Genomic DNA, 227,480 nt, shown 5'->3' with positions numbered 1-227,480 from the left:
CACGGCCGGGTGGTCGACACCAGCCGGCTGGAGCAGGAGTACGGCTTCACACCCCGGTCGACAGCCGCCGCCTTCGAGGACTTCATCCGCGCCCATCACGGCGGGGTGGTGGTCACCCGGGATCAGCTGGCCGCCGCCGAGAAACTCGTCCTGGACGGCATCCGGCAGGTCCGATCAGCCATGCGGGAGCGGTCATCGTGAGCGCGAGGAGTGAGCCGGGTTTGCGAGCCCCGCAGTCGCGAACAGAGGTGGCGCTGTGAGTGCACCGGAGGAGGGGCGCGACCCGCAGTCGGTCGGGCGTTTCGACGTACCCCAGCAGGTGCCCGGGCCGGATGCGGAGCCGGCGCGGCGCAACGGACACCGGCCGGCCGCGCAGGCCGCGCCGACCCCGGCAGCGCCCCCGACTCCGGCCGACCGGGTCGACGCCGGGCCGCCCGCGGCCACCGGGCCGGCGGTGGCGGACCGGCCGGGGGACCACTGGGACCGCAAGGTCGCGAACGGGTTGGCGTTTCTGCGCCGGCGGCTCGCCGGTGACTACGAGGTCGACGAGTTCGGGTTCGACTCGGAGTTGACCGACGCGGTCTTCCACCCGTTGCTGCGGGTGCTCTACCGGGACTGGTTCCGCACCGAGGTCAGCGGGGTGGAGCATGTGCCAGTGGACGGGCCCGCCCTGGTGGTCGGCAACCATTCCGGGACGGTGGCGCTGGACGCCCTGATTCTCTCCGCAGCGCTGCACGACAAGCATCCCGCCCACCGTTACCTGCGGTTGCTTGGCGCCGACCTGGTCTTCCGGATGCCTGTCGTCTCCGAGTTGGCCCGCAAGACCGGCGGCACGGTGGCCTGCAACCCGGATGCGGAGCGGCTGCTCGGCGGCGGCGATCTGGTCGGGGTGTTCCCGGAGGGTTTCAAGGGCATCGGGAAGCTCTACGCCGACCGGTACAAGCTGCAACGCTTCGGGCGGGGCGGGTTCGTCTCGGCGGCGCTGCGCACCGGCACCCCGATCGTGCCCGTCGCCATCGTCGGCGGCGAGGAGATCTACCCGATGCTCGCCGACATCAAGCCGCTGGCGCGGCTGCTCAAGCTGCCGTACTTCCCGGTCACGCCGACGTTCCCGTTGCTCGGCCCGCTGGGCATGGTGCCGCTGCCCAGCAAGTGGCTGATCGAGTTCTGCCCGCCGATCCCCACCGCCCACCTGACCGACTCGGCGGATGACCCGCTGGTGGTCTTCAACCTCGCCGACCAGGTGCGGGAGACCATCCAGCAGACCCTGCACACGTTGCTGGAGCGACGGCCCGACCCGTTCGGCCCGTAGCCGGCGGTCCTCAGCCGGCGCGCCGGCGGCGCTGGAGGGCCAGGCCGGCGGTGACCGCGCCGGCGACCAGCCCGGCCGCGGCAGTCGACGGTACGGCGATCTTGACCGCTCGCCGGCCGGTGCGGAAGTCCCGTACCTCCCAGCCGTGCTGGCGGGCCTGCCGCAGCAGAACGCCGTCCGGGTTGACGGCGACCGCCCGCCCCACCACGGAGAGCAGCGGCAGGTCGTTCGCCGAGTCGCTGTAGGCCGCGCAGCGGGTCAGGTCGAGCCCTTCCACAGCAGCGAGCTGGGTGACCGCCTCGGCCTTGGCCGGTCCGTGCATCAGGTCACCCACCAACCGCCCGGTGTACGCCCCGTCCACCACCTCGGCCACCGTGCCGATGGCACCGGTCAGGCCGAGTCGGGCGGCGATCACCCGGCCGATCTCGACGGGGGCGGCGCTGACCAGCCAGACCCGCTGACCGGCGTCCAGGTGACGCTGCGCGAGCTGGTGTGTGCCGGCCCAGATCCGGGGGGCCATCAGCTCGTCGAAGATCTCCTCGGCGAGGTGTTCGACCTCGTTGACCCGCCAGCCTTCGACGAAGGCCAGCGCCGCCTCCTTGGCCAGTGACATGTCACCGGCGTGTTCCCGGGCGAGCAGCCGAAAACGGAGCTGCTGCCAGGCGAACCGGGCCAGGTCGGCGGTGGTCACGTAGTTCCGGGAGGCGAGCCCACGGGCGAACCAGTAGATCGAGGCGCCCTGCATCATCGTGTTGTCCACGTCGAAGAACGCCGCGCCGGTCGGGTCTGGTGCGCTGACCGCGGCCAGGTCGGTGTCCGCCCAGCCGGCGGTGTGCCCCTCGGCGTCGGTGCTGACCGTCACCTTACGGCTGCGCGCCACGCGATTCCCTTCCTTCCCGGTGCGACTGATGCTCCCTGGCGAGGGTATCCGCCGCAGACGGTCGACCGGCCGGGCACACAGCGAACTGTGGCGCGGCCGGTCGGACGTGCGGTATAGGGGCGCGGGTCAGCGATCGCCGGGGCAGGCGCTCGGGGCCGGGCCGAGGGCGTCGCTGGCGGCCGGTGCCGGCAGGCCGCAGGCGATTGCCGCGCGCAGGTCGTCCGAGCGTTCCCGGATGCTGTCCAGCAGCAGCAGTGACCGGTGGGTCCGGTCCCGGTCGACGCGGGTGCTCCCGTCGAGCAGGCCGCGTACCGCCCGGCGCTGGCTCGACACGAAGGTGTTGAGGGTGTCCAGGCTGCCGGGCTCGGCTCGTTGCACAGCGGCCGAGGTCAGCAGGCGAACGCCCTGCCGGGTGTCGGCGTCCATGTCGTCGAGGACCGCGCTGTAGCCGATCCGGTCGCCGCGCAGCTTGGCGGCTTCGCCGAGTCTGGTCCGGGCGAAGTCCAGGAAGAGTTGCCCTCGGCTGATGTCCGAGCTGGCCAGGGCGAGCTGTGCCCGTTCGGTGGAGCGCTTCATGCCGTACAGCGCGTCACCGGGCACCGCGTTCTCGCTGGCGGCGGAGATCCCGGAGACGGCGATCGCCCCGGCGGCGATGCCGACCAGGATCGCGCCCCGGGCTCGGGCCCGCCGGGCGGTGACCGCCGGCAGCAGCCGTCCTCGGGTGGTGGCGAGCCGCCCCCGGGTGGTCGTGGCTGCCGGTTCGCCGGCCGTCGCCGGTGTGCTGCCCAGCCCTTCCCGCTCGGCCGTCGCGAGCAGCATCGCCCGCAGGCCGGTGCGGAAGTCCTGGTCCACCTCGACAGCCGGGGGGTCGACGCTGAGCCGCTGACCCACTGCGACGAGCGGCGCGAGGTGGCCGTCCACCCGGGATCGCACGTGGTGTCGCCGAGCGCCGTTGGCCTCGTCGAGAAGCTGCGCGAAGCGCTCCGCGCGCCGGCGGGAGAAGAGGGTGTTGTCCACCGCAGGCACCTCCTCTCGCTGGTCACGGCCGGTCGGCCGCCGTCGTTGCCAGCGACCGGGCGGCAGTGTGACACCACGGAGGTGAGGTGCCGCCGGCATGCCGGTCGGACCTCGGTGACCCGGACCTGCCGGGACATCCACCGGTCGCACCCGGAGAAACGCGGCGGGCCGGGCACGGGTTACGGGCCTGGCGGAGCGGAAATTACAGAAAGTGATGGTCATCACCAGGCGGGACCGACCCTGAGCTGCGCGGACGTTGATCGACGCCCGTCGGCCCCGCCGTAACAACCTACGGCTGGAAGCCGTCGGGCAGCAGTCGGGCCAGGGCGCGGACGGCGCGGTACTGGAGGGCCTTGATGGCTCCCTCGTTCTTGCCCATCGCGCGGGCCGTCTCGGCGACCGAGAAGCCCTGGAGGAAGCGGAGCACGATGCACTCCTGCTGCTCCGGGTTGAGCTGCTTGACGGCGGTGAGCAGCGCGACGTTGGTGATGTGCTCCACCACCGCCGCCTCCGGGCTGCCCTCCGGGCCCCGGTCCTCCCGGTCGGCGTCGAGCACGTCGCCGGTGGTGACCTCCAGTCGGTACCGGCCCGACTTGAAGTGGTCAGCGACCAGGTTGCGGGCGATCGTCACCAGCCAGGCGCCGAGGTCGCGGCCCTGCCAGGTGAAGCTGCCGATCCGCTTGAGCGCGCGCAGGAAGGTGTCCGAGGTGAGGTCCTCGGCGAGTTGCCGGTTGCCGACCCGGAAGTAGACGAACCGGAAGACGGTGTCCACGTACCGGTCGTAGATCAGACCGAACGCCTCGGACTCGCCGGCCTGGGCCCGCTCGATCAGCGTCCACACCTCGGTGGCCGGGTCGGACGGGTCCGGTCGGCTCGGGAAACCGGTCGGGGTGGTGGCGGTGGTGGCCGGCACCGCCGGGATCACCGCTGTCTCACCCGCCGCCGGGTCGGTGGTGACCGCCGGTGTGTCGCTTACCCGACGACCCTGCACGGGCATGGCGGGCCGGGACGGTACGGCCACCCGGCCACCGGCCGGCTTCGCGTTCCCGCCGGGCACCGCGGGTCGCGGTGGTGGCTCGTTGTGATGTGGCCGGCTGCGGATCCGATGCGCCGTGCCGTCACCCCGCAGGCCGCCGCCGGGCTGCTCGTCCAGTGGGGCGCGGGCTGCTGGGCGCTCGTTGACGTGGGAGCGGGCCGGCTGACCGGTCAGGCCGACCGGGCGTTCCGCGTAACCGAAGGTGGTCACCGTGTTGCCCCCGTCCCGTCGGTTGCCGGCCGGGCCGGTCTGGGTCTCGTCGGGACGGACCGACCGGGTGACCGGTCGGGCAGGACGGTCGCGGGAACTGCCGACGGGCGGCAGTTCCGCTGGAGGTGCTGGTCCAATGCGCTCACAGGCACGGGGGCCTCCTCGGGCTGAGGGGTGTCGACTCACGGCAAATGGGGTGACCCGACCCGAGTGATGATAGGGCCAACGTCACCCGCGCGTGGCAAGTCCGTTACACAAGGCGGAAGTATTTCCCGCTCCGTCGCACCGATGGCGGACCGGTTGTCCGTCGTGTGCGATTGACTTTCCGTCGGCACGGTGTTCCAGGGTGGATGCCCAGGTGGGAGGCGTCCGCCCGTTCGGTTGGCCCGACACGCCGGCCGGTCGGGTGGGGGCGACCGAACTGCCTCTGATCGGCATCGCACGTCCCATCGACAGGACCTGATCGGACCGCCGATGGCACACCGGACAGTCCCGTGCATGGGACTGTCGCGGTGCCGCCCCCGCGGGTCCGCCCCGACCGCCGGGCGTGGCCCGTCGCCGTGCGCTGTGCCAGACTCGACCACCGTGCCGGACCTCTCGGAAAGCCCCGCGCCGAACCTCGCCGACCGGGTCCGCCGGGCGGCCCTCGACCGGGCCGACCGGTCCGCGCTGCACTGGCACGAGCACACAGTGAGCTGGTCCGAACTGGACGCCGCTGTGGACGCCGCAGCCCGCGGCCTGTCCGCCGCCGCACCGCCCACCGACCCCGGCGCCACCCCGCCACGCGTCGCCATCGCACTGCCCAACACGCCGGACTTCGTGATCGCCTGGCTGGGCGCCCTGCGGGCCGGGCTGGTGACAGTGCCGGTCAACCCCGGCCTCACCGCCCCGGAACTCCGACACGTGCTGGCCGACTCCGGCGCGTCGGTGCTCGTCGCCACCGACCACGTACGAGGTCTGGTCGCCGACATCGCCGCCGAACTGCCCGCGCTCACCTCCGTGCACGGCACGCCACCGACCGTCGACGCACCCGGGCCGGCACCCCGCCCTCGACGAGGGGGCGCGGACCTGGCGGTACTGCTCTACACCTCCGGCACCGAGGGGCGACCCAAGGGAGCGATGCTGTCGCACCAGGCGCTGCTCGCCAACCACGAACAGGTCGCGCAGATCGAACCGCCGGTGGTCGGGCCGACGGACACCGTTCTCCTCGCGTTGCCGCTGTTTCACGCGTACGGGCTCAACTCGGGGCTCGGTGCTGTCGTGCACCACGGCGCCACCGGCGTGCTGCTCGACGAGCCGGGGCCGACGGCGGGGCTGGACGAGATCGCGCGGCACCGGGTCAGCGTGCTGGTCGGCGTACCGTCGATGTTCCTGACCTGGGCCGGCATGGCCGCGGCCCGGGCGGCGACCGCGTCGGTGCGGGTGGCGGTCTGTGGCGCGGCACCGCTCGAACCCGCTGTCGCGGCGCGCTTCTCCGCTGTCACCGGGCATCAGGTGCACATCGGGTACGGCCTCACCGAGACCGCGCCGGTGCTCACCTCCACCCTGGTCGGCGGCGTGGCCAAGCCCGGTTCGATCGGCCGCCCGCTGCCCGGTGTGCGGCTCCGCCTGGTCGACGCCGACGGGGTGGAGCTGTGGCGCGACGGGCTGGCAGTCCCCGACGACGACCCGGATGAGCTGGACCTCTCCGACGTCGCGCCGGGCACCGACCCGGGGCAGATCGTGGTGTCCGGCCCCAACCTCTTCACCGGGTACTGGCCCGATGGTCGGGGCGGCCCGGCCGCCGACGGGTGGTGGGGCACCGGTGACATCGCGTACGCCGACGAGGACGGAGACCTCTTTCTGGTCGACCGGCTCGGCGACCTGATCCTCGTCAACGGGTTCAACGTCTATCCGCACGAGGTCGAGCTGGTGCTCGCCGGGCATCCCGGGGTGGCCGAGTCGGCGGTACTGGGTGTGCCGCACCCGCGAACCGGCGAGACTGTCCGGGCGTACGTGGTGCCGGCGCAGGGACGACCGGTGACCAGCGAGGAGTTGCTCGCCCACTGCGCGCGGAACCTGGCCCGGTTCAAGTGCCCGACCGCCGTCGAGTTCGTCGACGCCCTGCCACACTCGGCGATCGGCAAGGTACGCAAGACCCAGCTCCGGTCGGCGACGCCGACCGACCGCACGGAGGTAACCGATGGCAACTGACGCCCGACTCGCGCTGATCACCCGACCCGGCTGCCACCTGTGCGACGACGCCAAGGCGGCGCTCGACCGGGTCGTGGCGGTCACCGGCGACAAGTGGGTCGAGTGGGACGTCACCGGCGACGAGGGGCTGGAACGGGAGTACGGGGACCGGCTGCCGGTGGTGATGCTCGACGGCAAGGAGCACGGCTACTGGCGGGTCGAGGAGGACCGGCTGCTGCGGGACCTGACCACGCCGCAGCTCTGAGGGGTGCCTATGGTGCTCTGATGACCCCTGCGCCCCCGCACCTCGTCTGGGACTGGAACGGCACCCTGCTCAACGACCTGAGTCTGGTGGTGTCCGCCACCAACGTCGTGTTCACGAGCCTGGGCGGGCCGACGGTCACCCCGGACGAGCACCGGGTGCGGTTCCGCAGGCCGATCGCCGAGTACTACGCCGAGGTGCTCGGGCAGGCCGTTGACGACGACGAGTTCGGCCGCCTCGACAAGATCTTCCACGAGGCGTACCGCACCGGGCTGACCACCTGTGAGCTGGCCGCCGACGCGCGTGCCGCGATGGCCGCGTGGCCGGGCAGCCAGAGTCTGCTGTCCATGTGGTTCCACGAGGAGCTGGTCCCGACCGTGCACACGTACGGGTTGACCGGCCACTTCACCCGCGTCGACGGGCTGCGGGCCACGGTCGGCGGTGGCAGCAAGACCGAACCGCTCCAGCGGCACCTGGCCGAGCTGGGCGTGGACGGCGCCTCGGTGGTGCTGATCGGCGACTCCATCGACGACGCGGACGCCGCGGTGGCGGTCGGCGGCCGGGCCGTGCTCTACACCGGCGGGTTCACCGACCCGGCCCGGCTGCGCGCCTCCGGCCACCCGGTGGCCGACACCCTCACCGACGCTGTCGCCCTGGCCCGGGAGGTCAGTTCCGCAGGTAGGTGAGGACGGCCAGCACCCGCCGGTGCTGTTCGGTGTCCGGCGGCAGGGTCAGCTTGGTGAAGATGTTGCGCACGTGCTTCTCCACCGCGCCGTCGCTGACCACGAGGGCACGCGCGATGGCGGTGTTCGAGCGCCCCTCGGCCATCAGGGCGAGCACCTCGCGCTCACGGGGGGTCAACTCGCGCAGCGGGTCGTCGCGGCGACGCCGGGCGAAGAGCTGACCGACCACCTCCGGGTCGAGCACCGTGCCGCCGCCCGCCACCCGGCGCAGCGCGTCCAGGAACTCGTCGATCGCCGCCACCCGGTCCTTGAGCAGGTAGCCGATCCCGCCGCCGGCGCCGCCGGTGGTGGCGAGCAGATCATCGGCGTACGAGACCTCGACGTACTGGGACAGCACCAGGATCGGGGTACGCGGCACCAGCCGGCGCGCCTCCACCGCGGCCCGCAGCCCCTCGTCGGTGTGCGACGGCGGCATCCGGACGTCGACGATCGACACGTCGGGCCGGTGCTCGACCACCGCCTCGACCAGGGCGTCACCGTCCCCGACGGCGGCCACCACCTGGTGCCCGCTCTCGGTCAGCAGCCGGACCAGCCCCTCCCGGAGCAGGACGGCGTCGTCGGCGATCACGATGCGCATGGCTGTGTTGTCTACCACGTCCGGCCCGTCGGGGCGGCTCGGCGCGGTGCCCCGGGCGCTCACAGGGGAAGCTCGGCGCGGATCTCGGTGGGGCCGCCGGTCGGGCTGACCACCACCAGTTCGCCACCGGCGGCCCGGACCCGGTCGGCGATGCCGGCCAGCCCGTGGCCCTTCGCCAGGTGCGCCCCGCCCTGCCCGTCGTCGCCCACCCGTACCTGCAGGTGGGTGCCCTGCCGGACCACCGCCACCGTGGCCTCGGTGGCCCGGCTGTGCTTGGCGACGTTGGTGAGCGCCTCGGACACCACGAAGTACGCGGTGTTCTCCACCGCCGGGTCGAGCCGCCCGGCGGGGGTGCCGAGCTGCGGGTCCACCTGGAGCTCGATCGGGATCAGCCCGCGCCCGGCGAGCGCCGCCAAGGCGCTGGGCAGACCCCGGTCGACCAGGATCGGCGGCGCGATGCCCCGGGACAGCGCCCGCAGCTCGGCCAGCGTGTCCCGGGTCTGGGTGACCGCCTCGTCGATGGTGCGCCCGGCCGCCTCCGGATCCGAGGCGAGCTGCATCCGGGCTCGGCTGAGGTCCATCGCCAGCCGGACCAGGCGCTGCTGGGGGCCGTCGTGGATGTCCCGTTCCAGCCGGCGTAGCGCGGAGGCCTCGGCGGACACCGCGGCTCGCTTCTGCTCCTCCAGCACGGTGATCCGGTCGCGCATCTCGGCCACCCCGGTCAGCATGGCCTTGGCGAAGCTGGCCTGCAGCAGCGCGCAGCCCCGCACCACGATCGGCAGGGTGATCAGGAAGAACACCCCGAGCGCGGTGTACAGGCCGATCCGGGCGGTGGTCGAGTCGCCCAGGCCGAGCAACTGCGCCAGGTCCTGGTCACCCTCGCCGTCGGCCCGGGGCAGCGCCCAGTCGTACGCCCAGTAGAGCGAGCCGGTGATGGCCGCGGCCCACCAGGACACCGTCACCACGAAGGTGCCCACCGCCGCGATCAGCCGCAGGATGCCGTGTGCCAGGTCGAGCCAGGACTGGGCGTCCCGCATCGGCACGAAGATCCGCCGCCAGGCGTTCGCGCCGGCCTCGGGCAGCCGGTAGTGCGGCCGGATCCGGGGTTGGTGGAGCACCGCGGGCAGCCGCAGCCGCTCGACGTCGGCCAGCCCACGGGCGGCGTACAGGGTGCCGCTGAGGATCGGTAGGCCGATCACCGTGACCACCAGGCCGATGCCGACCGCGAGGCCGACGACGAGGAGGACGAAGCTGGCCACCGCCAGGGGCAGGCCCAGCACCACGTACCCGGAGTCGACGAAGAGTTGGCGGGGGATGCTCGGTGCCAGCGTCGGTCGGTCGCTGGTGGCGGCAACGGCGGTCATGCCCAAAGGCTAGGCAGCCGGGCGCGGTGTCCCCATCCCGAAACCCCGCCTCTCCTCCGTAGTGCTGCCCCTACCAGCCCCTACCACCGCCGGGACGACCCGGGACAGGGGCCGGCGCGGGATTGGTCAGAGAAGTCGGGATTGAGCAATAATCGCCCGGGCGGTGAGCGGACCAGGCCGTTCAATCGATCTTGTGGGATGGAGGTGCTGGTGCTGTCGCGCCACGCAGCGGCAAGATCGCGATTTGTGCACGTCTTCACAAGCGCCTACGCTGTGACTCCGACGCGCCCTGCTAGCACAGCCGGCAATCTCGGTCGCCAGCGGGAGTCCACAAACGGCCGACCAGCGGAGTTGGCCGAGGATCGCACCGCACGGAGTCTCATGAGTCAGCACCGTCACCCAGGCGCGCCCGGCCGCGCCGGTGCCGTACCGGCGCTCCCGGACCTGCCCGAGGCGACCGTCGCTCGGCTCCCGGAGTACCTGCGCGCGCTGCACAACCTGGCCGACACCGGGCACGAGACGGTCTCCAGCGAAGGCCTCTCCGCCGCCGCCGGGGTCAACTCCGCCAAGCTCCGCAAGGACCTCTCGCACCTCGGCTCGTACGGCACCCGGGGCGTCGGCTACGACGTCGCGCTGCTGATCGAGCAGATCGAGTATGTGCTCGGGCTCACCCAACGCCGGGCTGTCGCCCTGGTCGGCGTGGGTAATCTCGGTCACGCTCTGGCCGGCTACGACGGCTTCGCCAGCCGGGGCTTCCGGATCGCCGCACTGCTCGACGCCGATCCCTCCCGGGTCGGTGAGGAGATCAACGGCCTGGTGGTCCGGCATGTCGACGACCTGCCGACGGTCGCCGCCGAGGAATCCCTGGCGATCGGCGTGATCGCCACCCCGGCAGCCGCCGCCCAGCAGGTCGCCGACCAACTGGTCGCCGTCGGCGTGACGAGCATCCTCAACTTCGCGCCGTGCGTACTCTCGGTTCCGGAGGGGGTCGACGTGCGCAAGGTCGACCTCGCCATCGAGCTGCAGATTCTGTCCTTCCACGAGCACCGCAAGGCGTCGCTGACCGCGCTGCCCGCCACCGGCGGGTCCGCTCTCACCGCTCTGCCCGGCGGGTTCGCGGCCACCGACACCCAGGAGGCGATCGGCACGTGAAACTGCTTGTCGTCGGCGCGTCCTACCGGACCGCCCCGGTCGCCACGCTGGAGCAGCTGGCCGTGCCCCCCGCCGACCTCACCCGCACCCTGGACCGCCTGGTCGCCCAGCCGTACGTGGCCGAGGCGGTGATCGTCTCCACCTGCAACCGGGTGGAGGTGTACGCCGCCGTGTCCGGTTTCCACGGCGGGCTCGGCGACATCTGCGCCGTGCTGGCCGAGCAGGCCGGCAGCTCGCCGACGGCGCTGGCCAGCCACCTGTACGTGCACTACGACACCGCTGCCGTGGACCACGTCTTCCGGGTCGCCACCGGTCTGGACTCGATGGTGGTGGGCGAGGCGCAGATCCTCGGCCAGCTGCGTGACGCGTACCACTGGGCCACCGGCGCCGACTCGGCCGGCCGGCTGCTGCACGAGCTCATGCAGCAGGCGCTGCGGGTCGGCAAGCGGGCGCACGCCGAGACCGGCATCGACCGGGCCGGCCAGAGCGTCGTCACCGCCGCCCTGGAGCTGGCCGCCGGGCACTTCGACGGTGACCTCGTCGGCCGTCCGGCCCTGGTGGTGGGCGCTGGCGCGATGGGTTCGCTCGGGGTGGCCACGCTGTCCCGGCTGGGCGCCGGGCCGCTCATCGTCAGCAACCGGGGTGCCGACCGGGCCGTCCGCCTCGCCGAGTCGTACGGGGCGAGCGCCGCGCCGATGACCGAACTGGCCGACACTCTCTCCACAGTGGACATCGTAGTGGCCGCCACCGCGTCCACTGAACCGGTCCTCACCCGGGCGGTGGTCACCACGGCGCTGGCCGAACGCGACCCGGCCCGGGGCCCGCTGGTCCTGCTCGACCTGGCCGTCCCGCGCGACGTCGAGGAGGGCGTCGCCGAGCTGCCCGGCGTCGAAGTGATCGACATCGACCGGATGGCGGGGCTGCTCGCCGACGGTCCGGCGGCCGCCGACGCCGCAGCCGTCGAACGCATCGTGCTCGGCGAGGTGGAGGGCTTCCTCACCTGGTTGCGCGGCGCCGACGTGGCGCCCACCGTGGCCGCGCTGCGGGGCCGGGCCGACGACGTGGTCAGCGCCGAGCTGCGCCGGCTGGCGCAGCGCCGCCCCGACCTCGGCGACGACCTGCGGGCCGAGGTGGCCCGCACCGTGCACCGGGTCGTGCAACGGCTGCTGCACCAGCCCACCGTCAAGGTCCGCCAGCTGGCCGCGGAGCCCGGCGGCGACCAGTACGCCGCACTGCTGCGCGAGCTGTTCGACCTCGAGGTGCCGCAGACCTCACCGGTCGACACCGTCCCCGACGTGCTGACCCCCGACCTCGGCCTGGCGCTCCCCGGCACCGGCCCGGTGTCCGCTGCCGACACCGCCGAACCGACCCCACCAACCGGAGGTGCGCGATGACCGCCCCCCTGCGCCTCGGCACCCGGGGCAGCACCCTGGCGATGGCCCAGTCCGGCCAGGTCGCCGAGGCGGTGACCGCCGCCACCGGCCGCCCGGTCGAGCTGGTCGAGGTGGTCACCGCGGGCGACCGCTCCACGGCGCCGGTGCACCGGCTGGGCGTCGGGGTGTTCGTCTCCGCCCTGCGCGACGCGCTCACCGCCGGGACGATCGACTTCGCGGTGCACTCGTACAAGGACCTGCCCACGGCCGGCGCCGGCGGGCTGCACATCGCTGCGGTGCCGGCCCGGCAGGACCCGCGCGACGCGTTGGTGGCCCGCGACGGCCGCACCCTCGCCGAGTTGCCGCCCGGTGCCACGGTGGGCACCGGCGCGCTGCGCCGGATCGCCCAGTTGCACGCCCTCGGCCTGCAACTGGAGGTCACCCCGATCCGCGGCAACATCGACACCCGCCTGGGGCGGGTGCTCGGTCCGGACGCCGACCTCGACGCGATCGTCCTGGCCCGGGCCGGTCTGGCCCGCATCGGCCGGACCGACGTGATCACCGAGACGTTGGACCCGATGCTGATGCTGCCCGCCCCCGCTCAGGGTGCGCTGGCCGTGGAGTGCCGGGTCGACGACCAGGACCTGGTCGGGCTGCTCGCGCTGCTCGACCACGCACCGTCGCGTGCCGCGGTCACCGCGGAACGCGCGTTTCTGGCAACCCTGGAGGCCGGGTGCAGCGCACCCGTCGCCGCCTATGCCGAACTCGCCGAAGGCGAGACCGGCGATGAGATCTACCTGCGCGGGGCGGTGATCAGCCCGGACGGCACTCGTGACCTCCGGCTGTCCCGCACCGGAACGCCCGCCGACGCGGCGGAGATCGGTAAGGCACTCGCCGCCGAACTCCTCGACCTCGGCGCCGACTCGATCCTCGGCCACGAAGGACACACCGGCCCGGGGACCCAGCAATTTGGGAGCACAGAATGACCCGCACCCGTAAGCCCGTCGGCCGTATCGCGTTCGTCGGGGCTGGCCCCGGTGACCCGGGCCTGCTGACCCGTCGGGCCCACGACGCCCTGGTCGACGCCGACCAGGTGATCTACGACCGGGGAGTCCCCGAGTCGTTGCTCGCCGTCGTGCGTGCCGAGGCCTCCGACGATGCCGAGTTCACCCCGGCCGAGGGCGCGCCGGGGGATGTGGCGAAGGTGCTGATCTCCGCGGCCCGCTCCGGGCTGAACGCGGTGCACCTGGTCGCCGGCGACCCGTTCGGGCACGACTCGGTGGTCAAGGAGGTGCAGGCGGTGGCCCGCACCGCCGCCCACTTCGAGGTGGTGCCCGGCGTCGGCCAGGCCGAGGGTGTGGCCACCTACGCCGGGGTCCCGCTGCCGGGTGTGCGTACCGCCGCCGACGTCGAGGACGTCAGCGCGCTGGACTTCGAGGCGCTGGCCACGGCGGTCGGTCGGGGCTCGCTCGCGCTCGCCGTGGACGCCGGTGACCTCGCCGCCGTCCGGGACGGGCTGCTCGCCGCCGGGGTCGACGGCACCACCGGTGTCGGGGTGACCGGCGACGGCACCGGCGAGACCCAGTACACGACCACGTCGACGGTGGACAGCTTCGTGGCCGCCGCGCTCGGCTTCACCGGCCGGGTGGTGCTCACCGTCGGTGTCGGGGTGGGGCAGCGCGACAAGCTGAGCTGGTGGGAGAACCGCCCGCTGTACGGCTGGAAGGTGCTCGTACCCCGCACCAAGGAGCAGGCCGGCGCGATGAGCGCCCGGCTGCGCGCGTACGGGGCGATCCCGTGCGAGGTGCCGACCATCGCGGTCGAGCCCCCGCGTACCCCGGCCCAGATGGAGCGGGCGGTCAAGGGCCTGGTCGACGGCCGGTACGCCTGGGTGATCTTCACGTCGGTGAACGCGGTCCGCGCGGTCTGGGAGAAGTTCGCCGAGCACGGCCTCGACGCCCGGCACTTCGGCGGCGTCAAGATCGCCTGCATCGGTGAGGCAACGGCGGACGCGGTCCGCGCGTTCGGCATCCAGCCGGAGCTGATCCCCGCCGGCGAGCAGTCCTCCGAGGGTCTGCTGGCCGAGTTCTCGCCGCACGACGAGATCCTCGACCCGGTGGGCCGGGTGCTGTTGCCGCGCGCCGACATCGCCACCGAGACGCTCGCCGCCGGGCTCACCGAGCGCGGCTGGGAGGTCGACGACGTGACCGCGTACCGGACGGTGCGGGCCGCGCCGCCGCCCGCCGAGATCCGCGACGCGATCAAGTCGGGTGGCTTCGACGCGGTGCTCTTCACCTCGTCCTCCACCGTGCGCAACCTGGTCGGTATCGCCGGGAAGCCGCACGCGCGGACCGTTGTTGCCGTCATTGGGCCCAAGACGGCGGAGACCGCGACGGAGTTCGGCCTGCGGGTCGACGTCCAACCGCCGCACGCCTCGGTGCCCGACCTGGTGGAGGCGCTCGCCGCCTACGCCGTCGAGCTGCGCGAGAAGCTGGCCGCCATGCCGGCCAAGCAGCGCCGTGGCTCGAAGGTTCAGGGCCCGACCGCCCTGCGCTTCCGGTAGTCGTTCGAGGAGGCCCTTCCATGTCGTACCCCGAGATCCGGCCCCGCCGGCTGCGCCGCACCCCGGCGGTCCGCCGCCTGGTGTCCGAGACCCGGGTCGACCCGGCCGAGCTGGTCGTGCCGATGTTCGTCAAGGAAGGGCTCACCGAGCCCCGGGCCATCTCGTCGCTGCCGGGGGTGCTCCAGCACTCCCGGGACTCGCTGCGCAAGGCGGCGGTCGAGGCCGTCCAGGCCGGTGTCGGCGGGATCATGCTCTTCGGCGTACCGGAACAGCGGGACCCGACCGGCTCCGGCGGCATCGACCCGGACGGCATCCTCAACGTGGCCATCCGGGACGTGGTGGCCGAGGTGGGTGACGCCACCGTCGTGATGAGCGACCTGTGCCTCGACGAGTTCACCTCGCACGGGCACTGCGGGCTGCTCACCCCCGACGGCGCTGTCGACAACGACTCCACCCTGGCCGCGTACGCCGAGATGGCGGTGGCCCAGGCCGCCGCGGGGGTCGGCATGGTCGGGCCGTCCGGGATGATGGACGGTCAGGTCGGCGTGGTACGCCGGGCCCTCGACGCCGCCGGGTACCAGGACGTTTCCGTGCTGGCGTACGCCGTGAAGTACGCCTCCGCCTTCTACGGCCCGTTCCGTGAGGCGGTGGAGTCGGCGCTGGAGGGCGACCGGCGCACCTACCAGCAGGACCCGGCCAACCTGCGGGAGTCGCTGCGCGAGGTCGCGCTCGACGTCGCCGAGGGCGCCGACCTGGTGATGGTCAAGCCGGCGCTGCCCTACCTCGACGTGGTGTCGGCGGTGCGGGCCGCAGTGGACGTCCCGGTCGCCGCCTACCAGGTCTCCGGCGAGTACGCGATGGTGGAGGCGGCCGCCGCCAACGGCTGGATCGACCGGGAGCGGGTGATGCTGGAGACGCTCACCTCGATCAAGCGGGCCGGCGCGCAGGTCATCCTCACTTACTGGGCGGTCGAGGCCGCCCAGCTTCTGCGCGAGCGTTACTGACGCTCGTCCTGCCCCTGACTGACTCTGCCCCTGGCCTGGCCACGCGGCCTCCTCGGGCGCGCCGGGCCGTAAGGGCTCGCCCAGCCGGCCGCGCGGAGTCCCGGGCCTCTCGGCCATGACGGCCAGGCTTCTTCGGCCCTCGTACGCGTTGGCCATTCGTCGCGTCGACCTACTCAGCGTGACCAGCCCAGCCGACCCGCCTTCCCTCTATTCCCCCTTTGCTCTGCACCCATGACGGCGACACCCACGGTCCGTTAGCGGTGCATATCGAACTGCAGAGCAAAGGACACGGTCTGCGGTTGGGGGTCTGGTGGCCAGGGTTGAGTTTTGCCTGGTCTGGCCGGTTTCGGTCGCTGCCTGCCGGGTCGACTGGACCAGGCGGCGCGAAATCCATGACACAAAGTAATGATGGCGCTGCCAGAGGTCGCCAACACGGACAGTGGTCGGCGGTACAAGGTGTTATCCACAGGCCGGCTCGTTGTCCACAGGCGCGGCCGGCGGGATTGCGGCAGGCTCCGCCAGGCGGGACGGTGACGGCATGAGCGATTCGTCAGCCGCAGCCGAGCCGGTCCTCCTCAGCGAGCCTTCCGACGTGCCCTGGCCGGCCGGCGGTATCGTCCGCGCGGTCCGCCGTCGCGCTGACCTCAGCCAGCGTGAGCTGGCCCGCTGGGCGGGCGTGCACCACGCCACCATCGGCCGGATCGAGGCCGGCCGGATGGTGCCGAGCATCGTCCTGCTCCGGCGCATCATCGCGGTGGTGGGCTGCCGGTTGGCAGTGGTGGACGAGTTCGGCCGGGTGCTGAAACCGATGCGCGACTGGCAGGACACCCGCAACGGCGCGGAGCGCCGCTACCCATCGCACCTGGACACCATCCTCGACCCCGAGTTGGGGGAGTGGTGGGCGGACATCTACGGGCTGGCCCGCCCGCCGGAGACGTTCTACCGCAATCGGGAGGTCCGGGACGCGATGCGTCGGCGCAGCCAGTGGGAGGTGCGGGTGGCCCAGAACCGGCACCTGTCCCCGCCGCCCTGGCCGCCGCGCGGAGTGCTCTGACCTCGGCACGAGAGAGGCCCGCCGACCCGGTACGGGTCGACGGGCCTCGCCGGAACGCGCGACGTCAGTCGTCGTTGATGATCGTGCCGACCGCGAGCGGATCAGCCAGCCGGAGACCGGGTACGCCGGCAACCAGCAACGTCACCTTCTCGTCCGACTCCCGTTTGCGGTCACCGCGCACTGTCACCGGGAAGGTGACCGACGTCTGCCCGGCGGCGAGCGCCTTGCAGCCCGCGTACGGGTCGAAGTCCGAGCCGGCCTGCGCGGTGACGCCGACGGTCGCGGCACAGAGCAGCACCGGCTGCGACAACGGTCGCGACACGGTGGCGGTGAAGGTGAGCTGCCTCGTGCCCTGGTCGCCCTCGGCCACCGTCGCGTCGGCCACCGTCAACGACGCACGGGACCGGAACCGGGCCACCTGCGGGTCGTGGTCACTGGAACCCCGTGACCCGTCGCCGGTGAACTCCGCCGGCCAGTCGGCGTTGATGTGCGCCGCCCGCACCTGCACCAGGTCGCCGTAGAACGCGTCGTTCACGAACAGGTGATCCAGCGTCTGCGCCTGTCCCTCGAAACTGTACGAGTAGGCGGACGACGGCACCTCGGCGACGAGGTTGTCCCACAGGTTGTGCAGACCCGCCTCGTACAGCGGGGCGAGCTGGTCCGACGGCGTGGGCTGGTCACCCGTCGCGATCGGATCGTCCGGGCGGGGGAAGACGTTCAGGTCCCCGCCGTAGACCACCCGGGCGGACCCGTCGGCCGCCTCGATCGCGGTGACGATCGCCGCACCGTAGCGCGCCTGCTCCCGCCGCTGCCCGACCCGGCTGTCCGGCCCGGACGAGTAGTGGTTGCTGAGCGCGTACAGGGTGAACCGCTCGGCGGAACCCGGCGCGGCGGCAACGCTGAACTTGCCCAACTGCGGGGCACGGGTGAAGACGTTGGTCCCGTCCCGGCCGGTCGAGGTGTCCACATCCGACGGCAGCACCGCGTTGAGGGCCTTCGGGTTCTGCACGTCGGCGTTGGCCGGCAGGCCCGGAGCCCGGTACTGAACGGTCGGTGCCGAGCCCAGCAGCGGGTCGTTCGCCGTCGCGGCGGCCAACGACAGCCGGTCCGTGCGGTACAGGAACGCGGCGGTGATACCCCGGGCGTCCGCGCCGGTGCGGTCATAGGCGGCGGCGTACGCGGGCCCACCGGCCGCCGCCACCGTGAGCGCCAACTCCTGGATGCTGTCCGGAGCGCCGTCGGCGTTGTTGGTGTCGCCGCAGCTCAACGCGGCCCCGGAGACCGTGCAGATGTCCTGGTCCTCGGCCTCCTGCACCAGGATCAGGTCCGGCGCGTGCAGATCCTTGACGATCTGGTCGGCGAGCGCCGCCAACTGCTCGCGGTACTCCGCCTCGCTGCCCGGGACGTAGTCGAACGGCGGGGTGACACCCGGACAGCCGGCGTTACCGGTGAAGTCGCAGCCGTCGAACGGGTCGTCCCGGTAGTCGTACAGGTTCTCCACGTTGTAGGTGGCCACTGCCACCTCCTGGGACCGGTCGGCCGGCTTGGGCGGGTTGTTCTTCGACGGGTCGGCCCCGGCGGCGAACTCCGCCCGCTCGACCTGGACGCCGTACTTCTCGAACGAGTAGTAGACCCCGCCCACCGCGTCCGCCCGCAGCGTGTCGAAGGTGTGCGCCGGCGGGAGCAGCGCGGCGCTGTCCCCGGCGGTGGCCTTCACACCCATGCTGCCGAGCAGCGTCCGCTGGCCGTTACCGTCGTCGAAGCGGCGGGCCGGGTCGTTGTCCAGCGGGTGCGAGTCGCGGAAGACCCGCCGGGAGTACGGGTCGGCGCGGTCCAACAGCGGGTCGTCACGGTCGACCACCCACAGCTCCGCGTCGGCGGTGGAGGAGAAGACGTCCCGGCCGCTCACCGCGCCGCTGCCCGCGCGGATCCGCATCCGGGAGCCCTCGTGCCGCTCCCAGAAGCGCTGCGCGTCGGTCAGCACGGCCGGCGGGACCGCGTCGGTCACCGCGACAGCGGTGTCCACGGCCAGGCCACCGCCGATCCGGCGGACCAGCGACGCACCGGAGAGCTGGGTGAAGTTGTAGTACTCCGACACCCGGGCCCGCAGCACGACCTCGTCGCCGACCGTCGGCACGTAACCGCCGATCAGCGAGGTGAACGCGCCCATGAACACGAAGATCCCGTCGGAACTGGTCGGGTCGCCGTCGGTGTCACCAATGCGGCTCTGCAGGAAGAACCCGTGCTGATCCGCCCCGGCCGAGGTGCGGGCCACTGTCAACTGGGTGATCACGCCGCGGACGTCGTACATCGTGCTGCTCGTGCCGTTGCCGCTCGCCGGCGCGAGCGGTGACCGGTCGGCGGGCCCGGACTCGGCGTCGGTGGTCGGACCCTGCACCTCGCCCACGGTCAGCTCCCGGGTCACCTGCACGGCCAGCGCGCAGCTGGCGGTGCCACCGCCCGCGTCGGTCGCGGTGAGGGTGACGGTGTACGCCCCGGCGGCGAGATCGGCGCTCACCCCGACAGTGGCGCGGGCGGTGCCGCCCACCCCGTCGGCCGGGGTGAACGCGGTACGGGTGATCGAACCGGCGGTCGGCGTCGGGCTGACCGCCGTCACCGCCAGGTCGACGATCGTGTCGTCCGGGTCGGTGCCGGTCACCTCCCGGCTCGCCGCCGTGCCGGCGGCGGTGACAAGGGCGCCGCCGCAGGTCAGCGTGGCCGGTACGTCGACCGGGCCGCCGCCGTCCACGGTGTGCGCGCCCAGCCCGTCGAACGTGTCGACGGGGAAGCCGGCCCACTGGGTAGCAGGGTCGAACGCGTCCGACGGGTCGGTGTCACCGACGGTCACGTTCGGCATCCGGCGCAGGGTGTTGTCAGCGGTGCTGGTGACGCCGGCACCCCACTCGGTGCCCGGGTCGACGCCGACCTGCCCGATCGAGTCGAGCACCGTGCTGCCCCGGCGCAGCACGATCGCGTCGTCGCCGTTGAAGAGGCTCGCCCCGGTGGTCTGATCGGCCTGGGCGAGGATGGCGGCCCCGGCCGAGGCGCTGGCGAACACGAACGCGTCGCCGGCCGCCACGCTGCCGGTCAGGGCGATGGTGGTCGCCGTGGTGGAGCCGTTGAAGTAGAGCTGCAACTGGTAGCCGCCGGCGGTCAGGTCGATGGCGGAACCGGTGCCGTTGAACAGCTCGATCGCCTTGTTGTTCGACGAACCCTCGACGTACTCCGAGATGAACAGGTCGGTGGGCGCGGCGCTGGCCGCGGTGGGTGCGACGCCGAGCGCCGTGACAGTCACGGCGACGGTGGCGGTCGCGAGCGCGGCGATTGAGCGGCGCGGGCGCATAGGGCCTCCACGATGGGTGGACGGGGTCAACGCACGTTAAGGTGCGCGACTGTCCACCGTCCATCCCCTAATGGACAGTTTCGTGAATTCCTCACCGTGGCGGATCGAGGCGGTGCACCAGCTCAGCGACGTCGACGCTGTATTCGCACCAGTCCCGGTCCGGCCGGTAGCCCAGCTCCGCGTTGACCTTGAGCATCGCCTCGTTGGCCTGGGCGTTCCAGGTCTGCACCTCGATCAGCTCCGGCTCGGCGGAACGCAGCTCCAACAGCATCCTGGCCTTGATCGCCCGATCGATGCCGTAGCCCCGGTGATCCTGCGCGACGATCGTGTCGTACTGGTCGGCGCGGGTCGGGTGCTGCGCCGGCACCACCACCTCGGTCAGGCCGGCCACCTCGCCGCTCTGCTCGTGCCGTGCGAGCACGATGTACGGCTTCATGCCCCGTCGGTGCAGCGTGTCGAGGCTGTCGCGCAGCCGCTCCGGGTCGTACGAGCTGGGGCGCAACTCGCCGTCGTCGACGTCGCGCACCTCGGCCTTGGCCCGCGCGTACGCCTCGAGCAGGTCGTCCGGCGGCCCGCCCGGGAAGAACTCCACCTGGTAGCCCGCGCTGATGCCGGTGGCCATCTCGGCCAGCTCGGCCCAGTCCACCGCGGTCAGGTCGAGCACGCTGCGGGTCTCCACGTACTCCCGGGTGAAGCCGAGCGACTCGTAGAACCCGACGGCTGGCGTGTCGCCGACCACCTCGACCCCGATCGACTGGAAGCCCTCCTGGTAGACCCGGCGGGCGGCACGCAACACCAGGTCACGGCCGAGGCCGGTGCGCCGCACGGACGGGTGCACCAGCACCTCGAGAACACCGATGTCACCCAGAAGGAGGACGTGCACCTGGCCGAGCACCTCGCCCGTGTCGCCCGCAGCGGTCGGCTCGGCCTGGGCGATCCAGGAGATCCGCCGCTCGCCGGGCATCACCTCGGCGAGGTATTCCCGCAGCGAAGTCTCCCGCCAGGGCGGGTCCTGCGGCAGATCGGCCGCCAGGACCGCGTTCAGCGTGGCCAACAGCGACGCGATCTCGGCGGACGACGCGGTCCTGGGGTCCCACTCGCGCACCATCACCCGTCTAGCTTGCCGCTAACAGAGGCCTGGGGGAAGTGTCCAGTTCTCCAACGTATCGAGACGATCACTTCATGACCGACTGGCCCGTCCGTACCGGTTCGCGGTGTCGTAGACGTCCTGGGCGTAGCGCCGTACATCGTTGTAGGAGAGGATCGCGTTCCACCAGTCGCCCGGGATGCTGAGGTTCCGGCCGCCCTTGCAGAGGTAATTTCCCGCTGCCAGGGCGGCGTCGTCCAGATCGTGCGGATCCTTGCGGCCGTCGTTGTCGGCGTCCGCGCCGATCTCCTGCCAGGTGGTCGGGATGAACTGCATCGGCCCGATGGCGCGGTCGAGGGTGGTGTCCCCGTCGAGGGCCCCACGGTCGGTGTCGATGATCCGCATCCGACCCTCCTTCCCGTCCAGCGGCAGCCCGATGATGTTGGGCAGCGCCTTGCCGTCCTGCCCCAACCGCGCGCCGTTGGCCGAGCCGTGCCCCGATTCGACCTGACCGATCGCGGCCAGCGTGGTCCAGCTCAGCGCACAACTGCGGTTGGTCTGGGCGAGGACCAGTTCGGCGTAGCCGTACGCCTGCATGGCGACCGGGGGGACGCCGACCTTGGCGCCGACCTGCTGCGCCCAGCCGGCCAGGGCGTCCGACGGGCGGCCGCCGGTCACCGTGCCGGGCGGCAGCCCGGTGCCGGGCAACCCGCCGCTGGGCAGTGGGATGGTGGGCAACGGGCCGGTGGGCAGTGGCCCGGTGGGCAACGGGCCGGTGGGCTGGCCGGACGGTGCCGCCGTGGGTGCGACAGCGCCCGGCGCGGCCGAGGCGTCCACAGCCACCGGACGCGGTGCGCGGATCGTGGCCGGTACGAGCAGCGCTCCCGCCGCGGCGGTCGCCGCCACCAGCGCCAGCAGGAAGACGCCGGGCAGGGTCAGCCGACCACTGGGCCGGCCGGCCCAGGCCCGGGTAGCCCGCGCGGCGGCTGCTGCCGCCTGGCGCGGCGGCACACGTACCGCGTGCGCGAACTGCACCCGTCGCCGACGGGCCGGGCCGGACGCCGGCACCGCCGGCAGCTCATCCACAGTGGTCTTCGCCAGATCCATCGCACCGGCGGTGGCTCCGGTCTTCGCGTCGTCGGCCTTGGGCGTCTCGGCCTTCGCGGTCTCGATCTTCGCGTCGTCCGGCTTGACCGTCTCGGTCTTCGCGTTGTCGGCCTTGGGCGTCTCGGCCTTCGCGGCCTCGGCCTTTGCTTCCTCGGCCTTTGCTTCCTCGGCCTTGACCGTTTCGATCTTTGCGTCGTCTGCCTTGACTGTCCCGGTCTTTGCGCCAGCAGGTTGGGGCGTCGCCGCCTTGGCCGCCTCGGTCCTGGGGGCCTCGGTGTTGGCCTCGGGCGCCGTCGGCGAGGCGGGCACAGTGGCCGGTGGCGTGGCCGCCGCGCCCTTCGAACGTCCGCTCAGCCAGGGACGGCGCGGGCGGGGCACCGCGCGCACCGGATCGGGCGCGGCCCCCGAACCTTCGAGTGGCCCCTCCAGCGGCGCGGCCGGTCGTAACGGTTGCACACGCGTGTCGTCCTCGCCGTCCACCACCTGTTGAGTATCACCCATACTCCGCCAACCGCCAGATCCACGTACGCTGGGTGGCATGCCCCGGTACGAGTTCCGCTGCCGCGCCTGCGGCGACACCTTCGAGGTCAACCGTCCGATGGTGGCTGCCGGTGAGCCGGCCAACTGCCCACAGGGACACGCCGACACGGTCAAGCTTCTTTCCGCGGTCGCGGTCACCGGCCGGGGCGGTGCCGCCGGTGGTGCCCAGACCCCCGCCGCCGGTGGCTGCTGCGGCGGTGCCTGCGGCTGCTGATCGGGCCAATTCGCCGCCGCCTGATGGTCCGGCCTTGCCGGGATCGGGTCCGAGTGGCACGTTGAGGCGGCATCTGCCCGGCCGTTCTCACGATGCGTGATCGCTCGAACTCAGGCAGCATGAACCCGACGTCACGGGCGGAGGTTCCTCGCATGTCGCCACGGATCCAGCTCCCGAGCGGTTGGGTGACCTTCGTGTTCACCGATATCGAGGGCTCGACCCGGCTGGCCCAGCTGCTGGGTCCGGACTATCGCCCGGTGCTCGCCGCGCATCGACGGTTGCTGCGCCGCACGCTGGCCAGCACTGGTGGCGCGGAGCTGCTGACCGAGGGCGACTCGTTCTTCCTGGCCTTCGAGGACGCCACCGCGGCGATGACCGCGTGCCTGACCGCCCAGCGCGCGCTGGCCAGCCACGACTGGCCCACCGCCGAAGCCGCGCCGCGGGTGCGGATGGGCCTGCACACCGGCTACGCCGAGCCGCGCGACGGCGAGTACGCCAGCCCCGAGGTGCACCGGGCCGCCCGGGTGGCCGCCGCCGCGCACGGCGGACAGGTGCTCTGCACGGCGTCCACCGCACGTCGGGCCGAGCCGATGCCGCCGGGTGCGACACTGCTCGACCTCGGTCTGCACCGGCTACGCGGCTTCGACGACCGGGAACGACTGTTCCAACTGGTGGCCCCGGGCCTGGAGCGGCAGTTCCCCCGGCCCCGCACCGCCGACGCGGTGGCGCACAACCTGCCCACCCAGGTGACGTCGTTCGTCGGCCGGCAGGCCGAACGCATCGAGCTGGGCCTGCTGGTGCGGCAGCACCGCCTGGTCACCGTGCTGGGCGCGGGTGGCGCGGGCAAGACCCGACTCGCGGTGGAGCTGGCCAGCGGAGTTGTCGAGGCGTACCCGGACGGGGTCTGGTTCGTCGACATCGCCTCGGTGACCGACCCGGGGCTGGTGGCGTTCGCCATCGCCGCGGTGCTGGGCCTGCGTCCCGAGCCCGGCCGGCCGATGCTGGACACCCTCGTCGAGTACGCGGCCAACCGCCGGATGCTTGTCGTACTGGACACCTGCGACACCCAACCGGCCGCCTGCGCGGAGGTGATCGCGCGGTTGCTGTCCGGCGGGAGCGGGGTGCGGGTGCTGGCGACGAGTCGCGAGTCGTTCAGCCTGCCCGGCGAGGTGGTGTGGCGCATTCCGCCGCTCTCGGTCGACCCGCGCGCCGACGGTGCGGAGAGCGACGCGGTGGCGCTGCTGCTGGACCGCACGGCGGCGGCGCGTGGCGGTCGGCAGCCGGACCCGGCCGAGTCCGCCGACCTGCGTCGGGTCGTGCAGCGGCTGGACGGGCTGCCGCTCGCCATCGAGTTGGCCGCCGCCCGGCTGCGGGTGCTCTCCGTCGGCCAGCTCGCCGAGCGGCTGGACGATGTCCTCGGCACCCTGGACGCCGGCCGGGTGGACCCGGACCCGCCGCCGGTGGAGCGGGGCTGGTCCGGCAACCAGCAGGACACCGTGGACCTGGTCGCGGCGGCGGCCGGTGCGTCACCGCCGAGCCCGGCGAGCCGGGCGGTGCAGCGTTCGGCCACCGAACGGCATCTGACCATGCAGGCCACCGTCACCTGGTCGTACCGGACGCTGGGGCCCCGGGCCGCCCGCCTGCTGCGGTGGCTGGCGGTCTTCGCCGGCCCGGTGGATCTGGAGACGGTGGAATGGCTGCTGGGTGACGACCCGCTGGACCCGCTCTCGGTGCTGGTGGACAAGTCGATGGTGTTGGCCGAGCCGCGGGCTGCCGGCAGCACCTACCGGATGCTCGACCCCATCCGGGCGTACGCGGCACGTCGGCTGGTCGAGGCGGGCGAGGAACAGGCCGCCCGGGACCGGCACGTGGCCTGGTCGGCCCACGCGTTGGACCGGGCCCACCTGGGTCAGGACGGCCGGCCGGTGACGCTGTCGTTGTATTCCCTCGACCCGCTGGCGGGGGAGCTGCGCGCCGCGCTGCGCTGGTGCGCCACCGGCGGCAGCGCCCGCGCCGGTCTCGGTCTGGCGGGCGGGCTGGACCAGTGGTGGCTGGAGCGGGGCCTGGCCCGGGAGGGGCGGCTGTGGCTGTTCCGGCTGTACGGGCGGATCGCGGAGACGGGAGAGCGGATCCCGGAGGCGGAGCTGGCGGCGGCGTACCACATGCATTCGTTGCACGCGAGCGCCGATGGCGAGTTCGCCGAGGAGCTGCGCTACTCCCAGCGGGCGGAGGCGGCGGCCCGGCAGGCCGGTGACGCCGGTCTGCTGGCCCGGGTGCTCGCCGGCCGGGCCGCGCCGCTGGTGGACATGGGGCAGTTCGTCGAGGCCGAGCGGGTGTGCCGGGAGGTCATCGACTGGGCGCACGGGCAGGACGTGGTCGGCGAGGCGCTGTTCGCGGTGTTCAGCCTGGCTGAGCTGCTCTGGCGGCGGGGTGCCCTGGAGGAGGCGGCGGAGCTGTTGGGCGCGGTGCGTCCGGTGGAGGCGGCCCGCCCCGTGGAGCGCGGCCGGCGTTCGGTGGACATGCTGCTCGGGATGGTCGCGTTGGCCCGTGGCGATGTGATCGCCGCCCACGAGCACCTGCTGGTGGCGTTGCGTTCGCGGATGGGCCACGGCTACCACGGCCGGGCGTGTGACACCTTGAACGCGGTCGCGGTGCGGTGTGCGATCGGCGGGGAGCGGTTGACCGCCGCCCGACTGTTCGGTGCCGCGCAGGCGACCCGGGCGAGCATGCGGGCCACCCCGGGGATCTTCGGCGGTTACTGGGCGCAACAGCAGGGGGAGTTGCGCGCGGTGCTGGGCGACGCGGCCTTCGACGACGCGTACGGCGAGGGTGCCGAACTGGGGTTGGACGAGGCCGCCGCGCTCGCACTGGACGTGGAACACCCGGACCTCGCGGCGGATTCGACCCGCTTCAGTACGGGCCTGTCCCAGCCGACCCCACGCCGTCCCGCCGACCCCGACCGCCACCCGGCCACCCGCACCGAAGGCGCCTAACCCCCACCCTGGCCCACCCCCTGTCCGTGTTGATCAAGAGGTTTGCGTCAGAAAACGCGCCTCCGGTGACCGAAACCTCTTGATCAACACAGTTCAGGGGGTGGGGTTCAGCGGTTACTGGCGGGCTTTGGCTTCGGCGTCGGCCTTCATTCGGGCGGCGCGGTCGATGTCGGCCTGCTGGACGGCTGCCACCGAACCGAAGATGCTGACCGCCTGGTAGTAGGTCCAGGCCAGGCTGTAGCAGGCCGGCCGGACGACCGAGTTGTACGTGGCGCAGACCCGCTTCAGGTCCTCGTAGAAGGCGCTGTCGAGGCGGGACTTGTTGGCGGGGAACTGGCCGACCGCCTTGTAGTTGCGGTAGCCGAAGTCGTGCCGGTAGCAGCCCAGGTTGAAGGTGAACCCGAGCGGGTTGTCGGGGCTGGACGAGCAGTAGTCGGTGGACCAGTTGAAGTTGTACTCGGCCCAGGGGGCCCGGTTGACCCGGGCGCTGTTCCACGAGTTGTAGCTGGACGCGCTGGTCTGGGTCCAGCTCGACAGCACGGAGAGCTTCTGGGCGGGGGTGACGGCGGCGGCGGGGGAGGCGATGGTGAGGGTGGCGAGCAGCGCTAACGCGCCCGAGGCGAGCAGGGTGGCGAGACGTCGGGGCACGGGTTACCTCCGCGGGGGGTGAGCGGTGGGACCGAAGTTACCGGCGGGTTACCGGATGTCGATGAGTGTCGATCAGCTGATCAACTATGCGGTATGTGCCTCGCCAACTATTGGTGACATGCGTTGAAACAGACGAATGCCCCGGACGCGCGTGGCGTCCGGGGCATTCAGGAACTGAGTCAGCGCAGCACGAAGGCCGGCGGGCTCGCGGGGCTCTCGTTGGCGGACCGGTCCAGGGCGGTCAGCTGGTAGGTGTAGCGCCGGCCGGGCTCGGCCGAGGTGTCCACCCAGGACTGGCTGGCACCGGCCGTGGCGCGGACGGTGCCGACCAGGTTCGCCGCGTCGGCAGTGGCGCACCGGACGGGCAGCGTGGTGCCGTCGAACCGGTAGATCGCGTACGAGGTGGCGGTGCCGAGCGGGCCGACGCCGTCGGCGGGCTGCCGCCAGGTGAGCCGGACCCCGTCGGCCTGCCGGGTCGTCTTGGTGACCACCGGGAAGAGCAGCGGGCGGGCCGGCAGGTGGGGCATGGCCGGCACCAGCGCCGGGCGGGAGTAGTGCTCAGCCGCGTAGATGTCGGTGGCGCCGAGCCGGTTGGCCCGTACCTGCACGGCGGAGAAGTGCACGTTGCCCTGCACCTCCGGGTACGACCGGTTGAGCGTCAGGTGGTCGGACAGTTCGCGTGGGTTCTGCCAGAACGACCCGTACGCCGGGTCGCCGCTCTTGTAGTCGGCCTGGCCGATGTAGAGCTGCACCCGGGTGCCACGCACCGTCTCGGCCCACCACGGCACCAGGCGCGCGTAGTCCGCCGCCGGGTACTGGCCGATGTACCAGTAGAGCTGCGGCACCACGTAGTCGATCCACTCCTGCTTGATCCACTTACGGGTGTCGGCGGAGATGATGTCGTACGACTGGCTGCCGGTGGTGTCCGAGCCGAGCGGGTCGGCGGTCTTGTTGCGCCAGATGCCGAACGGGCTGACCCCGAACTTCACCCACGGCTTCGCCGCCTTGATCTTGCCGTTCATCTCCTGGATCAACAGGTTGATGTTGTCCCGCCGCCAGTCGGCCCGGTCGGTGAAGCCCCGGTTGTGGGCCGCGAAGGTCGCGTCGTCCGGCACCTGGTAGGTGCCGCTCGGGTAGGGGTAGAAGTAGTCGTCGAAGTGGACGCCGTCGATGTCGTACCGCTTGACCGCGTCCATCATGGCGGTCTGGACGAACTCGCGGACCTCGGGGATTCCCGGGTTGTAGTAGAGCCGGCTGCCGGCCACTCCGGCCGGTGGGTAGGCGAACGTCCACTCGGGGTGCTGCTGGGCCGGGTGGCCGGGGGCGAGTTGGGCCAGGTCGGCGCCGGCGCCGCCGGGGGCCGGCATGGAGACGCGGTACGGGTTGAACCAGGCGTGGAACTCCAGGTTCCGTTTGTGCGACTCGTCGACCAGGAAGGCCAGCGGGTCCCAGCCGGGGTCCTGGCCGCGTACCCCGGTCAGGTATTCCGACCACGGCTCGTACGGCGAGGGCCAGAGCGCGTCGGCGGTGGGCCGGACCTGCACCACGACGGCGTTGTGGTTCAGGCGCCCGGCCAGGTCGAGCAGTTCGCGGTACTCGGCCTGCTGGGCGGCGATCCGGTCCGGCGCGGTCTGGGACGCCTTGCTGGGCCAGTCGATGTTGACCACCGACGAGATCCACATGGCCCGGAACTGTCGCTTGGGGGTGGCCGGGTCGGTGGCGCAGGCAGCGGTGGTGGTGGTGTCGGCCGCGCTGGGCGCGGCGCTCGCGGGGGTGACGCTGACAAATGTGCCGAGCAGGGCTGCGACCAGCCCGGCGGCTCCGAGTTGGGTGGCTTTCATGCGGTGTGTCCCTTCGGTGGGGCTCCCGGATGTTTCGCGCGGCGCGCGGCAACATTCGCCGTCGGTGTCCGCGTTCCTGGTAGGAAATTTTCACAGTCTGGCCATCGCCGCAAGAGTTCGGGGTTGACCAATCGCGCCGCTGGGTAGCAACGGCGGTCACCGGCCGCCACGGAGGTGGTCGCACGGTGGGAGGGGTGACCGGGTGTCCGTGCTGCGCACAAAACCAATCAAGGACGTGATAGCCCAGGGTGAGGCGGACGGCAGCGACGGCCAACTGGGGCTGAAGCGGCGCCTCGGCGCGATCGACCTCACCGGCTTCGGCATCGGCATCGTGATCGGCACCGGCATCTTCACGCTCACCGGGATCGAAGCCCGGGACAGCGCCGGGCCGGGCGTGGTGATCTCCTTCGCCATCGCCGGCGTGGTGGCCCTGCTCGCCGCCCTCTGCTACGCCGAACTGGCCTCCAGCGTGCCGACCGCCGGCAGCGCCTACACCTACGCGTACGCCACGATGGGCGAGATCGTCGCCTGGATCATCGGCTGGGACCTGCTGCTGGAGTTCGCGCTCGGCGCCGCGGTGGTGGCCCGGGGCTGGTCCGGCTACCTCGCCGAACTGCTCGACCTGCCGACCCGGTGGTTCGGCGAGGAGGGCAGCACCGTCAACGTTGGCGCCATCGCCATCGTGCTGATCCTCGGCATCGTGGCGATCGTCGGCATCCGCGAATCCGCCCGGATCACCAACCTGCTGGTGCTGGTCAAGGTGGCCATCTGTGTCTTCGTGGTGGTCGCCGGGCTGTTCTTCGTCAAGGCCGCCAACCTCACCCCGTTCATCCCGTCGGCCGAGCCCGCCGGAAGCGGCGACGACGGCATCAAGCAACCGGTCACCCAGGCGCTGTTCGGGCTGGAGCCGTCGGTCTTTGGTTTCGTCGGGGTGCTCAGCGCCGCCGCCGTGGTCTTCTTCGCGTACACCGGGTTCGAGGCCGTGGCCAACCTCGGCGAGGAGACGCGCAAGCCCAAGCGGGATCTCACCCTGGGCCTGCTCGGCACGCTGCTGATCTCCACGGTGCTCTACGTCGGCGTGTCGCTCGTGGTGGTCGGGATGGTGCCGTACACCGAGATCGACAGGGGCGCCCCGATCGCGTCCGCCTTCGAGTCGGTCGGCGCGGGCTGGGCGGCAGTACTGGTCTCCATCGCCGCCGTCGCGGGCCTGACCAGCGTCATCCTGGTCGACCTGGTAGCCATGGGCCGGATCGGCTTCGCCATCGCCCGGGACGGGCTGATCCCACCCTCGATCGCGAAGGTGCACCCGCGTTGGGGCACCCCGTACCGGATCTCGGCGATCATGACGGTGGCGGTCGCGCTGCTGGCCGGCTTCCTGCCGCTGTCCGCGCTGGCCGACCTGGTCAGCATCGGCGCGCTCTGCGCCTTCGTGCTGGTGTCGGTGGCGGTGCCGATCCTGCGCCGCAGGCGGCCGGACCTGGAGCGGCCGTTCCGGGTGCCGTTCTCGCCGGTACTGCCGATCGTCTCGGCGCTGGCCTGCTTCTACCTGATGCTCAACCTGTCGGTGGAGACCTGGCTGCGGTTCCTGGCCTGGATGCTGCTCGGCGCGTTGATCTACTTCGGTTACGGCTACCGCCGCAACCGGTTGGCCCGACACGAGCCCGCAGTCGCCCCGGGTCCCCGTGAGCCGACCGCCGACAGCTGATCCGACGGAACGAGGAAGGGTCCCTTGCCGCTGCGAGGGGCCCTTTCCCTGTCGCTGGTACCCCTGGCGGCGGTGGCGCTGACGGTATGGTGCGCCCGTCACCTCGGGGAGGTTGCGGCGTGCGACACAGACTCAAGGACGTGGCCGAGCGAGCCGGCGTCTCCGTGAAGACCGTCTCCAACGTGGTGAACGGCCACGTCCATGTCCGACCGGACACCCGGGCACGGGTCGAGGAGGCGATCAGCGAACTCAACTACCGGCCCAACCTCTCCGCCCGGCACCTCCGCAAGGGGCGTACCGGCGTGATCGCGCTGGCCGTTCCGGAGCTGGACATCCCGTACTTCGCCGAGCTGGCCCGCTACGTGGTCACCGCCGCCGCCGAGCACGGCTGGACGGTGCTGATCGACCAGACCGGCGGTCGGCGGGAGCAGGAACGGGTGCTCGCCTCAGGCATCACCGGCCACCTGATCGACGGGCTCATCATCAGCCCGCTGGGGCTCACCGCGGCGGACCTGGCCGGCCTGGACGGCACCCCGATGGTGCTGCTCGGCGAGCGGATCGCAGACGGCCCGGCGGATCGTGTGGTGATCGACAACGTGGCGGCAGCCCGGGAGGTCACCGACCACCTGATCCGGTTGGGGCGTCGCCGGATCGCCGCCGTCGGCGCGCAGCGCACCGACGAGGGCGCCAGCGCCCGGCTGCGCCTGGCCGGTTACCGGGACGCGCTGCGCGCCGCCGGGCTCGACGACGACCAGGCCCTGGTGGCGTCCGCGCCGGCCTGGCACCGCGCGGACGGCGCGGCCGCGATGCGCGGCCTGCTCACCTCCGGAGTACGCCCCGACGCCGTCTTCTGTTTCAACGACACGCTGGCCCTCGGTGTCCTGCGCGCGCTGCACGAGGCCGGCCTGCGGGTGCCCGAGGACGTGGCGGTGGCCGGCTTCGACGACATCGAGGACGGCAGGTTCGCCATCCCGGCCCTGAGCACCGTCGCCCCGGACAAGGAGCAGATCGCCCGCCTGGCCGTCCAACTCCTCGCCGACCGCCTGACCGGCAACCCCACCCTCCCCACCCGGCAACTAACCGCCCCGTACCGCCTCCACCTCCGCGAATCCACCCGGACCGGGTCAGTCGAAGAAGCGGGCTAGGTGGGATTGGGGTGCCGGGTCGGCGTCCGGGGGGAGGGGGGTCAGGTCGGCGAAGATCGAGGCGCCGTCGCAGCCGGCGTGCAGCGGGTACCAGCGCGGGGTGCCCGGGGGCCGGAGCTGACAGATCCCCTTGAACGTCTGCACGTCCATCAGCCGCACGTGGGTCGGGTCGGCCACCGCGTTCACATGCCCCCACCAGGGGCTCATCACGTGCAGCACGCCGCCGGGGCGGAGCACCCGGTGACACTCGTCGACCAGCGGCAGGAAGTCGATCAGGTGCTCCAGGATGTGCACAGCGAAGAGGACGTCCACCGAGTTGTCGGCGAGCGGTAGTGAGCCGGACAGGTCCGCGACGGCGTCCACGCCGGGCGCCGGGTAGATGTCCAGCCCCAGGTTGCTCGACCACTGCTTGGTCGGCCCGCAACCGAGGTCCACGACCACCGGCGCCCGCCCGCCGATGCCGACCCGGCACCAGACGCCGTAGACCCCGGCGAGCCGCCCCACCAGGTCGCGCACCAGCCGCAGTTGGGCGGGCTCGGCCACCTCGCCGCTCAGATGGGCCACCCCCCGGTCGAAGCGCACCTCGACCGTCAGGTCCCGCAACCGCTCATCATGGCGGACCTGGTCCGCCCATGCCTGGGCGAGGAATTCGTCGATCGCCCGCAGCCGGTCGGCCGAGGGTGGAGTCTGCGCCAAAGCGACCATTCGGGTCACCTCCCGCCGCGCGATACCCGCAATCGCGCCCGTTATGCCCCGCTCGTCCACATCGCTGCTCGCTCGGGCGAGGCCACTCACGCGCGTGTCGCGGGATGCGGGCCGGGGCCGCATCACCTCGCCGCTCACTGGGCGAGGCTGCCCACACGCGTGTCGCGAGATGCGAGCCGGGGCCGCAATCATCGTGATGCCACACCGGCATCACGATGTCTCCTTGGCATCATGCTCAACGCCGGCATCGGCTTCGCGCCGGCATCGGCTTCGCGCCGGCATCGGCTTCGCGCCGGCATCGGCTTCGCGCCGGCATCGGCTTCGCGCCGGCATCGGGCTTCGCGCCGGCATCGGGCTTCGCGCCGGCATCGGGCTTCGCGCCGGCACGGGCCGGGCCGCGTGTCAGCCGGAGATGGTGCGGCGTCCGCCGCGCATCCGCTGGCGAGGTGGCGGGTCGGCGGGCTTTGGCCGCTTGAGGTGATAGCGGTGCAGTTCGTGGTTGCCGGGCAGGGACGGGTCCTCGCTCATCGCGACCAACTCCCAGCCCTGGTCGCCGGCCCGGTTCAGGTGGGCCAGCGAGGTGTCGCCGTAGGGCGTCACGTCGACCATCGAGCCGTCCGGGCCGTACCAGACGAAGACGACCTCCCAGCCGAGTTCGTTGGTCGCGGCCTGGCGGCGGCGGACCAGCAGGGCGTACTCCCACTTGAGCATGGCGTCATTCTCGCCCCGCGCCGGCCCGCCGGCACGGATCAATCCTCGGCGATCCGCCCGCCGTCGACCCGCAGTCGCCGGTTGGTCTCGATGGCGGCCAGCATCCGCCGGTCGTGGGTGACCAGCAGCAGCGTTCCGGGATAGCTGGCCAGCGCCGATTCGAGCTGCTCGATGGCGGGCAGGTCCAGGTGGTTGGTGGGCTCGTCCAGCACCAGCAGGTTGACCCCACGGCCCTGCAGCAGGGCCAGCGCCGCCCGGGTCCGCTCACCGGGCGAGAGGGTAGCCGCGGGTCGGGGCACGTGCGCCGCGCGCAGCCCGAACTTCGCCAGCAGGGTCCGCGCGTCGGCCGGCGACAGATGGGGTACGGCCGCGTGGAACGCGTCGATCAGTGGCGCGTCGCCGAGGAACAACCCACGGGCCTGGTCCACCTCGCCCACCACCACGCCGGGCCCGAGCGAGGCGGTGCCCTCGTCCAGTGGCAGCCGTCCGAGCAGCGCGGCCAGCAGGGTAGACTTGCCCGAGCCGTTGGCCCCGGTCACCGCGACCCGGTCCGCCCAGTCGATCTGGAGGTCCACCGGGCCGAGGGTGAAGCCACCCCGGCGTACCACCGCTGCGCGCAGCGTGGCCACGACGGCGCCGGCGCGGGGCGCGGCGGCGATCTCCATCCGCAGCTCCCACTCCTTGCGGGGCTCCTCGACCACGTCGAGCCGTTCGATCAGCCGTTCGGTCTGCTTGGCCTTGGCGGCCTGCTTCTCGCTCGACTCGCTGCGGAACTTACGGCCGATCTTGTCGTTGTCGGTGGCCTTGCGGCGGGCGTTCTTCACGCCCTTCTCCATCCAGCCACGCTGGGTGCGGGCCCGAGCCTCCAGGCCGGCCTTCGTGTCGGCGTACTCCTCGAAGTCCGCGCGGGCGTGCCGACGGGCCACCTCGCGCTCCTCCAGGTAGGCCGCGTAACCACCGCCGTAGTGATTGACCTGCTGCTGCGGCAGGTCCAGCTCCAGTACCCGGGTCACCGTGCGGGTGAGGAACTCCCGGTCGTGGCTGACCAGCACCGTGCCGGCCCGCAGCCCGGTGACGAACTCCTCCAGCCGTTCCAACCCGGCCAGGTCCAGGTCGTTCGTCGGCTCGTCGAGCAGGAACACGTCGTACCGGCTGAGCAGTAGCGACGCCAGCCCGGCGCGAGCCGCCTGGCCGCCGGAGAGCCCGGTCATCGGGTGGTCCAGGTCGACGGCGAGCCCCAGGTCGGCGCTCACCTGCTCGGCGCGTTCGTCCAGGTCCGCGCCGCCCAGGGCGAGCCAGCGCTCCAACGCGTCGCCGTACGCGTCGTCCGCGCCCGCCGCCCCGGCGGTCAGCGCCTCGGTCGCCGCGTCCAGTGCCGCCTGCGCGCCGGTCACCCCGGTCCGGCGGGCCAGGAAGTCGCGGACCGTCTCGCCCGGCCGCCGCTCCGGCTCCTGTGGCAGGTGTCCGACGCTCGCGGTGGGTGGGCTGAGCCGCACGCTGCCGGCCTCGACCGGCAACAACCCGGCGAGGGTACGCAGCAGCGTCGACTTGCCGGCCCCGTTCGGCCCGACCAGCCCCACCACGTCGCCGGGGGCGACCACCAGGTCCAATCCGGCGAAGAGTTGGCGGTCGCCGTGCCCGGCGGCCAGGTCCTTGACGATCATCGTGGCGCTCATCAGGACGGCAGCCTATCCGGCCGCCCGCATGCCAACCGCCGGCAGCGGGCAGACTCAACGACGTGGTGACCACACTGGCGATCGACTGCGGCGGCGGGGGCATCAAGGCGTCCGTGCTCGACGAGGCGGGAACGATGCGGGCCCGGCCGTTGCGGGTGCCCACCCCGTACCCTCTGCCGCCCGCGTTGTTTGTCCGGACCCTGCTGGATCTGGGCGGGCGCCTGCCGACGGCGGACCGGCTCACGGTCGGCGTACCCGGGATGATCCGGCACGGCGTGGTGGTGAGCACCCCGCACTACGTCACCCGCAACGGCCCCCGCACCCGGATCGACCCGGACCTGCTCGCCGAGTGGTCCGGCTGGGACGCGCGGGGGGCGCTTGCCGACGCGTTCGGGGTGCCGGCGCTGGTGCTCAACGACGCCGAGGTGCACGGCGCCGGGGTGGTCGCCGGCACCGGTTGCGAGCTGGTGCTGACCCTGGGAACGGGGCTGGGCAGCGCGCTCTTCGACGGTGGGGTGCTCGCACCGCACCTGGAGCTGTCGCACGCGCCGGTGCGCTGGGGCACCACCTACGACACGTACGTCGGCGAGCCGGAACGTCGACGGCTCGGCGACGCCTTCTGGTCCCGGCGGATCCGGCAGGTGGTGGACGGGCTCCGCCCGGTGTTCCGCTGGGACCGGCTCTACCTGGGCGGGGGCAACTCCCGACTGATCCGGCCCGAGCAGCTGGCCCGGATGGGCGACGACGTGGTGGTGGTGCCGAACACCGCCGGGATCGTCGGCGGCGTCCGCGCCTGGGAGCTCTCCGCCGGACGCCGGGACGCCCGCACCTGACCCTTCGGCGGCACTGGGCGGCCGGAACTGGCCCGATCTCGACCCCGGGAACAGTCGCCAAACTTCCAGTGTTGTGCCAGCGTCGGAACAGGTGACGGTGCGACCCGAGGAGGTGGCAGATGGATCTTCTGGCGGACTACCGGCGGGCGACCATGTTCTTCGAAACCGGTGACCCCAGCGGGGCAGCCCGACTGCTGGAGCCGATCATCGACGCCGAACCCGGCAACGCGGCGGTTCGGCAGTTGCTGGCCCGGGCGTACTTCCAGTCGGCCCAGCTCACTCGGGCCGAGGAGCACCTGCGCGAGCTGATCGAGCGGGACCCCAGCGACCACTACGCACACCACGTGCTCGGTCGGACGCTGGAACGGCTCAACCGGCACAACGACGCGCTGCGGCACCTGCGCATCGCCGCCGCGATGTACGCGGCCAACGACGACTACCGGACCGCGCTGGAGCGGGTGGAGACCCGCCTGGGCGGCAGGCGCTGAGCCTGACCCGGTGACGAGTGCGGGGGCGGTCCCACGGGGCCGCCCCTTCGTCGTCGGACGACCCGGCGGACGTGCCTAGGATGGCGGACATGGGACCTGACCGGCCGGGGGCTGCGGCATGAAGCTCAAGCTGGACCTGCACGAGATCTTCAACAAGGGCCACGACATCGACCGCGCCCTGCGCGGGATCATGGACGAGGCGGTGGCGAAGAAGGCCACCCTCGTCGAGATCATCCCGGGTAAGGGGTCCGGCCAGCTCAAGAAGCGGGTGCTGCGGTTCCTCGACCAGAAGGACGTCAAGCAGCTCTACCACCGGGTGGAGAAGGACTCGAAGAACTTCGGCCGCCTCTTCGTCCACTTCCGCTGGAAGTAAGACCACGGCCAACGGAAGCACTGCGGACAGGCTGCCCAGCCCGGCCGACGAGCTGGCACTACACACGTCAGGCCCCGACCTCAGCGACCATCGTGTCCGCGTCCTCGAACGACTCGACCGTGCGGAATCCTTCAGCGGCGGTCAGGTATCGGAACCAGGCTGCGCCGACTGACCGCTCAGCTTGGCCGACCGCAACCAGGCCAAAGTCGGTTGGCCGCATCCACCCGATCAGCCGAGGTTGCTGCGCGGACGCCGAGGTCAGTCACCGCCGAAGCCTCGCACACGACTCGGACCAGGTCAGCCCTGTGGGCGCTGCGCCCAGAAGAGGCTGTGCCCGCTGCTGCCCTCCGGGACGAAATCCTCGGCGCTGATCGTCAGCCCCGCCTGCTGCAGCCAGGCGCGGTAACTGGAGGCGTCGGCGTGGCTCCACCACATGGTGGCGGGGCCATCGAGCCAGTTGTCCTCGGTGCCTGTCCAGGCGGTGTTGCCGACGGTGGTGAGCAGCCAGCCGCCGGGGCGTAACCAGGTGGCGATGCTCTTGATGAGCTGCGGCTGGTCGGCCAGGGGCATATGGATGAGGGCGTAGAGGCAAACCACGGCATCGAAGGAGGCCGGCGGCAGGTCGAGCCGGGTGGCGTCCGAGTGGAGAAAGGTGCCGTTTGGCACCAGGCGGCGTGCCCGCTCGATCTGCACGTCGCTGACGTCAACGCCGGTCACGCGGTGTCCCGCGTTGGCGAGGAAGCGGGCGACCGGCACCCCGCAGCCGCACCCGAGGTCGAGGACCCCTGCTGAGGCAGGTAGGCGCTGGTGTAAGTCGGCCAGCCAGGGACCGTACTGGCCGTCGTCGGCGTCGTCCGATCGATAGTGGTAGGAGAGCGTGTCGTACCCCCGTCGTACCAATTCACGCTCGTCGTTCCTGCTCATTCCGGGAACCCTACGAGGCTCGGTGTCGCCTGCCAGCGGTAGAGGTCGCACAGCAGGCAAATCTCGGCGCAGTGGTGGATCAGTTCCCTGCTGAGGTAGGTAGACTGTCTCGAAGTAAGATTGAATCTAGCTTCGGGAGGGTCGATGTTCATCGGCCGCCGGACGGAACTCGACCTGCTCGGCAAGCAGCTTGATCATGTGAAGCGCACCGGTCAGGGCCGTTCCGTCGCCATCCGTGGTCGCCGCCAGGTGGGCAAGTCGCGGCTGGTGCAGGAGTTGTGCGACAGGGTCGACCTGCCGTACTGCTTCTACACTGCGGTCAAGGGCGCATCGAGCATCGAAGCGGTCGGCTACTTTCTCGGTGCCCTGCGCGACTCGTCGCTGCTCACCTCCAGCGGTCGTGACCTGCTGCCGTCCCAGCCACCGGCCGGTGGCTGGGGAGACATGCTGCGGGTCCTGGCGGGCGTCCTGCCCGATACGCCGAGTGTGGTCGTCCTGGACGAACTGCCCTGGATCTCCGAGCAGGACACGACGTTCGACGGGCACCTTCAGGTCGCCTGGGACCGGCTCATCTCCGGCAAGCCGGTGCTACTGCTGCTGCTCGGCAGTGATCTGCACATGATGCAGCGGTTCACCGAGTACGACCGCCCGTTCTACGGCAGGGCCACGAACATGGTCCTCGGCCCGTTCAATCCCGCCGAAACCGCCGCGGTGACCGGGTTGAGCGGCGCGGACGCGATCGATGCGCACCTGATCACCGGCGGGTTGCCCGGTGTGGCTCTGGAGTGGTCCCCGGGTACGCCCCCCGCCGATTTCCTGGGTCAGGAGATCTCCAACAAGACGTCGGCGTTGTTCACCGTCCCCGAGCAGTCTCTGGCGTCGGAGTTTCCCGCCCCGGACACTGCCCGACGCATCCTGGAAGCGGTCGGTGGGGCAGGTAGCCGTACGTTCAGCAACATCGCCGCTGCCGCCGGGGACCGCGGCGGCCCGGTCAGCTCCGGCACCCTGTCCCCGCTGCTGCACCGGCTCGTCGAGGAGAAACAGGTCCTCGCCGTCGACAAGCCGCTGTCCACCAAGCCCAGCAAGCTGGCCCAGTACCGGATCGCCGACAGCAATCTGCGCCTGTATCTCGCCATTCTTCGGGATGTGCACCAACTGGTGCTGCGCGACCGGTCAGCGGCCGCCCGCGCCATCCTCGACAGTCGGTGGTCATCCTGGCGGGGCAACGCCGTCGAGCCGCTCATCCGCGATGCGCTCGCCATCAGCGCCGGGGCCGGCGGTTTGCCCTGGACCGACACCTGGGAAGTCGGCGGCTGGTGGAATCGGCAGTCCAACCCGGAAATCGATCTTGTCGGCGCGGACCGCGCCCCGATCGCCTCCCGCATCGCGTTCGCCGGCTCGATCAAGTGGCAGGACGGCCCCTTCGACCGACGTCATCTCGACGAACTGCGCCGCGATGCCCCGCTGATCCCGGGTTTTCAGCCCGGGGTCAGCGGCCTGGTCGTCGTCAGCCGCTCCGGAGTCGACCTCCCGGCCGAGGCCGTGCACCTGGTGTGGGGGCCGAACGACGTCCTCCAGGCGTGGTCGGCCTGACGCTGTCCAACGGTGGATCGGCACAGGCGGCCGGGGAACGGGCAGGCTGCACCTCGTCTGACCCCGGCACTACAGCAACGGGGGTCAGAGGCTGGCGGTGAGGAGTGCGCAGGCGAGCAGCGGCAGCGCGGAGAGGGTGCCCACCAGGGCTGACGAGCGGATCCGGGCACGGGAGAGGAGCACCGCGAGCGTCGCCAGGCTGACCAACAGCGCGAGGAACGCCGCCGGCAGGGCCACGTAGAGCCCGAAGAGCAGCGCCCTCGACCGTTCGGAGTCGCACGCCTCGCCGCAGTTCGCCGGGACCGAACCGGAGAGCGTGCTGAGGAACAGACCGAACGACACGACGGCGGCCACGTACCAGCCGGCCAGCACCAGGAACGAGGAGCGCGCGTCGGCGAGGTCGGTGCGGGGCGGAGCCAGCGTCATGAGCGAAGTATCCGCTGTTGTGTGAGCGGGCGAGCAGCCTGGGCCAGGCGCGCCGCACCGTCCAGCCGCGCCGTCCAGCCGCACTGCCTCGTTGCTGCGGCCGCTATTCCCTTTTGCCCGATGGGCCCTTCGTCGCGGGACGGCCGTTCAATTCAGGCTGCGTTATGCTCCGGCGGTCCAAAAACGAGGATCCACGGGGGTCTGGTTTGTTCAGGTGGAATACGGTTGCCCGGCGAATAGCTGCGGCCACTTTTGTCTGTTTTGTTGGTTCTATCGTTCCTGTCGCGACGGTGCCCGCGCAGGCGTCAGCCGCGGCGCTGCCGCAGTTGAAGGCGGCGATCCCGGCCCAAAGTCTCATCCGGGCAGGCCTGTCATCCACGCTGTACCACCTCGACATTCAGCTTGGGCTGGACAAGCGCCAGGCTACGGAGGTGACGACCAGGTCGGACATCAGCGAAATCAAAGACAAGATGATGTTTTCGTTCGACGACGAGGGTTGCGAACGCGTCGGCGATGTCGTTACGTGCCGGGAGTACGCACGGTTCGGGTTGGGTGCCAGCCAGACGGCGAGCGCATTCGGGTACGCCTCACCGCAAGGCTCGACTCTGCCCAGCGGCGTTGTCGGCACCGTCCGGACGACCGTCGAGGTCAAGGGTTACGCGCCGGCGAATGTGCAGACCGAGATCATCGCGGTTGACCAGTTGACGGTAGGGCGCGTTGTCATGCCGACCCTGACCGCTGCGCCGGGTGACACGGTTACCGCCCGCTTCGGGTTCAAGGTTTCCGGCACGGTGCCGGCGCGCGGCGTGGTCCTCGACTTCAGGGGCGGCGGTCCGCCACGTGGTGTGCAGGACCTGAGCTCAGGCCTGTGGCCGGCTGAGGCGGTGGACCGGTTCTCCAACTGCTCCTACAACGGCGTCGAGTTGCTCTGGTGCCGTTTCGACCAGGAATTTGCGCCGGGTCGGACGTTCGTGGTCCCCGTTCGGGTGAAGGTCAGGGCGGATTCCGGTAAGAAGGTGAGCCTGCTCGCGGGCATCCAGCCGTCGTCGGTCCGCCTGCCGAAGATCGAGGCGGTTCGTGCCGTGGCGCCAACGGAGCTGGGCGTGCCGGGCGGTGGCCCCAAGCTCGTTGTTGATAACGCGCCCGCTGTCACCGAGGCCGCTCCCCACTTGTTCGAGGCATCGGCTGAGCAGACCATCCAGACCGACAGCAAGCTCGCCTCCGACTACGAGAAGGTGAAGCTGTTCGCCAGTACGGTCTATTACCAGAAGACGGGCGACGTGGCGCCGCTGGAAGTGGGATTCGACAACGGTGGCGAAGCGCTCAGCCGTGACCCGTTGCTGCTTGTCCAAATCCCCTTCCGCACCAAGGCGGTAGCGGTTCCGGACTCGTGCTTTGACATAATTCCGCATATGGACTATGTCGAGCCCGCGCTGACAAATCCGGCACCGCTGGGCCGCGAACAGTATCTGTGCGGCTGGCGTGGGGTCGTCGGCAATGGTCAGCGGCTGAGCCTGAAGTTCTCCCTGCGCGTGGAGGAGGACAATGCGTACGGGGGCGAAGTGCGGCGCTATCCGTTCGACTTTTCGGAAAAGTCGAACGTGACGATCAACGTTGTCAAGGGGACGCCGCCCACCCCGTCGCCCTCGGCGTCTGCCACGCCCAGCCCAGGGCCGAGCGGATCGCCACCGGCCACCGCCACTCCGACCCCGAGCGGGTCGGCGTCGGTCCCGGGGGCGGCATCGCCGTCATCGCCCGCGTCGGGTGGCGGTGGCGGCCTGCCCCTGACCGGTCTGCCCCTGGTCACGTTCGGTGCCGTCGGCGTGGGGATGCTGGTGGTCGGGTTCCTCCTGCTGCACTACGGCCGGCGTAAGCGGCTGACCATCCGCAGCGAGTAGGGGCGGACGCGCCAGGAGTCAGGTTCGACCAGCTCTGCTGAGTGACACGGCGGGGGACCGGAGACGGTCCCCCGCCGTCGTCGTTCTAGAACTGGTAGGTGCGGGCGACCGCCAGCATTTCCGAGCTGTGCGACCCGACGACGCCGACGGCCGGCGGCCGGGGGCGGAAGCCGGGCAGCGCGTCCAAGCCGTCACTGGCGTCCATCGCCCGCAGCGTCACCTGCCCGGCGATCGTCCGCACCGCCAGCGTGACCTCGATGCCCTCGGCGGGCGGGGCGTGGAACACCAGCCCGAAGCCCCACTTGCCGTCCCGGGGTTCCACCGGCACCGACCGCCCCGCCACCTCGGCGCGCAGCACCGCGGCGGTCGACGTGTCGACGTGCAGTGTGGCGATCCGGGCGGCCCGCTGCGGGGTGAGCCGCAGCCGCAGGGTGCGGTCGCTACCGCCGGCGGCGTCGGTCAGCACCAACTCCAGCTTCGGCGCCGGCAGGTTCGCCGCCTGCGCCGGCCCGGCCCGCAGCTCAGCGTCGCCGAGCCCGGGGAAGTCGTCGCCGATGTCGGTCACTTTGTCCACGTAACCGTCGGTCCACGGCTGCGGGTCGCTCTCGCGGCTGAGCCAACGGGCCTGACCGGTGCCGGCGTCCATGGCGTACATCAGGTGGGTCGGCACCGGGTGGGTGGCGTCGAACCGGTCCACGGCCAGGCCGACCCCGGCGAGCACCACCGTCGCGACGGCGGCCGCACCGGTCGGCAGCACAGCGAGCCGCCGGGCCCGCAGCGCCAGCATCCCGCGCTGGCCGCCGGCCTGCGGGTGCAGCAGGTCGATCACCGGCAGGGCGGCCAGGCCGAGCAGCACCGCCACCAGCGCGGCCACCCCGCCCATCGCCATCCCCAGCGCGGGGAAGAGCAGCACCACTGTGGGCAGCAGGATGACCACACCGACGGCCGCGGCGGCCGTCACCGCCACCACCGGCCACGGTCCGGTCTGCCGGGTACGCAGCGCGACCAGCCCGCCGACGGCGCCGGCCAGCGCCGGCAGTGTGGTGAGGTACGCCCCGCCCGGCACCGCCACGGCGAGCAGCACCCCGAGCACTGCCAGCCAGGCCAGCCCGCCGACGGCGAGGGCGGCCGGGCCGATCCGGCGGCGGGTCAGCGCGTACCAGGCGAACAGGATGGCGGCGGCGAGCGCCACAACGGACAGCCGGTACCAGATCGGCCGGTACGGGTCGAGCAGCTCCGCGTACCCCGGTCGGATCGTGGTGATCGCCAGCCAGAGCAGTTGGGCGGCGACCGGCGCGGCGATGATCGGCACCAGGGCCAGCGCGAAGCCGGCGGCCAGCCGGCCGGTGCTGGCCCGGCCGCTGCGGCGGGTCAGCCAGGCCAGTGCGGCCACCGCGGCCACCGCGAGCAGTGCCAACGGCAGGGTCAGGGTGCCCGGGTAGCGGACCAGCCCGCCGGGGACGGGGAAGTAGGTGGCGTCGTGCCCGGAGCGCAGGTCGGTCAGGTCGACGCCGCCGAACTCCCGGGCCAGGCCCAACGCGTTGTCCCCGTGCTGCTGGAGGCTGCCCCGGTCCAGGGCGGCCGGAGTGTCCAACGGCGTGTGGTAGATCGCCCCGCCGTCGATGTACGCCGAGTTCAGCCCGACGAACTTCTGATCGAGGAAGGCGGTGAAGTCGGTGTCGTTGGGCAGCGCGCGGTAGATCTCCACAGCGAACGAGGTGCCGACCGGGTGGGGTGCGGCCCGGCCGAAGATGTCCACCAGCTTCGCGTTGTTCCGGGACGTCTCGAACATGATCACCGGCCCGGTGGAGCCCCGCGCCTCCAGGTTGAGCACCACCCCACCGTCGGCGGCGAGCGGATGACTGGCGGCGAACGCGGCGGCCCCGCAGAGGCACGCCTCCTCGGCGTCGGTCAGCACGAAGACGATGTCGTTGCGGGGCCGGGGGCCGGTGGTCAGCGCGCGGGCCACCTCCAGGATGGCCGACGTGCCGGCCGCGTCGTCGTTGCCACCCGGCCCGGTCTGCACCGAGTCGTAGTGGGCGACCAGGAAGACCCGACCGGTCGAGTCGGTGCCGGGCAGCCGGGCCACCACGTTGCGGACCCGGGCGACCGTCGCGCCGCCCGCCGCGCCGCTGAGCTGACCGGCCTCCGGCGCCACCGTGTCCTGTACCTCGGTCTCCAGGCCCAGCCCGCGCAGCTGCTGCTCAAGGTGCGCCCGGACCTGCTCGTTGGCGGAGCTGCCGGCGACGTGGGACCGGGCGGCGATCACCTGGACGTCCTCGTACGCCCGGTCGGCGCTGAACGCGTCGGCCGGTGCGTCGGTCGGCCGGGGGGTCGGGGTGCGCAGGTCGAGCAGACTGCCGGCGCCGAGCGCGGTCAGCGCGACGAGCGCCGCCGCGGCGGCCACGAGCCGCCGGCGTGGCCGGGTCAGCGCGCGGTCGGCAGGGGGTACGCCCGGAATGGGACGGGGCCGCGTGCCCGTCTCGGCCGGCGTGGTGGATGCGCCCACGGGGACTCCTCGGGGATGGTGGGGCCTGGGGTGGGATCATCCTGCCCGTCGACGGCCGCGGATGGGACGGCCGGTCGCCCGACGTCCACCAACCGCCCGGTTTGTCACGGGGCGGGCAGTGATGCGGCCCATCCCTGCCCGCGCCGCAGGCGTCGTGTTGTGTGCGACCGTTGTCTAATACAGGATCAGCAGGGCACTCGGAAGGAGCCCGACATCACCAGCGAACTCCCGCGTCTCGCGGCGGTGACCCGGCCGCACCGGGGGGCCGGCTTGGCCGGTTCCCCAGTTGTGCCGTACCCGCACGGTGGCCTGGCGCGGCACGCCAACCTGCCGCCGGGTGAGCGGTTGCGGGTGCTGCTGGTGGAGGACGACGAAGGCGACGCCTTCCTGGTCGGTGAGCTGCTCGCCGAGACGAACTCGATGATCGACCTGCTGGTCGCCACCAGCCTCCGGGAGGCCCGGCAGCGGATCGGCGACGTCGACTGCGTCCTGCTCGACCTGGGCCTGCCGGACGCACAGGGCCTGGACGGGTTGCGCCAGCTGCTGGAGATGTCCAGTGGCGCCGCTGTCTGCGTGCTGACCGGCCGCACCGACGAGCACCTGGGCGTGGTGGCGGTCGCCGAGGGCGCACAGGACTACCTGGTCAAGGGCCAGGTCGACGGGGTGCTGCTGACCCGGGCGCTGCGCTACGCCGTGGAGCGTAAGCGCGCCGACGAGAACGCCCGCCGCCTGCGCGAGGTCGAGCTGCGCCAGGCCGAGTCGGCCCGCCTCGAACGTGGCCTGCTGCCCCAGCCGCTGATGACCACCGACCAGGTGGCGGTGCACACCTTCTACCGGCCAGGTCGGCACGCCGCGTTGATCGGCGGGGACTTCTTCGACGTGGTGCAGACGCACCCGGACCGCCTCGACCTGATCGTCGGCGACGTCTGCGGGCACGGGGTGGACGAGGCCGCGCTCGGGGTCGAGCTGCGGGTGGCCTGGCGGGCCCTGGTGCTCGCCCGGGTGCCGGACGACGAGGTGCTGCCCGCCCTGGAGCAGGTGCTGATGAGTGAGCGCCGCCTCCAGGAGATCTTCGCGACGGTGGCCACCGTCAGACTGGATCTGGACGCCAACCGGGCTACCGTCCGACTGGCCGGGCACCCGCCACCGCTGCTGCTCTCCGGCGGTCGGGTCGCCCCGGTGCCCGCCCCCGGCGGCCGGCTGCTGGGCGTACGACCCCGCCGGCCGACCGCCTACGACCTGGAGTTCGACACCGATGACTGGTCTCTGCTGATGTACACCGACGGCCTGATCGAGGGGCGGGTGGATGCCGGCGACGAACGGCTCGACGTGCCCGGCCTCAGCGGGTTGCTGGGCGAGCCAGCCAGCCGCTCGGTGTCGCTGCCCGAGTTGCCGGCCTGGCTGGTCGGCCGGGCCGAGCAGCTCAACGGTGGCCCGCTCGCCGACGACGTGGCCATGCTGCTGGTCAGCCGGGGTGGTGGCCGGTGAAGCCGGTTGTCGGCGGCTGGAGTCTGCGCCGCCGGGTGATCACCCTGCTCACCGTGGTGGGCCTGTTGCTGATCGGCCTGGCCGGCGCGGAGGCGGCGGTGGCCGCCCGCAACCGCACCCAGATCGACGCCGTGCTGAACCAGACCGGTCCGTTGCGGGTGCAGTCGCAGGAGCTGCTCAACGCGCTCCTCGACCAGGAGACGGCGATCCGGGGGTACGCGGTCAGCGGCGACCCGGCCGACCTGACCCCCTACGAGGAAGGGCTGGATCAGGAGAAGAGCGTGGTCGCCTCGATGCGGACGCTGCTCGACGACTATCCACAGATCGGCCACGAGCTGCGGATGGTCGAGGAGCAGACGGCGCAGTGGCGGCAGTCGGTGGCGGAGCCGGTGATCACCACCACCGAGCAGAGCGGCACCCGCGCCGGCCAGGCGTTGGTCACCGAACAGGCCCGGCAGCAGTTCGACCAGGTGCGGTCGGCGGTGAACGACCTCCAGGAGGAGATCCTGACCGCCCGCGAGCAGGCCGCCGTCAACGTGCGCACCAGCAGCAACGTGCTGGTCGTTCTCCTGATCGTGGCCGCGCTGGTGGTGGTCGTGGCCGGGGCGCTGCTGGTGCTCTCCCTGGACCGCATGGTCATCCGGCCCCTGATCGGGCTGGCCGACCAGGTCCGCGAGGTCGCCGAGGGTGACTACCAGCACGGCATCGCCACCACCGGCCCGCCGGAGTTCGTCCGGCTCGGCGAGGACGTCGACGCGATGCGGCAGAAGATCGCCGCCGACCTGGCCGAGGTCCGGGCCGCCCGCGAGCGCATCGAGTGGGTCAACAGCCAGCTCCAGAAGCAGGCCGAGGAGCTGACCCGGTCCAACCGTGACCTGGAGCAGTTCGCGTACGTGGCGTCCCATGATCTGCAGGAGCCGTTGCGCAAGGTCGCCAGCTTCTGCCAGCTGCTCCAGCGCCGGTACGCCGGGCAGCTCGACGAGCGGGCCGACCAGTACATCGCCTTCGCGGTGGACGGCGCGCAGCGGATGCAGCGCCTGATCAACGACCTGCTCGCGTTCTCCCGGATCGGGCGACTCACCACCGGCTTCGTCGAGGTCGACCTCAACAAGGTGATGGGCGACGTGGCCGGTCAGACCGAGGCCGCCCGGCAGTACGCCGACGCCGAGCTGACCTGGTCCGAGCTGCCGGTGATCTCGGGTGAGGAACCGCTGCTCACCAACCTGCTGGCCAACCTGGTCAGCAACTCGATCAAGTTCCGCCGTCCGGACGTGCCGTCGAAGGTGCACATCTCGGCCCGGTTGGTGGGAGCCGAGTGGGAGATCACCTGTCAGGACAACGGCATCGGGATCGAGCCGGAGTTCGCCGACAAGATCTTCGTGATCTTCCAGCGGCTGCACTCGAAGGACGCGTACCCGGGCACCGGCATCGGGTTGGCGATCGTCAAGAAGATCGTCGAGTACCACGGCGGTCGGGTCTGGGTGGACACCGACGTGCCGGAGGGCACCGCGATCCGGTTCACCCTGCCGGCACTCCCCGAGGACGTCGAGGCGGCCGCCGCAGCCGATGCCGCGGCGCAGCCGAACGCCCTGACCGTGGGCGACTCGACGGCCTCGACCGAGGCTCCGGCAGCGCCGACGGAGCAGGCGGGCGAGGCGGACCAGCCGGACCGGGCCGACGAGGCGACGGAAAGCGGTAGAACGGGTGACATGAGGGAGACGGTGGGATGACCGCGCCGGCGGATGGCAAGAGCCCGATCGAGGTCCTGCTCGTGGAGGACGACCCGGGTGACGTGCTGATGACCCAGGAGGCGTTCGAGGAACACAAGCTGCGCAACCGGCTGACCGTCGTCTCCGACGGGGCCGAGGCGCTCGCCTACCTGCGGCAGGAAGGCCAGTACGCCGACGCGGTGGCGCCCGACCTGATCCTGCTCGACCTCAACCTGCCCCGGCGCGACGGCCGGGAGGTGCTGGAGGAGATCAAGAAGGACGAGACCCTGCGGCGGATCCCGGTGGTGGTGCTCACCACCTCACAGGCCGACGAGGACATCCTGCGCAGCTACCAGCTGCACGCCAACGCCTACGTGACCAAGCCGGTGGACTTCGAGCGCTTCATCTCGGTGGTCCGTCAGATCGACGAGTTCTTCGTCAGCGTGGTCAAGCTGCCGCCGCGTGGCTGACACCCTGCTGGACGACGTCGGCGACCTGCTCTGGGAGGCCGCCGACCAGGTCGTGCTGCCCCTGTTCCGCAAGCTCGACGACGACGACGTGTCGGAGAAGGCGCCCGGCGAGGTGGTCACCGTCGCCGACCGCCGGGCCGAGGAGCTGCTCTCGGCGGGGTTGCGGCGACTGCGGCCGGGCTCGATGGTGGTCGGAGAGGAGGGCGTCGCCGACGACCCGGGGTTGCTGCGGCACCTGCGCGACGGCGGGGACGTCTGGCTGGTCGACCCGGTCGACGGTACTGCCAACTTCGCCGCCGGTCGCCGCCCGTTCGCCCTGATGGTGTCGTTACTGAGCGACGGTCGGCCGACCGCCGGTTGGATCCTCGACCCGCTCGCCGACACGCTCGCCGCAGGGTGGGCGGACGAGGGCACCCTGCTCAACGGTCGGCCCGTCGACAGCACGGTGCCGCCGCTCGGCGAGCTGCGCGGGGCGGCGATGACCAAATTCCTGCCGCCGGAGACCCGCGACCGGGTCCGCGCGGGCGGTCAGCGGCTCGGTGAGCTGCTGCCCGGCCTGCACTGCGCCGGTCGGGAGTACCTGGACATCCTCACCGGCGAGCAGCAGTTCGTCCTCTTCTGGCGCACCCTGCCCTGGGATCACGCCCCGGGCACCCTGCTGGTCCGGGCCGCCGGGGGTGTCGCCCGCCGGTTCGACGGCGTCGACTACCACCCCGCCGACGACGGCCGCGGTCTGCTGGTGGCGGCCAACGAGCAGGTCTGGGCCGAGGTGCACGACGCGCTGCTCACCACCTGATCGGCGCGCTGCGCGACCGCGTTGGGACGCTGCGTCGACATCGGGACAGCCCGAGGGTCAGGGGGCTGGTCACCGGCCCGCAGTCCGGTATCGTGACCGGCGGTCTCCGCCAGCAGGCCGCCGACCGGCGTCGCCGTGCAGTGTCAATCGGGGGCCGGCGGTCTACGGAAGGACGCTTTCGTGCCCAGGACCAGGCTCAGCCCGCGGCTCGGTCGCCGCGCTCTGTTCGCCCTGCTCGCCGCCGTCGCGCTGGTGCTCGGCGGTGCCGTTGCGCCCGCGTACGCGGAGCCGGGTGAGGGTGGCAGCAAGAAGCTGCAGGACGCGCTGGAGCTGACCGCCCGGGGGCACATCGAGGCGAAGGCCAAACTGGACAATTCCAAGCGTCGCCAGACGGCGCTGAACGGCGAGCTGACGACGCTGGAGGGTCGGCTGGTCGGGCTCAGCGCGCAGGTGGGTGAGGTGGCCGCCCAGTCGTACCGGGTGGGTCGGCTGAGCGCGGTCTCGATGCTGCTCAACACCGCCACGCCGGAGGCGTTCCTGCAACGCGCCGGTGACCTCGACCTGATGGCCCAGCGGGACAGCAAGCGGCTGCGTGACCTCACCGAGGCCCGGCAGCAGGCGCAGCAGGCCAAGGTCGCCATCGACGCCGAGGTCCGCGAGCAGCAGAAGCAGCTCGCGGTGATGGCGAAGAAGAAGAAGGAAGCCGAGGAGGCGCTGGCCGAGGTCAGCTCCGGCGGCAGCAACGGTTTCAGCGGTGGCAGCTCCGCCTCGGCGAAGCCCGCGCCGCGCAACTCCGACGGGTCCTGGCCGTCGGAGTCCTGCTCGGTGAAGGACCCGACCACCTCCGGGTGCATCACTCCGCGCACCCTCAACGCGCTCAAGCAGACCCAGGCGGCCGGCTACAAGCGGCACGTCTCCTGCAAGCGCAGCGGCGGCAGCGGCGAGCACCCGAAGGGCAGGGCCTGCGACTTCTCGGCCGCCACGAACGGCTTCGAGGACAAGAACGCGACCGGCGGCGACAAGGCGTACGGGGACAGCCTGGCCGCCTGGCACGTGCGCAACGCCGACCGGCTGGGCGTGCTCTACGTGATCTGGTATCGGCAGATCTGGCATCCCGGCACCGGGTGGCGCTCGTACAGTGGTAGCGGCTCACCGGCGGCGTCCCACACGAACCATGTTCATCTCTCGATGTACTGACCCGAAGCACCAGCTTCGCTGCGTACCATCGCGACGATGAGCTCCCCACCGTCCGACGTAGCGGCCCTGCCAGCGCACCCGGCCCCGCCCGTGCCGACAACCGGCCGGGCGCTGCCCAACGGCCTGGCCGCCTTCCTGGTGTTCTTCTCCAGCGGTGCCGTGCTGGTGCTGGAGACCGTCGCGCTGCGCCTGGTCGGCCCGTACGTCGGGGTGACCCTTCAGGTGACCAGCTCGGTGATCGGCATCGCGTTGGCAGCGATCGCGTACGGGGCGTGGTCCGGCGGTTGGCTCGCCGACCGGCGCAACCCACGAGGTCTGCTGGCGCCGGCGTTGGTGCTGGCCGGCATCGCCACAGCTGTCACCCTGCCCGTCGTCCGGTACGCGGGTGAGGTGCTGCGCGGTGGTGCGGCCAGCGGCATCCTGTTGCTCGTCGCGCTGGCGGTGTTCGTGCCGGCCGCGTTGCTGGCGGCGGTCACCCCGTTGGTGGTGAAACTCCAGCTCGCCGACCTGCGCCGCACCGGCCAGGTGGTCGGTCGGCTCTCCGGGATCGGCACCCTGGGCGGCATCACCGCAACCCTGCTCACCGGGTTCGTGCTGGTCGCCGCCCTGCCCAGCACCGTCATCCTGCTGGCCCTGGCGCTCGCGCTCGGGCTGGTCGGCATCGGCCTCGGCTGGTACCTGCGCCGGCAGGAGCCCACCGAGCTGCCCGGTCCGGCCCGGGCCCGGGCCGCGCTGGCCGTGCTCGGCCTGGTCGGGGCGGGGCTGAGCACCGTGGCGCCCAACCCGTGCGACATCGAGACGGCGTACCACTGCGCCCGGGTCACAGCGGACCCGGCCCGGCCCAGCGGGCGGACGTTGCTGCTCAACTCCGCCCAGCACTCGTACGTGGACCTCGCCGACCCGAAGCACCTGGAGTACGCGTACACGAAGTGGATCGGCGCGGTCGCCGACGTCGCCACGCCGGCCGGTCAGCGCCTGGACGCGCTGCACCTGGGCGGCGGTGGCTTCACGGTGCCGCGCTACCTGACCGCCACCCGACCGGGCACCGACAACCTGGTGTTCGAGATCGACGGTGGGCTGGTCGAGCTGAGTGAGCAGGAGCTTGGCGTACGGCCGGGGCCGCAGCTGCGGGCGGTGGTGGGCGACGCCCGGATGCTGGTCGCCGGCGAGCCGACCGACAGTCGTGACCTGGTGGTCGGTGACGCCTTCGGGCACCTGGTGGTGCCCTGGCACCTGGCCACCCGGGAGATGGCCGCCGACGTCCGCCGAGTGACCCGCCCCGGCGGCGTGTACGTGCAGAACGTCATCGACTACCCGCCGCTGCGGTTCATCCGCGCCGAGCTGGCCACGGTGGCCGCCGAGTTCAGGCACGTCGCGTTGATCGCGCCGCCGGAGGCGCTCGCCGAGGAGCAGGGCGCGAACTTCCTCATCGTCGGCTCCGACGCGCCGCTGCCACTGGAGGCCGTCCGGGCCCGGTTGGACGAGGTGGACCCGAAGGTCAGCCTGCTCAGCGGCGCGGCGTTGACGGACTTCGTCGGTACGGCGATGGTGTTGACCGACGACTACGCCCCGGTGGACCAACTGCTGGCCACCGCCTGAACGGGTGACATCCTGACCGATTCCGATCGTCCAGGTGTAGGTGGGGCGTTCCTGGGCAACAACGCTCACCATGGGTGGTGGGGACCGGAACGGCGCGCAGCTGCTCGATGAGCGGTACCGGCTGATCGAGCAGCTCGGCGCGGGCGGGATGTCGGTGGTCTGGCGTGGCTACGACGAGGTGCTCGGCCGCCAGGTCGCGGTGAAGGTGCTGGCCTCCCGGCTGGCCAGCGACCGGGCGTTCCGCCACCGCATCCGGATCGAGGCGCAGGCCGCCGCGCGGCTCTGTCACCCCAACATCACGAACGTGTACGACTACGGCGAGTCCCAGCAGGTCGGGCTGACCGTGCCGTACGTCGTGATGGAGCTGGTCGACGGCGGTTCGCTGGCCACCCGGTTGGGCCGGGAGAGCCGGCTGTCGTGGCGGGAGGCGGTGACCATCGGCGCCGAGGTCAGCTCGGCGCTGGCCACCGCGCACGCCCGCGGTGTGGTGCACCGCGACGTGACCCCGGGCAACGTCATGCTCACCTCGACCGGGGTGAAGGTGGTCGACTTCGGCATCTCCGCGCTCGTCGGGGAGAGCGAGAAGGGCCCGGACGGCGCGCTGTTGGGCACTCCCGCGTACCTCGCCCCGGAACGGCTGGACAACGGCCAGGTCTCCCCGGCCACCGACGTGTACGCCGTGGGGCTGCTGCTCTACCGGATGCTCACCGGCCGGCTGCCGTGGCAGGCCAGCACCACCACCCAGATGCTGCGCGCCCACATGTACAACGACCCGGACCCGATGCCCCCGGTGCCGGGCCTGCCGGACGAGGTGACCGACCTGGTCCGGCGGTGCCTGGCCAAGCAGCCCGGTGACCGCCCGCCGACCGCCGAGCTGGCCCGGACCCTCGCCGAGTCGGCCGGGATGCTCGCGGCGGTGCCGGTCTCGCCGGCCGCCGGAACGGTGGACCCGGAGACGCTGGCCAGTGCGGGCACCACGATCCTGCCCTGGTCCGCGGCGACCGACGCGTTGCCGTTGTCGCGGACCCGCAACCGGGCCCGGCGGGGGCACCGGCGTCGTCGGCGGGTGGAGGCCGGGGTGGCCGCCGTCGGGCTGATCGCGGTCACCGGGGCGATGTGGGGGTTCACCTCGCGCAGCCCGGCCAGTGGTGGGGACCGGCCGACCACCGAGGCGCGGATGGGTCTGCCGACGACGGTGCCCTGCGAGGTGGCGTACGCGCTGCGCAGCGACTCCGGCAAGGACTTCGCCGCCGAGCTGACCCTGACCAACAGTGGCAAGCAGGAGCTGCGGGACTGGACGATGAGCTTCACGTTCCCCGGCCAGCAGACGGTGACGAAGGCGGATCCGACGCCGGTGCAGCAGCAGGGGAGGACCGTGCTGATCCGACCGGCGGCGCAGCGCACCACGCTGGCGCCCGGCGCCGCCGAGAAGCTCACCCTCACCGGGAAGTACAGCGGCGCGAATCCGCTGCCTGTCGAGTTCCGGCTCGGTGACACGACCTGTGGGGTGCGTGTCTCCGGGGTGGCCGGCAGCATGCCCGTCACCGTCGCGCCGACCAAGGCGGCCACCACGGCGAAGGCCCCGCCGAAGAAGACGACGGTACGCAGCGGTGGCGGTTCGGGCGGCGGCGCGACGAAGGCGAAGCCGCCGAAGGCTCCCGCGAAGCCGGGCAAGGGGAAGGGCGGGGGTGGTCCGGGAAAAGGCTGAAGGACCCCGGTGGCCACCCGGTGAAGGTCACCAAGGGCCACGGCCGCGACACCTGACCGGTCAGCGCAGCCCCGCGAACCGCTGCACCTGGTCGATTCCGCCCTCGACGATGAGCACCCCGCCCTGCGGAAGCGTGGTGTCGTCGGAGGTGTACCGGAAGCGTTCGCCCGGCAGCTTGGCGCCGACCACGCGTATCCCGTAGCGCTCCTCCGGTCTCAGGTCGATCAGGGTGCGCCCGACCAGGGATTCGGGCACCCGGACGGTGGCGATCGCGAAGTCGTCGTCGAACTCGATGAAGTCGAGCAACCGGCTCACGATCAGGTGGGCGACCCGGTCCCCGGTCTCGGCCTCCGGGAAGATCACGTGGTGCGCGCCCACCGACGCCAGGATCTTGGCGTGCTTCTGCGAGGTGGCTCGGGCCCAGATCTGCGGCACACCCAGCTCGACCAGTGCCAACACGGTGAGCACGCTCGCCTCCACCGAGGCCCCGATGGCCACCACGGCCCGTCCGAACCCGGTGATGCCCAGTTGCCGCAGCGCACCGTCCTCGGTCGAGTCGGCCTGAACCACCCGATCGAGCTGCGCCGACCAGCGCTGCACCTTCTCCGGGCTGCGGTCGATGGCCAACACCTCACGGTTCATCCGGCTCAGCGACCCGGCCAGGTGGCAACCGAACCGACCCAGCCCGATCACCACGATGCCGCCGTTGTCCGCCTGTCTAGCCGACACCTCGGACCTCCCGCCTGCTAGCCGACAATTGGTTGCTCCTGTGGATAGCGGTAGAGCCGGCGTCGGGTGTTCAGGGCGATCGCCGACCCCAGGGTGAGCGTCCCGACCCGGCCGATGAACATCAGCACTGTCAGCACCAGTTGGCCACCGGCCGGCAGGTCGGCCGCCAGGCCGGTGGTCAGGCCGGTGGTGCTGAACGCGCTGGTGACCTCGAACAGGGCCGAGACGAAGCGGACGCCCTCGGTGAGCAGCAGCAACAGCATGGTTCCGGCCGTCACCAACGCGACACTGAGCAGCGCCACCGTGACCGCCTGCCGTTGGCTCGCGGTGGCCACCCGCCGGTGCCCGATCGTCACGTCGGGCTCCCCCCGCAGTTCCGCCCAGATGGTGAACGCCAGCAGGAAGAACGTGGAGACCTTGATGCCTCCGGCCGTGCTGGCGCTGCCGCCGCCGATGAACATCAACACGATCAGCAGCGGATAGCTCTCCTCCTGGAGGGCGGCGATGTCCAGGACGCTGAAGCCGCCGGTGCGGCTCAGCGCGATCTGGGTGAACGACGCCAGGACCTTGCCGGCCGCGTCGTACTGGCCGATCGTGTCCGTGTTGGTCCACTCGGCGGCGAGCAGGCCCGCGAAGCCGACCAGCAGCAGCACCACGCTGCCCCAGATGGTCAACTTCGTCGCCACCGCCCAGCGCGTCGGCTGCCGCCACTCGCGGACCGCCTCGAACAGCGCGGGAAACCCGAGACCGCCGATGATCGCGCCGAGCGCCAGGGGTAGCGACACCCATGGGTCACGGCTGAAGGCCAGCAGGCCGTCGGTGTAGAGCGCGAAGCCACCGTTGTTGAACGCCTGCACGGAGTGGAAGACACCCGACCAGAGGGCCTGCCCGAACGAGTAGTCGTAGGCCAGCCAGAGCCGACCGGTGACCAGCACTGTCATCACCGCCTCGCAGGCGAAGACGGTCAGCGCGATCCGGCGGAGCAACCGGCCCACCTCGGCGATGCCGAACTCCGCCGTCTCGGCCTGCACCAGCAACCGGTTGCGCAGCCCGAGTTGACGGGAGACCACCAGGATGACCAGCGCCGCGACGGTGAGGATGCCGAGGCCGCCGAGCTGGGTGAGCAGGGTGATCACCACCAGTCCCCAGCCGGACCAGTAGTTCGGCGTATCGGTGATTGCCATGCCGGTGACCGACACGGCCGAGGTGGCGGTGAAGAGCGCGGTGACCACTGGCGCGTGCTGGTGCTCGACTGTTGCCCAGCGGGCCATGAGCAACCCGGTCCCGAACAGGATCGGCACCAGGAACGCGAACGGCACCAGCCGCACGGGATTGCGGAGAAACCGGCGCACCAGACAATCTTCCTGTCCGCCCACGTCTCTGGAGCGGGAACGGGCATTCCGGAGATTCACCTGCCCCCGCCGACGCCGCCCGCCCGGCACGAACCACGACGGGCCCGGCGGCGGCCGAATGGGGCGAATGGCGCGGGGCGACACACGGTTCGGGTGGTCCGTGGAGGTTCGGGCCATCGAGGACGTGGGCTCCCGGCTGGTAGTGCGGGCCGTTGTAACCCTTGGCCACCTCATTCCTGTTACTTGTGTGTTTCCGCCACATAGCTCGTGGGTGACGTCACTTCTAGCGTGGGCCGTCACAAAGAAGTTCTCTCCCTCCGAGTCCTCATGTGGAGTCGCAATGACGGTCCGGACGACGCGGCGGGTGTTCCTCTCCGCCGCCACGATGATGGCCGCGGCGTTGGCCGCCACGGCCTGTGGCAGCCCGCAGGACACCGCCACCGGCGGCGGCGACAGTGCCGCGCCGGTCAAGGTCGGCCTGGTGTACTCCCAGTCGGGAGCCCTGGCCAGCTACGGAAAGCAGTACATCGAGGGGTTCAAGGCGGGGCTGGACTTCGCCACCGAGGGCACCGGCAAGGTCGGTGACCGGAAGATCGAGGTGACCGAGGTCGACGACGCGGGAGACCCCGCCAAGGCGGTCTCCGCGGCAAAGGACCTGATCGGCAAGGGCACGAAGATCATCGCCGGTTCCACCGCCTCCGGCGTGGCGCTCCAGGTCGCGCCGATCGCGGCGCAGAACAAGGTTCTGTTCATCTCCGGCCCGGCCGCCACCGACGCGGTGACCGGTGCGAACAAGTACACGTTCCGCTCCGGCCGGCAGTCCTACCAGGACGTGGTGACCGCCAAGTCGTTCATCGGCGACCCGACCGGCAAGAAGGTGGTGGTCTTCGCCCAGGACGGCGCGTTCGGCGACGCCAACGAGGCGGCCGTCAAGGCCGTCATCGGTAGCGCCGGTGCCACAGTGAGCAGCGTCCGGGCCCCGGCCAGCGCCACCGAGTTCACCCCGTTCGCCAGCCAGATCAAGGCGGCCAAGCCTGACCTGCTCTTCGTCGCCTGGGCCGGCACCACCGCCCCGGCCATGTGGCAGACCCTCGACCAGCAGGGCGTGCTCTCGTCCACCACTGTCGTCACCGGCCTGGACATCCGCGCCTCGTGGCCGACCTTCGGCGCCGCCGGCGCGAAGATCTCCTTCCTGTCGCACTACTTCGACGGCGCCAGCGACACCGAGGCCAGCAAGGCGCTCAAGGCCAAGGTGAACACCATCGACCTGTTCCACCCGGACGGTTTCGCCGCCGCCCAGATGGTGGTCCGCGCGGCGCAGGAGGGCGGGGACGACGTCGACAAGATGGTCACCGCGCTGGAGGGCTGGAGCTTCGACGGGGTCAAGGGCAAGATGACCATCCGCGCCGCCGACCACGCTCTGCTCCAGCCGATGTTCCAGGCCAAGCTCACCGGCAGCGGCACCGACTTCACGGCGACCGCGCAGAAGAGCCTCACCGGTGACGAGTCGGCGCCGCCGGCCGTGGCGATGAAGGGCTGACCCATGCTCGCCACCCGTGGTCTGACCTGGCGGATCGGTGAGGTCGCCATCGTCGACAGCGTCTACCTCGACCTCGCGCCCGGGGAGTTCCTGGGCGTGATCGGGCCGAACGGCGCCGGCAAAACCTCACTGTTCAACCTGATCACCGGCCTGCGTCGGGCCACGGAGGGCCGGGTCACCCTGGACGGGCAGGACATCGGCGCGCTCGCGCCGCACCGGCGGGCCCGCCTCGGCCTGGGTCGTACCTTCCAGGCGTCCTCGGTCTTCGGCTCGCTGAGCGTGCGGGAGAACGTCCGGCTCGCCGTGCAGGCGCACCGCGGGGGTTCGATGGCACTGTGGCGGCGGGCGGCGGCCGACCGGGAGGTCGCCGCCGCCGCCGACGCGGCGCTCGACCGGGTCGGCCTCGCCCACCGGGGTACGGCCCTCGCCGGCACCCTGGCCCATGGTGAGAAGCGCAAGTTGGAGATCGCCCTGCTGCTCGCCGGTGAACCCCGGGTGATGCTGCTGGACGAGCCGATGGCCGGGGTCAGCGCCGAGGACGTGCCCGAACTGGTCGCCGTCATCAAGTCGTTGACCGGCGACGGCGGCCGGGCGGTGCTGATGGTCGAGCACCACATGGACGTCATCCTGGAGTTGGCCGACCGCATCGCCGTCATGCACCACGGCGCGCTGCTGGCCTGCGACACCCCGGAGACGGTGATGGCCAACCCCACTGTGCAAGAGGCCTACCTGGGGGAGTCGCTGTGAGCGCGAGGAGTGAGCCGGGTTTGCGAGCCCCGCAGTCGCGAACGGAGGCAGCGCTGTGAGCGCGAGGAGTGAGCCGGGTTTGCGAGCCCCCGCAGTCGCGAACGGAGGCAGCGCTGTGAGCGCGAGGAGTGAGCCGGGTTTGCGAGCCCCGCAGTCGCGAACGGAGGCGGCTCAGCTGGAACCCGTTCTCAGTGTGGAGGACCTGTCGGTCCGAATCTCCGGGCTGCACATCCTCCAGGGGGTGTCCTTCACTGTCGCCCCGACCGGCGTGACCGTCCTGCTCGGCCGCAACGGCGTCGGCAAGACCACCACGCTGCGCGCGATCGTCGGCCTCACCCCACCCACCGGGGAGGTGCGCGGCACCATCCGGATGGGTGCGCAGAGCCTGCTGGCCCGGCCCACGCACCGGCTGGTCCGCGGTGGGCTCGGCTACGTGCCCGAGGACCGCTGCGTGTTCGCCGGCCTCACCGTCGCCGAGAACCTGCGGCTCGCCGAGCGGCGCGGCACCACCCCGGCGTACGACAAGGTTTTCGCGCTCTTCCCGGAGCTGGACCGGCGCGGACGGCAACGGGCCGGTTCGCTCTCCGGAGGGCAGCAGCAGATGCTCGCCATCGGCCGGGTGCTGCTCAACGACAACCGGCTGCTGCTCGTCGACGAGCCGACCAAGGGGTTGGCCCCGAAGGTGGTGACCGAGGTGGCCGAGGTGTTGGAACGGGTCGCTGGGTCGGTGCCGGTGCTGCTCGTCGAGCAGAACCTGGCAGTGGTCCGTCGACTGGCCCGCGACGCGGTGGTGTTGGCCGCCGGCAAGGTCGCCTGGACCGGCGACGCCCACGAGCTGCTGTTGGAGACCGCGTTGACGAAGTCGTTGCTCGGTGTCGGCTCGGCGGAGGTGTCCACGCCGAGCGCGAGGAGTGAGCTTGCGAGCCCCGCAGTCGCGAGGAAGGACCAGCTCTGATGGGGACCGTGATCCTGTTGACGTTGACCGGGCTGGGCCTGGCGGCGCTGTACTTCCTGGTCGCCTCCGGCCTGTCGCTGGTCTTCGGCCTGGCCGACGTGTTGAACTTCGCGCACGGGCTGTTCCTCGGTGTGGGCGCGTACGGCACCTGGTGGGCGGCGGGCAACCTGCCGGGCGCCGGCCCGGACGGGTTCGGCTTCGTGTTCGCTGTCGCCTTCGGGGTGGCCGCCGGCACGCTGGTGGCGATCCTGGTCGAGCTGGTGCTGATCCGCCCGTTGTACTCCCGCACCATCGAGCAGGTGCTGGTCACCGTCGGCCTGTCCCTGGCCGGGGTGGCGTTGTTGCAGGCCACCTGGGGTGCCGACGCCCGGCCGTTCCCACGTCCGGACTGGACCCGGCAGGTGACCGGGATCCTCGGCGCGCAGGTGCCCAACGGTGGCCTGCTGCTGATCATCGCGGCGGTGCTGGTGCTCGGTGCGATCCTGGCGTTCCTGCGCTGGACCCGGTACGGCCTGGTGATCAGGGCCGGGGTGGAGAACCGGGAGATGGTGACCGCGCTGGGCATCGACGTCCGCAAGGCGTTCACGCTGGTCTTCGCGATCGGTGGGGCGGCGGCGGCGCTCGCCGGCGCGCTCGGCGGGGTCTACTTCGGCACCGTGTCGCCCGGGCAGGGCGGCTCACTGCTGATCTTCGCGTTCATCGTGGTGGTGATCGGCGGGATGGGCTCGGTGGTCGGCTCCGCGTACGCGGCGGTCGTGGTCGGGCTGGTGCAGCAGTTCGTCAACTACTACGGCACGTCCGGGCTGGGCGACATCTGCGTGGTCGGGCTGCTGGCCGTCGTGCTGCTGCTCCGCCCACAGGGCATCGCCGGAAAGGTGGCAACGGCATGACGGTGATCGACGCGCCTCGGGCGCAGGTGCCCGACGAACTGAGTCCGCAGCGGGGGCGGTGGCACCGGGTCCGGCCGTTCCTGCCGCTGGTAGCGCTGGTGGTGCTGGCCATCCTGCCGTACTCGACGATCTCCCTGCCCGGGATCTTCGAGGGGCCGGTCAACTCGCCGGGCACCCTGCAACTGCTCGCCATCTGCCTGATCTTCGGCGGGTTGGCGGCCGGGTACGACCTGCTCTTCGGCCGCACCGGGATGCTCTCCTTCGGGCACGCGCTCTACTTCGCGGCCGGCGTCTACGGCACCGACATCCTGGTCACCCGGGCCGGTCTGCCGCTGTGGCAGGCGGCGTTGCTGACGATCACCGGCGGCACCATCCTCGCCGCGCTGCTCGGCGCGGTGGCGCTGCGGACCGTGGGCATCGCGTTCGCCATGGTCACCCTCGCGTTCGCCCAGGTCGGGGCCATCCTGGTGGCCCGCGACTTCGGTGGGCTGACCGGCGGCGAGGAGGGCCTGCCGCTGGACGTGTCCGGGTTGCCCGCCGGGCTGGTGGGGGTGACCAACACGGTCAATCTGTACTGGCTGGCACTGGCGTACCTGACGCTTGTGGTCTTCGTGGTGCACCGGGTGAGCGGGTCGCCGACCGGGCGGGTGCTCGCCGGGCTGCGCGACGACGAGCGGCGGATCGGTGTGCTCGGGCTGGACCCGTACCGCTACAAGCTGGTGGCGTTCACCCTGGCCGGCGGCTTGGCGTCGGCGGGCGGGGTGGTCTACGTCCTGATCGTCGGCGGCGCGTCGCCGCACATCACGTCGTCCGAGCTGACCCTGTCGCTGCTGGTGATGGTGGTGCTCGGCGGGCCGGGCACCCGGTGGGGGCCGGTGCTCGGCGGTGTCCTCTACATGTACCTGGACCACCGTCTCACCGCGTTCGGCACCAGCGACGCGGTGGACAACCTGCCGGCCGTTCTCAGCCGTCCGTTGAGTCAGCCGCTCTTCGTCCTGGGCACGGTCTTCATCCTGGCCGTCTACTTCTTCCCCGGCGGCATAACCAGCCTGGCCCCCCGCCTGTCCCACCTCACCCGCTCCCTCCGCCCCCGCTCCCCCCGCTAACCCCACCCCCTGCTCGTCGATCATGAAGTTGTGGCCATGACACGCCGTGGCGGATGGCGATAACTTCATGATCGACGAGGTGCTGCGGATGGGGAGGTAGGGGAGATGGACTCGCGGGTTGCGGTTGTCAGCGGGGGCGGGACCGGGATCGGGGCGGCGGTGGCGGGGGCACTCGCCCGGGATGGGTACGACGTGCTGATCGTCGGGCGGCGGGCCGACGTGTTGGCGGATGCCGCTGCGCGGATCGCCGCCGAATGCGGTCGGCCGGACGCCGTCACCGCCGTGACCGCGGACCTGACCGACCCGGAGCAGCTGGACCGGGTCCTGGCGGCGGTCGACGGTCGGCCGGTCGACGTGGTGGTCAACAACGCTGGCGGCTACCTGAGCGGGGACACCGACACGCTGGCCGGGACGGCCGCGTACTGGCGGGCCAACCTGGACGCCAACGTGCTCACCGCGGTGCTGCTGACCGAGGCGCTGCGCCCGGCTCTGCGTCGACCCGGCGGGCGGGTGATCCTCATCAGCTCGATCTCCGCGCAGCGGGGCGGCGGTGGGCCGTACTCGGCGGCGAAGGCGGCCCTGCACGGCTGGGCGTACGACCTGGCGGCGCAGCTCGGTCCGGAGCAGATCACCGTCAACGTGGTCAGCCCCGGCTACGTCGCCGAGACCGAGTTCTTCGGTGACCGGATGACCGCCGAGGGGCACGCGAAGCGGGTGGCGGCGACCCTGGTCGGGCGGGCCGGGCTGCCGGACGACATCGCCGAAGCGGTCCGCTATCTCGCCAGCCCGGCGGCCGGTTTCGTCACGGGTCAGGTCCTGGGCGTGAACGGCGGCTCGGTCCTCGGCCGCTGACCGGGCCCATCCCCTGTTGATCGAGAGAAATGGGTCAGGATCCAGCCCGGGAATGACGCAAACCTCTTGATCAACAGGGTGATGACGGACGGCGCTGGTAGAAATGCCGGGTGGAGACAGCAGAGCGGGCAGGCGTACGGGAGCGGGCCGAGGCGGTGCTGCGCCGGCTGGCCGGTGACCACGCCCGGCTGCGCGAGGATCAGTGGCGCGCCATCGAGGCACTGGTCGTCGACCGGCGACGGGTGCTGTGCGTCCAGCGGACCGGCTGGGGCAAGTCCGCTGTCTACTTCGTGGCCACCGCCCTGCTCCGGGACCACGAGCACGGCGACCAGGCCGGGCCGACAGTCATCGTCTCGCCGCTGCTGGCCCTGATGCGCAACCAGGTCGAGGCGGCCGCCCGGGCCGGCATCCGGGCCCGCACGATCAACTCGGCCAACCTCGACGAGTGGGACGAGATCACCGCCGAGATCCAGATTGGCTCGGTGGACGTGCTGCTGATCAGCCCGGAACGGCTCAACAACCCGGACTTCCGCGACGGCGTCCTGCCGAAGTTGGCCGCCACCACCGGCCTGCTGGTGGTCGACGAGGCACACTGCGTCTCCGACTGGGGGCACGACTTCCGGCCCGACTACCGGCGGCTGCGGACGTTCCTCGCCGAGCTGCCCGACCGCACCCCCGTGCTGGCGACCACCGCCACCGCCAACGCCCGGGTCACCCAGGACGTGGCCGAGCAGTTGGGTGACGCCCTCATCCTGCGCGGCACGCTCGACCGCGAGTCGCTGCGCCTCGGGGTGCTCGACCTGCCCAGCCCCGCACACCGGCTGGCCTGGCTCGCCGACCACCTGGACCAGCTCCCCGGCTCGGGCATCATCTACACGCTGACAGTGGCGGCAGCGGGGGAGACCGCCGAGTTCCTGCGCTCCCGGGGCTACCCGGTCGCCTCCTACAGCGGGCAGTCCGACGACGCCGACCGGCGGGCCGCCGAACAGGACCTGCTCGACAACAAGATCAAGGCGTTGGTGGCGACCAGCGCCCTCGGCATGGGCTTCGACAAGCCCGACCTGGGCTTCGTCGTCCACCTCGGCGCACCACCCTCGCCCATCGCGTACTACCAGCAGGTCGGCCGCGCCGGCCGCGCCGTCGAGCACGCCGAGGTGCTGCTGCTGCCCGGCGTCGAGGACGCCGCCATCTGGCGCTACTTCGCCTCGCTGGCGTTCCCACCTGAGCAGCAGGTCCGCGCCGTGCTGGCCGCCCTGCACACCGACCGTCCGCTCTCCACCCAGGCCCTCGAACCCCTCGTCGACCTGCGCCGGGCCCGGCTGGAGCTGATGCTCAAGGTGCTCGACGTGGACGGCGCGGTCCGCCGGGTGCGCGGTGGGTGGCTCGCCACCGGCGAGCCGTGGGTCTACGACGAGGCCCGGTTGCGCCGCGTCGCCGAGGCGCGCACCGTCGAGCAACAGGCCATGCGGGAGTACGCGACCACGTCCGACTGCCGGATGCGGTATCTACGGGAACGCCTGGACGACACCGGGGCGGCCGACTGCGGCCGGTGCGACAGGTGCGCCGACCCCCTCTTCACCGCCGACGTGTCGACGGCCGCGCTCGCCGCCGCGCAGACCTTCCTGGGCCGCCCCGGTGTGGAGATCGCCCCGAAGAAGCTCTGGCCGACCGGGCTCGACGCGGTCGGCGTACCCCTCAAGGGCCGGATCGCCCCCGCCGAGCAGGCGCTGCCAGGCCGGGCCGTCGGGCGCCTCTCCGACCTGGGCTGGGGTGGTCGGCTGCGTGACCTCGTCGGCCCGGACGCACCTGACACACCGGTGCCCGACGACGTCGCCGGTGCGGTGGTGGAGGTGCTGAAGGCGTGGGCGCACGGCGACGACCCGTGGCCCCGCCGGCCGGTGGCGGTGGTAGCCGTCGGTTCCCGACGGCGGCCCCGGCTGCTCGGCTCGCTCGCCGACCGGATCGCCACCGTGGGCCGGCTGCCGCTGCTCGGCGAGGTCACCACGGCCGGCCCCGGCGGCCCGGCCGGCCCGCGCGGCAACAGCGCCCAACGGGTACGCGCGCTGCACGACACCTTCACCGTGCCGACCGACCTGGCCGACGCGCTGGCCGGGCTGGACGGCCCGGTGCTGCTCGTCGACGACCTGATCGACTCGGGCTGGACGATGACGCTGGTGGCCCGCGCGCTGCGCCGGGCCGGCGCGACCGACGTGCTCCCGCTCGCCCTCGCCGTGGCCGGCTGACCCGCTGCCGCTGCCGCTGCCGCTGTTGCCGGCGCTGTCGTCGTCGTTGCTGTCGTCGTCGCCGGTGACGGTGACGATGACGGCAGGCGGTGCCGCGGCGTTGATGGCGCAGCTCCGCTCGGTCGGGCGGCGGAAAGTTCCCGGGCACCGGTGAATGCGACAGTCGCCACGCCGTCCGGGCGTCGGCCTGGCCCTGCCGCCGGCGGCGGTAACGTGGGCAGCATGACCGACCAGCAGCCCGTCACCCGCGGCGTCGACGCCGTCATTGACGTGACCGCCGGCCACCCGCTGGGCGCTGGCGGTGCCTGAGCAGCTCTCCGCGGTGCCGGTCCCGGACCAGGTGTCTGCGGCTCCGGTCATCGACGAGGTTCCCGCCGGGCCGGACCGGAGCACTCTCCGGCTGGCGCTGGTGGTTGGCGGGCTGGTGCTCGCGGTGCTGCTCGGCTTCGGCCTCGGCCGGCTCAACGCCACCGGCACCACCACCGGCAGCCCGTCGCTGGCGGCCGAGCACACCGATCCGCCGGGTGTCGCGCCGCACAACCACGGCTCCGCCACGGGCGCCGATCAGGGCGCGCCCACCGAGGCGGGCGGTCTGGCGGTCAGCTCGGCCGGGCTCACCCTGGCCCCTCTGGGCACCGAGTTCGCGCCGGGTCGCGCCGGTCAGTTGCGCTTCCAGGTGCGCGACGCGCAACGCCGGCCGGTCACCCGGTTCGCCATCGTGCACGACAAGCCGATGCACCTCATCGTCGTCCGGCGGGACCTGACCGGTTACCAGCACCTGCACCCGACAATGGCGGCGGACGGCACCTGGTCGGTTCCGTTGACCCTCCCGCAGCCCGGCGTCTGGCGGGCGTACGCCGACTTCACGGTGGTTGCCGACGACGGCGCCCAGACCGCTGTGACCCTCGGCACGGACCTGGTCGCGCCCGGCGACTACCGACCCCGTCCCGTGCCGGGGCCGGCCACCTCGACGACGGTGGACGGCTTCACCGTGAGCTTCCAGGGCACCCCGCAGGCCGGGACGACAGTGCCGCTGACCTTCCGGGTCGACGGTGCTGGTGGTGGTGCCGCCGCACTGCAGCGCTACCTCGGGGCGTACGGGCACCTGGTGGCGTTGCGCGAGGGCGATCTCGGCTACCTGCACGTGCACCCGGAGACCGAGTTGGTGGACGGTCAGATCAAGTTCTGGCTGACGATCCCCGGCCCGGGCCGCTACCGCCTCTACCTCGACTTCCAGGTGAACGACAAAGTTCAAACCGCCGAATTCACCCTCACCACCCCTTAATCCCACCCATCCCCGCCCCACCGCCCTCCGAAGGGGGAGGGGTGGGGTGGGGTTAGCCGGCTCGGCGGATGGGGCGGCGGGCCAGGTAGCGGAGCAGGTCGCGGATGTGGTGCTTCTCCTCGGCGGGGACCGTGGGGTCGGCCAGCCGGTCGAGGATGGCCCGGACGTCGGCCTCGACCGGGCCGTCGTCGTGGCGTCGGCGGGGTGCGGGGCCGGCGTCGGGCAGCCCGAGCGCGCGGAACGCGGCGGCGACCGGCAGATCCAGGGCGGCGCAGAAACCGCGCACCTTGGCCAACTCGGGATAGTCCTGCCAGTCACCGGCCAGCCAGCGGAACACTGTGGAGCGTCCCACGCCCGTGTGCGAGGCAAGATCAGTCACGGTCCAGCCACGTTCGTCACGAGCGTCATCGATGGCGCGCCGGACGAAGCGGGCGAAGGCCATCTGCGGTGATACCTCGGCTGATCCCATCCCTGTGTGTCTTCCCCTCCCGCCGGAGCACCGGGACGATGCGCCTTTCGAGGGTAGTACGCCCACAGCCGGAAACAATTGACTGACCGCACAAACTGTCCCGTGGATGAGACTTTTCTCTGCATGCGTGTGTGCAGAACGAAAATTGCATCCAGCGATCATCATCGTTCTCGTTTAGGCTCGGTCCCCGTCCCGACATGGGTCTTTGCCTGCCGCGTCCGACCGGACCACCGCCGAGGAGCACCATGGCCGAACCGAGTCGCCCCCAGCCGTACCAGCCTGGTGCGGTGAGCCTCTTCTTCGTCGCCAAGGCCGGCGTCTTCGCGGCCGCGTTCTGGATCTGGTTGCTGGTCCTGGTGCTCCGCACCGACTCCGCTACCGGACTGCAGGTGCTGGCCGCCACCGGCACCATCACCACCACGCTGGTCGCGGTAGTGCTCGGTGCCCGGATGGCGTTGCAACACAACGCCGCCGTCCGGCACGCCGAGGTGAAGAAGCTGCTGGTGGACATCTCCTGGAACGCCTTCGCGGCAGCCGGCAACGCCGAGGCCGGCGGGGGCAGGGTCGTACCATTCCCGATCGCGCCGGGCGACGGGGAGCGGAGCGCCCGTCGGCCCGGCGCCGACCGGGTGTCGGTCCACGACCGTGGTGCCGGCGAGCGTGACGGTGGCCGGGACCGTCGGCGTTAGCGAGCCGGGACGGCGTTAGGAGGCGGACGCCTCGTCGGCGGCCAGCAGGGTCTCCAGTCGCGGGGCGACCTGCCACTGGTCCACCAGCTCGCGGTACTCCGCGCGCTGCGCCCCGGTCGCCCCGGCACCGGTACGACGTGCGCGGATCAACAGGTTGCGGGGCGTGTGCTGCGAGTCCACGAACTCCACCACCTCGGTCCGGTACCCGTGCAGCCGCAGCAGCCCGGCGCGCAGGGCGTCGGTGAGCACGTCGGCGAACCGCTCGCGCAGGATGCCCTGCCGGGTCAGCAGCTCGTACGGGGCCGGGGCGGGGTGGGCGCGCAGCTGCTTCGCCAGATCGTGGTGGCAGCACGGCGCGGCCAGCACCCAACGGGCCTCCCAGCGCACCGCGCGGGCCAACGCCTCGTCGGTGGCGGTGTCACAGGCGTGCAGTGCGAGCACCAGGTCGGGGGCGGGGTCGACGACGGCGTCGGCGATCGTCCCGGCCACAAAGCTGACCTGGTCGGCCCAGCCGAGCCGCTGCGCCAACTCGGTGTTGCGCCGCCGCTGGTCCTCGCGGACGTCCACGCCGACCAGTTGGACGCCGAGCCCTCGACTCGTCAGGTAGCGGTACGCGGCGAACGTCAGGTAGGCGTTGCCGCAGCCCAGATCGACCACCCGTAGCGGGCCGGTCAGGTCGTCGGGCAGGGTCGCGGCCAGGGCCCGCAGGAACGCGTCCACCTGACGGCGCTTGGCCGCCGAGCCGCCGATCTCGGCGAAGATGGGGTCACCGGGGTCGAGCAGGTACTCCTTCGTCCGGTCGTTTCCGGTCGGCGTCGCCGCCGGGCGGGACGTCGCGGCCCGGTGCACCTGCGCCTCGCCGGACTTGGTCACCCGCAGCTGGAGCGTCGCGTCGGCCGTCTCGACGTGCCAGTTGCCGAACGGCTCGGCCAGCAGTTCGTCGACCGCCGCGGCCGCCTCCGGACCGGAGGCGATGTTGCGGGTGTACGGGCGAGCGCCGTCGGACGTGGTGATCTGGATCCGGGGCCCGGCCTTCAGCGTCACCGGCCGCAGTTCGGCCCGCTCGACGGTGGGGCGACGTCCGCGGCGGCGACCGGCGGCGACCGCCCGGGTCAGCGCGGGGTCGAGCAGCAGCGCCCGAACCTCGGTCAGGGCGGCGTCCAGTGGTTGCGGCATCGTTCCATCTTCAGCAGGCGGGGTGGGAGACGGGAACATCCCCCACGCCGCGCGAGGCGGTGCGGGGGATGTCAGGTGTGGCTGGTGGTCAGTCGGCGGTCGCCTCGGCCGGCGTACCCGCACCGGAACCGCCACCACGGCGGCGTCGGCGGCGGCGCGGCTTCGACGGTTCACCGTCGGACGCGGTGGTCGGCTCGGCGGGGCCGGAGTCGGCGGAGATCACCGCGGTGGTCTCGCCCGCGACCACCTCGCCGGCGCGGCGGCGACGCCGGCGGCGGGGGGTACGGGTGCCTTCCTCGGCGGCGTCGACAGCGGGTGCGTCGGCGGCGGCCGGCGTGCCGGCGTCGGGGCGGTCGCGGCGACCATCGCCCCGCCCGCGACGTTCGCCGCGACCCTCGCCACGGCTCTCACCGCGTCGGGAGCCTCGGCCGCCGCTGTCGCCCCGGCGGGAGCGGGTCGTCCCACCCAGGTCCTCTTCGATCTCGGCGGACAGCCCGGCCCGGGTGCGCTCGGCCGTGGGCAGCGTGCCGCTGACCTCGGTGGAGATGTGCAGGTCGGTGTAGAGGTGCGGCGACGTGTGGTACGTCTCCGGCGGCTCCGGCATCTCCAGACCGAGGGTCTTGTCGATGATCCGCCAGCGCGGCATGTCGTCCCAGTCGACGAAGGTCACCGCGACACCCGTCGCGCCGGCCCGGCCGGTACGACCGATCCGGTGGGTGTAGGTGTCCTGGTCTTCCGGGCAGTCGTAGTTGATGACGTGGGTGACGCCGGTGACGTCCAACCCGCGGGCCGCCACGTCGGTGGCGACCAGGATGTCGATCTTGCCGGCCCGGAAGGCCCGCAGGGCCCGCTCGCGGGCACCCTGGCCGAGATCACCGTGGACCGCGGCGACCGCGAACCCACGGAAGTCGAGGTCCTCGGCGACCCGGTCGGCGGCCCGCTTGGTACGCGTGAAGATCATGGTCAACCCACGCCCCTCCGCCTGGAGGATGCGCGCCACCACCTCGACCTTGTTCATCGAGTGGGTGCGGTAGACCAGCTGCTGGGTCTGCGGCGACGGGCCGGTCTCGGCGGTGTGCCCGGCGTGGATCGTCATCGGCTGGCGCAGGAAACGCCGCGACAGGGTGACGATCGGGTCCGGCATGGTGGCCGAGAAGAGCATCGTCTGCCGGTCTTCCGGAAGCATCGCCAGGATCTTCTCGACGTCGTCGAGGAAGCCCAGGTCGAGCATCCGGTCGGCCTCGTCGAGGACGAGCGCGCGCACCCGGTCGAGCCGCAGGTGCTTCTGCTTCTGCAGGTCCATCAGTCGCCCGGGGGTGCCGACCAGGATCTCGACACCCTTGCGCAGCGCGTCGATCTGCGGCTCGTACGCCACGCCGCCGTAGATCGGCAGCACCCGGACGCCGCGCGTCCGGCCAGCGGCGGCCAGGTCCTTGGCAACCTGGATGCCCAGCTCACGGGTGGGGACGACGACCAGCGCCTGCGGGACGCCGTCGCTGCCCTCGCTCGGGGCGAAGACCCGGTCGAGCAGCGGAACGCCGAAGCCGAGGGTCTTGCCGGTGCCGGTGGGTGCCTGCCCGATCAGGTCGACGCCGCGCAGCGCGATCGGGATCGCGTACTCCTGGATGGCGAAGGCGCGGGTGATGCCGGCCGAGGCCAGCGCCTCGACGGTCTCGGCGCGGGCGCCGAGTGCGGCGAACGTGGGGGCCTCCGGTCGGACCGGGGCGGTGGGGGCCAGTTCCTGGCCGTCCAGCAAATCTTGAGTCAGGTCGCTCATGTGGATGTGGGGGTGCCCTCTCGTGGGTGCGCCCGTCCTGTCCTCAGGGCGCGTTCGGTATGACGCGGGCCACACGGTCGGCGGCAGATTGCCGAGCTGGACCGGGCCGCACGCGCGCCGCAGGCTGAGCTTCGATCAGATCGGCGCCCACGGCAACTGCTCCATGTTACCTGAACAGGCATGCCTGCGTCCCGATTCCCGGGCGGCCATCCGCCACGCGGGGCAAGTAAATGTGACCTGCATCACGGCTTGACTGACCTGGTTCGCCCCGCCCCCGCAGAGTCGGGTGGGAGTCGTATCAGGTGCGAAGTTGGCGAAAACGGTTACGACGCGCACCGCGGCTTCATGATCGATCGGGCCGGCGCGGGCGCGCGCCCGGTAGCCTGCCGCTCGTGTCCGCCTTTGCCGTCGTCGATCTTCTGGGTCTCGTCGCCTTCGGCGAGCTGCTGGCCTTCGAGCGGATGGCCGGCGACGCCCGCCTCGCTCCCGACCTGCGCCGCCGGGCCGCGCTGAACGAGATGGCCGCGGCCGAGATCGCCAACTACCGACGCCTCGCCGACCGGCTCACCGAACTGGGCGTACCGCCGGAGGACGCGATGGCACCCTATGTCGAGCCGGTGCAGGCGTACCACGACTCGACCGAGCCGCGGGACTGGGCGGAAGTGGTCACCAAGGCGTACGTCGGTGATGCGATCACCGACGACTTCGTCCGCGAGATCGCCGACGCGCTGGCGGAACCGGAGCGGGCGTTGGTGCTGGACGTCCTGCACGACTTGCGGTACGCGGACTTCGCCGCGGCGGAGATCAGGTTGGCCGTCGCGGACGACCCCCGGGTGGCCGGTCGGCTCTCGATGTGGGCCCGACGGCTGGTCGGAGAGGCGTTGTCCCAGGCCGGCCGGGTCGCCGCCGAGCGGGCCACGCTCACCGCGCTGATCGCACGGGACGGCCGGGTCGACGTGCCGGGGCTGTTCGGCAGGCTCACCGCCGCGCACACCGCACGGATGACCGCCGCCGGGTTGAACAACTGAACGGTCGACCGCTCGGCGCACGCCTGAGCGTCGGCTGGTCGGGTCGGTGCCGGCCTGCGGCAGGTGGGCCGGACGCCGACCTGCCGCGATGGCCGGCCCGGTCAGCGGACGGTGAACCCGACCGCCCGGGGCGACGCCTCGGCGATCTCGACGTAGGCGACCTTCTCGACGGGAACGATGACCCGCCGGCCCTTCTCGTCGGTCAGGGAGAGCGTGCCGCCGTTGCCGGCGAAGGCGTCGGTCACGATCTGCTCGATCTCGGCCGGCGACTGCGCGCTGTCCAGAACCAGCTCGCGCGGCGCGTACTGCACGCCGATCTTGACCTCCACTGTGCCTCCTCAACTGGGGCGAAAGAACCGCCCTGCGAAGGCTATCCGATCACGGGGTCGACGGTCAGGCTGACTCACCTTGCAGCGGGAAGCTCGCGATGCCCCGCCACGACAGCGCGGCCACCAACGCCTCGGCCTCGGCCTTCGGCACCTGCCGCCCGCCGGCCAGCCAGAACTGCGCGGCCGTCTCCGCGGCCCCGACCAGCCCGGAGGCGAGCAACTCGGCGTGTGCCCGGCTCACCCCGGTGTCGGAGATGATCGTGTCGGTGATCGCCGCGATGCAGCCCTGCTCGACCCGCTCCACCCGCTGCCGCACCGCCGGGTCGTTACGCAGATCCGACTCGAAGACGAGCCGGAACGCCTCACTCTCGTGGTCGACGAAGTCGAAGTACGCCCGCACGGACGCGCTGACCCGCTCCTTGTTGTCGCTGGTGCCGCGCATCGCTTCCTGCACCTGAGCGACGATGGCGTCACAGTGCGTGTCGAGCAGCGCCAGGTAGAGATCCATCTTTCCGGGAAAGTGTTGGTAGAGCACCGGCTTCGAGACCCCGGCCCGCTCGGCGATGTCGTCCATCGCGGCGGCGTGGTAGCCCTGCGCGACGAACACCTCCTGCGCCGCAGCGAGAAGCTGCTTACGACGCGCGGAGCGGGGCAGGCGGGTGGGCCGGCCAGCGGTCTGTGCACCGTTCCCCGCAGCGGTCATGGGATCCTCCGAGTTCTCCGTACGAGCCGGCATTTTCCCCCCAGACCGGGCGAGGCCCGTGACCTCCGTTGTGGAAATGGCCCGCCGCTGTAACTTATCGCCACTCTCGGCACACGGTAGCCTCAGCGGGGGCGACCAAGGAGCGCGCGGTGAGTGAAACAGGGCAACCCGGAGCCGCCACCCCGGGAGAGCACGGTGACGGAGCGGGTCAGCACGACGACCCGAGCCGTTCCGTCAGCGGGTGGGCGCCACCGGCGGGAGGATGGCCCCGGGCCGCCGACCGCGAGGACGCCCGGGATGAGGCGCCGCGCTGGCAGCCCGACCCCGCGTCGGGCTGGCGGGCCGCCTCGGCACGACACGGTGATCTGCCATCGCCGCTGGTCGGACGCCCCGACGACCCGGAGCCGCCGGCCCGCGCCAACGGCCACCGCGTCAACGGCGTGCACCCCCCGGACGACGTCAACGGCGTCCACCTCCCCGGTCTCGAACCGCCAGCGGGACGCCCCACGCCGGTGAGCGCCCCGCCCGGGCTGCCCGCCGAGGGTCGCCCCGGGGCGGCCAGCGACCGGCTCGTGGTGCCCGCCCAGCGTCCCGCGCCGTCGGCGGAGCAGGGTGTCGCCGAGCCCGACACCGGTCCCGCCCCGCACCCCACCGTCGATCCGGCCGCCGCGCACCGGGCCCGTTGGGCCGAACCCGGCCTGCCCACCTCGGCCCCACCTGCCGTCCAGGTGCCTCCCGTCGGCACCGCGGCGTCGGGTTTCGAGGTGCCGCCCGGCTTCCACGCGCCGACCGTCGAGCGGCTGGCCGCCGACGACAGCCCGACCGCGCCACGCGACTGGCGGGACCCGGTCGCACCGGACCACGCGGCGAGTTCGGGACGCACCCCGGGCCCGGCCGGGCAGGCCGACGACGGCGAGCCCGGTCGCGCTGCCGAGGCTGCCCGGCCGGCCGACCCGCACCGTCCCGGGGACCCGCACCGTCCCGGGGACGCGCACCGGGCCGGGGAGTCGTCGGCCATCGAGCCCGACTGGTCGGGGCCGAGCTGGAACCGTCCGAGTTGGGGTGGGGGATGGGCCCCGCCCTGGTCCCGCCAGGACGACGAGTCCGTTGGCCCGGCAGCCCGGGACGAGTCGGCGCCGGGTTGGGTCGCCGAGCCCAACCAGCCGTACGAGCCGGTGCGCGCCGAGGTGCCCCGTCCGTACGAGCCGGTGCGCGCCGATCCAGGCCGTGGCTACGAACCCGGCCGGGGCGAGTCCGAGTCCGCGCCGGAGCCCCCCGCCGAACCGACGAACGCGCCACCCGCCGACCGGCCGTCCTGGGCTGGCGGCGGTGCGACGCCGACCAGCGGTCCGCCCGCCGACCGGCCGTCCTGGGCGGCGTCCGGGGCGACCGGCAGACCTCGGGCCGACCCTCCGTCCTGGGCGGGTGGGGGCGACCCCGACCCCACCAGCGCGCCGCCCGCACGGCCCTCCTGGGCCGGAGGTTCCGATCCGACGCCACCCGGTGCGCCGCCGGTGCGGCCGTCCTGGGCGGGCGGGTCCGAGGCGGCGACCAGCGTGCCTCCGGTACGACCGTCCTGGGCCGGCGGGTCCCCACCGCCCACGACCAGCGCGCCGTCGACGCGGCCGTCCTGGGCCGGCGGGTCCGATCCGGCACCGGCCAGCTCGCCGTCGACGCGGCCCTCCTGGGCCGCCAGCCCGTCACCGGCCGACCCGTCAGTCGACGCGCCGGCCGCTGCACCGGCCGGCCCGCCGCCGGCACCGGCCGGGCCACCTCCCACGCTGACCGACGCGCCACCGGCCCCGGCCGGCCCGTCGCTGGTGGCGGAGCGCCCGTCCTGGACCGGCGGTTCGCCCGCCGCGAGCAGCTCCCGAACCGAGCGGCCGGACTGGTCCGAGGGCCGGCTCCCCGCGACCCCTGTCGAACGCCCATCCTGGCCGGCCAGTCGAGCGGCCAGCACCGGTGCGGGCGACGGCGGTGAGCCGCCCGGTCGGTCCCGGCCCGAGACCCGGCCGACCGCCCCGTTCCGGCTCCGGCCGGCGACACCCGAGCCCGGTCCCTCGTCCGTCGAGTCGCCCCAGCCGGCCGCGCCCGCCAGCGACCTGCCCTCGAAAGACGTCACACCGCCCGCCGCCGAAAAGGGTTCCGGCCGCACCGGTCAGCCCGCACCGTCGTCCGTCTCTCCGTACGCGGCGCGACGATCCGCCCCGGACCCGACGTCGCCGGCCGACGACGGCCGGCAGTCGGCCCCGAGCGCGGTGGTGCTGCCGCAGCGCGTCCCCGCGGAACCGGACGTGCCCGTCGTGCCGGAGCCGCCAGCCGTGGAGCCCCCCGCCGAAACCCCGGAACTCGCCCGCATCGCCACCCACCTGCGTCGGGACGACGAGCCAGCCCCGTTGCGGGAGCGCCCCGAGGGGTTCGATGTCAACGCCATCCTGGACGCCGTCCGGGAGGTGGCAGGTGTCCGCGACGCGGCCCTGCGCCGTACCCCGGCCGGGGCGCACAGCCTGCGACTGGACCTGGCCGACGGCGCCGACCCGGCCGAGGTGAGCCGGCAGGTGGCCCGGCTTCTCCAGGAGCGGATGGGGTTGGCCGCGGCCCCGCAGAACGTGCCCGGCCTGCCCAGCACGCCGCCTCCGCCGGTGCGCCGCCGCGCTGCCGAACCCCGACCGGCTGAGCGGCGTACCCCGGAAACGCAGAACGCTGCCGCGCGTGATCCCGGCGAGGTTCGGGCGGCCACGTCGCCGACGGCCGCCCGCCCGACCGGCGGTCGGTCCGAGGCCGCGCCGGCTGGCCCTGAACAGCGGACCAGCACGGACCCGACGCGTCGGCGGCGGTCGAACGCTCCGCACCGGGGCCGGGCCACGGTGGAGGAACCCGGATCGGTCTCCGCCGCGCCGGCCGGCGCCGCGACCGGTAGCCCGGCGACGCTCGGCACGTCGTACTCCGGTGGTCAGGTGACCACGACGGAGTCCGCGCCGTCCCGGCCGCTGGAGACCGGCGGCGTCCCGGGGCCCCGGGTGGTGATCGACCACGTGCAGGTCAGCACCTTCGGCCTGGACGCGAACGTCGAGGTCCGGCTGCTGGCCGGGGCCGACAGCGCCTCCGGGTACGCCACCGGGCCGGCGGTGGACGGCTACGTGCTGCGGCTCTGCGCGGTGGCGGCGGCCGCCGCCGTGGACGAGTTGCTGCGCGGCGCGGACAACGCCGAGCGGGGGCGCTGCTTCGTCGAACACGCGGCGGTGGTGCCGTTCGGCAACTGCGAGGTGGCCACCGTGGTGGCGTTGCTGGTCTGTGAGGGCTGGGTCGAGCAGCTCGCCGGGTCGGCCCTGGTCGCCGGTGATCCCCGTCAGGCGGTGGTCCGGGCGACGTTGGCGGCGGTCAACCGTCGGCTGGAGGCGCTGCTGTCCTGAGTGGTCCGGGGCAGACTGGAGCAATGAGACGCGCCACCCTCTGGCCGGACCACCTGCTCCCCGACGACCGCGTCCCGCCGCCGTGGCCGGGCCGGGAAGTCCGACTCGACGGCCGGGTCACGTACGTGCGGGACACCCCGGCCACCGCCGCTGGCGCGCAGCCGGCGCTGTACGTGCACGGGCTGGGCGGGTCGTCGCAGAACTGGACGGACCTGGCCGGGCTGCTCGCCGACCGACTGGACGGTCAGGCCATCGACCTGCCCGGCTTCGGCCGGAGCGAGCCGGGCCCGCGGTACACGATTCCGGCCTTCGCCGATCTGGTGGTCCGCTGGATCGAGCACTCCGGTCGCGGTCCGGTGCACCTGTTCGGCAACTCGCTGGGCGGCGCGGTCGCGGTCCAGGTCGCCGGGCTCCGGCCGGACCTGGTCCGCACCCTCACATTGATCTCCCCGGCGCTGCCGTTCCTGGACTTCCGGCGCTCGTTGCAGGGGCGGATGCTGCCGGTGCTCGCCATTCCGCGTGGTGAACGGCTGGTCGCCCGGCACCTCACCCAGCTCGCGCCGGAGGTGATGGCCCAGCAGGTGCTGGAGGCGTGCGTCGCCGACCTCAGCCGGATCTGCGATCAGCGTCGGGCCGAGGCGCTGGAGGAGATCCGGGTGCGGTACGAGGCCGAGCACTACGCCGCCGCGTACGTCCGGACGTTCCGTGGGCTGGTCGCCAGCTTCCTGCGCGCGTACCTGCCGGGGCCGGGGTCGCTGTGGCGCCTCGCCGCGGCGGTACGCGCACCGACCCTGGTGGTGGGCGGCCGGCAGGACCGCCTTGTCGACGTGCGGGTGGCGCCGCAGACCGCCCGTGTCATTCCGGACAGCCGATTGATGATGCTCCACGGTGTCGGCCATGTGGCGCAGTTGGAGGTTCCCCGGCTGGTTGCCCGCGCGGTGGTCGGCCTGCTCGCCGAAACGGAGGACGCGGTGGGGCGCTCTGATCTGGCAGGCTGACCCGGATGCCCAGCTCAGCCCGCCACCCTGTGCGCCGTCGACGGCGTTTCGCGTTGCTCGCCCAACTGGTGGCGGTGGCGGTGGCCGTCGGTGCGGCGGTGACGGTGGTCGCCGAAGGGCGGGGCGGGCAACCCGGTGGTGAACGGCTGGCCGCGGAGGAGGTGGGTACGCCTGCCCCGCTGGTGGCCGGGCCGCTGCCGCCGTCGGCCGACCCGTCGCCCGTCGACGTGGTTTCGCCCAGTCCGTCGCCGGTGTTGCGGGTGCCCGGGCCGGTTCCGAGCGCCGGTACGGGCAGGTTCGGCTATGACGCGCGCTCCGGCCCGGTGCTGGGTCGGGCGGGTGAGGTGCGGCGGTACCGGGTCGCTGTGGAGTCGGGCAGCGCCGAGGACGCCGCCGAGTTCGCCGATGCGGTCCAGGTGGCACTGGCCGGGCCGGGCAGTTGGGTCGACAGCGGCAGGTTGCGGCTTCAGCAGGTGCCCGGGGCTGCGCCTCGTGACTTCACCGTCTACCTGGCGACCGCCCGGACCGCGGGGCGGATGTGCGCACAGGGTGGGGTGGACATCCGGATCAACGGCCGGCCGTACACGTCCTGTCGGGCACCGGGCAAGGTGATCATCAACCTGGATCGGTGGCGGTTGTCGGTGCCGCACTTCGTCTCGGCCGGTGTGCCGCTGGCGGTCTACCGCACGTACGTGGTCAACCACGAGGTGGGCCACCAGCTCGGGCATCGGCACGAGCGGTGCCCCGGTGCGGGTCGGGCGGCGCCGGTGATGATGCAGCAGACGCTCTTCCTCAACGGGTGCCGGGCCAACCCGTGGCCGTATCTCAACGGGCGTCGGCACGCCGGCCCGGCGCTCTGAGGCGATCGGTCCGACTCGCCAATATCAGTCTCGATCGGGCATCTTGCGGCAATAGCGATAAAAACGGTTAAACGCCCGAATAATCTGGCAGGCTCGACGGTATGACGCCGTCGTCCCCTTACGGCCCGGCCCGGCCGCCCGATCACCGGTCGGCGCGGCGGGATGCGCGTCCCACGTTCGTTCGGATGCGCCGACGGCGTCGCCGCAGCATGCTGCTCGGCCTGCTCGTGCTCGCCGCGGCCATCGGCGTGACGGTGAGCCGGGGCGGCGAGCCGGCAGTCGAGCCGCCGGCCGCCACCCAGGGCGGAATGGGTCACGGCGGTGGGGTGGCAGCGCACCCGGCGCCCACCAGCTACCCGTCGGTCGGAGCGGGACGCTTCACCGCCGCCGACGGCGAGACCCCCGTGCACGGCACTGACGGTCCGCTGCGCCGCTACCGGGTCGTCGTCGAACGCGACGCCGGCCAGGACCCCGACGTCTTCGCCGCAACTGTCGACGAGGTGCTGGCCGACCCGCGCAGTTGGATCGCCTCCGACGAGCTGCGGGTGCAACGGGTGGCCGACCCGGAGGACGCCGACTTCACCATCTACCTGGCCACCCCGGTCACCTCCGAGCGGATGTGCGCGGAGGGCGGGTTGACCACCGAGCGCTACACCTCCTGTCGCCTGCCCGGTCAGGTCATCATCAACCTGGCCCGTTGGATGGAGGCAGTCCCCGACTACGGCGCCTCCCTGGACACCTACCGGACCTACGTCATCAACCACGAGGTGGGTCACGAGTTCGGCGAGGACCACGAGGCGTGCCCCGGCCCGGGGGAGCCCGCTCCGGTGATGCAACAGCAGACGTACGGCCTGGAAGGCTGCGTCGCCAACGCCTGGCCCTACCTCGACGGCCGTCGCTACGCGGGGGACATCGTCCCCTGATCGACGGGCTCGTCGGTTATTCCCGCTCCCGCATAGCGGACCACGTGTCGTCAGTCATGGCCGAGCGGGGCTCCCGCGAGCAACAATGGCGCGGTTCACACCGCCGATCCCGGGGAGTCCACCGTGTCGTTGCCCCCGCTCGTCGAGCCCGCCGCCGAGCTGACCGTAGACGAGATCCGCCGCTACTCACGTCACTTGATCATCCCGGATGTCGGGGTGACCGGGCAGAAGCGGCTGAAGAACGCCAGGGTGCTCTGTGTCGGCGCCGGTGGCCTCGGGTCGCCCGCCCTGTTGTACCTCGCCGCGGCCGGGGTCGGCACGCTCGGGATCATCGACTTCGACACCGTCGACGAGTCGAACCTCCAGCGCCAGGTCATCCACGGGGTGTCCGACATCGGCCGGTCCAAGGCCGAGTCCGCCGCCGCGTCGATCCGCGAGATCAACCCCCTGGTCAACGTGGAGATCCACAACACCGCGCTGGACCGGGAGAACGTCCGCGAGATCTTCGCCCAGTACGACCTGATCGTGGACGGCACCGACAACTTCGCCACCCGCTACATGGTGAACGACGCGGCGGTGCTGCTCGGCAAGCCGTACGTCTGGGGCTCGATCTACCGCTTCGACGGCCAGGCGTCGGTGTTCTGGGCCGAGCACGGCCCCTGCTACCGCTGCCTCTACCCGGAGCCGCCGCCGCCCGGCATGGTCCCCTCCTGCGCCGAGGGCGGCGTGCTGGGGGTGCTCTGCGCGTCGATCGGCTCGATCCAGGTGAACGAGGCGATCAAGCTGCTCACCGGCATCGGTGAGCCGCTGGTCGGCCGCCTGATGGTCTACGACGCCCTGGAGATGGAATACCGCAAGATCAAGGTTCGTAAGGACCCGAACTGCGTGCTCTGCGGCGAGAACCCCACCGTCACCGACCTGCTGGAAGACTACGAGGACTTCTGCGGCGCGGTCTCCGAGGAGGCCCAGGAGGCGACGCTCGACGCGACCATCACCGCGCTGGAGCTCAAGGAGTGGCAGGACGCCGGCAAGGACATCTTCCTCGTCGACGTGCGTGAGCCGGCCGAGTACGAGATCGTCCGGATCCCCGGCGCCACCCTGATCCCCAAGGGCGAGATCCTCTCCGGTGAGGCCCTCGCGAAGCTGCCGCAGGACCGGCAGATCGTGCTGCACTGCAAGTCCGGCGTCCGCTCGGCGGAGGCACTCGCCGCGCTCAAGGCGGCCGGGTTCAAGGACGCCGTGCACGTGCAGGGTGGCGTGCTCTCCTGGATCAAGCAGATCGACCCGTCGCTGCCCGCGTACTGACGATCGGTCCGGGGCGGCCCGTCCGGCCGCCCCGGCAAATCGACGCAGATGACGCCGGGCGGCCGTCCGGCCGGAGCGACGCAGCCATCCCGGGCTGGCCGATTCCCTGAGGCGGCATCGCGTCTGCGCAGGTAGCGTCTCCGCCGTGGTCGACTTGGAAGCCGCGATCGGGTTCGTCGTGGCGCATGGGGATGCGGTGGAACGCGCCCGCCTCTCCTGGCTCCGCAACGGCACCCCCGTACCCGCCGAGTTGCTGGAGACCGCCGAGGTCGGCCAGTCACCGGACGGCGGTTGGCCGGCCACCTGGGGCGGCGGGACCGCCTCGATCGACGCCACCTGCTTCCGGCTCGCCGAGCTCGACGACCTGGGTGCCCTCGGTCGCCCTGCCGCTCGCCGGGCACTGGACTGGCTGGCGTCGCGACAGCAGGCCGACGGCAGTTGGGACGAGGACGCGTCGCTGGCCGACTCGGCCCCGGAGTGGGCCCGGCCCGGCGATCCGGAGGCCGGGTTCCTCCAGTCGGCCAACGCCGGTTTCTGGCTTACCGTCGCCGGCCTCGACGCGCGCGCGTCGGGCCCGCTCGACCACCGCGTCGGTGGGGCGTACGCCGGAGTGGTGCAGGCGGCGGCCCACTCGCTCGCCGCACGGCTGCGCCCGGACGGCAGCTGGCCGTCGTTCCTCGCCGCCGGCTGGCTGAGCGCGGCGGTGCTGCACCGGCAGGAGATGTTCCAGGAGTCGGCGCGGATCCAGGTGGTGCTCGCCGAGCGGATGCCGAAGATGTCCCCGGGGGAGGTGGCGTGGCTGGCGGCCACGCTGCGCCGCGCCGGCGTGGACCCACAGGACTGGACCATGGTGCGGGCGTTACGCCGGCTGACCGAGACCCAGCGCAGCGACGGTGGCTGGGAGAGCGACGACGGCCACCAGTTCGACGTGCACACCACGCTGGCCGCCATCCGGGCGGCCCGCCCCGCGCCGCCCGGCTAGCAGCGGCTGCCGTTAGCGCAGGTGCCCGTCGCCGGTGACGACGTACTTGGTGCTGGTCAGCTCGGGCAGGCCCATCGGGCCGCGCGCGTGCAGCTTCTGGGTGGAGATGCCGATCTCCGCGCCGAAGCCGAACTCGCCTCCGTCGGTGAACCGGGTCGACGCGTTCACCATCACCGCCGCCGCGTCCACCCGGGCGACGAAGCCGCGGGCCGCGCTCGCCGAGTCGGTGAGGATCGCCTCGGTGTGCCCGGTGCCGAAGCGGCGGATGTGCGCGACCGCCGCGTCCAGCGAGTCGACCACCGCCACGGAGATGTCGGCGGACAGGTACTCGGTGGCGAAGTCCTCGTCGGTCGCCGGGACCACGGCGGCGGAGTACGCGGCCACCTCGGGGGAGCCGTGCACTGTCACCCCCGCCTCGGCGAACGCGGCCAGCACCGGGGGCAGGAACGCGTCGGCGATGCCCGCGTGCACCAGCAGCGACTCGGCCGTGTTGCAGGTGGAGAGGCGCTGCGTCTTGGCGTTCAGCGTCACCGCGACGGCCTTCGCCACGTCGGCGGCGGCATCGACGTAGACGTGGCAGTTGCCCACCCCGGTCTCGATCACCGGCACCGTCGACTCCTCGACCACGGTGCGGATCAGCGACGCGCCACCGCGCGGAATGAGCACGTCGACGAGGCCCCGGGCGCGCATCAGCTCCTTTACCGAATCACGGGAGCTGGCGTCGAGCAGCTGCACCGCGTCGGCGGGCAGGCCGGCCCCGGCGACCGCGTCGCGCAGCACCGCGACCAGCGCGGCGTTCGAGTGTGCGGCGGACGACGACCCGCGCAGCAGCGCCGCGTTGCCGGACTTGAGGCAGATCCCGGCGGCGTCCACCGTCACGTTCGGTCGTGCCTCGTAGATGATGCCGACCACCCCGAAGGGCACCCGGATCTGGCGCAACTCCAGGCCGTTGGGCAGGGTGGACCCGCGGACCACCTCGCCCACCGGGTCGGGCAACGCGGCCATCTCGCGCAGCGCGTCGGCGATGCCGGCCACCCGACCCGCGTCGAGCGCGAGCCGGTCCAGCACGGCCGCGCTCAGCCCGGCCTCGCGGCCGGCAGCCAGGTCCGTCTCGTTCGCGGTCAGGATCTCCGGGGTACGCGCCACCAGCGCGTCGGCCATCGCCACCAGCGCGGCGTCCTTGACCGTACGCGTGGCCACGGCCAGCGTCTCCGCCGCCAACCGGGCCCGTCGCGCCTGCTCAACCACGCTCATGCCAGCACTCCTCGTGAAGGTGGGAAGGTCTGCTCACAGCAGCACCAGGTCGTCGCGGTGGACGACCTCTCGTTCGTACGCCGGGCCGAGCGCCGCGGCGAGTTCGGACGTGGAGCGGCCGAGCAGCCCGGGCAACTCCACAGCGTCGTAGTTGACCAGCCCGCGGGCGACCGACGCGCCGGCGGTGTCCACCAGGTCCACCGGGTCGCCGGCCGTGAACGTGCCGTCCACGGCGGTGATGCCGGCCGGCAGCAGCGACTTGCGCCGCCCGACGACGGCGGCGACAGCGCCGGGGTCGAGGTGCAGCCGCCCCCGGGGCGAGGTGGCGTGGGCCAGCCAGAACAGCCGGGCCGTCGGGCGCCGCTGCTGCGGGTGGAAGAGCGTGCCGACCGGTTCGCCGGCCAGCGCCGGTGCGGCCAGGTCGGCGGCGGTGAGCACCACCGGGATGCCGAAGCCCGTCGCGATCCGGGCCGCCTCGACCTTGGTCACCATGCCGCCGGTGCCGACGCCGGACCGGCCGGCCCCGCCGATGGTGATGCCGGCCAGGTCCGTGTCGTCGCGCACCTCGGCGATCCGGGTCGAGTCGGGTCTGGTGGGGTCGCCGGTCCAGAGCGCGTCCACGTCGGAGAGGAGCACCAGCAGGTCGGCGTGGACCAGCGCGGCCACCAGGGCGGCCAGCCGGTCGTTGTCGCCGAAGCGGATCTCCTGGGTGGCCACCGTGTCGTTCTCGTTGACGATCGGCACCGCCCGCAGGTCGAGCAGCTTGCGCAGCGTCCGGTACGCGTTGCGGTAGTGCGCTCGCCGGGTCACGTCGTCGACGGTGAGCAGCACCTGCCCGACGGTGCGGCCGTGCCGGGCGAAGCTGGCCGCGTACCGACCGATCAGCAACCCCTGCCCGACGCTGGCGGCGGCCTGCTGGGTGGCCAGGTCGCGCGGGCGTCGGGACAGCCCGAGCGGGGCGAGCCCGGCGGCGATGGCGCCGGAGGACACCAGCACCACCTCGCGCCCTTCGGCGGTGAGCCGACCGAGGGTGTCGACCAGCGTGTCGACGCGCTCGTCGGCCAACCCGCCGGTCGCGGTGGTCAACGAGGAGGATCCGATCTTGACAACGACCCGCCGGGCCGTCGTGACTGCGTCGCGCACCCGACCATTCTGCGTGGTCACGGACGCGCCGCCCGGCGGCGTTCCCATATGGTGGCGGATTGTGACTCCTGACGAGTACGTCGAGGCGGTGCTCGACCTGGTCGAGCGGATCCCGGAGGGCCGGGTCATGTCCTACGGCGGGGTGGCCGACGCGCTCTCCGAACGCTCGGGGCGTGCCTCCGCCCGGTTGGTCGGCAACATCATGGCCCGGCACGGCGGCTCGGTGCCCTGGCACCGGGTGGTGACAGCGAGTGGTCGACTGCCGCCGGGGCACGAGCGGGAGGCGCGGGCCCGACTGCGCGCGGAGGGGGTGCCGCTGCGGGGCGAGGGGGTGGACGTCGCGGCGGCGGCCTGGTCGCCGGAGGAGGAGTTGTGATCATCTGCGGGGGTGACCGGTGACGGCCGGGGCCTGCCACACCGACGGTGCCCCGCCCCGGGCGGGGACGGGGCACGGTGCTGGCGTTCAGAGTGGCAGTGGGGACCGCACCTCGTTGTCGTTGCGTTTCAGGTCGGGCCACTGGCGGTCCGCGGCGTCGCAGTGGACGACGAGGAACCTGCGGACGATCGCGTCGGGCGCCGGCTGGCCGGGCACCAGAAGCACGAACGTGTAGCGGCGCGATTCACCGGCCGGCACCCCGGGGAGCAGGCACGACGGTTGATCGGCCGACGGCTTGGGGTTCGGGTCGCAGCGGGACCAGTCCCCGCCGGCCCGTTCGCCGCCCTCAAGGGAGTGGAACGCGACCTGGGCCGCGTCGACCGGCCCGGCGTTGGTGACGGTGAAGACCAGGGTGAGTCGGCGTCGACTGTCCGCTCCCGCACCGTCTTCGAGCTGGTGGGTCATGGTCACCCGTAGATCGGTGAGCCGGGGGTCCCTGCCGAACGTCGTGGGGCCGTTCGTCTGGCTGAACCGCTGCCCGTTCCACCGGTACGTCCGTACCTGATCGCGCCGCAGGTACTCGGGGGTGCCGCAGCACGGCACGATGTCGGCCACCCGCACCTCGACCGACCCGGCCGGGGTGGTCTCCATGCCGAGAATGTCGTCGAACCCGTCACCGGTCCGGACCACCCGGCCCACCGTCACGATCCGACCCTCCCGGTCCCGGTCGAAGGCCACCACCTGCTTGGCCGACGCCTCGCCGTACCGGCAGGCGACGATGGCGACGGTTTCGTCCGCCCCGTCACCATCGAGGTCACCGTGCTCGAACGCGTCGTCGGTCAGCGTCGACACGTAGGTCTTCGTCGTGTCGGTCCGCAGCCGCACGTTCGAGGTGGCGCAGCCGCCCGCCGCGAGGTCCGACGGCCAGCTCGGCAGGTCGATCCGGGCCGCGAGCAGCTGGGCCCGGCTGATCCGCCCGTCCGGGCCGGCCGGGGCTTCGGCGCTCGGCGTCGCCGAGCCGGTCGGCGGTGGCGTCGGCGGTGCCGAGGTCGACGGGGTGGTGGTGGGTTGGACCGATTCCGCCGGCACCGGCGTGTTCTGGGCGTCGCGCAGTGCGGCGTTGGCGACGACGGGGGCCACCACCAGGACGACCGCCGCCGCGGCCACCGCCGCCGCCGTCATCCGTCGGCGTCGGCGCAGGACGTGCCGGGCCTGGTCGGGGCCGGGGCCGGTGACGTGGGTGACCACATCGTTGCGGTACGCGGTGAACCGCTCGCGCAGTCGCGGGTCGAGGTCAGACATCGCACACCCCCTCGGTGTTCTCGTCGAGCAGCCCGGCCAGGGCGGCCCGGCCACGGTGCAACCAGGACTTCACGGTGCCCTCGGCCACCCCTTCCTGGGCGGCGATCTGGCTGACCGGGAGGTCGGCCAGGTAGTGCAGGATGACCGCTCGGCGGTGGTTGGCGGGCAGCTGCGCCAGCGCCGTGTCGATCGCCACCCGGTCGGGGTTCGGGCCGGCCACCTCCGCCTCGGCGCGGCGCTGCCGCAGCAGGTGGTTGCGGGCGGTACGCAGGCGTCGCCATCGGCTGCGGGCCAGGTTCCAGGCGACCTGCCGGACCCAGGCCACCGGGTCGTCGTACCGGACCAGGCGGTCCCAGCGGGCCAGCGCTCGGCAGAACGCCTCCTGGGCCAGGTCCTGCGCGTGCCCCAGATCCCCGGTGTACGCACTGAGTTGCGCGGTCACGCTGCCGAAGTGTGCGTGGTAGAAGTCGTCGAAGGTGATCGTCGCCGCGACCGCCGCACCGGCTGTCCAGGCCGCCGGTGGCTCATTGGCCCGGGCTCCCATCGTTGCTGCCACTGTCCCTCCCCGTCACCGCCGGGCTGGTCCGCCCTGGGCACCGGTAACACTCCGAAACAGTGACGGCGGTTGCGGGCCCGTGCTGCCGCCAACCTGACTGTTCGGCTGTGCGCACCAGGGCCGGCAGGTTGGTCAGGCCTCGAAATAACGTGAGTAACATTCAGCCCCATGAAAACGCCGCCGGGCGCCGGCTCGTCAGCCACCGGCTCGCTGCCCCGCTCGGTGCACGCCGGCTACGCGCTCGGTTCACTGGCCACCGGCGCGTTCGGCACCGTGCCCGGTCTGTTGCTGCTGCCGTACCTGACCGACACCCTGGGCGTGGCCGCCGGGCTGGCCGCCCTGCTGGTGTTGCTGCCCAAGGCCTGGGACGTGCTGGTCAACCCGGTCGCCGGGCGGATCTCCGACCGCACCCGGTCGCGGTGGGGCGCCCGCCGCCCGTACCTGCTCGTCGCCGGCCTCGCGCTCGCCGTCCTGTTCGCGTCGATCTTCGCCGCGCCCTTCGGTAACGGCTCGGCCGCCGCGGCGTACGTGGCGTTCGCCTTCCTCGCCACCGCCACCGCGTTCGCCTTCTTCCAGGTGCCGTACGTGGCGATGCCGGCGGAGCTGACCGACGACTACGCCGAGCGCACCCGGTTGATGACCTGGCGGATCGCGGTGCTGGCACTGGCCATCCTGGTCTCCGGCGCGGTCGCGCCGCTGGTGGTGGGCGCCGGCGGCGACGGCGTCGCCGGGCACCGCTGGATGGGCCTGTTCGTGGCGGCGCTGATCGCCCTCGGCGCCCTCGGCGCGTTCCTGGGCACCCGGTCCGCACCCACCGGCACGGTGGGGGAGAGCGAGCCGACCCTGCGCGCCCAACTCGCCGTGGCTGGTGCCAACCGCCCGTTCCGGGCGCTGCTGATCTGCTTCGTGGTGCAGTCCGCCGGGGTGGCGACGATCCTGGCCGGGGTCAACTACTTCGCCGGGCAGATCCTGCGCGACGACAAGAGCGGGCCGACCCTGCTGTTCGTCTGTTTCGTCGGGCCGGCGCTGCTGGTGATGCCGATCTGGACCCGGGTCGGTGCCCGGCTGGGCAAACGGACCGCGCTGGTCGTCGCCTCGCTGATCCTCGCCGTCGGCGCGTTCACACTGGTCGCCGCGCCGGTGCTGCCGCCGGTCGCCGTCTATCTGGTGGTCGCGCTGATCGGCGTGGGGTACGCCGGCCAGCAGGTCTTCGCGCTGGCGATGTTGCCGGACTGCATCGCCCACGAGACGGCGCGCACCGGTCGACGACAGGCGGGCGTCTTCACCGGGCTGTGGACCGCCGGGGAGACCTTCGGCCTGGCGCTCGGCCCCGGCATCTACGGACTGGTGCTGCAACTGTCCGGCTACGTGTCCTCCGACACCGGCTCGGCGGCCGCCCAGTCCGACACGGCGAGGCTGGGCGTCCTGCTCGGCTTCACGCTGATCCCGGCCCTGCTGATCGCCCCGCCGGTCCTCCTGCTCCGCCAGTACACCCTCACCGCCCACAGCGACCTGGTCGGTCATGGAGTTGGGCTGGGCGACAAGGCCGTTGACCGTCACCAGAAGGGCACCATGACTCCATGATCGACGAGAACAGGGTTGAGGCCGGGGCGCTCTCCGCCACCGGGGTACCCGCCGAGGTCGCGCTCGCCGAGGTCCGGCAACTGCGCGGCGCCGACCGGCCCACCCACGGGGGACGGCTCTTCGCGTACGTCTACGACCCGGCGGTACCGGGGTTGGACGAACTGGCCGCCGCCGCCCACCGGGAGAGCGCCCACGTCAACGGGTTGGACCCGACCGCGTTCCCATCCCTGCTGGCGATGGAGAACGCGCTGGTCGCCGCCGCCGGCCGGGTGCTGGGCGCTGGCCCGGGCAGCACCGCCCCCGACGTCGTCGGCAGCGTCACCAGCGGCGGCACCGAGTCGCTGATCCTCGCCGTCAAGACCGCCCGCGACGCCCACCCGGAGATCGCCGAACCCCGGATCGTGGTGCCGTCGAGCGCACACGCGGCCTTCGCCAAGGCGGCGCACTACCTGCGGGTGGCGCTGGACGTCGTGCCGGTCTCCCCGCAGACGCTGCGTCCCGACCCGGCCGCGATGGCCGCCGCCATCCGCCCGGAGACGGTGCTGGTCGCCTGCTCCGCGCCGTCGTACGCGCACGGGGTGATCGACCCGGTCGCGCAGATCGCTGCCGCCGCCGCCGACGCCGGGGTGCGCTGCCACGTGGATGCCTGCTTCGGAGGTTGGACCCTGCCGTACCTGCGTCGCCTCGGGGAGCCGGTGCCGCCGTTCGACTTCGCGGTGCCCGGGGTCACCTCCATCTCGGTCGACCTGCACAAGTACGCGTACGCGCCGAAGGGGGTGTCGGTGCTGCTGCACCGGGACGCCACGCTGCGCGCCCCGCAGTACTTCGCGTACGCCGACTGGCCCGGCTACACGATGATCAACCCGGTGATCGCGTCCACCCGCTCGGGCGGCCCGATCGCCGCCGCGTACGCCACGGTGCGGCACCTCGGCGACGACGGCTACCTGCGGCTGGCCGGCGTCACCCGGGACGCGGTCGCCGGGCTGGCCGACGCGGTCCGCGCCGTCGACGGGTTGCGGCTGATGGCCGAACCGGAGTCGACAGTGGTCTGCTTCACCGCCACCGAAGACGGCCCCGACCTGTTCGTGCTGGTCGACGAGCTGACCGCGCGGGGCTGGCACACCCAACCCCAGCTGTCGTACGCCGGTCTGCCCGCCAGCGTGCACCTCACGGTGACCGCGGCGGTCGCGCCCCGGGTGGCCGAGTTCGGGCCGGACCTGGCCGAGGCGGTGGCCGCCGCCCAGGCGGCCGGCCCGGTCGCACTCCCGCCCGAACTGACGGCGCTGGCGACGTCGTTGACCCCGGACGCGCTCACCCCGGAGCTGGTCGCGGGTCTCGCCGCCGGGCTGGGCATGGGCGGCGAGACCGACGGTGCGCCGCTGCCCGAGCGGATGGCGGTGGTGAACACGCTGCTCGACGCCGCGCCCCCGGCGCTGCGCGAGCGGCTGTTGGTGGAGTTCGTCGGGCTGCTGCAACGCCCCACCTGGTGACCGGAGCGCCGGCCGCCACGTACGCCCCCGTGACGTACGTGGCGGCCGGCGACCGGAGCCTCCCGCTCGATGGAGACGGATCCGGTGGCGCGGGCGCTCAACTGGCGGGCAGCTGCAAGGTGGTAGCTGCGGTGTTGTCGCCGGGCGAACGGTCGGCCGGGAACTTTCCGCCCACGTTGGCCCGCACGGTAAGCGCGAAACCGGTGAGGGTCCGGGCCGGCCCGCCCGGGGCGATGTTCACCGTGACGGCGATCTGGTAGGAGCGGGTGCCGCCGAGGGGAATCGGCCCGTCGCCGGTACAGGTCATCGTCTTGAGGTCGTCGGTCTGGCCCTGGTGGAAGCAACCGCCGATGTTCGTGCCCTTCAGACTGATCGTCGCCTCGACGGGAAGCACCACGATCAGGTCCCCGGCGTCGTACGACCGGGTGGCGGCGTTGCCCATCGTGACGTCGAGCGTTCCGGTGTAGGCGGTGTCGGACGGCTCCAGAGTGAGGGAGCGCGGGGCGCTGATCAACAGGTCGACGTACCGGGTAGGGGTCGGCGTCGGCTTCGGCCTGGGCGTGGGGCGGGAACTGGTTGGCCGATCGGTCGGAGGGCTGGCGGAGGGCGTCGCGGTCGGCGTCGACGGACCGCTCGGCAGGGACGTGGGCGACTGGCTGGTGGGACCGGCTGCCAGACTCTCCATCTGGACCGAGGGAAAATCGGTGACCGGCGAGGGGGCGATGACATCGGTGGGCGGCGGAGCGGCCACGGGCCGAACCAGACTCACCCCGCCGACCGCGACGAGCACCGCCGCGGCGATCCCCGACGACACGAGCCGGTTGCGAAGCCGGCGGTACGCCCGCCGACGCGGCACGTCCGGATCAGGCTCGTCGACCTGCTGGAAGCCGGCGATGCTCAGCTCGTCGAAGGCAGCCGCCAGCCAATCAGCTCGCTCGTTGCGCTGCTCCATCTAGTCCGCCCTCCTTCCGGTCGGGCCGCCGTCGACGGTCGCGGGTTGTCGGCTCGAGAGTCCGGACTCCTGCTCGGCCAGACGATCGGCCAGCGTGGCCCGGGCCCGGTGCAGCCAGGACTTGACAGTGCCGGCCGCCACCCCGCAGTCCTCGGCGATCTCACTGACGGTCAGCTCGGCCAGGTAGTGCAGAACCACCGCGCGCCGTTGGTTCGCCGGCAGGGTCACCAGCGCGGCGGTGAGTGCCACCCGATCCGGACCGGGCCCGTTGACCACCTCCACCCGCTGACGGAGGCTGAACAGCCGGGCGGTGCGCAGGCGACGCCACCGGCTGACCGCGACGTTCCAGGCGACCCGACGGATCCAGGCCACCGGGTCGTCGTAGCGGGAGATTCGGTCCCAGCGGGGCCAGGCCCGGCTGAACGCCTCCTGCACCAGGTCCTGTGCCTCGTTCATGTCCCCGACGAACGCGTACAGCTGCACCACCAGTGGCTGGAAGTGACGCCGGTAGACCTCGTCGAAGCGGGGACCATCGTCGTGCGGGACCGCTCCGCTCACTTCGATGTGCAGAAGCGCGGGAGCCGTCACCGGATCGGGTGCGGCGGGGGTGCGCGGCCGCAGGAACCCCTGCGGCCGCGCCTCCATCGAGGACATTCGGTCAGCCGGCGGTGACGGCGAAGGTGGCGATGTTGTCGGCCGGGTCGACGTCGGGCAGCTGGCCGCTCCAACCAAAGTTGCCGTACAGCTGCACCGAACCGGTGCCGAGGTCACCGGGAGACACCTCGGCGGGTGCCCAGATCAGCAGGGCTATCGTTCGCTCCTCACCGGGCATGAATTTCCCGCCGGCCACCATGCAGTGCGCCGTGCAGACGTCCGCGGGTTCGGTGCCACCGATATCGACCCCACGTGGCAGAGTCGGAGCGAGCCAGTACGCGTCGTGTGCCGCGTCGCCCGCGACCCGGACGGTGATCGGCACCCGCCCGAACCAGCTGCCGTCCTCCTGCCGCGTCATGGTGGCGGAGCCGGCGCTCACGGCCGCGTCCGCGATGGTGTCCCGCACGTACGGGCGGGGGGCGCGCAGTGAGCCCGTCGTCGAGCGGAACAGCGCGGAGAAGGCTGCCGTGTCGTTCGCGGGGTTCCGGTCTCCGGTCTCGATGGCGACCTTTCCACCGGGGGTGACCATCGCGTACGGCCGGGTGGTGGTGAGCACCCGGAAGTCAACGGTGAACGTTCGCCGCTCACCCGGTTGCAACGCGCCGCCCGGCACGCCGCAGTAGATCGTCCGGGCCGGCTGTGGCACCCCGAAATTGCAGGGATCGGCGGGGTCGAGCCCGTCGAAGGCGCCAGGGACCGGTTCGGTGACCGCCAGATTGAGGTACGCCGCGTCGTGGCCGCGGTAGTTGACTGTCACCGGAAGGCTGCCCACGTACCCCCGGTCGGTCGGCTCGAGCACCAGCCGGCCGACCGAGACCGCCGTGTCGCCCGGGCCGGCGACCGCCGGCCCCGACAGACCGGTCAGCGCGACCCCCGCGCCCAGGACACCGGCCAGCAGCCGGCGGGTGATGGTTCTGGTCATTCGTGTCTCCCCGTTCCCCGTAGTACCGCCCCATGGCTCCGGTGGCGGTGATGCGAGCAAGACACCCGACGGGCCCCGCAACGGTTGCAGGCCTCGCGCCCGTCGGGTTGTCAGGTGCGTGACAGGCTGCGGGGCTGTGCGAACCAAGGGATCGTGACCGGCCCCAACGGGTACCCGCCGGAGCTGTGATTGACTGTTCGACGGGGGTAGGAGGGAGGCGGTCGTGCAGCTGCCGGCAGTGCTCGGTGAGCCGATCCGGTTCGTGCTGAACTGGGGGCGCCGCTACTCGCTCTGGGTGTTCAACTTCGGTCTGGCCTGCTGCGCGATCGAGTTCATCGCCACCAGCATGGGTCGGCACGACTTCATCCGGCTCGGCGTGATCCCGTTCGCCCACGGCCCCCGCCAAGCCGACCTGATGGTGGTCTCCGGCACGGTGACCGACAAGATGGCGCCGGCGATCAAGCGGCTCTACGACCAGATGCCCGAGCCGAAGTACGTCATCTCGTTCGGCGCCTGCTCCAACTGCGGCGGCCCCTACTGGGACTCGTACTCGGTGACCAAGGGTGTCGACCAGATCATCCCGGTCGACGTGTACGTGCCCGGCTGCCCGCCCCGGCCGGAGGCGCTCCTGCACGGCATCCTGCGCCTGCAGGAGAAGATCGCCGCCGAGCAGTCCGGCATCGGGGGTGTGCCGCAGCGGGACGTGCTGGCCGCGCCGCTGGACGCCCCGCCCCGCGAGGCCGCCGCACCGCGCTCGGTCGACTCGCTCACCGCCGCCCCGGTACGCCCACCCGCCGGGAGCTGACGGCGGTCAGCCACCACCCGGAACTGGTCCGGGCGGCGGCCGACCGTCGCACCGTCAGGTCAGCTGGCTGCCACGGCCAGGTTGAACGTGACGGTGTTGTCGCTCGGGTCGACGTCTGGCACCGTCTCGTTCCAGTAGTGGGTGGCCAGCGCCACGGTGATCGGGGTCGACTCGTCCGCCGGGTCGGTCGGTCGGCTGATGAACAGCGCCACGTCTCGCTCCTCACCCTGCATCAGCAGCCCGCCCGGCACGAAAGCCTGGGAGCCGTACACCGGGCCGTCGAAAGGTTCGGTGAAGAGGATCATCGACCCGGCGGGCAGCTGTGCGGCGGTGAGTGAGTTGCCGAGCTGGCGGGCGTCACCGGCGTACCGGACCCGGAGCGGCACCCGCCGGGTGTTCTCGGGGCCGTCGGTCACCGGCCCGATCACCTGGACGGACGCGTTCGCCTGGGTGTCCTGCACGTACGTCTGCGGGCGGGCGAGCTTGCCGTCGAGGGAGCGGAACTGCGCGCTGAACGGAACGGTGCCCAGCGATCCGGTTTCGTACGAGTAGGCGGTGACCAGGCCGCCCGCCGCGATCATCGGGTAGCTCCGGGGGGTGGTCAGCACCTGGAATTCGACAGTTGCCCGGCGGGACTCACCCGGGGCCAGGTCGTTGCCACGCGGCAGGGCGCAGGTGCGGACCAACAGCCCTTCCTCCACGCCGTCGGATTCGCAGCGTGACTCCGCACCCCCGGAGAATGAGCCCGCCACCGCCTCCCGGATCTGGAAGTAGAAGCCCTGGGTGCTGTCGCTGTTGTTGGTGATCGTCACCCGAAGGCTGCCCCGGTAGCCGCGTTCGGTCGGTTCGAGCACCAGCCGGCTCAGCGAGAAGGTGGGCGCATCCGCCGCGGCCGGTGCGGCCGTGGCCGGTACGGCCCAGCCGATCGTCGCGGTCAGGCCGAGCAGTGCGGCGGTGAGCAGGGTCCCCGTTTTTCGGTACATGTATCTGGTCCTCCAAGGTCGACGCCCGGCGAGGGGACCTGCCGCCGCCCGTGGCGACGACACGATCGACGGACGTAACCGTGGAATCCGGGCCCCCGCTCCGTGACCCAGACAGCATCATCGATGGCCGGGTCGTTCGCCACCCCGTTGTGGACCCGCCGCACTAGCCTGCGCAGTATGAGCAGCTCAGCTGACCAGCGCTCCGCCCACATCGTCGACGTGCTCACCGAGGAGTTCGGCGCGTCGATGGCGATCGACCCGGCCGCCTTCCGCCGCAAGTTCCGCAAGATGGCGGCTTCGCCGTTCGCGTTCTACCGGGGCAGCGCCGCGCTGTTCTACGCCGACCAGCTCGGCGACTTCGCCGATGACAGGTATCTCGACGAGCGGACCAGCCGGGTGTGGATCCACGGTGACCTGCACGCGGAGAACTTCGGCACCTACATGAACGCCTCCGGGCAGCTGGTGTTCAACGTCAACGACTTCGACGAGGCGTACGTCGGGCCGTTCACCTGGGACCTGCGCCGGCTGGCGGCCAGCGTGGCGCTGCTCGGCTACGGCAAGGCGCTCTCCGACACCGCGATCGGGGAGTTGGTGGCCGGCTTCGCCAGGTCGTACCTGACCGAACTGCGGGCCATCGCCGCCGGCGGTGACGACGCGATCGGTTCGATCACGCTGGACAACGCCGACGGGGTGCTGCGCCGGGTGCTGCAGCGGGCCCGGCTCAACACCCGCGTCGACCTGCTCGCCGCGCAGACCACCATCGACAACTACGAGCGACGCTTCTCCATCGGCGACGGGGTCTTCGAGATCGACGCCGCCACCCGGGACCTGGTCAGCGCCGCCTTCCACGACTATTTGGGCACCCTGCCGGCCGCCTCGACGCAGCTCCGCCCGGTGGCGGCCCGGATCAAGGACGTGGTGCTGCGCAAGGGGGTGGGCATCGGCTCGGCCGGGCTGCCGTCGTACAACCTGCTGCTGGAGGGGCACACCCAGGCGCTGGAGAACGACGTCGTCATCTACATGAAGCAGGCGCAGGTCCCGGCCGTGGCGCGGTACGTCACCGACGAGTCGGTCCGCGGCTACTTCCAGCACCAGGGGCACCGGACCGCCGAGTCGCAGCGGGCGTTGCAGGCGCACGCCGACCCGTGGTTGGGCTTCACCGAGCTGAACGGGGCCGGTCAGCTCGTCGCCGAGGTCTCCCCGTACGCCGCCGACCTGGACTGGTCGGACGTGAACGAGCCGGAGGAACTGACCGGGGTGCTCGTCGACCTGGGTCGGGCGGTGGCCCGGATGCACTCGGTGGCCGACGACGAGTCCAGCCACGACCTGGTGGACTACTCCACCGAGGAGGCCATCGTCGCGGCGGTGGACGCCGACGAGGCGGGCTTCGTCGACCACCTGGTGGACTTCGCGCACGCGTACGGGGTGCGTGCCCGCCAGGACCACCAGCTCTTCGTCGACCTGTTCCGCAACGGGCGCCTGCCGGGCATCTGATCGGGCGCGGCGTCGCTCAGGAGGCGAACTCCAGCACCACCTTGATGTCGTCCGGCCCGGGGGTGTACGCGTCGGCGTACCGGTTCACCGGCACCCGCCGGGTGATCAGTGACTCGAGCCAGACCTGGTCGGCGCGGGCGAGCGCCTGCGCGGCCATGTTCCAGTGCCGCCGGTTCGCGTTCACCGAGCCGAACACCACGTTGTTCTCCAGCACCAGGGACCGGTTGAGCGCCCCGGCGTCGAAGTCGATGATCCGACCACCGCTGGACACCCCGGCCAGGCAGACGATCCCGGTCGGGCCCGCCTTGCACATGACGTCGAGCACCACTGTGGGCGCGCCGGTGCACTCGATCACCACGTCCGGTTCGAAGGGCAGGTCGTTGACCGGCACCGCGTGGTAGGTGGCGCCGAGCCCGGCGACCAGCTCCGGCTTCGGCCCATCGGTGGCCCGGTCCAGCACGTGCACGGCGAGCCCACGTTGGGTGCCGAGCAACGCGGCCAGCAACCCGATCGGCCCGGCCCCGGTGACCAGGACGGTCTGCGGCTGCCACTCGGCCCGGTGCCCGATCCGCTCGATGTGGTCCCACGCCTTCGCCACCACACTTGTCGGCTCCAGCAGCACCCCGACCTGGGCCAGCGCCGGGTCGAGCTTGACCGCGAACTGGGGTTCGATCCGCCACCTGTCGCGGGCGAACCCGGGTAGCGCCTTGATGCCGTGCTCGGTGTACTGGCCGTTGCGACACATGTCCCACTCGCCGACCGCGCAGTTCGGGCAGGGCACCGGGTCGGGATGCCGGACGATCCCGGCCACCAGGTCGCCGGGTTGCACGGTTCCGCTCGGGTCCTCGATCACCCGTCCCAGTGACTCGTGCCCGATGATCAGGCGGTCCGCGCCCGGCGGCGCATCGCCGTACTCCCCGGCGATGATCTCGTGGTCGGTGCCGCAGATCCCCACCGCCAGCGCCTCCACGAGGACAGCGCCCTCCTCGGCAGGCGGTTCCGGCTGATCCTCGACGAGGCTCAGCGAGTTGGCGACCCCGGGTCTCACCGTCACAGCGCGCACGCCCTCATCTTTCCCCGCCGGGACGTGCACCGCGTCCAAAGCCGCGAGATCGGCTGGCGTCGGCGGCGGGCAGGTGCGGGCCCGGCCGGCACTAGGATCAGCGGCATGACTCCCGAAGAGGTCGGCGCTCGACTGGTCGCGCTGCTCGCGCCGGTCGCGGTGACCCCGTCGGTCTCCGGCGGGCAACGGTTCGCCCGGGCCACCGTCGACGTACCTCCGGCGAGCTGGCTGGCCGCGGTGTCCGCCGCCCGTGACGACACTGAGCTGGCCTGCGACTTCTTCGACTGGCTCTCCGCCGTCGACGAGTTGGCCGACGGCTTCGACGTGGTGGCGCACCTCTGGTCGAGCCGACTGCGCCACGGGGTGCTGCTGCGTACCCGGGTGCCGCGCGACGCACCCACCGTCGACTCGGTGGTCGACGTCTACCCCGGTGCCGCCTGGCACGAGCGGGAGACGCACGAGATGTTCGGCATCGACTTCGCGGGCCACGGGGAGTTGCTGCCGCTGCTGTTGCCCCCGGAGTTCGAGGGGCATCCGCTGCGTAAGGAGTTCGTGCTCGCTTCCCGGGTGGCGAAACCGTGGCCGGGTGCGAAGGAACCGGGCGAGTCCGAGGCCGGCGGAGGACGCCGACCGATCCGTCCGCCGGGCGTTCCCGCTCCGGGCGAGTGGGGGCCCACGCCCACCCCGGCTGGCGCCGGTGGTGTGGGGGAGGGCCCGCGTGGCGGCACCCCGGCCAGACCGGCCGGTGAGCGCCCGGCCCGGCCCGCCCCGGGGGCCCGTCCGGCGCGTACTCCCCGGCCTGCCGGCACCGCCGACGCCCCGGCTCCCGCCGACCGCAGCGACCACGACGGGGGTACGCCCTGATGCCGCTCTGGGTGGAGTTGGTGCTCCGGATCGGCGGCGTGGTGGTCGCGTTCCTCACCCTGCCGTTGCTCGTCGGCCAGGCCGAGCACAAGGTGATGGCGCACATGCAGGGCCGGCTCGGCCCGATGTACGCGGGCGGCTTCCACGGTTGGGCGCAGCTCGTGGCCGACGGGGTCAAGTTCGTGCAGAAGGAGGACATCACGCCGCGCGAGGCGGACCGGGCGGTGTTCCGGCTGGCGCCGGCGGTGGCCCTGGTGCCCTACCTGCTCGTGCTGCTGGTCATTCCGCTCGGCCCGGACGACCTGGTCGGGCAACCGTTGGACATCGGCCTCTTCTTCGTGCTGGCGGTGGTCGGCGTCGGTGTGGTGGCGGTGCTGATGTCGGCGTGGGCGTCGGCCAACAAGTACAGCCTGCTCGGCGGCCTGCGCGGGGCGGCCCAGTTGCTCGGTTACGAGCTGCCGCTGGTGCTGGCCGCCGCGTCGGTGGCGATGGCCGCCGGCACGCTCAGCCTGTCGGGAATCGTCGAGGCCTGGCAGCCGTGGTGGCTGCTCTGGCAGGCACCCGCGATGATCATTTTCTTCGTCGCCGGGCTGGCCGAGATCCGTCGGCCGCCGTTCGACATGCCGGTGGCCGACTCGGAGCTGGTCTTCGGCTACATGACCGAGTACACCGGTCTGCGGTTCGCGTTCTTCCTGCTCGCCGAGTACGTCGGCATCGTGGTGATCGCCGCGCTGACCACTGTGCTGTTCCTCGGCGGTTGGCAGGGCCCGTTCGCCGATGACCAGCTCGGCTGGCTGTGGACGCTACTCAAGATCTTCGCGGTCTCCTTCGTGATCATCTGGCTCCGGGTGTCCTACCCCCGGCTCCGCGAGGACCAGCTGCAACGCCTCTGCTGGCTGGTGCTGGTCCCCGCGTCCCTGGCTCAGCTGGTCCTCACCGCGGCCGTCCGCATCGCCCTCTGACCTAGCGCGGCAGTGCCTGGTCTCCGCGCGGCACTGCCCGGCCCTCGCGCGCCGGGTGATCGCGCTCGATCCTGGTTGCAGTGGTGTCGGTCGGCGCGGACAACCACTACATCAGTGATCGAGCGCGATCATCCTGCGCGAGTCGGGCCGGATCGCTCGACGCGGCGCTCTGAGGTGGTCCCGAGAGCCGCTTTCGAGCTGATGTCGTAGACGAATCGTTCGCTGCGGCTGCGGCTGCGGCTGCGGCGGCCGAGATACCGCCCGATGTCACAAACGATTCAGCTCGAAAGCGTCCTTAGCCCAATCCCCGCCCAGGCCCAAGACTGGCGAGCCCGGCCGCCCTCACGTCCCACGCCTGACGACCCCACGCCCCACGCCCGACCCCCGACCGCCGAAGATCCGCGCAACTTCCCCGATGTTGCTGCCTCCGGCAGGCGGGAGACACCAACATCCCTGATGTTGCGCGGATCTTGACGACGAGCCGGGGCGACGAGCGACGAGCCGGGCGGCGAGGTGGGCCGCTCAGCGCAGCGGGGTGTGCGCGGGGTCCACCGGCTCGGCCGGGGGTGGTGGCGGGGTGCCGTCGCCGAAGGGGCGGCCACCGAGCGTTTCCCGGCCGTGCGGGGTGAGCCAGTTGGACAGGTCGGGGCCGAGCGGAACGATGCCGGTCGGGTTGATGTCGCGGTGCACCTCGTAGTAGTGCCGCTTGATGTGGTCGAAGTCGATGGTGTCGCCGAACCCGGGGGTCTGGAACAGGTCCCGGGCGTACGCCCACAGCACCGGCATCTCACTCAGCTTCTGCCGGTTGCACTTGAAGTGGCCGTGGTAGACCGGGTCGAAGCGGACCAGCGTGGTGAACAGCCGCACGTCGGCTTCGGTGATGGTGTCGCCGACCAGGTAACGCTGGTCGGTCAACCGCTCGGTGAGCCAGTCCAGCCGGTCGAAGAGCTGGTGGTACGCCTTGTCGTACGCCTCCTGGCTGCCGGCGAACCCGCACCGGTAGACGCCGTTGTTGACGTCCCGGAACACCACGGCGTTGACCTCGTCGATCTGCTCCCGCAGGTGCTCGGGGTAGAGCTGCGGGGCACCCTCGCGGTGGTACGCCCCCCACTGCGTGGACAGGTCCAGGCTCATCTGCGCGTAGTCGTTGGTCACCACCTGCCCGGTCGGCACGTCCACGATCGCCGGCACGGTGATGCCGCGCTCGTAGCCGGGGAAGCGCTTGAAGTACGCCTCCTGGATGCGCTCGATGCCGAGCACCGGGTCCCGCCCGTCCGGGTCGAGGTCGAAGGTCCAGCTCCGGGCGTCGTGGGTCGGGCCGGCGACCGCCATCGAGATGGCGTCCTCCAGGCCGAGCAACCGCCGCACGATGATCAGCCGGTTGGCCCACGGGCAGGCCCGGCTGACCGCCAGCCGGTACCGGCCCGGCTCGACCGGGTATCCGTCGCGCCCGTCCTCGGTGATCCGGGTGGCGATGTACCGCTGGTCGCGGGTGAATTCGCCGCCCGGCTCGACGTACTTGCCGCCTTTTTCCTCGCCCACGTCAGCCTCCCGGTCGTGTTGCTGCCCTGCACCCCATCCTTACCGATCTCCGACCGATCGACGCGGTGAGCCCGGATACCCTCGCCGGCATGACGGATGTGGAGGCGGCGGCCCGGCGGTTCATCACCGATGTGTGGAACGCCCGCCGAGAGGAGTCGGCGTACGAGTTGGTGGCCGAGGAATGCCCGGGGCTGGGCGGCACCGGCCCGGAGGCGACGTTGGCCTGGCATCGCGAGCGCCGCGCGGCCTTCCCCGACCTGCGCTACAAGATCGTCGACGTGGTCGCGGCCGGTGAGCGGGTGGCCGTGCACTGGCGGGCCGCCGGCACCCACGTCGGGCAGTTCGGGCCGGTGCCGCCGACCGGGCAGGTGGTCAGCTACTCGGGGGCGACGTTCCTGCGCTTCGACCCGGCGGGCCGGATCGTCGAGGTGTGGAGCTGCAACGAGCTGTTCCAACTGCTGCAACAACTCGGTGTCGAGATGCTCCCACCGGCAGCCGTCGGCGGACCCGGGGCGTGATCCGGTTGATCCGCAGCTGACCGTGCTCCTCGGGTGAGCCCTCCGTTCGTGGACCTGTGGGTGGTGGTCGCGCGCGCCGGGGCCACAGGGCAGGATGGTCGACATGAGCGACCCCAGCGAGCGTGGTGACACCAGCGAACGCGGCCTTCCCGGCGCGGGCCTGGTGAAGGGGCTGGCGGTCACCCTCAAGACGATGACCAGCCGTTCGACCACCCAGCAGTACCCGGACACCGCTCCCGACCTGCCGCCGCGCTCGCGCGGTGTGATCGCGTTGTCCGAGGAGAACTGCACGGTCTGCATGCTCTGCGCCCGCGAGTGTCCGGACTGGTGCATCTACATCGACTCGCACAAGGAGGAGGTGGCGGTGCCCGGCGCCGCCCGCCCCCGCCAGCGCAACGTGCTCGACAAGTTCGACATCGACTTCTCGCTCTGCATGTACTGCGGCATCTGCATCGAGGTCTGCCCGTTCGACGCGCTCTACTGGTCGCCGGAGTTCGAGTACGCCGAGTACGACATCAAGGACCTGCTGCACGACAAGGACCACCTCGGTCAGTGGATGGCCACCGTTCCGCCGCCGCCCGCGCACGACCCGAACGGCGAGCCGGCCAAGGAGGAGACCTCCGCCGCGCGCAAGGCCGCCGCCGCACGTCCCGCTCCGCCAGCGGTACGCCCCGACGCCGACCAGGACCCGGCGTCGTGACCGCCCGAGCTGCAGGGGCGGCCCGGTGACCGGCGCGGATGTGCTGCTGCTCGCCCTCGGTGCGGTGGCGGTCGGCGCCGGCGTGCTGGTGGTGACCACGAAACACCTCGTCCGGGCCGGGCTCTACCTGGTGGTGTGCCTGGGCGCGTTGGCCGGTGACTTCCTGGTGCTCAGCGCCGAGTTGGTGGCCTGGGTGCAGGTGCTGATCTATGTGGGCGCGGTGGTGGTCCTGCTGCTGTTCGCGGTGATGCTGACCCGGGCTCCGATCGGCGCCTCCGACGACCTGGACCGGCCCGGCTGGCCGGCCGCGCTGATCGGTGGCGGCGCCGGGCTGGGGCTGACCGTCCTGCTGGTCGACGCGTACCGCTGGAGCACCGTCACGCTGCCGCCCGCCGGCACCGCCGAGCGGCTGGGTGAGCAGATCTTCCAGTCCTGGGTGTTGCCGTTCGAGGTGCTCTCGGTGCTGCTGCTCTCCGCCCTGGTGGGCGCGATCGTGCTGTCCCGGCCGGACATCGGCCGCGCCGGCCCGCCCGGCGACGGCCGGGCAGGCCGCGCCGGCCCGCCCGGCGACGGCCGGGCAGCCGACCTGGTCGACAGCGAGCCCGGGGGGCGCCGGTGAGGCCGGTCATCCCGTACGTCACCGCCGCGCTGCTGTTCGGCCTCGGCGTGTACGGCGTGCTGCGTCGCCGCAACGCGGTGCTGGTGCTGATGTCCGTCGAGTTGATGCTCAACGCGGTCAACCTGATCCTGGTCACCGCGGACACCACCGCCCGCGCCGTGCTCCCGCACTCGGGGCAGGTCTTCGCCCTGTTCGTCATCGTCCTCGCCGCCGCGGAGATCGGGGTGGGGCTGGCGATCGTCCTTCAGCTCTACCGGCTGCGCGCGACCGCCGCCGTGGATGACGTGCCGTTGACCGAGCCGTCGCCGCCGGTCGGTGGGTGCGAGCCGGCCGTCCTGGATTCGGAGGCGGGCCGGTGAGCGGGCTGCTCGGGGCGCTGCTGCCCGCCGTACCGCTGGTCGCCGGGCTGCTCGGCCTGTTGCTCCCCGCCGCCTCCCGGCGCGAGAACGCGACCGGCGGCGACCGGGCCCGGGCGGCGGCCGTGACGCTCGGCGTGACCGGTGCGGCCGGCGCGTTGGCGCTGGCCGTCGCGCTGCTGCTCACCGTCGACCGGCCGACGGAGACGTCGGCCACCTGGGTCGACTTCGGCGGGCTGGCGGTGACTCTCGGCGTACGGCTGGACGGCGCCGCCGCGCTGGTCGCGGTGGCGGTCACCGCTGTCGCCCTGGCCGTGCAGGTCTACTCGATCGGCTACCTGCGGCGCGGCCCGCACGACGATGTCGACGTCGATCACCGCTACCCGCCCTACGCCGCCCAGATCAGCCTCTTCACCGGTGCCATGTTGCTGGTGGTGGTCGCCGGCGACCTGATCATGTTGTTGGTCGGCTGGGAGGTGATGGGCCTCTGCTCGTACCTGCTCATCGCCCACGACCGCCGACTGGCCGGCGCGCCCGCCGCCGCCATGAAGGCGTTCCTGGTGACCCGGGTGGGTGACGTCGGGTTCCTGCTCGGCATCGCGCTGCTGGGTGTGTCGACGGGCAGCTTCCGGATCGCCGACGTGCTCGCCCACGACCACTCCGGCGCGACGTTGACCGCCGCAGGCCTGCTGCTGCTCGCCGGTGTGGCCGGCAAGAGCGCGCAGTTCCCGCTGCACACCTGGCTGCCGGACGCGATGGCCGGTCCGACCCCGATCTCCGCGCTGATCCACGCCGCGACGATGGTCGCCGCCGGGGTGTACGCGGTGGCCCGGCTCTACCCGCTGTTCACGGCTGCGCCGGTGACGCTGACAGTGCTGGGGGTGCTCGGCGCGATCACGCTGCTGCTCGGCGCGCTCGCCGCCACCGCCCAGGACGACATCAAACGCGTGCTGGCCTGGTCGACAGTGTCCCAGTTGGGCTACATGACCGGGGCGCTGGCGGTCGGCTCACCGTCGGCCGCGTTGTTCCATCTGCTCACCCATGCCGCCTTCAAGGCGCTGCTGTTCCTCGCCGCCGGCGTCGTGATCCACGCCGTCGGCACCACCCTGATGTCGGAGATGGGCGGGCTGCGGCGCAGCATGCCGGTGACGTTCTGGTGCACTGTGGTGGGCCTGGGTGCGCTGGCCGGAGTGCCGCCGTTGGCCGGTTTCTGGAGCAAGGACGGCGTACTGACGGTCGCCGAGTCGGCGGCGTTGGAGGGCACCGGCCCGGCGCCGTCCTGGGTGGGCTGGATCGTCTGGGTCGCCGGGCTGATCGGCGTTGCCGTCACCGCCTGGTACGCCGGCCGGCTGCTGCTGCGCGCCTTCTTCGGCGATGCGCGCCTGCCCCTGGTTCGGCCGCACGACCCGCCGGCGGTGCTGCGCTGGCCGGTGGTGCTGCTGGCCGTGCCGGCCGCGCTGCTCGGTCTGGCCGGGTTCGTCGGGGCGTTCGCCGACCGCCTGCGGTTCCCCACCGTCCCGGTGGCGGGTTCCGAGGACGGCCTGGTCCACCTGGGTTCGGGGGTGCTGCTGCCGCTCGCGTTCCTGCTGCTCGGCGCCGGGCTGGTGACGCTGGGCTGGCGTCGTGACCGGGCCGCCGACCCGGCCGCCGCGCTGGGTCCGCTGCGGCCGGTCTTCGCCAGCGCGTTCCGGCTCGACGACGTCCAGCACACCCTTGTCGTACGCCCCGTGCGCGCACTGGCCCGTGTCGTGCGCACCGGTGACGAGGTGCTGGTGGACGGTGCTGTCGAGGGCAGTGGCCGAGCCGCGTCGGGTCTGGGTGCGGGGCTGGCCGCGCTGCACCGCGCGGCGCTGCCCCGAGCCGCCGCCGGTGTGCTGGCCGGCGCGCTGCTCATCGGCCTGGCCGCTGCGGTCATTGGAGGAACCCGATGAGTGTCGGGCAGGGGTTGCTGGTCGCGGTGCTGGCGCTGCCGGCGCTGGGCGCGGTCGCGGTGGCGGCAACGCCCCGGGACCGGGCAGCCCGCCTGGTCGGCACGATCGCAGCGGCGTTGACCCTGCTGGCGGCGGTGCCGCTGGTGTTCGGCGGTCGAGGTTGGGTCGCCTGGTCGGCTGGCGCTCCGGCGGTGCGCCCGTGGCACCAACTGGATCTGCCGTGGGTGCCTGGCCTGGAGTTGCGCTTCCACCTCGGCGTCGACGGCATCTCCTGGCCGCTGGTGGTGTTGACGGCGCTACTCACGCTGCTCTGCTGCGCGTACACGATGTGGCGGGTGCCCGGCGGCGGCAGCGGCCGGGCGTTGGTCGCGCTGCTGCTGGTGGTCGAGGTGGGCATCCTGGGCACCTTCCTCGCCCTGGACCTGGTGCTGTTCTTCCTCTTCTTCGAGGTCGTCCTGCTGCCGATGTACGCGATCATCGCTGGCTGGGGTGGCGCGGACCGGCGTCGGGCCGCCCGGAAGTTCGCCCTCTACACACTGTTCGGGTCGGTGCTGCTGCTGGTCGGCGTGTACGTCGTGGTCGCCGCCGCCGGCACCGCCGACCTGGTGACGCTGACCGGTGGGGCGGGGTTGTCCAGGGGCACCCAGTTGGCCGCGTTCACGCTGTTGGCGTTGGCTTTCGCGGTGAAGAGCCCGCTGTGGCCGCTGCACTCCTGGCTGCCCGACGCGCACACACAGGCACCCACCGTGGGCAGTGTCGTGTTGGCCGGTGTGCTGCTCAAGATGGGCACGTACGGTCTGATCCGGGTCGCGGTCGGGGTGGCGCCGGAGGGTGCCCGCTGGGCGGCGCCGGTGCTCGGCGTGCTGGCCGTCGCCGCGACCCTGATCGGTTCGCTGGTCTGCCTGGCCCAGTCGGACGTGAAGCGGCTCATCGCGTACTCCAGCGTGGGGCACATGGGTTTCGTACTGCTCGGCGTCGCCACGCTGACCGCCACCGGCATCCAGGCGGCGTTGATCGGCAACGTCGCGCACGGCGTGATCACCGGCCTGCTGTTCTTCCTGGCCGGGGCGGTGAAGGACCGTACCGGCACGGGTGCGCTCGCGGAGCTGTCCGGGCTGCGGGAGACCGCGCCCCGGTTGGCGGGTCTGCTCGCGTTCGCGGCGATCGCGTCGCTGGGCCTGCCCGGGTTGGCCGGCTTCTGGGGTGAGGCGTTCGCGGTGGTCGCCGCACTGCAGGTGGGCGGCCCGCTCTGGACCACCCTCGGGGTGCTGGCGGCGGTCGGTGGGGCGCTCACCGCCGCGTACTTCCTGCGGTTGCTGCGCCAGGTCACCCACAACCGACCGAGCCCCGCCGTCGGGCAGGTCGGCGCCGGCCTGGCCGGGGCGGAGTTGACCGCCTGGGTGCCACTGGTGCTGCTCGCGTTGGCCATCGGGCTGGCGCCGACACTGGTCCTCGGTGTCGCCGAGGCCCCCGTCGACGCCCTCATCGGGGTGGTCAAGCCATGAACGTCGTGCAGAGTGTGGACAGCGTCGCGCTGCTTCCGGCCTACCTGGCCGCCGGCACGGCCGTGCTCGTCCTCATCACCGACCTGCTCGTGGCGCGGCCACGGGCCACCATCGCGGTGGCCGCGCTCGGCGCGCTCGGCACCGCCGTCGCTTCCGCGCTGGTCGGGGCGGGTGCCGAGCGGCGCACGTTCTGCGTGGGCGCCGACTGCTCATGGATCTTCGGCGGTCGCGCGGCACTGGTCGGCGCGGTGGTCGCACTGCTGACGCTGGGTGTGCTCGGGCTGTCGGTGCCCGCGCTGCGGGCCGGGCGGTCACCGGTCGGGGAGTACGCCTTCCTGCTGGCCTGCTCGATGACCGGCGGCGTGGTGCTCGGCGCGGCCGGTGACCTGATCACGCTCATCGTCGCCCTGGAGACGTTGACCCTGCCGCTGTACGTGCTGGTCGGCCTGCGTCGGGGGAGCCTCGCCAGCGCCGAGGCGGCGTTGACCTTCTTCGTGGTCAGCGTGGTGGCGACGACGCTGACCCTGCTCGGCGCGGCGCTGCTGTACGCGGTGACCGGCGGGCTGCACCTGGACCGGCTCGGCGGTTTGCTCGCCGAGCAGCCTGCGCTGCGGGACCTGCCGTTGACCAGCGCCGCGGTGGCGGTGCTGTTGGTCGGGTTGGCGTTCAAGGTGGCGGCGGTGCCGTTCCACGCCTGGGCGCCGGCCACCTACGACGGCGCGCCGCTGCCGGTGGCCGCGTACCTGTCCACCGCGTCGAAGCTGGGCGGCCTGATCGCCCTGCTCGCCGTGGTGCAGCGGGCGTTGCCCGCCGACCAGACCGGCCCGGTGCTCGCGGTGCTCGCGGTGCTCACCATGACCGTGGGCAACCTGGTGGCGCTGCGTCAGCGGCGGACCGTCCGGCTGCTCGCCTGGTCGTCAGTCGCGCAGGCCGGCTACATCCTCGCCCCGCTGGGAGCATTGGCGATGGCCGCCGGGCGCACCGACGAGGCGCGGTCCGCCGCGTACGCGGCCGCCGTGGCGTACGCCGTCTTCTTCGTGGTGTTGGAGCTTGCCGCCTTCGCCGGGTTGACGGCCCTGCGGCCGGCGGGCGCGGACGGCGGCACGGTGGACGACCTGCGCGGCGCGGCCCGCCGGCATCCGTGGCGGGCTGCGGCGTTCGGTCTCGCGCTGGTGGGTCTGGCCGGTCTGCCGCCGGGGCTGGCCGGCCTGTTCGCGAAGGTGACAGTGGTCCGGGCGCTGTTGGACGGTGGCGCGGCGTGGCTGGCGCTGGTGGTGGCGCTGAACGCCGTGATCGGCCTCGCCTACTACCTGCGGGTGGCCGCCGCGCTGTGGGCACCGACGCCCCTCGCCGCCCCGAACGTCGGGGGCGCTGCGGCCGTACCCGTGGTGGGTGTGGTGGCGGTGGTGCTGGCGGTGGCGACGGTGGCCGCCGTGGTGCTGGGTGTCGCCCCGCAACTGGTGCTCGACCTGGCCGGCCGTTGACCTGACCTGCGACTTCGGTCTCAGTGAACTCTCAGCGTTGTAACGGATGGTTGGTGGGTACCGGGTTGTTACACCGGTCAGCGGATCCCGGCGATCCGTGCACCGAAGGAGACATCGTGCACCACAACCGTCTGAAGACCGCAGCGCTGCTTGGCCTGCTCAGCGCCCTGATCCTGGCGGTGGGCTACTGGTTCGGCGGCAGCGGCGGCCTGGTCATCGCCGTCCTCGTGTCTCTGGTCATGAACGGCGTCACCTACTTTTACTCCGACAAGCTCGCGCTGCGCTCGATGGGGGCGCAACCGGTCACCGAGGCGCAGTTCCCCGAGCTGTACCGGATGGTCCGGGAGTTGGCCGCCGACGCCCGGCAGCCGATGCCGCGCCTCTACGTCAGCCCGACCGCGCAGCCCAACGCTTTCGCCACCGGTCGTAACCCGCAGCACGCGGCCGTCTGCGTGACCCAGGGCATCACCGAGATCCTCGACTACCGCGAACTGCGCGGTGTGATCGGGCACGAGCTGTCCCACGTCTACAACCGGGACATCCTGATCTCCAGCGTGGCGGCCGGCCTGGCCAGCATCATCACCCTGCTGGCGAACCTCGCCTTCTTCATCCCGCTGGGCGGCGGGGACGACGAGGACCGCCCGAACCCGGCTGTGTTGCTGCTCACTCTGATCCTGGGCCCGATCGCCGCCACGGTGATCCAACTGGCGATCAGCCGGAGCCGCGAGTTCCAGGCGGACGCCTCGGGCGCCGAGTTGAGCCGCGACCCGCTGGCCCTGGCCAGCGCGCTGCGCAAGATCGACGCGGTGGCCCGACGCCGGCCGTTGCCGGCCCAGGGCCAGCTCACCAGCACCGCCCACCTCATGATCGCCAACCCGTTCCGGGGTGGCGGCATGGCCGCGCTCTTCTCCACGCACCCGAAGATGGAGGACCGCGTGGCCCGGCTGGAGCAGATGGCCCGCAACTCGGGGCCGGTCCAGTTCCAGCGCTGACCCGCTGATCGACCGCCTCCGCCCGTACCCGGCCACGCCGGGTACGGGCGGACTGCTGTATTTCCGTTGTCTACCCGCCCGGCGGTGGCGTTAGGGTCATAACGGCTCACGCTCATTACACCCTCGGGAGGTTCACGGTGACCGCGCTGCGTCAGTACCTGGGTGTCTGGCGGATCCCCGGGGCGCCCATGCTGCTGGTCACCGGCATCATCGGGCGGCTCGGAATCGGTATGACCCCCCTGGCGCTGCTCCTGGTGGTCGAACAGGTGACCGGGCGCTACTCGCTGGCCGCCATCGCGGGCGGCATCTACGCCCTCGCCGGTGCCGCGCTCAGCCCGATAGCCGGACGGGTCGCCGACCGGGTCGGCCCCACCCCCGTCCTGCTGCTCACCGCCGTCGCCCACCCACTGGCGCTCATCGGGTTGCTGCTGGCCAGCCGCTCCGGCGACGACGCTCTCCCCGTCATCTACCTCGCCGCAGGCGTGGCCGGCGCCACCTACCCGCCACTCACCGCCGCCATTCGAGGCGCCTGGAACGACCTGACCAGCCCGAACTCCGGCCGTTCCCACCTCCGCAACACGGCAATGGCCGCCGAGACCACACTCTTCGAGATCGTCTTCGTCCTCGGCCCACTGCTCGTCGCCGGCTTCGTCCTCGTCGCCGACGCGTCGGCCGCGCTGATCGGTGCGGCGGTGGTCACCCTGTTCGGCACGACCGCCGTGGCCCTCGGCCGGGTCATGCGCGGCTGGCGCCCGCACCCGCGCGAACACCACGCCCGCGGGCTCGGCCCGCTGCGGGTCCCCGGCTTCCCGGCCCTGCTGATCTGCGTGGCCGGCCTGGGCATCGCGTTCGGGGCCGCCGGGGTGATCGTGCCGGCGTTCGCGAGCGACCACGCAACCGACGACCCGGAGAGCCTCGCCGGTGTGCTCCTCGCGGTCTGGGGGATCGGCAGCGCCCTCGGCGGGCTCTGGTTCGGCGTCCGGCGGCCAGCACCGAACATGACCCGGCAGTTCGCCTTCCTGCTCGCCGCGCTGGCCGCCACCTTCGCCGTGTTCGCGGTGATGCCCACCCCGCTGGCGTTGGGTGTCGCCCTGGTCGCCGGCGGGGCCACCATCGCGCCCGCGTTGACCCTGGAGAACACCCTGGTCGGCCGGATCGCCCCGACCGGCATGCTGAACGAGGCGTACACCTGGGTGGTCACCGTCGCGGTGGCGTCCAGCGCGGCCGGCGGCTCGGTGGCCGGCGTGATCGTGGACCACGCCGGCGGCGTCCGCTGGGCGTTCCTGTTCGCCGGGGCGGCGGTCGCCGTCGGTGCCGTGGTCGCCGCACTGCCCGCCGGGCCCATCGCCCGCGCGGAAACCACAGCGGTACGCACCGAACAGCCCGTCCCCGCCTGACCACGTGCGTACCTAGCGGGCGTCTCGGTCGGTCCGTGCCGTAGTCGGATCGTGCTTGATCGACTCAGGTTTCTGAATGTCGCGGTGACCCAGTCGCTTGGATGCCCCGACTTTCAGGAACCCGAGTCGATCTCACCCGGATGCGCTGCGTCCCCAGGTCGGCTCGCCGTGGACAGCCGTCAGCGGTAGTTGTTGAACTGAAGCGCCACGCCGAAGTCCTCGCCCTTCAACAGCGAGATGACGGCCTGCAGGTCGTCGCGCTTCTTGCCGGTCACCCGCAGCTGGTCGCCCTGGATCTGCGCCTGCACGCCCTTGGGACCCTCGTCGCGGATCTTCTTGCTGATGGCCTTGGCCTTGTCCGCCTCGATGCCCTGGATCACCTTGCAGTCGATCTTGAAGATCTTGCCCGACGGGCGCGGCTCCCCAGCATCCAGCGACTTCAGCGAGATGTTCCGCTTGACGAGCTTCTCCTTGAACACGTCCAGCGCGGCGCGGACACGCTCCTCGGTCTCCGCCTGAAGACCGATCGCCTCCTCGCCAGACCAGGAGATCTCAGCGCCGGTGCCGCGGAAGTCGAACCGCGTCGCAAGCTCCTTCTCCGCCTGCCGAAGGGCGTTGTCGACCTCCTGACGGTCAACCTTGCTCACGATGTCGAACGACGGGTTCGCTGCCATGTTTCTGCTCCTGCTGTCCGGCGGTCTGGGCCTGCCGTCGGCCGCCGACCAGCGGCACGACCCCCTGACGGTACCCGGTTGCGTTGGTGCCGGGGGGAGCCGCTATTCTTGCTTCCGCCGCCGCGTTGCGACGCGGTGGGGTGCCCTGGCGGGTTGCCCGAGCGGCCAATGGGAGCGGACTGTAAATCCGTCGCGAAAGCTTCAGAGGTTCGAATCCTCTACCCGCCACCAGGTGCAGACACGGCCCCTGACCAGCAGAGATGCTGATCGGGGGCCGTTGTCGTTGATCTAGTCGAGTTCGGCTGCGTCCAGCCGCTGACGACAATGCTGCCTCCGGGTGAAGCCTCAGTTTGGAAGAGCGCGCTCAGCCGGCTGTGATGTCCGAAAGGCCTGCTCGCGGGGGCCGGCCGCCCAGTGACGTCTAGTGCCCGCCGGTGACCACCCGGCCCTGCGCCGACTGATCGGGAACGGTCCAGGATTGTCTGTCCGTTCGGCGTTGTTGACCTTGAGCCCCACCCATGCGCCGGTCGCCGGCCTACTGTGTCGTCGTGCCTGGACCCGACGATGCCACTGACACACACGTCAAGGTTCGTTCGCGACGCCGGCGTATCTGGCTGCTGTCAGTTGTCGCCGTTGCCGCCTGCTGTTTCGGCGTGCTCAAGGTGAGAGACGCCCCTGCGACTGAGGCGCAAGGCTATGTGTCTCAGATCAGCGTGCGCGGTTACGAGCGGGTGCACGACTACATCGATCCTGGTACAGCACCCGCCGAGCAGCGCGCCGCAGTCGCGATCTTCGTCGGCCCTCCGGACGACAACGTCGTCGCCCGCGTGTCCGGACCAGGGCTCGTTGTCGGCGCTCCAGCAACGGATCCGGCCTTCCCTGACTTCGAAATGATCGGCCACGGCAGTTGGCACGGCTGTTTCGTGCACGTCGATCGCTGGAAGACGAGTGATCCACCCATGTCGTACCAACTGACGACCGAGCATCTGACCGCGTTCCGGGCGGGACGGCTGTCCGTGCTGTCCATCGCTGTTGGATGTGGCGGTGGATGACCGCGCGCTCCGGGCGGCCTCGCGAGTCCTCGCTGCTTCCGTGCCGCCTTGCCGTGGGCGTCTTTTCGCTTCGAGGGCAAGCCATCAACGCGACATCGCCGTGCGCCGATATTCTCGCCGGCACGAGTCAACACGGGGCCCGATCGCACGAGCGGTCGGCCGGACATGTCGCCGCCTCCGGCCCAACAGCCGGCACCGCGTCGGCCTGCGGCCAAAGTCGGCTGACCGCCGAATTCTCCCGCTGCGGGCGCACGCTGGCGGAGCACTGAAGCCGAGGTGCGGGCGTCGCGGTGGTCAGTGTTGGTGCGCGTGGCGGTAGGTCGGCGCCCACATCGATGGCGACTTCGCCACATCAGCGCTTATCGTATCTGCCGTCATCGATGAAAGTTCCACGCCTAGCTGCGCATACCCTGCCTGTGGTCCGCGTTCGTTCTGCTGGCGACCAAACTGAAATGAACCCGACGAGGTACTAGCGGGATGGCGGAGAGCCGGTATGGTGGTCGATGGCCGGATCGGAGGCGCGCGTTCGTCGCGGGCTGTTGAGCGTTGCTGACGGTGACCGTCGTACCGGATGTGGCAGTGCCTACAGCTGGACCCGAATTGCGTTGAAGGTCGCATTCAACGCTGGGTGAAACGGTTAAGCGACCTGCAGGCTCGTGATCTGGCCCGGTGCGTTGGGGGCGGTAGGCCGAACGGCGGGAAGTAACAGACGGTGGGGCCAGTCGGGCGACCACCACTTCTCTGGCTGCCCGCGCTGTGGCACGATCGTGGAACCTCCATCAACGCTGTACATCTCCCGACAGGAGCGATCATGTCTGGTCGAAGGCTAGGCCGACTCGGTGGGTCTCTCCTCCTTGTTCTTGCTGCCGCCGCCATCGTCGCCTTCCCCGCTGGCCTCTATGACAGCAGTGCTCGCGGAGCTCAGGCCATCGATCTCATCTGGACCGTCGCTCCGGAAGGCACTATCGTCGGCAGCGGTCGCTGACTCGTTCAGCTCACCCCAAGCCAAGGGCGGTAAACCGCAGGCGCCGTAGGGAGCGGTATGGCTCCGCGTGATCGATCGCGACGTCGTTCGGCGGATCGTGCATGGTTCATCACCGCGCCACTGGTGTTCTTCGCCGCGATCTGTTCCATCGTCACGGGGCTGGTGTCGTCCCAGCCCTTCGGTGACTGGCTCCTCGCGCTCCTGTTGCTGGTCGCCATGGCCGCCGTGGGCATGCCGGTCCTCAACTTTGTGGTCCGGCGGCAGTCGTTCGGCATGACCCTGACCGAGATCCCGCTGGTGTTAGCGCTGTTTCTGCTGCCACCGCTGACCGTCGTCGCGATCTACACGGTGGCGTCCATGCTCACGCAGACGCGGCACCGGTTCGCGCCTGTCAAGTTCTGGTTCAACGTGGCCAAGGCTGCCGCCGGGACCTCTCTCGCCGTCCTCCTCCTTCAGGCGCTACCGCCGTCGAAGGAGGTGGACGACCCCGGCACCTGGCTGAGTCTCTTCGCGGCCGTGACCGCGGTGATCCTGGTCAGCCTTCTCGGCATCGTCGGCGTGCACACCCTCCTGCAGGGTTGGCAGGCGGGACGGGACTCTCTCCGCACCGCACGTCCCGCTCTGCTCACTGCGGCGATCAACGTCTCGCTCGGTCTCATCATCCTGATCGCCGTCACCACCACCTGGTGGTCGTTGGTGCTGCTGGCCGCTCTCGGTGCGGCACTGGTCCTGGTCTACCGCTCCTACGCGGAGTTCTTCCGGCAACACCGGACGCTGGCCGCGATGTACGACCTCACCCGCGCTATCGGGGAGCGCGGCCAGGACGGCACCCTCGTCGATGCGCTCCTGGGTCGGGTCCGGGCCCTGATGCAGGCCGAGTACGCCACGCTGTGGCTGCCCGCCCAGGGCCGCCATCCCGAGGTGCTGCTCACCGCCCGGGTCGACGACTCGGGCCTGTTGGACGTCGTACCCACGCCGGCGTCCCTTCGCCAGCGGGCGTCGGACGAGGGGCGGACCATCGCGGTGGGGCGCGCTTTCGACGAGAAGGCGAACGAGCGCCAGGCGCTGAGCCACAGCAAGATCAAGGACGTCATCGTGGTGCCGCTCCGGTCCGGTCAGGCGGTCATCGGCACCCTGGAGGTCGCCAACCGGCTCAGCGATGTCGGTCATTTCACCCGTGGTGACATCCCCATCTTCGAGACGGTCTCCGCGCACGCCGCCGTGGCCCTGGAGAATTCGCGACTGGTCGACCGGCTGCGGCACGACGCGCACCACGACACGTTGACCCGGCTGCCCAACCGGCGACGGATCACCGGAGCGCTGGACGAGTCGGTCAAGATCCGCGCGCCGGGCGAGGTGGTGGCGCTGCTGCTCTTCGACGTCGACGGGCTGCGCCAGGTCAACGAGTCCCTGGGTCACGCCGCCGGCGACAAGGTCCTCACCGAGGTCGCCAACCGGTTGCGGGCCAGCGCACCGTCGTCGGCTCTGGTGGGCCGTGCCGGCGGGGACGAGTTCCTGGTGACGCTGCGGTTGGAGAGCGCCGAGGCCGCGCTCGAGTTGGCCGCCCAGCTGCGCGACCAGATCCGCGACGAGATGGTCTTCGACGCGCTCACCCTCGACGTGAACACCGCCGTCGGGGTGGCCGTACACCCGGATCACGGCAGCGACGCGGCGACCCTGCTGCTTCGGGTCGACCTCGCGGCCACCGCGGCCAAGTCGGTGCCGGGCAGTGTGCAGCTGTTCAACCCCGCGCTGGAGTCCCGTTCACTGCGCCGGCTGGGCCTGGCCGGCGACCTGCGCCGAGCACTGGACCAGGGCGAGCTGGAGGTCTACTTCCAGCCCAAGGTGACGCTGCGGGACCGGCGCCTGGTCGGTGTCGAGTGTCTGGCCCGCTGGGAGCACCCGGCGCACGGCACCGTCGCGCCGGAGGACTTCGTGGCGGTGGCCGAGCACACCGGCCAGTTGAGCCGGCTCACCGAGGTGGTGCTGCGCGAGGGCCTGCGCCGCAGTCGGGACTGGGCCCTGGCCGACCAGCCGCTGCCCATCGCGGTCAACCTCTCGGCTCGTACGCTCATCGACCAGCACTTCCCGGACCGGGTCCAGGAGTTGTTGACCGAGTACAAGGTGCCGGCGCAGCGCCTCACCCTGGAGATCACCGAGTCGGGGGTGCTGGACGGCACGGACCGGCCCATCCCCACCCTGCAACGGCTGCGGGATCTCGGCGTACGGCTGTCGGTGGACGACTTCGGCACCGGCGACTCGTCCCTGGCGCACCTGCGGCGGCTGCCGGTGCACGAGGTGAAGGTGGACCGCTCCTTCGTGCAGGGCATGGCTACCGATCCGGGGGACCTGGCGATCGTCAACGCGGTGGTGACTCTCTCCCAGCAGTTCGGCCTGGCGGTGGTGGCCGAGGGGGTGGAGAGCGAGTTGACCCTGGAGCTTCTCCAGGACATCGGTTGTGAGATCGGGCAGGGCTTCCTGTTCAGCAGGCCGCTGCCGTACGAGCGGTTGGCTGCCTGGTTCGGTGCCCAGGTCGAGCCGGAGACGATCTCCAACGGGGAGCTGCCGCGCCTTCGAGTCGTGCCCTGAGCAGGGCGCGGACGAGCACGGGGGATCCGATTTCACCTGTCGAGCCGGGCCGTGTACTCTTACTCCTGCGCGCCCCACGGGGAGATCGCGCAGGCCCCCTTAGCTCAGTCGGCAGAGCGTCTCCATGGTAAGGAGAAGGTCTACGGTTCGATTCCGTAAGGGGGCTCGAGGGTTCAGCTGGACCCATCGCAGCGGTGTAGCTCAGATGGTAGAGCAAGCGGCTCATAATCGCTGTGTCGCCGGTTCAAGTCCGGCCACCGCTACTCTCGTCTTCCGGGCTAGTTGCCGGTGGTCGTAAGAATGGGCGCTTCTGGCGCCCACTTTGCATGTCCGCGCTGTCAGCGTCTAGGCTGGCGCGTCGTAGTTGTTTCCGTTAGCGAGGAAGGCACTCCGCCGTGGCGAAGGCTACCGATGTCCGGCCGAAGATCACTTTGGCGTGTGTGGAGTGCAAGGAGCGCAACTACATCACGCGCAAGAACCGGCGCAACGACCCCGACCGCATCGAGCTGAAGAAGTTCTGCCCGCGCGACGGTCGGCACACGGTCCACCGAGAGACCCGCTGATCGCTGGCCGGCCTTTGGCCGGCCACCGTCTAAGTTTTTCCGATCGCCGATCTGACCGGTGTGGTGCGGCTCCGCCGCCGCCTACCGATCAGGTCGGCGATTGGGCTTTCCGTGTAGGTTCGCCGCATGCCTCTGGACGCCTCCTTCGTCGGCCGGACCTATCCGCCGACCGCCCCCTACCAGGTGGGCCGAGAAAAGATCCGCGAGTTCGCCACCGCCATCGGCGCCACCGATCCGGCCCACCACGACCCGGAGGCCGCGCAGGCGCTGGGCCACCCCGACGTGGTGGCTCCGCCGACCTTCCCGGTGATCGTCACGATGGCCGCGAGCCGCCAGATCATCGAGGACCCGGCCCTGGGTGTCGACTACAGCCGCCTGGTGCACGGCGACCAGCGGTTCGCGTACACCAGGCCGGTGTTCGCCGGCGACGAGCTGGTCTGCACGAACACCATCGAGGACGTCAGCACCCGGGGTGGGCACGGCTTCCTGACCACCCGCACCGACGTGAGCACCGTCGGCGGGGAGCCCGTGGTGGCGGTCTGGGCCAGGTATGTCATCCGTGGGGAGGCGTGAGATGGAGTTGCCAGCACAGACGTTCCGGGTGACCCGTGCGGACCTGGTCCGTTACGCCGGCGCCTCGGGCGACTTCAACCCGATCCACTGGAGCGACCGGGTCGCCACCTCTGTGGGTCTGCCCGGGGTGATCGCCCACGGCATGTTCACCATGGCTCTGGTCGGCCGGGCGGTCACCGAGTGGGCCGGTTCGCCGGACGCGGTGGTGGAGTACGGCGTGCGGTTCACCCGGCCGGTGGTGGTCCCGGACGACGACCAGGGGACCGAGATCGAGGTCACCGCGCGGGTCCGTGAGGTGACCGAGGATGGTCTCACCCGCCTGGAGGTGACCGCCACCTGCCTGGGGGAGAAGGTGCTGTCACAGGCGCGGGCAACCATCCGGTCGGCGCGCTGAACAGAGCCCGCCACGCGTGGCGGAGAGACCGGTTGGGAAAGTCGGGCGGCTACCCGTACACTGGTCCGCCGTGGGGCAAGTGACCCCTGCTCGGTCGTCTGTGGCCGCGTGGGGCGAGTGTTGCCGCATAGGGGTGTAGCTCAATTGGCAGAGCAGCGGTCTCCAAAACCGCAGGCTGCAGGTTCAAGTCCTGTCACCCCTGCGCCTCAGGCCTGACCGTTCCCGTGGGTCGCGCCGCCAGCTCGGCGGCGTCCGGCCCGTGGTGGTGGCATCGGCGGGGTGGTTCCGAGGCAATCGGGCCCTCCGGCTGATCCACCGGCCGCGGCCCGTCGCGGGACGGTTGGGTCCGGCCGGCGTGACCAGCGCCGCGTACGCCACTCGGCGTGCGACCCAAGATTCCGCGACGGAGGGCGAAGTGGCCGACAACAAGCGGCGCGACGACGACGGCGACGATCGTCTGGACGACGAGATCGTCGACGACGTGGCCGACGACGACGCCTCCGGCGCGGACGAGCCGGTTTCCCGGGGTGGCACCGCCACGCGGTCCCGCGCCCGGGCGGAGTCGGCGGACAGCCGGCCGACCACCCGGTCGGAAACGGGTCGGGTGGGCGTCTTCGGGCGCATCGCCCGGTTTTTCCGCGAGGTTGTAGCCGAACTGCGTAAGGTCATCTGGCCGACCCGCAAGGAGTTGCTGACCTACACCGCCGTGGTGGTGGCGTTCGTCGCGGTGATGCTGACGATCGTGGGTGTGCTGGACTTCGGCTTCGCCAAGGTCGTGTTGTTTGTCTTTGGCAACTCGGACTGACCGGCTGCCTCCAGCCATAGTGACGGAAGTGAGCGAGCGTGCCTGAGTACGACGAGACCGCCGGAGAAGTGGACGAGCAGTCCACGGTCGCGACGGCGGCTGGTGACGAGTCGGTTGAGGCCGCCAGCGAGCCGGAGTTCCCAACGACCGAGCCCGCACCGGACGAGGACTACGACCCGGTCGCGGAGCTGAGGCAGAAGCTGCGTTACGCGCCGGGTGACTGGTACGTGGTGCACTCTTACGCCGGCTACGAGAACAAGGTCAAGACCAACCTCGAGACCCGGATCACGAGCCTCGACATGGAGGACTTCATCTACCAGGTCGAGGTGCCGACCCGGGAAGAGGTCGAGGTCAAGAACGGTAAGCGTTCGCAGATCCAGGCGAAGGTCTTCCCGGGTTACATCCTGGTCCGGATGGAGCTGACCGCCGAGTCCTACTCGTGTGTCCGCAACACCCCGGGGGTGACCGGCTTCGTCGGCGCTACCGACCGGGCTGACCGGCCCGCTCCGCTCTCGCTCGACGAGGTGCTGAAGTGGCTGGCGCCGGCCGTCGAGACCGAGCAGAAGAAGGCGAAGCCGGAGATCAAGGTCCTCGACTTCGAGGTGGGCGACTCCGTCACCGTCACCGACGGCGCGTTCGCGTCGCTGCCGGCCACGATCAGCGAGATCAACGCAGACCAGCAGAAGCTCAAGGTGCTGGTGTCGATCTTCGGTCGGGAGACTCCGGTGGAGCTCAACTTCAACCAGGTCGCCAAGATCTGACTGGTCGTCGGCGGCGGGTCCGGCCCGCCGCCGACGTCGGCGTACGCGCTCTCGCTCGACCTCGGCGGACGAGTGGGCTGCGGCCTGCGCTACTCTTGAATGTCGCCGCTGTCGCACCGCGCTGACCGTGCGCGCCCGAGGGCGGCGACAGCCGCTTTTTCCCAGCTCCAAGCCCCAGGAAGTGACATGCCTCCGAAGAAGAAGCTCGTCAAGACGTTCACGCTTCAGTTGCCGGCGGGCCAGGCCACGCCGGCGCCGCCGGTCGGCCCCGCGCTCGGCCAGCACGGCGTGAACATCATGGAGTTCTGCAAGTCCTACAACGCGCAGACCGAGTCCCAGCGGGGCGACATCGTCCCCGCCGAGATCAGCGTGTTCGAGGACCGGTCCTTCACCTTCGTGCTGAAGACCCCGCCCGCCGCCCGGCTGCTGCTCAAGGCCGCCGGTGTGCAGAAGGGGTCTGGCGTTCCGCAGTCCGACAAGGTCGGCGCGGTCAGCCGCGGCCAGCTCCGTGAGATCGCCGAGAAGAAGATGGCCGACCTCAACGCCAACAGCATCGAGCAGGCCGAGAAGATCATCGCCGGCACCGCCCGGTCGATGGGCATCACCGTCAACGACTGACGTCGGCCCAGGCCGTCGACCCAACCGTGGGAGGGCTCGCGCCGAGCGGCCCGCCAGAGACCACAGGAGTAATCAGCAATGCAGCGCAGCAAGAGCTACCGCAAGGCCGCCGATGTCATCGACCGGTCGAAGCTCTACACCCCCACCGAGGCCGTGAAGCTGGCCAAGGAGACCACCAACGTCAAGTTCGACGCCACGGTCGAGGTCGCCATGCGCCTCGGCGTCGACCCCCGCAAGGCGGACCAGATGGTCCGCGGCACGGTCAACCTGCCGCACGGCACCGGTAAGACCGCCCGCGTGATCGTGTTCGCCAGCGGCGCGAAGGCCGAAGAGGCCGCCGCCGCGGGTGCGGACGAGGTGGGCACCGACGAGTTGGTCGCCCGGATCCAGGGTGGTTGGCTCGACTTCGACGCGGCGATCGCCACGCCGGACCAGATGGCCAAGATCGGCCGGATCGCGCGGATCCTGGGCCCGCGCGGTCTCATGCCGAACCCGAAGACCGGCACGGTGACCATGGACGTCACCAAGGCGGTGCAGGACATCAAGGGCGGCAAGATCACCTTCCGGGTGGACAAGCACTCCAACCTGCACCTGATCATCGGCAAGGCCTCCTTCACCGAGGGCCAGCTGGTGGACAACTACGCGGCGGTGCTCGACGAGGTGCTGCGCGCCAAGCCGTCCGCGGCCAAGGGCAAGTACCTCCGCAAGGTCATCCTGACCACCACGATGGGCCCGGGTGTCCCGGTCGACCCGAACCTGGTGAAGAACCTTCGGGAGGACCAGGCCGAGGCCTGAGTCGACAGTTCGCTCCACCGGGGCGCCGCCACGACCGTGGCGGCGCCCCGGCGCGTTCGAGGTGTGGCAGGCTCGGGCCCATGCGGCTGGAGAACGTCTGGTTGCGGTACCACCGGCGGGGGCCGTGGGTGCTGCAGGGCATCGATGTGCGGATCGGCCCCGGCGAGGTGGCGATCGTCCTGGGCCGCAACGGGGTGGGCAAGTCGACACTGCTCCAGGTGGCCGCGGGGGTCCTCCGTCCGGGCCGGGGCCGGGTCTCCGGCCGGCCGGCGCGGGTGGGCTGGGTGCCGGAGCGGTTCCCCGCCGACCAACCGTTCACGGTGGCCCGCTATCTGACCGGGATGGCCCGGGTGGCGGGGCTGGGCAGGGCCGCGGCCGACGAGGCGGTGACCTCCTGGATCGACCGGCTCGGGCTGTCCGCCTTCCGCTCGGTCCGACTGCCCGAGCTGTCCAAGGGCACCGCGCAGAAGGTCGGCCTCGCCCAGGCGATGCTGCGCCCACCGGGCCTGCTGGTCCTCGACGAGCCGTGGGAGGGGCTGGATGCCACCACCCGTGAGCTGGTGCCCGAGCTGATCGCCGAGGTGCTCGCCGCCGACGGGTCCGTCCTGGTGAGCGACCACCGCGGCGAGACGGTCCGGCTGCCGGCCGCGCGTCGCTGGTTGGTGGCCGACGGCTCGCTGGCCGAGGAGACGTCGTCGACGGACGAGACGATCGCCGTGGTCGAGGTCGCGGTGCCGGCCGCGCGGGTCGCCGGCACCGTCGCCCGGTTGCGCGCCGAGGGCCATCAGGTGCTGCGGGTACGCTCCGACGCCGCCACCGCCGTGCCCCAGGGCGGACCCGCCGAGCCGCTCCCGGCAGCGGGCGCCGCCCCACCCGCCGAGCCGCCGATCAGCGTGACCGGGCAGCCGGAGGCCGCCGACGCGGCGGTCGAGCCGGCGGGGGAGGCCCGGTGAGCGCCCTGATCCGGATGCGGTTGGCCGGTTTCCTGCGTACCGGCCGGGCGGTGGCACCGCTGCTCGCCGGCCTGATCACGCTCGGCATCCTGTACGGCGGTGGCCGTGCCCAGCCGGCGGAGGCGTACGGCGTCTCCGCTGTCGTGCTCTTCCCGGTGCTCGCCTGGCAGACCAAGATCCTGTTGGACGTCGAGCCGGACGTGCAGCGTCGGCTGGCGCAGGTGACGGTCGGGGTGGCGCGGGAGCGGCTGGCCGGGCTGCTCGCCGCAGCGGCGGCGGCGCTGGTGACGGTGGCCGTCGCGTTGCTCTTCCCGTGGCTGGTGGGCGGGGTGTCCGGCCCGGTCGATCCGGGGGACCGGTCGATTCCGGTCGGGCTCGCGCTGGGGCTGTGGGCGCACCTGCTGGTCGTACCCGCTGCTGTTGCTCTTGGTGCGCTGGCCAGCCGGGCATCGGTGGGCGGCGCCGGGTACGGCGTCGCGGTGTTGGCCCTCGGCGGGGTCGGCGCCGTGGTGCTCGGCCTGACCGGTTCGGTGGCCCCCTGGCTGGCTCCGCCGATCATGGCGGCGGCGCGCACCACCGGCGGCGAGGCCGCCGCGCTGACACTGCTGGGGCTGAGCGGGTGGGCGTTGGCCTGGAGTGGTGCTGTCGTCGGCGGCTACCTGTGGCGGCGGCGGGCCCAGGGCTGACCGCCACCGGCGTCGGTGGCGCGGCTCACAGGGGGCGATTTGGTGCTGCCGGCCCGGGCGCGTAGTCTTCAACAGTCATCCGTGTTCTCATGGATGAGGAACCACCCAGAGACCGCTGGTCACCGTGCTCCGGCACGGTCGAAGGTCCCGCGACAACGGGCGACCCGCGTAGGGCGGCAAGCGTAACTCGGCAGTGCACATGGTCCGCCGACCATGATGATCTGCCGGCCCTCGCCCCGTGCGCCCTGCGCCGGGGCTTTTTCGTTGTCGTGCTGCCTCCGCCCCCGTTCCGGCTTCGGCCGAGACGGGGACCAGCCTCGAGTAACGAGAGAGGAGGGACATGGCGGACAAGCCGATCCGGGCCGACAAGGCCACGGCCGTCGCTGAGCTGACCGAGAGCTTCCGCAGCTCGGGCGCCACCGTGCTGACCGAGTACCGCGGTCTGACGGTTTCCCAGCTCACCCAGCTTCGGCGCTCGCTCGGCGCCGATACCAGCTACACGGTCGCGAAGAACACGCTGGCCAAGCGTGCTGCGACGGACGCGGGCATCACCGGCCTCGACGAGCTGTTCACCGGTCCTACCGCGCTGACTTTCGTTTCGGGCGACGTCGTCGAGGCGGCGAAGGGGCTTCGCGACTTCGCGAAGGCCAACCCGAAGCTCGTCATCAAGGGCGGTGTCTTCGAGGGCAAGGCCATTTCCGCGGCCGAGGTCACGAAGCTTGCCGACCTGGAGTCCCGCGAGGTGCTGCTGGCCAAGCTGGCCGGCGCGATGAAGGGCAACCTGAGCAAGGCCGCGGCCCTGTTCCAGGCCCCGCTGTCGAAGACCGCCCGTCTGGCGGCTGCACTGCAGGACAAGCGCGAGAAGGAGGGCGCCGAGGCGGCCTGAGGCCCCCACGGCGCACCAGTTCTTACTTAACAGAAACAGGAAAGGACGCCAGACATGGCGAAGCTCAGCACCGACGAGCTGCTCGACGCGTTCAAGGAGATGACGCTGATCGAGCTCTCTGAGTTCGTGAAGCAGTTCGAGGAGACCTTCGAGGTCACCGCCGCTGCTCCGGTCGCGGTTGCCGCTGCCGGCGGTGGCGCCGGTGGCGCTGCTGCCCCGGCCGAGGAGGAGAAGGACGAGTTCGACGTCATCCTCGAGGCTGACGGTGGCAAGAAGATCCAGGTCATCAAGGTCGTGCGTGAGCTGACCGGCCTGGGCCTCAAGGAGGCCAAGGACGCGGTCGAGTCCGCGCCGAAGGCCATCCTGGAGAAGGTCAACAAGGAGACCGCCGACAAGGCGAAGGCCAAGCTCGAGGGCGAGGGCGCCAAGGTCACCCTCAAGTGACCTGACGTTCCACCTACGCGTACCCGGCTCGTGAGCTGGGACACGATTCGCGTGGCGGCGGGCGGTGATCCGACACGGATCACCGCCCGCCGTATTGGTGGTGTTGGCTCCGATCGGCCCTGAGCTGGGCTCCGACCTGCGGATCCGGCGACCGGAACGAGGGCGGCCGGTCGCTCTCCAGGGGGAAACACGGGGCGAGGGCAATACCGGCCCTTGACGCGGCCCGGGGCTGCCAGGCACGCTGACACCAGCAAGACACCGCGCTTGCAACGGCCACGACGTGGGTATGACAGCGGCGGCACCATCGGCCGCGGTAACCCGAGCGGCCCAGTGGGGAGTTGCGTTCTGAGCGGCCCGGCTGACCCCGGTAACGGGGGCCGAGGAGCGCTCCGCAAACAACCTGCGGGGTGGGCTGGACAGCGGTTAGCCTCTCGGCTACACTGCTAGTTTGCGCTGCCTTCCGACTTGGCCCCTGCTCGGAAATGTCCGTTTACGGATATTTCTGGTGGGGTCATTGGAGTGCACGCGTACCAGCCGTTCTGCAGCACCGGTCCTCGGAAGGACGCATCTTGGCAGCTTCCCGCCCTGCGAAGACCAGTCGTACGTCGAGCGCATTCGCTCCCCGCCGAGTTTCATTCGGCAGGATCACCGAACACCTCGAGGTCCCCAACCTCCTTGCCATTCAGAACGAGTCCTTCGACTGGCTCGTCGGCAACGAGGCTTGGCAGGGCCGGTCGGCGGACGACCCGCACGCACGCTCGGGTCTCGCGGAGATCCTTGAAGAGATCAGTCCCATTGAGGACTTTTCCGGCACCATGTCGCTCTCCTTCTCAGCGCCGCGCTTCGACGAGGTCAAGGCCTCGATCGAGGAGTGCAAGGAGAAGGACCTGACCTACTGCGCTCCGCTCTTCGTGACCGCGGAGTTCACCAACAACACCACTGGCGAGATCAAGAGCCAGACGGTGTTCATGGGTGACTTCCCGATGATGACGCCCAAGGGCACCTTCGTCATCAACGGCACCGAGCGCGTCGTGGTCAGCCAGCTCGTCCGGTCTCCGGGCGTCTACTTCGACAAGCAGCCGGACAAGACCTCCGACCGCGACCTCTCCAGCGTCAAGGTCATCCCGAGTCGGGGTGCCTGGCTGGAGTTCGACATCGATAAGCGCGACACGGTCGGCGTACGTATCGACCGTAAGCGTCGCCAGGCCGTCACCGTCCTGCTCAAGGCCATCGGATGGTCGGCCGAGCGGATCCGTGAGCGGTTCGGGTGGTCCGAGCTGATGATGACGACGCTCGAGAAGGACCACATCGCCGGCGCCGATGAGGCGCTGCTCGACATCTACCGCAAGCTGCGCCCTGGCGAGCCGCCGACGCGCGAGAACGCCCAGACCCTGCTCGACAACCTCTTCTTCAACCCGAAGAGGTACGACGTCGCCAAGGTCGGGCGCTACAAGTTCAACAAGAAGCTCGAAGTCGACGTGCCGATCACCACCGGCACGCTGACCGAGGACGACATCGTCGCCACCGTGGAGTACCTCTGCCGGCTGCACGCCGGTGAGGAGGGCTACGAGGCCGACGACATCGACCACTTCGGCAACCGGCGGCTCCGTACCGTGGGCGAGCTGATCCAGAACCAGGTTCGGGTCGGCCTGTCCCGGATGGAGCGGGTCGTCCGTGAGCGGATGACCACGCAGGACGTCGAGGCGATCACCCCGCAGACCCTGATCAACATCCGCCCGGTGGTGGCGGCGATCAAGGAGTTCTTCGGGACGTCCCAGCTGTCCCAGTTCATGGACCAGACCAACCCGCTGGCGGGCCTGACCCACCGGCGCCGGCTGAGCGCGCTCGGCCCGGGTGGTCTGTCCCGGGAGCGGGCCGGCTTCGAGGTCCGCGACGTGCACCCGTCCCACTACGGCCGGATGTGCCCGATCGAGACGCCGGAAGGCCCGAACATCGGCCTGATCGGCGCGCTGTCCACCTTCGCCCGGGTCAACCCGTTCGGCTTCATCGAGACGCCGTACCGGAAGGTCGTCGACGGTCGGGTCACCGACCAGATCGACTACCTGACCGCGGACGAGGAGGACCGGTTCGTCAAGGCCCAGGCCAACGCGCGCCTGAAGGCTGACGGCACGTTCGCCGAGGACCGGGTGCTCTGCCGTCGTAAGGGCGGCGAGACCGAGGACGTGGTCCCCGCCGCCGTCGACTACATGGACGTCTCGCCTCGGCAGATGACCTCGGTCGCGACCGCCATGATCCCGTTCCTCGAGCACGACGACGCCAACCGGGCACTGATGGGCGCGAACATGCAGCGCCAGGCGGTGCCGCTGGTCAAGGCCGAGGCGCCGCTCGTGGGTACGGGCATGGAGTACCGGGCCGCTGTCGACGCTGGCGACGTGGTGGTCGCCGAGGTCGGCGGTGTGATCGAGGATCTCTGCGCCGACTACGTCACCATCCACCAGGATGACGGCCACCGCCGGACGTACCTGCTGCACAAGTTCCGCCGCTCCAACGCCGGCTCCTGCGTCAACCAGAAGCCGGTGGTCTTCGAGGGCGACCGCGTCGAGGCCGGTCAGGTCATCGCCGACGGTCCCTGCACCGACGAGGGCGAGATGGCGCTCGGACGCAACCTGCTGGTGGCGTTCATGTGCTGGGAGGGCCACAACTACGAGGACGCGATCATCCTGTCGCAGCGCCTCGTGCAGCAGGACGTGCTCACCTCGATCCACATCGAGGAGCACGAGGTCGACGCCCGGGACACCAAGCTCGGTCCGGAGGAGATCACCCGCGACATCCCGAACGTCAGCGAGGAAATGCTCGCTGACCTCGACGAGCGCGGCATCATCCGGATCGGTGCCGAGGTCGTCCCCGGCGACATCCTGGTCGGCAAGGTCACGCCCAAGGGTGAGACCGAGCTGACCCCGGAGGAGCGGCTGCTCCGCGCGATCTTCGGTGAGAAGGCGCGTGAGGTTCGGGACACCTCGCTGAAGGTGCCGCACGGCGAGACCGGCACGGTCATCGGTGTGCGTACGTTCTCCCGCGAGGACGGCGACGAGTTGCCGCCGGGTGTCAACGAGCTGGTCCGGGTCTACGTCGCCCAGAAGCGCAAGATCCAGGACGGCGACAAGCTCGCCGGCCGGCACGGCAACAAGGGTGTCATCTCGAAGATCCTGCCGATCGAGGACATGCCGTTCCTCGAGGACGGCACCCCGGTCGACATCGTGCTCAACCCGCTCGGTGTGCCGAGCCGGATGAACATCGGCCAGGTGCTGGAGACCCACCTCGGTTGGGTCGCCAAGACCGGTTGGAAGGTCGAGGGTGACGACGCCGACTGGAAGCGCCAGCTGCGCTCGATCGACGCGCACGAGTCCGAGGGGGACACCAACGTGGCCACCCCGGTCTTCGACGGTGCCCGCGAGGAGGAGATCTCCGGCCTGCTCGAGTCGACCCTGCCCAACCGGGACGGCAAGCAGCTGATCGGGCGTACCGGCAAGGCGCAGCTGTTCGACGGTCGTTCCGGTGAGCCACTGCCGGACCCGATCGCCGTCGGCTACGTCTACATCCTGAAGCTCAACCACCTGGTCGACGACAAGATCCACGCTCGGTCGACCGGACCGTACTCGATGATCACGCAGCAGCCGCTGGGTGGTAAGGCGCAGTTCGGTGGTCAGCGTTTCGGTGAGATGGAGTGCTGGGCGATGCAGGCGTACGGCGCTGCCTACGCCCTGCAGGAGCTGCTCACGATCAAGTCCGACGACGTGCTCGGCCGGGTGAAGGTCTACGAGGCCATCGTCAAGGGCGAGAACATCCCGGAGCCGGGCATCCCGGAGTCGTTCAAGGTGCTGCTCAAGGAGCTGCAGTCGCTGTGCCTCAACGTTGAGGTGCTCTCCAGCGACGGTGTGGCCCTGGAAATGCGCGAGACCGACGACGAGGTGTTCCGGGCCGCTGAGGAGCTGGGCATCGACCTGTCCCGGCGCGAGCCGAGCTCGGTCGAAGAGGTCTGAGGTGTGCGGTCGGGGGCCGGCTCGCCGGCTCCCGACCCCGCCCGAGAATTAGCAGTACAGACGACGACATAGGGGACATAGTGCTCGACGTCAACTTCTTCGACGAGCTGCGCATTGGTCTCGCCACCGCTGACGACATCCGTCAGTGGTCGCACGGCGAGGTCAAGAAGCCTGAGACGATCAACTACCGCACCCTGAAGCCGGAAAAGGACGGGCTCTTCTGCGAGAAGATCTTCGGTCCGCAGCGGGACTGGGAGTGCTACTGCGGTAAGTACAAGCGGGTCCGGTTCAAGGGCATCATCTGTGAGCGCTGCGGCGTCGAGGTGACTCGCTCCAAGGTCCGTCGTGAGCGGATGGGGCACATCGAGCTCGCCGCTCCGGTGACCCACATCTGGTACTTCAAGGGCGTTCCGAGCCGGCTGGGCTACCTGCTGGACCTCGCCCCCAAGGACCTCGAGAAGATCATCTACTTCGCCTCGTACGTCGTGACGAGCGTGGACGCGGAGTCGCGTCACCGCGACCTCTCGACGATCGAGAACGAGATCCTGGCCGAGAAGCGGCAGTCCGAGAACAGCCGCGACTCGGAGATCGAGAAGCGGGCCGCCAAGCTCGAGGCCGACCTGGCCGAGCTGGAGGCCGAGGGTGCCAAGGCGGACGTCCGGCGCAAGGTCAAGGAGGGCGGAGAGCGCGAGATGCGCCAGATCCGCGACCGGGCCCAGCGCGAGATCGACCGCCTGGACGAGGTGCTGGACACCTTCCGCAAGCTGGAGCCGAAGCAGCTGGTCACCGACGAGCTGCTCTACCGCGAGCTGCGCGACCGGTTCGGTGAGTACTTCACCGGTTCCATGGGCGCCGAGGCGATCAAGGCGCTGGTCCAGAACATGGACCTCGACGCCGAGGCCGAGAGCCTGCGGGAGACCATCCGGTCCGGCAAGGGCCAGCGGAAGATCCGGGCGCTCAAGCGACTCAAGGTCGTCGCGGCGTTCCTGAACACCCGCAACTCGCCGCTCGGCATGGTGCTGGACTGCGTCCCGGTCATCCCGCCGGACCTGCGCCCGATGGTGCAGCTCGACGGTGGCCGCTTCGCGACCTCGGACCTGAACGACCTGTACCGCCGCGTGATCAACCGGAACAACCGCCTCAAGCGGCTGATCGACCTCGGCGCGCCCGAGATCATCGTCAACAACGAGAAGCGGATGCTCCAGGAGGCCGTCGACGCGCTGTTCGACAACGGCCGTCGCGGCCGGCCGGTCACCGGCCCGGGTAACCGCCCGCTCAAGTCGCTGTCCGACATGCTCAAGGGCAAGCAGGGCCGGTTCCGCCAGAACCTGCTGGGCAAGCGCGTCGACTACTCCGGCCGTTCGGTCATCGTGGTCGGCCCGAAGCTCAAGCTGCACCAGTGCGGTCTGCCCAAGCAGATGGCGCTGGAGCTGTTCAAGCCGTTCGTGATGAAGCGGCTGGTCGACCTCAACCACGCCCAGAACATCAAGTCCGCCAAGCGGATGGTCGAGCGTCAGCGCCCGGTCGTGTGGGACGTGCTGGAAGAGGTCATCGGCGAGCACCCGGTGCTGCTCAACCGGGCGCCGACCCTGCACCGCCTGGGCATCCAGGCCTTCGAGCCGCAGCTGGTCGAGGGCAAGGCCATCCAGATCCACCCGCTGGTCTGCACCGCGTTCAACGCCGACTTCGACGGTGACCAGATGGCGGTGCACGTGCCGCTGTCCGCCGAGGCTCAGGCCGAGGCGCGGATCCTGATGCTGTCGTCGAACAACATCCTCAAGCCGGCCGACGGTAAGCCGGTCACCATGCCCACCCAGGACATGGTCATCGGTCTGTACCACCTCACCCACCGCACCGCTGGTGAGAAGGGCGAGGGCCGGGCGTTCAGCTCGGACGCCGAGGCGCGGATGGCCTTCGACAACGGCGAGCTGCACCTGCAGGCGCCGGTGAAGATCCGCCTGCGTGACGTGGTCGGGGTCGACAACGGTGCTGGCGCCGAGGCGTGGACCGCCCCGGAGGGCTGGGTCGAGGGTGACCCGCTGACCGTGGAGACCACCCTGGGCCGGGTGCTGTTCAACGAGACGTTGCCGCAGGGCTACCGCTTCGTGAACTACGAGATCCGCAAGGGTCAGCTCTCCTCGATCGTCAACGACCTCGCCGAGCGCTTCCCCAAGGTGGCGCTGGCCGCCACCCTGGACGGGCTCAAGGAGGCCGGTTTCCACTGGGCCACCTGGTCCGGCGTGACGATCGGTATGGAGGACGTCATCGCGCCGCCGCGTAAGGCGGAGATCCTGGCCCGGTACGAGAAGGACGCCGACCAGATCGACAAGCAGTACCAGCGTGGTCTGATGACCGCCGAGGAGCGTCGCGGCGAGCTCATCGAGATCTGGACCAAGGCGACCAACGAGGTCGCCAAGGAGATGGACACCGCGCTGCCGCAGGAGAACCCGCTGTGGAAGATGATCAACTCGGGTGCTCGCGGTAACCTGCTCCAGCTCCGGCAGATCGCGGCGATCCGTGGTCTGGTGGCCAACCCCAAGGGCGAGATCATCCCGCGGCCGATCAAGGCCAGCTACCGGGAGGGTCTGTCCGTGCTGGAGTACTTCATCTCCACGCACGGTGCCCGCAAGGGTCTGGCCGACACCGCGCTGCGTACCGCCGACTCGGGTTACCTGACCCGTCGTCTGGTGGACGTCTCGCAGGACGTCATCATCCGTGAAGAGGACTGCGGCACCGACCGGGCGATCCCGATGCAGATCGGCGAGAAGCTGGACGGCAAGCTCGTCGTCCACACCCACGCCGAGACCAGCGTGCACGCCCGGACCCTCGCCGACGACATCAAGGGGCCGGACGGCACCGTGGTCGCCGAGCGCGGGCAGGACATCAACTCCATCGGGGTCGACAAGATCGTCGCCGCTGGTGTGGAGACCGTCCGGGTGCGCAGTGTGCTCACCTGCGAGTCGAAGCTCGGCGTCTGCGCGGCCTGCTACGGCCGGTCGCTGCCGACCGGTAAGTCGGTCGACATCGGCGAGGCGGTCGGCATCATCGCCGCCCAGTCCATCGGTGAGCCCGGTACGCAGCTGACGATGCGTACCTTCCACACCGGTGGTGTCGCGGGTGAGGACATCACCCAGGGTCTGCCGCGTGTTCAGGAAATCTTCGAGGCTCGGGTCCCGAAGGGTAAGGCGCCCATCGCCGACACCCCGGGCCGGATCCGGATCGAGGACGGCGAGCGCTCGCGCAAGATCATCGTGGTGCCGGACGACGGCAGCGACGAGATCGTCTACGACAAGATCTCGAAGCGCGTCAAGCTCCGGACCCACGACGGCGGTCACGTCGCGGTCGGCGAGAAGCTGACCGAGGGCACCATCGACCCGCACGAGCTGCTGCGGATCATGGGTCCGCGGGCGGTCCAGGTCCACCTGACCAGTGAGGTCCAGGAGGTCTACCGCTCGCAGGGTGTGCTCATCCACGACAAGCACATCGAGATCATCATCCGCCAGATGCTCAAGCGGGTGACGGTCATCGACTCCGGCTCGACCGAGTTCCTGCCGGGTGTGCTCGTCGACCGGGCGCTGTTCGAGTCGGAGAACCGCCGACTCGTCTCGGAGGGCGGCGAGCCCGCCGCCGGTCGTCCGGTGCTGATGGGTATCACCAAGGCCTCGCTGGCCACCGACTCCTGGCTCTCGGCGGCCTCCTTCCAGGAGACCACCCGGGTGCTGACCGACGCCGCGATCAACTCGCGCAGCGACTCGCTGGTCGGCCTCAAGGAGAACGTGATCATCGGAAAGCTCATCCCGGCCGGTACCGGCATCAGCAAGTACCGCAACGTCCGGGTCGAGCCGACCGAGGAGGCGAAGGCCAAGGTCTACTCGATGACCGGTTACCCGGAGACCGACTACGGGTTCGGGCCGGCCAGCGGGCAGGCCGTGCCGCTGGACGACTTCGACTTCGGGTCGTACCGCTAAGCACCAGTAACACGACGAGGCCCCCGGTGAAAGCCGGGGGCCTCGTCGTGTCCGTGCCCACCCACCCCGCGACCGGGTTCGGCATGATGGGGGTATGACGACAGCACCCGGGCAGGTGTCCGTCGCCCAGCCGGACCTGCGTCACCCGCTGGACCCGGACCCGGCCCGCGCCACGAAGGCACGGGCGGTCTTCGCGCTCGGCCTGCTCGGCATGCTGACCGGGTTGTTCATCGGAGGCGTGGTGCCGGCCACCGTGGCCCTGCAACTGGCCCGGCAGGCGCGCCGCGAGGCGTACGCGTCGGGGGGTTTCCTGACCGGCAGCGTGTGGCTGCGGCGGGGGGAGCGGATGGCCTGGACCGGTCTGGTGCTGGTCGCGGTCAGCGTGGTGGCCGCTGTGGTCGTCGGGGTGGTCCGGCTGGCCGGTGCCCCGTTCGGCCACGACTACCCGGCGAACATGGACTGAGGCCGCCGGTGGCCGCGCCCGGCGCGGGTGGCGGCGCTCGCGGCGGTAGCCTGGCCGGTGTCCGCCGCGTGGCGGTGGCGGCCTTTCGACAGGAGGACCTCGTGACGGAACCGGCGCGGCCCCCTGCGGACGAACCGGACGGCCCCCCTGCGGACACGCCGGCTCCTGCGTCCGAGCCGAGTGACTGGGCGCGGCCGGGCCCGGGCGGTGCGGAGCACCCTCCGGTGCCCACCCCGGATGCGCCGCCCGCTGCGGGGCCGTACCCCGGCTGGGGCACGACCTCGACGCCCGGCTCCGGCCAGCCGCACCCGGTCTCCAGCACGCCGACCTCGACGCCGCAGGGCTGGGGTCCGCCGTCATCCGGGCCGGGAACGTCGTACGGGTGGGGTCCGCCGTCGTCGGGGCCGGGGGCACCGCAGGGGTGGGGTCCGCCGGCAGGTGGGCCCGGAGCACCGCATGGCTGGGGTCCGCCGTCGTCGGGGCCGGGAGCACCGCAGGGGTGGGGTCCGCCGCCGGGTGGGCCGGGAGCGCCGTACGGGTGGGGTCCGCCGTCGTCGGGGCCGGGAGCACCGCACGGGTGGGGTCCGCCGTCGTCCGGGTCCGGCGGCCCGCCCGGATGGGGTCCGCCGCCGGGGCACGGTCCCGGGTGGGGTGGCTCGCCGGGGCGCTCGGTTGCGCCACCCACCGACGACCAACGCCGGCCGCCGAAGCGGGTGGAGTCGGTGTCGGGCACGCCGTTCGGTGTCGTGCACCTGGACGTGGCGCCGGTCACCTCCGGGCTGGCCATCGGGGCGCTGGTGGCGGGGATCGCGTCGGTCCTGGTGTCGTTACTGGTGATCTGCTTCGGGGTGGCCTTCATGAACGACGGCGGTGCCTGGGCCTCCGGAGCGTTCGCCGCGCTGGGTGTGCTGGCCGGCGGTGCGGCGGTCGTCGTCGGGCTGCTCGGCCGGCGGCAGATCGGTCGGCCGGCCGCGCCCTCCGCGGTCCAGTTCACCGGGCGTGGGCTGGCGATGGCGGGGATCAGCTGCGGCGCGGTGGGGGCGGTGCTCAGTGCGCTGGGCCTGGGCCTGGCCCTGCTGCTCGCACTGACCTGAAAGTGATCATCGACAGATCCGACACCTGACGGGGGTTCCCCGCGGAAGGCTTCCGGTCCGCCCGGGGGCGATGGGTGCTTCTGCGGGAGAGCCGGTACACTTGTATTCGTAGGTGCCCATCGCGGGCGACCGGGCAGGACGAGATACGGCTGGCGGGTGTGAGACTGCCGCCGGGCCATTCCGTTTTGACCTGGGCGGTTGTGGTAGGTACTCTTTCCCCTTGTGCCCGGGCATGCCCGGGCAACTCGTGCGTGCGCTGTTACCGGCTTACGGACGGCGGCACGACAAGCCAAGGATCCGGGGCGGGGCGACCCGCGTGCCGGTGACAAAACCCGGTACGCACGCGAGAGCGTCGCAACGGGACCGTGACGAGGGCGACACGCCCGACCGCGGGTGCCGGGGTCTCCGCAAGGTGGCCCTGGTCGGAATGTAGGAGAGCCGGTCATCAGGCCGGCTAACGAGCAGACGGCGCGGCCGCGGATGCGGCCGAAGGGAGCGGAGAAACCCGGTGCCCACGATCCAGCAGCTGGTCCGAAAGGGCCGCCAGGCGAAGACGACCAAGACCAAGACCCCGGCGCTGAAGGGTTCCCCTCAGCGGCGCGGCGTGTGCACCCGCGTGTACACCACCACCCCGAAGAAGCCGAACTCGGCGCTGCGCAAGGTCGCTCGCGTGAAGCTCAGCAGCCAGATCGAGGTGACCGCCTACATCCCCGGCGTCGGTCACAACCTGCAGGAGCACTCGATCGTGCTCGTCCGCGGTGGCCGGGTGAAGGACCTCCCCGGCGTGCGTTACAAGATCGTTCGCGGCTCGCTGGACACCCAGGGTGTCCGCAACCGCAAGCAGGCGCGCAGCCGTTACGGCGCGAAGAAGGAGAAGAGCTGACATGCCGCGTAAGGGACCCGCTCCGCGGCGGCCGCTGGTCGCTGACCCGGTGTACAACTCGCCGCTGGTCACCCAGCTGGTGAACAAGATCCTGCTCCGCGGCAAGCGTCAGCTCGCCGAGTCCATCGTGTACGCGGCCCTCGAGGGCTGCCGCGAGAAGTCCGGCACCGACCCGGTCGTCACCCTCAAGCGGGCGATGGACAACGTCAAGCCGACCCTCGAGGTGCGTAGCCGCCGGGTCGGTGGCGCCACCTACCAGGTTCCGGTCGAGGTCCGCCCGACCCGGGCGACCACCCTGGGCCTGCGCTGGCTGGTCACCTACTCCCGCGCCCGGCGCGAGAAGACCATGGTCGAGCGGCTGATGAACGAGCTGCTGGACGCGAGCAACGGCCTCGGTGCCGCCGTCAAGCGGCGCGAGGACACGCACAAGATGGCCGAGTCGAACAAGGCCTTCGCGCACTACCGCTGGTAACACCCTGGTTCCGGCGCCTACGGGCGCCGGAACCGCCACCAGTTGAGTCGAGACGACGATAAGTAGGGATTGAAGTGGCCGCCGCAGACGCGCTCGCCAACGTACGCAACATCGGCATCATGGCGCACATCGATGCCGGTAAGACCACGACCACCGAGCGAATCCTGTTCTACACCGGTATCACGTACAAGATCGGTGAGGTCCACGAGGGCGCTGCCGTCATGGACTGGATGGAGCAGGAGCAGGAGCGTGGCATCACCATCACCTCCGCTGCCACCAAGTGTGAGTGGAAGGGCCACACGATCCAGATCATCGACACGCCGGGTCACGTCGACTTCACGGTCGAGGTCGAGCGGTCGCTGCGGGTCCTGGATGGTGCGGTCGCGGTCTACGACGGTGTCGCCGGCGTGGAGCCGCAGACGGAGAACGTCTGGCGGCAGGCCGACAAGTACAACGTCCCGCGGATGTGCTTCGTCAACAAGCTCGACCGGACCGGTGCCGACTTCTTCCGCTGCGTGCAGATGATGATCGACCGGCTGAACGCCACCCCGCTGGTGCTCCAGATCCCGATCGGGCTCGAGGGTGACCACATCGGTGTCGTCGACCTGATCGGCATGCGCGCCCTCACCTGGCGTGGGGAGACCCAGAAGGGTGAGGACTACGCGGTTGAGGAGATCCCGGCCGACCTGGCCGACTCCGCTGCCGAGTGGCGCGAGAAGCTGATGGAGACCCTCGCCGACGTCGACGACGCGGTGATGGAGAAGTACCTGGAGGGCGAAGAGGTCTCCGTCGAGGAGATCAAGGCCGCCATCCGGCGTGCCACCATCGCCGGCAAGGCCAACCCGGTGCTCTGCGGCTCGGCGTTCAAGAACAAGGGCGTCCAGCCCATGCTCGACGCCGTGGTCGACTTCCTGCCGTCGCCGCTGGACGTTCCGGCGATCGAGGGTACGGCCACCGACGGTGAGACCCCGCTGGTGCGTAAGCCCTCGAAGTCGGAGCCGTTCTCCGGTCTGGCCTTCAAGATCCAGACCGACAAGCACCTTGGCAAGCTCACCTACGTCCGGGTCTACTCCGGCGTGGTCGAGACCGGCACCCAGGTGGTCAACTCCACCAAGGACCGCAAGGAGCGCATCGGCAAGATCTACCAGATGCACGCCAACAAGCGGGAAGAGCGCAGCTCGGCCCAGGCTGGCGACATCATCGCGGTGCAGGGTCTCAAGCAGACCACCACCGGTGACACGCTGTCCGACCCGGCGAACCCGGTCATCCTGGAGTCGATGACCTTCCCGGAGCCGGTCATCGAGGTCGCCATCGAGCCGAAGACCAAGGCCGACCAGGAGAAGCTCAGCACCGCCATCCAGCGGCTGGCGGAGGAGGACCCGACCTTCCGCGTCAAGCTGGACGAGGAGACCGGTCAGACGGTCATCTCCGGCATGGGCGAGCTGCACCTGGACATCCTGGTCGACCGGATGCGCCGCGAGTTCAACGTCGAAGCCAACATCGGCAAGCCGCAGGTGGCGTACCGCGAGACCATCCGCCGCAAGGTGGAGAAGGTCGAGTACACCCACAAGAAGCAGACCGGTGGTTCCGGCCAGTACGCCCGCGTGATCGTGAGCGTCGAGCCGCTGCCGCTGGACAACGACTCGCCGACCTACGAGTTCGCCAACGCCGTCAGCGGTGGCCGCATCCCCCGGGAGTTCATCCCCTCGGTGGACGCGGGTGCGCAGGACGCGATGCAGTACGGCATCCTCGCCGGCTTCCCGCTGGTCGGCGTGAAGCTGACCCTGCTGGACGGCCAGTACCACGAGGTCGACTCGTCGGAAATGGCATTCAAGATCGCCGGCTCCATGGTGATGAAGGACGCGGCCCGCAAGGCCGATCCCGCACTCCTTGAGCCGATGATGGCCGTTGAGGTCACCACTCCTGAGGAGAACATGGGTGACGTCATCGGCGACCTCAACTCCCGCCGCGGCCTGATCCAGGCGATGGAGGAGCGCAGTGGCGCCCGCATCGTCAGGGCTCTGGTGCCGTTGTCGGAGATGTTCGGCTACGTCGGCGACCTGCGGTCGAAGACCCAGGGCCGGGCGAGCTACAGCATGCAGTTCGACTCCTACGCCGAGGTTCCGGCCTCGGTGGCCAAGGAGATCATCGCCAAGGCGACGGGCGAGTAGCACCCTGAGCAGGTGATTCGTGGTTGGTCGCGGGAGGTTTCACCCGCCCGCGGCCACCACGATCGGATCGCGTGAGACCGGGCCTGTAGGCTTCATCGCCGCAGAACCCACAAAGGCTCTCCGGCCGTCAGGCCGGAAAGGCTGTCGACAGAGTCCTAAGCGCCGACCGGCGCGCCGGGCGTACGAACCAAGAAGTCCACAGGAGGACACCAGTGGCGAAGGCTAAGTTCGAGCGGACTAAGCCGCACGTCAACATCGGCACCATTGGTCACATCGACCACGGTAAGACGACGCTGACGGCGGCCATCACCAAGGTCCTGCACGACCAGTACCCGGACCTGAACCCCTACACGCCGTTCGACGAGATCGACAAGGCGCCGGAGGAGAAGGCCCGCGGCATCACGATCTCGATCGCGCACGTCGAGTACCAGACCGAGTCGCGGCACTACGCGCACGTCGACTGCCCTGGGCACGCCGACTACATCAAGAACATGATCACCGGTGCCGCGCAGATGGACGGCGCGATCCTGGTGGTGGCGGCGACTGACGGCCCGATGCCGCAGACCCGTGAGCACGTGCTGCTGGCCCGTCAGGTCGGTGTGCCGTACATCGTCGTGGCGCTCAACAAGAGCGACATGGTCGATGACGAGGAGCTCCTGGAGCTCGTCGAGCTCGAGGTCCGTGAGCTGCTCTCCTCGCAGGAGTACCCGGGTGACGACCTGCCGGTCGTTCGGGTTTCGGCGCTGAAGGCCCTCGAGGGTGACCCCGAGTGGACCGGCAAGCTGCTGGAGCTGATGACCGCTGTCGACACCTCGATCCCGCAGCCGGAGCGCGAGGTTGACAAGCCGTTCCTGATGCCGGTTGAGGACGTCTTCACGATCACCGGTCGTGGCACCGTCGTCACCGGTCGCGTGGAGCGCGGCGTTCTCCTGCCGAACGAGGATGTTGAGCTCGTCGGTATCAAGGAGAAGAGCTTCAAGACCAAGGTCACCGCGATCGAGATGTTCCGGAAGACCCTGGACGACGCCCGCGCAGGTGAGAACGTCGGCCTGCTGCTGCGTGGTACCAAGCGCGACGAGGTCGAGCGCGGCATGGTCGTCGTGAAGCCGGGCTCGAACACCCCGCACACGGAGTTCGAGGCGACGGTCTACATCCTCTCCAAGGAGGAGGGCGGCCGGCACACCCCGTTCTTCCAGAACTACCGTCCGCAGTTCTACTTCCGGACCACTGACGTCACCGGTGTCGTCACCCTCCCCGAGGGCACCGAGATGGTCATGCCGGGTGACAACACCTCGATGTCGGTGAAGCTGATCCAGCCCATCGCCATGGAGGAGAACCTCAAGTTCGCGATCCGCGAGGGTGGCCGTACCGTCGGCGCCGGGTTCGTCACCAAGATCAACAAGTGAGCTAGGTAACCCCGATTAGACCCGCCGCCGGTCGTGCGGCATACTAGTCAGGTTGCGTAACGACAGTTCGTCGCCTGTGTTCGGCTTTCGCTGAACCTCCGGGTGGCGAGGCAGTCGAGCGTAGGGTGGTTGGCGGCCCAGTCGCCAACCACCCTCGCACGGCGTTCAGGTCGCGGTAATGCGATCGGCGCCTTGACCCACCGCGCGGTCAGCACCACTCCGGAACCACGGGGCGGAGCTCGGCCCGAGGGCGCGACACGCCCGACCGCGGGGGTCGGCGAAGTGGGCCTGTACCAGCCGGTACAGGCGCCCGCAACACAGCGGCATCGAGAGAAGGAACAGAAGCCACCATGGCGGGACAGAAGATCCGCATCCGGCTCAAGGCCTATGACCACGAGGTCGTCGACTCCTCGGCTCGGAAGATCGTCGAGACGGTGACGCGCACCGGGGCGCAGGTCGCGGGCCCGGTGCCGCTGCCCACGGAGATCAACCGTTTCTGCGTTATCCGCTCGCCGCACAAGTACAAGGACTCGCGCGAGCACTTCGAGATGCGCACGCACAAGCGGCTGATCGACATCATCGACCCGACCCCGAAGACGGTCGACTCGCTCATGCGCCTCGACCTGCCGGCTGGCGTCGACATCGAGATCAAGCTGTAGGGACCGGACAAATGGACAGGCAAGTCAAGGGGATCCTGGGCGCCAAGCTCGGCATGACCCAGGTCTGGGACAACAACCGTGTTGTTCCCGTGACCGTGGTCGAGGCCGGCCCGTGCGTCATCAGCCAGGTTCGTAGCGCCGAGAAGGACGGTTACTCCGCGGTCCAGCTGGCGTACGGCACCATCGACCCGCGCAAGGTCAAGAAGCCGATCAGCGGTCACTACGCCAAGGCGGACGTGGCGCCGCGCCGGCACATCGTCGAGCTGCGCACCACCGACGCTGGGGAATACTCGCTCGGCCAGGAAGTCACTGTCGAGGAGTTCCCGGCCGGCGTCACCATCGACGTCACCGGCAAGACCAAGGGCAAGGGCTACGCCGGCCCGATGAAGCGGCACGGCTTCCACGGTCTGCGCGCCAGCCACGGTGTCGAGCGCAAGCACCGCTCGCCCGGCTCCATCGGCGCCTGCGCCACTCCGGGTCGTGTCTTCAAGGGCACCCGGATGGCCGGCCGGATGGGTGGCGTGCGGTACACCGTGCAGAACCTCACCGTCCAGGCGGTCGACACCGAGAACAACCTGCTGCTCGTCCGGGGTGCCATTCCTGGTCCGAAGGGCGCGCTCGTTCTGGTCCGTACCGCGGCCAAGAGCAAGGTGAAGAAGGGCGGTGCGGCCAAGTGACCACCGTTGACGTGCGCACCGTCGAAGGCACCACCAGTGGCTCGGTCGAGCTGCCGGCGGACATCTTCGACGTGCAGGCCAACGTCGCGCTGATGCACCAGGTCGTGGTGGCCCAGCTCGCGGCGGCCCGACAGGGCACGCACAAGGCCAAGACCCGCGGCGAGGTCGCCGGTGGCGGCAAGAAGCCGTACAAGCAGAAGGGCACCGGTCGCGCCCGGCAGGGCTCGATCCGCGCGCCGCAGTTCGCCGGCGGTGGCGTCGTGCACGGTCCCGTGCCGCGCGACTACAGCCAGCGGACCCCGAAGAAGATGAAGGCCGCCGCTCTGCGCGGTGCCCTCTCCGACCGGGCCCGCGCCGGGCAGGTGCACGTCGTCGAGGCGTTCGTCTCGGGCGAGAAGCCGTCGACCAAGGCGGCCCTGGCCACGCTGACCAAGCTCACCGAGGCCCGTCGGGTCCTGGTGGTGCTGAGCAGCACCGACGAACTGAACTGGGTGTCGCTGCGCAACGAGCCGCGGGTGCACCTGATCGAGTCCGGCCAGCTGAACACGTACGACGTGCTGGTGGCCGACGACGTGGTCTTCACCAAGGACGCCCTGGACGAGTTCCTGGGCGTGCCCGCCGAGACCACCGAGGAGGGTGGCAAGTGAGCACCATCGCCGATCCGCGCGACATCATCGTTGCGCCGGTCGTCTCGGAGAAGAGCTACAGCGAGCTGAACCGGAACTGGTACACCTTCCTGGTGCACCCGGACGCGAACAAGACCGAGATCAAGATCGCTATCCAGCAGATCTTCAACGTCCGCGTCCTGACGGTCAACACGCTCAACCGCCAGGGTAAGCGCAAGCGCACCAAGACCGGCTTCGGTCAGCGCAAGGCGACCAAGCGGGCGATCGTGAAGCTGGCTGACGGTGACCGCATCGAGGCCTTCGGCGGCCCGGTCAGCTGAGGGGTGTAGACAATGGCTATCCGTAAGTACAAGCCGACGACGCCGGGCCGACGTGGCTCGAGTGTCGCTGACTTCGCCGAGATCACCCGGTCCACGCCGGAGAAGTCGCTGCTGGCTCCGTTGCCGAAGAAGGGCGGGCGTAACGCCCACGGCCGGATCACCACGCGGCACCACGGCGGCGGTCACAAGCGCCAGTACCGTCTGATCGACTTCAAGCGGGTCGACAAGGACGGCGTGCCGGCGAAGGTCGCTCACATCGAGTACGACCCGAACCGCACCGCGCGTATCGCACTGCTGCATTACGCCGACGGCGAGAAGCGGTACATCATCGCGCCGAAGGACATGAAGCAGGGCGACCGCGTCGAGTCCGGCCCGGGCGCCGACATCAAGCCGGGTAACAACCTGCCGCTGCGCAACATCCCGGTCGGTACCACCATCCACAACGTGGAGCTGCGTCCGGGTGGCGGGGCCAAGCTGGCCCGTTCCGCCGGCGTCGGCATCCAGCTGCTCGGCCGTGAGGGCGCGTACGCGACCCTGCGTATGCCGTCCGGTGAGATCCGGCGGGTCGACGTGCGCTGCCGCGCCAGCATCGGCGAGATCGGCAACGCCGACCAGTCGAACATCAACTGGGGTAAGGCCGGCCGGATGCGGTGGAAGGGCAAGCGCCCGACCGTCCGTGGTGTCGCCATGAACCCGGTCGACCACCCGCACGGTGGTGGTGAGGGTAAGACCTCCGGTGGTCGCCACCCGGTCAACCCGCAGGGTAAGCCCGAGGGCCGCACCCGCCGTAAGGGCCAGCCGAGTGACCGGCTGATCGTCCGCCGTCGCTACGCCACGCGTAAGCGCGGCTGAGGGAGATAAGACATGCCTCGCAGCCTGAAGAAGGGCCCGTTCGTCGACGACCACCTGCTCAAGAAGGTGGAAGTTCAGAACGACAAGGGCTCCAAGAACGTGATCAAGACCTGGTCGCGGCGCTCGACGATCATCCCCGAGATGCTGGGGCACACGATCGCCGTGCACGACGGACGCAAGCACGTCCCGGTGTTCGTGACCGAGGCGATGGTCGGGCACAAGCTCGGCGAGTTCGCGCTGACCCGCACGTTCAAGGGTCACGAGAAGGACGACCGGAAGAGCCGTCGGCGCTGACGCCGCGGGCATACGGATAGAGGGAACAAGGGGTTACAGCGATGCCAGGAAAGGGCGACGCTCCGGTGCTTCCGGGCGCGCGGGCGGTTGCGCGGCACGTGCGCATCTCGCCGATGAAGGCGCGCCGGGTGGTCAACCTCGTCCGCGGCCTGCCCGCGAAGGAGGCGCTCACGGTGCTGCAGTTCGCGCCGCAGGCTGCGAGCGAGCAGGTGTACAAGGTGCTCGCTAGCGCGATCGCCAACGCGGAGAACAACGAGCGGCTGGACCCCGACGCGCTGCTCGTCAGCGAGGCCTTCGTGGACGAGGGCCCGACGATGAAGCGGTTCCAGCCGCGGGCCCAGGGTCGGGCCTACCGCATCCGCAAGCGCACGTGCCACATCACCGTGGCGGTCGAAGCGGTCGCGCCGGCAGCACCGAGGAAGGCCGCGGCTAAGAAGGCCGCCCCGGCCACGGAGGCCGCACCGGCCGAAGCGCAGAGCAAGACGGAGGACGCCGAGTAATGGGTCAGAAGGTTCACCCCACTGGGTTCCGGCTCGGCATCTCGACCGACTGGAAGTCCCGCTGGTTCGCGGACAAGCTCTACAAGGACTACATCGGCGAGGATGTCAAGATCCGCCGCATGATGTCCAAGGGCCTCGAGCGTGCCGGGATTTCCAAGGTCGACATCGAGCGCACCCGCGACCGGGTCCGGGTCGACATCCACACCGCCCGGCCGGGCATCGTCATCGGCCGTAAGGGTGCGGAGGCCGACCGGATCCGCGGCGAGCTTGAGAAGCTCACCGGCAAGCAGGTTCAGCTGAACATCATCGAGGTGAAGAACCCCGAGTCGGACGCTCAGCTGGTCGCGCAGGGCGTGGCCGAGCAGCTGTCCAGCCGGGTCAGCTTCCGTCGGGCGATGCGCAAGGCCATGCAGTCGGCGATGAAGAACCCGGTCTGCAAGGGCATCCGGGTTCAGGTTTCGGGTCGCCTCGGCGGCGCCGAGATGAGCCGGACCGAGTTCTACCGTGAGGGCCGGGTTCCGCTGCACACGCTGCGGGCCAACATCGAGTACGGCTTCTTCGAGGCCCGTACCACGTTCGGTCGGATCGGTGTGAAGGTCTGGATCTACAAGGGCGACGCCGTCCCGGGCCGGGAGGCTCCGGCCGAGGCCGGTCCGTCCCGCCCGCGTCGTGGTGAGCGCGGCGACCGTCCCGAGCGTCCGCGCCGTGGCCGGTCGGGTTCGTCCGGCACCACGGCTGGTGGCACCGAGGCCGGTCGGGCTGCTGCGACCACCATCGCGCAGCAGGCCGAGACGCCGAGCGGTGAGCCGGTCGACAGCGCAGCTGTCGCCGCCGCTGCTGCTCCGGCAGAAACGCAGCAGGAGGGCTGACAGATGCTGATGCCGCGCAAGCCCCCGAAGGGCTTCCGCAAGCCGCACCACCCGGACCGCAGTGGCGCGTCCAAGGGTGGTAACCGGGTGGTGTTCGGCGAGTTCGGGATCCAGGCTCTCGAGCCGGCGTACGTGACGAACCGGCAGATCGAGTCGGCACGTATCGCGATGACTCGCCACATCAAGCGTGGTGGCAAGGTCTGGATCACGATCTTCCCGGACCAGGCCCTCACCAAGAAGCCTGCCGAGACCCGGATGGGTTCCGGTAAGGGTTCGCCCGAGTGGTGGGTCGCCAACGTCAAGCCGGGGCGGGTTCTCTTCGAGATGTCCTTCCCCAACGAGCAGATCGCGCGAGAGGCCATGCGTCGCGCGATCCACAAGCTCCCGATGAAGTGCCGCATTGTTACGCGCGAAGTGGGTGAATCCTGATGGCAGCGGGCGTTAAGGCGACCGAGCTGCGTGAGCTCTCCGAGGAGGAGCTGGTCACGAAGCTGCGGGAGGCCAAGGCGGAGCTGTTCAACCTCCGCGTGCAGGCCGCAACCGGGCAGCTGGACAACAACCGGCGGTTGCAGGTCATCCGTCGGGAGATCGCCCGGATCTACACGATCATGCGCGAGCGCGAGCTGGGGCTCTCGGCCGCGCCGACTGAGGTGACTGCATCATGACCGAAGAGACCGCCACCGCCGCCGCGCGGTCCCGCCGCAAGGTCCGTGAGGGCCTGGTGGTCAGCGACAAGATGGACAAGACCGTCGTGGTCGAGGTCGAGGACCGGGTTCGGCACGCGCTGTACGGCAAGATCATGCGCCGTACCAGCAAGCTGAAGGTGCACGACGAGCAGAACGCCGCTGGCACCGGTGACCGGGTTCTCATCATGGAGACCCGGCCGCTGAGCGCCACCAAGCGTTGGCGGATCGTGGAGATCCTGGAAAAGGCCAAGTAGCGAAGGCTCGAGCTCGCCCGGCGTTGCGTCGGGCGTTGGTTCCGCCAGGCTCCGGCCGCTACGGCGGCCGGAGAACCGGCAGACATAGGAGATAGACGTGATTCAGCAGGAGTCGCGACTGCGCGTCGCCGACAACACGGGTGCTCGGGAGATCCTGTGCATCCGGGTTCTCGGTGGCTCGGGTCGGCGCTACGCGAGCATCGGCGACGTCATCGTGGCCACGGTCAAGGACGCCATCCCGGGTGCCGGTGTGAAGAAGGGCGACGTCGTCAAGGCTGTCGTCGTTCGCACCGCGAAGGAGAAGCGGCGTCCGGACGGCTCGTACATCCGCTTCGACGAGAACGCCGCCGTCATCATCAAGGACGGCGGGGACCCGCGTGGAACCCGTATCTTCGGCCCGGTGGGCCGGGAGCTGCGGGACAAGCGGTTCATGAAGATTATTTCCCTCGCGCCGGAGGTGTTGTGACCGTGAAGGTCAAGAAGGGCGACACGGTCGTCGTCATCGCCGGCAAGGACAAGGGTGCCAAGGGCAAGGTCATCGCGGCCTACCCGCGGCAGGACAAGGTCCTGGTCGAGGGCGTGAACCGGGTCAAGAAGCACACCCGCATCAGCACCACCCAGCGTGGCGCCAAGACCGGCGGCATCGTCACTCAGGAGGCCCCGATCCACGTCTCGAACGTGCAGGTCCTGGACTCCGACGGCAAGCCGACCCGCGTCGGTTACCGGATCGACGACAACGGCCAGAAGGTCCGCATCGCGCGTAGCACCGGTAAGGACCTGTGATGACCACGGCTACCGAAAAGACCCTGCCGCGCCTCAAGGAGCGGTACCGCAACGAGATCGTGGCCCAGCTGCGTGAGCAGCACAGCTACGGCAACCCCATGCAGGTGCCGCGGCTGGTCAAGATCGTCGTCAACATGGGTGTCGGCGAGGCTGCTCGCGACGCCAAGCTGATCGACGGTGCGGTCCGCGACCTCGCCACGATCACCGGCCAGAAGCCGCAGGTGCGGCGGGCGACCAAGTCCATCGCGCAGTTCAAGCTCCGCGAGGGCATGCCGATCGGCGCGAAGGTCACCCTTCGTGGCGACCGGATGTGGGAGTTCCTGGACCGGCTGCTCTCCATCGCGCTGCCGCGTATCCGCGACTTCCGCGGCCTGGACGGGCGCAAGCTGGACGGGCACGGCAACTACACGTTCGGTCTGACCGAGCAGTCGGTGTTCCACGAGATCGACCAGGACAAGATCGATCGCCAGCGGGGCATGGACATCACGGTGGTCACGACCGCCACGACCGACGACGAGGGCCGGGCGCTGCTCAAGCTCCTGGGCTTCCCGTTCAAGGAGAACTGAGATGGCCAAGAAGGCGCTGATCATCAAGGCGGCCGCGAAGCCGAAGTTCTCGGTTCGCGCGTACACCCGCTGCCAGCGGTGCGGGCGTCCGAAGGCGGTCTACCGCAAGTTCGGGCTCTGCCGGGTCTGCATCCGGGAGATGGCTCACCGCGGTGAGCTGCCGGGCGTGTCCAAGGCTTCCTGGTAAGGGCGACCGCGTCCCGGCCGTCGGCCGGGAACTCCTGCACCGATTAGGTATTGCTCTTCGCCGTAGGCCCGGGGCTGGTGCCCCGGGAACCCCGGCGAGAAAGGCTGACGAAATCCATGACGATGACCGACCCGATCGCAGACATGCTCACGCGTCTGCGTAACGCCAACCAGGCGTACCACGATCAGGTGAAGATGCCCTACTCCAAGATCAAGGCGAACATCGCCGAGGTCTTGAAGGCCGAGGGTTACATCGCCACCTGGTCGGTCGAGGAGCCCGAGGAGGGCGCCGTCGGCAAGCGACTGGTCGTCGAGCTGAAGTACGGCCAGAACCGCGAGCGGAGCCTGGCCGGTATCAAGCGCGTGTCCAAGCCCGGTCTCCGGGTGTACGCCAAGTCGGACGGGCTCCCGCGGGTGCTCGGTGGGCTGGGCGTGGCGATCATTTCGACGTCCCAGGGGCTGCTGACCGACCGGCAGGCCCGCAAGCGGAGTGTTGGCGGGGAAGTCCTCGCCTTCGTCTGGTAACGGGAGACAGGTAGAAATGTCGCGAATTGGACGTAAGTCGATCCCGGTACCAGCCGGCGTCGATATCACGATCGACGGGCAGACCGTCAAGGTCAAGGGCCCCAAGGGCCAGCTTGAGCACACCCTCGCCGAGCCGATCACGATCGAGCGTGGCGAGGACGGCGAGCTGAGCGTCAACCGGCCGAACGACGAGCGCAAGGCCAAGGAACTCCACGGCCTGAGCCGTACGCTGGTCGCCAACATGATCGTCGGGGTCACCGAGGGCTACCGCAAGAGCCTGGAGATCGCCGGCACCGGTTACCGGGTCACCGCCAAGGGCTCGGACCTCGAGTTCGCGCTCGGGTTCTCGCACCCGGTGGTCGTCCCCGCCCCGGCGGGCATCACCTTCACGGTGGAGCGGCCGACCCTGTTCCACGTGGCTGGCATCGACAAGCAGCAGGTCGGTGAGGTCGCCGCCAACATCCGGAAGATCCGCCCGCCGGAGCCCTACAAGGGCAAGGGCGTCAAGTACCAGGGCGAGGTCATCCGCCGCAAGGCTGGAAAGGCAGGTAAGAAGTGAGCGCCACGCTGCTCAAGCGCCGCCGCGGTGTCGCCGCCAAGCGCGCCGTTGGGCGTGCGCGTCGACACTTCCGCGTCCGCAAGAACGTCAGCGGTACGGCCGAGCGTCCGCGCCTGGTCGTCACCCGCTCCCTGCGGCACATGGTCGCCCAGATCGTCGACGACACCAAGGGTCACACCCTGGCGTCGGCGTCGACCCTGGACGCCTCGCTGCGCGGTGCGGAGGGCGACAAGAGCGCCCTGGCCGGCAAGGTGGGCGCGCTGCTCGCCGAGCGGGCCAAGGCCGCCGGCGTCTCCAAGGTCGTCTTCGACCGCGGTGGCAACCGGTACGCGGGGCGAGTCGCCGCGCTTGCCGACGCCGCCCGCGAAGCCGGGCTCGAGTTCTAACAACCCCGTCACGAGAGAGAAGGAAGGCTGCTGATGCCAGGTCAACAGCGCCGTGGCGGCGGGTCCGGTGGCAACGAGGGTGGTCGCCGCGACAACCGCCGTGAGGGCGGCCGCGGAAACGCGCCCGTCGAGAAGACCCCGCACCTTGAGCGGGTCGTCGCGATCAACCGCGTCGCCAAGGTCGTGAAGGGTGGTCGTCGCTTCAGCTTCACCGCCCTGGTGATCGTGGGCGACGGCGACGGCACGGTCGGCGTGGGCTACGGAAAGGCCAAGGAGGTGCCCGCGGCCATCGCCAAGGGTGTCGAGGAGGCCAAGAAGCACTTCTTCAAGGTTCCGCGTATCGGCGCCTCGATCCCGCACCCGGTGACGGGTGAGGACGCGGCCGGTGTGGTGCTGCTCAAGCCGGCCTCGGCCGGTACGGGTGTCATCGCCGGTGGTCCGGTGCGTGCCGTGCTGGAGTGCGCCGGTATCCACGACGTGCTCTCCAAGAGCCTCGGCTCGTCGAACCCGATCAACATCGTGCACGCCACCGTGGCGGCCCTGAAGGGGCTTGAGTCCCCCGAGCAGGTCGCGGCGCGTCGTGGTCTGCCGGTGGAGGACGTCGCGCCGGCCGCCATGCTGGCGTCGCGGGCGGGGGTGGCGTCCTGATGGCACGCCTGAAGGTCACCCAGCTCCGGTCCGGTATCGGGACCAAGCAGAACCAGCGTGACTCGCTGCGTTCGCTCGGTCTCAAGCGGATCAACGACGTGGTGGTCAAGGAGGACCGGCCCGAGATCCGCGGCATGATCTTCACGGTCAACCACCTCGTGAAGGTCGAGGAGGTCGAGTAATGACGATCAAGGTTCACCACCTGCGCCCGGCGCCTGGTTCCAAGACCGCGAAGACCCGTGTGGGTCGCGGTGAGGGTTCCAAGGGCAAGACCGCCGGTCGCGGTACGAAGGGCTCCAAGGCCCGCAAGAACATCTCGGCGGCGTTCGAGGGTGGGCAGATGCCCATCCACATGCGCCTGCCGAAGATGAAGGGCTTCAAGAACAAGTTCAAGGTGGTCTTCCAGGTGGTCAACCTGGACCGACTCGCTGAGCTGTTCCCGAACGGTGGTCAGGTCGGCCCGCTGGAGCTCGTCGAGTCCGGCGCGGTCCGCAAGGGTCACCCGGTCAAGGTCCTCGGCACCGGGGATCTCGGCGGTGTGGCGCTCCAGGTGTCCGCGCACGCGTTCAGTGCGTCGGCCAAGGAGAAGATCGCCGCCGCCGGTGGCTCCGTCACCGAGCTGTAAGGCGTACGACCATGGCGCCCGTCCAGTTGTGAGCAACTGGCGGGCGCCATGGTCTGCCTGGGGCCTGAGCGCCCGGTAACATCGGAATCGATTTATGTAGTCGGGCGCATCTGCCCGGACCGGGGTGAGGCTGTTAGAGTCCCATCCCAGCCATGGATTGCGGGCACTCGCCCGTGATCCACCCCGACCCGCCAGGGATCACCGGCGGCCCGCCTCGCGCAGGAGGAAGAAGTTGCTGTCCGCCTTTCTCAGTGCGTTCCGTACGCCTGACCTGCGCAAGAAGCTGCTGTTCACAGTAGGCATCATCGCGGTCTACCGGCTGGGTGCAACGCTCCCCAGCCCGGGCGTCTCGTACGGCAACGTGCAGAAGTGCCTCGACACCATCCAGGGTGACACCACCGGGGTGGTGAACCTGCTCAACCTCTTCTCCGGCGGAGCGCTGCTGCAGCTCTCGGTCTTCGCGCTGGGCATCATGCCCTACATCACCGCGTCGATCATCCTGCAGCTGCTGACCGTCGTGATCCCGCGTCTGGAGCAGCTCCGCAAGGAGGGCCAGGCCGGTCAGGCGAAGATCACCCAGTACACCCGCTACCTGACCCTGGGCCTCGGTGTGCTGCAGGCCTCGGCGTTCGTGGCCCTGGCCCGCTCCGGCCAGCTGTTCCAGAACCGGTGCGACCAGTTCCCGATCATCCCGACCGGCACCGGCATCCCGGACTGGCTGACGCTGTCCATCCTGGTGATGACGATGACCGCCGGCACCGGCATGGTCATGTGGCTCGGCGAGCTGATCACCGACCGCGGCGTCGGCAACGGCATGTCCGTCCTGATCTTCACCTCGATCGCGGCGCGGCTGCCCAGCGAGGGCTGGCAGATCAAGACCAGCAAGGGCTGGGACATGTTCGCCCTGGTCATCGCCCTGGTCCTGGTGGTCATCACCGCTGTCACCTTCATCGAGCAGGCGCAGCGCCGGATCCCGGTGCAGTACGCCAAGCGGATGATCGGCCGGCGGATGTACGGCGGCACGTCGACCTACATCCCGCTGAAGGTCAACCAGGCTGGTGTGATCCCGGTCATCTTCGGCTCGTCGCTGCTCTACCTGCCGCAGTTGGCGCTGCAGTTCTTCGACCAGACCGACCCGGGCAAGACCCAGTCGTGGATCCAGAACAACCTGGTCAACCCGAGCAGCCCGATCTACATCTCGGTCTACTTCCTGCTGATCATCTTCTTCACGTACTTCTACGTGTCGATCACGTTCAACCCGACCGAGGTCGCTGACAACATGAAGAAGTACGGCGGCTTCGTGCCGGGCATCCGCCCCGGCAAGCCGACCGCCGACTACCTCGACTTCATCCTCAGCCGGATCACCCTGCCGGGCGCGCTCTACCTCGGCGTGATCTCGATCCTGCCGAACTTCTTCTTCATCTGGCTGGACAACCAGCAGTACCAGAACTTCCCGTTCGGCGGCACCGCTGTGCTCATCATGGTCGGCGTCGGTCTGGAGACCGTGAAGCAGATCGAGAGCCAACTCATGCAGCGGAACTACGAAGGGTTCCTGCGGTAGATGAGACTCGTTCTGGTTGGCCCGCCGGGCGCGGGCAAGGGCACACAGGCCGAGTTCATCGCCGCACACCTCTCGGTGCCGAAGATCTCGACCGGAGACATCTTCCGGTCGAACGTCACCCAGGGCACGCCCCTCGGTATCGAGGCGAAGCGGTACATGGACGCGGGCGAGCTGGTCCCGGACGAGGTCACCATCAACATGGTCCGGGACCGGCTGGCCGAGCCCGACGCCAGCGAGGGTTTCCTGCTCGACGGCTTCCCGCGGACGACTCCGCAGGCGGCCGCTCTGGACAAGCTCCTCGCTGATCTGGGCACCGCCCTGGATCTGGTCCTGGAGCTGGTCGTCGACGACGACGAGGTGATCCGGCGGCTCTCCGGTCGGCGTACCTGCCGGGGCTGCGGCAAGATCTGGCACGTCGAGTTCGACGCCACCACCCGGCCGGGCATCTGTGACCGGTGCGGCGCCGAGCTGTTCCAGCGCGACGACGACAAGCCGGAGACGATCGCCACGCGGCTTCGTGAGTACAGCGAGAAGACCGCACCCCTGGTCGACTACTACGGCGCTCAGGGCAAGCTGGTCGGGATCGACGCCACCGGCCCGGTGGAGGACGTCACCACCCGGGCCATCGACGCCCTGCGGTCGTACGGCGGCTGAGGTCCGACCGGTTCACGGCGGATAGAGTGCGAACAGCGGGGTACGCGTGACGTGCCCCGCTGAACGGCCACGAAAGGTAACTGCTCCATGCGTCGTCCCCAGCTGGACATCCAGCTGAAGACTCCTGACCAGATCGAGAAGATGCGGGCCGCCGGGCTGGTGGTGGCCGAGGCGCTGCGCCGGATGCGGGAGGCTGTTACCCCCGGCGTGAGCACCGCCGATCTGGACGCTATCGCCGAGGCGACCATCCGCGAGGCGGGTGGCGTTCCGTCGTTCAAGGGCTATCACGGGTTCCCGGCGTCGATCTGTTCCTCGGTCAACGAGCAGATCGTGCACGCCATCCCGTCGCCGAAGCAGGTGCTCCAGCCCGGTGACCTGATCTCCATCGACTGCGGCGCGGTGTTGGACGGGTGGCACGGCGATTCCGCCATCACGGTCGGGGTCGGCGACGTCGACCCGGCGCTGCTGAAGATGGCCGAGGTCGCCGAGGACGCGATGTGGGCCGGCATCGCCGCCGCCGCCCGGGGCGCGGCGAGCGGCAAGGGCCGCCTCACCGACATCTCGCACGCGGTGGAGACCGCTGTGCGCAAGGGCGGTCGGTACGGCATCGTCGACGGTTACGGCGGGCACGGCATCGGGACCGAGATGCATCAGGACCCGCACGTGCTCAACCACGGCCGGCCGGGCAAGGGCCCGCGTCTGGTTCCCGGGATGGCGCTGGCGATCGAGCCGATGATCACCATGGCGTCGCCGCGTACCGTCGAGTTGGCCGACGGGTGGACGGTCGTCACCCGGGACGGCTCGGTGGCCGCGCACGTCGAGCACTCGATGGCGTTGCTGCCGGACGGGGTCTGGGTGCTCACCGCCTTCGACGGAGGCCGCGCCCGCCTGGGCGACCTGGTGACCGCCCGCCAACCTGCCGCCTCAACAACCCCCTAACCCTCCCAGGGTCCTCGGTCCGCCCGTTGAGCATGAAGTTGTTGCCCCGACACGCCGGTGAGACTGGCAACAACTTCATGATCGACCAGGGTCGGGGGTCGGGCGGACTGGCGCGACGGTGGCATGCTTGCCGGCATGGACGGGCGCGACGGGATGCGAGCCGCTGACTCGGACCGTGCGGCGGTGGCCGACCGGTTGCGGGTCGCCCTCGAGGAGGGCCGGCTGGACCTGCACGAGTACGACGAGCGGTTGCAGCGGGCCTACGCCGCACGCACGTACGCCGACCTGAAGGTCCTGCTCGCCGACCTGCCGCCGGTGACGCCGGCGCAGCGGTCGGGTCTGGCGCCGGCGACCGCGCCGACCGTGGGCCTGCTGGGTGACCAGCCCGGTCAGACGGCCACCCGGGGTGCCACCGCCCGCTGGTTGGCCGAGGTGTGGTTCCCGTACCTGCGGGTGATTGCCATCGTGGTGACCATCTGGGCGGTGGCGTCACTGCTCAGCCAGGACCTGCAGCACTTCTGGCCGGCCTGGGTGGCCGGGCCGTGGGGCGCGGTGCTGGTGATCCGCACCGTCACGGGACTGGCCGGGGGAGAGCCCCGGCGCGAGGCCATCAAGCGGCAGCGCCGCCAAGAACGCAAACAGGCAAAGCGCGCCATCAACCCCGACACCCCCCAATAACCCCGGGCCGCCCGGCTCGGCCCCCACTCTTCCCGCGTTGATCATGAAGTTACTGCCACCGACACCGGCGATTCGTGGCAACAACTTCATGATCAACGGAACTGGGGATGGGGGCCGTGGGGGCGACGCGCGGGGTGGGGGGTGGTCGGTTTGGCGGCGGCCTGCAGGCCGGCGTACACTTTCAGATCGGCGCACAGCGTCCACTCCGGCATGCCCACCCTGCGCTTCGGTGGGAGCTGGAGCCGCGGCTGGCGCGGGCTTCTGATTCTGATCAGATTTCCGTGTAAGACGTTGTGGGCCGCCCGGAGCAATCGACGTCAGGACAGCGGAGGACATGCCGAAAAAAGACGGAGCCATTGAGATCGAGGGTCGGGTCATCGAGCCCCTGCCGAACGCCATGTTCCGGGTGGAGCTCGCGAACGGCCACAAGGTGTTGGCTCACATCAGCGGCAAGATGCGGCAGCACTACATCCGCATCCTTCCGGAGGACCGGGTCGTCGTCGAACTTTCGCCGTACGACCTGACCCGCGGGCGCATCGTCTACCGCTACAAGTAGTCCTGACGACGGCCGGGAAGTCCCGTGTCCGTCTTCGACGTCCGGTGTCGCGCAACGCGCGTCCCCGGGCCAGATGGGAAGTAAGGCAACCGTGAAGGTCAAGCCGAGCGTCAAGAGGATCTGCAACAAGTGCCGGGTTATCCGCCGGCACGGCCGGGTCATGGTCATCTGCAGCGACCCGCGCCACAAGCAGCGCCAGGGCTGACTCAGCCCGTCCGGCCGGAGCACGGCCGGGTGGCGTTGGTCCCGGCAGATCCCCAGCGACACACACATCACACATGCTCGTCCCAGCCGCGAGCGGTACGCGATGCGTACTCCCTCGTGGCTGACCCCCGGTCGGAGGCCGGGGCCCGCTTGGGCAGCGACCGATCCCGGTCGCCGGCGCTGATCGCGTCGGAAGGACGGGACGGCCGGTAGCGGGGTGGGACGGGTCCACACCTCCGCCACACATCACGAGGAGTACGCCCGCACATGGCACGTCTAGTCGGCGTGGATCTCCCCCGCGAAAAGCGGTTGGAGATCGCGCTCACCTACATCTTCGGGGTCGGTCGCACCCGCGCCCTGGAGACGCTCGCCGCCACCGGCATCTCGCCGGACAAGCGCGCTCGGGACCTCACGGACGAGGAGCTCGTGCAGCTCCGCGACCACATCGAGGGCAACTACAAGGTTGAAGGCGACCTGCGCCGCGAGGTCGCCGCTGACATCCGCCGCAAGGTCGAGATCGGCTGCTACGCCGGCATCCGGCACCGCCGGGGCCTGCCCGTGCGTGGCCAGCGGACCAAGACCAATGCCCGGACCCGCAAGGGCCCGAAGCGGACCGTCGCCGGCAAGAAGAAGCCCGGCAAGAAGTAGTTCTTAACCGGATGACGGGGTCGGTCGCCGCCGAGGCGGGCCAGACCGCAACCCAGTCCGGAAAGTCAACTAGGAGCGCACAGACTTATGCCACCGAAGGCTCGTGCCGGAGCCGCTGTAAAGAAGGTCCGGCGCAAGGAACGCAAGAACGTCGCCCACGGGCAGGCGCACATCAAGAGCACGTTCAACAACACCATCGTGTCCATCACGGACCCGACCGGTGCGGTCATCTCCTGGGCCTCCGCCGGCCAGGTCGGCTTCAAGGGCTCCCGCAAGTCGACTCCGTTCGCCGCGCAGCTGGCCGCCGAGGCTGCCGCGCGTCGCGCCATGGAGCACGGCATGCGCAAGGTCGACGTGTTCGTCAAGGGCCCCGGCTCCGGCCGGGAAACCGCCATCCGTTCGCTGCAGGCAGTGGGCCTCGAGGTCGGGCAGATCGCCGACGTCACCCCGCAGCCGCACAACGGGTGCCGTCCGCCGAAGCGTCGCCGGGTCTGAGAGGTAGAGAGAGATGGCTCGTTACACCGGTGCAGACTGCCGCCGTTGCCGGCGGGAGAAGATGAAGCTGTTCCTCAAGGGCAGCAAGTGCGATGGTCCGAAGTGCCCGTTCGAGTCCCGGCCGTTCCCGCCCGGGCAGCACGGCCGCGGCCGCACGAAGGAGACGGAGTACCTGCTCCAGCTCCGCGAGAAGCAGAAGGCCCGCCGCGTCTACGGCGTGCTGGAGAAGCAGTTCCGCGGTTACTACGAGGAAGCCGTCGGCAAGCAGGCCAAGACCGGTGAGGTCCTCCTGCAGATCCTCGAGTCGCGGCTGGACAACGTCGTTTACCGCGCCGGCTTCGCCCACTCGCGGGACATGGCCCGCCAGCTGGTCAAGCACGGTCACTTCACGGTGAACGGCAAGAAGGTCGACATCCCGTCGTACCGCGTCAAGGAGCACGACATCATCGAGGTTCGGGGCAAGAGCAAGGAGCTCACCCCGTTCATCGTCGCGCAGGCTCAGGCCGGCTCGAAGACGGTTCCGGCGTGGCTTGAGGCCATCCCGAGCCAGATGAAGGTGCTCGTGCACTCCCTCCCGGCCCGGCAGGTCATCGACACGCAGGTCCAGGAGCAGTTGATCGTCGAGCTCTACTCCAAGTAGTCGGGCTCGTTGCGGTGGCCCGCCCGCTTGGGCGGGCCACCGGAACAGTTTGTGTCGTGGGCGTCAAATAGCGGGCGTCCCGGAAGAGAAGAGAAAAGATGCTCATCAGCCAGCGACCCTCCCTCTCCGAGGAGTCGATCAACGAGACCCGGTCGCGGTTCGCCATCGAGCCGCTGGAGCCGGGCTTCGGCTACACCCTGGGCAACTCGCTGCGGCGTACGCTGCTGTCGTCGATCCCGGGCGCGGCCGTCACCTCGATCAAGATCGACGGTGTGCTGCACGAGTTCACCACGATCCCCGGTGTCAAGGAGGACGTGGTCGAGCTCGTCATGAACATCAAGGAGCTGTGCGTCAGCTCCGAGCACGACGAGCCGGTCAGCATGTACCTGCGTAAGCAGGGCCCGGGCGACGTGACGGCGGGCGACATCCAGCCGCCGGCCGGCGTCTCGGTGCACAACCCGGATCTGAAGCTCGCCACCCTGAACGGCAAGGGCCGGCTCGACATGGAGCTGACCGTCGAGCGGGGCCGGGGCTACGTGACGGCGGCGCAGAACAAGCAGTCCGGCGCCGAGATCGGCCGCATCCCGGTCGACTCGATCTACTCGCCGGTGCTGAAGGTGACCTACCGCGTCGAGGCGACCCGTGTCGAGCAGCGTACCGACTTCGACCGGCTGATCATCGACGTCGAGACCAAGCCGTCGATGGGCCCGCGTACCGCGCTGGCCTCCGCCGGTTCGACGCTGGTGGAGCTGTTCGGGCTCGCCCGGGAGCTGGACGAGACCGCCGAGGGCATCGACATCGGGCCGTCCCCGCAGGACGCCCAGCTGGCGGCGGACCTCGCTCTGCCGATCGAGGAGCTGGACCTCACCGTCCGCTCCTACAACTGCCTCAAGCGCGAGGGCATCAACTCCGTTGGTGAGCTCATCGGGCGTACCGAGGCCGACCTCCTCGACATCCGCAACTTCGGTCAGAAGTCGATCGACGAGGTCAAGATGAAGCTCGCCGGGATGGGTCTCGGGCTGAAGGACTCGGCTCCGAACTTCGACCCGGCGCACGTCGTGGACACCTTCGGCGAGGCCGACTACGACACCGACGACTACCGCGAGACCGAGCAGCTCTAGTCCGCGCTGCCGCCACAACTGAGGAGCACCAAAAATGCCCACGCCCACCAAGGGCCCCCGCCTCGGCGGCAGCCCCTCGCACGAGCGGCTGATGCTCGCCAACCTGGCGACCGCGCTGTTCCAGCACGGCAAGATCCAGACCACCGAGACGAAGGCCCGGCGGCTGCGCCCGCTGGCCGAGCAGCTCATCACCAAGGCCAAGCGCGGTGACCTCGCCTCGCGGCGTCGGGTGCTGGGTGTCGTCAAGGACAAGGACGTCGTCTACGCCCTGTTCGACCAGATCGCGCCCCGGTACGCCAACCGCCCCGGCGGTTACACCCGGATCGTGAAGACCGGTCCGCGCAAGGGTGACGCCGCTCCGATGGCGATCATCGAGCTGGTGGAGGAGCTTCAGGTCGCCGAGCCGAAGGCGAACAAGAAGACCGCCGCCCGCAAGGCCGCGCAGCAGGACAAGGTCGAGGCGCTCGCCCCGGCCGACGAGGCCCCGAAGTCGGCTCCGGCCGACCAGGACTCCGAGGCGCCGGTGTCGGCGTCCGGTGACACCGCCGCCGCCCGCGAGGACAGCGACGAGGCCACCGAGAACAAGGCCTGATCAAGGGCATTGTCGGGCCCGGCACCCCATCGGGGTGTCGGGCCCGACCCGTAACAGGAGGTACGAGGTGGACGAGCGGATCCGGCTGCGGCTGGACGTCTCGTACGACGGCGCCGACTTCTCCGGCTGGGCCGCCCAGCCGGCCCGGCGCACCGTCGCGGGGGTGCTCGTCGACACCCTGGACCTGGTTCTCGGCGTCGGCACTGCCACCGGGCTGACGGTGGCCGGGCGGACCGACGCGGGGGTGCACGCCACCGGGCAGGTGTGCCACCTGGACCTGCCGGTGGAGGTGTGGCGACAGCACGAGGGGCGACTGCTGCGCCGCCTGGCCCGGCTGCTCCCCACCGACGTGCGGGTACGGGCGATGACGGAGGTGCCGGCCGACTTCGACGCCCGGTTCTCGGCAACCTTCCGGCGCTACGAGTACCGGGTCACCGATGCGCCCTTCGGCGCGGAGCCGCTGCGCCGGCACGAGGTGCTGGCCTGGCCGAGACCGTTGGACCTGACGGCGCTGAACGCCGCCGCGGCCGGGCTGGTGGGGGAGCACGACTTCGCCGCGTACTGCCGGCGCAAGGAGCACGCGACCACGCTGCGCGAGGTGACCAGGCTGGACTGGCGTCGCGACCCGGACGGCATTCTGGTCGCCACCGTGCAGGCCGACGCGTTCTGCCAGGCGATGGTGCGCAGCCTCGTGGGGGCGATGCTGGTGGCCGGGGACGGCCGTCGCCCGGTCGAGTGGCCGGGGAGCCTGCTCACCCGTCAGGAGCGTTCCAGCGAGGTGACAGTGGCGCCCGCCCACGGGCTGACCCTGGTCGCGGTCGGCTACCCGTCCGATCCGACCGAGTACGCACGCCGCGCCGACCTGACCCGCCGGTTGCGGGTTCCGGTCGAAGGCTGACCGCCCGGACCGCCAATGACGACGGGTGTGCCACCTGTCGGCAGCACACCCGTCATCGGGGAACCGGTCAGTCGCCTGGCAGCTCGCCGTTGCCGCCCTGGCTTCCACTGTTGTCGGTCGGCCCGGCCGTCGGTTGCGCGGCCGTGCCACCGTCGGCGCGCTGTTGCAGCACGCCCCGGCTGAGGTGCAGCTCGATCATGTCGAACAGGATCTCGCGGACCTTGGCGTCACCCGCCTTGACCGCCGCGCCGTCCTTGCGAACCACCAGGGCGTACGCCAGGTAGTGGCCGCGGACCTGCCAGCCGACGCGTGCCGGAGCGCTGGTCAGGACGTCGGTGCCGTCGCCGTCGTCGCCGGTGAGGCCACGGAAACGGCCCTGCCGTTCGTCGAGCAGCTGCCGGAGCCGGTCCCGGGCTCGTTCCGCGCTGACCTTGTCGGTGAGGTTGAACAGGCCGGCGGTGACCAGGTGCCCGTCGTCGGGCGTGCTCAGCGTCGCCCGGACGATCTGGTTGCAGCCGAGCCGGACCAGCAGGTCGGCGACCTCGTCGGTGGCGGCGACGGCACAACTGCCGCTGGACTGGGTCTTGAGCACCCGGTAGCTGGGCTGGCCGTCGGTGAGCTTCAGTTCCTTGCCGGGGAAGAGTTCCTTGGCGGTGAGCGGGGCCTGGTCGGTGTCCCGGGAGTCGAGGGCCACCCGTTCCGGCGTGGCCGACGGCGCGGCGGCGTTCGGCTGGTACGTCGGGTTGCTCTGCGGCTGCTGCTCGTTGCGGTCGATGAGCAGCGCGGCGGCGCCGAGGCCGCAGAGGGCGAGCAGTACCAGGACGGCGGCACCGCCGATCAGTACCTGCCACAGCCGGCCGCCGCCGCGCCGGGCGTTCGGTTCCACCGGGGTCGCCGACGTGTAGATCTGGCTGCGCGGCGGTGCGGGCGGGATGTCGGCACGAGTCGGCGTGGACTGCGGCAGGTCGGCCCGTACCGGCGCGGACTGTGGCGGGTCGGCGCGGGTCGGCGCGGGCGACGACGAGGGCAGCGAGAGCTGGTTCGGCCGGGGCAGCGACGGCGTCGGGAAGCGCGACGGGGACGGCCCGGCCGGCGGGGGCGGGCCGGTGCCGAGCACCGACAGGTCGGACCCGGGCTCCGGGTAATCCTCGAAAGCGTCCTCATCGGACTCGTACCGATACACCATGTCGCCCAGAGTAGGAGCGATTGTCCCTTTAGGGGGTAATTTCAGGGAAATGCGCGCGTGGGCCGGGACAGGTCCGTGGAGAAGGCCGATCGCCCCGGCGGTCCTTCCCGGGCCGGTGCGAGAATTGCCCGGTGACCGGCGACCACTACTTCACCGCTCAGCCCACCAGCGACGCCCCGGCGCGCGAGGTCGAGTTCTCCGTCGCCGACCGCGACTACCGGCTCGCCTCGGCCGGCGGAGTCTTCTCCGCCAGCCGACTCGACCCGGGCACCGCCGTGCTGCTGCGCAAGGCCGAGCTGCCCGCCGCCGACACCGTGGGCGACCTGCTCGACCTCGGTTGCGGGTTCGGGCCGATCAGCTGCGTCCTGGCCGACGTCGCGCCGGCCAGCACCATCTGGGCCGTCGACGTCAATGCCCGGGCCCGCGAGCTGACCGTCGCCAACGCGGCTCGGATCGGCGCCGCCGACCGGGTCCGGGTCAGCGCACCGGACGACGTCCCGGAAGACCTCCGCTTCGCCCAGCTCTGGTCGAACCCGCCCATCCGGATCGGCAAGGACGAGCTGCACGAGCTGTTGCGGCGCTGGCTGCCCCGACTCGCCCCGGACGGTGTCGGCTGGTTGGTCGTCGCCCGACACCTCGGCGGCGACTCGCTGCAACGCTGGCTCACCGAGCAGAGTTGGCAGGTCGAGCGGTACGCCAGCCAGAAGGGCTTCCGGGTGCTGCGCGTCACCCGGTAATTGGATGTACCCCCCGACCCTCACTGGGGCAGGATCCCGGCGTGGGATACGTGGACGTGGCAGCGGTCGGGCACATCCTGCCCGACGGTCGGGAACTCTTCGCCGACGTGTCGTTCCGGGTCGGTGAGGGCAGCAAGGTCGCCCTGGTCGGGCCGAACGGCGCGGGAAAGACGACGCTGCTGAGGATGGTCGCCGGCGACCTGCCGGTGCGCACCGGCGTCGTCGCACGGGCCGGCGGGCTGGGCGTGATGCGCCAGTTCATCGGCATGATCGGCGACGAGTCGAGCCTCGCCGACCTGGCGTTGTCGCTCGCCCCGCCGGCCCTGCGCGACGCCGGCCGGCGACTCGGCGAGACCGAGGCGGCAATGCGGGCGGCCGAGGCCCACGGCACGTTCAGCAACGCCGCGGGCAAGGCCCAACTGGCGTACGCCGATGCGCTCGGCGCCTGGGGCGAGGCCGGCGGGTACGACGCCGAGGTGCTCTTCGACACCGTCGCGACGATCGTGCTCGGTCAGCCGTGGGACGCCGTCCGGGACCGGCCGGTGCGTACCCTCTCCGGCGGCCAGCAGAAGCGCTTCGCGCTGGAGTTGCTGCTGCGCGGCCCGGACGAGGTGCTGCTGCTCGACGAGCCGGACAACTTCCTCGACGTGCCCGGCAAACGCTGGCTGGAGGCGCGACTGCGCGAGTCGACCAAGTCGGTGCTCTACGTCTCGCACGACCGCGAGCTGCTGGCCCAGAGCGCCGACCGGGTGGTCGCCGTCGAGGGTGGCAGTGCCTGGGTGCACCCGGGCGGCTTCGCCAGCTGGCACGAGGCACGGGTGGCCCGGCACGCCCGCCTCGACGAGCTGCGCCGACGGTGGGACGAGGAACACCAGAAGCTGCGTGAGCTGATGCTGATGTACAAGCAGAAGGCCGCGTACAACGACGGGTTGGCCTCGCGCTACCAGGCCGCGCAGACCCGGTTGCGGAAGTTCGAGGAGGCCGGGCCGCCGCCCGTACCCCCGAAGGACCAGGACATCCGGATGCGGCTGGCCGGCGGGCGGACCGGCAAGCGCGCGGTCGTCTGCGAGCAGCTTGAACTCGACGGCCTGACCTACCCCTTCGACCTGGAGATCTGGTACGGCGACCGGGTGGCGGTGCTCGGTGCCAACGGCACCGGCAAGTCGCACTTCCTGCGGCTGCTGGCGCGCGGCGGCACCGACCCCGACCCGGCGAACGGACCGGTCGACGGAGCGGGGGCGCTCGCACCGGTGGCGCACGACGGCGTGGCCCGCCTCGGTGCCCGGGTCCGCCCCGGGCACTTCTCCCAGACCCACGACCGGCCGGAGCTGATGTCGAAGACGCTCGTCGAGATTCTCTGGCGCGGCGACGAACACCGCACCGGGATGGACCGACACGCGGCGATGGGCGTGCTCAGCCGCTACGAGCTGGCCGCGCAGGGCGACCAGCGGTTCGGCACGCTCTCCGGCGGGCAGCAGGCCCGGTTCCTGGTGTTGCTGCTGGAGTTGTCCGGGGCGACCCTGTTGCTGCTCGACGAGCCCACCGACAACCTCGACCTGGCCAGCGCGGAAGCGCTCGAAGCGGGCCTGAACGCGTTCGAGGGGACGGTGATCGCGGTCACCCACGACCGCTGGTTCACCCGCTCCTTCGACCGGTTCGTGCTGTTCCGGGGCGACAGCGAGGTGGTGGAGACCCCGGAACCGGTCTGGGACGTCGGGTGATCCCGGCCGACCTGCCCGACCGGCTGTGCGCCGTGCCGGGCGTGGTCGCCGTGGCGCTCGGCGGCAGCCGGGCACGCGGCGAGCACCGCCCCGACTCCGACTGGGACCTCGGCCTGTACTACCAGGGTGAGCCGGACGTACCGGCGCTGCGGGCGATAGCCGCGACCGTCGCCGACGACCCGGCGGTGGTACTCACCGCACCGGGTGGTTGGGGGCAGTGGGTCGACGGCGGTGGTTGGCTGCGGATCGGCGGGGTCGCCGTGGACTGGATCTACCGGGACCTCGACCGGGTGCGCCGCGTCTGGACGGACTGCCGCGCCGGCCGGTACGAGGTCGGTGTGCAGGCCGGGCACCCCCTCGGGTTCTACTCGTCGGCCTATGTCGGCGAGGTGGCGCTGTGTCAGGTGCTCGCGGACCCGACCGGCCAGCTGACCCGCCTGAAGGAACAGACCCGGGATTACCCGCCCGCGCTGGCCGACGCGCTGGTGGCGGGCGGCTGGGAGGCCGGCTTCCTGCTGGCCGGCGCGGCCAAGGCCAGCGCTCGCGGGGACAGCGGGTACGTCGCGGGCTGCCTGTTCCGGACGATCGGGGTGCTCGCCCAGGTGCTGCACGCCCGGGCGGGCCGGTGGCTGGTCAACGAGAAAGGGATGATCGACGCCGCGGGGCGGCTGCCGGGTGCGCCGCCGGACTTCGCGCGGCGGGCGCACGCGCTGTTGGGAGCCGTCGGTCACGGCCCCGCCGAACTGGCCGCGACCATCGACGCTGCCCGTGAGCTGGTCAGTGAGGTCGTCGGTTGAGCCGCCGCCGAGGTGGCCCGCACCGCGCCGGCATAGGGTGGATCTCGTGACTGACATGACCTATCGCCGGCTGGGCGACTCCGGGCTCGTGGTGTCCGTGGTCGGCATCGGCTGCAACAACTTCGGCCGCAAGCTCGACCTCGACGGCACCCGGGCGGTGGTCGACGCCGCAGTGGACGCCGGCATCACCCTCTTCGACACCGCCGACATCTACGGCGAGCCGCAGGGCGGCTCCGAGGAGCTGCTCGGGCAGGCGCTCAAGGGCCGCCGGGACGACGTGGTGCTGGCCACCAAGTTCGGCATGGACATGAACGGCCTCAACGGGCCGGACTACGGCGCGCGGGGTGCGCGGCGCTACATCGCCCGTGCGGTGGAGGCGTCGCTGCGCCGACTCGGCACCGACCACATCGACCTGTACCAGATGCACGAGCCCGACCCGGGCACCCCGATCGACGAGACCCTGGCCGCCCTGGACGACCTGGTCCGCGACGGCAAGGTGCGTTACCTGGGCAACTCCAACTTCGCCGGCTGGCAGATCGCCGACGCGGACTGGGTCGCCTCGTCCAACGGCCGGTCGCGCTTCATCAGCGCGCAGAACCACTACAGCCTGGTGGAACGCTCGGTGGAGGCCGAGGTGATCCCGGCGTGCGAGCGGTTCGGCCTCGGCATGCTGCCGTTCTTCCCGCTCGCCAACGGCCTGCTCACCGGCAAGTACAAGCGCAGCGAGCAGCCCCCGGCCGGCAGCCGGCTCTCCGGCGGTGGCCGGTACGCCGAGCGGCTCGCCGCCGCCGACTGGGACACCATCGAGGCGATCGAGGCGTACGCGGCCGAGCGGGGTCTGAGCATGCTCCAGGTGGCGATCGGTGGGCTGGCCGCCCAGCCGGCGGTGACCTCGGTGATCGCCGGTGCCACCACGCCCGAGCAGGTACGCGCCAACGCCGCCGCCGGCACCTGGGAGCCCAGCGACGAGGACCTGGCGGCGCTGCGCGCCGTCCTCTGAGCGGCGCGGCCGGGCTCTCGGTGCGGCCTGGCTCTCGGTGCGGCCGGGCTCGGTGCGGTGCGGCCGGCGCGGCGCCTTGATCCACTCGTGTTCCTGGAAGTCGCGGTGACCTGGGGCCGGGGAAGGCGCGGTTTCATGAAAGTCGAGTCGATCATGACCGCGGCCCGGTGACGCCAGCGCGGGCTGGCGGTGACCGACCAATCCGGCTCGGTGGGTGAGATGACGATGGGCCGGGCCGCTGGTTGCGGCCCGGCCCGTTCCGTCGTCAGTGTCGCTCAGTCGGCCGCCCCGGCGAGATCGTCGCGGTCTGTCGGAGCGGCGGCGAGATCGTCGTGGTCTGTCGGTGCGGCGGCGAGATCGTGGTGATCCGTCGGAGCGGCGGCGAGATCGTGGTGATCCGTCGGTGCGGCGGCGAGATCGTCTTCGTCAGTCGGTGCGGCGGCGGCCGAACAGCATGGCCACCCCCATCGCCGCGGCGACGAGGACCAGGCCGGCCGCCGCGAACGGCCACCAGCCGGCGCCCGCCTCGCCTGCCCCGTCCGTTGGCTTGGTCACCGCGACCGGCTCGGGCGCCGGCGGTGACTGCGCCGCCCGGGCCTGCACCGTGGCGGTGGCCTTGCCCGGCAACGGGGCGGGGGAGTTCACCGTCACCTTCCAGGTGCCGGTGGAGAGGACCGGGCCGCTGCTGTAGAAGCCGTGCCCCTCGGGCTGCGGTTCCAACTGCACCGGCCCGACCTTCTGCCCGTCCGGGCCGGTGGCGGTGAGGACCAGCCGCACCACCTGTTCCAGCCGGCGGCCATCGGTGTAGCTGGCCTGGATGGTGACGCCCTGAGCGCCGTCGCCGGCCACCGTGAGCTTGAGCTTGTCGGCCTGCGCCGCCCGGGCCGCCGGAGCGGCTTGCGCCGCTGGGGCGCCCTGCACCACCCGGGCCGCCTGCGCCGCTGGAGCTGCCTGCGCCGCCTGAGCCGCCTGGGCGGCGTGCGCCGCCGGGGCGGCGGCGAACAGGGTCAGGGCCAGTCCGACGGACCCGGCGGCCAACACCTTGCGGATACCCGTCACGGACATCCCCTCCCTACCGATGAGGGAGGCCCCTCCCCGACGCCGCAGCGCCGGGGAGGGGCCTCGTCGGATCAGAGCTGGCGACCGGGTGCCAGCCGGGTGGCGTCGCCACCGAGCCGTCCGGTGCCCTTGACCGAGTCGCCGTCGTTCGCCTTGACCCCGGCCTTGCTGGCCGCGCCGCCGAGCCGAACGATCATGGCGTCGGCGTCCCGGATCAGGACGTCCCGGACCTCCGCCTCGGGCACCAGCGTGGTGTCAGAGGCGAGCGTCCGGAACGCGGTCAGCTGCCGTACGGCCGCCTTGTCGTCGCCGGCCGCCTCGGACGCCCGCACAGCGTCGAGCTTGTTCGACAGTTGCTTGTGCGCCTTGGTCGAGAGCCGCCCCGTCGCCTTGAACCGGTCCAGCAGACTCTGCATGTCCCGGAACGAGGTGGTGACGAAGAACCGGACCGTCGAGGTGGTCTTGTTGCCCGCCTTGTCGGTCGCGGTCACGGTCAGCTCGTGCAGGCCGAGCGACAGGTCGTACATGGCCTGCAGCGTGCCGCTGGCGTACGCCTGGCCGTCGAGCTGGCCGACCACGGTCGCGATGCCCGAGGTCGGGTCAACGGCCTGCCAGGACACCCGAACGTCCTGGCTGTCACCGTAGAGCTGGCCGTCGGCGAGACCGGAGACCAGCAGCGTCGGCTTGGTGCCGTCGATCTTCAAGACCGCCGACTTGAGCGTCTCGGCGTTGCCCGCCTTGTCGGTCGAGCGGTACAGCAGCTCGTGCTGCCCGTCACCGGTCACCTCGACCGGCGTCGTGTACGGCGTCCACGCGCCACCGTCCAACGACCACTCCACCGTCTTGACGCCGGAACCGGCGTCGGTGGAGGCCAGCACGACCGGGATGGTCCCGTTGTGCCAACCGGCGTCGTTCGCCGGAGCGAACGTCGCCGTGGTCACCGGCGCGGTGGCGTCGATCTTGACCGAGACGGTCTTGGTCGCCTCCACGTTGCCGGCCTTGTCCGTCGAACGGAACCGGAGCTCGTGCTCGCCGTCCCCGCTGACCGCCACCGGAGCGGTGTACGCCGTCCAGGTGGTGGCCCCGTCCAGCTGGTACTCGGTGCTGGCGAGCCCGCTACCGCCGGCCTCGTCGGCGCCGGTGAGCGTGATCGTCACCGGTCCGGTGTACCACCCGTCGGTCGGGGTGCCGGAAACCGCCGCGGTGGTCACCGGTGCGGTCTCGTCGGCCACCTCCGTGCTGAGCCGGAAGTAGTCGAACGAGGCGGTCTTCGACGCCGTCTGGTTGGCGCCGAGGGTGAACAGCCCCACCTTCGGGGTGGCACCCACCGCGGTGTTGGTCAACGCCTCCAACGCGGTCCAGGACGTCCCGTCCGCCGAGTACGACGCGGTGAACGTGTTGCCGACGCGCGCCAACCGCAGGTGCCAGACGGCGCTGGTCAGGTTGGTCACCTCCGGCTGCGGGTTCTGCACCGTACCGGCGATCTCGCTGCGGAACTCGATCCGCCGCGTCACCGCCGAGCCGGCCTGGTTGTCCGCGATGAAGTCGAACTTCAGGTAGTTGTCGTCGTCGGCCTGCACGAGCAGACCGGCCTGCTGGTACTGCTCGTTCAGCAGACTGCCGTCGACCTTCGTCTCCAGGGTCCAGTCGCCCGAAGGCGCGGTCTGGAGGATGAAGTTCTTCGGCCCGGTGTTGTCGGTGCCGTAGATGTCACCGTTGGGCACGTCGATCCGCAACGCGCCACCGGTGACCCGGTAACCGGTCGGGTCCTCCCGCAGGATCGCGTCCCACCGGCACTTGTCCAGCGTGCTGCCGTTGAACTCGTCCGAGGGGTCGACCGGCCCGGCCGGGGCGTCCGGCGTCACCTGGAACGAGTCGAAGGCCGCGTCGACAACCGGTGCCTCGGTGCCACCGTTGAGCGCGAAGACCCCGATCCGCGGGTTGGTGATGCCGGCGAGCGCGGCCGAACGGCCGACCGGGGTGAACGTCTGACCGTCGCCCGAAACGGACGCGGTCAGGTTCGTCCCGTCGCTGGTGACCCGCAGGTACACGGTGTCACCCGCCGGTGCGTTGGTGGCGTCGGCAGACTCGTTGCGCGGCGTGCCCGCCGTCTCCCGGATGAACTCCACCCGCCGGCTGCCGTTGTACAGCAGGTCCAGCTTGGCGTAGTTGTCGTCGTCGCCGTACACCAGCAGGCCGGCCTGCTGGTAGTTGGCCGTCACCGGCAGGGTGACCTTGGTGGTCATCTCCCACGCGCCGGTCGGAGCCGCCTGGAGCACCAGGTTGGTGGCGTCGTTGCGTGCGCCGTAGAGGTCACCCACGCCGGTGGGCAGCCGCAGTGCGCCGCCACTGAGCGAGTAGAGCTGGTTCTCCCGGATCACGCTCGTCCAGCGGTCCTTGTCGAGGGTGTTGCCGTTGAAGTCGTCCGAACGCGCCCCGAAGCAGGACGTGTCCGGCGCGTCGACCCGCACCGGCACCGTGGCGTACGACTTGGCGCCCTTGCTGTCGGTCACCGTGAGGGTGGCCGTGAAGGTGCCCGCGCTGGTGTAGGTGTGGCTGGCGTCCAGTGTGGTCGCCGTACCGCCGTCACCGAAGTCCCAGGCGTACGTCAGTGGGGTGTCGCCCTCGGCGTCGGTGGCCGTGCCGTCGAAGGCGACGGTGACCGGTGCGGTGCCGGTGGCCGGGGTGGCCGTGGCACTGACCACCGGCGGCCCGTTCTCGGTGACACCGCGGCCGACGAAGTCCATCCAGTTGACGTTGAACAGCGAACCCGATCCGCCGTTCGGGTCGCGGGCCAGGAAGTACAGCGAGCCGCTCGCGGCGCCGGTAACCGGTGCGCTCACGTCCGTGTACGTCTGCCACGCGCCGGTCGCCGGCACGGTGGCCGTGGCGACCACCGGTCCGTCAACCGCACCGGCGCGAACCTCGATCCGACCGCCAGCGGCGGCGGAGGCGGCCCGGAACCGGATCTCGGTGATGTTGGTCAGGTCCGCCGGGGCGAGCGACCACCAGTCGCCGTCCTCGATGAACCCGATGTTCTGACCGCCGCCGGCGGTGTCGGCGCCGGTTTCCCGCTGCACGCCGGCGTCGCCGCCGCCGGTGCTCACCGGTGCCCGCCCGGTGGCGGTGAAGAACTCGGCCTGCTTGCGCTTGGGCTGCAGCACCTCGATGACCCGACCGGTGAGCGGGCTGGCGCCACCGGCGCCACCGTCGTCGGTGTAGGTGGCCTCGAAGACCGCGAAGACGTTCGCCTCGGCGCCGTGCCCGGAGGCGAGCGACGTCTGGACGGTGCCGGTGCAGCCGGTGTGCTGCTCCAACGGGTGGGCGTGCTCGTCGTGACCCAGGAGCACCTGGAGGTTCACCCGGTCACAGTCGATCTCCCCGTCCTCCGGGTCGGTCACCTTGATCGAGTAGCGGACCTGGTCACCCCACTCGAAGAACCCGCCGTCCGGTGGGAACTCGATGGTCACCGTCGGGGACGTGTTGCCCACGGTGACCGGAACGTTGGCCACCGCGGTACGGCCCTTGGGGTTGGTGACGGTGAGCTGGGCGGTGTAGTTGCCCGCCGTGGCGTACGTGTGGGTCGGGTTCGCCTCGGTGGAGGTCTGCCCGTCGCCGAAGGCCCAGGCGTAGGTGAGCGTGCCACCGTCCGGGTCCCGGGATCCGGCGCTGGAGAAGGTCACCGTCAACGGCGCCGCACCCGAGGTCGGGGTGGCGGACGCCGCAGCGATCGGTGCGCGGTCCCCGGCGGTGTAGTCGATCCGGTAGACGCCCGAGTTGTCGTTGTTGCCGCCGAAGCCGCTGCCCCACTCGATCAGGTACAGCGCGCCGTCGGGGCCGAACTCGAAGTCCATCGGCCGGACCATGGTCATCCCGGTGAGCAGCTGGTTGATGTCCACCAACGACTTGCCGTCGGGGGTCAGCTGCATCGTGTACATCTTGTTCTGGTTCCACTCGCCGAGCAGCGCCTTGCCGTCGTAGTACGCCGGCCACTTGCGCGTCGAGTTGAGGTCGGCGTCGTAGCGGTAGACCGGGCCGCCCATCGGGGCGCCACCGCCGCCGATCTCCGGGTAACGCGCGTCACCGGCGTACCCGTAGTCGACGGTCGCGGGGACGACCGGCGGGAGGTTGGTCAGGCCGGTGTTGTTGGGCGAGTTGTTCACCGGCGCGGCGCAGTCGAACTTCGCGCCGCTCGGGCCGGACGGGAACGTGTAGTCGTTGTAGGCCTCGTTCGTCCCGGTGCAGTACGGCCAGCCGTAGTTGCCGGGGGTCACGATGTTCCACTCGACCAGGCCCCGAGGGCCGCGGTTCGGGTTGTCGGAGTTGGCGTCCGGCCCGTAGTCCGCGACGTACAGCGTGTTGGTCTTCGGGTCGGTGCCGATCCGGAACGGGTTGCGGAAGCCCATCGCGTAGATCTCGGGACGGGTCTTCTCGGTGCCCGGCGCGAACAGGTTGCCGGCCGGAACGGTGTACGTCCCGTCGTCCTCCGGATGGATCCGGATCACCTTGCCGCGCAGGTCGTTCGTGTTGGCCGAGGTGCGCTGCGCGTCGTAGTCCTGGCGGCCGGCCCGCTCGTCGATCGGCGAGTACGAGTTCGACTCGAACGGGTTGGTGTTGTCGCCGGTGGCCAGGTACAGGTTGCCCTCGCCGTCGAAGGTCATGCTGCCGCCGGCGTGGCAGCAGGTGTTGCGCTGGGTGTCGACCCGCAGCACCTGCTTCTCGCTGGCCGGGTCGATGGTGTCACCGGTCACCGTGAAGCGGGACAGCAGGTTGCGGGTGACCCCGTCGTTCGGGGCGTAGTACAGGTACACCCACTTGTTGGTGGCGAAGTCGGGGTCGAGCCGGATGCCGATCAGGCCGTCCTCGTTGCCGGTGAAGACGTCCAGGTCGACGGCGGTGACGGTGTTGCCGGTGTCCGGCTTGATGATCTGCACCCGACCGTCGCGCTCGATGTAGAAGACCCGCCCGTCGGGGGCGATGTCCAGCTCCATCGGGTTGCTGGTGTTGCTGTCCAGGGAGACCTTCTCGAAGTTGGAGGTCTTCGAGGCGCCACAGTCGGCGTCCACCACACCGGCGGCGCTCTGGATGCCGCCGAGCAGGTGGGAGAGGAAGCCGGGCTCGGCGTACGACTCCCGGGTGTGCCCCAGACCGGTGTACCAGGAGCGGCCACCGTCGTAGTCCTGACACCAGGCGACCGGGTGGTCGGCACCCATCGCGCCGGCGCCGGGGGTGTAGCTCTTCTCGTCCAGGCTGGCCAGCACGTGCACGTCCGGCCGCGGGTTGCTCTGGTAGTTGTACCACTCGTCGAAGCGGGACCAGCGGTCCGGCAACTCCGCAGTGGACGGGTGGGCGTGGTCCTCCACCTTGACGGTGGCCGTCTGGTTCTGCGGGTGGTTGGCGAAGTACGCGCCGACCAGGTCGCCGTACCAGGCCCAGCTGTACTCGGTGTCCGACGCGGCGTGGATGCCGACGTAACCACCGCCGGCCTTCACGTAGCGCTCGAACGCCGCCTGCTGCTCGGCGTTGAGCACGTCACCGGTGGTGGAGAGCCAGATCACCGCCTTGTACTTCGCCAGGTTGGCGTCGGTGAATGCGGCGCCGTCCTCGGAGTTGTCAACGGTGAATCCGTTGGCGGCGCCGAGTTGTTGGATGGCGGCGATGCCGGTGGGGATGGAGTCGTGCCGGAAGCCGGCGGTCTTGGAGAAGACGAGGACGGAGTAGGGATCGGCTGCGGCCTTTGGCGCCTTCGGCGCCACCTGGCTGACCGGGGCTGCGGCTTTCGCATCCCGTGGGGGGACCTGGGCGGCCGCCTGGGCGGGCGTGCCGAACAGGGTGGTCGAGGCCATGGCCAGGGAGATCAGGGTTGCGGTGATGGGTACGCGGGCACGACGAGAACGGGACACGCCGCCTCCTGTGTCGTAGTGACAGAGCTCGCGGGAGTCGGCTCGCCGAAGGCCGTCCCTGATGGAGCCGGTGGTGACGCCGTGCCAGGGTGCCCCCACCGACATTTTGTCGAATCGCTGAACAAATTAATTCGGCTGGCTCGATGTCGGGCAAGATGCGGACGGGTAACGGTTCTGCAACGGCGGGCGACATTCCGAACAGGACCGCATGAAGTGCCCCATGGATCTTGATCGTTCTGATGTGGTCCGGCCCGCCGGCCGCCGCCGACCCGGCACCTTGGCAGGCCGGCGGATCTGTCGTACGGTGACACGCAAGTAACCCACGGGAGCCCGGTGTACCGGGCTGAGAGGGGGGCTGACAGCCCCCGACCGTCGAACCTGATCCGGGTAATGCCGGCGCAGGGAGGAGTGTTGCCGTGCCGTCCCTGGGGCGATTGCATCTCATCACCGACACCCGACCCGGGCGTGACCCACTCGCCGTGGTCCGGGCCGCCCTCAGCGCGGCCCGTGCCGAGCTGGTGGTGCAGGTCCGGGTGGAGGATTCCGCCACCGACCGTGAGGCGTACGACCTGGCCCGACGGGTGCTGGCGCTGTGCACCTCGTACGGGGCGTCCTGCCTGGTCAACGACCGGTTGCACGTGGCGCTGGCGGTGGGCGCCGCCGGTGGCCACGTCGGCGCCGACGACCTGCCGGTCGCCGCCGCCCGCCGGGTGCTCGGCCCCACCGGCGTGCTGGGCGCCACCGCCCGCGCGCCGGGCACCGCGGGCGAGGCCGTCGCGGCGGGAGCCAGCTACCTCGGCGTCGGACCGTGCCACACCACCAGCACCAAGACCGGTCTGCCGGATCCCATCGGGCCCTCCGGGGTACGTGCCGTCGTCGACGCCGTCGACGTGCCGGTCATCGCGATCGGTGGAGTGACCGCCGCCCGGGTGCCGGCGCTGCGGGCCGCCGGGGCGTACGGGGTGGCGGTGGTCGGTGCCGTCTCCGCCGCCGCCGACCCGGCACTGGCGACCGCCGCGCTGATCGAGGCCCTGACGTGCTGACCGGCCGGTTCCCGTCAGCGCCGTCGAGCGACCGGGTCCGGCCGGACGTGGCAGTGGTGGGGGCGGGGCCGATCGGGCTCGCGATCGCCTGGCGCTGCGCCGCGCGAGGGCTGCGGGTGGCGGTGCACGATCCCGCACCCGGCTCGGGGGCGTCGTCGGTGGCCGCCGGGATGCTCTCCCCGGTCGCCGAGGCGTACTTCGGCGAACGGCAGCTGACCGCGTTGCTGGTGGCGTCCGCCGAGCGCTGGCCGGCGTTCGCCGCCGAGCTGACCGAGGCGACCGGAGTCGGGATCGGCTACCGGACCGAGGGCACACTGATGGTCGGCCTCACCGGCGACGACCTGGCCGAGGCGCGCCGGCTCTGGGCGTACCAGCAGGGGTTGGGCCTGCCGGTGACGCCGCTGCGCCCCAGCGAGCTGCGCGACCGCGAACCGGCGCTCGCCCCCCGGGTGCGCGGCGGCGCGCTCGCGCCCACCGACCACCAGGTCGACCCCCGGCTGCTGGTGCCGGCGCTGCGCACGGCCGCGCAGCGGGCCGGCGTGGTGCTCGTGCCGCAACCGGTCCGGCAGCTGTCCGATCTGGACGCCGGTGTCACGGTGGTCGCCGCCGGCTGCGGGGCCGCCGCGCTCACCGGCCTGCCGGTGCGGCCGGTGAAGGGTCAGATCCTCCGGCTCCGCGCGCCCGACGGCCTCGCGCCGGGCTTCCGGCACGTGATCCGGGGGTACGCCGACGGCGAGCACGTCTACCTGGTGCCCCGCGCCGACGGCGAGGTGGTGCTCGGCGCGACTGTCGAGGAGCGGTCGGACACCACCGTCACCGCAGGCGCGGTGCAGCGGCTGCTGCGCGCCGGGGTCGACCTGCTGCCCGAACTGGCCGAGTACGACCTGGTCGAGGCCGTCGCCGGGCTGCGCCCGGGCACCCCGGACAACGCGCCGATCCTCGGCCCGCTGCCCGACCGGCCGGACGTGCTGGCCGCCACCGGGCATCACCGGCACGGCATCGTGCTCACCCCGATCACCGCCGACCTGATCGCCGACCTGGTGCTCGGCGGCGGACCCGACCCACTGCTCACGCCCTTGCGGGCGGACCGCTTCGGCCCGACCGGTGCCGTCGTGGGCGGACCCGGACCGACGATGGAGGGAAACCCGTGGAGTTGACGGTGAACGGGGCCGGGCGCAGCGTTCCCGCCGGCGCGTCAGTGGCGGACCTGGTCGGCGACATCGTGCCGCACCCACGGGGGGTGGCGGTCGCGGTCAACGGCGAGGTGGTGCCGCGCACCGGCTGGCCTACCCGGGCGCTGCGCGACGGTGATCGGGTCGAGGTGCTCACCGCGGCGCAGGGCGGGTGAGCGGCGTGCCGTTCGAGCTGGGTGGGGTGACCTTCACCTCACGGTTGATCCTCGGCACCGGCGGCGCCGCGAACCTGCACGTGTTGGAGCAGGCGATCCGGGCGTCCGGGACCGAGCTGGTCACAGTGGCGCTGCGCCGGGTGGGCACCGCGCCGGGCTCCACCGGTGGCCTGCTGGAACTGCTGGACCGGTGCGGCGTACGCCTGCTGCCGAACACCGCCGGCTGCCACACCGCGACCGAGGCGGTGAAGGTGGCCCGGCTGGCCCGGGACGCGTTCGACACCGCCTGGGTCAAGCTGGAGGTGATCGGCGACGAGCGGACCCTCCTGCCCGACGGGGTGGAGCTGCTCCGCGCCGCCGAGGAGTTGGTCGCCGACGGCTTCACCGTGCTGCCGTACACCAGTGACGACCCGGTGCTCGCCCGCCGCCTCGCCGACGTGGGCTGCGCCGCGGTCATGCCGGCCGGCTCGCCGATCGGTTCCGGGCTCGGCGTCGGCAACCCGCACCACATTCGGCTCATCCGGCAGGGTGTGGACGTGCCGGTGATCCTCGACGCCGGCATCGGCACCGCGTCCGACGCGGCCCTGGCGATGGAGCTGGGCTGTGACGGGGTGCTGCTGGCCAGTGCCGTCACCCGGGCGGCCGATCCGGTGGCGATGGCCACCGCCATGCGCTACGCGGTCGAGGCGGGCCGGCTGGCCGCCGGGGCCGGCCGGATCGAGCGCCGTTTCCACGCGCTCGCCTCCACCCCCGACGAGGGAAGACCCGAGCTGTGACAGCGCCGTCCGGGGTTGTCGTGTTGACCGATCGGCTCGTCGCGCGGGGTGGGCTCGACCGGGTCGTGGCCGCGGCGGTGGCCGGGGGAGTGCGCTGGGTGGTGCTGCGGGAGAAGGACCTGCCCCGTGCCGAACGCGCCGCCCTCGCCGCCGACCTGCGCGCGATCCTCGCCGACGTCGGCGGAACCCTCGTCGTGGCCGGCCCGGACCCGCTCGGCGGCGACGCCGTGCACCTGCCCGCCGCCGGCCCGTACCCACCGCCACCCCACCAGCTGGTCGGCCGCTCCTGCCACAACCAGACCGAGCTGACCCGCCTCACCACCGAGCACTACGCCACTATCTCCCCGATCTGGCCCACGAAGACAAAACCGGGTTACGGCCCACCCCTGGACGTCGCGGGGCTGGGCAGCCTGGTCCGCTCCAGCCCGGTGCCCCTGCTCGCCCTCGGCGGCATCGAGACACCAGAACAGGTAACCGCCTGCGTCGAGGCGGGAGCCGTCGGAGTAGCAGTCCTGGGCGCACTGATGCGAGCCAAAGACCCCGCCGAAACAGCCGCCACCCTGACCAGCGCCTATGCCAAGGCGGTCACCCCCAAGCTGACCCAAACCCGGCACGGGGTCAGCCAGGTCCCCACGTCAGGGCTGCGGCCGACCGTGCCCACGCAGGGATCAAGCCTGACCGCCCGGAGTGGGCACGGTCGGCCGCAGCCCCAAACCGCAACCAACCACGGCCTGCCGCAGCCCCAAACCGCAACCAGAGACTCAGGAAAATGACCCCGAGCACGATCCTCACCATCGCCGGCTCGGACTCCGGCGGCGGCGCCGGCATCCAGGCCGACCTCAAGGTCTTCGCCGCGCTGGGCGCGTACGGCACCAGCGTCCTCACGGCGGTCACCGCGCAGAACACCCGGGGCGTCGACGCGGTACTGCCGCTGCCCCCGCGCACTGTCACCGAGCAGTTGGACAGCGTGCTCACCGATTTCACAGTCGCCGCGGTGAAGACGGGGATGCTCGGCACCCCGGCGATCGCTGACGTGGTGGCCGAGGCGGCCCGGGACGGCCGGTTGCCGCAACTCGTCGTCGATCCGGTGCTGGTCGCCACGAGCGGTCACCGGCTCGGCGTGGTGGGCGCGGTGGAGCGGCTGTTGCCGTACGCCACTGTGGCGACCCCGAACTGCGCGGAGGCGGCGGCGATCACCGGACGCCCGGTGGACGACGTGGCCGCGATGGTCGTGGCCGCCGAGGCTCTGGCGGCCGGCGGCCCGGAGTACGTGGTGGTCACGGGCGGTGACCTCGACGGGGGCGAGGCGGTCGACGTGCTGCACGGCGCCGGGGTCACCACGGTGTTGCGCGGACCCCGGGTGAACACCCGGCACACCCACGGCACGGGGTGTTCGTTCTCCGCGGCCATCGCGGTGCGGCTCGGTCGGGGCGACGCGGTGCCGGTCGCCGTGGGGGCCGCCAAGGAGTACGTGCTCCGTGCGCTGTCCGGCGCGCGGGGCTGGGAGCTGGGCGCGGGGCGCGGGCCGCTGAACCACTTCGGCTGGTCCGCCTGATCACCAGGAGGCTGTCATGCACGCACGAGGCAAGGTGTACGTCGAGGGTTCGCGGCCGGATGTCCGGGTGCCGTTCGCGGAGGTGGGGCTGACCGGTGATCTGCCACCGGTGCGGCTCTACGACACGTCGGGTCCTGGTTCGGACCCGGAGGTGGGGCTGCCGCCGTTGCGGGGGCCGTGGATCGCCGAGCGGGGTGATGTGGCGCCGGTGCGGGGGCCGGGCACCCCGCTGGCCGGAATGGACGGTCGCCGGCCGACGCAGCTGGCGTACGCGCGGGCCGGTGTGGTGACGCCGGAGATGGAGTTCGTGGCGATCCGGGAGAACGTCGACCCGGAACTCGTTCGGTCCGAGATCGCCGCCGGCCGGGCGGTGCTCCCGCTCAACGTCAACCACCCGGAGTGCGAGCCGGCGATCATCGGAAAGGCGTTCCTGGTCAAGGTGAACGCCAACATCGGCACCTCGGCGGTCAGTTCGTCGGTCGCGGAGGAGGTGGAGAAGCTGACCTGGGCCACCCGCTGGGGCGCGGACACCGTGATGGACCTGTCCACCGGTAAGCGCATCCACGAGACCCGGGAGGCGATCGTGCGGAACTCCCCGGTGCCGATCGGAACCGTGCCGATCTACCAGGCGTTGGAGAAGGTCGGCGGCGACCCGGTGAAGTTGAGCTGGGACGTGTTCCGGGAGACCGTGATCGAGCAGGCCGAGCAGGGTGTGGACTACATGACAGTGCACGCCGGTGTGCTCCTGCCGTACGTGCCGCTGGCCGTGAACCGGGTGACCGGGATCGTGTCCCGTGGCGGTTCGATCATGGCGGCGTGGTGCCTGGCGCATCACGAGGAGAACTTCCTCTACACCTACTTCGAGGAGTTGTGCACGCTTCTCGCGAAGTACGACGTGACGTTCTCCCTCGGCGACGGGTTGCGCCCCGGCTCCATCGCCGACGCCAACGACGAGGCGCAGTTCGCCGAGCTGCGTACCCTCGGCGAGCTGACGAAGGTCGCCTGGGAGCACGACGTCCAGGTGATGATCGAGGGCCCCGGTCACGTACCGATGCACAAGATCAAGGAGAACGTGGACCTTCAGCAGGAGTGGTGCCACGAGGCGCCCTTCTACACGCTCGGTCCGTTGACCACCGACATCGCGCCGGCGTACGACCACATCACCTCGGCGATCGGCGCCGCGATGATCGGCATGTTCGGCACCGCGATGCTCTGCTACGTCACGCCGAAGGAGCACCTCGGCCTGCCGGACCGGGACGACGTGAAGGCGGGCGTGATCGCGTACAAGATCGCGGCCCACGCGGCGGACCTGGCCAAGGGGCATCCCGGCGCGCAGGCCTGGGACGACGCCCTGTCGAAGGCGCGGTTCGAGTTCCGCTGGGAGGACCAGTTCAACCTCTCGCTGGACCCGGAGACGGCCCGCTCGTACCACGACGCGACACTGCCCGCCGAGCCGGCGAAGACCGCGCACTTCTGCTCGATGTGTGGCCCGAAGTTCTGCTCCATGAAGATCACCCAAGAGCTCAAGGAGTACGCGGCGCGCGGCATGAAGGACAAGTCGGACGAGTTCATCTCCGGCGGTAGCCGGGTCTACCTGCCGCTCGCCTGACCTGCCCGCTGGGCCGGGCCGTCAGTGGTCCGGTGCGCGGGTTGCCGTGGGTTGATCGACTCGGGTTCATGAATGTCGGGTCGTCCGGGTGACTGTGTCAGCCCGGACGACCCGAGTCGATCGGTCAGTCGCGGTGGTGTCGGCCACTGGAGCGCAACGACCGGCGGCCGTTCTCCTGCTCGGGCTCGTTGTCCGACACCGGCTTGCTCAGCCCGGCGACCCAGTCGACGAATTCCTCGTCCTGGGTGGCCAGCGGCTCGGCCGCATCCGACGTCTTCGGGCCCTCCTCGTCGGCACGGGACCGGTTGCGGCGGAACAGCCCACCGAGTCGTCCTCGCCGGGAGGGTTGCTCCGCCACCTGGGCTGGTGACGTGGCGTCGGCACCCGCCGGATCGCCGGTGCCGCTGTCGGTCGCACCGGCGGGCGCGCCCACCGTCCCCGGCAACTCCGTCGGCTTCGGGTGTTGGGCCGCTACTGTCGGCTCGCTGGTGCCGGTCGAGGTCGTCCGTGCCGACGAGCTGTCCTGCGATTCCGTCGACTTGGCGCGCCGGGAGGTGTCGAACGCGTTCCAGGTGCCGGCCCGGCTCAGATCCGGCAACGGTGCCCGATGCCGGGGCCTGGGCGTCGGCTCGGTCGGCTCGTCGGGCCCCCTCGAACCGTCCGACGCCGTCGTCCCGGGCTCGGCGGCCTGCGGTGGCACCGTCCACGCCGAGGTGACCGGCCAGGCCGACGGTGCGGGCGTCCAGCGGTCCGTGTCCGGGTCATCGGCGGCGGTGGCCCCGAACAACCCGGCGGCGGGAACCTCGGGGGCGGGCCCGGCGCTGTCGGTGCCCCCGGCGATCACCGAGTCACTGGTCGGGTCGGCCGGTGCTGTCGAGCTGCCCGTGCCGGTCTTCGGAGCGCGTGGGGAGGCGGTGGCCGCCGCGGCAGAGTCGCCGGTCGCTGTCGGTTTCGCCGGTGCTCGCGCCGCGTCAGCTGGGGCGGTCGGTGCGTGTGTCGCCCCGGCGGTGGTGGTCGGTGCCTCGGCGGTTGCCGTGGCCGGTGACTCGGCGTCGGCCGGCACCGGCGTCGTGCCGCCTCCGGCGGCCGTCGAGCGGGCCGGCGTTCGCTTCGAGCCGGTGGCCGTTGCTCGCCGCCCGCCGGGAGCGGTGCTGCGGGCTGCTGCCGTGTCGGCGTCAGCAGCCGACGTGGGCTCGGACGTCGCGCTCGACCGCTCACCCGGGCTCTCCTGGCCGGGCACCGCAGTGGCGGTGGCCGCGTCGGAGCCAACGCTGTCGGCGGACCTGCCCGGCCCGGTCGCCCTCGTGGCGCGGCCGGTGGCCGTCTCGGGGGTGCTCGTCTCGGGGGTGGCCGTCGTGTCGGTGGGGGACGTGCCGTCAGCCACGGCGTCCGGGTCGGTCTTCGGCTTGCGGGCTCGGCGCGGCTTGATCGTCTGCGGCGGCTCGGGCGTGCCGTGGCCGGTCGTGCCCGTCCCGGATGCGCCCGTGCCGGTCGTGTCCGTGCCGGTGGTGTCCGTGCCAGTCGTTTCCGTGGCGGTCGTGTGCGTGCCGGTCGTGTGCGTGGCGGTCGTGTGCGTGCCGGTGGTGTCCGTGCCGGGTGCGTCGGTGCTGGTCGTGTGCGTGCCGGTCGTGTCCGTGCCGGGTGCGTCGGTGCTGGTCGGGGTGGCGGCCTTGCGGGTGGTGCGCCGACCGGTCAGCTTGCCGCTCGTGCCCGTCGCCACGCTGTCGGTTGGCCCGTCGGCCGCTCGGCCGCCTGCCGGGTTGGTGGCGTCGGTGCGTCCGGCGGCGCTGCTGGTCGCGGTGGCGGCACTGGCGTCGGTGCTGGCCGAGGGCCCGGTCGTGGCCGGGGCGTCACCGTCGCGCACCGAGGGCGTCTGGGCTGCCGCGGCGAGTTCACCGGTCGGCGCGGTCAGCCAGGCAGCGGACTGAGTCGGACCGGCGGGAGACAACGAACCAGCGGAAGACAGCGGATCAGCGGGGGACAACGGACCAGCGGGAGACGCCGGGCCAGCGGGGGACAACGGGCCGGCGGGGGGCAGCGGATCCGCCGGAGACGGCGGGGTGGAGGCGGACGGAGCAGCGGCGGGAGTCGGGCCGTGCTGGCCGCTCGCTGTGGTCCCCGGCCAGTCCCAGTGGGCCGGGACGGTGCGTACACCCTCGGGGTCGCCCGTCGGCCACGGGCCGGCGACGACGCCCGGCTGCGCGCGGGTGGACAGTTCGGCGTTGGCCGACTCCGGGTCGGCGCGCTCGGCGGTGTCCCGATCGTTCGCCGGCGTGGCGTCGGGCAACGCCGGGCCGGCGGGCAGTGGGCGCAGGATGGCGGTGGGCTTGATCGCCTGCGGATCGGCGGTACGGGTGCCCGTCGGCCAGCGCAGCAGCGCGGCGGCGGCCGCGCCGAGTGCTCCGGCGAGGATCGCGATCAACGAGCCGTAGTAGGGGGTGGCCTGGTAGCGGTCCACCGCGTCACCCGGACCGGCCGTCAGGTAGGCGAACGCCACCAGCACCGGACCGGCCACCCCGGTGGCCCCGCTGACCAGTGGGGCCTGGCCGCGCCAGCGAGCCAGCCCGGCGGTCGCCGCGCCGGCCAGCAGCGCCACGGTGGGCAGCAGGAGCAGCGCCAGCCGCTGGGCGGCGGCGTCGCCGAGCCAGCTCGGCTCCAGCACGCCGAGCCGGACGGTCGGCAGCGGGCCGACAGTGCCGAGCGACGGCAGGACGGAGATGAGCGCCAGCAACCAGACCGCGCCGGCCACTGCCGTCATGTTCCAGCCCAGCTCGGGCCGGAACAGGACGGCGATCGCCGCGCCCGCCCCGATCACCGCACCGACCATGGCGCAGATGCCCACCGCCCAGACCGGGTCGACGGAGATCAGCTCCGCAGCGCGGGCGGGCTGCATGCAGAGCGGGGCGATGACTGTGGCGCCGAGCGCCGCCGCGCCACCGACCGCCAACTGCCGGCCGGTGCTGGCCGCCGGAACGTCGCGGCGGGCGAGGCGTCCGGTCAGGACGGCACCGGCCACGGCGGCGTTCGCGGCGAACCAGCCCACCCAGACGAGCTGGGCCGGCCACTGGTTGACTGTCGTACCGGTGAATGCGCCGGTCAGGCGGACGATGCCGAAACCGTACGCGACGCCGAGCTGGCCGGCTCCGGCCAGCACGCTCACCCCGAGCGCCGTGAGCAGCAGTTTGCCCCAGGTCCGAAAGGCCATGTCCGGCACGTTACGCACCTGGTACACCCGATAGCCAACGGCGCGCCGCGCGGCACGCCGGTGGCCACCGGCGGGTCTACTTGAGTTCGACCAGCCGGGCCAGGTAAGTCGTATCCCCGACATTGGTCAGCATGTGCACCGCGCCCGGGTCCCGGTAGACCACCCCGCCGGTGGGCTCGTCGGCGTCGATCCGGGTGCCGTCGACGGTCTGTACGACGTTCTTGGCGCCCTCGATCGCCACCACCAGGTAGGGGTGGTCGTGCCGGTGCAGCGGTTGCCGCTCGCCCGGTTCGAGGCGGATGTGCCAGACCCGGACCCGGTCGTTCTCGTACACGATCTCCTGACCCACCGGTCCGAGTTCGGTTCCGTCGATCACGTCGGTCATCGTGCTCCGTCCAGTTGGGGCAGCACCTCGGCGGCGATCAGCTCAAGGTGGTCGAGATCATCGAAGTCGATCAGGCGCAGGTGGACCCGCGTGGTGCCGATGGCGGCGAACTCGTTGATCCGTTGCGCGAGTTGCGCGGGGGAGCCGACCACCGGGTCCTCCGGAGGCAGCGCGCTCTTCTCGTGCAGGGGCGCGGCCCGACGCTGGGCCTCCGCGTCGGTGCGGCCGATGGCGACGACGATGCCGGCGGAGAGCACCAACGGGGCGCGCCCGGACTCCGCCCGTCCGGTCCGCTCACACGCTTCGCGCACCCGGTCGTACGCCTCGGCGGTGACGGCCACGGACTTGAACGGCATGTTGAACTCGTCGGCGTACCGGGCGGCCAGTTCGGGTGTGCGCTTGGGGCCGCGCCCGCCCACGATGATCGGCGGGCCGGGAACCTGCACCGGCTTGGGCAGCGCGGGAGCGTCCACCAGCCGGTAGTGGTCGCCGGTGAAGGTGTACGTCTGGCCGGGCGGGGTGCCCCACAAACCGGTGATCACCTCCAGCTGCTCGGCGAGCCGGTCGAAGCGCTCGCCGACCGCCGGGAACGGGATGCCGTACGAGGTGTGCTCGCGCTCGTACCAGCCGGCGCCGATGCCCAGGTCGACCCGGCCACCGCTCATCTGGTCGACCTGCGCGACCATCACCGCGAGCGGGCCGGGCAGGCGGAACGTGGCCGACGTCACCAGGGTGCCGAGCCGGATCCGTTCGGTTTCCCGGGCCAGGGCGGCAAGGGTCAGCCAGGCGTCCGTCGGGCCGGGCAGGCCCGGGTTCGCGCCCATCGACTGGTAGTGATCGGCGCGGAGGAAGCCCTCGTAGCCGCAGGCCTCAACCAGCCGGGCGAACCGGAGCTGGGTGTCGTAGCTGGCGCCACGGTTCGGCTCGGTGAAGACCGACACCCGCATGGTCAGTGTCCTTCCGCGCCGACGGAGGCCGGCTGCTCGCGTTCCATCAGCAGTTCGTGCAGGTCGGCACTGACCTGGGCGACGTCGGCCAGGTGGGCGTTGCGGCCCAGGGTGCGGGGCCGGGGGATGGCCACCTCGACGACCTTGCGGATCCGGCCGGGACGGGGGCTCAGCACGACCACCCGGTCGGCGAGCAGCACCGCCTCGTCGATCGAGTGGGTGACGAAGACGATCGTCGGCTTGTTCTCCATGTGCACCCGCTGGAGTTCGCCGGAGAGTTCCTCGCGGGTGAGCGCGTCCAGCGCGGAGAACGGCTCGTCCATCAGCATCACCCGGGGCTCGCCGATCAGCGACCGGCACAGTGACACCCGCTGCTGCATGCCGCCGGAGAGCTCGTGCGGCAGCCGCTTCTCGAAGCCGGCCAGCCCGGCCACGTCGAGCAGTTGCCGGGCCCGTTCCCGGTGCTTGGCGCGGCTCCAGCCGAAGATCTCCACGGGCAGCAGGACGTTGTCCAGCACGGTGCGCCAGGGCAGCAGCGCCGGCTTCTGGAACAGCATGGCGATGTCCTGGCGCGGGCGGGTGATCGGCGTACCGGCGACGGTGATCTCACCGGCGCTCAGCGGGAGAAGGCCGGCGATCAGCCGCAGCAGAGTGGACTTGCCGCAGCCGGAGCGGCCGAGCACGGCGACGAATTCGCCCTCGGCGACGTCGAGGTCGATGCCGCGCAGCGCCTCCACCCGGCCGGACCGGCCCTCGAAGGTGCGGGACACCCCGGACAGTCGGATCATCTCCGGCGTACCTCCGCTGAGTCGAGGGTCAGGAATCCGACAAAGGCTAACCGCCGTGTCGAGGTATGGCACCGGCTGGGGTGGTCGTCATGTTGTTTCCGTTCCGCAACCCGATACGCCTGGCGTCACAACTGTGGGTTTCTCGTACGCTGTGCCCGCGAAGAGTCCCCTCACGACGGCGGAGCCCGGCTTCCACCCCTCTCGCCGGCCCGTCATAACAACCCCCTCCGGTGGCCTGCCGGCCCCGGTCGGAAAGGACATGGTGCACTGATGAGAAGGCTGACCCGTACGGTCGCTACGGCCGCGCTGGCCACCGCCCTCGCCCTTGTCTCCGCCTGCAGCAGCGGGTCGGATTCGGCCGACGACGCCAAGGGCGGCGACGGCAAGGCGCTGGAGAAGGTGACCTACCTCACCTCGTTCGGCAACTTCGGCCGTGACTCCTACGCCTGGGTGGCAAAGGACAAGGGCTTCTTCAAGGAAGCCGGCTTCGACGTCGAGATCAAGGCCGGCCAGGGCACCGGCGGCGTGATCCAGACCGTCGTCGGCGGCCAGGCCGACTTCGGCCCGATCGACCTCACCGGCGGTCTGCTCCAGCTCGGCAACGGCCAGGCGAAGGACTTCACCGCGGTGGCCGCGATCCAGCAGCGCACCATGGCGGGCATCGCCACCGTCGAGGGCAAGAACATCAGCTCCCCGAAGGACCTGGAGGGCAAGAAGCTCGCCGACACCCCCGGGTCCGTGGTCCGCAACCTCTTCCCGACGTACGCCCGGCTCGCCGGTGTGGACGCGACCAAGGTGACCTGGGTCAACGGTGAGGCGCAGAACCTGATCGGCACGCTGGCCTCCGGCTCGGTGGACGGCATCGGTCAGTTCGTCGTCGGTCAGCCGACCATCGAGGCGGCGGCCAAGAAGAAGGCCGTCATGCTGCCGTACAGCAACGTGATGCAGGACCTCTACGGCAACGTGCTGATCACCTCCTCGAAGATCGCCAAGGAGAAGCCCGAGATGGTGAAGCGGTTCACCGCGGCGCTGCTCAAGGGCCTCGAGTACAGCCTGGCGAACTCCAAGGAGGCCGCCGACATCCTGAAGAAGAACGTCGACGCCACCAACCCGGTCTCCGCCGCCGCCGAGCTGGACCTGATGGCCGCGTACGTCCGCTCCGGCAACACCGGCACCGCGATCGGCACCCTGGACAGCGGCCGGGTCGCCAAGAGCATCGCCATCCTGCAGGGCGCCGGCGCGCTGAAGCAGAACATCACCCCCGAGCAGATCATCGACTTCAGCCTCGCGCCGAAGGCCTGATCGTCCGGTCGTCATCAGGGGGTACGTTCCGCCGATCCCGGTGGGGCGTACCCCCGACGCTCGTCGGCCCCCGGCGGGCCGTGGGATTTCGAGGAGGACAGAGATGACCGACGTCCGGTCAGCGGACCCGGCGGTGGCGGAAACCCCGCCTCCCAACGCCGGCCCCGAGGCGGGGCGCGCGGGTCGAGGCGCCGGCCTGCGCGCCGGTGCCGATGCGGTGCTGCCCGCGGTCGGCATCCTGACCGCGCTGGCGGCGTGGTGGCTGGTCGCCCGGCTGGAACTGGTTCACCCGGTCGCCCTGCCGCCGCCCGGTGACGTGCTCGACGCGTTCGTCGAGAAGCCCGTCCAGTTGTTGGAGCACACCTGGGACACCACGCTGGAGATCCTGACCGGCTTCGCCCTCTCGGTGGTCGCCGGTGTGCTGATCGGGCTCGCCCTGGCCAGCTCCCGCACTGTGGAGCGGATGTTCACCCCGCTGCTCGTCGCGGTGAACGCGGTGCCCAAGATCACATTGGGTCCACTGCTGGTGGTGGCGCTGGGCTGGGGCCAGAAACCGATCCTGACCATGGTGTTCCTGCTCTGCTTCTTCCCGATCGTGCTCTCCACCGCGACCGGGCTGACCACCACGCCGGCCGACCTGGCCGAACTGGTGCGCTCCTGGAACGCCTCCCGCTGGCAGGCGTTCCGCAAGGTGCGCTTCCCGGCCGCGCTGCCGCAGATCTTCGTCGGGCTCAAGGTGGGCATGCCGCTGGCCGCTATCGGCGCGGTGATCGGTGAGTTCCAGGCCGGTGAGAGTGGCCTGGGCTACGTCATCACGCAGTACGCGGGCATCGGCGACGCCGCCACCGCCTGGGCGGCGATCATGCTGGTGGCGCTGGTGAGCATCCTGCTCTACTCGGCGCTCCTGCTGATCGAGCGAATCGCCCTGCCCTGGGTCCGAGAAACCACCAGCAGCCGCTGAACGCAAACCAACAACAGAAGAGATCAATCCCAGAAGACGCGAAGGGCCGGCCTCCCATCGGAGGCCGGCCCTTGTCGCGTCGAAGCCGCAGGCGAGTCAGGTGTGGCCGACCGTGCCCGGCGGAGGGATCAAGCCTGACCGCCCGGAGCCGGGCACGGTCGGCCACACCCCCCACCCGGCACCCCGACAAGCCCTGCCAGATGAAAGGCCCGAGCGTCTACCCCGCCAACCGCCAGCGACCATTGCGGGCGACAAGCGTGGTGAGCGCCTGCGGCATCAGGCCGCTGTGGTTGTCCGGAGTCATGCGGATCGGGCCGGACAGACCGTCCATCTGGGACGTCTCCAGCACGTCCCGAATGCCGTTGCGGTCGACCTTCCCGATCTCGCCGCCGGCGCGCAGTTCGGCGTCGGCGATGAGCTGGACGGCGTCCGCGGCGAAGGACGAGGACCCGTTGTAGCCGCCGAAGCGTGCCGTGTAGTCCTGGAACCACTGCCGCCGCGCGGCCTTGGCCGGCGTGGTCGCGATCACGTCGTCGATCACCATCGTCTGCGTGAAGATCAGCGTCGCCTTCTCGGTCGCCTTGGCGGCCGCGCCGAGGAAGAGGTCCCCGGCCGCTCCCGCGTCGAAGTAGATCGACCCACGAAAGGTGGTCTGCTGGGCGCTGGCGGCGGCCAGGGTCGCCTGCTCCGGCGGGGTCCAGAAGACCATCGCGTCGGGCTTGCCCGAGGCGAGCTGCTGCACCTGTCGGCTCACGTCGGTGTCGGTGGTCTTGATCCGCTGCTGCCGGAGCGAGATGTTTGCCTTGTCCAGCTCGCTCTTGAGGGCGGTCGCGCCCTCCTGGCCGTAGTCGTCGTCGCTGACCAGCATCCCCACCTTGCGGATGTTGTTGCGGCGCAGTTCGGTGGTCAGCGCGGCGGCGCTGTCCGGGGCGTTAGGGCCCAGCTTGAACACGTAACGCCGTTCGGCGACCGGTGCCGCGATCGCGCCGGAAGCGGCTAGCGCAATGGTGGGAATCCGCTTCTCGTTGATGGTGCCGACCGCACCGACCGCACATTCGTTGCAGCCGCCCATGATGATGGCGCTGACCCGCGAATCGTTGCTGAAGTCGACGATGTTGCGAAGTGACTCGGCGGAGTCGGAACGGTTGTCCTTGACCGTCAGCTTGATCTCCCGGCCGTTCAGTGCTCCGGAGGAGTTCAACTGCTCGACCTTGAGTTCGAGGGCTCGCTGGTATGTCCGGCCAACAGTGGCTGCGGCGCCGGACAGTTCGAGATCAGCGGCGATCACGATCGGACTCGTGTCCTGCTCTGCCTCGCCGAACTGGCAGCCGGTGAGCGTGGTGGCCACTACGGCCGATGCGAGCGCCGCGATGGTCGCGGAGCGGATGGGGCTCAACTCAGTCCTCCAGGTGCGGGCGCGGGCGCTGCCCGGTCACCGCCGCTAATCCGTCCTCAGTGGAGGGCGGGATCTTCTCTGCCGTACGGTGTGCGCGAAGCCTGCAAAACCTTGCCAATGGCCGGCGCTGTGGTCAAGCGCGGACCCCGGTGGCATTTTCGGGACGGCCATCCCACATGCTGGGGTAACGCAATGTTTGCAAAAGCTCACTTTGCATACACGCGTGACCACTCTGGAGTTACATGCCCTGTTCAGGGGCTTGCGGAAATGAAGGTATCAGTTGACCGGATCACGGGATGCGCTCCGTCCGACCGTTTCCTACCTCACTGCGGCTTCCCAAACACGATCATCTCTGATGAAATCGCGGCCGTGCCGCGCGTGGTCCCCTCCGCTTACGGCATGGCTCGGCGGCTCAGGCGGGGAAGAAACGACGGAGGCGATGTCGTGAGCACCGGACCGACGACCCTGCCCGCGCTCGGCGACAGCAACCGGCGTGAACGCCGACGGATGCCGAGACTGCGCGACGCCCGGATCCGGTCCAAGCTGGCGCTGATTCTGGTCGTCCCGGTGGCGGCGGTGATCGCGCTGGCCACGGTCCGTCTGATCTCCGTCGGCGAAGGCGCCTTCGACGCCACCCGGGCCCGGTCGCTGACCGCCCTCTCCATCGACGTCAGCGCCCTCACCCAGGATCTCCACGCCGAGCGGATGGCCGCAGCCGCCTACCTGGCCACCCCGCAGCAGCCGGCCGACGCGTACAACCTGCGGGTCCGCCAGACGCAGCAGAAGGTGGACGAGTACCGCGCCGAGCGAGGCCGGATCGGCGACGTGCCGGCCGCCCTACGGGACCGGCTGGCCGCCATCGACGACCACCTGGCCACTCTGGACGGCACCCGCCAGGAGGTGCTGGACCGCCGGCAGATGGCGGTCGCCGAGGCGGTGCTCCGCTACGGGGTCATCCTCACCGACCTGGTCTCGTACGGTGACGGCCTGGCCCAGCTGCCCGGCGACGAGAGCCTGGCGGACAGCCGCCGCGCCGTCGCCGCGTTCGCCCGCGCCAAGGCTTCCGTCGCCGAGGAAGAGGCCGTCGCCTTCACCGCGCTGACGGCCGGCCAGCTCGACTCGGAGCAGTTCTCGTCCTTCGTGGCAACGTTGACCGGTCAGCAGGAGGCCCTGGTCGCCTTCTCGCTGGCCGCCGACCCGGTGCAGCGCGGCCTGGTCAACAGCACCGTCTCCGGCGACGCGGTCGGTCTGTCCGACCGGGTGGCCACCGACATCACCCGCTCGGTCGGGCAGCGCCCGCTGGTCAGCGCGCAGGACGCCACCGCGGCCATCGGCGCCGTGAACGACCTGATGCGCTGGGCCGAGATCCAACTGCAGGACCGACTGCTCCAGCAGGCCGACCAGGCGCGTTCGGACGTCATCCGGCAGGCAGTGGTCGAGTCGGTGCTGGTGCTGCTGACCCTGATCATCGCCGTGTCGCTGGCCGTGGTGCTGGCCCGCTCGCTCAACCACTCGCTGCGCCGACTGCGTGAGGGCGCCCTCTCGGTGGCCAACCACGACCTGCCCGACGCCGTGCAGCGGCTGCAGAACATGGGCAGCGTGGGCGACGGCGGGGTGGACGAGATCGTCCGCCAGGTCCGCGACCCCATCCAGCTCAACAGTCGCGACGAGGTCGGTCAGGTGGCGCTGGCCTTCAACGTCGTCCACCGGGAGGCGGTGCGGGTCGCCGCCGAGCAGGCGGCACTACGGACCAGCGTCTCGGCGATGTTCCTCAACCTGGCCCGCCGCAGTCAGACCCTGGTCGACCGGATGATCGGCGAGCTGGACGCGATCGAGCGCGGCGAGGAGGACCCGAAGCGGCTCGCGCAGCTCTTCGAACTGGACCACCTGGCCACTCGAATGCGCCGCAACGACGAGAACCTGCTGGTCCTGGCCGGCGCCGACTCCGCCGTACCGCGTCGTGACGACGCGTTGGTGGTGGACGTGCTGCGCGCCGCCCAGTCCGAGGTGGAGCTGTACAACCGCATCGAGTTCGGGACCGTGGACACCGACATCTCGGTGGCCGCCCACGCGGTCAACGACGTGGTACGTCTCGTCGCCGAACTCCTCGACAACGCCACCCGGTTCTCACCGCCGAACACCACTGTGGTCGCCGACGGTCGCCGGATCCGCGACTACGTGCTGATCCAGATCGAGGACCGTGGGCTCGGCCTCACCGACGAACAGCTCGACTCGCTCAACCGGCGGCTGGCCGCCCCGCCGAGCGTCGACGTCGCCGCGTTCCGGCTGATGGGTCTGGCCGTGGTGAGTCGGCTCGCCTCCCGCTACGGCATCCGGGTGGAGCTGCGCCGCAACGTCGAGGGCGGCACCGTAGCCCAGGTGACGCTGCCCGCCACCACGGTGGTGCTGCCCAGCAACCGGGGCCGGGAGCAGGTGCTCACCCGGCCGCGTCAGCCGATGGCCGTGGAGCAGACGCCGCTCACCCCGGTCGGTCACGCCGAGCAGTTCGCCGGTGCCGCCACGTCGGCGGCGACGCTGCCCGACCAGTGGCGGACCAGCACGCCGGCACCCGCCCAGTGGCAGTCACCGCTCGACTCGCGGGACACCACCCCGGCCGTACAGGCGGGTGGCTACACCGGACCGCGCTCGACCATGCCGCCCGTACCCGCCGACCCGGCACCGGCCGCTCCGGCACCCGCCGCCCCGCTCCCGCCGGCACGTCCGGCGTACAGCAACGGCGCGGGCGCCTCGATGGGCAGCCCTACGGTGGCCTACCCGACGGTCGACCCGCTGCCACGTCGGGGCGCCACCGCGGATGGCGCGGACGGGCGCGGCGGCCAGGGCCTTCCGGTCGGGCCGGTCGCCGGGCCGGGCGCGGTGGCACCACCGGCCGCACCGCCGGTCCCTGCCGCACCGCCGGTGCCTGCCGTGCCGTCGGTGCCCGCCGCACCGGTCAGCACCCGGCCCGACTTCCCCGCCGAAGCGCCGATCTTCCGGGAGATGGAAGCGGTCTGGTTCCGGTCCCACGGCGACGACGCCACCGCGATCTTCACCCGGCCCAACTTCGACGAGCCGCCCGCACCCGCCGCCGACGCCGGGCTGCGCAGCGGCAACAGCGCGGCGTCCGTGCCGGCCGCGCCGCCGGCCCGGCCGAAGCTGCCGACCCGCACCCCGGGCAGCTCCGACGGCACGACCGCGCCGGGCACCGGGGGCAACGGCGGCGCGACGATGGACGGGTTCGCCGCCCGGTCGTCGGCGCCACCGTCGTACACCCCGACCCCGACCCCGAGCCCGGCACCGGCTGGCCGGACGGCTCCGCCCGCGCCCGCTCCCGACCCGGAGGCCTGGCGTACGGCGGCCGACGAGGGCTGGTCGCGGGCAAGCCGGGCTGCCGAGCCGGCCCCCGCCGGGACCACCCGTTCCGGGTTGCCCAAGCGGGTGCCGCAGGCACAGCTCGTGCCGGGTGGCATCGAGCCCAAGAGCGGCCGGGACCGCAGCCGGCGGACCCCGGATGAAGTACGTGGTCTGCTGTCGGCCTACCACCGCGGTGTGCAGCGCGGTCGCACGGCCGGAACGGACCTGAACAGCACCTCGACCAAGGAGAGCCGATGAACAGGCCAGCTGCCATGCAGGACATGGGTTGGCTGCTCACCAACTTCGCCGACAGCGTGGCGGGCATCGCCCACGTGGTGGCGGTGTCCGCAGACGGGCTGTTGCTCGCGTCCTCCCGGGACCTGCCGGCGGACCGGGCGGACCAGCTCGCTGCGATCACCTCCGGGGTGGTGAGCCTGACCGAGGGCGCGGCCCGGATGTTCAGCGCGGGCGGGGTGTTGCAGACAGTCATCGAGATGGACAGCGGGTACCTCTTCCTGATGTCGATCAGCGACGGTTCGTCGATGGCCGTGCTGGCCGCGCGCAGCTGCGACGTGGGTCAGGTGGGCTACGAGATGGCGCTGCTGGTCGAACGGGTGGGCGCCGCGCTGGTGCCGCTGCCGCGCGACGCGGTGCGCTCTTAACACCGGGGGACGGCGCTCACTTCGAGTGCCGGACCAGGGACGAGAGGCGGCGCAGGCCGGCTCCGCAAGGGATGAGGAGGTGACCGGGAATGGACCAACGACGCGCTGACCCGCGCGGCGCGCTGGTGCGTCCGTACGCGGTCACCCGTGGTCGTACCGAGCCCCGGCAGGACATCGCCCTTGAGGCCGTCCTCACCGCCTCGCCCACCCAGGTCGCGGAGTCCCGCTTCGCCGGGCACGACAAGCACCGCATCGCCACGGTCTGTGAGGGCCGAGCACAGTCGCTGGCGGAGATCGCCGCGTACACCCGGATGCCGCTGGGCGTCGCCCGGGTGTTGGTCGCCGACATGGTGGCCGAGAGCCTGCTGACGTTACACACTGCTGCTCCCGCCGAGGGGTTCGAGGAGCGGATGGAACTGCTTGGAAGGGTGCTAAGTGGACTTCGCAGGCTATGACCCCGCAGGGGGGCGGCCGGGCCGGGGAATCGTATCCGCGAAGATCGTCGTCGCGGGCGGCTTCGGCGTCGGTAAGACGACACTGGTCGGGGCGATCTCCGAGATCACACCGCTGACCACCGAGGCATTGATGACCGCGGCGGGTGTCGGCATCGACGACCCGTCCAAGGTGCCGGGCAAGGAGACCACCACGGTCGCCATGGACTTCGGCCGGATCACCATGGCCCAGGACCTGATCCTGTACCTCTTCGGTACACCGGGTCAGACGCGGTTCTGGTTCATGTGGGACGAGATCATCCGGGGGGCGGTGGGTGCCGCCGTGCTGGTGGACACCCGCCGGATCACCGATGCCTTCGCCCCGCTGGACTACTTCGAGAACCGCAACCTGCCGTACGTGGTGGCGCTGAACAAGTTCGACGGCGCTCCGCAGTACGAGGCGGAGGAGGTCCGCGAGGCGCTGGCCATCTCGCCGCAGGTGCCGCTGGTGATGACCGACGCCCGGCAGCGGGACTCGGTCAAGCAGGTGCTGGTGACGGTGGTCGAGCACGCCATGCTCCGGCTCCAGTCGGAGCACGGGCGGGGCTTCCCGACGCCGGTCGGCTGAACCACCGCGTCACGGCCGGCGCGCGACGGCCGGCCGTGACGCCTTCAGTCCACCCGCAGCCGGTACCCGCGCTTGACCACGGTCTGCACCACGCGGGGCGCGCGCAGGCCGGCCCGCAGGCGGGCGACGGCCATCTCCACGGCGTGCTCGTCGGCGCCCCGGGGCAGGGTCCGCAGCAACGCCGTGCGGGACAGCACCCGCCCCGGTGACTGGGCCAGCGCCCGCAACACCGCCATCGGTGCGGGCGCGAGCGGCCGCAGCTCGCCGTCGATCACCGCGGCGTGCCCGCGCAACGTGAGCAGGTGCCCGGCGGCCTTGAACGTCACGGTCCGGCGGGGCAGCTCGTCGACGATGGTCCGTACCAGCGCGCCCAACCGGGCCCGACCCGGCGCGCTCACCGGCACCCCGCGTCGCAGCAGCGGCTCGGCGGTCACCGCGCCGACGCAACTGGCCAGCACATCACCGCGCAACGCGGACAGCACCGCGTCGGTACGGTCCCCGGCGGCCCGCAGCAACGCCTCGGCCGCCGGCGCCGAGGTGAACGTCACCGCGTCCACCAGCCGGCCGGCGATCAGGTCGATCAACCGGTGCAGCGGCGCCGGGTCGGTCGGCGGTGCCCAGCGGTAGACCGGCACCTCGATGACGGTGGCGCCCGCCGCCTCCAGCGCGAGCGTGCACTCGGGTTGCCGCTCGCCGTGCAGCTGCATGGCGATCACCTGCCCGGCGACGCCGCGCCGACGCAGGTGGTCGACCACCTCGTCGCAGCTCTCCGAGGCCGGCGACCACTGGTCGTGCAGGCCGGCCGCCCGGATCGCGCCGCGGGCCTTCGGGCCGCGCGCCACCACGTACGAGCTGGCCAGCACGGAACGCAGCGGCTCGGCCAGCCCCCAACCCTCGGCCGCCTCCAGCCAACCGCGCATACCGATGCCGGTGTTGGCCATCAGGATGTCCGGCGGCTGGTCGAGGCAGGCGCGGGTCGCCTCACGCAGCTCGGTGTCGTCGGAGAGCGGCACGATCCGCAACGCCGGGGCGAGCACCACCCGGGCGCCCCGTCGTTCGAGCAGCGCGGCCAGCTCGTCGCGCCGCCGGTCGGCGGTCACCCCGATGGTGAAGCCCGCCAGTTCTTCCCGCATCAAGCCTCCTGTCGCAGCCGCACCTCGACCAGCCCGTCTCGGCAGCGCACGTCGTGTCGGGCCACCGTCACCCCGGGCAGGTCGAGGCAGTGCCCGCTGCGCAGGTCGTACACCTGCTTGTGCAGCGGTGAGGCGACCGTCGGCACCCCGCCGCGGCTGCCCACGATGCCCCGGGACAGCACGTACGCCCCGGAAACCGGATCGCGGTTGTCGATCGCGAACAGCCCGTCGGCGGTCCGGAAGAGGGCGATCTGCACCCCGTCGACCAGGGCGGCGACGCCCCGGTCCGGTTCCAACCGGTCGAGGAGGCAGACGGTGGTCCAGGTGAGCGCGAGGGTCTGGGTCATCGCCGTACCTCCGGTAGGCCAAGGGTGACGGGTTGCGGACGGTGACCGCCGGCCGGACCGTCAGCGCGTACGGGAACCGGCTGGCCGCGTTCCCGGGTGAAGGTGATCGACGGGTCCGGCACGTCGGGGGCGTTGACGAAGGACGTGTAGCGGCGCAGCCGGTCCGGGTCGTCCAGGACGTCACGCCACTCGTCGGAGTACGACGACACGTGCCGGGCCATCGCCGCGTCCAGGTCGGCGCAGAGCCCGAGCGAGTCGTCCACGATCACCGCGCGCAGGTGGTCGAGGCCGCCGTCCATCGCCTCGATCCAGCCGGCGGTGCGTTGCAGCCGGTCGGCGGTGCGGATGTAGTAGATGAGGAACCTGTCGATCAGCGTGATCAGCTCGTCAGTGGACAGGTCGGTGGCGAACAGGTCGGCGTGCCGGGGGCGGAAACCCCCGTTGCCGCCCACGTAGAGATTCCAGCCGGTCTCGGTGGCGATGATGCCGAAGTCCTTGCTGCGGGCCTCGGCGCACTCCCGGGCGCAACCGGAGACCGCCGACTTGAGCTTGTGCGGGGCGCGTAGCCCGCGGTAGCGCAGCTCCAACGCGACGGCCAACCCCACCGAGTCCTGCACCCCGTACCGGCACCACGTCTCACCCACGCACGACTTCACAGTGCGCAGCGCCTTGCCGTACGCGTGACCGGACTCGAAGCCGGCGTCCACCAGCCGCCGCCAGATCTGCGGCAACTGCTCCACCCGCGCCCCGAACAGGTCGATCCGCTGCCCACCGGTGATCTTCGTGTAGAGCTGGAAGTCCCGGGCGACCTCGCCGATCACGATCAGCTTCTCCGGGGTGATCTCGCCGCCCGGTATCCGGGGCACCACCGAGTAGCTGCCGTCGCGTTGCAGGTTGGCCAGGAAATGGTCGTTGGTGTCCTGCAACGACGCCTGCTCACCGTCGAGCACGTGCCCGTTGCCCAGCGAGGCGAGGATCGAGGCCACCACCGGCTTGCAGATGTCGCAGCCACGGCCCCGACCGTGCTCGGCGACCAGCCGGGAGAAGGTGCGGATGCCGCGCACCCGGACGATCTCGAACAGCTCCCGCCGGCTGACGTCGAAGTGCTCGCAGAGCGCGCTGGACTGCGCCACCCCCGCCGCGTCCAGGAGCTGCTTCAGCATCGGCACGCACGAACCGCAGCTGGTGCCGGCCCGGGTGCAGGCCTTCACCGCCGCCACGTCCGCGCAACCACCGGCGATGGCGGCGTCCACGTCGCCCCGGGTCACCGCGTTGCAGGAGCAGACCTGCGCGGTGGCCGGCAGCGCCCCGGCGTCCGCGCCGCCGCCGTCGGGGGCGAGCAGCGCCAGCGGCGCGGCCGGCAGCGGGCCGCCCACACTCGCGCGCAGCGTCGGGTACGCGCTGGCGTCGCCGACCAGCACCCCGCCGAGCAGGGTGTGCGCGTCGTCGGAGAGGACCAGCTTCGCGTAGACCCGGGTGGCCGGGTCGGTGAACGTGACGTCCAGGCAGCCCTCGGTGGCGCCGTGGGCGTCACCGAACGAGGCCACGTCCACGCCGAGCAGCTTGAGTTTGGTGGCGGTGTCCGCACCCGGGAAGGTCGCCGCGCCGCCGACCAGCCGGTCGGCCACCACCTCGGCCGTCGCGTAGCCCGGCGCGACCAGACCGTGGCAGGTGCCGTCGACCGCCGCGCACTCGCCGACCGCCCAGATCCGTTCGTCGACGGTGCGGCAGGTCGCGTCGACGAGCACCCCGCCGCGCGGGCCCAGCGGCAGACCGGCGTCGCGGGCCAACTGGTCCCGGGGCCGGATGCCGGCGGCCACCACCACCAGCTCGGCGTCGATGGTGCTGCCGTCGGAGAGTTCCAGGGCCGCGACGCCGCCGTCCGGGCCGGGACGGATCGCTGTGGTCGCCACCCCGAGATGGGTCCGTACGCCCAGGTCGTCGACGTAGCGACGGAGCATCGCGCCGCCGGCCTGGTCCACCTGCACCGGCATCAACCGGGGAGCGAACTCGACCACGTCGGTGCTCAGGCCGAGCAGTCGCAGGGCGTTCGCGGCCTCCAGACCGAGCAGCCCGCCCCCGATCACCGCGCCGACCCGCCGACCCCGCGCGTACGCCCGGATCGCCGCCAGGTCGTCCAGGGTCCGGTAGACGAAGACGCCGGGCAGTTCGGTGCCGGCCACCGGCGGTACGAACGGGTACGACCCGGTGGCCAGCACCAGCGCGTCGTAGCGGTACTCGCCGACGGCGGTGGTCACCACCTGTCGGTCCCGGTCGACGGCGGTGGCCGGTTCGCCGAGGCGCAGCCGCACCCCGTCGTCGGGTGTGTGCAGGTTGAGTTCGCTCTCGGTCACCCCGTCGAAGTACGCCGAGAGCCGCACCCGGTCGTACGCCGGGCGCCCCTCCTCGGCCAGCACCGTCACCCGCCAGCTGCCCTGGGGGTCGCGGGCGCGCAGCGCGTCCACGAACCGCTGCCCGACCATTCCGTTGCCGATGACGATCAGATCGCCGCCGCTCATCGCGTCACCTCCACCGATTCCGCCTGGCTCAGCCAGTCGACGATGCCGCTCACCGCGTCCCGGCATCCGCCGCATCCGGTGCCGGCCCGGGTCGCGGCCACCACCGCATCGACAGTCCGGGCGCCGGAGCGCCAGCTTCTGACCAGTGCGCCCTTGCTCACCGTGTTGCACTGGCACACCGTGGCCGCGTCCGGCATCAGCGCCGGTGAGGCGGCCGGGGTCGCGCCGACCGCACCGAGTGCCCGGCCCAGCAGCAGCGCCCGCCGGTCGGTCGGCACCGGGTGGCCACGGTCGAAGAGTTGGATCACCGTGCCGACCGCCGGGTTGTCGCCGAGCAGGATCGCGCCGATCAACCGCTCGTCCCGGATCCGCAACCGGGCGTACGTGCCCCGGGCCGGGTCGGCGAAGGTCAGCTCCTCGCCCGGCTCGCCGCCGGCCGCGTCACCCATCGAGGCCAGGTCGATCCCGGCGGCCTTCAGCCGGGTCACCACCGGCCGGGGCCGGTAGCGGGCCAGTGGGTCGGTGCCGGTCAGCACGTCCGCGAGCACCTGGGCCTGGGCCCAGGCGGGCGCTACCAGCCCGGTGAGCACGCCGTCGTGCTCGGCGCAGTCGCCGATCGCGGAGATGGACCGGTCGCTGGTGCGGAGCCGGTCGTCCACCACCACGCCGCGCCGCACGGTCAGGCCGGCGGCCTGCGCGAGGGCGGTGTCCGGTCGTACGCCGCAGGAGAGCACCAGCAGGTCGGCGTGAAGCGACCGGCCGTCGGCCAGGTCGAGGCGGACACCGTTGGCGTCCGTGGCCACGCCGGTGGCCGACACTCCCAGTTGGACGGTGACGCCGAAACCGGCGAGTGTGCCGGCGAGCACCGCACCGGCCGCCGGGTCCAGTTGCCGTTCCATCAGGTGTTCTCTCGGGTGCACCACTGTGGTGGCCAGGCCCCGGGTGGCCAGTCCTCGGGCGGCCTCCAGGCCGAGGAGCCCGCCGCCGAGCACCAGCGCGCTGCGGGCGCCGTCCGCCGCGGCGAGGATCCGCCGGCAGTCGTCCAGGGTCCGGAAGGGGACCACCCGCTCCGGCAGGTTCGCCGGGTCGAGGCCGGGCAGCGACGGCACCACCGCGCGGGCGCCGGTGGCCAGCACCAGGTGGTCGTACCCGATTCGTTCGCCGTCGTCGGTGCGGACCTGCCGGGCGGACCGGTCGATGGCGGTCACCGGTACGCCGCTGCGCAGGTCGACGCCGTGCCCGGCGGCTTCGGTCAGCTCCACGTCCGGCTCGCCGATCCGGCCGGCCAGCAGGGTGGAGAGCAGGATCCGGTTGTACGCGCGGTGCGGCTCGGCCCCGAGCACCGTGACCTTCCGGTCTCCCTCCCGGGCGTGCAGCTCACCGGCGAGGCGCGCGCCCGCCATGCCGTTGCCGACGATGACCACCCGGGCGGTCATGCCTTCTCCACCCGGACGGCGCAGATCTTGAACTCGGGCATCCCGGAGATCGGGTCGACCGCGTCGTTGGTCACCGAGTTGGCGCGTCCCGCCCCGGCGTAGTGGAACGGGGCGAACACGGTGTCGGGTCGTATCCCGGCGCTGAGTCGGGCCGGGGCGCGGAACTCACCTCGGCGCGAGGTGACCCGCACGGGGTCGCCGTCGTCGATGCCCAACCGGGCGGCCAGGTCGGGGTGCAGTTCGACGAACGCCTCCGGCGCGGCGCGGCGCAGCGCGGCCACCCGTCGGGTCTGGGTTCCCGACTGGTACTGCGCGAGCACCCGACCGGTGGTGAAGTGCAGCGGATACGTGGCGCAGACCTGTTCGGCGGCCGGCCGATGGTCGACGGCGTGGAAGCGGGCCCGGCCGTCCGGGGTGGCGAACCGGTCGGCGAAGAGTCGTGGCGTGTCCGGCCCGTCCTCGGTCGGGCAGGGCCAGTAGACGCCGTCGTCGGCGTCGATCCGGTCCCAGCTGATGCCGGCGTAGTCGGCGGCCCCGCCCGCGGAGGCGCGGCGCAGCTCGGCGAAGACGGCAGCCGGGTCGGTGGGAAAACGCCCCGCCGAGACGGCAGCCTCCGGTCGCCCGGCCGTCTCGGCGGGTGCCGGTGCGGTGCCGGCCAATTCGGTGCCGGGCGTCCTGGTGCTTGCCAGTGCCGTGCCGGCCGGTGCGGTGCCGGGCGTCCTGGTGGTTGTCGGCGCCGTGCCGGCCGGTGCGGTGTCGGTCGCTTCGGCGACTGCCAGCCGCGCCGCCAGGCCGGCGATGATGGCCAGGTCGGTCCGGACATCGGGCGGGGGTGGCCGTAGTGCGCGCCGACGCAGCACCCGACCCTCCAGGTTGGTCATGGTGCCGTCCTCCTCGGCCCACTGCGCGGTGGGCAGCACCACGTCCGCCAACGCGGCCGTCTCGGAGAGCAGCAGGTCGGCGACGACCAGCAGGTCCAGGTCGCGCAGCCGGCCCTCGATCCGGGCCGCCCGGGGTGCCGAGACCACCGGGTTGGACCCGAACACCAGCAACGCGCGCGGCCCGCCCGGGGTGCCCAGCGCGTCGAGCAGTTGGTACGCCGGCACCCCCGGGCCGGGCAGCTCGTCGGCCGGTACGCCCCAGATCCCGGCCACGTGTTCCCGGGCCGCCGGGTCGTCGATCTTGCGGTAGCCGGGGAGTTGGTCGGCCTTCTGCCCGTGTTCCCGGCCGCCCTGGCCGTTGCCCTGGCCGGTGAGGCAGCCGTACCCCGAACCGTCGCGGCCGGGCAGACCGAGGGCGAGGGCGAGATTGACGTACGCGGTGACGGTGTCCACCCCCTTGGCGTGCTGCTCGGCGCCGCGCGCGGTCAGGATGATCACCCGACCGCCGGTGCCCAGCGCGCGGGCGGTCGCCTCCAGGTCGGCCACCGGCACCCCGGACAGCTCTTCCGCGCGGGCCGGCCACCAGGCGGCGACGCCGCGGCGGACCGCGTCGAATCCGGTGGTGCGCTCGGCGACGTACGCCCGGTCGACCCACCCCTCGGTGAGCGCGATGTGCAGCAGCGCGTTGGCAACCGCGAGGTCGGTGCCCGGCAGTGGTTGCAGGTGCAGGTCGGCCTGGCGGGCGGTGGCGGTGACCCGGGGGTCGACGACGATCAGTTTCCCGCCGTTGCCGCGCTGCTCGGTGAGCCACCGCACCAGCGGCGGCATGGTCTCCGCCGGGTTCGCCCCGACCAGCAGCAGTGTGTCGGCCCGGCCCAGGTCGGCCAGCGGGAACGGCAGCCCACGATCGATGCCGAAGGCGCGCATCCCGGCGGCTGCCGCCGAGGACATGCAGAACCGTCCGTTGTAGTCGATGTGCCGGGTCCGCAGCCCGATCCGGGCGAACTTCCCCAACGCGTACGCCTTCTCGTTGGTCAGGCCGCCACCGCCGAAGACGGCGACCGCGTCCCGACCGGCGTCGGCCTGGACGGCGCGGATGCCGGCGACCACCCGGTCCAGCGCGGTGTCCCAGCTTGCCGGTTGCAGTGTGTCGGTGGCCGGGTCGCGCACCAGCGGGGTGGTCAGTCGGTCCGGGTGGTCGAGCAGTTCGGCGGCCGTCCAACCCTTCTGGCAGAGCCCGCCCCGATTGGTGGGAAACTGGCGCGGGTGGACGGTCACCCCGGTGTCGCCCGCGCGCAGCGTCATTCCGCACTGCAGTGCGCAGTACGGGCAGTGCGTCGCCACTTCCCGGGGCGTCAGCCCCGGTGGAGTTGCCGACCGTGCACCGTCTGTCATGTCGGGAAAGCGTGCCGTCGGGCGGTTTCCGGTCCGGGTCCCTTCTGTTTCGGTCCTGTCAAGTGGGGCTCACACCGCACATGGGCAGCGGGCGCGTTGGAGGGTGCGAGTCGGAGTCTGTGGAGCTGAACCGCTGACAGCGGCGGTTGACTCGTTCGCGACATCAGCTCCAAAGCGGCAGCGCGCCTCATCTCGCGGGGACCGTCAGTGCAAGTCGGCCTCGGTTCGGCTTTCGGTTCGGGCGTCGGTCATCGCGTATCGCTTATAATGTGGGAAATCTGTCTCATACTCTGGGAGGCTGCGATGGGCGTGACGGACGTCTTCGACGCGGTGGCCGGCACCTACGACGAGGCGCGCAGGCGGCTGGTGCCCTGCTTCGACGCCTTCTACGGCACCGCCGTCCAGGTGGCCGCGCCGCCGCTGCGCGCCGCGCTCGCCGCCGGGCGTACCCCGGAGGTGTTGGATCTGGGCGCGGGCACCGGCCTGCTCTCGCTGCTGCTGGCCACGGCGGTGCCCGGAGTCCGGCTGACAGTGGTGGACGGAGCCCCGGCGATGCTCGCCCGCGCCACCGACCAGTTGGCCGCGCGGTCCGTGCCGCACCGCGCGGTCCGGGCGGACCTGGCCGACGAGCTGCCGCCCGGCCGGTACGACGCGGTGGTCAGCGCCCTGGCGATCCATCACCTGGACGACGGCGGCAAGCGCGCGCTCTACCGGCGGGCCGCCGCCGCGCTGGCGCCGGGCGGGGTGTTCGTCAACGCCGAGCAGGTCGCCGGCCCGACCCCGGAACTGGACCGGCGCTACGACGAGGTGTGGTTGGAGCGGATCACGGAGCTGGGTGCGTCCCCCGACGAGATCGCGGGGTCCCGGGAGCGGATGCGCCACGACCGCCCGGCGACCGTGGCCGACCAGTGCCGGTGGCTGGCCGAGGCGGGCCTGGTCGACGTCGACTGCTACTTCAAGGAGTGGCGTTTCGCGGTGTTCGGTGGTCGGGCCGGGTGAGCCTCGGCGGAATGTGCCTTTCGTCGCCCGGGAGCGAGCCGGTGAGCGCCGGGATGACTGTCGGTCACACCGCTGGGTAATCTGCTCGGCATGACTGCCAAGGTGACTCTCTCGTTCACGGACGAGACGATCGAGGAGGCGCGGCGGTTCGCCAAGCGCGAAGGGCTGTCGCTCTCCGCGTGGATGGACCAGGCCGCCCGGGAGAAGGCGCTGCGCGAGGTCTTCACCGCGCACGCCGCCGCCGTGGGCCGCGCCAGCCTGGATCTGGAGTCCGCCGCCCTCGCCGACGCCCGCGAGGTGGGCATGGTCAACGACCTGTTCTCCGACGGACGGCCGCGTGCTGCGTAGGGGTGAGATCTGGCGCATCGAGGGCGCCCGGGAACGCCTCGGCCTGGTGATCAGCTCGGACGTCTACAACTCCACAGACGTGCCCATCGTGATCGTCGTCGAGGTGGTCGAGGAGTCGCTGCTGCGGGACTCACCGCTCGCCGTGCCGATGGGCCGGTACGTGGTGATGCCCGACCGGATCTCCTCACCCATGAAAAAGTGGTTCACCGGGTGCGTGGACGTCGCCGACGCCGACACCATGCTCCGGGTCGGCCGCGCGCTGCGCATTCTCCAACAGCTCTGAGCACGTGGCCCGGGTGGCGTGCTCACCACCGCGTGCTCACCACCGCCGCCGGCCCGTGGTGCGATCCCCGTTTCCGGCCCGACCCGCGACGGGCACTGCCAGGTAACCCGGCGTTCCTAGCGTTTCCCCTCGTCACATCGACGAGGAGGAGCCGCCGTGAGCACGCTCACCAGCACCGCAGTCACCGCCGAGCCGCCTGCCGTCACCGGTCGCCGGCAACCGCTGCACGACTGGCGCCCCGAGGACCCGGACTTCTGGCAGACCACCGGCGCGCCGATCGCCCGACGCAACCTCTGGGTCTCGATCTTCGCGGAGCACGTCGGCTTCTCGGTGTGGAGCCTCTGGTCGGTCACCGTGCTCTTCCTCGGCCCCGCGTACGGCATCGATCCGGCCGGCAAGTTCCTGCTCACCGCCGTGCCGGCCGCACTGGGCGCGGTGCTGCGGCTGCCGTACACGCTGGCGGTGGCCCGCTTCGGCGGACGACGCTGGACGATCATCAGCGCACTGCTGTTGCTGGTGCCTGCGGTGCCGATGACGGTACTGCTGGAACCCGGGGTGTCCTACTCCACGCTGATGGTGCTCGCCTGCCTCACCGGGGTCGGCGGCGGCAACTTCGCCTCCTCGATGGCGAACATCAACCTGTTCTACCCGCAGCGACTCAAGGGGCGGGCGCTCGGGCTCAACGCCGGCGGGGGCAACCTGGGCGTACCCGCCGTGCAACTGGTCGGCCTGGCGGTCCTCGCCACCGCGGGCGCCGCGTACCCCCGGTTGGTGCCGGCCGTCTACCTGCCGCTGATCGTGCTGGCCGCGCTGGCGGCGGCCCGCTGGTTGGACACCGTGCCCGGGGCGCGCAACGAGCCGGGGGCGTTGCGCGAGGCGGCCCGCGACCCGCACACCTGGGTGATGTCGCTGCTCTACATCGGCACCTTCGGCTCGTTCATCGGCTTCGGTTTCGCCTTCGGTCAGGTGCTTCAGCTCCAGTTCGCCGAGCGGTTCCCCACCCCTGTCGACGCCGCCTGGCTGACCTTCCTGGGCCCGCTGATCGGCTCGCTGATCCGGCCGCTGGGCGGGCACCTCGCCGACCGGTTGGGCGGTGCCCGGGTGACCTTCTGGAACTTCGTCGCGATGGCGGCCGGCGCGAGCACCGTGCTGTACGCCGCCCGGGAGCGCTCGTTCGGGCTCTACCTGGCGGGGTTCCTCGCCCTCTTCGTCTTCTCCGGCATCGGCAACGGCTCCACCTACAAGATGATCCCGGCGATCTTCCGCGCCCGGGCGGCGGACGCGATGGCCAGCGGCCAGCGCGATCCGGAGGCGGCCGCGCGGTGGGCCCGAAGGATGACCGGCGCGTTGATCGGCATCGCGGGTGCGATCGGGGCCTCCGGTGGCGTGCTGGTCAACATCGCGTTCCGCCAGTCGTTCCTCAGCTCGGGCAACGCCGACGCCGCCTACCTGGCCTTCATCGGCTGGTACGCGTTGTGCTTCGCGGCCACCTGGGTCGTCTACCGTCGGCCGAGGGCCGGCCGTCTCGCCAACGTGTGAGCTGAGCCACCCTCGGCGCGTCATCGTGCGGGACCGTACCCCCGTTTTGACCTGCGGACGGGGCGCCGGGTATCGTTGCCTGCTGTTGTACGACATCCAGAGGCGTGCCCCATCAGGTACGCTTGGTCGTTCGTGCGCGCTGGTCCGGCCTGCTAACTCTGGTCACCTCGGCGCGCGACCCCAGACCGACGACGAGACAAGGTAGACCTGTGCGTACGTACAGCCCGAAGCCGGGTGAGATCGAGCGTCAGTGGCACGTCATCGACGCCTCTGATGTCGTGCTGGGCCGCCTGGCCACCCACGCCGCCACGTTGCTGCGTGGTAAGCACAAGCCGACTTTCGCGCCGCACGTCGACACGGGCGACTTTGTCGTCATCGTGAACGCGGGCAAGGTTGCGTTGACCGGCAACAAGCGCCAGACCAAGGTCGCTTACCGCCACTCCGGTTACCCGGGTGGTCTGAAGCAGGTCGGCTACGACGAGCTGCTGACCAAGCGTCCCGAGCGGGCCATCGAGCTGGCTGTGAAGGGGATGCTCCCGCACAACAAGCTCGGCCGTCAGCTGATCAAGAAGCTGAAGGTCTACGCCGGTGCCGAGCACCCGCACCTCGCGCAGCAGCCGGTGCCGTTCGAGATCAAGCAGATCGCGCAGTGAGCGCGGGCGAAGGAAGCAGCATGACCGACATCATCGAGACCGAGGTCGCCCCGGAAGCCCCCGAGGCCACCGAGGCGCCGGCGCCCGTCGCCCGCGCGCCTCGTGGTGACCGGCCGATCCAGACCGTGGGCCGCCGCAAGGAGGCCATCGTCCGGGTCCGCATCGTCCCGGGCACCGGCAAGATCACCTGCAACGGTCGCGACCTTGAGGCGTACTTCCCGAGCAAGGTGCACCAGCAGCTCATCAAGGACCCGCTGGTCACCGCCGAGAAGCCCGAGCAGTTCGACGTCATCGCGAACCTGCGTGGCGGCGGCACCACCGGCCAGGCCGGTGCGCTGCGGCTGGCCATCGCCCGCGCGCTGATCGTCAACGAGCCGGACGACCGCCCGGCCCTGAAGAAGGCCGGCTTCCTCACCCGTGACGCCCGGGTCAAGGAGAGCAAGAAGTACGGCCTCAAGAAGGCCCGTAAGGCTCCCCAGTACTCGAAGCGCTGATCTTTCCCAGCGCGTTGTACTTCTGACGGACGGCCGGTCCGCCTCCCCCTCGTCGAGGGAGGCGGGTCGGCCGTTCCGCTTTCTCCTCACAGGCAGTGCTCATTCGGAGGTTGGCGGGTATGGGTCGGTTGTTCGGCACGGACGGCGTACGCGGGCGGGCGAACGCGGATCTCACCCCGGAGTTGGCACTGGCGGTGGCGGTGGCCGCCGCGCACACACTCGCCGAGACGGACCGCAGCCACCCGCCGCTCGCCGTCGTCGGCCGGGACACCCGCGCCAGCGGCGAGATGCTGGAGGCCGCCGTGGTGGCCGGGCTGACCAGCGCCGGCGCCAACGTCGTCCGGGTCGGTGTGCTGCCCACCCCCGCGGTGGCGTTCCTCACCGCCGAGGCCAAGGCCGACCTGGGTGTGATGCTCTCCGCGTCACACAACCCGATGCCGGACAACGGCATCAAGCTCTTCGCCGCCGGTGGGCACAAGTTGCCCGACGAGATCGAGATGCGGATCGAGGCGGCCGTCGAGACGAACGCCACCACCGCCTGGGACCGGCCGATCGGCGCCGGCGTCGGCCGCGTGCACGACCTGCTCGACGGTGCCGACCACTACGTCCAGCACCTGGTGGGCACCGTTGGGCACCGGCTCGACGGGATCAAGGTCGTGGTCGACTGCGCCAACGGCGCCGCCGCCGAGGTCGCCCCGGTTGCCTACCGGGAAGCCGGCGCCGAGGTCATCGCCATCTACGCGGAGCCCGACGGCCTGAACATCAACGACGACTGTGGCTCCAACCACATCGACGCGCTGCGTGCCGCAGTGGTCGAGCACGGCGCCCACCTGGGCATCGCCCACGACGGCGACGCCGATCGCTGCCTGGCGGTCACCGCCGACGGTGACGAGGTGGACGGCGACCAGGTCATGGCGATCCTCGCGCTGGCCATGCGGGACGCCGGCACGCTCACCCAGGACACCCTGGTGGCCACCGTGATGAGCAACCTCGGGCTGCGCCTGGCGATGTCCGCGCAGGGCATCCGCCTGATCGAGACCAAGGTCGGCGACCGGTACGTGCTGGAGGAGCTGCGCGCCTCCGGGCTGGCACTCGGCGGTGAGCAGAGCGGCCACATCGTCATGCCCGCGCACGCCACCACCGGCGACGGGGTGCTCACCGGCCTGCACCTGATGGCCCGGATGGCGGCCACCGGCCAGTCCCTCGCCGAGCTGGCCTCGGTGGTCACCAAGCTGCCCCAGGTGCTGATCAACGTCCCGGTCGGCGACCGGACCATCGGCGCGGCCGCGCCAGCCGTCCGCGCCGAGGTCGAGCGGGCCGAGGCGGAGCTGGGGGAGACCGGTCGGGTGCTGCTGCGCCCGTCGGGCACCGAGCCGCTGGTCCGGGTGATGGTCGAGGCGGCCACCGAGGCGACCGCCCGGTCGGTCGCCGAGCGGATCGCCGAACTGGTCCGCACCGCGAGCCCGGTCGCCTGAGGCCACCTCCGGGCGGCCTCACAACCGCAGTTGGGTCGCCCGCCCGTACGTGTCGGCCGGGTCCTCGCCGTCGGTGAGGTCGAGGTCCTCGGTGACGCGTCCGTCGGCCAGCCGGACCAGCCGGTCACAGCGGGCCGCGATGGCCTGTTCGTGGGTGGCCAGCAGGATCGTCATGCCGTGCCGGTCGCGGAGGTCGAGCAGCAGGTCGAGGATCTGCCCACCGGTGGTGGAGTCGAGGTTGCCGGTGGGCTCGTCGGCCAGCAGCAGGCCCGGCGCGCCCATCAGGGCCCGGGCGATGGCGACCCGCTGCTGCTGGCCACCGGAGAGCTGCGCGGGCAGGGCGCGCTCCCGCCCGGCGAGGCCCACCGCGTCGAGCAGTTCGCGGGCCCGCGTCGCGTGATCGGTCCGGCCCCGGCGGGGGAGGACCGGCGCGATCACGTTGTCCAGCACGGTGAGCGCGGGCAGCAGGTGGTAGCGCTGGAACACGAACCCGACCCGTTGCCGGTAGCGGGCCAGCGCGGCACGACGCAGCGAGGTGACCTCCACGTCGTCGACGGTGACGGTGCCGCTGTCGGCCTGCTCGATGGCGCCGATCAGGTGCAGCAGTGTGGACTTGCCCGAGCCGCTGGGACCGGTCAGCGCCACCACCGACCCGGCCGTGATCTCCAACGAGACGTCGTCGACAGCTGTCAACTTTTCCGTGCCGGTGCGGAACTGCCGGTTCAGCCCGACAGTCCGGACCGTGCTGCCGGTGGTTGCCTCCATCGTCACTCCTCCGCGAGTAGCCGTGCGGTCGGGAGCCGGCGCAGCAACGCGGCCGGCACGAGCGCCGCCAGACAGGTGAGCAGCACCCCGCCGAGGGCCACCGCGGCCGCGACCATGATCAGGGCGGCCGGCAGCGCGCCGACCAGCCAGGCGGCCCCGGCGAGCCCGAGCCCCGCGCCGGCCACCGCCCCGAGCGCGCCGATGAGGAACCCTTCGTAACCCACCAGGCGGCTCAGCGCGGTGTCCGTCCAGCCGACAGCACGCAGCGTGGACAACTCGGCGGCGCGGTCCCGGACGTTCAGGTACAGCACGTCGGCGACGGCACCCGCGCCCAGCAGGACCGTGACGACCGCGGCCAGGGTGTCCGCACCCCGTACGTTCAGCGAGACGGTGTCACCGAGCAGATTGCCGACGATCGCGCCACGGAAGGCGTAGGCGGCGGCGCTGACCACTGTCAACGCGGTCAGCCCGATGGCCAGCGCTCCGGCCCCGAGCAGCGTGCGCCCGGGGGTGCGGACCAGATTGACCACTGCCATCCCGAACAGGTTGCGCGGCCGCCGCACCCACCGGGCCGGGGCGACCATGGGCCGCAGCGCGGCGGCCGGGTGCGCGCCCGCAGCCCGCAGCGCCGGGGCCACGCCCGCCACCAGCGCCAGCAGCAGAGCCACCGGTACGGCGAGCGCTGCCTGATGCCAGCCGATCTCGATGTTCAGCGCGGCGGCCAACGGGAACGCCAGCCCGAGGGCCAGCAGACCGGCGGCGAGCCCCAGCGCGGCCACCTCGCCGAGGATCAGCGCCGCGATCCGCCGGGCTGACCAGCCCAGGCAGGCGAGCACCGCCAGTTCGGGGCGGCGGTCCCGGACGGCGGCGGAGACCGCGTTGCCAAGGAACAGCGCGCAGACCACAAGCACCAGCCCGAACAGAACGAGGCTCTTACGGTCGACCGCCTTGATGATGACCGAGGCGATCCCGAGTGCGGACCACGGCTCGGTCAGCCGCAGGTCGGGCCGGCCTAACGGGCCCGCCGGTAGCTCGACGGTCTGCGGGGCGGGAGACGAGCCGATGGTGAGATCGACGTCCAGCCCGGTCGTGTCGGCGATTCGCTCGGCGATGAGCCGGACCCGCTCGGCGGACCGTTCGGTGTAGCCGGAGACGTCGGCGACCCGGATCCGGATCGCGCTGATCGGCGCCGTCCGGCTGGGGCTGGGGCTGCCCTCCATCAGCTTCGGCACCGCCGCCAGGCTGGTGAGCAGCAGGGGCGGTGCGGAGACGTAGCCGGCCGGGTTGCCGCTCGGTTCCAGCGGCCGGCCGCCCAGCGCCTGGCGGCTGCGCTCGTCCGCGCCGTCGAGGCGTGGCGGCTCGTACGTCTCCAGCGGGAGCCGGGACAGGTCGCTGAACCCGCTCAGCTTCTCCGGATCGAAGATGCCGACGGTCCGCCAGTCCCGCAGCTGGACGATCGGGCCTGGCGGTTGCATGGGGACCGCGGTCAGCGGGCGGAAGCCGTTGTCGTCGGCCGACCACGGACGTCCGTCGAAGTTGTAGATGTTGTCGGTGCCGAAGGCCTTGGCATCGAACGGCGGTCGCGTGCCAGCACGGAGAGTGCCGTCGGCGAGTCGGTCGTACTCCGGGGCACCCGCTTGAATCATCGTCTGCAACTCACCCCGGCAGCAGCCGGTCGGGGAGATCCCCGCGGCCAGCAGGTCGCGGTACCCGTCGGCGATCGCGTACTCCTCGGTCCCGACCTTGACCCCGGTGGCGCCGGACAGCGCCTGCTCCAGGTCGGGGATGCTCAACCCGGCGGGGCGCGCCTGCGGCAGCCGGGTGAGGGCGGACCGCACTGTGACATCGAGGTAGGGGCGGCTGGTGCTCAACACCGGGATGAACCGTTCGGGTATATGCATGGGGAGGTGGGTGTCGGTGGCCGTGTCGTCGGGTCGAAGAGCGCGGCCCTCGATCACCGCGTCGTCGAGGCCGACGAGCCGCTGCTCCGCCTCGGGGTCGACGGCGGCCAGCAGGAACGGCACCGTCACCCGGTAGGTGGCCACCAGTTGGTCGGTGGCGACGCGCTTGGCGCGACCGGACTGCCAACTGTTCTCTTCGAAGCGCCCATCGGGTAATAGTCGAACGGTGTCGACGCTCCAGTTCTCCCGCTCGGAGGTCCATCCATCGTTCGCCGACCTTGGGATCAGGTGCGGGTCGCAGATCGGCTGGCTCCGCCCGTCCGGAAGCACTTCCCGTGGGACATCCCCGCACTCCTGGTCGTACGGATACATCCGGCCGTCCGAGTACGGGATGGAGGGGGCGTTCGGGTCGCCGCCCTCGGGGTAGAGCAGCGGGCGCTTGGTCACGTACACGTAGCGTGGACGGCTCGGGGCCGTGGTGAGCCCGCGTTCGGCGGTGAAGGTGGGGTCGAGCCGGATGACCTGCTGATCCAGGGAACGATCGACCGCGTCGGTCAGGTCGAACCGGACCGTCACGGACGAGGTCGAGTAACCCAGCATGGCGATCGGCGCGGCCACGTCGACGCCGGCGACCTGTTTCACCTGCTCGTACTGCGCGGGGGTGATGCCGCCGAAGAGGCCGGAGAGGTAGTTCGGACGGACCAGTCCCCGTTCGACCTCCAGCGGCGTGCGGGCTCCCTGCGGACGGACGAGGATGTCGTAGGCGGCCCGGGTGTCGCGCTCGACAGCGCCGGTGACCTCGAGGCGGGAGGTGGTGGTGGCGCCGGTCAGGACGACGAAGCCGGTGGTCGCCACCAGCACGCCCGCCAGCAGCGCCACCGACCGACCAGCACGGCCGCGTAGCTGCGCCCAGATGAACCCGAGCATGTCGCGCCTCCCCGTGTGCTCCCCACACTCTGCGCGTTACATTGTCACAATGCAAGACCTGGCCCAGTCGGTCAGCGGACATGGAGGAGACAGTGGCGATCCAGCACGCGGTCCTGGCGCTGCTCGCACGCGGCCCGAGCTACGGCTACGAGTTGAAGAGCGCCTTCGAGGCCGCCGCCGGTCCACAGTGGGGGCCGCTCAACATCGGCCACCTGTACCAGATCCTCGACCGGCTCTCCCGGGACAGCCTGGTGATCGCCGAGCGGCAGGCCCAGCAGGTCAAACCCGACCGGGTGGTCTACCAGATCACTCCCGCTGGGCGGGCTGAACTCGGCCGCTGGCTCGACGAGCCGAGTCCGCGCAGTGGCGGCTTCCGGGACGACTTCTTCCTCAAGGTCACCGCCGCGGCCCGATCGGGCTCCGCGCAGATCGTCCGCACCGTGCTCAGCAACCAACGCGGGCACCTGCTTCGCGAGTTGCGCAATCTCGACGGGCTGCGTCGCAAGGCCGCCGACCCGGTGGTCGGGCTGCTGCTCGCCGCGGCGTGCCGACACGTCGAGGCCGACCTCGCCTTCGTCAACGATGCCGAGGCGGTGCTGTTGGCCGACGGCGGCGCGTTGCTCGCCACCCTGGCCGGCTCACCGTCGGAGATCGCGGCGTCCGCCGCCGACGCGTCGTCGCCACCAGCGACGGACGGCGCCGGACCGGCGCGCGCAGCCGGGTGACCGACCCTCAGCGGTGCCCGGCCAGCCCGCGCAGCCGGGTGACAGCGTCGGCCAGCACTTCGGGGCGCTTGCAGAAGGCGAACCGGACCAGCCGCCGGCCCGCGTCGGTGTCGTCGTAGAAGACCTGGGTGGGCACCGCCACCACACCGCAGCGCTGCGGCAACGACCGGCAGAACTCCGCCCCGTCCCGACCGCCCAGGGCAGTGATGTCGGCGGTGACGAAGTACGTCCCCTCCGAGCCGAGCACCTCGAACCCGGCGTCGGTGAGACCGCCGACGAGCTGGTCACGTCGTTGCTGGAGGCTGTCCCGGAAGCCGGTGTAGTAGTCGTCCGGCAGCGCCAGCGCCACTGCCACCGCCGGTTGCAGCGGTGCGGCGTTGACGTAGGTGAGGAACTGCTTCACCCGCAGCACCGCCGAGACCAGCGCCGCCGGGCCGCTCGCCCAGCCGATCTTCCACCCGGTGCAGGAGAACGTCTTGCCCGCCGACGAGATGCGCAGCGTCCGCTCCCGCATCCCGGGGAGGCTGGCCAACGGCACGTGCGCGCTCGCCGCGTCGGTGAAGACCAGGTGCTCGTACACCTCGTCGGTGACCGCGTACGCGTCGAACTCCTGGCACAACTCGGCGACCTGCGCCAACTCGGCCGGGGTGAAGACCTTGCCGGTCGGATTGTGCGGTGAGTTCAGCAGCACCAGCCGGGTGCGCGGGCCGAACGCCGCGCGCAGCGCCGCCGGGTCGAAGGCGTACCGGCCGTCGGCCGTGGGACGCAGCGTCACCGGCCGGCGGACCGCACCGGCCAGCGCGATCGAGGCGGCGTACGAGTCGTAGTACGGCTCGAAGCAGACCACCTCGTCGCCCGGCTCGCAGAGGGCGAGGATGCTCGCCGCGACCGCCTCGGTGGCGCCCGCCGTGATCACGATCTCGCCGTCCGGGTCGTACGCCAGGTCGTAGAACCGCCGCTGGTGGGCCGCGACGGCCGCGCGCAGGGCGGGGATCCCCGGACCGGGCGGGTACTGGTTCTGCCCGCCGCGCAGCGCCTCGGCGGCGGCAGCCAGCATCTCCGGCGGGCCGTCGGTGTCCGGAAACCCCTGCCCGAGGTTGACCGCGCCGGTGCGTACGGCGAGGGCGGACATCTCGGCGAAGATCGTCGTGCCGAACGGCCGCATCCGGGCCACCAGCGGGTCGACATCGGTGCTCGTCGTCACGCCGCCAGCCTACGGGGCCTGCCCTGTCAGCTCGACCTCGGAGATTCGGCCGAAGCAGCTGGCGGGTCGCTGCTTGCGGTCTCGCTGTACGGGTAGGTGGGGGCGTCGGGCGCATCGCGGCACCTCAGGTCGGGTTTCCGCGTCGGTCGTCGTTGCCGCCTCGGCGGTTTGCTCAAACTTGATGTTCGTTTACCCGACTTTCGAGCACCCATCATGAGTGAAACTGGGTTAGGCTGCGGGCCATGTGTGGAATCGTGGGATACGCGGGCGCGCGCCCCGCACTCGGCATCGTCCTCGACGGGCTGCGACGACTGGAGTATCGCGGCTACGACTCGGCGGGCGTGGCGATCGTCTGCGAAGACCGGCTGCTGACCGAGAAGAAGGCCGGCAAGCTGGCCAACCTGGAGAAGGTGCTCTCCGAGCGGGCCGCCGACGACCCGACCTCCTGCGCGGCCAGCCCGATCGGCATCGGTGACGGCACCACCGGCATCGGGCACACCCGGTGGGCCACCCACGGCGGCCCGACCGACCGCAACGCCCACCCACACGTCGCCCCGGACGGGCGGGTCGCGGTGATCCACAACGGCATCATCGAGAACTTCGCCAAGCTCCGCGCCGAGCTGGAGGCCGACGGCGTCCAGTTCACCAGCGACACCGACACCGAGTGCGCAGCGCATCTGCTCGCCGCCGCGCTGGCCGACCTGCGCGCCGCCGGCCAGCCGGACAGCCCGCAGCTGCTCGCCGCCGGCATGCGCGTGGTCTGCCAGCGACTGGAGGGCGCGTTCACCCTGCTCGCCGTCGACGCCGCCGTGCCCGGTGCGGTGGTCGGCGCCCGACGCAACTCGCCGCTGGTGGTTGGCCGCGGCGACGGGGAGAACTACCTGGCCAGCGACGTGGCCGCGTTCATCGAGCACACCCGGGAGGCGGTCGAGCTGGGCCAGGACCAGATCGTACTGATCACCGGTGACAGCATCGAGATCACCGACTTCGAGGGCCAGCCCGCCGCCGGCAAGGACTTCCACATCGACTGGGACTCCTCGGCCGCGGAGAAGGGCGGCTACGACTGGTTCATGCTCAAGGAGATCGAGGAGCAGCCGCAGGCCATCGCCGACACGCTGCTGGGCCGGCTCACCGAGACCGGTGAGATCGGCCTCGACGAGGTCCGCCTCAGCGACCAGGATCTGCGCGACGTCGACAAGATCTTCATCGTGGCCTGCGGCACGGCGTACCACGCCGGCATGGTCGCCAAGTACGCCATCGAGCACTGGACCCGGATCCCCTGTGAGGTGGAGCTGGCCAGCGAGTTCCGCTACCGCGACCCGGTCCTCGACCGGTCCACGCTGATCGTGGTGATCTCGCAGTCCGGCGAGACGATGGACACCCTGATGGCGCTGCGCCACGCCAAGGAGCAGAAGGCCCGGGTGCTGGCGATCTGCAACACCAACGGCTCGACCATCCCCCGCGAGTCCGACGCCGTGCTCTACACCCACGGCGGGCCGGAGATCGCCGTCGCCTCCACCAAGGCGTTCCTCACCCAGGTCGTCGCCTGCTACCTGATCGGCCTGCACCTGGCCCAGGTGCGCGGGATCAAGTTCGCCGACGAGGTGGGCGCGGTGGTCGCGCAGCTGCAGGAGATTCCCGGCAAGCTGCGGGAGCTGCTCGGCCGGATCGAGCCCGTCCGCGAGCTGGCCCGGGACCTGAAGTCCGAGCCGACAGTGCTGTTCATCGGCCGGCACGTGGGCTACCCGGTGGCCCTGGAGGGTGCGCTGAAGCTCAAGGAGCTGGCGTACATGCACGCCGAGGGCTTCGCCGCCGGTGAGCTGAAGCACGGCCCGATCGCCCTGATCGACAAGGGCACCCCGGTGATCTGCGTGGTGCCCTCGCCGGTCGGCCGGGGCATGCTGCACGACAAGGTCGTCTCCAACATCCAGGAGGTCCGGGCTCGTGGCGCGCGGACCATCGTCATCGCGGAGGAAGGTGACGAGGCCGTCGTCCGGTACGCCGACCACCTGATCTACGTGCCGCGTACGCCCACCCTGCTGGCCCCGCTCGTCACCACCGTGCCGTTGCAGGTGCTCGCCGCCGAGATCGCCGCCGCCCGGGGGCACGACGTGGACCAGCCCCGCAACCTGGCCAAGTCGGTCACCGTCGAGTAGGCCTCAGCGGCCCAGCACGACCCGGGCCATCCCGTCCAGCGCGGGATTGCCCGGGTCCCAGTAACCGGTGTGACCGCCTCGCCCACTGCCGAAGACCCGGCCGCCGAACCCGGGATCCGACGGGTCGTGCCCGAACCACAGCTCGTGCCCGCTCTGCCCCAGCCAGCCCACCACGGCGGCCAGCGGCACCGTACGCAGCAGGGCCCTGCGGCCCAGCTCCTCCGGTGGTCGGGCCGCCCGGATCACGTCGTCGGGGGCGGTGCTCGCCCAGACCTCCCCGGCTGGCACGCCCAGCTCGCCGGCGTGCGACGCGCCGACACCGGGCGAGCCGACGAAGACCAGCGCGTCGGCGTCGAGCCCGTGCTCCCGGGCGGCCACACCCACCACCACCGACCCGTAGCTGTGCCCGAGCACCGTCTGCCGGGCCGGTGGCCCGTCGTGGCTGGCGCGCAGCCCCTCCTGGAAACGGTGCAACGCCCCGCCGGCGTCCCGGGCCTGACCCGTCGAGGCGGCCTCGTTCAGCAGGTCCGGGGCGTCGTAGTCCAACCAGAGCACCGCCGCGCTGCGCTCGCCCGGGGCGAGCGCGGCGCACCGCTCCAGCACCCGGGCCGCTCGCCCCAGCTCGCCGGCTGCGTCGTCCAGCCCGGCGGTCATCCCCGGCACGTGGGTCAACACCCGGTCGGCGTGGTCCGGGTCGCCGAGCGCCACCACCACCCGGCCCTCACCGCCCGGATCCAACCCGAGCAGGTACGCCCGTGGTGCCCCGCCGGAGGTCAACCGGTCGACCAGCGCGTCCAGGCCGGCCAGCCGCCCGGCCACCGCGTGCAGCCGCAACGACGCGAGCGGCCCCGGCGGCACCCGGGACAGCAGCCGTCGACGCTCGGCCAGCAACTCCGCTCGCCACCCGTCGAGCTGTAACCGGTTCGCCTGGTCGCGGGCGGCCACCGGCACCCCGTCCAACCGGCCGACCAGCGCCGGTTCGCGCCCGATCAGCCACCGTCGCTGGGCCGGGGTCAACCCGGACCACCAGGCGCTGACCAGCGCGGGCGCGGCACCGGGGGCCGGCCGGCCGGGAGGTGGCGGGGACGCCCAGCCGGTGCCGGCGGCCCGGGCCAGCTCGGCCAACCGAGCGGCGGCGACCCGGTCGGCAGTGGCCGCCCCGTCGAGCGCGCGGCGCAGGGCCGCGGCGACTCCGGCCGCTGCCACCCCGGCCCGCTCGGTGGGCTGGGCGCGGGCCGGATCGACCCGCACCCCACCCGAGCGGTCCACCAGCAGGCCGGCCGCGTCGGCCTGGGCGACCGCCTCGTTGAGCCGTGCCTTAGCCGCCGTCAGCCGACCGGCCAGCTCGGCCAGCACCTGGTCGGCCTCGATCAGCGCGGGTGCGATCGAGGCCAGCTCGGCACGCAGCACGGCGAGCCGATGGTCCGCCGCCGTTGCCGCCGCACCCGACCAACCGTCCCGCAACCGCCCGCCGGACGCGCGCAGCCCACCGACGTGCCGATCGAGCGGCCCGGTCAACCCCGCCCACGCTGCCCCGGCGGCCCACCACTCCCGCGGGTCGACAGCCCACAGTTGCCGGTAGCCGACGCCGCTCACCGGGGCACCGCGGCGAACCGGTCGGCGGCCCGCTCGTCCACCGTCTCGTACGCCTCGGCCGCCGCGCGGACCCCGCCGGAGGCCGCCGCGACCTGGGCGCCCAGCCGGCAGAACCAGGCGTGCCCGGCCGCCTCCAACGCGGCCAGCGCCGCGCCAGCTCGCCACTCGGGGGCCGCAACCACCAGCCCGGGCAACCCGGCGAGGCCCGCCGCCAACCGGTGCGCCTCGTCGTCGAGCAGGACGGCGACCGCCCGCAACTCCTCCGGCCGGACCGTGAACGGCTCGTCGGTCATGACCACACCCCCGTGGACGATCGGCATCGACGCGCTGACGTTAGGCGCGCACCACAGTTCGCGTGGTGCCCTGTGGACAGCCGGCGTCGAGGCGTACCCCGGGGTGTCCACAGGCGTTGCCCAGCGCGAGCCCGACGGCTAATCTGCGGCCTCGACCGCCGGTAGGGTGGTGTGGTGATCGTCGCTGTCGGTATCGACGTCGTGCTGGTCGAGCGGTTCGCCCGAGCCCTGGCCCGGACGCCGCAGCTGGCCGACCGGGTCTTCACCGAGGCCGAGCGGCACACCCGCTCCGGCAGCACGCGCTCGCCCGAGTCGCTCGCCGCCCGGTTCGCGGCCAAGGAGGCCGTGGCCAAGGCGCTCGGCGCTCCGGCCGGGCTGAGCTGGCACGACTGCGAAGTCGTGGCCGACCCGGACGGTCGCCCCTGGTTGGCCGTCTCCGGCACGGTCGCCGAGGCGGCCGACGCGCGGGGGATCAACCACTGGCATCTCTCGTTGTCGCACGACGGCGGGATCGCGTCGGCGATGGTGGTCGCGGAACGATGACGTCGGCCGGGAGGGCCGACCGGGCCCGCCCGCGAACGGAATGGGACACGGTGGCATGAGAGCGGTGTGGCGGGTGGCCGACGTACGGGCGGCCGAGGCGGGGCTGATGGGCACCCTGCCGGAGGGGACGCTGATGCAGCGGGCCGCCGCCGGCCTGGCCCGCCGGGCGGCGCTCGTGCTCACCGAGCGGGGCGGGGTCTACGGCGGCCGAGTGCTGCTGCTGGTCGGCTCCGGTGACAACGGTGGCGACGCGCTGTACGCGGGGGAGCGGTTGGCCCGCCGGGGTGTGCAGGTGTCCGCGATGCTGGTCACACCCGGGCGGGCGCACGCCGCTGGCCTGGCCGCGCTGCGCGCCGCTGGCGGACGGGTGGTGCCGGGTCCGGCCGGCCCGGTCGACCTGGTCCTCGACGGCATCGTCGGCATCGGTGGCACCGGTGGGCTACGGGCGAACGCGGACGAGATCGTCCAGCGCCTCGACGAACTGCGCGGACGAGACGGGGAGCGGGCCACGGTGCTGGCGGTCGACGTGCCCAGCGGCGTCGCTGTCGACACCGGTCACGTACCGCTGTCCGCGTCCGGCCGGCCCACAGCGGTGCGCGCCGACGTGACGGTGGCCTTCGGCGCGCTGAAACCCGCCCTGGTGGTCGGGCCGGCCGCCGCCCTGGCCGGGCAGGTCGAGCTGGTCGACATCGGGCTGCGGCCGTGGCTGCGCGGCACCCCGGCGCTGCGGGTCACCGAGTGGTCCGACCTGGTCGACTGGTGGCCCGAGCTGGGCCCCGCGTCGGAGAAGTACACCCGGGGCGTGGTGGGCGTCGCGACCGGCTCGGCGACCTACCCCGGCGCGGCGGTGCTCTCCGTGGGCGGCGCGCTGGCCGGCCCGACCGGGCTGGTCCGCTACGCCGGCAGCGCCCGCGCCGAGGTGCTGCACCAGCACCCCTCGGTGATCGCCAGTGAGCGGGTCGCCGACGCGGGCCGGGTGCAGGCCTGGGTGTGCGGCTCCGGGCTGGGCACCGGCGCCGACGCGGCCGCCGAGCTGCGTGCCGTGCTGGCCGCCCCGGTGCCGGTGGTGCTCGACGCCGACGCCCTGACCCTGCTGGTGGACGGCTCACTCGCCGACCGGCTGCGGGGTCGGGACGCGCCCATCGTGGTCACCCCGCATGATCGGGAGTTCACGCGTCTCTGCGGTGAGGAACCCGGTGCCGACCGGGTCGGCGCAACGCTGCGGCTGGCCGCCTGGATGAACGCGGTGGTGCTGCTCAAGGGTGACCGCACGGTGATCGGCACGCCGGACGGTCGGGCGTACGTCAACCCGACCGGCACTTCGGCGTTGGCCACCGGCGGCACCGGCGACGTGTTGGCCGGGTTGCTCGGCTCGCTGCTGGCGGCCGGGGTGCCCGCCGATCGGGCTGCGGCGGCGGCCGCGTACCTGCACGGGCTCGCCGGGCGGGAGGCGGCCCGGGGTGGGCCGGTGACCGCGCCCGACGTGGCCACCGCGTTGCGTCCGGTGTTGGCCCGGCTGGGCTGAACGGGCCGTTCCAGCCGTGCTGGGCGGATCGCCGCGCCGGGACGTGCGTCGCCGCCCGCCGTGATCACGGCGGAAAGTAGGCTGGGCACATGTGGCAGGCCGAGGTACGCGTCGATCTTGACGCCATCCGCGAGAACGTGGGCAGGCTCCGCTCCGGCACCACCGCCGAGTTGATGGCGGTGGTGAAGGCCGACGGGTACGGCCACGGCATGCTTCCGGCCGCCCGGGCGGCGCTCGACGGCGGCGCCGACTGGCTCGGCGTCTGCACCCTCGACGAGGCGCTCACCCTGCGCCGGGCCGGCGTGACAGTGCCGGTGCTGGCCTGGCTGCTCGCGCCCGGTTTGCCGCTGCACGAGGGGGTCAGCGCGGGGGTGGACCTCGGCGCGGCCAGCCTGGGTCAACTGGACGAGATGATCGAGGCGAGTCGCCTCGCCGGGCGTCCCGCCCGCCTCCACCTCAAGATCGACACGGGGTTGTCCCGGGGCGGCGCGACAGTCGCCGACTGGCCGGCGCTGCTGGACGCCGCCGCGAAGGCGCAGGCCGACGGCCTGGTCGAGGTGGTCGGCGTGTGGAGCCACTTCGTGTACGCCGACTCGCCCGGCCATCCCACCACCGACCGCCAACTGGCCGTCTTCCACGAGGGGCTGGCCATGGTCGAGCGGGCCGGGCTGCGACCGCGCTGGCGGCACCTCGCCAACTCGGCTGCCACCCTCACCCGCCCGGACACCCACTTCGACCTGGTCCGTCCGGGCCTGGCCATCTACGGGCTCTCCCCGGTGGCCGGCGAGACGTACGGGTTGCGGCCGGCGATGAGCGCCCGCGCCCGGGTGATGCTCACCAAACGGGTGCCCGCCGGCACCGGCATCTCCTACGGGCACGCCTACACGACGCAAGCCGACGCGAACCTGGCCGTGGTGCCGCTCGGGTACGCCGACGGGGTCCCCCGGCACGCGTCCAACACCGGTCCGGTGCAGCTCGGCGGCGTACGCCGGACGATCTCGGGGCGGGTCTGCATGGACCAGTTCGTGCTCGACTGCGGCGACGACCCGGTGGCCGACGGCGACGTGGCGACGCTCTTCGGCAGCGGCGTCGACGGCGAGCCGACCGCTGACGACTGGGCCGAGGCGGTCGGCACCATCAACTACGAGATCGTCACCCGGTTCGGCGGCACACGGGTGCCCCGCGTCTACGACGGCGAAAGACAATGAGTTATCGCATTCCGCGTCCGCGGACGGCAGCTGGTCGGGTCGCGGGGATCGTCGGCGCGGCGGTGGGCGTGGCCGCGGCGGGGCTGGCGGCCGGGGTGGCGACCGAGCGGACCCTGGTCCGCCGGCTCAAGGCCGACCCGGCCGACCGCTACGCGCACGAGACGTTCGACGAGCAACGGTACGACGAGGCGTTCCGCCTGGAGTTGCCGGACGGCACCGACATCCACGTCGAGGTGGTCGAGCCGACCCGGCCGGTGCCGGGGCGCCCGACGGTGGTGCTGGTGCACGGCTTCTGCCTGGACATGGGCACGTTCCACTTCCAGCGTCAGATGCTCGCCGCCCGCGGTGACTACCGGATCGTGGCGTACGACCAGCCCGGTCACGGCCGGTCCGGCCGGTTGGAGACCGGGGAGTACGACCTCACGGTGCTCGGCCGGACGCTGCGCCAGGTGATCGACCGGACCGCCCCGGACGGGCCGCTGGTGCTGGTCGGCCACTCGATGGGCGGCATGACCATCATGGCGTTCGCCGAGTTGTTCCCGGAGCTGTTCGGCGACCGGGTGGTGGGGACCGTTCTGATGGCCACGTCGGGCGGGCTCATCGCGGAGACCAAGCTGGTAGCTCCCGCGCTGCTCGGCCGGGTCGGTGGCCCGGTGCTCTACATGGTCAGCAACGCCACCCGCTACGGCGGGCCGGTGATCGACAAGGCCCGCAAGTCCACCTCGAACGTGGCCTGGCTGTTGACCCGCAAGTACGGCTTCGGCACCCGCAAGCCCAGCCCGTCGCTGGTGTCCTACGTGGAGGCGATGAACTCCCGGACGTCGGCCGACACGGTGACCCGCTACCTGCGGACCCTGGCGACCCACTCGCGCTTCCCGGCGCTGGCGGCGCTGGCGGCGACTCCGGTGCTGGTGGTGGTCGGCGACAAGGACATGATCACTCCGGTGACCCACTCCGAGGAGATCGTCCGCCGGTTGCCGCACGCCGAGTTCGTGAAGATCAAGGACAGCGGTCACGTGGTGATGTTGGAGCACGCGGACGAGGTCAACGCCGCCCTGGCGCGGTTTTTGGAGTCATTGCAGAGCGGGGAGGAACGGTGAGTCACGTCGTCAAGCTGCCGGCTGTCGAGGACACCCGGGATTTCGGCCGACGGCTGGCCGGGCTGCTGCGCGCCGGCGACCTGGTGTTGCTGACCGGCCCGTTGGGTGCCGGCAAGACCGCGCTCACCCAGGGCATCGGCGCCGGGCTCGGTGTCCTCGGGGACATCACGTCGCCGACCTTCGTGATCGCCCGGGTGCACCGACCCGATCCGGCCCGGGGCGGTCGGGTGGCACTGGTGCACGCCGACGCGTACCGGTTGGGTGACGCCACCGATCCGCGCGCCGAGATCGACGACCTGGACCTCGACGCGTCGGTGGACGACTCGGTGACCGTGGTGGAGTGGGGCGAGGGCCTGGTGGAGCAGTTGGTGGACGCGCACCTGCGGGTTCGCATCGACCGCCGCGACGACGACACCCGCATCGTGGAGCTGGACCCGGTCGGCGGCGACTGGGCCCGGCGGCTCGCCGATCTGGGCTAGCTCGGCGGGTGTCGTACCCGATGCCTAGAGTGCGGGGGTCCGACCCGCGCTGTGAGAGGTTTCTGATGCCCGACGACGCTCCCGCCCTGGATCTGCTGGCCCTGCTGCCGGAGCAGTGGCGTGCCGTGCTCACCCCGCACCTCGACCCGGCCCGCACCGCCGCGCTGGGCGAGTTCGTCGCCCGGGAGTACGCGACGCAGACCGTCTTCCCGCCGCTGGAGGACCTGTTCTCGGCCTACCGGCTCTGCCCGCCGCAGGGCACCCGGGTGCTGATCCTGGGGCAGGATCCCTACCACCGGGCCGGGCAGGCACACGGGTTGAGCTTCAGCGTCCGTGACGGGGTGACGGTTCCGCCGTCGTTGCGCAACGTCTTCAAGGAGTTGGGCGAGGACGTGGGTGTTCCCAAGCCGCTTGGCGGCAACCTCAACGGTTGGGCCGCGCAGGGTGTGCTGCTGCTCAACGCGGTGCTGACCGTCCGGCAGGCCACCCCTGGCTCGCACGCCAACGCCGGGTGGGAAGAGTTCACCGACGCGACGATCCGTGCGCTGGACGCGGCACCGGAGCGGGTGGTCTTCCTGCTCTGGGGTGGCTACGCCCGTAAGAAGGCCGCGCTGGTCACCAATCCGCAGCACGTGGTGCTGGAGGCGGGCCACCCCAGCCCGATGAACCCGCGTGGCTTCCTGGGCAGCCGTCCGTTCAGCGCCGCCAACAAGGCGCTCGCCGACGCCGGCCTGCCCACCATCGACTGGGAGCGCACCGCCGGTTGAGCTGACATTCGGAACGCGGACCGGCAGATGGCTCAGCTGTCGCTGGCCAACTGCCGGTCTCGGTAGCGGCGTAACAACTCGGCGGCGCGTGGCTCGCTGAGCTCCAGCTCGACAAGCGGCACCACCTGGTAGCTCCGCCCGCCGTGGTGCACCTCGATGGTCTCGGGCAGTTCGTCGCACATCGTGGCCCTGACCTCCCCGTAGCGGGTCGACCACAGGTGTTCGCCCGGCTCCTCGGGCTCCAAATACACTCCGCCGAACTCACCCCAGCGGGCGTTCCACCGCTGGCCGTAGTTCGCCTCCAGCCATCGGGTGAACGCTTTGGCGTCCTGCCAGCGCAGGGCGATCTCCAGTGCGTCGACCGGCACCGGCGCGCCCTGTAGCAACGCCGCGGTGCACCCGGTGATCACCTGCGGGAAGTCGGTGAGTCGATCCAGTAGCCGATCCAGCCCCAACCCGTCGATCCGCTCGGCGATCGGCCGGGCGGCCAGGTCGTCGATCTGGGCGTCGAGGTGCGCGTCCAACGGCTCGAACCCGACCACCAACTGCACATCCATCGCGGCAAGCAACCGCTCCAGCACCGCGATGCTGGGCGCTCGCTCGCCGCGTTCGAGCCGGGCCACCACCGCCTGGTCGACCTCAGCGAGCGCGGCCAACTGACGCTGGCTCAGATCGCGCAGATGTCGTTGCTGCCGCACGGCAGTGCCGAGAAGGGTGGCAAGGCGAGTCGATGACATCCCGGCATGGTGGGCCACGGGCGAGATGCCCGCGATCCCGCTACGGCAGATCGGCGGCTAACGGCCGATCTAACGCCGAGAATCGCCGAGCTCATGACCAGGCTCGCGGGATGGCGGGCTTCACTTCATTGAGCGTGATGTCTGTGCGTCATCACGATGACTCACAGACATCACGCTCAATAGCGGATGTGGCTCCAGCGCTCGTCCGTAAGTAACTACGCGGTGGGCCCGACCGCCGGACGGGCTACGGCGGCGGGTAGCGAGGGCGGGGCGAGGGCCGAAGGCGGCGGCGGGGCGGGGCGTGACCGGGGCGCGGGGCGGGGCGGCTAGGCTGGCTTACCGTGCTCGTACTCGTGGTGGACAGCTCGACGCCCGCGGTCACCGCGGCGCTGGTGGAGGTCTCGGCAGACGGCGTGGCGTCGCGGGCGCAGCGGTGCACCGTCGATGCCCGCGCGCACGGTGAGCTGCTCGCGCCCCAGGTGGACGCGGTCCTCGCCGACGCCGACGCGCGCCCGCGTGACCTGACCGCCATCGTCGCCGGGCTCGGCCCGGGACCGTTCACCGGGCTGCGGGTCGGACTGGTCACCGCCGCGACCATGGGTCAGGTGCTCGGCATCCCCACGTACGGTGTCTGTTCGTTGGACGCCATCGGCTACCCGGCGGCGTCCGGCGCGCCCGTCCTGGCGGGCAGCGATGCGCGGCGCAAGGAGCTCTACTGGGCCGTCTACGACGGCGCCGGTCAGCGGATCGTCGGGCCTGAGGTGTCCGCACCGGCGGTCGCCGCCGCGCGCGCCCGCGAACTGGGCGCGACGATCGCTGTCGGTGACGGGGCGCACCGGTACGCCGAGGTCCTGGACCTGCCCGTCCGGGTCGAGCCGCGCTACCCGGATGCGACAGTGCTGGCGCTGCTCGCCGCCGAGCGGATCCGGGCGGGCGCGCCCAGCGAGCGGCTCACCCCGCTCTACCTGCGCCGCCCCGACGCGGTGGCGGCGACCGGCCGCAAACCGGTCCTGCCATGACGGCGGTACGGCTCGAACCGTTCCGCTGGTGGCACATCGACGACGTGCTGCCGATCGAGGCGGACCTCTTCGGCGCCGAGCAGTGGTCGCCCGCCATGTTCTGGAGCGAACTTGCCAACGGCCACCACTACCGGGTCGCCGTCGACCCGGATGGTTCGGTGCTCGGCTACGCCGGGCTCGCCGGCGTACCCCCGGACGAGGTCTGGGTGCAGAACATCGCCGTGCGCCGGGACGCCCAGCGGCGCGGTGTGGGCCGCGCCCTGCTGGAGGAGTTGCTCGCCGAGGCGGCCCGGCGCGACGCCCGCAGCGCCCTGTTGGAGGTCGCCGTGGACAACGCCGCGGCACAGCGGCTCTACGCGACGTACGGGTTCGAGCCGATCGGGGTGCGCCGCGGCTACTACCAACCAAGCAACACCGACGCGCTGGTCATGCGGCGCGACGCCGAGCTGACCGGGGACGGACCACGCGACCATGGCTGACGAACCACTGATCCTGGGTATCGAGACCTCCTGCGACGAGACCGGCGTCGGCATCGTGCGGGGACACACCCTGCTGGCCGACGCGCTCGCCTCCAGCGTCGAGGAACACGCCCGGTTCGGGGGTGTGGTGCCGGAGGTGGCCAGCCGGGCGCACCTGGAGGCCATCGTGCCGACCATGGACCGGGCACTGACCGAGGCCGGCGTGACGCTTGCCGACATCGACGCGATCGCTGTCACCTCCGGGCCGGGACTGGCCGGCGCGCTGCTGGTCGGTGTCGCCGCCGCCAAGGGGTACGCGCTCGCCGCCGAGAAACCCGTCTACGGCGTCAACCATCTCGCCGCGCACGTCGCGGTGGACACCCTTGAGCACGGCCCGCTGCCCGAGCCCGCCATCGCGCTGCTGGTGTCCGGCGGCCACTCGTCCCTCCTGCTCGTCGACGACCTGGCCCGGGGTGTCACCCCGCTGGGCGCCACCATCGACGACGCGGCCGGCGAGGCGTTCGACAAGGTCGCCCGGCTGCTCGGGTTGCCGTTCCCGGGCGGTCCGCCCATCGACCGGGAGGCCCGGGCCGGCGATGCCGCCTCGATCGCCTTCCCCCGGGGCCTGACCGCCGCCAAGGACCTCGCCGCCCACCGGTACGACTTCTCGTTCTCCGGTCTGAAGACGGCGGTGGCCCGGTGGGTGGAGGCCCGTCAGCGCGCCGGCGAGCCGGTGCCGGTGGCCGACGTGGCCGCGTCCTTCCAGGAGGCGGTCTGCGACGTCCTCACCAGCAAGGCGCTCGCCGCCTGCCGCGCCCAGGGCATCGAGACCCTGGTCATCGGCGGGGGGGTGGCGGCGAACTCCCGGCTGCGGGCGATGGCCGAGCAGCGGGCCGAGAAGTACGGCATCCAGGTCCGGGTGCCCCGGCCGAAGCTGTGCACCGACAACGGTGCGATGGTGGCCGCGCTCGGTTCGCACCTGGTCGCCGCCGGGGTCGCGCCGAGCCGACTGGACCTGCCGGCCGATTCGGCGCTGCCGCTGACCACAGTCAGCGTGTGACGGGAGCGGCGGACATGATCGTGCGGATGTGGGAGGCGCGCGCCGAGGCGTACGGCGTCGCCGACCTGATCACCTGGGTGTGCGACACCGCCCTGCCCGAGGTGGAGCACGACCCGCTCCACGTCTCCAGCGAGGTCTTCTCCTCCACCGACCACCGCGTGGTGGTCATCTCCAAGTGGCGCAGCAACCCTCGCCCGCTGCCGGACCCGCCCGCCCTGCTGGTGGCCCGCGCCCCGCACTCCTGGGACTTCACCCAGGTAGACCGCTGACGCGAGCCACCAACCGCCGCCACCGCTGACCGTCAGTTGCGGCGCAACATCCGGTACGTGGCGATTCCGCCAGTGCCCAGCGCGGCGAGGAAGACCAGCCAGACGACGGTGCTGCTGACCCCGACCTGCGGGCCGGTGTTTGCGGAGGCGGCGGCCAGCAGCCCGTCCTCACCCGGGGCGGGCAGCGCGGCCGGCGGCAGCTCCGGCCAGCGGACCAGGCCGGTGCTCTCCAGCATCTGCATGTGGTGCTGGACGAATCCGTTGGCGTCCTCGCAGAGCTTGCGGACCGTGGCGTCCCGGGTGCTGGCCCGGACCGCCCCGATCACCGGGAAGATCTTGCCGTGGGCGACCCGGAGCCGGGTGACGAAGATCTGGTCGAAGCGGGCGCCGGACGCCTTCTGCATCTCCGCCAGCCAGCCCTTCTGCTCGGCCGTCGGCTCGGAGGGGATGGTCGCGCCGAGTTTGTTGGCCGCCTCCACGACGAGTTCGTCGAGCTTCTGGTGCTCGTTCGCGATGCCGGCGCCGATCTCCCGGACCTTCGCCGACTGTCCCTTCTCGGCGGCCATCTGGCCGGCTGGCATCTCCCACAGTCCGGCCAGCCGTACCCCGTTGAGCAGTGTCATGTCGGCGGCGTTGAGTTGTTGACCACCGGCGGGCGCGGCGACGGCCACTCCGGGCAGGACACCGACCCCCGCGATGATCGCGATGAGCAGCAACGCCGCTCGGTGGGTCCGATTGCCCAGTCGGCGATGGGCGGATCTGAGCGGTGCCATGTCTGTGGTGCCTCCTCGGTCCGGACCGGATCGCGTCTGGACCGGGCAGCCGTACCTGCCGGTTGCCCGTCCGCCCACTGGTACGGACTGATCGCGCGATCAGTTCACCGTCGGGCGGCCCGGATCAGCGGGTGACGGCGAGCAGGCCGCCGAGCAGCAGCAGGGTGAGCGCCGCGGCGGCGAAGACCATCAGCAACTCCTGACGCCCGCGCCCGACCGGGTCGGCGTCGACGACCGGGTCCGGCAGGGCCGGTAGGTCGCGGGTCAGCGCGGCCAGGTCACCGAGGGTGCGCGCGGTCCACACCGCACCGGCCCGCTCGGAGAACTCATCCAGGGTCAGCCGGCCCGCCGCGGTGTGCTGGTGCAGCGCGGCGACCACGCGGTTGCGGTCGTCGTCGGAGGCGCGCAGCTCGACATCCACGCCGGACAGCGTACGCGGATCAGCCCACGTCGAGGGGGTCCGCGAGGAGCCGTTCGAAGGCCAGTTCGGCGGCGCCGATCAGGGGCGCGTCAGCGCCCAGTTTCGGGGTGCGCAGCCGGACGTGTTCCAGGCAGGCGCCGAGCGCGTTGGAGTTGAGCCGACTGCGGATCTGGGCTGCCGCCGCGAGGTAGAGGTCACGCATGGTCCCACCGAAGATGACCATCTCGGGGTTGAAGATGTTCACCAGGTTGGCCACCCCGAAGCCGAGCCAGTCGCCGGCCTGACGGACCGCCGTCTGGGCCCGGGCGTCTCCCCGGTCGGCCGCGTCGAAGACCTCCAACAGTGCGTCGCGGCCCCGGGCGTCGGAGCGTCCGGCGGCGTGCAGGAGGCCGTGCTCACCGATCTCGGTCTCCCAGCAGCCCCGGGAGCCGCACTCACACGGTCTGCCGTCGCGGACCACCTTCATGTGGCCGACCTCGCCGCCGTATCCACCGTGGCCGGTCAGTCGACGTCCACCGGCGATGATGCCGGCCCCCACGCCGACGTCGCCGTACAGGTAGAGGACGTTGTCGCAACCCGCCGCCACACCTCGGGCGTGCTCGGCGAACGCGGCGACGTCGGCGACGTTGCCCACGGTGATCGGCACGGCGATGCCCAACTCGTCGGCGAGAGCCGCGCCGATCGGCTCGTCCACCCAACCGGTGGTGGGGCCGAGCCGGACCAGACCGTCGTCCCGGCGGACCATGCCGCAGACCGCGACGCCGGCACCGACGCAGATCGCGTCCGCCGGAACCGTCTGCTGCATCTCCTTGACCGCGCCGGCCAGCAGCGGCGCGGCCTCCGCGGCCAGCAGGCCGCGTGGCCGGTCCAGATCCCGGCGGTCCAGGACCGCGCCGCCCAACCCGATCCGGGCCGCGCGCAGGCGGTCCACCTCCACCGAGTACGCGTACGCGTAGACCCGGGCCGACTCGGGCCGGACGACGAGTGACGGTCGTCCGGCCCGGCCGGTTTCCTTCGGTGCCCCTTCGCTGACCAGCCCCACTGCGGACAGGTCGGCGGTGAGCGCGCCGATGGTGCTGCGGTTGAGGCCCAGCGTGGTGGTCAGTTCGGCGCGGGTGGTCGCCCCGTGGACGTGCACGTGCCGCAGCAGGGCACCGAGGTTCTGCCGTCGGACGTCATCCTGGCTTGGTCCTGGGCGCATGCTGGTGCTACCTCCCGCGCGGTCAGCGGGTGCCGGTGGCTGCCGCGCGGCGGCGGGAGAGCGCGTCGACGCTGGCCGCGAGCAGCAGCACGACGCCGGTGACCACGTACTTGACTCCCGCGCTGTACCCCATCAGGCCCATTCCGTTTTCGATGACCGCGACCACCGCGCCGCCGAGTACGGCGTCGAGGACGCGGCCCTTGCCACCGAAGAGGCTGGTGCCGCCGATCACCGCCGCGCCGACCGCGTAGAGCAGTACGTTACTGCCCCCGGTGTTCGGGTCGACCGAGTTGGCCCGGCTGGCCGCCACGATGCCACCGATGGCGGCCATCGACGAGCAGATCATGAAGACCGAGATCCGGATCCGGTCGACCTCGATGCCGGCCCGCCGGGCGGCTTCCCGGTTGCCACCCACGGCGTAGATGTGCCGGCCGTAGCTGGTGCGTTGCAACACGAAGGTCCCGATGACCAGCAGCACCGCGATGACCGGCACCACGATCGGCACGCCCTTGAGTGAGCTGATCAGGACGTTGCGGCTGCGTTCCAGGTTGAGCACGTACACGGCGGTGCCGAGGATGACGGCGAGCCCGCCGATCCGCAGCGCCACCACAGCGATCGGATCGGTGATCAGGCCGCGGGCCACCCGGGTGCGGTGACGCAGCAGTTGCACCGCCGCGTAGCCGACGACCGCGACGGCGGTCAGCGCCCAGCCCACCGTGGGGGCGAGGTTGCGGTTGGCGATGGCGACCAGCACCTCGTCGCGGACGGAGATGTTGGTGCCCTCCTTGACGAGCAGCAGCACGACGCCCTGGAAGGCGAGGAAACCGGCGAGGGTGACCACGAAGGACGGAATGCCGATCTTCGCGACCAGCATGCCGAGCGTGGTGCCGATGACCACGCCGGTGGCGATCGCGGCGAGCACGGCGACCCACCAGGGGTAGCCGAGCACGGTGACCACATTGGCCAGTACCGCCGCGCAGACGCCGCTGGCGAAGCCGGCGGAGAGGTCGATCTCGCCGAGCAGCAGCACGAAGACCAGACCCATCGCGATCAGCGTGACCGCCGCGCCCTGGGTGAAGAGGTTGGCGAAGTTGCCGGCGGACAGGAACGACGACGGCCGCATGATGGCGAAGACGGTGCAGAGCACGATCAGGCCGAGCACGGCCGGGAGCGCGCCGACGTCGCCACCGCGTACCCGACTCAGGTAGGTGCGGACGTGGCCTCCGACGGTCGGCGGGGGTGTGACGGCGGCGGGGCCGTCCTTCCGCACGGCGGTGGTGGTCATCGGACGCCTCCTGAGATCGAGTCGGCCGGCTGCGGGCCGTCGCCGTTGCTGCCCGGGTCGGTGGCGAGGCCGAGCCCGCCCGAGCGCCCGGCGGTGATCAGCTCGACCACCTGGGCGTGGGTGATGTCGGTGGTCTTCACCTGGGCGACCATCTGGCCGAGGTACAGCGCGGCGATCCGGTCGGAGACGGCGAAGACGTCGTTCATGTTGTGCGAGATGAGCACCACGGCCAGGCCGTTGTCGGCGAGGCGGCGGACCAGTTCGAGCACCTGGGCGGTCTGTGCCACGCCGAGCGCCGCGGTGGGCTCGTCCAGGATGACCAGCTTGCTGTTCCAGAGCACCGCCTTGGCGATGGCCACGGTCTGGCGCTGACCGCCGGAGAGGCTGGAGACGTGCTGGCGAAGTGACGTGACGGTGCGGATGGAGAGCCCCGCCAGCGTTTCGGCGGCGAGCTGTTCCATGGTCGGCTCGTCCAGGACGATGCCGCTGCGCTTCTCCCGGCCGAGGAACATGTTCTGCACGATGTCCAGGTTGTCGCAGAGCGCGAGGTCCTGGTAGACGACCTCGATGCCGAGCGTGGCGGCGTCGCGGGGGCTGCCGATGTGTACCGGTTCACCGTTGAACAGGAACTCTCCGGCGTCGATGGGGTGGATGCCGCTGATGCACTTCACCAGGGTCGACTTGCCGGCGCCGTTGTCGCCGACCAGTGCGGTCACTTCGCCCGGGTGGACGGTCAGGGCGACGTCGCGGAGCACCTGGACGGGACCGAAGCTCTTGTCGATCCCGCGGAGTTCCAGCAGGGGAGTCGCGGACACGGGGGTCTCCTTCTTAAGGGAGGGTCGGGGCCCGTCCGGCGGGCGCCGCCCGGCACGGGAGGGTGCTCCCGTGCCGGGCGGCGATGGTCGTCCCGGCGGGTACTGCGGCGTCGGTCAGCTGATGCCGGCGTCGGCGCAGAGCTTGGCGTACGCCCCGGCGCAGACCTCTTCCTTGGTCACGTAGCCGTCGGCGATGACGTCCTTGACGTTCTCCTTGTAGATGGCCTTCGGGGTGAGCAGCACCGACGGGACGTCGCGGCCACCCTCCGGGTCCTTCACCGTCTGGCCGGTGTCCTTCTTCTCGCCCTTGGCGAGCGCGATGGCGAGGTCGGAGGCGGCCTTGGCCTCTTCCCGAACCGCCTTGTAGACGGTCATGCACTGGTCACCGACGAGGATGTTCTGCAGGCCCTCGGTGCTGGCGTCCTGCCCGGTCACCGGCACCTTGCCGTTGAGCTTGTTCTTCTTGAGGATCGAGATGGCCGCGTTGCCGAGACCGTCGTTGGCGGCCAGCACACCGTCGATCTTGCCGTTGGCCTTGGTGAGCTGCTGCTCGAAGATCGTCGCGGCCTGCGCGTTGTCCCACGCCGGCACCGCGTCCTCGGGGCCCTTGACGTACTCCTTGGAGTCGAACTTCGGCTTGAGCACCGAGTCGTAGCCGGCCTTGAACAGGGTGGCGTTGTTGTCGGTGGGGGAGCCGTTCAGGTACGACACGACGGGGTTCTTGACGCCCTTGTCGGTCAGGCACTTCGACAGGCCCTCGCCCTGGAGCTTGCCGACGGTCTCGTTGTCGAAGCTGACGTAGTACTGGGCGGAGCCGCCGAGGGTGAGCCGGTCGTAGTCGATGGTGGCGACGCCCTGCGACTTGGCCTTGTCCAGCACTGCCTTGCCGGTGCCGGAGTCCAGGTTGACGATCATCAGGGCGGTGACGCCACTGGTGATCATCTGGTCGGCGATGGTCTGGAAGGCGGTCTTGTCGTTCTGGGCGTTCTGAATGTCGTACTGGACGCCGGCGGCCTTGAACGCCTCCTCCAGGAACCGACGGTCCGCGGTCTCCCAGCGGGCCGAGGACTTGCTGTCCGGGAGGATCACGCCGATCTTGGGGGTCTTGGCGGCGGCGCCGCCGTCGCCGGAGTCGTCGCTGCAAGCGGTCAAGCCGCCGGTCGTGAGCAGGCCCACGGCGGCGATGGTGAGGATCCCCTTACGCATGTGCAGGGTCCTTTCGGAGGTGGGGGAGGTGTTGTTTTGTTGTGTCCGGCAACGTATTTCGCGTCACACCGGCTACACAAGACCGCGCAGGTGCCTAGTTTGTTGGGAGCGATAACAATTCAGCAACGCGACTGTTACTCCGCGGGTATCCCACGGGGAGAGCGACGTAACGACTGTCGTCAGCTGCTCTGCAACACCGCGGTACGGGCGTCGGTCAGCGCCACCAGATCCGCCGCTGCCAGTTCGAGCTGCAGTCCGCGCCGACCAGCCGAGACGTAGATCGTCGGCAGTTGCAGCGCGGACTCGTCCAGCACCGTGGGCAACCGCCGACGCTGCCCGAGCGGGCTGATCCCACCGCGTACGTAGCCGGTTGCCCGCTCGGCGACCGCCCGATCCGCCAGCACCGCCCGCTTGCCGCCGACCGCCGCCGCGAGCGCCTTGAGATCCAGCTCCCCGGTCACCGGCACGACCGCCACGGTGAGCGCCCCGTCGACAGCGGTCACCAGCGACTTGAACACCCGCTCCGGCGCCACGCCGAGCGCCACCGCCACCAGCGCGCCGTAGTTCGGGGCGTCCGGCGACACCCGGTACGGATGGGTGCGATGCGCGATCCCACGCTTGACCAACAGTGCCGTCGCCGGCGTGCCCTGTCCCGCCACGGCGACGACGTTAGTGGACCGGCCGGCCGATGAGCACCGTCGGTGCGCCGTCGACCCGGGTGAGCACCAGACTCGCCGCCTCGTCCCCGGCCAGCCGCAGGTCCTTGCGGAGCTGCTCCGGGACGAGCGCCGAACCCCGCTTGAGGATCTCCACGCGGCCCACCCGCCGGTCCCGCAGCAGCGCCCGCAGGCGCTTGAGCGAGAACGGCAACACGTCGGTGATCTCCAGACAGCGCGCGTACGGGGTGCGGGTCGGCTGGTCGGCGTAGAGGTAGGCGATGCTCGGATCGGCCAGGGTGGCGTCCAGCTCGGTGGCCAGTTCGGCGACGAGATGCGCGCGCACCACCGCCGGCTCCGGGTCGTACAGGTAGCGGCGTACCGGCCCGACCGGCGCCTCGGAGGCACCCGAGCCGGTGAGCTGGGCACGGTGGATCTCGCTGCCCCGCTGCCGGTAGAGGGTGGCGCGGCGGGGCACCTCCGCCAGCTCACCGCACCAGAGCGCCGCCTCGACCAGGTCACCGTCGACGCCGACCCACTCGGCCTCCGCCCCGGCCGGGATGAGCCCGTGGTCCAGGCCCGGCGCCACCTTCACCACAGTGCGCGGCACCCGCTCGGCCAGCCCGGTCACGAAGTCCCACGGCGGCGAGTAGGCGCGCGGGTCGAAGATCCGCCGCCCGGTGCCGCTCGTGCGGCGGGCCGGGTCGCAGAAAACGCCGTCGACCCCTGACACGTCGAACCCGGTCGCGTCGCCGCACTCGACGGTGAACAGCTCGGCCAGGCCGGCCGCCGTGGCGTTGGCGGCGGCCATCGCGGCGGTCACCGGGTCGGCCTCCACCCCGTACACCCGGATGCCGGCACGGGCGGCGGCCAGCGCGTCGGCCCCCAGCCCGCAGCCGAGGTCGGCCAGGGTGCGCACGCCGGCCGCGGACAACCGGGCGGCCCGACGGTCGGCGACCACCCGGCGGGTGGCCTGCTCCAGGCCGGGGCGGGTGAGGAACATCCCAGCGGCGGCCGAGCCGAACTTGCCGACCGCCCGGTGGCGCAGCTCGGCCTGGGTGAGGGCCGCCGCGGCCAGCGTGGGCGGCACCCCGGCCGACCGCAGCGCCGAGGCCGCGGCCAGCGGGTCACCGCCGGCCAGCCCGGCCGCCGCGGTGAGCGCGGCCGACCCCTCAGGGGTACGCAGCGCCGCCAGCTGATCGAGATCCACCCGGTCATTGTCCCGGCCGAGCCGGAAATCCTGGCTGGCGGGGCGCGACGCGCTGGCACTCTCCTTGACGGAGTGCTAGCCACGGAATAACCTGCGATTAGCACTCTCACCCTGAGGGTGCCAGCTTCCGGGTCTCGCGACCCGGGTGCGCACGCCAGGCGGACCGGCACCCGCGACGACGGCACCGCCCGGTGGCATGAGGCAGATTGACGCTGGCCAGCCCCGCTGGTCAGCAACGAAACCAGTACCCCAGGAGGGTATGCCCGTGACTACCGCGACCAAGGTTGCGATCAAGCCGCTCGAGGACCGCATCGTGGTCCAGGCGAACGAGGCTGAGACCACCACGGCGTCGGGCATCGTGATCCCCGACACCGCCAAGGAGAAGCCGCAGGAGGGCACCGTCCTCGCTGTGGGCCCGGGGCGCGTCGACGACAACGGCAACCGGGTTCCGGTTGACGTTCAGGTCGGCGACACCGTCCTCTACTCGAAGTACGGCGGCACCGAGGTCAAGTACGCCGGCGAGGAGTACCTGGTGCTCTCCGCCCGCGACGTCCTCGCGGTCATCGAGAAGTAAGCAACCGATCAGTGCCACTGCCCCGGTCCGGCTCGCCGGGCCGGGGCAATGGCGCTTCGAAGGGACATTAATGGCGAAGATCCTGAGCTTCTCGGACGACGCCCGGCACCTGCTGGAGCACGGTGTCAACGCCCTCGCGGACGCGGTCAAGGTCACCCTCGGCCCGCGCGGGCGCAACGTCGTCCTGGACAAGAAATTCGGTGCGCCGACGATCACCAACGATGGTGTGACCATCGCCAAGGAGATCGAGCTCACCAACCCGTACGAGAACCTTGGCGCGCAGCTGGTCAAGGAGGTGGCGACCAAGACCAACGACGTCGCCGGCGACGGGACCACCACCGCGACCGTGCTGGCCCAGGCCATGGTCCGGGAGGGTCTGCGCAACGTGACCGCCGGGACCAACCCGGCCGGCCTCAAGCGGGGCATCGACGCGGCGGCCACCAAGGTCTCCGAGGCGCTGCTCGGCAAGGCTGCCGAGGTCACCAGCAAGGAGTCGATCGCGAACGTGGCGACGATCTCCGCGCAGGACTCCACGATCGGCGATCTGATCGTCGAGGCGATGGAGCGCGTCGGCCGCGACGGTGTCATCACCGTCGAGGAAGGCTCGATGCTCACCACCGAACTGGACGTGACCGAGGGTCTCCAGTTCGACAAGGGCTTCATCTCGCCGAACTTCGTCACCGACCTGGAGAGCCAGGAGTCCGTCCTCGAGGACGCGTACATCCTGGTCACCACCCAGAAGATCTCGGCGATCGAGGAGCTGCTGCCGCTGCTGGAGAAGGTCCTGCAGAACAGCAAGCCCCTGCTGATCATCGCCGAGGACGTGGACGGCCAGGCGCTCTCCACCCTGGTGGTCAACTCGCTGCGCAAGACCCTCAAGGTCTGCGCGGTCAAGGCCCCGGGCTTCGGTGACCGGCGCAAGGCGATGCTCCAGGACATCGCGATCTCCACGGGCGCCGAGCTGGTCGCCTCGGAGCTGGGCTACAAGCTCGACCAGGTCGGCCTGGAGGTGCTCGGCACCGCCCGGCGCGTCGTGGTCGACAAGGAGAACACCACGATCGTCGACGGCGGTGGCCAGAAGGCCGACGTCGCCGACCGGGTGTCCCAGATCCGCAAGGAGATCGAGGCCTCCGACTCCGAGTGGGACCGGGAGAAGCTGGCCGAGCGGCTGGCGAAGCTCTCCGGTGGCATCGCCGTCATCAAGGCCGGCGCGGCGACCGAGGTCGAGATGAAGGAGCGCAAGCACCGCATCGAGGACGCCATCGCGGCGACCAAGGCAGCGGTCGAGGAGGGCACTGTGCCCGGCGGCGGCGCCGCCCTGGTGCAGATCCTCTCGGTGCTCGACGACGACCTGGGCTTCACCGGTGACGAGAAGGTCGGCGTCTCGGTCGTGCGCAAGGCGCTCGTCGAGCCGCTGCGCTGGATCGCCCAGAACGCCGGTCACGACGGCTACGTCGTGACGCAGAAGGTCGCCGACCTCAGCTGGGGCAACGGCCTCGACGCCGCCAAGGGCGAGTACGTCGACCTGGTCAAGGCCGGCATCATCGACCCGGTGAAGGTGACCCGCAACGCGGTCACCAACGCCGCCTCGATCGCCGGTCTGCTGCTCACCACGGAGAGCCTCGTGGTGGAGAAGCCGGAGCAGGCCGAACCGGCCGCCGCCGGCGGGCACGGCCACGGTCACGGCCACCAGCACGGCCCGGGCTTCTGATCCGGTAGCGACACCCGTTCCGGGGCGGGCCCCCCGAACGCGGGGCGCCCCGCCCCCCATGCGGCCGCGGGGCGGGGAGTACCGAACCCAGAAGGTGTTGGGGACCCGCAGATAGGAAGA

At 71.4% G+C, this 227,480-nt stretch carries 210 protein-coding genes, 4 tRNA genes, 2 pseudogenes and 1 riboswitch (1 of these 217 running past the window's edge); of the genes and pseudogenes, 155 read left to right on the top strand and 61 right to left on the bottom strand.

Annotation, left to right across the window (positions count from 1 at the left end; all coding sequences use genetic code 11):
• Both AB0C03_RS09520 and AB0C03_RS09515 read left to right on the top strand, forming a co-directional pair.
• A protein-coding gene (locus tag AB0C03_RS09520; protein WP_030329729.1) for an NAD-dependent epimerase/dehydratase family protein crosses the window boundary here: on the top strand, positions 1-201 show its 3' portion. It extends 876 nt beyond the left edge of the window; the window shows 201 of its 1,077 coding nt (coding positions 877-1,077); the start codon falls outside the window, past its left edge; it ends in the stop codon at positions 199-201.
• A 253-nt stretch (positions 202-454) separates the two neighbouring features.
• Complete coding sequence (locus AB0C03_RS09515) at positions 455-1,312, top strand: lysophospholipid acyltransferase family protein (protein WP_030329730.1); 858 nt, start codon at positions 455-457, stop codon at positions 1,310-1,312.
• A gap of 10 nt (positions 1,313-1,322) precedes the next feature.
• Here AB0C03_RS09515 and AB0C03_RS09510 read toward each other — a convergent pair whose 3' ends face one another.
• The 3 genes from AB0C03_RS09510 to AB0C03_RS09500 all read right to left on the bottom strand — a co-directional run bounded on the left by AB0C03_RS09510 (position 1,323) and on the right by AB0C03_RS09500 (position 4,455).
• On the bottom strand, positions 1,323-2,192 hold the full coding sequence (locus AB0C03_RS09510; protein WP_357635784.1) for an HAD family hydrolase: 870 nt from the start codon (positions 2,190-2,192) through the stop codon (positions 1,323-1,325).
• Between the two features lie 126 nt (positions 2,193-2,318).
• Positions 2,319-3,209 (bottom strand): DUF5667 domain-containing protein, encoded by an 891-nt coding sequence (locus AB0C03_RS09505; protein WP_030329734.1) that lies wholly within the window; start codon positions 3,207-3,209, stop codon positions 2,319-2,321.
• Between the two features lie 289 nt (positions 3,210-3,498).
• On the bottom strand, positions 3,499-4,455 hold the full coding sequence (locus tag AB0C03_RS09500) for an ECF subfamily RNA polymerase sigma factor, BldN family (RefSeq protein ID WP_030329736.1): 957 nt from the start codon (positions 4,453-4,455) through the stop codon (positions 3,499-3,501).
• Between the two features lie 498 nt (positions 4,456-4,953).
• Here AB0C03_RS09500 and AB0C03_RS09495 point away from each other — a divergent pair, with 498 nt between their 5' ends.
• The 3 genes from AB0C03_RS09495 to AB0C03_RS09485 are packed head-to-tail and all read left to right on the top strand — an operon-like array spanning position 4,954 to position 7,575.
• Positions 4,954-6,648, top strand: coding sequence for an AMP-binding protein (locus AB0C03_RS09495; protein WP_387219852.1), 1,695 nt, complete (start codon positions 4,954-4,956; stop codon positions 6,646-6,648).
• Entirely contained in the window at positions 6,638-6,892 is a 255-nt protein-coding gene (locus tag AB0C03_RS09490) for a glutaredoxin family protein (RefSeq protein WP_030329740.1), read from the top strand. Before AB0C03_RS09495 ends, AB0C03_RS09490 begins: the two co-directional genes overlap by 11 nt.
• 20 nt (positions 6,893-6,912) lie before the next feature.
• Positions 6,913-7,575 carry an HAD family hydrolase gene (locus AB0C03_RS09485; RefSeq protein ID WP_030329742.1) on the top strand — a complete coding sequence of 221 codons (663 nt, stop codon included), beginning with the start codon at positions 6,913-6,915 and terminating at the stop codon, positions 7,573-7,575.
• Here AB0C03_RS09485 and AB0C03_RS09480 read toward each other — a convergent pair.
• Both AB0C03_RS09480 and AB0C03_RS09475 read right to left on the bottom strand, forming a co-directional pair.
• Entirely contained in the window at positions 7,556-8,209 is a 654-nt protein-coding gene (locus AB0C03_RS09480) for a response regulator transcription factor (RefSeq protein WP_030329744.1), read from the bottom strand. The two genes, AB0C03_RS09485 and AB0C03_RS09480, sit on opposite strands and share 20 nt — an antisense overlap.
• 59 nt (positions 8,210-8,268) lie before the next feature.
• Positions 8,269-9,573, bottom strand: a complete 1,305-nt coding sequence (locus AB0C03_RS09475) for a sensor histidine kinase (RefSeq protein WP_030329746.1) — start codon at positions 9,571-9,573, stop codon at positions 8,269-8,271.
• Between the two features lie 381 nt (positions 9,574-9,954).
• Between AB0C03_RS09475 and AB0C03_RS09470 the strand changes: the two genes are divergently transcribed.
• The 6 genes from AB0C03_RS09470 to AB0C03_RS09445 all read left to right on the top strand — a co-directional run bounded on the left by AB0C03_RS09470 (position 9,955) and on the right by AB0C03_RS09445 (position 16,719).
• On the top strand, positions 9,955-10,725 hold the full coding sequence (locus tag AB0C03_RS09470; RefSeq protein ID WP_030329747.1) for a redox-sensing transcriptional repressor Rex: 771 nt from the start codon (positions 9,955-9,957) through the stop codon (positions 10,723-10,725).
• Positions 10,722-12,119: a glutamyl-tRNA reductase gene (locus AB0C03_RS09465; RefSeq protein ID WP_030329748.1), complete on the top strand. Its 1,398-nt coding sequence runs from the start codon at positions 10,722-10,724 to the stop codon at positions 12,117-12,119. Before AB0C03_RS09470 ends, AB0C03_RS09465 begins: the two co-directional genes overlap by 4 nt.
• Entirely contained in the window at positions 12,116-13,084 is a 969-nt protein-coding gene (gene hemC / locus AB0C03_RS09460) for a hydroxymethylbilane synthase (RefSeq protein WP_030329749.1), read from the top strand. The genes AB0C03_RS09465 and hemC overlap by 4 nt, the downstream gene beginning before the upstream one ends.
• The gene (locus AB0C03_RS09455; RefSeq protein WP_030329750.1) at positions 13,081-14,661 is read left to right on the top strand and encodes a bifunctional uroporphyrinogen-III C-methyltransferase/uroporphyrinogen-III synthase; all 1,581 of its coding nucleotides are present in this window, start codon (positions 13,081-13,083) and stop codon (positions 14,659-14,661) included. Before hemC ends, AB0C03_RS09455 begins: the two co-directional genes overlap by 4 nt.
• Before the next feature lie 20 nt (positions 14,662-14,681).
• Positions 14,682-15,665 (top strand): porphobilinogen synthase, encoded by a 984-nt coding sequence (gene hemB / locus AB0C03_RS09450; protein WP_030329752.1) that lies wholly within the window; start codon positions 14,682-14,684, stop codon positions 15,663-15,665.
• Positions 15,666-16,203: 538 nt separating this feature from the next.
• The gene (locus AB0C03_RS09445) at positions 16,204-16,719 is read left to right on the top strand and encodes a helix-turn-helix transcriptional regulator (RefSeq protein WP_081883737.1); all 516 of its coding nucleotides are present in this window, start codon (positions 16,204-16,206) and stop codon (positions 16,717-16,719) included.
• A 64-nt stretch (positions 16,720-16,783) separates the two neighbouring features.
• Here AB0C03_RS09445 and AB0C03_RS09440 read toward each other — a convergent pair whose 3' ends face one another.
• The 3 genes from AB0C03_RS09440 to AB0C03_RS09430 form a co-directional block, all read right to left on the bottom strand.
• Entirely contained in the window at positions 16,784-20,062 is a 3,279-nt protein-coding gene (locus AB0C03_RS09440; RefSeq protein WP_357635771.1) for a lamin tail domain-containing protein, read from the bottom strand.
• 91 nt (positions 20,063-20,153) lie between these two features.
• Positions 20,154-21,170: a GNAT family N-acetyltransferase gene (locus tag AB0C03_RS09435; RefSeq protein WP_210864927.1), complete on the bottom strand. Its 1,017-nt coding sequence runs from the start codon at positions 21,168-21,170 to the stop codon at positions 20,154-20,156.
• Between the two features lie 72 nt (positions 21,171-21,242).
• Positions 21,243-22,757 (bottom strand): lytic transglycosylase domain-containing protein, encoded by a 1,515-nt coding sequence (locus AB0C03_RS09430; protein ID WP_435823367.1) that lies wholly within the window; start codon positions 22,755-22,757, stop codon positions 21,243-21,245.
• A gap of 37 nt (positions 22,758-22,794) precedes the next feature.
• Between AB0C03_RS09430 and AB0C03_RS09425 the strand changes: the two genes are divergently transcribed.
• Positions 22,795-23,010, top strand: coding sequence for an FmdB family zinc ribbon protein (locus AB0C03_RS09425; protein WP_030329758.1), 216 nt, complete (start codon positions 22,795-22,797; stop codon positions 23,008-23,010).
• A 152-nt stretch (positions 23,011-23,162) separates the two neighbouring features.
• Positions 23,163-26,003 carry an ATP-binding protein gene (locus AB0C03_RS09420; RefSeq protein ID WP_357635767.1) on the top strand — a complete coding sequence of 947 codons (2,841 nt, stop codon included), beginning with the start codon at positions 23,163-23,165 and terminating at the stop codon, positions 26,001-26,003.
• A 114-nt stretch (positions 26,004-26,117) separates the two neighbouring features.
• Here AB0C03_RS09420 and AB0C03_RS09415 read toward each other — a convergent pair whose 3' ends face one another.
• Positions 26,118-26,651 (bottom strand): phospholipase, encoded by a 534-nt coding sequence (locus AB0C03_RS09415; protein WP_210861211.1) that lies wholly within the window; start codon positions 26,649-26,651, stop codon positions 26,118-26,120.
• A gap of 179 nt (positions 26,652-26,830) precedes the next feature.
• On the bottom strand, positions 26,831-28,492 hold the full coding sequence (locus AB0C03_RS09410) for a glycoside hydrolase family 10-like protein (protein WP_357635764.1): 1,662 nt from the start codon (positions 28,490-28,492) through the stop codon (positions 26,831-26,833).
• A 202-nt stretch (positions 28,493-28,694) separates the two neighbouring features.
• Here AB0C03_RS09410 and AB0C03_RS09405 point away from each other — a divergent pair, with 202 nt between their 5' ends.
• Positions 28,695-30,197, top strand: coding sequence for an amino acid permease (locus AB0C03_RS09405; RefSeq protein ID WP_036410999.1), 1,503 nt, complete (start codon positions 28,695-28,697; stop codon positions 30,195-30,197).
• Positions 30,198-30,316: 119 nt separating this feature from the next.
• A complete protein-coding gene (locus AB0C03_RS09400) occupies positions 30,317-31,342 on the top strand; it encodes a LacI family DNA-binding transcriptional regulator (RefSeq protein ID WP_030329762.1) in 1,026 nt (341 codons plus the stop codon).
• Here the strand turns inward: AB0C03_RS09400 and AB0C03_RS09395 are convergent.
• The 3 genes from AB0C03_RS09395 to AB0C03_RS09385 all read right to left on the bottom strand — a co-directional run bounded on the left by AB0C03_RS09395 (position 31,322) and on the right by AB0C03_RS09385 (position 34,434).
• Positions 31,322-32,047, bottom strand: a complete 726-nt coding sequence (locus tag AB0C03_RS09395) for a methyltransferase domain-containing protein (protein ID WP_030329763.1) — start codon at positions 32,045-32,047, stop codon at positions 31,322-31,324. The genes AB0C03_RS09400 and AB0C03_RS09395 overlap by 21 nt on opposite strands.
• Positions 32,048-32,449: 402 nt before the next feature.
• Entirely contained in the window at positions 32,450-32,758 is a 309-nt protein-coding gene (locus AB0C03_RS09390) for a hypothetical protein (protein WP_357635759.1), read from the bottom strand.
• Positions 32,759-32,796: 38 nt separating this feature from the next.
• The gene (locus AB0C03_RS09385; protein WP_030329765.1) at positions 32,797-34,434 is read right to left on the bottom strand and encodes an ABC-F family ATP-binding cassette domain-containing protein; all 1,638 of its coding nucleotides are present in this window, start codon (positions 34,432-34,434) and stop codon (positions 32,797-32,799) included.
• Positions 34,435-34,496: 62 nt separating this feature from the next.
• Here AB0C03_RS09385 and AB0C03_RS09380 point away from each other — a divergent pair, with 62 nt between their 5' ends.
• The 3 genes from AB0C03_RS09380 (at position 34,497) to AB0C03_RS09370 (ending at position 36,128) form a co-directional block, all read left to right on the top strand.
• The gene (locus AB0C03_RS09380) at positions 34,497-35,267 is read left to right on the top strand and encodes an ROK family protein (RefSeq protein WP_030329766.1); all 771 of its coding nucleotides are present in this window, start codon (positions 34,497-34,499) and stop codon (positions 35,265-35,267) included.
• Positions 35,268-35,386: 119 nt separating this feature from the next.
• On the top strand, positions 35,387-35,755 hold the full coding sequence (locus AB0C03_RS09375) for a tetratricopeptide repeat protein (RefSeq protein ID WP_030329767.1): 369 nt from the start codon (positions 35,387-35,389) through the stop codon (positions 35,753-35,755).
• Positions 35,756-35,873: 118 nt separating this feature from the next.
• Complete coding sequence (locus tag AB0C03_RS09370; protein ID WP_030329768.1) at positions 35,874-36,128, top strand: Smr/MutS family protein; 255 nt, start codon at positions 35,874-35,876, stop codon at positions 36,126-36,128.
• A 297-nt stretch (positions 36,129-36,425) separates the two neighbouring features.
• Here the strand turns inward: AB0C03_RS09370 and AB0C03_RS09365 are convergent, their stop codons facing one another.
• The gene (locus AB0C03_RS09365) at positions 36,426-37,052 is read right to left on the bottom strand and encodes a class I SAM-dependent methyltransferase (protein WP_030329769.1); all 627 of its coding nucleotides are present in this window, start codon (positions 37,050-37,052) and stop codon (positions 36,426-36,428) included.
• A gap of 144 nt (positions 37,053-37,196) precedes the next feature.
• Between AB0C03_RS09365 and AB0C03_RS09360 the strand changes: the two genes are divergently transcribed.
• Positions 37,197-38,645, top strand: a complete 1,449-nt coding sequence (locus AB0C03_RS09360) for an ATP-binding protein (RefSeq protein ID WP_030329770.1) — start codon at positions 37,197-37,199, stop codon at positions 38,643-38,645.
• A gap of 84 nt (positions 38,646-38,729) precedes the next feature.
• Here AB0C03_RS09360 and AB0C03_RS09355 read toward each other — a convergent pair whose 3' ends face one another.
• On the bottom strand, positions 38,730-39,071 hold the full coding sequence (locus tag AB0C03_RS09355) for a hypothetical protein (RefSeq protein ID WP_030329771.1): 342 nt from the start codon (positions 39,069-39,071) through the stop codon (positions 38,730-38,732).
• 290 nt (positions 39,072-39,361) lie between these two features.
• On the opposite strand from AB0C03_RS09355, the gene AB0C03_RS09350 reads away from it, so the two are divergent.
• The gene (locus AB0C03_RS09350; protein ID WP_030329772.1) at positions 39,362-40,969 is read left to right on the top strand and encodes a hypothetical protein; all 1,608 of its coding nucleotides are present in this window, start codon (positions 39,362-39,364) and stop codon (positions 40,967-40,969) included.
• 85 nt (positions 40,970-41,054) lie between these two features.
• Here AB0C03_RS09350 and AB0C03_RS09345 read toward each other — a convergent pair whose 3' ends face one another.
• The gene (locus tag AB0C03_RS09345; protein WP_435823366.1) at positions 41,055-43,478 is read right to left on the bottom strand and encodes a M28 family peptidase; all 2,424 of its coding nucleotides are present in this window, start codon (positions 43,476-43,478) and stop codon (positions 41,055-41,057) included.
• A gap of 288 nt (positions 43,479-43,766) precedes the next feature.
• Here AB0C03_RS09345 and AB0C03_RS09340 point away from each other — a divergent pair, with 288 nt between their 5' ends.
• The 7 genes from AB0C03_RS09340 (at position 43,767) to AB0C03_RS09310 (ending at position 52,445) form a co-directional block, all read left to right on the top strand.
• Positions 43,767-44,966, top strand: a complete 1,200-nt coding sequence (locus AB0C03_RS09340; RefSeq protein WP_051708243.1) for a PP2C family protein-serine/threonine phosphatase — start codon at positions 43,767-43,769, stop codon at positions 44,964-44,966.
• Positions 44,963-46,696, top strand: a complete 1,734-nt coding sequence (locus tag AB0C03_RS09335; protein WP_357635752.1) for a sensor histidine kinase — start codon at positions 44,963-44,965, stop codon at positions 46,694-46,696. Before AB0C03_RS09340 ends, AB0C03_RS09335 begins: the two co-directional genes overlap by 4 nt.
• Positions 46,693-47,145 (top strand): response regulator, encoded by a 453-nt coding sequence (locus tag AB0C03_RS09330; protein ID WP_030329776.1) that lies wholly within the window; start codon positions 46,693-46,695, stop codon positions 47,143-47,145. The genes AB0C03_RS09335 and AB0C03_RS09330 overlap by 4 nt, the downstream gene beginning before the upstream one ends.
• Positions 47,138-47,941 (top strand): inositol monophosphatase family protein, encoded by an 804-nt coding sequence (locus tag AB0C03_RS09325; protein WP_030329777.1) that lies wholly within the window; start codon positions 47,138-47,140, stop codon positions 47,939-47,941. The genes AB0C03_RS09330 and AB0C03_RS09325 overlap by 8 nt, the downstream gene beginning before the upstream one ends.
• Before the next feature lie 180 nt (positions 47,942-48,121).
• On the top strand, positions 48,122-49,138 hold the full coding sequence (locus tag AB0C03_RS09320) for a coiled-coil domain-containing protein (protein ID WP_030329778.1): 1,017 nt from the start codon (positions 48,122-48,124) through the stop codon (positions 49,136-49,138).
• 36 nt (positions 49,139-49,174) lie between these two features.
• Complete coding sequence (locus tag AB0C03_RS09315; protein WP_357635748.1) at positions 49,175-50,737, top strand: fused MFS/spermidine synthase; 1,563 nt, start codon at positions 49,175-49,177, stop codon at positions 50,735-50,737.
• Between the two features lie 70 nt (positions 50,738-50,807).
• Positions 50,808-52,445 (top strand): serine/threonine-protein kinase, encoded by a 1,638-nt coding sequence (locus AB0C03_RS09310; RefSeq protein ID WP_030329780.1) that lies wholly within the window; start codon positions 50,808-50,810, stop codon positions 52,443-52,445.
• Positions 52,446-52,505: 60 nt separating this feature from the next.
• Here the strand turns inward: AB0C03_RS09310 and AB0C03_RS09305 are convergent, their stop codons facing one another.
• Both AB0C03_RS09305 and AB0C03_RS09300 read right to left on the bottom strand, forming a co-directional pair.
• Positions 52,506-53,174: a potassium channel family protein gene (locus tag AB0C03_RS09305; RefSeq protein WP_030329781.1), complete on the bottom strand. Its 669-nt coding sequence runs from the start codon at positions 53,172-53,174 to the stop codon at positions 52,506-52,508.
• A gap of 17 nt (positions 53,175-53,191) precedes the next feature.
• Positions 53,192-54,526 carry a TrkH family potassium uptake protein gene (locus AB0C03_RS09300; protein ID WP_357635743.1) on the bottom strand — a complete coding sequence of 445 codons (1,335 nt, stop codon included), beginning with the start codon at positions 54,524-54,526 and terminating at the stop codon, positions 53,192-53,194.
• A gap of 340 nt (positions 54,527-54,866) precedes the next feature.
• Here AB0C03_RS09300 and AB0C03_RS09295 point away from each other — a divergent pair, with 340 nt between their 5' ends.
• The 8 genes from AB0C03_RS09295 (at position 54,867) to AB0C03_RS09260 (ending at position 64,144) form a co-directional block, all read left to right on the top strand.
• Complete coding sequence (locus AB0C03_RS09295; protein ID WP_030329783.1) at positions 54,867-56,066, top strand: substrate-binding domain-containing protein; 1,200 nt, start codon at positions 54,867-54,869, stop codon at positions 56,064-56,066.
• A 3-nt stretch (positions 56,067-56,069) separates the two neighbouring features.
• Positions 56,070-56,813: an ABC transporter ATP-binding protein gene (locus AB0C03_RS09290; RefSeq protein ID WP_030329784.1), complete on the top strand. Its 744-nt coding sequence runs from the start codon at positions 56,070-56,072 to the stop codon at positions 56,811-56,813.
• A 175-nt stretch (positions 56,814-56,988) separates the two neighbouring features.
• Positions 56,989-57,768: an ABC transporter ATP-binding protein gene (locus AB0C03_RS09285; protein ID WP_210859660.1), complete on the top strand. Its 780-nt coding sequence runs from the start codon at positions 56,989-56,991 to the stop codon at positions 57,766-57,768.
• Positions 57,768-58,658, top strand: a complete 891-nt coding sequence (locus tag AB0C03_RS09280; protein WP_210859659.1) for a branched-chain amino acid ABC transporter permease — start codon at positions 57,768-57,770, stop codon at positions 58,656-58,658. The genes AB0C03_RS09285 and AB0C03_RS09280 overlap by 1 nt, the downstream gene beginning before the upstream one ends.
• A complete protein-coding gene (locus tag AB0C03_RS09275) occupies positions 58,655-59,764 on the top strand; it encodes a branched-chain amino acid ABC transporter permease (protein WP_030329787.1) in 1,110 nt (369 codons plus the stop codon). The genes AB0C03_RS09280 and AB0C03_RS09275 overlap by 4 nt, the downstream gene beginning before the upstream one ends.
• Before the next feature lie 105 nt (positions 59,765-59,869).
• Positions 59,870-60,616, top strand: coding sequence for an SDR family NAD(P)-dependent oxidoreductase (locus AB0C03_RS09270; protein ID WP_357635738.1), 747 nt, complete (start codon positions 59,870-59,872; stop codon positions 60,614-60,616).
• Positions 60,617-60,726: 110 nt separating this feature from the next.
• On the top strand, positions 60,727-62,859 hold the full coding sequence (locus AB0C03_RS09265) for a RecQ family ATP-dependent DNA helicase (RefSeq protein ID WP_357635735.1): 2,133 nt from the start codon (positions 60,727-60,729) through the stop codon (positions 62,857-62,859).
• A 301-nt stretch (positions 62,860-63,160) separates the two neighbouring features.
• Positions 63,161-64,144 (top strand): DUF8832 domain-containing protein, encoded by a 984-nt coding sequence (locus AB0C03_RS09260; protein ID WP_435823365.1) that lies wholly within the window; start codon positions 63,161-63,163, stop codon positions 64,142-64,144.
• A 52-nt stretch (positions 64,145-64,196) separates the two neighbouring features.
• Here the strand turns inward: AB0C03_RS09260 and AB0C03_RS09255 are convergent, their stop codons facing one another.
• Complete coding sequence (locus AB0C03_RS09255; protein ID WP_030329791.1) at positions 64,197-64,613, bottom strand: helix-turn-helix domain-containing protein; 417 nt, start codon at positions 64,611-64,613, stop codon at positions 64,197-64,199.
• A gap of 245 nt (positions 64,614-64,858) precedes the next feature.
• Between AB0C03_RS09255 and AB0C03_RS09250 the strand changes: the two genes are divergently transcribed.
• Positions 64,859-65,302, top strand: coding sequence for a hypothetical protein (locus AB0C03_RS09250; protein ID WP_210864781.1), 444 nt, complete (start codon positions 64,859-64,861; stop codon positions 65,300-65,302).
• Between the two features lie 15 nt (positions 65,303-65,317).
• Here the strand turns inward: AB0C03_RS09250 and AB0C03_RS09245 are convergent, their stop codons facing one another.
• Together AB0C03_RS09245 and AB0C03_RS09240 are read right to left on the bottom strand one after the other, a co-directional pair.
• The gene (locus AB0C03_RS09245) at positions 65,318-66,478 is read right to left on the bottom strand and encodes a class I SAM-dependent methyltransferase (RefSeq protein ID WP_357635731.1); all 1,161 of its coding nucleotides are present in this window, start codon (positions 66,476-66,478) and stop codon (positions 65,318-65,320) included.
• Positions 66,479-66,566: 88 nt separating this feature from the next.
• The gene (locus tag AB0C03_RS09240) at positions 66,567-68,255 is read right to left on the bottom strand and encodes a DEAD/DEAH box helicase (RefSeq protein WP_357635728.1); all 1,689 of its coding nucleotides are present in this window, start codon (positions 68,253-68,255) and stop codon (positions 66,567-66,569) included.
• 392 nt (positions 68,256-68,647) lie between these two features.
• On the opposite strand from AB0C03_RS09240, the gene AB0C03_RS09235 reads away from it, so the two are divergent.
• Positions 68,648-69,283: a ferritin-like fold-containing protein gene (locus AB0C03_RS09235; protein WP_357635725.1), complete on the top strand. Its 636-nt coding sequence runs from the start codon at positions 68,648-68,650 to the stop codon at positions 69,281-69,283.
• Positions 69,284-69,384: 101 nt separating this feature from the next.
• On the opposite strand, the gene AB0C03_RS09230 is transcribed toward AB0C03_RS09235, so the two are convergent.
• Both AB0C03_RS09230 and AB0C03_RS09225 read right to left on the bottom strand, forming a co-directional pair.
• A complete protein-coding gene (locus AB0C03_RS09230; protein ID WP_030329796.1) occupies positions 69,385-69,612 on the bottom strand; it encodes a DUF3107 domain-containing protein in 228 nt (75 codons plus the stop codon).
• Positions 69,613-69,676: 64 nt separating this feature from the next.
• Entirely contained in the window at positions 69,677-70,315 is a 639-nt protein-coding gene (locus tag AB0C03_RS09225; protein ID WP_030329797.1) for a TetR/AcrR family transcriptional regulator, read from the bottom strand.
• 1,754 nt (positions 70,316-72,069) lie between these two features.
• Between AB0C03_RS09225 and AB0C03_RS09220 the strand changes: the two are divergent.
• From AB0C03_RS09220 to AB0C03_RS09195, 6 genes and pseudogenes are all read left to right on the top strand, one after another.
• Positions 72,070-73,728 (top strand): annotated as a pseudogene (locus AB0C03_RS09220) (hypothetical protein); the annotation flags it as partial.
• A 23-nt stretch (positions 73,729-73,751) separates the two neighbouring features.
• Positions 73,752-74,726 carry an alpha/beta fold hydrolase gene (locus AB0C03_RS09215; protein WP_030329799.1) on the top strand — a complete coding sequence of 325 codons (975 nt, stop codon included), beginning with the start codon at positions 73,752-73,754 and terminating at the stop codon, positions 74,724-74,726.
• Between the two features lie 5 nt (positions 74,727-74,731).
• Positions 74,732-75,586 carry a DUF3152 domain-containing protein gene (locus AB0C03_RS09210; RefSeq protein WP_357635721.1) on the top strand — a complete coding sequence of 285 codons (855 nt, stop codon included), beginning with the start codon at positions 74,732-74,734 and terminating at the stop codon, positions 75,584-75,586.
• A 101-nt stretch (positions 75,587-75,687) separates the two neighbouring features.
• Positions 75,688-76,509 carry a DUF3152 domain-containing protein gene (locus AB0C03_RS09205; protein WP_210864776.1) on the top strand — a complete coding sequence of 274 codons (822 nt, stop codon included), beginning with the start codon at positions 75,688-75,690 and terminating at the stop codon, positions 76,507-76,509.
• 123 nt (positions 76,510-76,632) lie between these two features.
• A complete protein-coding gene (gene moeZ, locus AB0C03_RS09200; protein WP_030329802.1) occupies positions 76,633-77,814 on the top strand; it encodes an adenylyltransferase/sulfurtransferase MoeZ in 1,182 nt (393 codons plus the stop codon).
• Positions 77,815-77,908: 94 nt separating this feature from the next.
• On the top strand, positions 77,909-78,796 hold the full coding sequence (locus AB0C03_RS09195; protein ID WP_030329803.1) for a prenyltransferase/squalene oxidase repeat-containing protein: 888 nt from the start codon (positions 77,909-77,911) through the stop codon (positions 78,794-78,796).
• 12 nt (positions 78,797-78,808) lie between these two features.
• Here the strand turns inward: AB0C03_RS09195 and AB0C03_RS09190 are convergent, their stop codons facing one another.
• Complete coding sequence (locus AB0C03_RS09190) at positions 78,809-80,050, bottom strand: glutamate-5-semialdehyde dehydrogenase (RefSeq protein ID WP_210860666.1); 1,242 nt, start codon at positions 80,048-80,050, stop codon at positions 78,809-78,811.
• 33 nt (positions 80,051-80,083) lie between these two features.
• On the bottom strand, positions 80,084-81,241 hold the full coding sequence (proB, locus tag AB0C03_RS09185; RefSeq protein WP_210860664.1) for a glutamate 5-kinase: 1,158 nt from the start codon (positions 81,239-81,241) through the stop codon (positions 80,084-80,086).
• Between the two features lie 13 nt (positions 81,242-81,254).
• Here proB and AB0C03_RS09180 point away from each other — a divergent pair, with 13 nt between their 5' ends.
• Positions 81,255-81,569, top strand: a complete 315-nt coding sequence (locus tag AB0C03_RS09180; RefSeq protein ID WP_030329806.1) for an MGMT family protein — start codon at positions 81,255-81,257, stop codon at positions 81,567-81,569.
• Positions 81,570-81,656: 87 nt separating this feature from the next.
• Here the strand turns inward: AB0C03_RS09180 and AB0C03_RS09175 are convergent, their stop codons facing one another.
• Both AB0C03_RS09175 and AB0C03_RS09170 read right to left on the bottom strand, forming a co-directional pair.
• Entirely contained in the window at positions 81,657-82,871 is a 1,215-nt protein-coding gene (locus AB0C03_RS09175; protein WP_357635717.1) for a hypothetical protein, read from the bottom strand.
• Positions 82,864-83,427 carry a SigE family RNA polymerase sigma factor gene (locus AB0C03_RS09170; RefSeq protein ID WP_307857743.1) on the bottom strand — a complete coding sequence of 188 codons (564 nt, stop codon included), beginning with the start codon at positions 83,425-83,427 and terminating at the stop codon, positions 82,864-82,866. Before AB0C03_RS09170 ends, AB0C03_RS09175 begins: the two co-directional genes overlap by 8 nt.
• Before the next feature lie 168 nt (positions 83,428-83,595).
• On the opposite strand from AB0C03_RS09170, the gene AB0C03_RS09165 reads away from it, so the two are divergent.
• Together AB0C03_RS09165 and AB0C03_RS09160 are read left to right on the top strand one after the other, a co-directional pair.
• Complete coding sequence (locus tag AB0C03_RS09165; protein WP_357635713.1) at positions 83,596-85,011, top strand: MFS transporter; 1,416 nt, start codon at positions 83,596-83,598, stop codon at positions 85,009-85,011.
• Positions 85,008-86,501, top strand: coding sequence for a pyridoxal phosphate-dependent decarboxylase family protein (locus tag AB0C03_RS09160; protein WP_030329810.1), 1,494 nt, complete (start codon positions 85,008-85,010; stop codon positions 86,499-86,501). The genes AB0C03_RS09165 and AB0C03_RS09160 overlap by 4 nt, the downstream gene beginning before the upstream one ends.
• Positions 86,502-86,598: 97 nt before the next feature.
• Here the strand turns inward: AB0C03_RS09160 and AB0C03_RS09155 are convergent, their stop codons facing one another.
• From AB0C03_RS09155 to AB0C03_RS09145, 3 genes are read right to left on the bottom strand one after another with little or no spacing between them, the layout of a single operon-like run.
• Positions 86,599-87,453, bottom strand: a complete 855-nt coding sequence (locus AB0C03_RS09155) for a hypothetical protein (RefSeq protein ID WP_357635709.1) — start codon at positions 87,451-87,453, stop codon at positions 86,599-86,601.
• Positions 87,454-88,107 carry a SigE family RNA polymerase sigma factor gene (locus AB0C03_RS09150; protein WP_357635706.1) on the bottom strand — a complete coding sequence of 218 codons (654 nt, stop codon included), beginning with the start codon at positions 88,105-88,107 and terminating at the stop codon, positions 87,454-87,456.
• Between the two features lie 4 nt (positions 88,108-88,111).
• Complete coding sequence (locus AB0C03_RS09145; RefSeq protein ID WP_357635703.1) at positions 88,112-89,029, bottom strand: hypothetical protein; 918 nt, start codon at positions 89,027-89,029, stop codon at positions 88,112-88,114.
• 223 nt (positions 89,030-89,252) lie between these two features.
• Between AB0C03_RS09145 and AB0C03_RS09140 the strand changes: the two genes are divergently transcribed.
• On the top strand, positions 89,253-89,834 hold the full coding sequence (locus AB0C03_RS09140) for an NADH-quinone oxidoreductase subunit B (RefSeq protein WP_030329811.1): 582 nt from the start codon (positions 89,253-89,255) through the stop codon (positions 89,832-89,834).
• A 59-nt stretch (positions 89,835-89,893) separates the two neighbouring features.
• Here AB0C03_RS09140 and AB0C03_RS09135 read toward each other — a convergent pair whose 3' ends face one another.
• Positions 89,894-90,817, bottom strand: coding sequence for a hypothetical protein (locus AB0C03_RS09135; protein WP_030329812.1), 924 nt, complete (start codon positions 90,815-90,817; stop codon positions 89,894-89,896).
• Positions 90,818-90,994: 177 nt separating this feature from the next.
• On the opposite strand from AB0C03_RS09135, the gene AB0C03_RS09130 reads away from it, so the two are divergent.
• Positions 90,995-92,311 (top strand): DUF2252 domain-containing protein, encoded by a 1,317-nt coding sequence (locus tag AB0C03_RS09130; RefSeq protein WP_030329813.1) that lies wholly within the window; start codon positions 90,995-90,997, stop codon positions 92,309-92,311.
• A 16-nt stretch (positions 92,312-92,327) separates the two neighbouring features.
• On the opposite strand, the gene AB0C03_RS09125 is transcribed toward AB0C03_RS09130, so the two are convergent.
• Complete coding sequence (locus AB0C03_RS09125) at positions 92,328-93,374, bottom strand: glucose 1-dehydrogenase (RefSeq protein WP_030329814.1); 1,047 nt, start codon at positions 93,372-93,374, stop codon at positions 92,328-92,330.
• A gap of 105 nt (positions 93,375-93,479) precedes the next feature.
• Here AB0C03_RS09125 and AB0C03_RS09120 point away from each other — a divergent pair, with 105 nt between their 5' ends.
• Complete coding sequence (locus AB0C03_RS09120; RefSeq protein ID WP_210861408.1) at positions 93,480-94,238, top strand: NADH-quinone oxidoreductase subunit C; 759 nt, start codon at positions 93,480-93,482, stop codon at positions 94,236-94,238.
• Entirely contained in the window at positions 94,238-95,200 is a 963-nt protein-coding gene (locus AB0C03_RS09115; RefSeq protein ID WP_210861411.1) for a complex I subunit 1/NuoH family protein, read from the top strand. Before AB0C03_RS09120 ends, AB0C03_RS09115 begins: the two co-directional genes overlap by 1 nt.
• A gap of 522 nt (positions 95,201-95,722) precedes the next feature.
• Here AB0C03_RS09115 and AB0C03_RS09110 read toward each other — a convergent pair.
• Positions 95,723-96,742, bottom strand: a complete 1,020-nt coding sequence (locus AB0C03_RS09110) for a glutathione S-transferase family protein (protein ID WP_030329817.1) — start codon at positions 96,740-96,742, stop codon at positions 95,723-95,725.
• Between the two features lie 89 nt (positions 96,743-96,831).
• On the opposite strand from AB0C03_RS09110, the gene AB0C03_RS09105 reads away from it, so the two are divergent.
• The 9 genes from AB0C03_RS09105 to AB0C03_RS09065 all read left to right on the top strand — a co-directional run bounded on the left by AB0C03_RS09105 (position 96,832) and on the right by AB0C03_RS09065 (position 106,244).
• Positions 96,832-97,260 (top strand): ester cyclase, encoded by a 429-nt coding sequence (locus AB0C03_RS09105; RefSeq protein WP_030329818.1) that lies wholly within the window; start codon positions 96,832-96,834, stop codon positions 97,258-97,260.
• Between the two features lie 103 nt (positions 97,261-97,363).
• A complete protein-coding gene (locus AB0C03_RS09100; protein WP_030329819.1) occupies positions 97,364-97,960 on the top strand; it encodes a NuoI/complex I 23 kDa subunit family protein in 597 nt (198 codons plus the stop codon).
• Between the two features lie 25 nt (positions 97,961-97,985).
• Positions 97,986-98,579 (top strand): NADH-quinone oxidoreductase subunit J family protein, encoded by a 594-nt coding sequence (locus AB0C03_RS09095; RefSeq protein WP_030329820.1) that lies wholly within the window; start codon positions 97,986-97,988, stop codon positions 98,577-98,579.
• Complete coding sequence (nuoK, locus tag AB0C03_RS09090) at positions 98,576-98,938, top strand: NADH-quinone oxidoreductase subunit NuoK (protein ID WP_357635694.1); 363 nt, start codon at positions 98,576-98,578, stop codon at positions 98,936-98,938. The genes AB0C03_RS09095 and nuoK overlap by 4 nt, the downstream gene beginning before the upstream one ends.
• Positions 98,935-100,866: an NADH-quinone oxidoreductase subunit 5 family protein gene (locus AB0C03_RS09085; RefSeq protein WP_357635691.1), complete on the top strand. Its 1,932-nt coding sequence runs from the start codon at positions 98,935-98,937 to the stop codon at positions 100,864-100,866. Before nuoK ends, AB0C03_RS09085 begins: the two co-directional genes overlap by 4 nt.
• Complete coding sequence (locus AB0C03_RS09080; RefSeq protein WP_357635688.1) at positions 100,863-102,371, top strand: complex I subunit 4 family protein; 1,509 nt, start codon at positions 100,863-100,865, stop codon at positions 102,369-102,371. The genes AB0C03_RS09085 and AB0C03_RS09080 overlap by 4 nt, the downstream gene beginning before the upstream one ends.
• Positions 102,368-103,855 (top strand): NADH-quinone oxidoreductase subunit N, encoded by a 1,488-nt coding sequence (locus tag AB0C03_RS09075; protein WP_357635685.1) that lies wholly within the window; start codon positions 102,368-102,370, stop codon positions 103,853-103,855. Before AB0C03_RS09080 ends, AB0C03_RS09075 begins: the two co-directional genes overlap by 4 nt.
• 116 nt (positions 103,856-103,971) lie before the next feature.
• Positions 103,972-104,847, top strand: coding sequence for a zinc metalloprotease HtpX (gene htpX / locus AB0C03_RS09070; RefSeq protein ID WP_030329825.1), 876 nt, complete (start codon positions 103,972-103,974; stop codon positions 104,845-104,847).
• A gap of 137 nt (positions 104,848-104,984) precedes the next feature.
• On the top strand, positions 104,985-106,244 hold the full coding sequence (locus AB0C03_RS09065; RefSeq protein WP_030329826.1) for an MFS transporter: 1,260 nt from the start codon (positions 104,985-104,987) through the stop codon (positions 106,242-106,244).
• A 179-nt stretch (positions 106,245-106,423) separates the two neighbouring features.
• Here AB0C03_RS09065 and AB0C03_RS09060 read toward each other — a convergent pair whose 3' ends face one another.
• Complete coding sequence (locus AB0C03_RS09060; protein WP_030329827.1) at positions 106,424-106,918, bottom strand: YajQ family cyclic di-GMP-binding protein; 495 nt, start codon at positions 106,916-106,918, stop codon at positions 106,424-106,426.
• A 147-nt stretch (positions 106,919-107,065) separates the two neighbouring features.
• Between AB0C03_RS09060 and AB0C03_RS09055 the strand changes: the two genes are divergently transcribed.
• The 58 genes and pseudogenes from AB0C03_RS09055 to truA all read left to right on the top strand — a co-directional run bounded on the left by AB0C03_RS09055 (position 107,066) and on the right by truA (position 152,481).
• A tRNA-Tyr gene (locus AB0C03_RS09055) sits at positions 107,066-107,149 on the top strand.
• Positions 107,150-107,466: 317 nt separating this feature from the next.
• On the top strand, positions 107,467-107,970 hold the full coding sequence (locus AB0C03_RS09050; protein WP_357635681.1) for a hypothetical protein: 504 nt from the start codon (positions 107,467-107,469) through the stop codon (positions 107,968-107,970).
• 1,042 nt (positions 107,971-109,012) lie between these two features.
• The gene (locus tag AB0C03_RS09045; RefSeq protein WP_030329854.1) at positions 109,013-111,544 is read left to right on the top strand and encodes a putative bifunctional diguanylate cyclase/phosphodiesterase; all 2,532 of its coding nucleotides are present in this window, start codon (positions 109,013-109,015) and stop codon (positions 111,542-111,544) included.
• A gap of 93 nt (positions 111,545-111,637) precedes the next feature.
• Positions 111,638-111,710 (top strand) — tRNA-Thr (locus tag AB0C03_RS09040).
• A gap of 24 nt (positions 111,711-111,734) precedes the next feature.
• Positions 111,735-111,807, top strand: a tRNA-Met gene (locus tag AB0C03_RS09035).
• Between the two features lie 132 nt (positions 111,808-111,939).
• Complete coding sequence (gene rpmG / locus AB0C03_RS09030) at positions 111,940-112,107, top strand: 50S ribosomal protein L33 (RefSeq protein WP_007073056.1); 168 nt, start codon at positions 111,940-111,942, stop codon at positions 112,105-112,107.
• A gap of 126 nt (positions 112,108-112,233) precedes the next feature.
• Positions 112,234-112,680, top strand: coding sequence for a MaoC family dehydratase N-terminal domain-containing protein (locus AB0C03_RS09025; protein ID WP_030329856.1), 447 nt, complete (start codon positions 112,234-112,236; stop codon positions 112,678-112,680).
• Position 112,681: 1 nt separating this feature from the next.
• A complete protein-coding gene (locus AB0C03_RS09020; RefSeq protein WP_030329858.1) occupies positions 112,682-113,074 on the top strand; it encodes a MaoC family dehydratase in 393 nt (130 codons plus the stop codon).
• Positions 113,075-113,203: 129 nt separating this feature from the next.
• Positions 113,204-113,276, top strand: a tRNA-Trp gene (locus AB0C03_RS09015).
• Positions 113,277-113,489: 213 nt separating this feature from the next.
• Positions 113,490-113,879 carry a preprotein translocase subunit SecE gene (gene secE / locus AB0C03_RS09010; RefSeq protein WP_030329860.1) on the top strand — a complete coding sequence of 130 codons (390 nt, stop codon included), beginning with the start codon at positions 113,490-113,492 and terminating at the stop codon, positions 113,877-113,879.
• Between the two features lie 38 nt (positions 113,880-113,917).
• A complete protein-coding gene (nusG, locus tag AB0C03_RS09005) occupies positions 113,918-114,640 on the top strand; it encodes a transcription termination/antitermination protein NusG (RefSeq protein ID WP_030329862.1) in 723 nt (240 codons plus the stop codon).
• 186 nt (positions 114,641-114,826) lie between these two features.
• Complete coding sequence (gene rplK, locus AB0C03_RS09000; RefSeq protein ID WP_030329864.1) at positions 114,827-115,258, top strand: 50S ribosomal protein L11; 432 nt, start codon at positions 114,827-114,829, stop codon at positions 115,256-115,258.
• A 78-nt stretch (positions 115,259-115,336) separates the two neighbouring features.
• On the top strand, positions 115,337-116,053 hold the full coding sequence (gene rplA / locus AB0C03_RS08995; protein ID WP_030329866.1) for a 50S ribosomal protein L1: 717 nt from the start codon (positions 115,337-115,339) through the stop codon (positions 116,051-116,053).
• Between the two features lie 80 nt (positions 116,054-116,133).
• Complete coding sequence (locus tag AB0C03_RS08990; RefSeq protein WP_357635676.1) at positions 116,134-117,006, top strand: ATP-binding cassette domain-containing protein; 873 nt, start codon at positions 116,134-116,136, stop codon at positions 117,004-117,006.
• A complete protein-coding gene (locus AB0C03_RS08985; protein ID WP_357635673.1) occupies positions 117,003-117,692 on the top strand; it encodes a hypothetical protein in 690 nt (229 codons plus the stop codon). Before AB0C03_RS08990 ends, AB0C03_RS08985 begins: the two co-directional genes overlap by 4 nt.
• 340 nt (positions 117,693-118,032) lie before the next feature.
• Positions 118,033-118,578: a 50S ribosomal protein L10 gene (rplJ, locus tag AB0C03_RS08980; RefSeq protein ID WP_030329872.1), complete on the top strand. Its 546-nt coding sequence runs from the start codon at positions 118,033-118,035 to the stop codon at positions 118,576-118,578.
• A gap of 54 nt (positions 118,579-118,632) precedes the next feature.
• Positions 118,633-119,022: a 50S ribosomal protein L7/L12 gene (gene rplL / locus AB0C03_RS08975; RefSeq protein WP_030329874.1), complete on the top strand. Its 390-nt coding sequence runs from the start codon at positions 118,633-118,635 to the stop codon at positions 119,020-119,022.
• A gap of 569 nt (positions 119,023-119,591) precedes the next feature.
• Positions 119,592-123,023 carry a DNA-directed RNA polymerase subunit beta gene (gene rpoB, locus AB0C03_RS08970; protein WP_030329876.1) on the top strand — a complete coding sequence of 1,144 codons (3,432 nt, stop codon included), beginning with the start codon at positions 119,592-119,594 and terminating at the stop codon, positions 123,021-123,023.
• A gap of 80 nt (positions 123,024-123,103) precedes the next feature.
• Positions 123,104-126,991 (top strand): DNA-directed RNA polymerase subunit beta', encoded by a 3,888-nt coding sequence (locus tag AB0C03_RS08965; protein WP_357635668.1) that lies wholly within the window; start codon positions 123,104-123,106, stop codon positions 126,989-126,991.
• A gap of 94 nt (positions 126,992-127,085) precedes the next feature.
• Positions 127,086-127,454, top strand: coding sequence for a hypothetical protein (locus AB0C03_RS08960; RefSeq protein ID WP_357635665.1), 369 nt, complete (start codon positions 127,086-127,088; stop codon positions 127,452-127,454).
• A 713-nt stretch (positions 127,455-128,167) separates the two neighbouring features.
• Complete coding sequence (locus AB0C03_RS08955; RefSeq protein WP_030329882.1) at positions 128,168-128,548, top strand: hypothetical protein; 381 nt, start codon at positions 128,168-128,170, stop codon at positions 128,546-128,548.
• A gap of 508 nt (positions 128,549-129,056) precedes the next feature.
• The gene (rpsL, locus tag AB0C03_RS08950) at positions 129,057-129,431 is read left to right on the top strand and encodes a 30S ribosomal protein S12 (protein ID WP_007465318.1); all 375 of its coding nucleotides are present in this window, start codon (positions 129,057-129,059) and stop codon (positions 129,429-129,431) included.
• Between the two features lies 1 nt (position 129,432).
• Entirely contained in the window at positions 129,433-129,903 is a 471-nt protein-coding gene (gene rpsG, locus AB0C03_RS08945; protein WP_007465317.1) for a 30S ribosomal protein S7, read from the top strand.
• Between the two features lie 74 nt (positions 129,904-129,977).
• Complete coding sequence (gene fusA, locus AB0C03_RS08940) at positions 129,978-132,074, top strand: elongation factor G (protein ID WP_030329884.1); 2,097 nt, start codon at positions 129,978-129,980, stop codon at positions 132,072-132,074.
• Between the two features lie 212 nt (positions 132,075-132,286).
• The gene (gene tuf / locus AB0C03_RS08935; protein WP_030329885.1) at positions 132,287-133,480 is read left to right on the top strand and encodes an elongation factor Tu; all 1,194 of its coding nucleotides are present in this window, start codon (positions 132,287-132,289) and stop codon (positions 133,478-133,480) included.
• A gap of 350 nt (positions 133,481-133,830) precedes the next feature.
• Entirely contained in the window at positions 133,831-134,139 is a 309-nt protein-coding gene (gene rpsJ, locus AB0C03_RS08930) for a 30S ribosomal protein S10 (protein WP_007073037.1), read from the top strand.
• An 11-nt stretch (positions 134,140-134,150) separates the two neighbouring features.
• Positions 134,151-134,816 carry a 50S ribosomal protein L3 gene (gene rplC / locus AB0C03_RS08925; RefSeq protein WP_030329888.1) on the top strand — a complete coding sequence of 222 codons (666 nt, stop codon included), beginning with the start codon at positions 134,151-134,153 and terminating at the stop codon, positions 134,814-134,816.
• Positions 134,813-135,463 (top strand): 50S ribosomal protein L4, encoded by a 651-nt coding sequence (rplD, locus tag AB0C03_RS08920; protein ID WP_030329890.1) that lies wholly within the window; start codon positions 134,813-134,815, stop codon positions 135,461-135,463. The genes rplC and rplD overlap by 4 nt, the downstream gene beginning before the upstream one ends.
• A complete protein-coding gene (gene rplW, locus AB0C03_RS08915; RefSeq protein WP_007465304.1) occupies positions 135,460-135,762 on the top strand; it encodes a 50S ribosomal protein L23 in 303 nt (100 codons plus the stop codon). The genes rplD and rplW overlap by 4 nt, the downstream gene beginning before the upstream one ends.
• A 12-nt stretch (positions 135,763-135,774) precedes the next feature.
• Positions 135,775-136,614 (top strand): 50S ribosomal protein L2, encoded by an 840-nt coding sequence (rplB, locus tag AB0C03_RS08910; RefSeq protein WP_030329891.1) that lies wholly within the window; start codon positions 135,775-135,777, stop codon positions 136,612-136,614.
• 12 nt (positions 136,615-136,626) lie between these two features.
• On the top strand, positions 136,627-136,908 hold the full coding sequence (gene rpsS, locus AB0C03_RS08905) for a 30S ribosomal protein S19 (protein ID WP_007465299.1): 282 nt from the start codon (positions 136,627-136,629) through the stop codon (positions 136,906-136,908).
• Positions 136,909-136,949: 41 nt separating this feature from the next.
• Positions 136,950-137,408, top strand: coding sequence for a 50S ribosomal protein L22 (rplV, locus tag AB0C03_RS08900; RefSeq protein WP_007465297.1), 459 nt, complete (start codon positions 136,950-136,952; stop codon positions 137,406-137,408).
• Positions 137,408-138,277: a 30S ribosomal protein S3 gene (rpsC, locus tag AB0C03_RS08895; RefSeq protein WP_007465294.1), complete on the top strand. Its 870-nt coding sequence runs from the start codon at positions 137,408-137,410 to the stop codon at positions 138,275-138,277. The genes rplV and rpsC overlap by 1 nt, the downstream gene beginning before the upstream one ends.
• A gap of 3 nt (positions 138,278-138,280) precedes the next feature.
• Complete coding sequence (gene rplP, locus AB0C03_RS08890; RefSeq protein WP_007465292.1) at positions 138,281-138,706, top strand: 50S ribosomal protein L16; 426 nt, start codon at positions 138,281-138,283, stop codon at positions 138,704-138,706.
• Positions 138,706-138,942 (top strand): 50S ribosomal protein L29, encoded by a 237-nt coding sequence (gene rpmC / locus AB0C03_RS08885; protein WP_007465283.1) that lies wholly within the window; start codon positions 138,706-138,708, stop codon positions 138,940-138,942. Before rplP ends, rpmC begins: the two co-directional genes overlap by 1 nt.
• Complete coding sequence (rpsQ, locus tag AB0C03_RS08880) at positions 138,939-139,217, top strand: 30S ribosomal protein S17 (RefSeq protein WP_030329894.1); 279 nt, start codon at positions 138,939-138,941, stop codon at positions 139,215-139,217. The genes rpmC and rpsQ overlap by 4 nt, the downstream gene beginning before the upstream one ends.
• Before the next feature lie 97 nt (positions 139,218-139,314).
• The gene (rplN, locus tag AB0C03_RS08875) at positions 139,315-139,683 is read left to right on the top strand and encodes a 50S ribosomal protein L14 (protein WP_007073026.1); all 369 of its coding nucleotides are present in this window, start codon (positions 139,315-139,317) and stop codon (positions 139,681-139,683) included.
• Positions 139,680-140,000 carry a 50S ribosomal protein L24 gene (gene rplX, locus AB0C03_RS08870; RefSeq protein WP_007465276.1) on the top strand — a complete coding sequence of 107 codons (321 nt, stop codon included), beginning with the start codon at positions 139,680-139,682 and terminating at the stop codon, positions 139,998-140,000. The genes rplN and rplX overlap by 4 nt, the downstream gene beginning before the upstream one ends.
• On the top strand, positions 140,000-140,566 hold the full coding sequence (gene rplE / locus AB0C03_RS08865; RefSeq protein WP_030329896.1) for a 50S ribosomal protein L5: 567 nt from the start codon (positions 140,000-140,002) through the stop codon (positions 140,564-140,566). Before rplX ends, rplE begins: the two co-directional genes overlap by 1 nt.
• A 1-nt stretch (position 140,567) precedes the next feature.
• Positions 140,568-140,753: a type Z 30S ribosomal protein S14 gene (locus tag AB0C03_RS08860; RefSeq protein ID WP_007465272.1), complete on the top strand. Its 186-nt coding sequence runs from the start codon at positions 140,568-140,570 to the stop codon at positions 140,751-140,753.
• Between the two features lie 116 nt (positions 140,754-140,869).
• On the top strand, positions 140,870-141,277 hold the full coding sequence (gene rpsH, locus AB0C03_RS08855; protein ID WP_007465270.1) for a 30S ribosomal protein S8: 408 nt from the start codon (positions 140,870-140,872) through the stop codon (positions 141,275-141,277).
• A gap of 16 nt (positions 141,278-141,293) precedes the next feature.
• On the top strand, positions 141,294-141,836 hold the full coding sequence (rplF, locus tag AB0C03_RS08850) for a 50S ribosomal protein L6 (RefSeq protein WP_030329899.1): 543 nt from the start codon (positions 141,294-141,296) through the stop codon (positions 141,834-141,836).
• Positions 141,833-142,222 carry a 50S ribosomal protein L18 gene (gene rplR / locus AB0C03_RS08845; RefSeq protein ID WP_030329901.1) on the top strand — a complete coding sequence of 130 codons (390 nt, stop codon included), beginning with the start codon at positions 141,833-141,835 and terminating at the stop codon, positions 142,220-142,222. The genes rplF and rplR overlap by 4 nt, the downstream gene beginning before the upstream one ends.
• A gap of 33 nt (positions 142,223-142,255) precedes the next feature.
• On the top strand, positions 142,256-142,870 hold the full coding sequence (gene rpsE, locus AB0C03_RS08840) for a 30S ribosomal protein S5 (protein ID WP_018784559.1): 615 nt from the start codon (positions 142,256-142,258) through the stop codon (positions 142,868-142,870).
• Positions 142,870-143,052, top strand: a complete 183-nt coding sequence (gene rpmD, locus AB0C03_RS08835; protein WP_030329904.1) for a 50S ribosomal protein L30 — start codon at positions 142,870-142,872, stop codon at positions 143,050-143,052. Before rpsE ends, rpmD begins: the two co-directional genes overlap by 1 nt.
• Positions 143,052-143,495, top strand: coding sequence for a 50S ribosomal protein L15 (rplO, locus tag AB0C03_RS08830; protein WP_030329906.1), 444 nt, complete (start codon positions 143,052-143,054; stop codon positions 143,493-143,495). The genes rpmD and rplO overlap by 1 nt, the downstream gene beginning before the upstream one ends.
• 232 nt (positions 143,496-143,727) lie before the next feature.
• A complete protein-coding gene (gene secY, locus AB0C03_RS08825) occupies positions 143,728-145,056 on the top strand; it encodes a preprotein translocase subunit SecY (RefSeq protein WP_030329909.1) in 1,329 nt (442 codons plus the stop codon).
• Positions 145,057-145,710 (top strand): adenylate kinase, encoded by a 654-nt coding sequence (locus tag AB0C03_RS08820; RefSeq protein WP_030329911.1) that lies wholly within the window; start codon positions 145,057-145,059, stop codon positions 145,708-145,710. It begins immediately after the preceding gene.
• Positions 145,711-145,797: 87 nt separating this feature from the next.
• Entirely contained in the window at positions 145,798-146,649 is an 852-nt protein-coding gene (gene map / locus AB0C03_RS08815; RefSeq protein WP_030329913.1) for a type I methionyl aminopeptidase, read from the top strand.
• A gap of 135 nt (positions 146,650-146,784) precedes the next feature.
• Positions 146,785-147,343: pseudogene (locus AB0C03_RS08810) on the top strand (DUF1707 SHOCT-like domain-containing protein); the annotation flags it as partial.
• A gap of 318 nt (positions 147,344-147,661) precedes the next feature.
• On the top strand, positions 147,662-147,883 hold the full coding sequence (gene infA / locus AB0C03_RS08805; protein WP_007073013.1) for a translation initiation factor IF-1: 222 nt from the start codon (positions 147,662-147,664) through the stop codon (positions 147,881-147,883).
• 91 nt (positions 147,884-147,974) lie between these two features.
• Positions 147,975-148,088: a 50S ribosomal protein L36 gene (gene rpmJ, locus AB0C03_RS08800; protein WP_043965539.1), complete on the top strand. Its 114-nt coding sequence runs from the start codon at positions 147,975-147,977 to the stop codon at positions 148,086-148,088.
• A gap of 266 nt (positions 148,089-148,354) precedes the next feature.
• Positions 148,355-148,735: a 30S ribosomal protein S13 gene (gene rpsM, locus AB0C03_RS08795; protein ID WP_030329917.1), complete on the top strand. Its 381-nt coding sequence runs from the start codon at positions 148,355-148,357 to the stop codon at positions 148,733-148,735.
• Positions 148,736-148,822: 87 nt separating this feature from the next.
• Positions 148,823-149,230 carry a 30S ribosomal protein S11 gene (rpsK, locus tag AB0C03_RS08790; RefSeq protein WP_030329919.1) on the top strand — a complete coding sequence of 136 codons (408 nt, stop codon included), beginning with the start codon at positions 148,823-148,825 and terminating at the stop codon, positions 149,228-149,230.
• 13 nt (positions 149,231-149,243) lie between these two features.
• Positions 149,244-149,870 (top strand): 30S ribosomal protein S4, encoded by a 627-nt coding sequence (gene rpsD / locus AB0C03_RS08785; protein WP_030329921.1) that lies wholly within the window; start codon positions 149,244-149,246, stop codon positions 149,868-149,870.
• Between the two features lie 98 nt (positions 149,871-149,968).
• Positions 149,969-150,991 (top strand): DNA-directed RNA polymerase subunit alpha, encoded by a 1,023-nt coding sequence (locus AB0C03_RS08780; protein ID WP_007465227.1) that lies wholly within the window; start codon positions 149,969-149,971, stop codon positions 150,989-150,991.
• A gap of 34 nt (positions 150,992-151,025) precedes the next feature.
• Positions 151,026-151,583, top strand: a complete 558-nt coding sequence (rplQ, locus tag AB0C03_RS08775) for a 50S ribosomal protein L17 (RefSeq protein WP_030329923.1) — start codon at positions 151,026-151,028, stop codon at positions 151,581-151,583.
• Between the two features lie 67 nt (positions 151,584-151,650).
• Positions 151,651-152,481 carry a tRNA pseudouridine(38-40) synthase TruA gene (gene truA / locus AB0C03_RS08770; RefSeq protein ID WP_210864747.1) on the top strand — a complete coding sequence of 277 codons (831 nt, stop codon included), beginning with the start codon at positions 151,651-151,653 and terminating at the stop codon, positions 152,479-152,481.
• Positions 152,482-152,548: 67 nt separating this feature from the next.
• Here the strand turns inward: truA and AB0C03_RS08765 are convergent, their stop codons facing one another.
• On the bottom strand, positions 152,549-153,667 hold the full coding sequence (locus AB0C03_RS08765; RefSeq protein WP_357635654.1) for a hypothetical protein: 1,119 nt from the start codon (positions 153,665-153,667) through the stop codon (positions 152,549-152,551).
• 131 nt (positions 153,668-153,798) lie between these two features.
• Here AB0C03_RS08765 and AB0C03_RS08760 point away from each other — a divergent pair, with 131 nt between their 5' ends.
• The 4 genes from AB0C03_RS08760 to AB0C03_RS08745 are packed head-to-tail and all read left to right on the top strand — an operon-like array spanning position 153,799 to position 157,922.
• Positions 153,799-154,404, top strand: coding sequence for a class I SAM-dependent methyltransferase (locus AB0C03_RS08760; protein WP_357635651.1), 606 nt, complete (start codon positions 153,799-153,801; stop codon positions 154,402-154,404).
• 41 nt (positions 154,405-154,445) lie between these two features.
• Positions 154,446-156,125, top strand: a complete 1,680-nt coding sequence (locus AB0C03_RS08755; protein ID WP_210861578.1) for an ABC-F family ATP-binding cassette domain-containing protein — start codon at positions 154,446-154,448, stop codon at positions 156,123-156,125.
• Positions 156,122-156,922, top strand: coding sequence for a nucleotidyltransferase domain-containing protein (locus tag AB0C03_RS08750; protein WP_030329933.1), 801 nt, complete (start codon positions 156,122-156,124; stop codon positions 156,920-156,922). Before AB0C03_RS08755 ends, AB0C03_RS08750 begins: the two co-directional genes overlap by 4 nt.
• Before the next feature lie 37 nt (positions 156,923-156,959).
• A complete protein-coding gene (locus AB0C03_RS08745; RefSeq protein WP_357635646.1) occupies positions 156,960-157,922 on the top strand; it encodes an aldo/keto reductase in 963 nt (320 codons plus the stop codon).
• 426 nt (positions 157,923-158,348) lie between these two features.
• Here AB0C03_RS08745 and AB0C03_RS08740 read toward each other — a convergent pair whose 3' ends face one another.
• Positions 158,349-158,981, bottom strand: coding sequence for a hypothetical protein (locus tag AB0C03_RS08740; RefSeq protein ID WP_357635643.1), 633 nt, complete (start codon positions 158,979-158,981; stop codon positions 158,349-158,351).
• A 71-nt stretch (positions 158,982-159,052) separates the two neighbouring features.
• Positions 159,053-164,884, bottom strand: coding sequence for a ThuA domain-containing protein (locus AB0C03_RS08735; protein WP_357635640.1), 5,832 nt, complete (start codon positions 164,882-164,884; stop codon positions 159,053-159,055).
• 312 nt (positions 164,885-165,196) lie between these two features.
• Positions 165,197-165,306, top strand: a riboswitch (TPP riboswitch).
• On the opposite strand from AB0C03_RS08735, the gene thiE reads away from it, so the two are divergent.
• The 7 genes from thiE (at position 165,301) to thiC (ending at position 171,215) form a co-directional block, all read left to right on the top strand.
• Positions 165,301-165,927 (top strand): thiamine phosphate synthase, encoded by a 627-nt coding sequence (gene thiE, locus AB0C03_RS08730; protein WP_030329941.1) that lies wholly within the window; start codon positions 165,301-165,303, stop codon positions 165,925-165,927. It overlaps the preceding riboswitch by 6 nt.
• Entirely contained in the window at positions 165,921-167,084 is a 1,164-nt protein-coding gene (gene thiO, locus AB0C03_RS08725) for a glycine oxidase ThiO (RefSeq protein WP_435823364.1), read from the top strand. The genes thiE and thiO overlap by 7 nt, the downstream gene beginning before the upstream one ends.
• Positions 167,075-167,275, top strand: a complete 201-nt coding sequence (gene thiS / locus AB0C03_RS08720) for a sulfur carrier protein ThiS (protein WP_030329946.1) — start codon at positions 167,075-167,077, stop codon at positions 167,273-167,275. The genes thiO and thiS overlap by 10 nt, the downstream gene beginning before the upstream one ends.
• On the top strand, positions 167,272-168,051 hold the full coding sequence (locus tag AB0C03_RS08715) for a thiazole synthase (protein ID WP_357635637.1): 780 nt from the start codon (positions 167,272-167,274) through the stop codon (positions 168,049-168,051). The genes thiS and AB0C03_RS08715 overlap by 4 nt, the downstream gene beginning before the upstream one ends.
• Positions 168,048-168,824, top strand: coding sequence for a thiamine phosphate synthase (locus AB0C03_RS08710; protein ID WP_357635634.1), 777 nt, complete (start codon positions 168,048-168,050; stop codon positions 168,822-168,824). Before AB0C03_RS08715 ends, AB0C03_RS08710 begins: the two co-directional genes overlap by 4 nt.
• Positions 168,821-169,606, top strand: a complete 786-nt coding sequence (thiD, locus tag AB0C03_RS08705) for a bifunctional hydroxymethylpyrimidine kinase/phosphomethylpyrimidine kinase (RefSeq protein ID WP_210864739.1) — start codon at positions 168,821-168,823, stop codon at positions 169,604-169,606. The genes AB0C03_RS08710 and thiD overlap by 4 nt, the downstream gene beginning before the upstream one ends.
• A gap of 16 nt (positions 169,607-169,622) precedes the next feature.
• Positions 169,623-171,215 (top strand): phosphomethylpyrimidine synthase ThiC, encoded by a 1,593-nt coding sequence (thiC, locus tag AB0C03_RS08700; protein WP_030329954.1) that lies wholly within the window; start codon positions 169,623-169,625, stop codon positions 171,213-171,215.
• Between the two features lie 124 nt (positions 171,216-171,339).
• Here the strand turns inward: thiC and AB0C03_RS08695 are convergent, their stop codons facing one another.
• The 4 genes from AB0C03_RS08695 to AB0C03_RS08680 form a co-directional block, all read right to left on the bottom strand.
• Complete coding sequence (locus tag AB0C03_RS08695; protein ID WP_357635630.1) at positions 171,340-174,420, bottom strand: hypothetical protein; 3,081 nt, start codon at positions 174,418-174,420, stop codon at positions 171,340-171,342.
• A gap of 76 nt (positions 174,421-174,496) precedes the next feature.
• Entirely contained in the window at positions 174,497-174,805 is a 309-nt protein-coding gene (locus AB0C03_RS08690; protein WP_030329959.1) for a cupin domain-containing protein, read from the bottom strand.
• Positions 174,802-175,752, bottom strand: a complete 951-nt coding sequence (locus AB0C03_RS08685; RefSeq protein WP_357635627.1) for an LLM class F420-dependent oxidoreductase — start codon at positions 175,750-175,752, stop codon at positions 174,802-174,804. Before AB0C03_RS08685 ends, AB0C03_RS08690 begins: the two co-directional genes overlap by 4 nt.
• A 2-nt stretch (positions 175,753-175,754) precedes the next feature.
• Positions 175,755-176,540, bottom strand: a complete 786-nt coding sequence (locus AB0C03_RS08680; RefSeq protein WP_030329963.1) for an ABC transporter ATP-binding protein — start codon at positions 176,538-176,540, stop codon at positions 175,755-175,757.
• Positions 176,541-176,810: 270 nt separating this feature from the next.
• Here AB0C03_RS08680 and AB0C03_RS08675 point away from each other — a divergent pair, with 270 nt between their 5' ends.
• Positions 176,811-177,842, top strand: a complete 1,032-nt coding sequence (locus AB0C03_RS08675; RefSeq protein WP_210863765.1) for an ABC transporter substrate-binding protein — start codon at positions 176,811-176,813, stop codon at positions 177,840-177,842.
• A 103-nt stretch (positions 177,843-177,945) separates the two neighbouring features.
• Positions 177,946-178,803, top strand: a complete 858-nt coding sequence (locus AB0C03_RS08670; protein WP_357635622.1) for an ABC transporter permease — start codon at positions 177,946-177,948, stop codon at positions 178,801-178,803.
• A gap of 217 nt (positions 178,804-179,020) precedes the next feature.
• Here AB0C03_RS08670 and AB0C03_RS08665 read toward each other — a convergent pair whose 3' ends face one another.
• The gene (locus tag AB0C03_RS08665; RefSeq protein WP_357635619.1) at positions 179,021-180,199 is read right to left on the bottom strand and encodes an ABC transporter substrate-binding protein; all 1,179 of its coding nucleotides are present in this window, start codon (positions 180,197-180,199) and stop codon (positions 179,021-179,023) included.
• A 444-nt stretch (positions 180,200-180,643) separates the two neighbouring features.
• On the opposite strand from AB0C03_RS08665, the gene AB0C03_RS08660 reads away from it, so the two are divergent.
• The 4 genes from AB0C03_RS08660 (at position 180,644) to AB0C03_RS08645 (ending at position 185,274) form a co-directional block, all read left to right on the top strand.
• Complete coding sequence (locus AB0C03_RS08660) at positions 180,644-183,811, top strand: sensor histidine kinase (protein WP_357635616.1); 3,168 nt, start codon at positions 180,644-180,646, stop codon at positions 183,809-183,811.
• The gene (locus AB0C03_RS08655) at positions 183,808-184,215 is read left to right on the top strand and encodes a roadblock/LC7 domain-containing protein (protein ID WP_030329975.1); all 408 of its coding nucleotides are present in this window, start codon (positions 183,808-183,810) and stop codon (positions 184,213-184,215) included. The genes AB0C03_RS08660 and AB0C03_RS08655 overlap by 4 nt, the downstream gene beginning before the upstream one ends.
• A gap of 89 nt (positions 184,216-184,304) precedes the next feature.
• The gene (locus AB0C03_RS08650) at positions 184,305-184,670 is read left to right on the top strand and encodes a DUF742 domain-containing protein (protein ID WP_007465174.1); all 366 of its coding nucleotides are present in this window, start codon (positions 184,305-184,307) and stop codon (positions 184,668-184,670) included.
• Positions 184,651-185,274 carry a GTP-binding protein gene (locus AB0C03_RS08645; RefSeq protein ID WP_030329978.1) on the top strand — a complete coding sequence of 208 codons (624 nt, stop codon included), beginning with the start codon at positions 184,651-184,653 and terminating at the stop codon, positions 185,272-185,274. The genes AB0C03_RS08650 and AB0C03_RS08645 overlap by 20 nt, the downstream gene beginning before the upstream one ends.
• 44 nt (positions 185,275-185,318) lie before the next feature.
• On the opposite strand, the gene AB0C03_RS08640 is transcribed toward AB0C03_RS08645, so the two are convergent.
• Genes AB0C03_RS08640 through AB0C03_RS08620 form a run of 5 tightly spaced genes read right to left on the bottom strand, consistent with a single transcriptional unit; the run spans position 185,319 to position 192,985 of the window.
• Positions 185,319-186,407, bottom strand: a complete 1,089-nt coding sequence (locus AB0C03_RS08640; RefSeq protein ID WP_030329980.1) for a uroporphyrinogen-III synthase — start codon at positions 186,405-186,407, stop codon at positions 185,319-185,321.
• Complete coding sequence (nirD, locus tag AB0C03_RS08635; RefSeq protein WP_210857753.1) at positions 186,407-186,754, bottom strand: nitrite reductase small subunit NirD; 348 nt, start codon at positions 186,752-186,754, stop codon at positions 186,407-186,409. Before nirD ends, AB0C03_RS08640 begins: the two co-directional genes overlap by 1 nt.
• Entirely contained in the window at positions 186,751-189,273 is a 2,523-nt protein-coding gene (gene nirB, locus AB0C03_RS08630) for a nitrite reductase large subunit NirB (protein WP_030329984.1), read from the bottom strand. The genes nirD and nirB overlap by 4 nt, the downstream gene beginning before the upstream one ends.
• Positions 189,270-190,709: an FAD-dependent oxidoreductase gene (locus AB0C03_RS08625; protein ID WP_030329986.1), complete on the bottom strand. Its 1,440-nt coding sequence runs from the start codon at positions 190,707-190,709 to the stop codon at positions 189,270-189,272. Before AB0C03_RS08625 ends, nirB begins: the two co-directional genes overlap by 4 nt.
• Positions 190,706-192,985, bottom strand: coding sequence for a molybdopterin oxidoreductase family protein (locus AB0C03_RS08620; protein ID WP_357635611.1), 2,280 nt, complete (start codon positions 192,983-192,985; stop codon positions 190,706-190,708). Before AB0C03_RS08620 ends, AB0C03_RS08625 begins: the two co-directional genes overlap by 4 nt.
• 303 nt (positions 192,986-193,288) lie before the next feature.
• Here AB0C03_RS08620 and AB0C03_RS08615 point away from each other — a divergent pair, with 303 nt between their 5' ends.
• From AB0C03_RS08615 to glmM, 7 genes are all read left to right on the top strand, one after another.
• Entirely contained in the window at positions 193,289-193,984 is a 696-nt protein-coding gene (locus AB0C03_RS08615) for a class I SAM-dependent methyltransferase (protein ID WP_210864734.1), read from the top strand.
• 90 nt (positions 193,985-194,074) lie between these two features.
• Positions 194,075-194,332, top strand: coding sequence for a DUF6364 family protein (locus AB0C03_RS08610; protein WP_030329990.1), 258 nt, complete (start codon positions 194,075-194,077; stop codon positions 194,330-194,332).
• A complete protein-coding gene (locus AB0C03_RS08605; RefSeq protein ID WP_030329992.1) occupies positions 194,322-194,615 on the top strand; it encodes a hypothetical protein in 294 nt (97 codons plus the stop codon). The genes AB0C03_RS08610 and AB0C03_RS08605 overlap by 11 nt, the downstream gene beginning before the upstream one ends.
• A 156-nt stretch (positions 194,616-194,771) precedes the next feature.
• Positions 194,772-196,154: a nitrate/nitrite transporter gene (locus AB0C03_RS08600; protein ID WP_357635608.1), complete on the top strand. Its 1,383-nt coding sequence runs from the start codon at positions 194,772-194,774 to the stop codon at positions 196,152-196,154.
• Between the two features lie 209 nt (positions 196,155-196,363).
• Positions 196,364-196,807, top strand: a complete 444-nt coding sequence (gene rplM / locus AB0C03_RS08595) for a 50S ribosomal protein L13 (protein ID WP_007465158.1) — start codon at positions 196,364-196,366, stop codon at positions 196,805-196,807.
• A gap of 20 nt (positions 196,808-196,827) precedes the next feature.
• A complete protein-coding gene (gene rpsI, locus AB0C03_RS08590; protein WP_030329997.1) occupies positions 196,828-197,301 on the top strand; it encodes a 30S ribosomal protein S9 in 474 nt (157 codons plus the stop codon).
• A gap of 119 nt (positions 197,302-197,420) precedes the next feature.
• On the top strand, positions 197,421-198,776 hold the full coding sequence (gene glmM / locus AB0C03_RS08585; protein WP_030329999.1) for a phosphoglucosamine mutase: 1,356 nt from the start codon (positions 197,421-197,423) through the stop codon (positions 198,774-198,776).
• An 18-nt stretch (positions 198,777-198,794) separates the two neighbouring features.
• Here glmM and AB0C03_RS08580 read toward each other — a convergent pair whose 3' ends face one another.
• Complete coding sequence (locus AB0C03_RS08580) at positions 198,795-199,541, bottom strand: ABC transporter ATP-binding protein (protein ID WP_051708249.1); 747 nt, start codon at positions 199,539-199,541, stop codon at positions 198,795-198,797.
• A 2-nt stretch (positions 199,542-199,543) separates the two neighbouring features.
• Positions 199,544-202,369 carry an FtsX-like permease family protein gene (locus AB0C03_RS08575; protein WP_357635604.1) on the bottom strand — a complete coding sequence of 942 codons (2,826 nt, stop codon included), beginning with the start codon at positions 202,367-202,369 and terminating at the stop codon, positions 199,544-199,546.
• A 92-nt stretch (positions 202,370-202,461) separates the two neighbouring features.
• Between AB0C03_RS08575 and AB0C03_RS08570 the strand changes: the two genes are divergently transcribed.
• Positions 202,462-203,094: a PadR family transcriptional regulator gene (locus AB0C03_RS08570; RefSeq protein ID WP_210859010.1), complete on the top strand. Its 633-nt coding sequence runs from the start codon at positions 202,462-202,464 to the stop codon at positions 203,092-203,094.
• A gap of 7 nt (positions 203,095-203,101) precedes the next feature.
• On the opposite strand, the gene AB0C03_RS08565 is transcribed toward AB0C03_RS08570, so the two are convergent.
• On the bottom strand, positions 203,102-204,298 hold the full coding sequence (locus AB0C03_RS08565; RefSeq protein ID WP_210864731.1) for a pyridoxal phosphate-dependent aminotransferase: 1,197 nt from the start codon (positions 204,296-204,298) through the stop codon (positions 203,102-203,104).
• 242 nt (positions 204,299-204,540) lie between these two features.
• Here AB0C03_RS08565 and glmS point away from each other — a divergent pair, with 242 nt between their 5' ends.
• Entirely contained in the window at positions 204,541-206,454 is a 1,914-nt protein-coding gene (gene glmS / locus AB0C03_RS08560; protein WP_030330009.1) for a glutamine--fructose-6-phosphate transaminase (isomerizing), read from the top strand.
• 3 nt (positions 206,455-206,457) lie between these two features.
• Here glmS and AB0C03_RS08555 read toward each other — a convergent pair whose 3' ends face one another.
• Positions 206,458-208,050: an alpha/beta hydrolase gene (locus AB0C03_RS08555; protein ID WP_030330011.1), complete on the bottom strand. Its 1,593-nt coding sequence runs from the start codon at positions 208,048-208,050 to the stop codon at positions 206,458-206,460.
• The gene (locus AB0C03_RS08550) at positions 208,047-208,343 is read right to left on the bottom strand and encodes a hypothetical protein (protein ID WP_030330013.1); all 297 of its coding nucleotides are present in this window, start codon (positions 208,341-208,343) and stop codon (positions 208,047-208,049) included. The genes AB0C03_RS08555 and AB0C03_RS08550 overlap by 4 nt, the downstream gene beginning before the upstream one ends.
• Before the next feature lie 174 nt (positions 208,344-208,517).
• On the opposite strand from AB0C03_RS08550, the gene AB0C03_RS08545 reads away from it, so the two are divergent.
• The 6 genes from AB0C03_RS08545 to ung all read left to right on the top strand — a co-directional run bounded on the left by AB0C03_RS08545 (position 208,518) and on the right by ung (position 213,965).
• Positions 208,518-208,886, top strand: coding sequence for a holo-ACP synthase (locus AB0C03_RS08545; protein ID WP_030330015.1), 369 nt, complete (start codon positions 208,518-208,520; stop codon positions 208,884-208,886).
• 55 nt (positions 208,887-208,941) lie between these two features.
• The gene (locus tag AB0C03_RS08540; RefSeq protein WP_030330017.1) at positions 208,942-210,411 is read left to right on the top strand and encodes an NAD(P)H-hydrate dehydratase; all 1,470 of its coding nucleotides are present in this window, start codon (positions 208,942-208,944) and stop codon (positions 210,409-210,411) included.
• A gap of 89 nt (positions 210,412-210,500) precedes the next feature.
• Complete coding sequence (gene alr / locus AB0C03_RS08535) at positions 210,501-211,619, top strand: alanine racemase (RefSeq protein WP_210863256.1); 1,119 nt, start codon at positions 210,501-210,503, stop codon at positions 211,617-211,619.
• The gene (locus AB0C03_RS08530; RefSeq protein WP_030330019.1) at positions 211,616-212,719 is read left to right on the top strand and encodes an alpha/beta fold hydrolase; all 1,104 of its coding nucleotides are present in this window, start codon (positions 211,616-211,618) and stop codon (positions 212,717-212,719) included. The genes alr and AB0C03_RS08530 overlap by 4 nt, the downstream gene beginning before the upstream one ends.
• Complete coding sequence (gene tsaE / locus AB0C03_RS08525; RefSeq protein WP_030330020.1) at positions 212,716-213,198, top strand: tRNA (adenosine(37)-N6)-threonylcarbamoyltransferase complex ATPase subunit type 1 TsaE; 483 nt, start codon at positions 212,716-212,718, stop codon at positions 213,196-213,198. The genes AB0C03_RS08530 and tsaE overlap by 4 nt, the downstream gene beginning before the upstream one ends.
• Positions 213,199-213,263: 65 nt before the next feature.
• Positions 213,264-213,965 (top strand): uracil-DNA glycosylase, encoded by a 702-nt coding sequence (ung, locus tag AB0C03_RS08520; RefSeq protein WP_357635593.1) that lies wholly within the window; start codon positions 213,264-213,266, stop codon positions 213,963-213,965.
• Positions 213,966-213,997: 32 nt separating this feature from the next.
• On the opposite strand, the gene AB0C03_RS08515 is transcribed toward ung, so the two are convergent.
• On the bottom strand, positions 213,998-214,702 hold the full coding sequence (locus AB0C03_RS08515) for a helix-turn-helix domain-containing protein (protein ID WP_357635590.1): 705 nt from the start codon (positions 214,700-214,702) through the stop codon (positions 213,998-214,000).
• Between the two features lie 341 nt (positions 214,703-215,043).
• On the opposite strand from AB0C03_RS08515, the gene tsaB reads away from it, so the two are divergent.
• The 4 genes from tsaB to AB0C03_RS08495 are packed head-to-tail and all read left to right on the top strand — an operon-like array spanning position 215,044 to position 217,508.
• Positions 215,044-215,721 carry a tRNA (adenosine(37)-N6)-threonylcarbamoyltransferase complex dimerization subunit type 1 TsaB gene (tsaB, locus tag AB0C03_RS08510; RefSeq protein WP_030330023.1) on the top strand — a complete coding sequence of 226 codons (678 nt, stop codon included), beginning with the start codon at positions 215,044-215,046 and terminating at the stop codon, positions 215,719-215,721.
• The gene (gene rimI, locus AB0C03_RS08505; RefSeq protein ID WP_030330024.1) at positions 215,718-216,200 is read left to right on the top strand and encodes a ribosomal protein S18-alanine N-acetyltransferase; all 483 of its coding nucleotides are present in this window, start codon (positions 215,718-215,720) and stop codon (positions 216,198-216,200) included. Before tsaB ends, rimI begins: the two co-directional genes overlap by 4 nt.
• Positions 216,193-217,239 (top strand): tRNA (adenosine(37)-N6)-threonylcarbamoyltransferase complex transferase subunit TsaD, encoded by a 1,047-nt coding sequence (tsaD, locus tag AB0C03_RS08500; RefSeq protein ID WP_030330026.1) that lies wholly within the window; start codon positions 216,193-216,195, stop codon positions 217,237-217,239. The genes rimI and tsaD overlap by 8 nt, the downstream gene beginning before the upstream one ends.
• A 14-nt stretch (positions 217,240-217,253) precedes the next feature.
• Positions 217,254-217,508, top strand: a complete 255-nt coding sequence (locus AB0C03_RS08495; protein WP_030330028.1) for a hypothetical protein — start codon at positions 217,254-217,256, stop codon at positions 217,506-217,508.
• 32 nt (positions 217,509-217,540) lie between these two features.
• On the opposite strand, the gene AB0C03_RS08490 is transcribed toward AB0C03_RS08495, so the two are convergent.
• The 8 genes from AB0C03_RS08490 to AB0C03_RS08455 form a co-directional block, all read right to left on the bottom strand.
• Positions 217,541-218,281, bottom strand: a complete 741-nt coding sequence (locus AB0C03_RS08490; protein WP_030330030.1) for a DUF4142 domain-containing protein — start codon at positions 218,279-218,281, stop codon at positions 217,541-217,543.
• 124 nt (positions 218,282-218,405) lie between these two features.
• Entirely contained in the window at positions 218,406-218,702 is a 297-nt protein-coding gene (locus AB0C03_RS08485) for a DUF1707 SHOCT-like domain-containing protein (protein WP_210864727.1), read from the bottom strand.
• A 19-nt stretch (positions 218,703-218,721) separates the two neighbouring features.
• Positions 218,722-219,903, bottom strand: a complete 1,182-nt coding sequence (locus AB0C03_RS08480; protein WP_030330034.1) for an ROK family protein — start codon at positions 219,901-219,903, stop codon at positions 218,722-218,724.
• Between the two features lie 22 nt (positions 219,904-219,925).
• Positions 219,926-221,188 carry a sugar ABC transporter permease gene (locus AB0C03_RS08475; RefSeq protein WP_357635587.1) on the bottom strand — a complete coding sequence of 421 codons (1,263 nt, stop codon included), beginning with the start codon at positions 221,186-221,188 and terminating at the stop codon, positions 219,926-219,928.
• On the bottom strand, positions 221,185-222,003 hold the full coding sequence (locus AB0C03_RS08470) for an ATP-binding cassette domain-containing protein (protein WP_030330038.1): 819 nt from the start codon (positions 222,001-222,003) through the stop codon (positions 221,185-221,187). The genes AB0C03_RS08475 and AB0C03_RS08470 overlap by 4 nt, the downstream gene beginning before the upstream one ends.
• A 114-nt stretch (positions 222,004-222,117) precedes the next feature.
• Positions 222,118-223,209, bottom strand: coding sequence for a sugar ABC transporter substrate-binding protein (locus AB0C03_RS08465; RefSeq protein ID WP_030330040.1), 1,092 nt, complete (start codon positions 223,207-223,209; stop codon positions 222,118-222,120).
• 179 nt (positions 223,210-223,388) lie between these two features.
• Positions 223,389-223,868: a Cys-tRNA(Pro) deacylase gene (ybaK, locus tag AB0C03_RS08460; RefSeq protein ID WP_210858110.1), complete on the bottom strand. Its 480-nt coding sequence runs from the start codon at positions 223,866-223,868 to the stop codon at positions 223,389-223,391.
• Positions 223,869-223,878: 10 nt separating this feature from the next.
• Positions 223,879-225,075: a THUMP-like domain-containing protein gene (locus tag AB0C03_RS08455; protein ID WP_357635582.1), complete on the bottom strand. Its 1,197-nt coding sequence runs from the start codon at positions 225,073-225,075 to the stop codon at positions 223,879-223,881.
• Between the two features lie 259 nt (positions 225,076-225,334).
• On the opposite strand from AB0C03_RS08455, the gene groES reads away from it, so the two are divergent.
• Together groES and groL are read left to right on the top strand one after the other, a co-directional pair.
• Positions 225,335-225,649, top strand: coding sequence for a co-chaperone GroES (gene groES / locus AB0C03_RS08450; protein ID WP_030330046.1), 315 nt, complete (start codon positions 225,335-225,337; stop codon positions 225,647-225,649).
• 70 nt (positions 225,650-225,719) lie between these two features.
• A complete protein-coding gene (groL, locus tag AB0C03_RS08445; protein ID WP_357635579.1) occupies positions 225,720-227,360 on the top strand; it encodes a chaperonin GroEL in 1,641 nt (546 codons plus the stop codon).
• Positions 227,361-227,480: the final 120 nt, after the last annotated feature.

The organism is Micromonospora parva, from assembly GCF_040649675.1.
In the GTDB taxonomy this organism is placed as follows: Bacteria; Actinomycetota; Actinomycetes; order Mycobacteriales; family Micromonosporaceae; genus Micromonospora; species Micromonospora parva.
The sequence above is the reverse complement of the archived record's forward strand: the minus strand, read 5'-3'. Positions and strand labels throughout refer to the sequence as shown.

Excerpts from the sequence above, each read along its gene's own strand:
- AB0C03_RS08475 (WP_357635587.1), bottom strand. The coding sequence starts at position 221,188 with ATGACCACCACCGCCGTGCGGAAGGACGGCCCCGCCGCCGTCACACCC.
- map (WP_030329913.1), top strand. The coding sequence starts at position 145,798 with ATGCGTCGTCCCCAGCTGGACATCCAGCTGAAGACTCCTGACCAGATC.
- rpsG (WP_007465317.1), top strand. The coding sequence starts at position 129,433 with ATGCCGCGTAAGGGACCCGCTCCGCGGCGGCCGCTGGTCGCTGACCCG.
- AB0C03_RS09225 (WP_030329797.1), bottom strand. The coding sequence starts at position 70,315 with ATGACCGCTGCGGGGAACGGTGCACAGACCGCTGGCCGGCCCACCCGC.
- AB0C03_RS09365 (WP_030329769.1), bottom strand. The coding sequence starts at position 37,052 with ATGAGCAGGAACGACGAGCGTGAATTGGTACGACGGGGGTACGACACG.
- rpmC (WP_007465283.1), top strand. The coding sequence starts at position 138,706 with ATGGCAGCGGGCGTTAAGGCGACCGAGCTGCGTGAGCTCTCCGAGGAG.
- AB0C03_RS09250 (WP_210864781.1), top strand. The coding sequence starts at position 64,859 with ATGGCCGAACCGAGTCGCCCCCAGCCGTACCAGCCTGGTGCGGTGAGC.
- AB0C03_RS09175 (WP_357635717.1), bottom strand. The coding sequence starts at position 82,871 with ATGTCTGACCTCGACCCGCGACTGCGCGAGCGGTTCACCGCGTACCGC.
- AB0C03_RS08680 (WP_030329963.1), bottom strand. The coding sequence starts at position 176,540 with ATGATCCGACTGTCCGGGGTGTCCCGCACCTTCGAGGGCCGGTCCGGC.
- rplV (WP_007465297.1), top strand. The coding sequence starts at position 136,950 with ATGCCAGGAAAGGGCGACGCTCCGGTGCTTCCGGGCGCGCGGGCGGTT.
- AB0C03_RS09315 (WP_357635748.1), top strand. The coding sequence starts at position 49,175 with ATGAGCTCCCCACCGTCCGACGTAGCGGCCCTGCCAGCGCACCCGGCC.
- alr (WP_210863256.1), top strand. The coding sequence starts at position 210,501 with ATGTGGCAGGCCGAGGTACGCGTCGATCTTGACGCCATCCGCGAGAAC.
- rpsE (WP_018784559.1), top strand. The coding sequence starts at position 142,256 with ATGCCAGGTCAACAGCGCCGTGGCGGCGGGTCCGGTGGCAACGAGGGT.
- AB0C03_RS08640 (WP_030329980.1), bottom strand. The coding sequence starts at position 186,407 with ATGCGGGAAGAACTGGCGGGCTTCACCATCGGGGTGACCGCCGACCGG.
- AB0C03_RS09190 (WP_210860666.1), bottom strand. The coding sequence starts at position 80,050 with ATGAGCGTGGTTGAGCAGGCGCGACGGGCCCGGTTGGCGGCGGAGACG.
- AB0C03_RS08860 (WP_007465272.1), top strand. The coding sequence starts at position 140,568 with ATGGCCAAGAAGGCGCTGATCATCAAGGCGGCCGCGAAGCCGAAGTTC.
- AB0C03_RS08780 (WP_007465227.1), top strand. The coding sequence starts at position 149,969 with ATGCTCATCAGCCAGCGACCCTCCCTCTCCGAGGAGTCGATCAACGAG.
- thiD (WP_210864739.1), top strand. The coding sequence starts at position 168,821 with ATGACCCCGAGCACGATCCTCACCATCGCCGGCTCGGACTCCGGCGGC.
- AB0C03_RS09135 (WP_030329812.1), bottom strand. The coding sequence starts at position 90,817 with ATGTACCGAAAAACGGGGACCCTGCTCACCGCCGCACTGCTCGGCCTG.
- rpsC (WP_007465294.1), top strand. The coding sequence starts at position 137,408 with ATGGGTCAGAAGGTTCACCCCACTGGGTTCCGGCTCGGCATCTCGACC.
- AB0C03_RS09025 (WP_030329856.1), top strand. The coding sequence starts at position 112,234 with ATGCCTCTGGACGCCTCCTTCGTCGGCCGGACCTATCCGCCGACCGCC.
- nirD (WP_210857753.1), bottom strand. The coding sequence starts at position 186,754 with ATGACCCAGACCCTCGCGCTCACCTGGACCACCGTCTGCCTCCTCGAC.
- AB0C03_RS09045 (WP_030329854.1), top strand. The coding sequence starts at position 109,013 with ATGGCTCCGCGTGATCGATCGCGACGTCGTTCGGCGGATCGTGCATGG.
- AB0C03_RS09080 (WP_357635688.1), top strand. The coding sequence starts at position 100,863 with ATGAGTGTCGGGCAGGGGTTGCTGGTCGCGGTGCTGGCGCTGCCGGCG.
- AB0C03_RS09115 (WP_210861411.1), top strand. The coding sequence starts at position 94,238 with ATGCCGCTCTGGGTGGAGTTGGTGCTCCGGATCGGCGGCGTGGTGGTC.
- hemC (WP_030329749.1), top strand. The coding sequence starts at position 12,116 with ATGACCGCCCCCCTGCGCCTCGGCACCCGGGGCAGCACCCTGGCGATG.
- AB0C03_RS09375 (WP_030329767.1), top strand. The coding sequence starts at position 35,387 with ATGGATCTTCTGGCGGACTACCGGCGGGCGACCATGTTCTTCGAAACC.
- rpsJ (WP_007073037.1), top strand. The coding sequence starts at position 133,831 with ATGGCGGGACAGAAGATCCGCATCCGGCTCAAGGCCTATGACCACGAG.
- AB0C03_RS09165 (WP_357635713.1), top strand. The coding sequence starts at position 83,596 with ATGAAAACGCCGCCGGGCGCCGGCTCGTCAGCCACCGGCTCGCTGCCC.
- rplJ (WP_030329872.1), top strand. The coding sequence starts at position 118,033 with ATGGCGGACAAGCCGATCCGGGCCGACAAGGCCACGGCCGTCGCTGAG.
- AB0C03_RS09475 (WP_030329746.1), bottom strand. The coding sequence starts at position 9,573 with ATGACCGCCGTTGCCGCCACCAGCGACCGACCGACGCTGGCACCGAGC.
- AB0C03_RS09445 (WP_081883737.1), top strand. The coding sequence starts at position 16,204 with ATGAGCGATTCGTCAGCCGCAGCCGAGCCGGTCCTCCTCAGCGAGCCT.
- AB0C03_RS08580 (WP_051708249.1), bottom strand. The coding sequence starts at position 199,541 with ATGGAGGCAACCACCGGCAGCACGGTCCGGACTGTCGGGCTGAACCGG.
- rpsQ (WP_030329894.1), top strand. The coding sequence starts at position 138,939 with ATGACCGAAGAGACCGCCACCGCCGCCGCGCGGTCCCGCCGCAAGGTC.
- AB0C03_RS08550 (WP_030330013.1), bottom strand. The coding sequence starts at position 208,343 with ATGACCGACGAGCCGTTCACGGTCCGGCCGGAGGAGTTGCGGGCGGTC.
- AB0C03_RS09120 (WP_210861408.1), top strand. The coding sequence starts at position 93,480 with ATGACTCCCGAAGAGGTCGGCGCTCGACTGGTCGCGCTGCTCGCGCCG.
- groES (WP_030330046.1), top strand. The coding sequence starts at position 225,335 with ATGCCCGTGACTACCGCGACCAAGGTTGCGATCAAGCCGCTCGAGGAC.
- rpsK (WP_030329919.1), top strand. The coding sequence starts at position 148,823 with ATGCCACCGAAGGCTCGTGCCGGAGCCGCTGTAAAGAAGGTCCGGCGC.
- AB0C03_RS09480 (WP_030329744.1), bottom strand. The coding sequence starts at position 8,209 with ATGCGCATCGTGATCGCCGACGACGCCGTCCTGCTCCGGGAGGGGCTG.
- AB0C03_RS09255 (WP_030329791.1), bottom strand. The coding sequence starts at position 64,613 with ATGGGATCAGCCGAGGTATCACCGCAGATGGCCTTCGCCCGCTTCGTC.
- rpmD (WP_030329904.1), top strand. The coding sequence starts at position 142,870 with ATGGCACGCCTGAAGGTCACCCAGCTCCGGTCCGGTATCGGGACCAAG.
- AB0C03_RS09020 (WP_030329858.1), top strand. The coding sequence starts at position 112,682 with ATGGAGTTGCCAGCACAGACGTTCCGGGTGACCCGTGCGGACCTGGTC.
- AB0C03_RS09210 (WP_357635721.1), top strand. The coding sequence starts at position 74,732 with ATGCCCAGCTCAGCCCGCCACCCTGTGCGCCGTCGACGGCGTTTCGCG.
- AB0C03_RS09155 (WP_357635709.1), bottom strand. The coding sequence starts at position 87,453 with ATGGAGCAGCGCAACGAGCGAGCTGATTGGCTGGCGGCTGCCTTCGAC.
- rplB (WP_030329891.1), top strand. The coding sequence starts at position 135,775 with ATGGCTATCCGTAAGTACAAGCCGACGACGCCGGGCCGACGTGGCTCG.
- AB0C03_RS09275 (WP_030329787.1), top strand. The coding sequence starts at position 58,655 with ATGACGGTGATCGACGCGCCTCGGGCGCAGGTGCCCGACGAACTGAGT.
- rplE (WP_030329896.1), top strand. The coding sequence starts at position 140,000 with ATGACCACGGCTACCGAAAAGACCCTGCCGCGCCTCAAGGAGCGGTAC.
- proB (WP_210860664.1), bottom strand. The coding sequence starts at position 81,241 with ATGGGAACGCCGCCGGGCGGCGCGTCCGTGACCACGCAGAATGGTCGG.
- AB0C03_RS09100 (WP_030329819.1), top strand. The coding sequence starts at position 97,364 with ATGAGCGACCCCAGCGAGCGTGGTGACACCAGCGAACGCGGCCTTCCC.
- rpsS (WP_007465299.1), top strand. The coding sequence starts at position 136,627 with ATGCCTCGCAGCCTGAAGAAGGGCCCGTTCGTCGACGACCACCTGCTC.
- AB0C03_RS08675 (WP_210863765.1), top strand. The coding sequence starts at position 176,811 with ATGAGAAGGCTGACCCGTACGGTCGCTACGGCCGCGCTGGCCACCGCC.
- AB0C03_RS09240 (WP_357635728.1), bottom strand. The coding sequence starts at position 68,255 with ATGAGCGACCTGACTCAAGATTTGCTGGACGGCCAGGAACTGGCCCCC.
- AB0C03_RS09145 (WP_357635703.1), bottom strand. The coding sequence starts at position 89,029 with ATGACCAGAACCATCACCCGCCGGCTGCTGGCCGGTGTCCTGGGCGCG.
- rpsM (WP_030329917.1), top strand. The coding sequence starts at position 148,355 with ATGGCACGTCTAGTCGGCGTGGATCTCCCCCGCGAAAAGCGGTTGGAG.
- AB0C03_RS08960 (WP_357635665.1), top strand. The coding sequence starts at position 127,086 with ATGACGACAGCACCCGGGCAGGTGTCCGTCGCCCAGCCGGACCTGCGT.
- AB0C03_RS09455 (WP_030329750.1), top strand. The coding sequence starts at position 13,081 with ATGACCCGCACCCGTAAGCCCGTCGGCCGTATCGCGTTCGTCGGGGCT.
- ung (WP_357635593.1), top strand. The coding sequence starts at position 213,264 with ATGCCCGACGACGCTCCCGCCCTGGATCTGCTGGCCCTGCTGCCGGAG.
- AB0C03_RS09330 (WP_030329776.1), top strand. The coding sequence starts at position 46,693 with ATGACCGCGCCGGCGGATGGCAAGAGCCCGATCGAGGTCCTGCTCGTG.
- AB0C03_RS09435 (WP_210864927.1), bottom strand. The coding sequence starts at position 21,170 with ATGGTGCGCGAGTGGGACCCCAGGACCGCGTCGTCCGCCGAGATCGCG.
- AB0C03_RS09370 (WP_030329768.1), top strand. The coding sequence starts at position 35,874 with ATGAAGCTCAAGCTGGACCTGCACGAGATCTTCAACAAGGGCCACGAC.
- rpsD (WP_030329921.1), top strand. The coding sequence starts at position 149,244 with ATGGCTCGTTACACCGGTGCAGACTGCCGCCGTTGCCGGCGGGAGAAG.
- rplA (WP_030329866.1), top strand. The coding sequence starts at position 115,337 with ATGCAGCGCAGCAAGAGCTACCGCAAGGCCGCCGATGTCATCGACCGG.
- AB0C03_RS08490 (WP_030330030.1), bottom strand. The coding sequence starts at position 218,281 with ATGGCACCGCTCAGATCCGCCCATCGCCGACTGGGCAATCGGACCCAC.
- rplF (WP_030329899.1), top strand. The coding sequence starts at position 141,294 with ATGTCGCGAATTGGACGTAAGTCGATCCCGGTACCAGCCGGCGTCGAT.
- AB0C03_RS09360 (WP_030329770.1), top strand. The coding sequence starts at position 37,197 with ATGTTCATCGGCCGCCGGACGGAACTCGACCTGCTCGGCAAGCAGCTT.
- AB0C03_RS09280 (WP_210859659.1), top strand. The coding sequence starts at position 57,768 with ATGGGGACCGTGATCCTGTTGACGTTGACCGGGCTGGGCCTGGCGGCG.
- AB0C03_RS08690 (WP_030329959.1), bottom strand. The coding sequence starts at position 174,805 with ATGACCGACGTGATCGACGGAACCGAACTCGGACCGGTGGGTCAGGAG.
- AB0C03_RS09430 (WP_435823367.1), bottom strand. The coding sequence starts at position 22,757 with ATGGGTGATACTCAACAGGTGGTGGACGGCGAGGACGACACGCGTGTG.
- AB0C03_RS09150 (WP_357635706.1), bottom strand. The coding sequence starts at position 88,107 with ATGTCCTCGATGGAGGCGCGGCCGCAGGGGTTCCTGCGGCCGCGCACC.
- AB0C03_RS09440 (WP_357635771.1), bottom strand. The coding sequence starts at position 20,062 with ATGCGCCCGCGCCGCTCAATCGCCGCGCTCGCGACCGCCACCGTCGCC.
- groL (WP_357635579.1), top strand. The coding sequence starts at position 225,720 with ATGGCGAAGATCCTGAGCTTCTCGGACGACGCCCGGCACCTGCTGGAG.
- AB0C03_RS09420 (WP_357635767.1), top strand. The coding sequence starts at position 23,163 with ATGTCGCCACGGATCCAGCTCCCGAGCGGTTGGGTGACCTTCGTGTTC.
- nirB (WP_030329984.1), bottom strand. The coding sequence starts at position 189,273 with ATGAGCGGCGGCGATCTGATCGTCATCGGCAACGGAATGGTCGGGCAG.
- AB0C03_RS08495 (WP_030330028.1), top strand. The coding sequence starts at position 217,254 with ATGATCGTGCGGATGTGGGAGGCGCGCGCCGAGGCGTACGGCGTCGCC.
- AB0C03_RS09385 (WP_030329765.1), bottom strand. The coding sequence starts at position 34,434 with ATGAGCGCCACGATGATCGTCAAGGACCTGGCCGCCGGGCACGGCGAC.
- AB0C03_RS09355 (WP_030329771.1), bottom strand. The coding sequence starts at position 39,071 with ATGACGCTGGCTCCGCCCCGCACCGACCTCGCCGACGCGCGCTCCTCG.
- rpsI (WP_030329997.1), top strand. The coding sequence starts at position 196,828 with ATGACCGACATCATCGAGACCGAGGTCGCCCCGGAAGCCCCCGAGGCC.
- AB0C03_RS09495 (WP_387219852.1), top strand. The coding sequence starts at position 4,954 with ATGGGACTGTCGCGGTGCCGCCCCCGCGGGTCCGCCCCGACCGCCGGG.
- AB0C03_RS08540 (WP_030330017.1), top strand. The coding sequence starts at position 208,942 with ATGAGAGCGGTGTGGCGGGTGGCCGACGTACGGGCGGCCGAGGCGGGG.
- AB0C03_RS08650 (WP_007465174.1), top strand. The coding sequence starts at position 184,305 with ATGGACCAACGACGCGCTGACCCGCGCGGCGCGCTGGTGCGTCCGTAC.
- AB0C03_RS09060 (WP_030329827.1), bottom strand. The coding sequence starts at position 106,918 with ATGGCAGCGAACCCGTCGTTCGACATCGTGAGCAAGGTTGACCGTCAG.
- AB0C03_RS09105 (WP_030329818.1), top strand. The coding sequence starts at position 96,832 with ATGACGGATGTGGAGGCGGCGGCCCGGCGGTTCATCACCGATGTGTGG.
- AB0C03_RS08480 (WP_030330034.1), bottom strand. The coding sequence starts at position 219,903 with ATGCGCCCAGGACCAAGCCAGGATGACGTCCGACGGCAGAACCTCGGT.
- rplL (WP_030329874.1), top strand. The coding sequence starts at position 118,633 with ATGGCGAAGCTCAGCACCGACGAGCTGCTCGACGCGTTCAAGGAGATG.
- AB0C03_RS09490 (WP_030329740.1), top strand. The coding sequence starts at position 6,638 with ATGGCAACTGACGCCCGACTCGCGCTGATCACCCGACCCGGCTGCCAC.
- AB0C03_RS08610 (WP_030329990.1), top strand. The coding sequence starts at position 194,075 with ATGACTGCCAAGGTGACTCTCTCGTTCACGGACGAGACGATCGAGGAG.
- thiC (WP_030329954.1), top strand. The coding sequence starts at position 169,623 with ATGCACGCACGAGGCAAGGTGTACGTCGAGGGTTCGCGGCCGGATGTC.
- AB0C03_RS09390 (WP_357635759.1), bottom strand. The coding sequence starts at position 32,758 with ATGCTCAAGTGGGAGTACGCCCTGCTGGTCCGCCGCCGCCAGGCCGCG.
- rplP (WP_007465292.1), top strand. The coding sequence starts at position 138,281 with ATGCTGATGCCGCGCAAGCCCCCGAAGGGCTTCCGCAAGCCGCACCAC.
- rplC (WP_030329888.1), top strand. The coding sequence starts at position 134,151 with ATGGACAGGCAAGTCAAGGGGATCCTGGGCGCCAAGCTCGGCATGACC.
- AB0C03_RS08670 (WP_357635622.1), top strand. The coding sequence starts at position 177,946 with ATGACCGACGTCCGGTCAGCGGACCCGGCGGTGGCGGAAACCCCGCCT.
- AB0C03_RS09075 (WP_357635685.1), top strand. The coding sequence starts at position 102,368 with ATGAACGTCGTGCAGAGTGTGGACAGCGTCGCGCTGCTTCCGGCCTAC.
- AB0C03_RS09310 (WP_030329780.1), top strand. The coding sequence starts at position 50,808 with ATGGGTGGTGGGGACCGGAACGGCGCGCAGCTGCTCGATGAGCGGTAC.
- AB0C03_RS09395 (WP_030329763.1), bottom strand. The coding sequence starts at position 32,047 with ATGGTCGCTTTGGCGCAGACTCCACCCTCGGCCGACCGGCTGCGGGCG.
- hemB (WP_030329752.1), top strand. The coding sequence starts at position 14,682 with ATGTCGTACCCCGAGATCCGGCCCCGCCGGCTGCGCCGCACCCCGGCG.
- AB0C03_RS08620 (WP_357635611.1), bottom strand. The coding sequence starts at position 192,985 with ATGACAGACGGTGCACGGTCGGCAACTCCACCGGGGCTGACGCCCCGG.
- AB0C03_RS09290 (WP_030329784.1), top strand. The coding sequence starts at position 56,070 with ATGCTCGCCACCCGTGGTCTGACCTGGCGGATCGGTGAGGTCGCCATC.
- AB0C03_RS09245 (WP_357635731.1), bottom strand. The coding sequence starts at position 66,478 with ATGCCGCAACCACTGGACGCCGCCCTGACCGAGGTTCGGGCGCTGCTG.
- AB0C03_RS08820 (WP_030329911.1), top strand. The coding sequence starts at position 145,057 with ATGAGACTCGTTCTGGTTGGCCCGCCGGGCGCGGGCAAGGGCACACAG.
- AB0C03_RS09470 (WP_030329747.1), top strand. The coding sequence starts at position 9,955 with ATGAGTCAGCACCGTCACCCAGGCGCGCCCGGCCGCGCCGGTGCCGTA.
- infA (WP_007073013.1), top strand. The coding sequence starts at position 147,662 with ATGCCGAAAAAAGACGGAGCCATTGAGATCGAGGGTCGGGTCATCGAG.
- AB0C03_RS09205 (WP_210864776.1), top strand. The coding sequence starts at position 75,688 with ATGACGCCGTCGTCCCCTTACGGCCCGGCCCGGCCGCCCGATCACCGG.
- AB0C03_RS08625 (WP_030329986.1), bottom strand. The coding sequence starts at position 190,709 with ATGACCGCCCGGGTGGTCATCGTCGGCAACGGCATGGCGGGCGCGCGC.
- glmM (WP_030329999.1), top strand. The coding sequence starts at position 197,421 with ATGGGTCGGTTGTTCGGCACGGACGGCGTACGCGGGCGGGCGAACGCG.
- rplQ (WP_030329923.1), top strand. The coding sequence starts at position 151,026 with ATGCCCACGCCCACCAAGGGCCCCCGCCTCGGCGGCAGCCCCTCGCAC.
- AB0C03_RS09295 (WP_030329783.1), top strand. The coding sequence starts at position 54,867 with ATGACGGTCCGGACGACGCGGCGGGTGTTCCTCTCCGCCGCCACGATG.
- AB0C03_RS08990 (WP_357635676.1), top strand. The coding sequence starts at position 116,134 with ATGCGGCTGGAGAACGTCTGGTTGCGGTACCACCGGCGGGGGCCGTGG.
- rplO (WP_030329906.1), top strand. The coding sequence starts at position 143,052 with ATGACGATCAAGGTTCACCACCTGCGCCCGGCGCCTGGTTCCAAGACC.
- AB0C03_RS09270 (WP_357635738.1), top strand. The coding sequence starts at position 59,870 with ATGGACTCGCGGGTTGCGGTTGTCAGCGGGGGCGGGACCGGGATCGGG.
- AB0C03_RS09410 (WP_357635764.1), bottom strand. The coding sequence starts at position 28,492 with ATGAAAGCCACCCAACTCGGAGCCGCCGGGCTGGTCGCAGCCCTGCTC.
- AB0C03_RS09160 (WP_030329810.1), top strand. The coding sequence starts at position 85,008 with ATGATCGACGAGAACAGGGTTGAGGCCGGGGCGCTCTCCGCCACCGGG.
- AB0C03_RS08695 (WP_357635630.1), bottom strand. The coding sequence starts at position 174,420 with ATGGCCTTTCGGACCTGGGGCAAACTGCTGCTCACGGCGCTCGGGGTG.
- AB0C03_RS08515 (WP_357635590.1), bottom strand. The coding sequence starts at position 214,702 with ATGTCATCGACTCGCCTTGCCACCCTTCTCGGCACTGCCGTGCGGCAG.
- AB0C03_RS08465 (WP_030330040.1), bottom strand. The coding sequence starts at position 223,209 with ATGCGTAAGGGGATCCTCACCATCGCCGCCGTGGGCCTGCTCACGACC.
- AB0C03_RS08685 (WP_357635627.1), bottom strand. The coding sequence starts at position 175,752 with ATGCGGGTGTCGGTCTTCACCGAGCCGAACCGTGGCGCCAGCTACGAC.
- AB0C03_RS08765 (WP_357635654.1), bottom strand. The coding sequence starts at position 153,667 with ATGGTGTATCGGTACGAGTCCGATGAGGACGCTTTCGAGGATTACCCG.
- AB0C03_RS08530 (WP_030330019.1), top strand. The coding sequence starts at position 211,616 with ATGAGTTATCGCATTCCGCGTCCGCGGACGGCAGCTGGTCGGGTCGCG.
- rpsH (WP_007465270.1), top strand. The coding sequence starts at position 140,870 with ATGACGATGACCGACCCGATCGCAGACATGCTCACGCGTCTGCGTAAC.
- rplK (WP_030329864.1), top strand. The coding sequence starts at position 114,827 with ATGCCTCCGAAGAAGAAGCTCGTCAAGACGTTCACGCTTCAGTTGCCG.
- AB0C03_RS08655 (WP_030329975.1), top strand. The coding sequence starts at position 183,808 with ATGAACAGGCCAGCTGCCATGCAGGACATGGGTTGGCTGCTCACCAAC.
- AB0C03_RS09215 (WP_030329799.1), top strand. The coding sequence starts at position 73,752 with ATGAGACGCGCCACCCTCTGGCCGGACCACCTGCTCCCCGACGACCGC.
- AB0C03_RS08575 (WP_357635604.1), bottom strand. The coding sequence starts at position 202,369 with ATGCTCGGGTTCATCTGGGCGCAGCTACGCGGCCGTGCTGGTCGGTCG.
- AB0C03_RS09425 (WP_030329758.1), top strand. The coding sequence starts at position 22,795 with ATGCCCCGGTACGAGTTCCGCTGCCGCGCCTGCGGCGACACCTTCGAG.
- rimI (WP_030330024.1), top strand. The coding sequence starts at position 215,718 with ATGACGGCGGTACGGCTCGAACCGTTCCGCTGGTGGCACATCGACGAC.
- tsaD (WP_030330026.1), top strand. The coding sequence starts at position 216,193 with ATGGCTGACGAACCACTGATCCTGGGTATCGAGACCTCCTGCGACGAG.
- AB0C03_RS09130 (WP_030329813.1), top strand. The coding sequence starts at position 90,995 with ATGAGCAGCTCAGCTGACCAGCGCTCCGCCCACATCGTCGACGTGCTC.
- glmS (WP_030330009.1), top strand. The coding sequence starts at position 204,541 with ATGTGTGGAATCGTGGGATACGCGGGCGCGCGCCCCGCACTCGGCATC.
- AB0C03_RS09485 (WP_030329742.1), top strand. The coding sequence starts at position 6,913 with ATGACCCCTGCGCCCCCGCACCTCGTCTGGGACTGGAACGGCACCCTG.
- AB0C03_RS08615 (WP_210864734.1), top strand. The coding sequence starts at position 193,289 with ATGGGCGTGACGGACGTCTTCGACGCGGTGGCCGGCACCTACGACGAG.